Raw genomic sequence first — 230686 nt, 5'->3', positions numbered from 1 at the left:
GCGGACTTGGCCTTGGTGCCGGCGGGCGGGCGGCGCAGGATGAAGTCGCCCCCGGCCCCGCCCTCGCCATAGGCCAGACGATAGGTCCAGTTGGACGCCCCACCGGAATATTGCGTCACCGTCGGCGGGCCGGCCAGATTTGGCCGCAGCTCCCTCAGCCAGCGGTCGACCGCCGCCACGTCCAGTTCCTCCCCCGCCCGCACGGGGCCGGCCCGGTCGGTCAGGGGGCGGGGGGCGGATTGCCCCGTCGCGGCGGGCGCTTCGGTCATCTGCGCGTACCCGTGGGCGTACCGGTGGGCGTGCCGGCCGGCGCCGGGCCCGCCGCCGCGCGCGACGGGGTCGCCATGCTGCGCGCCCGCCGGTCGATCATGGCGACGTACCAGCGGCGCGGCAGCAGGCGCTTCAGCAGCCAGAAGCGGCGGCCCTCCTTATGCGGCAGCAGGTGCATGCGGCCGGCGGCAACGCCCTGGTAGACATAGTCCGCCACATCGTCCGCCGTGATGCCGGGACGGTTCAGCAGTTTGTCCACCCGGGCGCGCAGGCGCGGGTCGGTGGTGCGCAGGCTGCTGGCCAGGTTGGTCTTGAAGAAGGATGGGCAGATGACGCTGACGCCGATGCCGCTGGGCGCCAGTTCGTGCTGCAGGGTTTCCGACAGGGTGACGACGGCCGCCTTGGTGGCGTTGTAGGCGCTCATGGTCGGCATATCGAGCAGGCCAGCCATGGAGGCGGTGTTGATGAAATAGCCATGGCCCTGCGCCTTGAACATCGGCGTGAAGGCGCGGCAGCCGCGCACCACGCCCATCAGGTTGATGTCGATGATCCAGCGCCAGTCGTCCAGCGGCGTGTCGTCGATGTTGCCGGCCTGGGCCACACCGGCGTTGTTGACGACGATGTCGACCCCGCCCCAGCGCAGGGTCAGGGCCAGGGCCGCCGCCTCCAGGGCGCCATCGTCGCGCACGTCGCAGGGGATGGCGAAGGCGTCCGGCGCGATGGTCGAAAGCTCCGCCACCGCCGCCGCCATGGCCTCCGGGTTCACGTCGCCCACGGCCACGCGCCAACCGGCCCGGGCATAGCGCCGGCCCAGCGCCAAGCCCAGGCCGCTGGCCCCGCCGGTGATGAAGATGCGGCCCCCGCCGCTGCCCGTCTTCGGCGTGATGCCCATGGCCTTACCCCTCCCCGCCTGTTCTTGTGTGACCGGATTTCTTGTAGCCGCGCTTGGCCAGTTCGATGCGCGCGATCATGGCCTTGTGCACCTCATCCGGCCCGTCGGCCAGGCGCAGGGACCGCGCCTGGGCGTAGAAGCCGGCCAGCGGCGTGTCACCGGACACGCCGGCCCCGCCATGCATCTGGATGGCGTCATCCACCACCCGCTCCAGCACGCTGGGCGCCACCACCTTGATGGCGGAAATCTCGGTCAGGGCCGCCTGGGTCCCCACCTTGTCCATCTTCCAGGCGGCATAGAGCGTCAACAGGCGGGCCTGGTCGATGGCCACGCGCGCCTCCGCCACCCGCTCGCGGTTGCCGCCCAGGTCGATCAGCGGCCGGCCGAAGGCGGTGCGCGCCATGCCGCGCTTCACCATCAGGTCCAACGCCTCCTCAGCCGCCCCCAGGCAGCGCATGCAATGGTGGATGCGGCCCGGGCCCAGGCGACCTTGCGCGATCTCGAACCCCATGCCGGGGCCGGCGATGAAGTTGGCCAGGGGCACCCGCACCCGGTCGAACGACACCTCGCCATGGCCATGAGGGGCATCCCAGGCGCCGAAGACGGGCAGCATGCGCTCGATGCGCACGCCGGGTGCCTCCAGGGGCACCAGCACCATGGAATGCTGATGATGCCGGTCGCGCCCCGCATCCGGCGTGCGGGCCATGACGATGGCGATGCGGGCGCGGGGGTCGCCAATGCCGCTGGACCACCATTTGCGGCCCGTCACGACGATCTCGTCGCCCTCCACCACCGCCGTGGCCGCCATGTTGGTGGCGTCCGAGGAGGCCACCTCCGGCTCCGTCATGCAGAAGACGCTGCGGATGTCCCCCGCCAGCAAGGGCTTCAGCCATTCCTCCTGCTGCGCCGTGCTGCCGTAGCGCCACAGCACCTCCATGTTGCCGGTGTCGGGGGCGTTGCAGTTGAACACCTCCGGCGCCATCAGGCTGTGGCCCGTGGCCTCGGCGATGGGGGCGTATTCCAGGGTGCTGAGACCGGCGCCCAGCTCCGCGTCCGGCAGGAACAGGTTCCACAGGCCCTCGGCCTTGGCCCGGGCCTTCAGCTCCTCCATCTTGGGCGGCACGCGCCAGGCGCGCCAGTCGGGGCCGTCATGGACCGCGACGTCGCGCCAGTACCGCGCCTCCACCGGTGCGATATGGTCGGCGATGAAGCGGCGGACACGGGTCAGGTAGTCCTGGCCCCGGGCGCTGGGCTGGAAATCCATCGGCGTTCTCTCCCTCTGTCCCCTGCGCGGGACCTGCCATCGGCGTGGCGTTGTTGAGGGCCAGTGTAGCGCCGGATTGACATGAACGAACGGGAAGTTTATGCGCGATAAACCATGAATGATATTCATGATATACGGCTGCTGTCCCGGCTGGACCTGAACCTGCTGCGGGTGTTCGACGCGGTTTACCGGGCGCGCAGCCTGACGCGCGCCGCCGATGAGCTGGCCTTGTCGCAATCGGCCGTCAGCCACGCCCTGGCCCGCCTGCGCGACCAGCTGGGGCCACACCTCGGCACGGGCGGCGATGAGCCGCTGTTCCCCCGCGACGGCCGGGGGGTCGCCCCGTCCGCCCTGGCCCGCCGCCTGGCCCCCCGCGTGCGGGAGGCGCTGGCGGCCCTGGGCCGGGCCCTGGCCGACGCCCGGGATTTCCAGCCCGATCGCGACCTGCGCCAGGTCATCATCGCCATGCCGGAGGCGGTGGAGCCCGCCTTGCTGCCCGGCATGGTGGCCCGGCTGCGCCAGCACCTGTCGGGCGGGACGGCCCATCGGATGGACAGCGTGCGCCTGGCCAGCGTCCGTTTGGAGCGGGCGACGATGAAGGCCGACCTGGCACGCGGCCGCATGGATCTGGCGGTGGACGTGGCCCTGCCCTCCGACCCCGATCTCTGCCATCTGCCGCTGTTGAGCGACGACTATTGCCTGGTGGCGGCGGCCGGGCACGGCCCGGTGGACCTGGACGGCTATCGGGCGGCCGCGCACATCGCCGTCTCCTCCCGGCGCAGCGGCCCGGCGGTGGAGGATTACGCCCTGTTGCGCCTGGGCATTCAACGCCGCATCGCGCTACGCTGCCAACGGTATGAGACCGCCTGCCACGTGGTAGCGGAGACGGGCCTGAAAGGCGGCGGAATGCTGCTGACCATGGGCCGCCATCACAGCCAGCCGCTGGTGGACGGCAGCCGGGGCGCCCTGGTGACTTTGCCCCTGCCTCTGGACATGCCGCCGCTGGCGTTTAATCTCTACTGGCATCGCGCCAGCGATGACGACCCCGCCAACCGCTGGCTGCGTGACGTTTTCCGGCCCTAGCGCCCGAATTTTGCTCAAGGACCCCGCCATGTCGCGCCCCCTGCCCCGCACCGTCCCCCGCGCACCGCTCTCGCGGCTGGTCCTGCCGGTCGTGCTGGCCGCCCTGCTGGCCTTCGGCGGCACCGGCGCCGCCAGGGCGGACAACGCCGCCGACTTGGCGATGGCCCGCTTGGCCATGGCCAAGCAGGACTATGCCGCCGCCCTGCCCAAGCTGACCGCCCTTGCGCAACAAGGCAACGCGGGCGCCATGGTGGAACTGGCCAAGGCCTACGGCCTGGGCCTGGGCGTGCCGGTGGACAAGGACAAGGCCCTGGCCTATCTGCGGCAGGGGTCGGACAAGGGCAACGCCCAGGCCCAGGTGGGCTTGGCCGTGCTGTACGACCAGGGCAGCAATGGCCTGCCCAAGGACCCGGTGGAGGCCGCGCGCCTGTACAAGCTGGCCGCGGACCAGGGCAACGCCCGTGGCCAGGTCAGCCTGGCATGGCATTATGAGAACGGCAGCGGCGTGCCCAAGGACGTGGCCGAAGCGGTGCGCCTGTACACGCTGGGCGCCCGCCAGGGTGATGCCGCCGGCCAGACCAATCTGGCCTGGATGTACCAGAACGGTACCGGCGTGCCCCGCAACCCCACCGAGGCGGCGCGCCTTTACAAACAGGCGGCCAATCAGGGCTTCGTGCGCGCCCAGGGCCAGATGGGTGCCCTGTACCTGGCCGGCCTGGGCGTGACCAAGGACCCGGTGGAGGCGGCGCGCTGGAACATGCTGGCGGCGGACGGCAACTGGGCGCCGGCCCAATTCGCCCTGGGTTTCCAGTACCGTCAGGGCGAGGGCGTGCCCCGCGACGACGCCCAGGCCCTGCGTTGGCTGCGCAAGGCGGCGGACGGTGGTGAGCAAGGTGCCATCGCCCTGCTGGCGCAGATGTACGAGAGCGGCGACGGCGCGCCCAAGAACCCGGCGGAGGCGGCGCGGCTGCGCGCCAAGCTACCCCCCGAGCAGCGCACGGGACCAGCGCCGCGCTGATCGGGCCCCCTTACGGCGGCGACTGGCGGGAATGGGCCAGCAGGTCGACGCGGGACATGCGCACGATGTGTTCCGGAGTTTCCGTCCAGCCGCCGATGAGATCCCCCGCCACGAAATCGGCGCCGACACGGTCGACCAGAGCCTCGGTTTCCACCGTGTCCACCCCCTCGACATAGAGATTCAGGCGATGGCGGCGGGCCTCCGCCGCCACCAGTCCCAGGTCGATGGCCAGCCGCTCGGGACTGGCGCGGTCGACGCCGGGGCGATCCAGCCCGCCCGCCCCCGGCAGGATGACCCCCACACCCTTGACCCCCGCCGCGGCCAGGGTGGCCATGTCCTGCCGGCCCAGGCCGATACCCACCATGAGGTTGCGGCCGAAGGGCTTCAGCGCCGTGACGAAATCGGCGAGCCGGCCGGTAGGCGTCCCATCGGGCAGGTCGACCAGATGATAGGTGAGAAAGGGGATGAGGTGGGCTGGAATGCGGCTGGCCAGCGCCACATAGGACCGCCGGCGCTGCACCCCGGCCAGCGTCTCGTAATGGACGGGCAACGACAGGAAAAAGCGGAATCGGTTGTCATAAAGCTCCAGATAAGCGGCGATGGCCTGACGCATCGCCTCTTCATCCAGTTCCAGAATGGCGTGCAGCGTCTCCGCCGACAGCGGCCCCGGGCCGGCCAGCTGGGGAATGGAATCGTAGCCATAGACCGCTTGCCCGCCCCGGCGCCTGCGCCGGCCCCGGGTGATATAGAGGCATAGGGCCTGGTGATTGGCGTCCCATACCGGCCGATAAACGATTTCCAACGGGCCCAGTGGACTGTGAGCCGCCCAGGCGGCCTTGACTTCCCCCGATTGGAAGGCCGGGGGCTCCGCGCCCGAGGGCACGGGAACGCCCCTCGGGCGGCCCGCCCCCTGGCCGGGCAGGGGGGCCCAGAGGGGGGCGCCCGCCCCGCCGGCGGATCCGGTGACGGCGTTGCCCAGCGGATCGACGGCCGTCCGGGAAGCCGGGCCTGCGCCGGTCGATCCGGCGCCGACGCCCCCATCCTTGGCCACGGCGTCCGCGCGGGCGGCCCCGGCCAGCAGGTCGGCCAGCCGGTGCGGCTTCATCACCAGGTCGCCCGACACCTTGCGCACCGCCGTCCGCACGACGATCGTGGCCGTGTCGGCATCGCCCAAGAGCAGCCGCTGCAGATCCTGAAGGACGCGGGCGCACAGCAGGCCGGCCGCCCGTTCATCCATCCGGGCGAACACCACGAGATAGGTGTCGGGGCCGTAAGGGAAGACGACATCGCTGGGACTGAGCGACTGGTTCAGCAGGCGGTCGGCCAGCTGGTGAACCCGGTCGCGCACGGATTCCCAGCGGGCCCCCAGCCGCTCCTTAAGGCTTTCCAGGCCCAGCATCTGGACGCTGCCGGCGCTGACACGCGCCTGATGCGCCAGAATGGCGTTAAGCCGATCCTGGAAATCGTCCGAGGTGGCCTCGGGCGTGACAAGGCCGCCAGCGCCCGCCGGCCCGGAAGGGCGCGCATGGTAGGCAGCCGCCGAACCATCACCCTGCCACCAGGCCGTGATTTTGTTGATCAGATTGGACATGCCGGCGCCTAACTTTTCCGCTGCCGAACCGACCCTATGGTGCCGCCCGGCGGGCCCGGCGAGAACTCAAGCGGGTGGGGTACCCCTTCCGGATAGGACGCCGGTCAGCGCCTGGGACGGCCGGCGGAAGACATGCCCGGTGGTGGGGCGGTCGATTCCCGCACCACCACCTCAAACTCAAGCAGGCGGCGCGGCATGGGGTTGGACCAGGGTTGGCGCCGCACCGCCCGGTCAATCAGCAGGTCGGCCGCCGCCGCCGCCATGCGGCTGATGGGCTGACGGATCGTGGTCAGCTGCGGCCAGATGATGCGCGCCACCGGCGTGTCGTCGAAACCCGCCACCGACAGGTCGGCCGGGACACTGAACCCCAGGCGCTGGGCCACGGCGACGGAGGCGGCGGCCATGTCGTCATTGCTGGCGAAGATGGCGGTGGGCCGGTCTACCAGGGTCAGCAGCTGTTCGGCGCAGGCCATGCCGGTGCGGTAGGAGAAGTGGCCTGGACGCACCAGGTCCGGGTCCAGCGGGATACGGTGTTCGGCCAGTTCATCCCGGAAGCCGCGATAGCGCTGTTCGGTGGCGCCATGGTCGGGGTGGCCCAGCAGGAAGCCGATGCGGCGATGCCCCAGGCTGATGAGATAGGCCGCCATCTGCCGGGAAGCGGCGTAGTCGTCCATGTAGACGAAGGGCGCCGTCTCCCGGTCCGTGTCGGGCGCGATGCGCACCAGCGGGATGCGTGACGCGCGCAAGGCCTCCAGCACCCCGGCATGATCGACCAGTGGCGGGGTCAGGATGACACCTTCCAGCCGCAGCTGGGAGATGAGGCTGGTGACCTGGTCACCGACCCGGGGGTCGGTGCTGTCCCAGGGCTCCACCAGCAGGTGGAAGCCGCCCTGGCGACAGCGGGCCACGGCACCGGCCTGCACGTCGCTCATGTAATGGGCGCTGGGGTTGTCATAAAACAGGCCGATGAGGAAGGAGCGGTCGCCGGCCAGGCCCCGGGCGTTCAGGTTGGGACGGTAGTCCAGGCGGGCGATGGCATCCAACACCCGGCCCTGCGTTTCAGGCGAAACGCCGGTCTCGCGGTTGATGACCCGCGACACGGTTTTGATGGACACCCTGGCCAGTCCCGCGACCTCCCGAATGGTGATCGACCGCTTCTCCGGCTGGGCCATGGGGTCTTCCAAAGCAGGGGGATGAGGCACGCGTTCAAACGTGCCGGACGGGGATAAAGGGATGGGCGGTGCGGGGGGCACCGCCCATCAAGGTGCAGGATTCGGGGAGAGTGTATCCTGCCAGAAAGGGTAAACCGGGATGCGGGGGGAGAAATCCCCGCATCCCGGGGAGTCGACCGAAACGAACGATCCGGGCCGGAGACCGACCGGATCAGAAGCTGGCGTGGGCCCGCACACCCCAGGTCTGGGGCGGCATGTACACGGCCGTCCACACCGGCGTCGCCGGGGCGCCAAAGGAGCCGGCGTTGGTCTTGATGTTGGCGTCCTCCACGTTCTGGACGAAGCCTTCCACCGACCAGTTGCCGCTGGGGGCCTCATACCGCACCGCCAGGTCGGTACGGGTGTAGGCCTTCTGCTCGTCGTAGCCGGCCACGTTGAAGTAGGACAGGTAGCTCTTGGTCTCGAAGTGGGTCGAGACGCGCGGGATGACCCGCCCGCCATTGGCCAGGGTGAAGGTATGCTCATACCCCACCGTGCCGGAGAAGGTGGGCGCATGGGCCAGCTGGTTGCCCTTCAGCTGCTGCAGATGGGCGGTATCAGCCGAGCTGTATTGGCGGGCGTCGATGCTGAGCAGGCTCTCCAGCTCGGTATGCTGGACCGAGGCGGAGAACTGCAGGGTGTCCTCGGGCGTCACCCGGGCCATCAGTTCGGCTTCCAGGCCATAGGCTTTGGCGCCCTGGGCGTTCTGGGTCACCAGCGAGGAGGACAGGATGTTGCCGGCCGTGTCACGCACCGTCACCGCCTGATTGACCTGGTAGCCGGTGAAATCCTCGTAATAGGCCGCCAGGTTGACGGTGGCCTTGCCGCCGAACAGCGTCGTCTTGGCGCCGACCTCGTAGTTGGTCAGCGATTCCGGACCGGCCAGCAGGCCGCCATCCTCGATGTTGCCCGACTTGAAGCCCGTGCCGATGCTGGCGTAGGTCATCAGCACGTCCTTGATGATGTCCGCGTCGGCGCGCACCAGCCAGGTCGCCTTGCTCCACTGGCCATAGACGTCGTTGGCCGACGCCACGTAACCGGGGATGGAGTAGGGATCGCGACCGAAGATGGCCTGGGTGCAGGAACCGCAGGTGACGTTGCGCCCACCCACGTCGGACTTGTCGTCCCGGGTGTAGCGCAGACCACCGGTCAGGCGGATGTCATCGGTGACGTGCCAGGTGGCCTGGCCGAAGCCGGCGGCGGACTCGATCTCGCGATCCGCCTGGATGAAACTGCCGGCCCAGTTGAAGGTGCCGCCCCGGTAACCGTTCAGGATGTCGACGTCGAAGCGGATCTTGTTGGTCTCATGGGAATAGTAGGCGCCCAGGATCCAGTCGATCGTATGCGTGCCCGCCGACTTCAGCTGCAGTTCATGGCTGAAGAAGTCATAGCTGGACCATTGGGTGCTGTTCTGCTGGAAGGCGCCGCCGGGGGTGGAGGCGCTGGTCGGCGGCAGGGTGCCGCCGTCGGTGTCCACCTGGCCGCCGCCGCCCAGCCATGAGGCGCCCGCGATGTAGGACAAATCCAGGTAATCATTGATGGCGTAGTCCATATGGCTGTGCACGGACTTGGCGGTGCGGTCCTGCTCCGGCGCGCTGTCGATCTGGGCGGACCACAGCTTCTGGCCCGCGCGCGGGGTCTGCATCAGGCCCAGCACCGGGGCGCCGGTATCCTCATACCATTCGAAGTTCAGGTCCCAGGTGAAGCTGTCGGTGGGCGCCCAGGCACCGCTGACCCGGAACGACTTCTGGTCGGCCGCGTAATACTTCTTGCCCGAGGTGACATAGGCCGACGGGTTGACGCCCGCCACGTTGGGCGCCGCCTGGTAGTCGACATAGCCGTCGTGCTTCTCGGTCACGAAGGCGACGCGGAAGGCCAGCTTGTCGTTGATCGGCAGGTTGAACATGCCGCGGGTGCCGAAGCGGGCGTAGGACCCGGCCACCACCTCGGCGTTGCCGTATTCCTTGTCGAAGGTCGGCTTGGCGGAAATCAGGTTCACGGCGCCGACGGTGGCGTTGCGGCCGAACAGCGTGCCCTGGGGACCGCGCAGCACCTCCACGCGTTCCATGTCGTACATCAGGACGGAGGCGCCCTGGGCGCGCGGCGAATAGATGCCGTCCACATACATGGCGACCTCGGGATCGGCCACCTCGGTATAGGCGCTATCATTGCCGATGCCCCGCAGCGTCAGCATGATCGCCGCCTGGTCGCCCTGCTGGGCGAAGGCCAGGCTGGGCACGAACTTGGCCAGGTCGGTCACGTCCTTGACCTGCTGCTTGTCCAGGCTGTCCTGGCTGAACGCCGACACGGCGATCGGGGTCTCCTGCAGCTTGGTTTCGCGCTTGGTCGCGGTGACGAGGATCTCTGTAAGGGTATCGGAACTGGCGGGGGCCGCCGCGGTCTGCGCATACGCGCCACCGGACAGGGCGATCACAGCCGCCGCTTGCAGATAGAGTCCGAGTCTCGCCTTCATTTTAGCTTCCTCCCTTTTATTCTAGCCTGTTGCAGGCGGATTTCAGCGACCGTCCCCTTGCGAATGGGACTCAGGACCGCTGTGGGCCGCATGTTCGGGGGCAGGGTCAAAGCTGTCAACAAAATTATGACAACGCTGTCGCACAGCGCTGTCATATGGCGGAAAGCGTGGTAATCTGGCCTCATGGACGGAACAACGCTTGCCGCCGCGCAATCATGCGCGAGCAACCATAGGCAGAATTAATGGGTAAAACTAGCGATTCTGGCCCAACGCGTTGAGAAACATAAGAAAGGCAACCGCCGCAACCAGGGCGGGCGCCGACAGGGGAGGATGAGAATGGCCGTAGCGCGGGCGCCGGAGCGCCGGATCGTGATCGTGGGCGGGGGCACCGCCGGCTGGCTGACCGCCGCCTACCTGGCCAGGACACTACGGGCCGGCGCACCGGGCGGGGTGGACATCACCCTGATCGAATCGAGCGACATCGGCATCATCGGCGTGGGCGAGGGCACCTTCCCCACCATCCGGTCCACCCTGGCCGCCATCGGCATCGACGAGGCGCGCTTCCTGCGGGAAAGCAGCGCCACCTTCAAGCAGGGCATCCATTTCGTGGACTGGGCGGAGACGCCGGCGCCGGATGCCAGCCCCACCCAGGCCCTGGGCGCCGTGCCCGGCCACAGCCATTATTTCCACCCCTTCAACTTCCCCCACCAGGGCAACGGGCCGGAACTGCTGCCCTACTGGCTGCTGGGCGGGGCCGGGGACGCGCCCTTCGCCGAAGCGGTGACCTTGCAAAAGGCGGTGGCCGACGCGAGCCGGGCGCCCAAGCGCCCTGTGGACCCGCCCTACCACGCGCCGCTGAACTACGCCTATCACTTCGACGCCAACCGCTTCGCCGCACTGCTGCGCACCGTGGCCATCGAGCTGGGCGTGCGCCATCTGGTGGGAACCGTCGACCAGGTGGTGCTGGACGGAGCCGGCGGCGTCGCCCGCCTGGACACAAGCGACCATGGCGCCCTGACCGCCGACCTCTACATCGATTGCAGCGGCTTCCGGGCGGAGATCATCGGCCGGGCGTTGAACGTGCCCTTCAAATCCTGCCAGGACGTGCTGTTCAACGACCGGGCGCTGGCCCTGCAGGTGCCCTATGACCAGCCGGACGCCCCCATCCCGTCTTATACCGTGGCGACGGCGCATGAGGCGGGCTGGACCTGGGACATCGGGCTGAACGACCGCCGGGGGACCGGCTACGTCTATTCCAGCCGCCATAGCGACGACACCCGGGCGGAAGAGGTGCTGCGCCGCTATCTGGGCCCGGCCGCCCAGGGGCGGGAGGCGCGGCTGCTGAAATTCCATTCCGGTTACCGCACGGCGCAGTGGGTGGGCAATTGCGTGGCCGTGGGCCTGTCCGGCGGCTTTTTCGAGCCTCTGGAATCGACCGGCATCATGCTGATCGAGGTGGCGGCCCACATGATCGCCCAGTTCTTCCCATGGGGCGTCCAGGGGGGCGTCCAGAGGGGCGCCCAGGGGGAAGACTCGGCGCGCACGGCGGCATCCATGGCCGCCACCGCCCGGACCTACAACGCGCTGATGGGCAAGCGGTATGAGCGCATCGTTGATTTCCTGAAGCTGCACTATTGCCTGTCGCGGCGCCGCGACAGCGCCTATTGGCGGGACAATGCCGACCCCGCCACCATCCCCGAGGCCTTGCGCGACCGGCTGGCGCAGTGGGCGCATCGCCCGCCCAGCCGTTACGACTTCGTCGCCGACCACGAAACCTTCCTGCCGGCCAGCTATCACTACATCCTGTACGGCATGGGTTTCAAAACCGACCTGGAGCCGTCGCGGGCCCTGTACCACCGCATGGACGAGGCGCGGCACGAATTCCGGGGCCTGCGCGCCGTGACCCCCCAGGCGGTGGACAGCCTGCCCACCCACCGCGCCCTGGTGGAACAGGTCTACCGCCACGGCTTCCAGCCACCGCCTTTGCAGAAGACGGCGGCCGGGCGGCGCTAGTTCAAGCCTTGCCCGGCGGACGGGAGGTGGACTGGCGCAGCAGGATGGTGTGGGCCAGCACCTGATGCGGCACGGGCTTGGGCCAGTCGACCTTGCCCCGCTGGGACAGCAGGCCGATCAGGATGTCGGCGGCGGTTTCCGCCATTTCCCGTACCGGCTGGCGCACGGTGGTGAGCGGCGGCCACATCATCTCCGCCAGCGGCGTGTCGTCGAAGCCCACGACGGACAGGTTGGCCGGCAGGCTGAAGCCGCGGTTGTGCGCCTCCGCCACCACGGCGGCGGCCATTTCGTCGTTGCTGGCGAAGATGGCGGTGGGCCGGTGCGGCTGGTCCAGCAGGCGGCGGGCGCAGGGCACGGCCGAGGCGTAGGTGAATTCCCCCTGTTCCACCAGCACCGGGTCCACCGCCACGCCGCCGTCGGTCAGCGCCTCGCAATAGCCGGTGTAGCGCAGGATGGTGGCCGTGTGGTTGGCCTTGCCCTTGATGAAGCCGATACGGCGGTGGCCCAGGGCCAGCAGATGCTGGGTCAAGGTATAGGCCGCCTGCCGCTCGTCGATGCGGACGGAGGGGGATGTCTCCGATTCCTGCTGCGGTGTCACGCGGACATAAGGCACGCCCGCGTCTTCCAGGATGCGCAGCACGATGGGGTTGTCGGTGACGGGCGCGGTCAGCACCACACCGTCCAGGCGCATCTGGTTGACGATGGCGCTGGCCCGCTGTTCCACATTCGGGCTGCGATAATCGATTTCCTCGATCATCAGGTGATAGCCGTGAGCGCGGCAGCGGTTCAGCAGACCCACCTGGATTTCCAGGGTATAGGGGCCGCCGGCGTCGCCGTAGAGATGGCCAATGAGGTTGGAGCGTTCGCTGGCCAGGCTGCGCGCCATCATGTTGGGCTGGTAGCCCAACTCCGCCACCGCCTTCTCGATGCGTTCCTGCATGTCGGGACTGACATAGCGTTCCTTATTGATGACCCGCGACACCGTCTTGATGGACGCTCCCGCCAGGCGCGCCACATCGATGATCGTCGGCTTGCGGTCAGGCCCCGCCATATGTCCTCACTCCCCATTCACCTTGCGGCCACGCCCCCCTGCGGGGGTGGCGCCGGCCTACAATCGCCCAAGGTGCCCCGCTGCGGCAATCCTGCATCGATGGCGCAAAAAAGCGCGGCCGTCCATCACTTGACCTCCATTCCGGGCGACCCGCCCTAAAGGCATGCTGGCGCGACCGCCACCGGATGTTGTTTCCTGGGGACGGCCCAGGGAAGGCGAGGGTGGAAATGGCACCGCTGTCATTCCGTCGCCGTCGCCGGGGCCCCATGAGAAGAATATCGGGGGGAAGATGGCTTACGGACAGGCGCCGGTGCCGTTGAAGACCAAGCTGGGCTACGCCGTCGGTGATTTGGGTCTGAACCTGCATTGGCAGGCCATGACCCTGTTCCTGGCCTATTTCCAGACGGACGTGCAGGGCGTGCCACCGATGTGGGTGGGCGTGGGCTTTCTGGTGGCCGCCATCGCCGATGGCCTGGCCAACCCCCTGATGGGCGTGTGGGCCGATCGCACCAGCACGCGCCTGGGCCGCTATCGCCCCTTCATCCTGTGGGGCGGCGTGCCGCTGGGTCTGGTCATGGCCGCCTGCTTCACCGCCCCCGGCCTGGGGCAAGGCGGCCTGATCGCCTACGCCATCGTCAGTCACACGGCCTGGCGCGGCGTCTACACCATCGTCTCCATCCCCTATGCCTCGCTGTCGGCCCGCATCACCCAGGACGCGGAGGAACGGTCCAGCCTGACGGGCTACCGCATGACCTGCGCCTTCATCGGCGGCATCACCGTGTCCTTCCTGCTGCCGGCGCTCGCCGCCCGCATCGACCACATGGCGGGCAGCATCTATGCCGGCCTGGGCTACAGCGTCAGCGGCCTGGTGGTGGGTTGCCTGTCGGTCGCCCTGTTCTGGTTGTGCGCCTCGGTGGTGAAGGAGGAGCCGTGGCCCGCCCTGACGCCGGCGTCGAGGTCCACGCTGGACAGCGATGTCGGCGGTTTCCTGCGCACGCTGGGCCGGTCCGGCCCGCTGACGCGCCTGCTGCTGTCCATCGGGCTGATCCAGATCGCGGGCGCCCTGCAGTTCCGCAATCTGGTCTATTTCTTCAAGTACGACGTGGGCGACATGGCCCTGGCGGCCTACGCCATGCCGGCCTTTTCCGCCGCCAGCGCCGTCAGCGTGCCGTTCTGGGTGTGGCTGTCCCGCCGTTTCAGCAAGAAGGTGTCGTGGCAGCTGGGCACGACGCTGGCGGCCGCGGCGTCGCTGGCCTTCCTGGCGGCGCCCAGCGGCCAGACCGCCCTGGCGGTGGCGGCCATCGCCGCCCTGTTCGTCGGCTGCACCGTCCACGCCGTGGGCTTCTGGGCCATGCTGCCCGACCTGGTCGACTACAACGAGTGGCGCTTCGGCCGACGGGACGAGGCCAAGATTTTCGGCGTGGCCTCGCTGGCGCAGAAGGTGGCGCTGGGCCTGGCCGGCGCGCTGCTGGGCTGGCTGTTGACCGCCATCGGCTTTGTGCCCAACGCCGCCCAGTCAGCGGAAACCCTGGGCGGCCTGCGCCTGCTGATGTCGCTGCTGCCGTGTGGCCTGTTCGTCACCACCCTGGTGCTGATGGCGGGGTATCCGCTGGACGGTCCCCTGCACCGCCGCATCGTCGAGGAATTGGCCGCGCGGGCGGCGGGCGACGCGCCGCCCCTTGCCGCCCCCACCGTCGCCTCAGCCCCGGATGCCAACGGTGCCGGCGTCACCGGTGTGGGCCCCGCGCGTCTAGGCGGCCCGGGGCTCGAACACCAGGCACGTGGTGGTGCCGTGGGCTAACAGCCGGCCCTGGGCATCCAGCAGGCGGCCCTCGGCGGTAGCCGTGCGGCCGCCGCTGTGGATGATACGGCCCTCGGCCCGCACCGGGCCCGTCGCCTCCGTCACCGCGCGGATGTAGTTGATCTTCAGTTCCAGCGTGGTGTAGCCGCGCCCGCCGGTCAGCATCGTCTGCACAGCACAGGCCATGCAGCTGTCCAGCAGGGTGGCGATCCAGCCGCCATGGACGGAGCCGATGGGGTTGTAATAAGCGTGCGCCGGTGTGCCGGTGAAAACGGCGTAGCCGGATTCGGCGTGACTGAGGATGAAGCCCAGGGTGTGGGCGATGGGCGGCGGCGGCAGGTCACCCGCCATCATGGCGCGCAGGAAGTCCAACCCATCCATGCGGGCCAGCGCCGCCCGGCGTTCCGCCTCGCCGGTCAGGGCGGCGGCAGGAAGGGCGGCATCGTTTCCCGGGGCGGTCATCCTCATCCTCGTTCGCTGGTTTGATCCGTCGCGATCTTGGCCCATGAAACTATCATAATGCAAGTTTCATGAGAGATGCGGCGCATTGACATGGCGCAAGGATGGGGCGTCCCATTCGGAGGAAAGGTACGGGCAGGAACCGCAACGGTTCACCCGCGCACACTACCCCCGCGCAAACCACTGGGAGGCCTGGGACCATGGCCGGCAAGTCCAAGAAGCACGCGAACCAGAACACCCAAGCCCGGGGCAATGGCGCCGCCAAGGGCGGCACCGTGGGCGAACCCACGCCGGAGGAGATGGAAGACATCAGCCCGGCACCCCCGTTGGACGGTGAGATCCTGCGCAACGCCAAGGAGCATAAGCGCATCGAGGACCGCTGGAACATCCTGGGGCCCGGCAAGCCCGGCCGGCCACCCAAGCATTACAAGTACATTGATGAGATGGCCCGCCTGCAGTTCGAACTGCTGAAGCTGCAGGAATGGGTGCGGATCGAGGGCCTGCGGGTGGTGGTGCTGTTCGAGGGGCGTGACGCCGCCGGCAAGGGTGGGGTGATCAAGCGCATCACCGAAAGCCTGAACCCCCGCATCTGCCGGGTGGTCGCCCTGGGCACCCCGACGGAGCGGGAAAAGGGCCAGTGGTACTTCCAGCGCTATGTCCAGCACCTGCCGGGCCCCGGCGAGATGATCCTGTTCGACCGCAGCTGGTACAACCGCGCCGGCGTGGAAAAGGTCATGGGCTTCTGCCGGGAGGATGAGTACCAGGAGTTCCTGCGCGCCTGCCCGCTGTTCGAGGAGATGCTGGTGAAGTCCGGCATCATCCTGATCAAGTACTGGTTCTCCGTCAGCGATGAGGAGCAGGAGAAGCGCTTCGTGGAGCGCATGCACAACCCCATGAAGCGCTGGAAACTGTCACCCATGGATTTGGAGTCGCGCGGCCGCTGGGTGGAATATTCCAAGGCCAAGGACGTGATGCTGGCCCATACCGACCACCCGGTGGCCCCCTGGTATATCGTCGATGCCGACAACAAGAAGAAGGCGCGCCTGAACTGCATCGCCCACCTGCTGCACCAGATCCCTTACAAGGATTTGAGCCCGGTGGAACTGCCCCTGCCGCCGCGCCAGCCGGACAACGGCTATAAGCGGCCGAAGAAGTCCAGCCAGCATTGGGTGGATGAGGGGTATTGAGGTTTTTCGTGTTCCCTCAAACGCCGGGTGGCCCCGGTCGGGCCCCACAGCACCATGGCCGAGCACGTCATGGTGCCGTGGGCGGTTGAGCCTCAGTCCTGATAGCCCGGCATCTGGCGGCCCAGCCGGCGCAGCAGGGCCGGCCAGACCAGCAGGTTGGCCGCCTGGGACACACCCATGCGGCTGATCTGGATGTTGCGGTCGATGGCGTCCTGCGCAGATGGATACAGCGGCCGGCCCATGGTGAGCGTGCGCACCTGCATGGTGCAGGACCGCTCCAGGAAGTACATGCGGGTGAAGGCCTCCGCCACCGTGCGGCCCACGGTCAGGGTGCCGTGGTTGCGCAGCAGCATGGTGTTGCGGGTCCCCAGGTCATGCTGCAGGCGGGGGCGCTCATCGTGGTTGAAGGCCACGCCTTCGTAGTCGTGATAGGCCAGGTCGTCGATGACCAGCTGCGCCGTCTGGTTCAGCGGCAGCAGCCCCTCCTCCAGCGTCGACACCGCCGTGCCGTCGGCCGTATGCAGATGCAGGACGCAGCCCGCGTCCTCGCGCACCTGGTGCACCGCGGAATGGATGGTGAAACCGGCCGGGTTCACGGGAAAGCCGGTGTCCAGCACCACCTTGCCCTCAAGGTCGATCTTCACCAGGCTGCTGGCGGTGATCTCCTCGAACAGCAGGCCGTAGGGGTTGATCAGGAAGTGATGCTCCGGCCCCGGCACGCGGGCCGAAATGTGGGTGAACACCAGATCATCCCAGCCGAACAAGGCCACCAAGCGGTAGGCCGCCGCCAGATCGACGCGCAGCCGCCATTCTTCGGGCGAAACGCGGTCACGCACGCCGCCAAGGGCTGCGGCGGGTGGGGCGGTAGTGGGGGCAATGTCAGGCATGGAATCCTCCCAGGATTTTTATGGCGGGGCCACCCTACGCCCGCCGCGCGTCCAAGAATGTCGCGGATTTGACAATTTGTCCGCCAGCGCCCAGCCTTATGCCATCGGGAGGGGGAGCCCATGGACAAGCAGGCGGCAGCCCAGGTGCTGGAAGCGCGGGGGTGGCTGGCGGAGCAGTCGGCGGACTTGCGGGCCGAGATCCTGGCGCGGGGACGGTTGCGCGCCTATGCCGACGGCCAGGCGGTCTATCGCGGCGGCGACGCGCCGGACGGGCTGTATGCCCTGGTTAGCGGGCGCATGCGCCTGGCCACGGTGCAAGAGGACGGGCGGGAGGTGGTGATCCTGCATGCGGGACCGGGGCACTGGTTCGGCGAGGTTTCCATGGTCGACGGCCTGCCCCGGGGGCAGACGGCGGTGGCCAGGGGTGACAGCCTGGTGCTGCACCTGCCGGCCCAGGCCTTCGCCCGGATCGTGGACGCCGATCCCCGCCGCTGGGCCAACTTCGCCGGCATCCTCAGCCGTCATCTGCGCCAGGCCACGCATTATCTGGGCGAGGTGCTGGCCCTGCCCACGCCCCAGCGCGCCGCCCGCCTGCTGGCGCTGCTGTGTCGGTTGGAGGAGGCGGGGGCCGGCCCCTGCATCCTGCCCCTGTCGCAGGACGACCTGGCCGGCATGCTGGGCCTGAGCCGCCAGACCACCAACCGCGCCCTGGGCCGGCTGGAGAGGGCGGGTTTGGTGCGTCTAGGCTATGGCGGCATCCAGGTGCCCGATGGCGCGGCGCTGGAACGGTACCCGGGCTGATCCCCCTACCGCACAACGGGAGCGGTCGCGGGGGAAGCATGCGGCCGATAGTTGCAGGTCAGCATGTTTCACTTCCGCGCCCCGGACGCGTCATGGCAATGTTCACGCCATGGTGGCGCACGGTGCGGCGGCCTTGGGGGAAGTGGGATTGTGGCGATGGGGAACCGGGTCCCGGTGGGGGGCCGGCGCGGTTCTGGTGCCGGGGGGTGCCAAACCGCTTGCCTGACAATGGCGTTGGCATGGGTCCGCCCGGCGGTGCGGCCGGCCAAGACCATGATTGTGTCCTGCGCCCTGCCGGCCGACCCGTCCTTGGACGCCTCCCCCTCCCCGCTCCGGCCTCCCCGGCCGCCGCGCTTGGATTACCGAGCCGCCCCTATCGTGACCGGGGAGGCGCCCACGCGCGATCCATTTCGGCTTCCTCCGAGACCTGGCCACGCAAACGGCCGACACGCCCCCTTCGAACAAGAGAGACGCAAAAGCATGAGCCTGCCTCGCCATCGCCCCGCGCGCCGCTTCGCGGCGGCCGCGTTATGCCTGACCCTGGCCTGCATCGCGCCCGGCCGGCATGGCGGCGCCCAGGCGGGGCAGGAGAAGGAAAAGTGTCAACTGCTGCGCGTGGGTACGCTCAAGCTGACCATGGACGCCAACATGCCTCTGCTGGATGTCGGTGTGAACGGCCATGACGGTTACCTGATGATGGATACCGGCGCCGCCTACGGCATGGTCACCAAGCCGGCGGCGGAGCGGCTGCAACTCCGCTACCATTGGGTTCCCGGCATTTATATGGAGGGCGTCGGCGGCAGGGTCAGCGTCCAAGAGGGCAGGATCGACGATCTGCGGTTGGGTGATTCGACGGCCCATCGCATCGACTATCCCGTCTTCACCAACCATGACCTGTCCGACAACCCGGACATCTTTGGCGTCATGGGGGAGAATTTCCTGTCCAGGTTCGATCTGGACATCGATATCGCGCACAACAAGGTCAGCCTGTTCGAGCCCAAGAATTGCGATGACATCGCCTTGGCCTATTGGGGCGATACTTTCAGCGAGGCGGAGATGAACCACTTCTCCAAGGACAGCCCGAAGATCTGGTTGAAAGTCCTGCTCAACGGCGAGGAAATCCGCGCCATCCTGGATACCGGCGCGTCCACGTCGGTGTTGACCGAACGCGCGGCGGCGCGGGCGGGGCTGACGCCGGAAACTCCCGGCGTGAAACGCAGCGGCAAGTCGGCGGGCATCGGCGACGATCAGGTGGAAGACTATGTCGGCGTCTTCGACAGCTTTCGGCTGGGGGATGAGGAAATCAAGCATGTGCGCCTGCGTTTCGGCGACCTGTTCAGCCGGGGCGGACGTGATGTGCCGGAGATGCTGCTGGGCCTCGACTTCCTGCGCGCCCATCGCATGTTCGTTTCCCACAGCCAGCGAAAAATCTACTTCTCCTATCTGGGTGGCCCGGTGTTCCAGGTGATGGGACCGCGCCTGCGGCGGGCGGAGCCCCTGCCCGAGGGAGCGGCGGAAGGGACGGACGGCCCAGCGGCCAATCCCGCCGATGGCACCCCCGTCGGCCCCGAGGCCCGCCCCCACGGTTGAGGGCGGCGCTCCTTCACAAGGCGATGCCGGAAGGCCTGTACGCGCTTGACGGGCGCATGCCACCCGCCCGCTCAACAGACCCTGGCCCCGGGTAAGGCGGTCTCCCTGCCACGACAGCAGGCACTCTTGCCAACATCAAACCGTCGTGGCACCACCTACGGGGGACAAAACTTAAGGGATTAGGGTTTTATGGGGAAGCGGTGGGGCATGGCGCGCACGGTGGCCTGGAAGCATGGTGCTGACTTTGTTTCGGACCTTCTGGCCGGCGGTGCCGTGCGGCGTGGTGACCGCCGCCGGTTTCCGGCGTTTGTCGTCTGGGCGGCCCTCTGGGCCGCTGGCGCCGTGGTCGCGGCGGTTCCCGCCCAGGCCGGCCAGGACGCCTGCCACCTGTACAAGCTGGGCAGCCTGCCGCTGACGCTGGATGGCAACCAGCCGCTGATCGACGCCACCATCAATGGGCAGCCCGTCCACCTGCTGATGGATACGGGGGCCGCCATCAGCTTCCTGACCCGACCGGCGGTGGAGCGGCTGAACCTGCGCCATCACTGGGAACCGGGTCTCTACATGGGCGGTGTCGGCGGCAGTCATCTCAAGGTCAACATGACCAAGGTGGACGACCTGACCTTGGGCGAATGGACGGTGCACAACATCCCGTTCCTGGTGGCCGGCGCGCACGATGTGGGCGAAACGGATGTCGCCGGCACGATTGGGGAAAGCTTCTTCCGCAATTACGATGTGGACATCGACATCGCCCACAAGGTGGTGAACCTGTTCCGCACCGATGGCTGCGATGGCCAGGATCTGGCCTACTGGGGCGGGAACTTCACCGACGCCAAGATCGGCATGTCGGAAGATGGCAATCCCCAAATCTGGGTCACCGTGCAGGTCAATGGCGTGGACGTGCGCGCCATCCTGGACAGCGGCGCCGAAACGTCGGTCATGACCATGAGGGCGGCGGCCCGGGCTGGCATCACGCCCGAGAGCCCGGGCGTGACCCGCGCCGGGGCCAGCCAAGGCATCGGTGAAACGGTGATCAGCGATTATGTCGCCGTCTTCCCCACGTTCACCGTGGGGGAGGAGACGATACGGAACGTGCGTCTGCGCTTCGGCGACCTGTTCGAGGGCGATCGCCGCATGAGCACGCCCGAGATGTTGCTGGGCCTGGATTTCCTGCGGGCCCATCGCGTCATGGTGGCCCACAGCCAACGCAAGATTTACCTCAGCTACGTGGGCGGCCCGGTTTTCCAGGTGGTGGGACCGCGCCTGCGGCGGGCGGATCCACTGCCCGACGGTGCGGCGGAAGACGCGGACGGCCCGGCGGCCAAGCCCGCCGACAGCACCACCGTCGGCCCCGAGGCCCGCCCCCACGGCTGAACCTAACGGATGGGCCGCCCCCACAAGGCGACACAGCGGGCGCCTCAATCTTTCGTTGAAGTCTTAACCCGAGCATTCGTGAAAATTTGGCGCCTGTCAGATATTGTCACATATTGATGACAGTCAACAAACTATCATGGAGAGTCACTTGCCATCTCAAACCTGCGATGATAAGACTCGTCACACAATAATCACAGCGACGTTTACTTGAGATGAACGGCCAATTAACCGGCCACATCTTTCCATATGTGTGTAAACGGCGTTTTAATGGAAACTATATTGCAGACAATGCCGCCGCCTATCAGGCCCCGTCTTATTTCAGGCGGTGACACCCACTCGTGTGGCGGCACTGTCTTTCATCCCGAAAAGCCCCTATCCTTGCTGGGCTTTCGTGACAATGACGCGCAGAGGGGCCCATGAGCGCCGACGCGACCGCCCCCGCAGCTATCCTCCCAGACAGTATCGCCCCCGGTTGGACCTATGGCGGCTTTTGGCGCCGTGCCTTGGCGGCCATCATTGATGGCCTTATCCTGTTCGTGGCCTCGCTGACGGCATCGGTGGTCTTCGGCTATCCGCTGGCGCCGGGCGTGGGTGACACCGCATCCCCGCCGGATATCGGCACCTTGCCCACGGCCGCGATCGTCAATCTGGCGCTCTACCTCAGCTATCATACCCTGTTCGTCGCCAGCGGCATGCGGGCGACACCGGGCAAGCGCTTCATGAACCTGGTGGTGGCGCTGCCCGATGGCGGCCGGATCAGCCCCGGCCTCGCCTTCGCCCGCATCGGCGTGCAGGAACTGATCTCCGTCCCCCTGGTGCTGTTGCAGCCCCTGGCCAAGACGGCGCCGCTGCTCTACGGCGGTGTGGCCCTGGCGCTGTGCGCCGCCCTGCTGGTCAATTACCTGATGGTCGCCTTCACCGAGCAGAAGACCGCCGGTCATGACCGCATCTGCGGTACGCGGGTGTTCAAGACGCCGGATAGCGACGTGTAGTCCAGAGGGTGGCACCTGCCGACAAACGACTAATCCCAGAGGCTCATGAATTTTGCCTGCCTTGTTATCGGCTACTGATGCCACGCTCAATCAATTAGACCATGCGAGCCTCTGGCGGCGTGCCGGGGCCTTTTGCATCGATGTTTTAATTCTACTATTGCCAATGTGGAGTCTTTCACTGCTCTGTGGCTACACCATGTTTCCAGATCATTCTCCCGGCACGGAAGCAGACTTCCCCGTGACGGCATCTATCGTCAACACCCTAATATGGGTTGCTTACTGCACGGGGTTCACGAGCAGCGCCCTGCAAGCCACGCCGGGAAAACGCCTGATGCGGCTAAAGGTAGGACGTCCCGATGGCAGTCGCCTGTCACCAGCTCGTGCTTTCGCCCGTGTCGGTGTCTTAATGCCCTTGAACCTGCCCGGTTGGTTGGGCCATGCGTCGCCACATTGGAGCGTGCTTTCTGCCGACTTGCTGTTGACGGCGGATGTATTGGCCGTAGCCTTCACTCGGGAGAGAACCGCGGGCCATGACCTGCTGTGCGATACCCGGGTTTTCAGCGTATCGTCCCATCCCGTCGCCCCAAGGACATGACACCCCACCTTCCCGGTGTTTTTCCCAACCCAAGCCAGTATGGTTAACGCGGCGGGCCAAACGATCCCGCAGGGAGGAAACGGCAATGGCGATCCATAAGATGGCGGGTGGAGCGGTCGGGACCGGTGATGAGGGGATTCTGGCGCGCGGCGCCATCGCCTTCACCCGCTGGGCGGAGAAATGGTTTCCCGACGCCTTCGTGTTCGTCGTGCTCGGCGTCATCATCGTGGCCGCCGGCAACCTGGTGTCGGGGGCGCCGGTGGGCGCCGTCGCGACGGGCGTGGGTGACGGCTTCTGGTCGCTGATCCCCTTCACCATCCAGATGTCCATGGTGGTGATCACCGGCTATGTCGTCGCCAGCTCGCCGCCGGTGCTGCGCCTGATCGAATGGCTGGCCCGGGTGCCGGCCACGGGCCGGGGGGCGGTGGCCTTCACCGCCTTCGTCAGCATGGCGGCCTCCTACCTCAATTACGCCCTCAGCCTGGTGCTGGGCGCCCTCTTGGTGCGGGCGCTGGCCCGGCGGCGGGACATCCGCGTGGACTACCGCGCCGCCGGCGCGGCCGCCTATCTGGGCCTGGGCGCCACCTGGGCCCTGGGCCTCAGTTCCTCCGCCGCCATGCTGCAGGCCAACCCCGCCAGCCTGCCCAAGGCGGTGGCCGACATCACTGGAATCATCCCGCTGAGCCAGACCATCTTCCTGTGGCAGTCCATGGTGATGGGCCTCGTGATCCTGCTGGCTTCCGTCGCCATCGCCTATTATTCGGCGCCGGGCGACGCCCATGCCCGCACCGCCGCCGACCTGGGCGTGGATGTGGCGGAGGCGACGGCCGAAAAGCCCCAAGGACCGGCGCGCCCGGGCGACTGGCTGGAACTGACCCCCATCCTGCCCCTGGTCATCGTGGCGCTGGGCGCCGGCTTCCTGCTGCATGAGTTCCAGACCAAGCCGGCGCTCGGCGTCATCTCCACCCTCAACACCTACAACTTCTTCTTCATCATGCTGGGCCTGCTGCTGCACGGCCACCTGCGCGGCTTCCTGAACGCCGTCTCGAAAGCCGTGCCCAGCACCGCCGGCGTGCTGATCCAGTTCCCCTTCTACGGCGCCATCGCCCAGTTGCTGACCCAGGTGCCGGGGTCGGACGGGCAGTCCATCTCCCACCACCTGGCGCATCTGTTCGTCAGCCTGGCCAATGGCGGCACCTTCCCGGTGATCATCGGCCTCTATTCCGCCATCCTGGGCTTCCTGGTGCCGTCGGGCGGCGGCAAGTGGATCATCGAGGCGCCCTATGTCATGCAGGCGGCCATCGACGTGAACGCCCACAAGGGGTGGGCGGTGCAGGTCTATAACGCGGCCGAGGCCCTGCCCAACCTGATCAACCCGTTCTGGATGCTGCCCCTGCTGGGCGTGCTGGGCCTGAAGGCCAAGGACATCGTGGGCTTCAGCTTCACCCAGCTGCTGTTCCACCTGCCGCTGGTGCTGTTCCTGCTATGGCTGCTGGCGCCGGCCCTGTGACGGTTCGGACGCCGCCGGCGGGGTCCTGCGGAATTCGGTGCGGAGGCGGCTTTTTGTCGCCCCCAAATTGAACAAAGTGGGGGGATTGTCTATTCAGAGGGGGACCTTCCCACAACCGGGACTCGCCCCCATGAAGACCATCGCTTTCCTGATCGCGGGCTTCGCCCTGCTGGCCGGTTGCGCCACACAGCCGCTGACCACGGAGGACGCCATCCAGCAGGCCGCCGCGGTGGCGCCGGACGTCTATTCCGACACCTTCATCATGGACGTGACGGCCACAGGCCGGACGGAGGGACGCATCTTCCTGAATTCGCTGGAGGACTATCGCGACCCGCACAACCTGTCGATCGAGATCCTGCCCTCGGCCCTGCCGCTGTTCAAGCAGTTGTACGGCCAGGACGCCGACAGCTATTTCAAGGGCCACCGCATCACCGTGCTGGGCGAAGCCAAGCGTGTGCCCATCTGGTACATTTCCGGCGGCAAGCGCACCGGCAAGTTCTATTATCAGACCCACATCGTCGTGTCGGATCCCGACCAGATCAAGATCGAGTCTTGAGGCCTGACGCCTAACCCGCTTGCCAGGCCCTTGCCGTTTCGGGGAAGGTGATCCCCAACGGCCAAGGAACGGTGCCGCCATGGCGGATCATGAAACGGCGATCGTGTTGCCCCGGCTGGGCGATGACGGTTTGATCCTGCGGCCCCTGCGGCCCGATGACGCCATCGCGCGACACGCCCTGGGCCGCGACGCGGAAATCCACCGGCTTATGGGGTGGGATGGCAGCGGCGGCAACCCGCCCTATACCCGGGAGGATGCGGACACCTGGATGGCCGATCAGCGGAAGTTTCCTTACAGCTGGGCCATCGCCCTGCCCGAGCCGGGCGTGGACGGGCCGGATGGCCCCTTGCCAGACCGCATGATCGGCACCGTACGGCTGGGCGGGGTGAACGATTCGCTTGCCCCCGGCCTGCGGACGGCCAGCCTGGGCATCGGCCTGCTGGACCCGGGCGTGCTGAACCGGGGCCTGGGCATGCGGGCCATGCGCCTGCTGTTACCCCATGCCTTCGGCCCCCTGGGCCTGCACCGCATCGGCCTGCGGGTGCTGACCATCAACACCCGCGCTATCCATTGCTATCAACGGCTGGGCTTCAGCACCGAGGGGCGGGAGCGGCAGACCTATTGCCTGATGGGGCAGTGGCACGACAGCCTGGTCATGGGCCTGCTGGCCGACGAATACACGCCCCAGAGCGAGATGTGACCCCCTGTGGTCACGTCTCGCTCGTAACCCGTTCATGATGCAGCGAAACGCGTTTCTGACTGATGCCGCCTTAGGACGCGACCGCGTCCGCCGGAGCGAGCACCGCAGGGCGGAGCGAGGAAGCCAAGGCCACGGATGTGGCCGCCCGGCGATTGAGGGGGTGTATTACGCCCGTTCAGGCGGCCAGCGCCGCCTGGATCGCCTTTTCCAGCTGTTCGGGCTTGGCCAAGGGGGCGTAGCGCTTCACCCGGCCGTCCTTGCCCACCAGGAACTTGGTGAAGTTCCATTTGACGGACTTGCTGCCCAGGAAACCGCGGGCCCGGCCCTTGAGATGCTCATAAAGCGGCTCGGCACCCGGGCCGTTGACCTCGACCTTGGCCAATACGGGAAAGGTCACGTCATAGGTGAGGGAGCAGAAGTTCTGGATCTCCTGCGCGTCGCCCGGTTCCTGCTGGCCGAACTGGTTGCAGGGAAAGCCCAGGATGACCAGGCCCTGGTCCTTGTACGTGCGGTACAGGGCCTCCAGCCCCTTGTATTGCGGGGTGAAGCCGCACTTGCTGGCCACGTTCACCACCAGCACGACCTTGCCGCGATAGGCGGCCATGTCCACCGGCGATCCCGCCGCGTCCCGCACCGTGTAATCATAAACCGTCGCCATGGTCCGCCCCCGTCGCTCGCGGAAAGTCCCCGGCGGCCCTGTGCCTTGGGGTTCCCGACTGTCCCCCCAAGGCTACAGGATGAATTATATTGCGCACAAGGTAATTTGATTACACCAGCATGTTGACGGAGCTGATCTGCCCGTCCTGGCTGCTGCTGCCGGCACTGCTGGCGTCGCTGTCGCCACTCGACCCCGTGCCGGAACCGTTGCCGCTGGCCGATTGCGTGGCCGGGGTGGTGGTCACGGTGGTGGAACCATCGGAATAGGTCACGGTGGTCGTGGTCGACCCATCGGGGGCGGAGACGGTGACCGTGCTGGTCACCGTCTTGGTCGAGGAGCTGCCGCTGGCGCTGCTGGTCGAACCGCTGCTGTCCGAGGAGGACGTGGAGGAGGAAGACGCGTCGCTGGACGTGCTGCCGCCAGACTGCAGCAAGGAGCTGAGCGAGACGGTCATGTTGGTGCCGGTGGTCGACGAAATGCTGGTCATGGACGACATCCCCCAGATGTGAGACAGGCGCGAGGGTGCCGCCCCCCGCATGAATGGCAGGGCATCAGCCTGGCGCCAGCCGACGCAGAGCCGCCAGCGGCAAGAGGACATGCGGTCCGGTTGCAAATTGCACGACAGCCTTTGGCATGTCCGCCGTTGCGGAACGCGATCGTTCGCACCCCTGCAAAGACAAGCGATGCCCCGCCGCGCGTTACGCATTGGCGGGCGCCGTCCCCTCGCGCTATATTTATGGGGATATAGCGTTGAACCAAGCGCCAAGGGGGCCACGGGACATGCGTAAAATGTGGAATCGCCGGGGGATGTGCCGGTTGGCCATGGCGGTGGCCGTGGCGGTGGCGACGGGCCTGGGTGCGCCGGCCGCCCAGGCGCAGGGGGATGGGCCGCTAGTGTTCGCAGCGGCCAGCCTGAAGAACGCGTTGGACGCCGCCAACACGGCCTACGCCGCCAGCGGCGGCGCCAAGGCCACCATCACCTATGCCGCCAGCTCCGCCCTGGCCAAGCAGATCGAGGCCGGCGCGCCCGCCGACATCTTCATCTCGGCCGATGAGGATTGGATGGATTACCTTGCCGGCAAGGGCCTGATCCAGACCACCACCCGCCACGACCTGCTGGGCAACCGCCTGGTGCTGGTGGCCGCCGCCGACGCCAAGACCAGTGTGGAGATCAAGCCGGGCTTCGCCTTGGACCAGGCGCTGGACGCGGCACAGAAGGGGGGCCGCCTGGCCGTGGGCGACCCGGCGGCCGTGCCCGCCGGCAAGTACGCCAAGGCCGCGCTGACCAAGCTGGGCGCCTGGGACAAGGTGCAGGACCGCCTGGCCCCGGCGGAGAATGTGCGCGCCGCCCTGGCCCTGGTGGCCCGGGGGGAAGCGCCGCTGGGCATCGTCTACGCCACGGACGCGGCGGCGGAACCGGGGGTGCGCATCGTCGCCACCTTCCCGGCCGACAGCCACGCCCCCATCCTCTATCCCATCGCCCTGGCCAAGGACAGCGTCAGCGCCCAGGCGCAGGCCTTTCTGGAATTCCTGGCCAGCCCCAAGGCGCGCCCCCTGTTCGAAGCCCAGGGTTTCACCGTACTGTCGGCGAAGTGATCCCCTGACGCCTTCCCGAGCAGGCCGGACCCCATGATCGACCTCGGTTTGGCCACCCTGGGTTTCGGCCCGGATGAGGTGGCGGCCATCCATCTCAGCCTCAAGGTGGCCATCTGGGCCACCCTGGCGGCCCTGCCCCCTGGCATCGCGGTGGCCCTGGCGCTGGCCCGGGGCCGATTCTGGGGGCGCGACCTGCTGAACGGCGTCATCCACCTGCCCCTGATCCTGCCGCCGGTGGTGACGGGGTATGGCCTGCTGCTGCTGATGGGGCGCCAGGGTCTCATCGGCAAGCCGCTGTCCAGCCTGGGCATCGTCTTCGCCTTCAACTGGACGGGGGCGGCGCTGGCCGCTGGCGTCATGGGCTTCCCCTTGATGGTGCGGGCCATCCGCCTGTCCATCGAGGCGGTGGACGCCAAGCTGGAACAGGCCGCCGGCACCCTGGGCGCCCCACCGGTGTGGGTGTTCGCCACCGTGACCCTGCCCTTGATGCTGCCGGGCGTGCTGGCGGGGTCGGTGCTGGCCTTCGCCAAGGCCTTGGGTGAGTTCGGCGCCACCATCACCTTCGTCTCCAACATCCCGGGCCGCACCCAGACCCTATCGGGCGCCATCTATGCCTATACCCAATCGCCGGGGGGCGATGCCGGCGCCCTGCGGCTGGTGGCGGTGTCGGTGGCCCTGTCGCTGGCCGCATTGCTGCTGTCCGAAACGCTGGCGCGCAGCGTCAGCCGGCGCATCGGCGGATTGTCGTGATGGCCGGTTCACCGCCCCCGCCACCCCCCTCCCTGGATGCCCCCTCCCTGGATATGGACGTGGCGCTGCGCCAGGGCGCTTTCGACCTGGAGGCGGCGGTGACCGCCGGCCCAGGCCTGACCGTGCTGTTCGGCCAATCGGGATCGGGCAAGAGCACCCTGATCGATCTGGTGGCGGGCCTGCGGCGGCCCGACCGGGGGCGTATCGCGGTTGGCGGCGTTCCCCTGGTGGATACGGCGAGCGGCCTGTGGCTGCCGCCCCATCGCCGCCGCGTCGGCTATGTGTTCCAGGAGGCTCGGCTGCTGCCCCACCTGACCGTGCGCCAGAACCTGCTGTATGGCCGCTGGTTCGCCCGCCGTCACCTGACGGTGGAGGCGCCCACGCTGGACTCGGTGGCCGACCTGCTGGGCATAGCCCCCCTGCTGGCCCGTCGCCCGGCGGGACTGTCGGGGGGGGAGAAGGCGCGCGTGGCCCTGGGCCGCGCCCTGCTGGCGGCCCCGCGCATCCTGCTGATGGACGAGCCGCTGGCGGCCCTGGACGAATCGCGCAAGGCCGAGATCCTGCCCTATCTGGAGCGCCTGCGCGATCAGGTGGGCCTGCCCATCCTGTACGTCACCCATGCGGTGGCGGAGGTGGCGCGTCTGGCCACCACGGTGGTGATGCTGGACCAGGGCCGGGTGCGCGCCGTGGGCGCCCCGTCCAGCCTGTGGTCCCGCCCCGACCTGATGGATTTGACCGGCGGGGCCGAGGCCGGGTCGCTGCTGGACGCGGTGGTGGGCGAGCGAACCGGCGATGGGCTGATCCCCCTGGACACCCCCGCCGGCCGCATCCTGGTGCCACACCTGCCGACCGAGCTGGCCCCCGGATCCCGCACCCGCCTGCGCATCCCCGCCCGCGACGTGCTGCTGTCCGACCGGGCGCCGCAAGGCCTGTCCGCCCTGAACATCCTGCCCGGCGTGGTGAGCGACGTACGGCTGGAAGAGGATGGCAGCCGGGTGGTGCGGCTGGACTGCGTCGGCGCCACGGTATTGGCCCGTGTCACGGGCACCAGCGCCGCCGCCCTGGCCATCGCCCCGGGTCGGCCGCTGTGGGCCATCGTCAAGGCCGTCGCCCTGGATCCTGCCACCTAACCCCGGGCGGCCCACAGGCTTACGCGCCGGGCACCCTCAACCGGCGGGCCAAGCCAGCGCGGGTTTCGGCCGTGGCCTCGGCGGCCGCCTTTTCCATGGCCCGGTATGCCGCCACCAACTCCTGCCCGAAGTCGGTCAAGGCCGCCCCGCCGCCCCCGCCGCCGCCCACCTGGGTGGTGACCGAGGGCAGGGCGAAGGTCTGGTTCAGCGCGTCCACCAATTGCCAGGCGCGGCGATAGGACATGCCCATCGCCCGGCCAGCGGCGGAAATGGAACGGTGTTCGGCGATGGCTTCCAGCAGGCGGATCTTGCCGGGCCCCACGGCGCCCTGGTCACCGAAATCGAGGCGGAGGGTGAGACGGTTCATGGGACCGCATTGAATCGCGACCGGCCGCCGCCCGCAAGGGGCATCGCGAAAGCCGATTGATAGTTTAATCCAACTATATTAGTTTAATTAAACCATGAAAGCGGAACTCCTCATCCTGGGCGTGCTGCAGGGCGGCGACCTGCACCCCTATGAAATCAAGCGGCGGCTGACGGCGGCCCATGTGGACCACTACATCGACGTGGACGTGGGCACGCTCTATTACGCCGTGCGCAGCCTGGCGCGGGACGGCCTGATCGAGGCCAAGGGCGTGGAGACGGTGGCCAGGGGCGGTGAACGCACCACCTATGGCCTGACGCCCGCCGGCAAGGCCCGCTTCCACGCCCTGATGGCGGAACGGCTGGCGGACCTCTCCCCCCGCTATCACCCGCTCTATCCGGCACTCATGTTCCTGCACCACGCCGATCCGGCGGTGGTGGCGGATGCCCTGCGCCACAGGCTGCGGGAGCAGTTGGCCTATCACGCCCCCCTGAAGGCCTTGGCCGACCATCTGGCGCCCATCCATTCCACCGGCATGCGCGCCATCCTGGAAAACGGCCTGGCGCATATGGAGGCGGAGAACGCCTGGCTGGCCCGACTGGTGGACACCCTCGAGGCCGGGGACATCCGCCCGCCTGACTACGAACGGGCGCGTCTGATGGGCCTGTTCCCCGGCGGTACGTTGCCCCCCGAGTACCAGCAGTTGCCGCCGCCGGCGAAAGCCCCCCGGTCCAAACCGCGATCGGCCAACAGGCCGAAGCCGGACGCCAAAAATCCCTTGTCCTGAGGCGCCCCCCCTATGTCCACCCCATCACCGCGCGCCAAGCGCCCACCCACCCCCCTGATGCGCAACCGCAACTTCCTGTGGCTGATCAGCGGCGGCGTCATCTCCATGGTGGGCGACCAGTTCAGCCTGCTGGCCATGCCCTGGCTGGTTCTGGCGATCACCAACGACACGCTGGCCATGGGCCTGGTGCTGGGTCTGATCAGCCTGCCGCGCGCGGTGTTCCTGCTGTTGGGCGGCGCGCTGGTGGACAGGTATCCGGCCCGCACCGTCCTGCTGTTGACCAAATACGTGAACGCCGTGCTGCTGGGTGGGCTGGCCGGCGGCGTGCTGACCGGCACGCTGACCGTGCCGGTGCTGTGCGTCGTCGCCTTCGCCATCGGCCTGACCAGCGCCTTCAGCATTCCCGCCGGAACGTCCATCCTGCCGCGCGTGGTGCCGGGCGACCAGTTGCAGGCGGCCAACGGCATGATGATGGGCATGCGCCAGGCGACGCTGTTGCTGGGCCCGCTCATGGCCGGCGGCCTGATCGCCCTGGTGGGTGGCAGCGGCAAGGCCCCCTCCGGCGGCGCGCAGGCGCCTTCGGAATTGGAGGGCCTGGGCGTCGCCTTCCTGGTGGACTGCCTCAGTTTCGTCATTTCCGCCCTGACCCTGTACCGGGTGCGGATGCTGGCGGTCCCCGATCAGCGAAATAGGGACGAAGACCTGGGCGCCGTGTTCCGCTCGATCGGAGATGGCATCCGCCATTTCTGGAACGATCCCAGCCTGCGCGCCCTGTGCCTCTATTTCTCCGCCGTGACCTTCTTCATCGCCGGTCCGTTGCAGGCGGTGCTGCCCGTCTTCGCCCGCGACCGGCTGGCCGACGGCGCCGACGGCTACGGCGTGATGATGGGCCTGCACGGCCTGGGCACCCTGGTGGGCATGGCCATCTCAGGCGCCCGCCCCAACCTGCGCCTGCGCACCTTGGGCACCACCATCCTGATGGTGGACACCATCGTGGCCCTGGTGTTCATGCCCATGGGCGTGACCCGTCACACCTGGCAGGCCGCGTTGCTGATGGGGGTGGCCGGCTGCATGGCGGGTTTCATGCAGATCAGCGTTTTCACCTGGATCCAGCGGCGCATCCCCCCCGCCATGCTGGGCCGGGGCATGAGCCTGTTCATGTTCATCGTCATGAGCCTGGCGCCCCTGTCCGCGGCCCTGTGCGGCGGGCTGATGCGCTACGTGCCCCCCCAGGCCATGTTCCTGGGCTGCGGCCTGGCGCTGTGGATGGTGGTGGCCGTGGGATTGACGTCGAAGTCGCTGCGCGACATCGCCTTGCCAAGCCGCACGCCGCCGGCCGCCGTCCCGGCGGAAGCGGCCCTGGAGAACCCGGCGGCGGTCTAGGGTGCGGTTCGCGGCTCGGATGGAAGCGTCTGAGCCGTGAACCGCCCGCCGGAACCGGGATACCCCCTCCGTTTGGCCCCCTCCGTTTGGATGGCTCCCCCCGGCCCCAGCGGGGGTGCTAGGGTTACCGGGTCTCGCGCATCCCGCCCCATGCCGCCGCCCTCCAGGCAAAGGAGTGTGCGATGCGCCATCCGCCAGTCCCCTGACCGCCCCTGCCCCAAGGAACGGCCCGATGACGTCACCGGATACGCCACCGCCCCCCAGCGATGCCTCCGCCAACGGCGTCCCCGCCGACGGCCAATTGCCGATGGCCGCGTCACCCACCCCCCTGTTCGGCCAGGACCCGGACGGGGCCGCCGCTCGCATGCGCCATCTGTTCCACATGGCAACGGCGCACCAGGACAGCGATTGCCGCGCGTTGGCGGGCCTGCTGCTGAAAGCGGCCACGGACCTGTCGGCGGGCGATGCCCTGGCGGTGGAAACCATCCTGGCGCGACATCCGCCGGACATGCGGGGGTGGCTGTTGCAGCGGGCGGCCGCGCTGGCCACGGCCTGCGGCGTCGTGCGGCACAAGATCGCCACCCCGGCAAACCTGCATTGACCAGGCCGTTTACCACGATTCGACGGCCGTTAAGGACTTGGTAGGCATTCGGGGGGAGACTTCTCCCCTCCGCCGGGTTGAAGCGTCCCACCCCAGAAGCCGTTCCCTTCCCGGCGCGGATCGCACCCCGTTCGCGTACAGCCGCCGCCAGGAAGCCGATGCCCGGTCCCGCTGCACCCCCCGCAGTCCCTCCCCACCGTCGGCGCCGGATAGCGGCCCTTCTGGCCGCCGCCTGCGCCATTCCCCCGGCGGTATGGGGGGCGGATACGGCGCGGGCGGGAGAGGCGGCGGTTTCCCTCACCCTGATCACGGAAGAGAATCCGCCGCTCAACTTCACCGACCCGGCCACAGGCCGCCTGACCGGCATCGTCGGCGACCTGCTGCCGGTGCTGATGGCGGCCGCCGGCGTCGCCTACCAGGTGCAAGTCTTGCCCTGGCGGCGGGGATACCACACGACGCAGGAGATACCGGGCACCTGCCTGTTCGCCGTGAACCAGACGCCGGAGCGCCTGCCCCTTTTTCAATGGGTGGCCCCCATCGTCCAGGGGGGCGCCGCGCTCTTCGCCCGGCCCGACTGGCTGCACTACGACCGCGCCCACCCTGACGGCACCCGCGCCCTGGGCAGCCTGGAGGAGGTGAAGACCCTGGCCAGCGAGGCCCAGGCGCGGGGCACGCCCCTGTCCATCCTGGTTCCGGCGGGGACCATGCTGGCCAGCAGCCTGCGCGAGCAGGGGCTGGAGGTGACGGAGGTGGCACTGGCCAACCAGATGCCCATGCTGGCCGCCGGCCGGGCCGACCTGGCCGCCGCCGGCGCCATCAGCGGACGCTGGCTGGCCCGACAGGCGGGCGTGACGGTGGAATCGGTATTGACCTTTTCGGTCGCCCCCGTGGGCATCGCCTGCAACCTGGGCACCGATCCGGCCCTGGTCGCCCGGTTGCGCGCGGCCCTGGACGGTCTGCGCAGCGACGGCACCCTGGACCGCATCCGCCGGAACTATCAATAAAGCCGCCCGCCTTCCCCCCCGTTGGCCATTGCCCCACGCGGGCCCCCCGTGTCATTGAGGCGCCAGGACCATAGGCAGGCGTGAGGACGGGGACATGGCCAAGATCGTGGTGACCGGCGCCACCGGCTTCGTCGGCCGGACCCTGTTGCCCCGGCTGCAGGCGGGCGGGCATCGGGTCATCGCCGTGGTGCGGACCGCCGGCGTCGACCTGCCGGCCGGCGTCGCGGCCGCCGCGGTGGGGGATCTGACCGGGCCCGTCAACTGGGCCCCGGTGCTGGAGGGCGCCCAGGCCGTGGTCCACCTGGCCGGCCTGGCCCACCAGCGCGATGTGACGGCCACGGCACTTGAGGCGCTGAACGTCACCGCCACCGTGCGCCTGGCCCAAGCCGCCCAGGCGGCGGGCGTGTGCCGACTTGTCCATGTCAGCAGCGTCAAGGCCCAGGGCGACCACAGCCCCGGCCGCCCCCTGACGGAAGCGGACCCCGCAGTGCCGGAGGACGCCTATGGCCAGTCCAAGCGCGCGGCGGAAGAGGCGTTGGCCGCCTTGTGCCCGCCGGGCGGCCCCCTCTCCCTGGCCATCCTGCGGCCACCCCTGGTCCACGGACCCGGCGTGAAGGCGAACATGGCGGCCCTGCTGCGCCTGGCCACCCGCTGGCCGGTCCTGCCCCTGGGCGGCATCGCCAACCGCCGCAGCCTGATCAGCGTGGAGACCCTGGCCGACGCCATCACCCGGGCGGTGGAGCGGCCCGGGGTCACCGGCACCTTCCTGGTCGCCGACCAGCCGGCCCTGTCCACCAGCGACCTGGTGGCGGCCATGGCCGCCGCGGCCGGCAAGCGCCCCTGGCTCGTTCCCCTGCCGGCCATCGTCTGGCGCACCGCCGCCGCCCTGCCCCGCCTGGCCGGCATCGTCGATCGCCTGACCGGATCGCTGGAAGTGGACGACGCCGCCTTCCGCGCGGCCTTCGACTGGCGCCCGCCCCTCAGCCAGAACGAGGCCCTGACCCGCACCGTGCGGGCCTTTTTGCGCGAGACCGGGCGGACGCCTTAATCAGCTCTGGCCCTTGAACAAGCTGGCGACCCAGTCGACGAACACCCGTACCCGCGGCGACAACTGGCGGTTCTGGGGGTAAAGCACGGACACCGGAATGGGCGGTGGGGGATAGAGGGGCAGCACCGGCACCAGGGTGCCCGCCGCCAGGTCGGGCCCCAGGTGATAGCCGGGCGTCTGGATCAACCCCAGGCCCAAGCGGGCGGCATCGGCGAAGCTGTCGGCGCCGGACACGCTGACCACCCCCGGCAGGGTGATATGCCGCACCTCATCCCCCACCAGGAACTCGAACGGGAAAGGCCGGCCGGTGACGGAGGAGACGAAGTTCACCGCCTGATGGCCATCCAGGTCATCCAGGGTGGTGGGCACGCCATGGCGATCCAGGTAGGCCGGGCTGGCCACCGTCACCTGGGGCAGCACGGCCACCCGCCGGGCGATCAGGGCGCTGTCGCGCGGTTCCCCCGCCCGCAGCACGCAATCCACGCCTTCCCGCACCAGGTCGACCAGCCTGTCACCTTCGCTGATGTTCAGTTCCAGACCGGGATAGCGGGCCAGGAAGGCCGGCAAAGCGGGGAACAGGAAATGCCGCGCCAACTTGCCGTGCACATCCACGCGCAGCAGCCCCTTGGGCTCCGTCGCGCGAAACGCGCCCTCCGCCTCCTCCACATCCGCCAGCAGGCGCAGGCAGCGCTGGTAGTAGGCCTCACCATCCAGGGTGGGGCTGACATGGCGGGTGGTGCGGTTCAGCAAGCGGGTGCCCAGCCGCCCCTCCAACTGTTGCAGGGTGTGGGTGACCGTGGCCCGGGGCATGCCCAGATCCTCCGCCGCGGCGGTGAAGCTGCGCCGCTCGACGATACGGGTGAAGACGCGCATGGCATCGAACCGGTCCATCGCTCGATCTCATTATTTATTAATATTGGATAGTGATGGCAATTTTAGATCATTTATCCAAAAACAGCCAGGGCACACCTTTCGGTCATCGAACACGCCCGCCGCCACGGCGGGCCACCCGACCGAAGGACAAGACAGCCATGAACACCCCCATGAATAGGGTCGCCCTCGTCACCGGTGCCGCGCGGGGCATCGGCGCCGCCATCGCCGAGCGTCTGGGCCGCGACGGCTACACCGTCATCGTCAATTACGCCGGGAGTGCCGCCGCCGCCGAGGCGGTCGCGGCCAAGATCGAGGCCGCCGGCGGCCGCGCCCTGACGGTGCAGGCCGACGTGGCCTACGCCGCCGCGGTCAAGACCATGTTCGACCGGGTGGAGGCCGCGTTCGGCGGCGTGGACATCCTGGTCAACAACGCCGGCGTCATGACGCTGGCGGCCATCGCCGACATGGGTGACGACGCCTTCGCCAAGCTGGTGGACGTGAACCTGAAGGGCACCTTCAACACCTTGCGCGAGGCGGCGCAACGCCTGCGCCAAGGCGGCCGGATCATCAATTTCTCCTCCAGCGTCGTGGGGCTGTACCCGCCCACGTACGGCGCGTACGCGGCCACCAAGGCGGCAGTGGAGGCCCTGACCATCATCATGGCGCGGGAGATGCGGGGCCGGTCCATCACCGTGAACGCCATCGCCCCCGGCCCCACCGCCACCGACCTGTTCCTGACCGGCAAGCCGCAGGATGTGGTGGACCGTCTGGCCAAGCAGGCCCCGCTGGAACGCCTGGGCCAGCCGGAAGACATCGCCGCGTGCGTCGCCTTCCTGGCGGGGCAGGACGGCGCCTGGATCAACGGCCAGGTGCTGCGCGCCAACGGCGGCATCATCTGACCGCCGCGCATGAAAGGAGAGCGATCATGAAGCAGGTCATCGTCATCACCGGCGCGTCCAGCGGGTTCGGCGCGCTTGCCGCCCGCGCGTTGGCCCAGGCCGGCCATACCGTCTACGCCACCATGCGCGACACCCAGGGCCGTAACGCCCCACAGGTGGAAAAGGTCAGGACCTATGCCGCCGAGCACGGCGTGGACCTACGCGCGGCGGAGATGGACGTGCAATCCGACGCGTCGGTGGCGGCCGCCATCGCCCGGATCATCGATGAGGCTGGCCGTCTGGACGTCATTGTGCACAACGCCGGCCACATGTCCTTCGGCCCGGCGGAGGCCTTCACGCCGGAGCAGTACGCCCAATTGTTCGACATCAACGTGTTGAGCACCCAGCGGGTGAACCGGGCGGCCCTGCCGCACTTGCGCCGCCAGGGCCGGGGGCTGCTGGTATGGGTGTCCAGCAGCAGCACCCGGGGTGGCACGCCCCCCTATCTGGCCCCCTACTTCGCCGCCAAGGCCGCAATGGACAGCCTGGCCGTCAGCTACGCCTCGGAACTGACGCGCTGGGGGATCGAAACCGCCATCGTCGTTCCCGGCGCCTTCACCAAAGGCACCAACCACTTCGCCCATTCGGGCTCGCCCGCCGACACGGCGTGCGCCGCGGTTTACAACGAGGGCCCCTATGCCGACGTGCCGGACCGGGCACTGAAAGGCCTGGCGGCGCTGGAACCGGCGGATGCCGACGCTGGCAGCGTGGCGGAGGCCATCGTGCGGGTGGTGGACCTGCCCCACGGCAAGCGCCCCTTCCGCACTCATATCGACCCATCCCAGGACGGGGCGGAAGTGGTGAATGGCGTCGCCGACCGGGTGCGGGCGGAATTGTTCCGCCGTATCGGGCTGGAAGATCTGCTGTCGCCCGTCCCCCACCCGAATCCTCCTAACCGACATACCTAGATCGGAAGGGGGTGACCTGGTCTTAAGGCGCCCCTTTTCATCCAAAAAAAAGCAGAGTTCTGGAATTAGCCAGCCTTTCCGCCTACGTCGGACTGCTCCATGACAGGTTTAGGGGGCCATGTTAGCGTTCTTTCGTGATTGGACATTTGAAGTCTATTTTCCATATCCGTGAAGAGGACTTGGGGGCACGCCATCAACCCCTGCCATCCGGAGGAAGTCATGACAGACGTCAATAATCGCCCTCAAATCCTGGCGCGCGGCTGGTTGGCCGCTGCCGCCCTGACCGCCCTTGCCGCCTGCGGCGGGTCGCCCCGGTCGGAGCGTGTGGATCTAAGCCACAGCTACCGCATGGTGGACGACCGCGGCCGGACGGCCGGGCAGGTGGTGTTTTATCCCGCTGGCGGCGGCGCCGTTTATGACGCGGACAACAACCTGATCGGCAGCGTCACCCCGCCCAATTCCAGCACCATGGCCCCTCCCCCAGCACCGGTGCCGCGCAACTATCCCTGACGCCCGATCGCCATAGTTCCCCTCCCGCCTGAGGCTACTGGGCGGGGACCGGCCGGCCCCGGTCCCCGCCCTTTTCCTGTGGAATTTTTTTCGGCGCGCGCCCGTGGACGGCAGTGGACTGCGCCTGGGCTTTGACCGCCGCCCGCTCTTTCCCGCCGGAAATGCTGATCCTCCCCCGCATTGACGGCCCCCGGGCCCCATGGCATTGAGGCGGGGCGGCCGTCCACGGCCATCAAGAAATACCCAGGGGAGACGCGTTCCATGAGCCTGCCGCCCATCCTTGCCCAGAACCTGGCGCTGCCGGTCATCGCCTCGCCCATGTTCATCGTTTCGAACCCCGAGCTGGTGATCGCCCAATGCCTGGGCGGCATCGTCGGTTCCTTCCCGGCACTGAATGCCCGCCCCAAGGAAGCGCTGGAGGAGTGGCTGGTCCGCATCAAGGGCACGCTGGCCGACGCCCGCGCCGCCAACCCGGACGCCAAGATCGCGCCCTACGCCGTGAACCAGATCATCCACCAGTCCAATGACCGGTTGGAGCACGACATGGAGGTGTGCGTACGCCACAGGGTGCCGATCATCATCACGTCGTTGCGGGCGCCCGGCGACATCGTCCCCCATGTCCATGGCTATGGCGGCCTGGTGTTCCACGACGTCATCAGCCTGCGCCACGCCGAAAAGGCGTTGGAGGCCGGGGTGGACGGGCTGATCCTGGTGGCCGCTGGCGCCGGCGGCCATGCCGGGGCCCTCAGCCCCTTCGCCTTGGTCGGGGAGGTGCGGCGCTTCTATGATGGCCCCATCATCCTGTCGGGCGCCATCGCCACGGGCGACGCCATCCTGGCGGCCCAGGCCATGGGTGCGGATCTGGCCTACCTGGGCACCCGCTTCATCGCCACGACCGAGGCCAACGCCGCCGCCGGCTACAAGCAGGCCATCGTGGAGGCCAGCGCGTCCGACATCGTCTATACCCCGTTCTTCACTGGGGTCGCCGGCAACTACCTGAAGTCCAGCATCGTGGCGGCCGGCATGGACCCGGACAACCTGCCCCAGGTGGATCGCAGCAAGATGAATTTCGGCGCGGCGGTGGCCCCGGGCGCCAAGGCGTGGAAGGACATCTGGGGGGCCGGCCAAGGCGTGGGCGCCATCGGCGATGTCCTGCCGACCGCCGACCTGATCGCCCAACTGAAGGCCGAGTACGCCGCGGCGCGGGCGCGTTTGCTGGGCTGAGGCGGCCCCTTAAAGAAAAAAGGGTGCGATGGCCGAGGCCACGGCACCCTTTTTTCTTTACCTCGGCCTCAGTGGTCGGAGCCGTGCAGGATGTCCTGGCGGATGCCGGTGTCATAGCCCAGGCCCGCCTCGGTCACGATGGCGGCGTTCGGGAACTGTGACTTGATCAGTCCCTTGCGCTCCAGCGCCACCCAGGCGGCCTGATTCGACAGGCCCGTGGCGTCCTGGGTCATCACGGTGTACGGCCCCAGGTGGAAATGGTTGCCGTGCGGGTGGGGGAAGCGATCGACCAGGACGCCCCCCTCCACCACCGGCTGGCCCACGCCTTCGATCCCGGCCAGGACCTGCAGCAGGGTCAGCGTCTTCAACTGCAGCGCGTTGAGGTTCAGCGGGTTCTTTTTCACGGGCGGCATGGCGGATCCTCAACAAATGGCGTTCAGCGGTGGATATCGGGCTGCCATTTACCCCCGCGGGAGCCGTGGGGGCAAGCCATCAGCGCCGCCGGCCCGCCATACGTCGCCCCGCGGAAGGAGACCGTGCCGGGGCTGAGCGCCCAGGGCCCGCCTGACCGGCCGATGGGGCGGCGGTAGAGGCCCGCGCCCACCATCCCGCCGGCAAGGTCAGTTCCAACAGGCCCACGGCCAACATGAGACCGCACAGCCACCACGTCTGCCACGCGCCGTAAGAGAAGCAACCGACGGCGATGCTGGCGGCCATGGCCGCCAGCGCCGATGCCTGGGCATAGGCCGGCAACCGCCGCGTGCCCCAGGCCAGGCCAACCCCCAGCCACGTGAAAAGCACCGCGCCGACCACCCCCAGTTCCAGCAACACCTGCAGGAAGATGTTGTGCGGGTGCAGGGGGATGAGGGGGGATTCGGGATGGAATTTGGAAACCTGCCCCTCATCCGGAATATTGCGGGAACTGTCCAGCCCCCAACCGAACGCCGGCTTTTCCAGGATACGGCGGGCCGCCACGTCCCAGATCTCCACACGGTGACGGAAACTGAACGGCATGCGCGCCTCTTCCGTCAGGCCCGCCCGGTGCAGGCCCAGCGCGACGGGAACGCACAGGACGGGACCGGCCAGAAGGGCCACGATCATCAGGGTGCGCGCCACCGGCGCCGACAACCGCGCCAGGCCATAGAACACCAGCCCCACGCCCAATCCCACCTTGGCCGAGGCGCTGCTGCCCCCCAGCGAAACCAGGAAGAAGACCATCGGCATGACCCATGCCCAGGGCATGGCCTTGCCCATGGGAAAGGCCGGCATCGCCGACAGCGACGGCAGGCGGGCGAACGCCCCGCGCCCCGTGGTCCATGCCAGGCGGGCCAGCGCCAGCCCCAGGGGCCAGGCCAGGGTGGCGAACAGCACGGCCGGCCGGTTCATGGCCCGGTCATTGTCTACCTTGGTGCCCTCCAGCGCCTTCTCCAGGCGGTAGATGGGCTGGTGGCCGAGAATCTCGATGGCGAAGACGCACATCCCCACCACCATGCCGATGGTGGCCCAGCGGATCAGCAGCCAACGCAGCCGCTCATCGGTTTCCCGGATCATTCCAATCCAGAACAGGAAAGGCACGACCGTGTAGAGGAAGGTCAACAGCTGGGCGACGCCGTCCTTGCGCACCGGCGTCCACAGCACGGACACGGCCCCCAGCAACAGGCCCAGCACCAGGGGCACGAGGGGGCCGCGCAGCGTCTCCCTGGCGGTCAGCAGAACCGGCAGCCGCCGCGTCCGCGCCGCATACAAGATGCCGCCCAGGACCGACAGGCTGATCAAAGTCGGCGCGGTTCCCAATGGCAGCAGGGCACATACGAAGCCCAGAACCGTTAACAGGAACAGCGTCAGCGCCGTCCAGGGCCGGCTGAATGGCGACGACACCGCCTGCGGACGGCCAAGCCCGGCGACGGCACCCATGACGGGCAAAGGGGGCAGGACCTGGGTCCGGGTCCGTGATCCACGCTTGGTCTCAGTAGATGACATCTCACTCCAGCGCATTTATCCGGCACCGTTTAGCCCCCAGGCCGGCCGCCCCCCCGGGCGCCAACCACCCGAGCCTTTCCTTTTACCCGGGAACAGCCCCGGTCCTAGCGCTTTTTATAGCGTCTCGGGGGCGGAGACCCGGGAGACGGGTCACGTCCGCGCCCCCACCCGGGCCAGCAGGTCGGCGGCCGCCTGTTCCACCCGGTCCAGCGTGAGCGCGGCCATCCGGGCTTCCGGCGATTGAGGACCCTGCGGCCCTTCCGGCGCCATCACCGCCATGGCCCGGGGGCCCCAGGGCGCATAGAGGTGTATCGGTGTTGGACCGAACAAACCCAGCGTTGGCGTGCCGGCGGCCGCCGATACGTGCATGAGACCGCTGTCATTGCCCACGAACAGCCGGGCCCGTTCCAGGCAGGCCCCCGCCATCAGGGGATCGGTCCGCCCCACCAGGTCGATCACCCGCGACATGCCCAGGGCCGCCGTCAGCGCCTCCAGGACGGGTGCGCACCGCGGTCGTTCCGCCTCGGACGCCAGGACCATGACCCGGGCGGGGGCGGCACCCGCCAGCAACGGTCCCGCGACCAGATGCCGCGCCAGGGCCGCGAAACGGTCGGCCGGCCATTCCTTGCCCGTCCAATTGGCCGCCGGCCCAAGCGCCAGGATGGGCGCGCCGTCATCCGGGCCGACCAACGCCAGCGCCTGGGCCCGCAGGGCGTCATTCAGGAACAGGCGGGGAGCGGGGGGCGGATCCAGCCCCAGGACGCGCCCCAGGGACACGACCTTGGGTTGGCGGTCGTCGCCGCCGCGGAAGGTGGCGCGGCGGCGTGCCAGTATCAACCAGGACACGGCGCTGTCGCGCAGATCCACCACCAGATCCCAGTGGTGGCCCACCACCTGCCGCCACAGGTCCACCCAGTGGCCAGCCAAGCGCCGCTTGGGCATGGCGATGATCCGATCCAGCCGGGGAACGGCCTGGAACAGGGGGGCGGCGATGGGGCCGCAGGCGATGGTGAAGCGGGCGTCCGGCAACCGCTCGACCAGATGGCCGAGCAGCCCCGTCGTCAGCACCGCGTCGCCCAGACGGGTGGAGGTGATGAACAAAACCCGCAAAAGACTGGCCCCCAACCCATGGCGTAATCCTGGCGACGGCCCCTTATACAAGTGCTGTCAGACGCTTGCCAATGCGGCTGTGGTGGCCGCCCCCTGCTCAGGGGCCATACCAGGCGCATCACGATCAAGCCTGCAAGGTGCTGGGTGGGCCTTGCGGCTGCTTGCGGCACCCCTTACCTGTTGAGGCTCACGGGCCCATGGAAAACCACTCCGTAGGCAAACTGCTCGGGTTCACCACCATGATCGATGGCGATGTCTTTGCCTGGCCGCCCGCCCCCGCAACCAGCACCGGCCGCCTGAGCGACCGGGGCGTTCTGGCGCTGACCGGGCCTGACGCCCGAACCTTCCTGCAGGGTCTGATCACGAACGATGTGCGCCGTGTCGGCCCCGGCCAGGCCATCTACGCCCTGTTCCTGACACCGCAGGGCAAGTTTCTGCACGAACTGTTCGTGGCCGCCCAGGTCGACGCCGAGGGTGCGGAGACGCTGCTGATCGAGACGGAGGCGGCGCGGGCGCCTGACCTGCTGCGACGGCTATCGCTCTACAAGCTGCGGTCCAAGGTGGCCCTGGCCGACGTCAGCGGCCAGTGGGCCGTCGCCGTCGCCCTGGACGCGACATCCAACGGCGCGCCCGGCACTGCCTGGACGGTCGGGACGCCCGACGGCCCCGCCCTGGTCTATGCCGACCCACGCCACGCGGGGCTGGGTCTGCGCCTGTTGCTCCCCCGCGCCGCGGCCGAGGCATTGCCCGACGCCACCGATGGCTATGTCCGACGACGCCTGGAACTGGGCGTGCCCGATGGCAGCCGGGACCTGGTGCCGGAGAAGTCCATCCCCTTGGAAAACGGCATGGACACCCTGTCCGCCGTCGCCTTCGACAAAGGCTGCTACATGGGGCAGGAGCTGACCGCCCGCACCCACTACCGGGCGCTGATCCGCAAGCGGTTAATGCGGGTGGAAGCCCCTGACGGCGCCGCCCTGCCCGCGCCCGGCACCCCCGTCGTCTGGGGTGAGCGCGAGGTGGGCGAGATGCGCAGCGCCGTCGGCGCGCGGGGCCTGGCCCTGCTGCGTGTCGAGGACGTGGAAAAACCCGAGGCGGCCCTGACCAGCGGCGGCGTGCCGCTGACGGTCAATGGCCTGGCGCCGGCGCCCCGGCCTTAGACGCCGCCGCGATGGCGGCCGTGTCAGCGGCCGCCAGCAGTTCGGCGTACAGCCGCTCCAGCGCGTCCAGACTGGCGGCCTGGCTGTAAGCGGACAGGACCGGGCGGCGGCGCAGCCGGGTACCGGCGGCGCGCGCGTGCGCCACCGCATCCAGGGCCACCCCCAGCGCCTCGGCCAAATCGTCTGCATTCCCAACCGCCGCCAGGGGGGCCTGGGCCAGCCCGTTGGGGTCACCGGCCAGGTGATCGCCTATGGCCGGCAGGCCATCCGACGGTTGCAGGATCATGCGCGCGCCCTCCGTGGCGGTGGCCACCACCGGCACACCGGCGTCCAGCGCCTCCAGGAACACCAGGCCAAACGGCTCGAACCGGGAGGGGGAGCAGAAGATGTCGGCGGCGTGGTAGAAATCCTTCACATCGCCCCGGAAACCGAGGAAGCGGATGGCCGGGCAATCGGCGGCCTGCGCCTTCAATGCTGAAATCTCGCCCCCGTCGCCGACGACGGCCAGTTTCAGATTGGGCCGCTCCAAACCGCGCACGGCACTGACCAGCAGGTCGAATCCCTTCTCCCGGATCAACTGCCCCACGCCCAGGACCAGCACGTCGCCCGGCGCCTCGGCGCCCATTTCCGCCCGCAGGGCTTGGATACGCCCGGCGTCGGGTATCGGATGGGGTTGCAGCCACAGGTTCACGCGGGCGATGCGTCCCTCGAAACCGCCCAGCTTGGCCTCCTGGGCCTGCCAGTCGGTGGTCGCGACCACCGCGTCGTGGTTCTGGTACCAGCGGCGGCGATAGTCCAGATGCATGGTGGCGAGCACGGGCGGACGCCCGGGCAGCAGGGGCCGCAGGCGCCCCACGGTCCGTCCCGCCCGGCCGCCGTGGCCGTGGATGACATCGGGCCGGAAGCGGCGGATGTGGCTCCATATGCCTGGCGCCATCAGCCCCGGCCCCACCGTCACCACCCGCAAGCCCGGCAATTCGCCCGAGGGAGGCAGCTGGTCGCGGATGGAACGGCCACCGGCGTCGGCGCAATCGGCACGGACGATCAGCAAAACGTCATGATGGCGTGCCTGGGCGATGGCCAACTCCGCCACGTGGCGCTCGGCTCCCCGGAAACCCTTGGACAAGATAATCTGGACGATACGCATACAGGCCCTCGATACGAAACCCGCGCAGCCGCTGGAATGGCGCGGACTACCGGGCCCCCACACCCAGGATCCAGGCGCACCAACCTCGCCCGACCTGACCTTCCTACGCCCCGGCCGGCGCGGGGGCAAGCCCCAGGCCTGCCCTGGACCGGAAAGCGGGGCGATACCGCGCCTACTGGGTGCTGATACGGCGGAAAGGCCCCAATCCCATCGCCTCGGCGCGTACGCCCCGGGCCGAACGAAGTACAACGAGGTACAAAGTGATTGACGAAGCCCCGGCACCTTCCCACACCATGGGCGCCCCGGGATGAGGGCCGCCCCTGCGGGGGCGTGATGTTGCGCGAACGGCCGACGGGCGGGTGGGGGTATGAAGTCAGGGGTCAGTTCAACACGGGCCGGGGCCGGCAGCCTGCGCCGCGCCGGGGGCTGGATCGCCGCCCTGGCCGTGGCGGCCGCGGTCACCCTGGTGGCCGCCGCCACGTATAACCTGGCCTTGTTCAGCCGTGTCGACCGCTCGCTGGATGAAACGCCGGCCGTGGTGGCCGCGAAGTCCCGCGCCCTGGATGAGGCGCGAGGGGTGCTGGGCAATGGCGGCCTGCTGAACGCGCTGGCCGTTTATGCCGAAACCGGCAGCGTCCAGGCCAAAGCCGACATCGCCCAGGCGCTGGAGACGGCGGACCGCAATGTCCGCGCTTTCGAAGGCAACCGCCTGACCACCGCCGAATCGGACCTGGCCCGTGACCTGCACCGCCTGATCGACCGCTATCGCGCGGCGGTGAATGCCGCGGGCGACAAGCCGCAAGCCCTGGCCGGAGCCACGGGCCTGTCGCTCATGACCCTGCACGCCGCCGTGGCCGACCGCATCGCCCAACTGCGCCGGCAGGAGGTGCAGACCACCTCGGAGGTGCTGGCGGGGCCAGCCCGCGCCGGCTTCTGGCTGGGCATCGCCGCCGTGGCCGCCATGCTGGCCGTGACCGCCGCCGCCCTGTGGCTGATCCGGCTGCGCGTGCTGGCGCCGCTGTCCCAATTGCGTGACAGCGTCAACGGCGTGGCCCGGGGCGACTGGCGGGCCCCCATCGCCGGCACCGACCGCCCGGATGAGCTGGGCGATATGGCCCGCGCCATCGAGGCTTTCCGCCGCCAAGTGGCGGACCTGCCCGACATATCCATCGTCACCGAAGAAGGGCGCGTGCGCCTGAAGTTCGACGGCGCCGCCGCCGACCTGTTCGGGCAATTGACAACCCGCCTGCGCAGCGCCGGCGACACCCTGGCCGGCAATGGCGACGCCGTGTCCACGCTGGTCAGCGACACGCGGCGGGATCTCACGGCGCTGCTGAGCGACACGCAGAAGGAACTGACGGACGGCGTGCAGCGGGTGGGTGAGCTGTGCGGCATCGTCGCCCGCGCGGCGGGTGACAGCAACCGCGAGATCAAGGAGGCGACGGAGCTGCTGAGCCGCGCCGCCCTGCAAGTGCACGCCTTCGACGACCGCGGCGGCGGCGGCGGGCTGGACAATCTGGTGGAGGCCCTGCGCCGCAACGCGGAGATGGTGGCCAACACCGTGCTGACCGCCGGCGAGGATGTGGGCCGGGTGGTCCGCGGCCTGTCGGAGTCGGAGGGCGAGCTGCGCCGCGCCACGGGCGAGGCCCAGGACGCCAACGAGCGCATGAACGCCGCCATGGGCGACCTGCAGGCCAAGCTGCTGGCCTCGGTCAAGCTGCTGCGCGCCTCGGGCGAAATGCTGGCCACCAGTACATCGGAGGCCACGGCCGGCCTGACGCGGGCGACGGACGCCGTCGGCAACAGCGACCGCAACCTGCAGGCGGCCCTGGCCCACGCCGGCGACCGGCTGGAGCGGGTGACGGGCCGGGTGGAGAATTCCGCCGACCTGCTGCGCGGCACCGCCGAGGAGGTCACGCGCAACCTGTCAGGCGCGCTGGACGGCCTGACCCGCGCCAACCGCCTGATCGAGACGGCGGCCGAGGCCAACAGCACGCGCCTGGAACCGGTGGCCGAGAATCTGGCGGCGGTGCAGCGCGACCTGGCGGGGGCCGCCGCCGGCGTGGCGCTGCGCGCGGGTGAGATGACCCGCACGCTGGACAGCCTGGGCAAGATTTCCGAGGCCATGCGGACGGAACTGGAGCGCCGCAGCGCCGACCCCGATCAGAAGGCCGCCGCCGACGAGGCCATCGCCCGGCTGGAGGCCACGGCCAACGCGCTGGGCGACCGCGCGGGCAGCATCGGCGACACCGCGAGCCGCCTGTCCGACATGCTGAACGCCGGCCTGGGTGAAGCCGGCACCAAGGTGGAGGAGGCGGTGCGCGACCTGCAGCGGGAGGCCGCCGGCCTGGCGACCGATGCCGGCGGCGCCACCAACGCCCTGAACCGGGCGTTGGCCCGCCAGGACGAGGCGACGGAGGCCCTGCGGGCCCTGACCGGCAGCCTGATGGACGCGCTGACGCCCCGGATCGATCCCAACATCGCCACGGTCGAGTCCCTGGCCGACAATCTGCGCCTACGCATCGACGCCGCCGACCGCACCATACGCGGCCTGTTGGACCTGACCGATCACCTGAAAGCCCTGGTCGAGACCGGCCGCGCCAACGAACAGGCCAGCACCGCCGCCACCAAGGAGCTGGGCGACCGTCTGGCCGCCATCGCCGACCAGCTGCGCGCCGCCACCGGCGGCTGAAGCGACGCGTACCGCCAAAGAAAAAGGCGGCCGCCACAACCGGGCCACCGCCTTTTCATTCCGGTCCCGGAGAGCGCTTACTTGGGAGCGGGCGCTGCGGGAGCGGGGGCTGCGGCGCCGATGGGCACCAGGGTGATGTTCACCGGGCTGTCGTACTTGTTGTCAGCGCCGCTGGCGCTGTCGATGGCCCAGCCGATGCCGCCGCCCAGCAGAATATTGCCCACGGTGGCGCCGGCTGCCCCGGAATGGTCAAGGAAGGTGGCTTCCTGGAAACCATCCTTGGTGCACCGGACGGTAATGTCGTGCTTGGTCTTCTTCACCGTCGTGGCCGCCGGGGTCTGAGCGATTCGGGCGATGACGGTGCCCTCGCGCTCCAGCGCGCAGCTCGCGCCAGCCGGGGTAGTGTTCACGGTGATTTCCTGAGAAGTGCCCTCGATAATTGAGGAGCAGCCCGACAGGCCGACTATGGCGAAAGCGGCAGCAAGCGCTAACCGAATATGCATGAGGTGTCACCACTTATGGGATAGGCAAGGACGCCAGCATATTGATTGCGAAAGTGCCGATCATCGCATGATTGTGGTTAAGCGCCTTCCATGCCTGCGGCGGAACGCCGCACCCTCATCTCTCCTTGTCGTCCCCCTGCGCCACGTCGTAGCGGCGGCGGCTGGCGCGGATCGCGGGCTGATGCAGGGCGGCCCACTGCGCCAATCGCGCCAGGTGGGCGGAGAAACTTTGCCCCAGATCGGTCAGCGCGTATTCCACCTGCGGCGGGGTGGTGGGGAAGACAGTACGGCTGGCCAGGCCATCGCGTTCCAGCTTGCGCAGGGTTTGGGCCAGCATGCGCTGGGAGATGCCGCCAATCGCACGCCTCAGGGCGTTGAAGCGGGCGGGGCCCAGGTCCAGGTGGCGGATGACCAGGACACTCCAGGCGTCGCCCAGGCGGTCCAGCACGTCGCGCACCGGACAGACGCCGTCCTCGGTATCCGGTTGATAGCCGGCCGCCACCACGTCCTCGGCCAAGGTGGGGGTGGCGGCGAGCGGGCCCCTTCCCTCCATGGGCATACGTCCATCCATCGTGGTCTCCTTGCGAGCAAGCCCATTTCACAAGGGCCGCGGGCGGTAATGCGGCGATAACCAGGGAACGCCACCATGCCTTCTTCACCGCAGGAGGCGGAGATGGCATCTGGTTATTTATCGTAACCTAGTCTGCCGCGCAGCGATGCGCCAGCACCGGACCGGAGAACCTTCATGAACATCGCCCTGATTGGCGCCACCGGCAACGTCGGCACCCGTATCCTGGCGGAGCTGCGGCGGCGCGGCCACACCGTCACCGCCATCGCCCGCGACATCAGCAAGCTGGACGCCCAGGACGGCGTCACGGCCAAGGCGGGCGATGCCAGCGACCCGCAGGGCCTGGCCCCGCTGCTGACTGGCCACGACGCCGTCATCAGCGGCACGCGTTTCCAGGGACTGGACCTGGGCGCCCTCTTGTCCGCCCTGACCATCGCCGGGGTGAAACGGCTGTTGATGGTGGGGGGTGCCGGGTCGCTGGAGGTGGCGCCCGGCGTGGCCCTGATCGACACTCCGGACTTCCCGGCCGCTTACAAGGCCGAGGCCGGCGCCGGCCGCGATGTGTTGAACGCGCTACGCCAGGGACCGGTTCAAGGTATCGAGTGGACCTTCCTGTCGCCGGCGGCCTTCTTCTTCCCGGGGGAGCGTACCGGCCACTTCCGCCTGGCCGATGACCAGCTGTTGCTGGATGCCGCCGGCAAGAGCCAGATCAGCTACGAGGATTTCGCGGTGGCGCTGGTGGATGAGGTGGAAAGCCCCGCCCACGCCAATCGCCGCTTCACCGTCGGCTATTGATGGCCGGCGTGGCCAGGGGTGCGGCCATCCGCCGCCCCCCACCCCGCTTGGCTTAGGTGCGACGCAACAAAACTTACTCGGACAGGGAATGGTTTTCCCGGGAGGCATCCGCCATCCTGGCATTCCTTCGTCCGGATGCCGGTCCGCCCGCTTCTCGCATGCCCCTATCGACCGGTCCCGGTACCCCCCTTCCTTGGGAGCAGTGCCGACATGAATCGCGACGAGATCCTTTCCGCCAGTTCCATGCCCCTGTTCAGCCCCAGCTATCCCCGGGGGCCCTACCGTTTCATCCGCCGCGAATACCTGATCATCACCTATGAGAGTGATCCGGAAGCCGTGCGCCGGGCGCTGCCGGAACCGCTGGAGCCGGCGCCGGGCAATCTGTGCTTCTATGAATGGATGAAGATGCCGGACAGCTCCGGCTTCGGCGACTACGAGGAAAGCGGCACCGGCATCGTCGCCCAGCTCAACGGCGAGCCGTGCAACTTCTCCGTCCAGATGTATCTGGATGACGAGCCGCCCATCACCGCCGGCCGCGAAATCTGGGGCTTCCCCAAGAAATACGGCGTGCCCCGCCTGAAGGTGCTGAAGGACACGCTGACCGGCACCCTGCACTATGATGAGGAGCGGGTGGCCATGGGCACCATGACCTACAAGCACGTCAGCCTGGCCGACCGGTTGGATGAGGTGGCCAAGGGCATCGGCAAGCTGAACGTGAACCTGAAGTTCATCCCCGACGTGGACGGGGGGCCGAAGGTGGCGCAGCTGGTGGGCTATAACCTGACCGACGTCCATGTGCATGGCGCCTGGGACGGCCCGGCCCGCCTGCATCTGGTGCCCCACGTCAACTGCCGGGTGGCCGATCTGCCGGTCCGCCGCATCATCGGCGGCCGGCATCAGGTGGTGGACTTCACCCTGCCCTTCGGCCGGGTCCTGCACGACTATCTGGGATAGCTGGCGTTATCCCCCGGGGATGGCTGAGGGCGGGGTGCATCCGACATGGGATCGTACCGTCCTCAGCGAACCAGTCTCAGCGAACCAGGGTCGCGTCGCGCACGGCGTCGGCCATCAGGCGCAGGCCCAGGGCCCCCATGACCGCGCCCGTCGTCCGGTCGATGCCGGCCTTGGCCTTGAGATAGGCCCGGCGCGGCGTGTCCAGCGAAAAGGCCAGGGCCACCACCGTGTACCAGCCCGCTTCGATCACGAAGATCACCGGCGGCAGGAACAGCAGCAGGTGCGGCGGCGGCACCGGCGGCAGCAGGGCCGCGAAGATGCTGGCATAGGCGATGGCGGTCTTGGGATTGCTGAGCTGGGTGGCCAGCGCCACCCCGAAGGCCCGCACCAGGGACGGTGCCCGGCCGTCAACGGGAACCGCCGCCGTCATGGCCAGGGGGGTGCCCGCCCCCCGCCACATGCGCACGGCCAGATAGAGGAGATAGACGCCGCCGGCCAGGCGCAACGCCAGGTTCAGCCACGCCACCTGGGTCAGCAGGGCGGTCAGGCCCAACAGCGCCAGGGTGCCGAAAAGGGTGCCGCCCACCCCCATGCCCGCGGCGGCGGCCAAGCCGTTGCGGCGGGATTGGGCGACGGCGGTGCGGGTGACGAGAACGAAACTGGGCCCGGGGCTCATGGCCCCCAGCAACAGCGCGACAAGGATGGGAATAAGGCTGGCAAGCATGGGGACGCCCCTTTTGACCAAGAGGTGAATGGCCCAGGCGTGCGGCACGCGGGTGCATCCGCGCTTCCCGATGGTGCCCCATCCGGCCCCGCCCGATGGAACGGGGCCTTATCGCCAGTCACGCGGATGAAGACAGCGTACCCCCGCGCGCGGGTTCCGCCAAGGCCCTATGCCACGACCCTATGCCAGGCCCAGTGGCGGGGTCGCGGCCCGCCGGCCGAAGAGTACGGCCATGGCCAGAATGGCGGCGCCCGCCAGGCCCATCACCAGGGCCGTGGGCAAGATGGACAGCAACGTGGGCGCCAGCGTCATGGCGACCAGCGTGCCGAGGCAGTCCAGCACCATGAACAGGCGGAAGACGGCCGCGATCTCGCCGCCGCTGAACCGGGTCTGGCGCAGGGTCGTGACGGGGATCTGCGCCAGCGGCCCACCGGTGGCCGTGATGGCCGCCGCCGCCGCCATCACCCCCAGCGTCCAGGGGGCCGGCACCCGCGTCGCCAGCGCCAGCAGGATGAAGCCACCCCCCACCATCACGTCACCCGCCACCACCAGGGACAGGGGCCGGCGGGTCAGCGCCCCACCCGGCGGCAAGCTGCCCACCATCAGGTTGCTGACCAGGTTGCCGGCGCCGTAGGCGGAGAACAGCAAGGCCAGGGCCGACAGGCCACCAAGGCCGAAGCCCGCCACCCCCTGCTGGCGCACCAGCAGAGGCAGGGACAACCAGATGGCCAGGGTCCACAGACCCCCGGTCAGGCCGGCGCGCCATAGCAGATAGGGGAAGGGCGGTTCACGCCGCACCAGCCGCCAGCCGGCCAGCAGCCGCGCGGCCAGGTTTTCCGACGCCCCACCCCGCCGTACCGCCGGGGGCGTCGGATCGGCCAGGCGTGGCCTTATGCTGAAAACGGCGCACGCCGAGGCCAGGAAGCTGAGGCCATTCACCCCCATCAGGGCGACGGCCGGCATGAAGGTGGCCAGCGCCCCGGCCAACGTGGGACCCACCAGACGGGCCAGACGCAAGGTGCCGTCGAACAACGCGTTGGTGGCGGCCAGCAGGCCCCGATCCGTCACCAGGCGGGGCAGCGAGGCCTGCAAGGCCGGGTCGAACAGCCCGGACAGGGCCGAGAGCGCCACGGAGGGCACCACCAGGGTCCAGAGGGTGAGATGACCGGTCAAGGCCGCCAATACCGGCACCACCGCCAGCGCCGCTCGCGCCAGATCGGCCGCCATCATGACGCCGCCATGGTCCCAGCGTTCCACCCAGGCGCCGGCCAGCAGGGCGACAACCATCAACGCCAGCGTATCCGCCGCCGCGACATAGCCGGTATCCGCCCCCACCAGGCCGACCGCCAGCCAGACCAAGGCCATCTGGTGCAACTGGTCGCCCACGGCGGACAGCGACAATGCACCCCATAGACGGGCGATGGGGCCATGGGTCAAAGGTTTCAGCAGGCGCATGGCGAGGCGGATGGGCGGCGGGGGGGGGGAGCGGCCCTCCTGCTTACAGCAAGCGGTCCGCTTGTCCAATCACCGCCCACTGGGCTCGCGGGCTGCACAGCTTTGCGGCAACATGCCCGTAACAATCTAGAATTGCCCAATCGCTGTGCGATCGCCGGATCGTCACCTTGACCGAAAATGCTTATATCGCAGCAGCGAACGACTTGGCCCGGTTATTGCTGATAACTACCGTAGAGTGAAAACGGTCTCACTTTCCAGAGAAGGAAGGTGGGTTCCCTGCTCTTGGCAGTTGGGTTCGAGTAGCGAGACACACAAAAAGTTTATCAAACCCATTAAATTGACAGAGACGCATGACGAAACGGGCCGTCACCTTCATTGTCAAATATATATGCCGGTCGCTGGAGCCTATGGTTCTGGCGAAAATCCGGCACAACCAGATGAATCCCTCCAATTATATTGCCAAATCCGGCCGCGCATTTTTCAAGATGGCTGTCCACCTGGCCAGCCTATCTCCTTCTCGGCGCTCATATTGCGCCATATCCACCCTACATCCAGCATGAGGGCACGCCCCGGGACCCAGGATCCGCGCTGACCCGGCAGCGCACCATTGGATGGCGGACACCGGCGAGTTGCGACGCGCACCTTCGCCGGCTGAGACAGACCGCCGCTGACTACCCCACTCCGCCCGCCGGGCCGATCCCCGGCGGGCCGGAGACGACCGGAACCCCGCCTGGAAATCCGATCAGGCCAGGGGGCACCGGGTAAGCGCATGCAAACGTAAATGGCCCGGACGACCATCATATCCCGGATGCAGGCCGCCCCGAAAAGCAGCGGAGCGGCAAAGCACGGGAGGGAATACAGGACCACAAAAAATAATCGAACAGGAGAGCCTTGCCTTATGACGACATCCTCCAAGCCCAGTGCCGAGCGCCGCATGGCGCGCTTCCTGGGGGCCCTGGCCCTGACGGCAGTTCTGGCCACCATCATCACGGCGGCCGGCGTCATCTCATCCAGCGGGCCGGCGACGGCCAAGCAGGCCATCACCCGCACCGACGCGGGCAGCTTCCCCATTTCCGCCGCCGTCAACGTGCCGGCGGGCGCCGACGTCGTCTATCTGAGCGGCATGACCCCCGCGGTCGCCGACCCCAACGCGCCCAAGGGCAGCCCACAAGCCTATGGTGACACCGCCACGCAGACGGTCAGCGTCCTGAACAAGATCAAGGACGCGCTGGCCGCGCAGAAGCTGACCCTGGGCGACGTGGTGATGATGCACGTCTATCTGGTGGGCGACCCGGCCCACGACGGCAAGATGGACTTCGCCGGCATGATGTCCGGCTACACGCAGTTCTTCGGCACCGCCGACCAGCCCAACAAGCCCGCCCGCACGACGGTGCAGGTGGCGGGTCTGGCGGCCCCCGGCCTGATGGTCGAGATCGAGGTGATCGCCGCCCACGTGCCCTGAGCCCCTGCCGGGCTCCCTGCCGCGAGGTCCGTCCAAGGCATCCCAACGGCGGACGGATTCAGGCGGGAGTTTCCGCCGGGTGATCCCGGGTGAACAATCGGCTGACGCTGACGAGGGAAGGTTGCTTATGCCTGCCATGACGGAACTGCCCGGCGCCGGGGTGACACGGCGCCATTTCCTGGAAAAGGCGGCGCTGCTGGGCGGCAGCGCCATGGTGATGACGGCGCTGAACGCCTGGGGCGCGGGTATCGCCTCCATGACCAGCGCGCCGCCGGCCCTGCGCGGCAGCGGCGCCGGCCACAAGCTGCTGATCCTGGGCGCCGGTGTCGCCGGCATGACGGCGGCCTACGAGATGTCCAAGCTGGGCTATCAGGTCACCATCCTGGAGGCCCGGGCCTTCGCCGGCGGCCGCTGCCAGACGGCACGCAAGGGCTTCAAGCTGACCGAGCTGGGCGGTGAGGAGCAGGAGTGCAAGTTCGATGAGGGCCTGTACATCAACCACGGCCCCTGGCGCATCCCGTTCTGCCATCGCTCCACCCTGCACTACACCAAGACCTTCGGCATCCCGCTGGAAGTCCTGGTGAATGAGAACGACGCCAGCTACGCCCGGTTCGACACCGTGAAGGGGCCGCTGGCTGGCAAGCGCGTGCGTCAGTTCGAGGTGCGCGCCGACATGCGCGGCTACACCTCCGAGCTGGTGGCCAAGGCGGCCACCTCCGGCAAGCTGGACACCGGCTTGGCCAAGGACGACGTGGAGTTGTTCGTCGAGTACCTGCGCGGCGAAGGCTATCTGGAGAGCGACCTCAGCTATCGCGGCACGGAAGGCCGCGGTTACAAGGTCAATCCCGGCGCCGGCATCGATGACCCTGGCCCCGGTGTGCCCAGCACGCCATACGCCTTCCCGGATCTGGTGCAGTCCCGGCTGTGGCGCATGGTGCAGTCGGTCGGCACCTTCGACCAGCAGCACACCATGTTCCAGCCAGTGGGCGGCATGGACCGCATCGCCAAGGGCTTCGAGAAGCACGTCGGCCACCTGATCAAGTACGGCGCGGAGGTGGAGCGCATCCGCCAGTCCGATGCCGGCGTCACAGTCGACTACCTGGACACCAAGACCGGCAAGCGCGGCACCCTCAGCGCCGACTATTGCCTGTGCACCATCCCGGTCAGCGTCCTGCGCACCATCGACGCCGACTTCTCCGACGCCTACAAGCAGGCCATGGCCCTGCTGGCTTATGACCCGGTGTGCAAGATCGGCCTGCAGATGAAGCGGCGCTTCTGGGAAGAGGACGACGCCATCTATGGCGGCCATGTCTACACCGACGCGCCGGGCATCAACCTGATCAGCCTGCCCTCGTCCGGCTGGCAATCGGCCAAGGGCGTGCTGCTGGGCTATTACATGTTCGGCGCCGACGCCACCGACATGAGCGGCAACACCCCGGCCGAGCGGGCGGCCATCGCCCTGGACGCCGGCCAGCGCATCTTCCCCCAGTACAAGGAGAACTTTGAGAACGCCTTCTCCGCGTCCTGGCACCTGATTCAGTACAATCTGGGCGGCTGGGGCAACTGGAGCGCCGAGGCGCGCAAGACCGCCTACCCCGTGCTGAACAAGCCCGACCGCCGCGTCTATCTGGCGGGGGAGCACATCAGCTATATCGGCGGCTGGCAGGCGGGGGCCATCGAGTCCGCCTGGCACCAGATCGCCCAAATCCACCAGCGCGTGGCCGCGTGAGGGAGGGGGCGATGACCAGGACGATCGCTCTCGCCGCCGCCGTGACCCTGCTGGGCATGGCCCAGGGGGCCACCGCCCAGGATGTGGCCAAAGGGCAGGATTTGTTCAATCACAAGTGCGCCGCCTGTCACCAGAAGACGGGCCTGGGGGTGAAGGGCGCTTTTCCCGCGCTGGCGGGTGATCCCTTCGTCCAGGGCGACCCGGAACCCATGGTGCGCACCGTGCTGCAGGGCCGGGGCGGCATGCCGACCTTCGCCGCCCTGCTAAGCGAGGATCAATTGGCGGATATCATCAGTTATGTCCGGCAGGCCTGGGGCAATGCCGCCCCGGCCGTGGATGCGGCCTTCGTCACCCAGGTGAAGACGAGCGCCCATCCGCAGGACAAGGCGCCGACCGTCACCCATTGACGGGGAGGGTCGGCGGTTTGTGAAACACTTGGATCTGGAACCATTCCTTCCCCGACGGTGGTCGGGAAGCCCAGTTGGGGAAGGTGTGGTTTAAAGGTCACGCGAGAAAGGAGAAAAGCCCGAATCAAAACCGCCTGCCAAAATGGCGTTTTGACTTTCCTATCTAAGTTGTCGAGAATTTTTAAAGAGACGAACGGGGCAAAGAGTCGTCTCATAGCAGAAAAATAAATCGGGGAATGGGGCCATCAAGCTTCCGTGATCTAACAAAATCCTAAAGATCAGGGGGCCAACATGACGCATATAAAGAACATCAACGCCAGAAATGTGCGTAAAGCCATGACCGTGGCCCTGCTGTGCTCAGCGGGCTGGATGGCCATGGGCACGGCCAACGCGGCGCCAGCACCGGCGGCCGATGCCGACACACTGTCGGAAATCGTCGTGACGGGCAGCCGCCGCGTCGACCGCTCGGTGGCGGATTCACCGTCGCCCATCGACGTCTTCACACCGGACGATCTGGCCCACCAGGCCGGCGGCGACACCAACGATCTGCTGCGCCAGCTGGTGCCGTCGTTCAACGTCGCCCGCTTCTCCATCTCCGACGGCTCCACCTTCGTGCGTCCGCCGACGCTGCGCGGCCTGCCGCCGGATGAGACCCTGGTGCTGATCAACGGCAAGCGTTTCCACCGCTCCGCCCTGGTGCAGATCGGCGCCAACGGCCTGACCCAAGGCTCGCAGGGGCCCGACCTGGCCCAGATTCCGTCCATCGCCATCAAGCAGCTGGAAGTGCTGCGCGATGGCGCCGCGGCGCAGTACGGTTCCGACGCCATCGCCGGCGTCATGAACTTCACCCTGAAGGACAGCGCCGACCAGGGCACGGTCGTCGCCCAGTGGGGCCAGACCTATGCCGGCGACGGCGGCAGCGCCCACATCCAGGCCAATTCCGGCCTGCCCCTGGGGGATCGCGGCTTCGTCAACATCAGCGCCGAATATGTGAAGAACGACCCGACGTCGCGCGGCACCCAGCGCCCCGACGCCGCCAAGCTGGCCGCCCAGGGCCTGACCATCCCCAACCCGGCCCAGCGCTTCGGCGACCCGGCGGTGGAGGCGCAACGGCTGTTCGTCAACAGCGGCATCGACCTGGGTGACAATTCCAAGGTCTATCTGTTCGGCAACTTCGGCCACAGCTACGCCAAGGAAAGCTTCAACTACCGCAACCCCACCACGGTATCGTGGCTGATCACGCCCATCACCCTGGCCAGCGGCGCGACCTTCAAGTGGAACAGCGTCTTCCCCAACGGCTTCACGCCTTGGTTCTACGGCGACATCCTGGATAGCAGCCTCACCGGCGGCTACAAGACGACGCTGAAGTCCGGCCTGATCATCGACGCCAGCGCCAGCTACGGCAAGGATGAGCTGCGGTACAGCATCAAGAACACCGTCAACCCCTCCCTGGGGCCGAGCAGCCCGCACCAGTTCTATGTCGGCACGCAGATCCAGGAAGAGACCAACCTGAACCTGGACCTGACCTATCCCATGACGGTCAGCTGGTTGGCCAGCCCGCTGACCCTGGCGGGCGGCGGCGAGTACCGGCGTGAAACCTACACCATCAAGTCAGGCGACACGGCCTCGTACCAGGCGGGCCAGTACTACACCTCCGGCATGCCCATCGGGTCCAACGGCTATCCCGGCTTCACCGCCAGCGATGCCGGCCAGTATCCGCGCGGCAACTACGCCTTCTACGCCGACGCCGAAGCCGACATCATCAAGGATCTCAGCGCCGGCGTGGCCCTGCGGTATGAGGACTTCGACGATTTCGGCAACACCACCAACTGGAAGGTCTTCGGCCGCTATCAGCTGACCGACTGGGTGGCCATCCGCTCGTCCGTCAACACCGGCTTCCGCGCCCCCACGCCCGGCCAGTCGCACATCAGCAGCACGCAGACCACCTTCAAGGCGGGCAGCCCGGAGCCCATCGTGCTGGGCACCTTCCCCGTCGACAGCCCCGTGGCCCAGTATTACGGCGCCAAGACCCTGAAGCCGGAAACCTCGTTCAACATCGCCGGCGGCCTGGTGTTCGATCTGCCGGGCAAGGTCAGCCTGACCGTCGATTACTACAACATCAAGGTCGAGGATCGCATCGGCATCACCAGCGACTTCACCGTGACCGCCGCCGACCAGATCAAGCTGGCGGCGCTGGGCGTGGTGGGTGCCAACACCCTGGGCAACGTCAACTACTTCGCCAACGCCTTCGACACCCGCAGCCAGGGCGTGGACATCGTCGCCAACAAGACCTTCGAGGTCTATGACGGCGACCTGCGCCTGACGGCGGCGGCCAACATCAACCACACCGACGTCACCAAGTACGACGCCAGCGTCATCGATGCCAACCGCAAGGCGGACATCGAGAACGGCTTGCCGCACTATCGCGTGAACCTGAGCGCCAACTACGACATCGGCGCCTTCAGCTTCATGTATCGCGGCAGCTACTACGGCGCCTGGCAGGACAATTCCAGCGCGGGCCAGCATTACGACCCCGCCTGGATCTTCGACGCCGAGGTGGCCTACAAGGTCACCGAGGACCTGACCGCCACCGTCGGCGCGCAGAACCTGTTTGACAAGTATCCGCAGAAGAACCGCAGTGCCGGCCGCCTGAACTACGGCGACCAGTACCCGGACACGTCGCCCTTTGGTTACGACGGCGGCATGTACTATTTCCGCGTCGCCTACAAGTTCTGATCGCCCGGCAGGGCAGAAAGGAGAGCCGCCCGGGAAGCCGGGCGGCTTTTTCTTTGGGCGAACGCGATCTTTCCCGTCATAGTAGCGCCATAACAACTCAAAAGTGGGGGAACGTGGTTTTCATGAGCGTAATAGCGAATATCCTGGTGGGCCTCGTGGCCCTGCTGCACGCCTGGATCCTGGTGCTGGAGATGGTGCTGTGGACCAAGCCCCAGGGCCTGCGCGCCTTCCGTCACTCACCGGAAAAGGCGGCGCAGACGGCAGTGCTGGCCGCCAACCAGGGTCTGTACAACGGCTTCCTGTCAGCGGGGCTGCTGTGGGGCCTGGTCTATCCCGACCCGGCGCCGGCCCTGCACATCAAGACCTTCTTCCTGCTGTGCGTGATCGCCGCCGGCGGGTACGGCGCCTGGTCCGTCAGCCGCCGCATCCTGATGATCCAGGCCCTGCCGGCCGCTGTGGCGTTACTGGCGCTGTGGGTGGCGTGAGGACCTGAAAAAAAGCCGGCGCCCCCCTTGGGTACGGGCGGGCGGGGGGCGCCGGCCGGGGTGGCGTCAGGCGCCGGACTTCGCGGAGCCTTGCGTCGCGTCGGTGATGACGCGGCGAGCCTCGGCGATGGCGTCCGGAATGCCTTTGCCCCCCTTGGCGATGCTGTCGGCCAAGCCCATCAGCGCCTTGCCAGTGACAGAGCCGTTGTTGGCCTCCTCCGTCACGCTCACGCCCTGGTGCTGGGCGATGGCCTGGTCCCAGGCACCGCGCACGGCCGCCCAATAGGTCATGGTCTTGGCCCAGTACTCATCGGCCGCGGCGACGGGGAAATCGCCGGACCGACTGTAGGTATTGATCACCGCTTCGTGCACGAAGGTGACCAGGGCGCCGTCCCGCAAGCCCATCTTGGCGTTGTCCTGTTCATGCACCCAGCCGGCGGGGGTCAGGGCGTGGCGATTGATGCCGTTGTAACGGTCATAGGGGGGGTGCCTTGTGGCATCGCGGCGGGCCAGGGGGCGCCACGTCTCCTCGCTGGTCCAGCGCGAGACACCGGCGTCATGCCGCCAGCGCCCCACCCCGCCATAGCGCGGCGAATCATCCGTCTGCCACACGGTCTGGGACCAGGCGCCCTTGGCGGCGGCACCGTCCACGGGCGTCAGCGACCAATGGCCGGTGCCCTGGTAGGTCAGCACGCTGGCGGGCTGATAGGTCCAGTCCTGGCGCCAATGCTTGATCACCACAGGCAAGCGATCGTCCCCGTCCACCACCAGCAGGTGCTGCAGGCGGATGACGGATCCGGTGTCCTCCACCACCCGCACCACCTCCTCGCCGCCGCTGGTCTTGGGCGCGATGGGCTTGTAGTCGGCCAGGAAGGGCGTCGTCTCACGGAAATCGAAGGTCACCTTGTAGGTGCCGGCCATGCCTAGGATGGCCTTGCGGTCCTGGTCCGGGGCGGTGCCGGCGGCACCTTCGGTGGGCGTGGTGGCGACAGCGGCCAGCGGCAGGCTGGCGGTCACGCCCAACAGGGCGGCGCCGGTCAGCCCCCGGGTCAGAAAGGTGCGGCGTCCAGTCCGCAATGCGTCATAGATGGTCATCGGTTGGCCTCCTCGGGGGCGCGGGGAAGGTGCCGGCGGGCATGCCCGCCGGCCGGGTCGGTTGGGGTCAGAGCTTCAGGGTCAGCGAGGCCCCGAAGTTGCGGCCGGGCTGGGTCCAGGCGTCGAGGACGGTGGAGGTGGCGGACTGACCGCGCACATCGCCCCACCACCAGTACTTCTCATCCGTCAGGTTGAAGATTCCGGCGCGGATGCTGGCGTTCTCCGTCACGTTCCAGTAGGCGGTCGCGTCCAGGATGGTGAAGGCCTTGGGGATGAAGTAGGTGGCGCTGCTGACGTCCGACCGGTCCTTGGCGCCGGAATGGGTCATGGTGACCTGGCCGCCGAAGCGGCCGGCCGGGTCGCGATAGGTCAGGCCCAGCACCAGCTTCCACGGGTCCACGCTGTCCAGCGGCGTGGTGACGCCGTCCGAGGTGCTCTCGCCATGGGTGTAGGAAAAGGCGGCCAGCGCGCCGACACCGGAGTTCAGGGTGACTTGGCCCTTGGCCTCCGCCCCCTGCAGCGTGACCCGCGACAGGTTCACATACTGGTAGACGGCCGGGTTGGCGGCCGTGAAGTTGCCGCTGACCTGCACCTGGTCGATGAAGTCGCGGTAGCGGCCGGCATAGCCGGTGATGCTGGCGTCCCAGCGCCCGCCGCCCGCCACGGCGTTCTCCATACCCCGGCCCCAAGCGCCCCCACCCCAGGCACCGTTGAACTTGAAACCGCCCTCGATGGTCTGGCTGGTTTCCGCCTTCAGGTTGGGATTGGAGACGGACTTGTAGTTCTGCGTCGGGTTGGCGAAGCCGTTGTTCACCTGCGACGGCGACGGCGCCTTGAAGCCCTCCGCCAGGTTCACGAACACGCCGACATCCGGCAGCACGTGGTAGAGGATGCCCAACTTGGGCGACACGTGGCTGTCGTCCTTGGAAACGGGCGTCAGCGCCGTGAACAGCGGATCGCCCTTCTTGGGCGACAGGTCGTAGTAATCGAAGCGCACGGCGGGGTAGAGCGTCAGCCGCCGGTCGAAGGCGTTGATCTCATCCTGCAGGAAGACGCCCGCCAGCGTGTAATCCGTGGTGGGGTAGGCCCGCGACGGGAAGGTGTCGCCGGCCGACGGCACCGTGCCGGCGCGCAGGGATTCCTGATGGGTCACGGAATAGTCACCACCATAGACCAGGGTATGGGTCAGGTCGTGCCCCAGGGTCTTGCTCTGCCCCTGGATGTCGAAGCCGTAGACGTTGGTGTCGAAGGTGCTGTCGCGCGTGCGGTCGGCGGCGGTGTTGCGGTCCTCCGCCCCGTACTGGGTGGCGTGGGTTTCCTGGTAATAGCCGGTCCAATGCACGCTATCGATCAGATCCGCGCCGATGTCCCAATTGTGGTCGAGGCTGACACGGTTGCGGTCCTCACGGTCGCGGGCGATCAGGCCCAGCACGCTGGTGGAGGCCAGGGGCGGCTTGGCGATGGCGCTCAACACCGTGGTGTTGGTGTGGTTGTCGTCATGATCGAAGGTCAGGCGCAGGCGATGCGCGTCCGCCGGCTCATACACCACCTTGGCCAGGACGGCGTTGGAGTAGAGGTCCTGCGGGTTGGCGGTGGTACGGTCGGTGTTGGCGCTGTTGTTCGCGCCGTTGGTCGAGGTCTCGTTGCCATCGCGCCGGGTATAGGCCACCAGGGCCTGCAAACGGCCGACACGGCCGGCGGCCACCGCCCCCTTGGACCAGGCGCCATCGGCTGAGGTGTAGCCGACCGTGCCCTGCACCGCCCAATCCCGGGTCTTGCCATCCGGGCCGGCGGTCAGAAAGTCCTCCGGATCCTTGGTGACGAAGCTCACGGCGCCGGCGACGCCGTCGCTGCCGTAGAGGGCGGAGGCCGGCCCCCGCAGGATCTCAACCGACTTCAGCAGGCCAAGGTCGACATAGTCGCCACGCCCCATGTTCTGGGCGCCGAAGCTGTAGGCGTCGGGCACGCGGATGCCGTCGACCAGCATCAACACGCGGTTGCCTTCCAGGCCACGGATGTTGAAGCCGCTGTCGCCGTCGCGGCCGGTGGACCCACCCGCCAGCGTGAAGCGCGCCGGGCTTTTGCGTACGGAGACACCCGGTTCGTAGCGCACCAGATCCTTGATGTCCGTCACCAGCTGCTCGTCGATCTGCTGGCTGGTGATGACGCTGACGCTGGCCGGCACCTCACTGATGTCCTTGGCGGTGCGGGTGGCGGTGACGGTCACCGTGCCCAGGGCCTCCGCGTCCGCCGCATCGGACGCGGCCACATCGGGCGCGGCCGCCGCCATCGCGGATGGGGCCAGGGGAGCGCCCCCCAGCGCCACCAACAGCCAAACAGGAACCGTCCTCAACAGCCTTCGCCGCATTTTTGTTTTCCCCATGAGTGAGTGCGTGAGGCATCGTATAAGCGTCATAATAATGAGAATCAATCTCATTCTCATTCGGGGCCGATCGGGGCTATGCAACCCGGCCCTGATCGCGCAATGGTTTGACCCGGCGGTGGGAATCCGCCAAAAACCGCCATTCCCGCCCTTGCCCGTCCTTCCCCTTCCGGTGGGAGGCGCCCGTGCCGCTTTTCCAACCCGCGCCCTTTTCAGGATGACAGTCCCGTGACGATTTCGCCCCGCCGTACCACCCGCCTGTCGCAGTCCTGCGCGGTGATCGCGCTGATGCTGGGGGGCGTGGCGCCCGGTCACCGCGCCCTGGCCGACCCGGCGGACCAGGGCAACACCGTTCCCAACACGGTCATCGTCACCGGCACCCGCGACCAAGGCTACCGCGCCACCGATACCCAGTTCGGTGGCGCCGGCACCGTGTTGGACACCCCGGCCTCGATCAGTGTGGTCACCCGCGACCTGATGGATGACCAGCAGGCGCGGCGCTTGAGCGACCTGATCCGCAACGACGCCTCCATCGGTGAGAACTACGCGCCGGAGGGTTATTACGAGGATATCGCCATCCGGGGCTTCCCCCTGGACCTGGCCACCGGCCTGCAGATCAACGGCCTGACCATCGCCGGCGAACAGCCGGTGGCATTGGAGAACAAGGAACGGGTGGAGTTCCTGAAGGGCCTGGCCGGCGTGGACGCCGGCGTGGTGGCCCCGGGCGGCCTGGTCGACTACATCACCAAGCGGCCGGCCGACGTGCGCAGCCTGACGCTGGGCACCGACAACCGCGGCGGCCTCTACAGCGCGGTGGATCTGGGGTCCGTGTTCGGCGAGCGCAAGCAGTATGGCCTGCGCCTGAACGTGGCGCATGAGGACATCGCCTCCTACGTCGACCATGCCGACGGCTATCGCAATTTCGGGTCGCTGGCGGGCGATTGGCGGGCGACTGAGAACGACACCGTCAATGTGGACCTGGAGTACCAGCGCCGGGTGCAGCATTCGGTGTCCGGTTACCAATTGCTGGGCGGCACCACCGTGCCGGCGCTGGACACGGTGTCACCCAGCCACATGCTGGCGGCCCAGTCCTGGACCAAGCCGGTCACCATCAACGCGCTGAACGTGTCGGGACAGTACGAGCACCGGTTCAGCGACGACTGGCGCCTGAAGGTGGCGGTGGGCCACAGCCGCACGGTCATCGACGACAACGTGGCCTTCGCCTATGGCTGCTACGCCGTCGCCAGTTGCGCCAATGGCGAGACGCCCGGCTACTACTTCGCCGCCAATGGCGATTTCGACGTCTACGACTATCGCAGCCCCAACGACGCGCGCGAGGATGACCAGGCCCAGGCCCTGCTGATGGGCAAGGTGGCGACGGGGTCCATCGGCCACAGCCTGACCCTGGGCACCAGCGTCTTCCGCCGCACGGTGACGCAGACCGATTACGTCTACGACTACGTCGGCAGCGACAACATCTACAACCCCACGCCCCTGGCCTTCGCCCCCTCGCCCAACAATCCCGGCGCCAATTACGAACGGCTGGACAGCCGCCAGTACGCCATCATCGGCATGGACCGGGTGGACCTGGGCGCCCTGGTGACCGGGTTGGAGCTGGACGCCGGGGTGCGCGGCGTGTTCCTGCGCGAACGCGCCTATGACATCGACCACGCCACCATCCGCAACACGGCCGAGACCCTGCCCCTGCCGCAGTTGGCCCTGGTCTACAAGCCGCTGGCGGCCCTGACCCTGTATGCCAGCCATGCCCGCGGCCTGTCGCTGGGCGGCCAGGCGCCGGCCTGGGCCACCAACGCCAGCGAGATCCTGTCGCCGTCGCTGTCCTGGCAGGACGAGGTGGGCGCCAAGTACGACTGGAACGGCCTGCTGCTGGGCGCCAGCGTCTTTCGCCTGAGCAAGGCGTATGAGTACGCCAAGCCGGACGACAGCGCCTATGGCTTCACCTATGTGCGGGAAGGCACCGAGCGCCATGACGGGCTGGAGTTGAACGCCGCCGGCCAGGTGACCCGGGATCTGCGCCTGTCGGCCAGCGCCACCTTCATCCACGCCGTGGCCTACGGCACCGGCACGCCAGCCTATGACGGCCACCAGGCCATGAACGTGCCGCACGTGCGCACGGCACTCTATGCCGACTACACCCTGCCGCATCTGGACGGCCTGGCCCTGCTGGCCGGCTGGCAGTATGTGGGGGAGAAGGCGGCGGCGCGCGACGCGGTGGCCTATGCCCCCGCCTATCATCTGTTCAACGCCGGCCTGCGCTACGCCCCCAGCGCGCTGGACAACAAGCTGACCCTGCGGCTGTCGGTCGACAACCTGCTGGATCGGCGCTACTGGAAAGATGTTGGCGAGAGCGCCGGCGACGCCTATTTGCACTTGGGCGCGCCGCGCACCGCGCGCTTCACGGTCGAATATTCGCTTTAAGGTCCCTCTGTTCCGCTCATGAGCACCTCCCCCGCCCGTTCCACGCCGGTTCATCCGCACGCCCATGGCATGGGGGTGGGCACGGTGCTGCCCGACTGGCCGCCGTTGACGGTGGCGGAGGTGGCGGGCCTGCTGCGCCACTATCCCGGCGCGGGCGCGGTGCGCGGCATCCTGAGCCACAGCCCGCGCCCCTTCTCCGCCGCCTCCGTGGTGGCGATGGCGGGCGGGGACAGGACGGCGGTGTTCGTGAAGCGGCACCATGTGCGGGTGCGCACCCCCGCGCAGCTGGACGACGAACACGCCTTCATGGACCATCTGCGCCGGCGGGGGGAACCCGTCTGCGAGGTGCTGGCCACGGCCGACGGCGCCCGCGCCCTGACACTGGGCGACTGGACCTATGAGGTCCACGGCCTGGCGCCCGGCCTGGATTTGTACCGCGAGGCGCCATCATGGACGCCCTTCCGCGATGCCGGTCATGCCCAGGCGGCGGGCGCCGCGCTGGCCCGTCTGCATCGGGCGGCCGCCGGGTTCGACCGGCCCCACCGCGCCGGCCAGCCGCTGGTCTCAGGCTTCACCCTGTTCGCGGGTACCGATCCGCTGTCCGCCATGGCGGCCTATGTCGCGGCCCGGCCCGCGCTGGCCGATTATCTGGCCAGCCGTCCCTGGCTGCGGGACACCACGCGCCTGCTGCTGCCCTTCCACGACGCGCTGCGCCCCTTCCTGGCCGATTTGGCGCCGCTGTGGACGCACAATGACCTTCATGCCTCCAACCTCACCTGGACCGGGCCAAAAACGGGACCGGGAACGGATCCGGCGGCGGTGGCGGCGGTGCTGGACTTCGGTCTGTCCGATCGCACCACCGCCCTCTATGACCTGGCCACCGCCATCGAGCGCAACACCGTGGAGTGGCTGGCCCTGACGGAGGGGCGCGATCCCGTCGTGCACCACGACCAGGTCGCCGCCCTGATCGGCGGCTATCACGCCGTCCACCCGCTGGACGCCCGGCGGCGCCAGGCACTGGCGGCCCTGCTGCCCCTGGTGCATGCCGAATTCGCCCTGGCGGAAACCGACTATTTCCATGGCATCACCCGGTCGGCGGAGAATGCCGGCCTGGCCTATGACGGATATTTCCTGGGTCACGCCGCCTGGTTCCAGGGCAAGGACGGGCAGAGCCTGCTGGCCTTCATCCGCGACCTCCCCCTGTAAGCAACGGCGGCGCCCCCCATGTCCCCTTTGGAATTTGTCGCCGCCGCCATCAGCGCGCTTGCCGTCTGGGGCACCACGCGCCGCCTTTTGTGGTGCTGGCCCGTGAGCCTGGTATCCGTGGCGCTCTACGCAGTCGTGTTCTTCAACGCCAAATTCTATTCCGACATGATCCTGCAAGGCGTGTTCGGCGCCTTTCTGATCTATGGCTGGATTTGCTGGTGGCGGGGCGTACGGGACGACGGGGCCGTGATCGTCCAGCCCCTGTCCATCGGGCGTGCCATCGCGGGACTGATGGCCGGCGCCGGCATGGGTGTTGTCCTGGGCTGGGGCATGGCGCGTTGGACCGACGCGGCCCTGCCCTACCTGGACGCCAGCCTCACCGGCCTAAGTCTGGTCGCGCAATATTGGACGGCCCGCAAACACATTGAAAACTGGTGGCTGTGGATTGCCGTCGATCTGGTCTACACGGTCATGTACAGCGTCAAGGACCTTTACATAACCGCCGGCCTCTATGCCGGCTTCATCATCCTGGCGATTCTGGGCTGGCGTAGCTGGCGGGCCGGCACCGAAGCACCGCCGGCCATCCAACCCTTATAAGCATCCCCGCCGACCACCACCGTCAAACCGATCCGGCCACCGCGTGCACGCCCACCACCGCGCGGAACAACGCCGCCACCCGCTCACTGTAGGCCGAGGCGCTGTCAGGTAGCTGGATGTCCACCTCCAGCATGTCCTCGCCCGGCAGGTCGGCCCGACGACGGGCGTAGACATGCAGGGGCACGATGTCCAGACGGGCCAGCGTGCCCATCAGGCGGGACAGCAGGCCGGGGCTGGCATCGGCCGCCACCGACAGCATCACCGGGCTGGTGGCGGCAAAGGCTTCGGCGGTCATACCCGCGTCTCCGGCAAGCCCGCCACCGGCACGGCCGCCACGGCGACGGCGCGGCGCACCGCGGCTTCCGCCGCCTCGCCGGCGTGGCCCACCACCACGGCGTGGGCGGTGGCCCAGGGCCGGCCGGCACGACGCTCCGCCTCCCCCCGGTGGCGGGCCACCGACAAGGCGTAGTCGATGGCCGCGTCCAGGCTATCGGCCTCGTTCACCGGCTCCAGACGGCTCCAGTCCAAGGTGACATCCACGGGGCCGGCACGGTTCACGGCCAGGGCCACGAAACCATCCTCGCCGCGCACCAGCGTCAGGGTGGGGTGCAGGGCGGCGTAATCGGCGGGCGAGCAATCGAGCGGGGGCATGGGCGGCGGCCTATCAACAGGACGTGGATCGATAAGAGCGACAATAGCGATCCGGGCGCGCATAGTCTTTGCGAAGACGGCGCGATAACGCCATTATCAACATGACTCATGTTTTAAAATGCCAATTTGGAAATGACTCATGCGACACAAGTTGGACGGCCTGGATTGGAAGATTCTGGATGTGCTGCAACAGCAGGGCGCGGCGTCGGCGGCGGAGGTGGGGGAGAAGGTGGGCCTGTCCCAATCCCCCTGCTGGCGTCGCATCCAGCGGCTGGAGGAGACGGGGCTGATCCGGCAGCGCGTGGCCCTGCTGGATCGGCGGGAACTGGGCCTGAACTTCCTGGTGTTCGCCCACGTGAAGCTGGAGGCGCACGCCGGCGACAGCCTGGACGCCTTCCGCCGCGCCATCGCCGACATTCCGGAGGTGCTGGAATGTTTCGTGCTGATGGGCCAGGTCGACTTCCTGCTGCGTATCGTGGCCAAGGATGTGGAGGCGTATGAGGCCCTGTTCTTCAAGAGGCTGTCGCAGCTGCCCGGCGTGCGCGAAATAAACTCGATGATGGCGGTATCGACGGTGAAGGAGACCACGGCGCTGCCGCTGGGACAGTTGCGGGAGGATATGGGGTAGTCCAACCGGGAAGCGTCGCCCATCTGGATGGGGCAATCGTTCCCTTGGCCATTCCGTCGCGCGAGGAAGGAGGAGCCCCGCCACCATGTTCCCGCCCCTGCGTATGGCCATATTCCTGTTCCTGGCGTTCGCGTTCCAGGCGCCCGTCAGCGCGGCGCCGGCCGACGGCCAAGGCGCGGGGGACCAGACGGCGGCGCCCGCCATACGCCTGCTGGTCCCCGAACTGCCGATGATCGGGGAACGGGACGCTCAAGGACATCCGAAGGGCATGGCGGTGGAACAGGCCCAGGCCATTCTCGACCGCGCGGGCGTGCATGCCGACATCCTGCTGCTGCCGGTCGTGCGGGTATATACCGAGCTGGCCCGCACGAAGGGCGGCACAACCCCGCCCCTGGTCAAGACCTACGGCATGCTGGGGCTGCCGCTGCGCGACCCGTATAGGGGCATCGTGCCCTTGGCCCTGACATCACACCACAACCTGATCGCCATCACCCGGCCGGGCGTCCGTCTGAAAACCTTGGACGATCTGCGCCATTTGGGCCCGATCGCCATGACGATCACCGGCACCAGCGCCTTCAGCGACATCATCCGCCAGTATGATCTGGCGGTGCAGGAGGTGCCTTCCATGGCCAACGGCCTGAAAATGCTGGCGCATGGGAGGGTGGGCGCCCTGCTGGACGTCGACGCCGTCATCGACCTGATGGCGCGGGATGTCGGCCTGACCGCAGCCCAGGGGGACCACCTTCCCCTGGCCACGATGGAGGGATGGCTGGTCTGCGACCCCGCGACGGCGGAGGCGCCGGAAACCGCGCTGCTGCGCAAGGCGGCCGAAGCGCTGTACCGGGAGGGCCGCCTTGACGCCATCGCCGACCACAATTTCCAACGCGCGGCCGGCGGTAGCTGAGCCCCAAAGGAATCGGCGGCGAAGTCACCCTCGCCGCCGATACACCCGGGAAACCAGCGGTGGTGATTACGCCTCGCTGGCGGGCTTCTCGCCCATCAGCGCCGCCTGCGCCGCCGCCAGCCGCGCGATGGGCACGCGGTAGGGGGAGCAGGAAACGTAGCTGAGGCCCACCTTCTCGCAGAAATAGACCGAGGCCGGGTCGCCGCCGTGCTCACCACAGATGCCCAGCTTGATCTCCGGACGGGTCTTGCGGCCCCGTTCGGCGGCGATGGACACCAGTTCGCCCACGCCTTCCGTGTCCAGGGTCACGAAGGGATCGTGCTCGAAGATGCCGGCCCGCTGATAATCGGGCAGGAAGCTGGCGGCGTCGTCACGGCTGATGCCGAAGGTGGTCTGCGTCAGGTCGTTGGTGCCAAAGCTGAAGAACTCCGCCGACTGGGCGATCTCCGCCGCCCGTAAGGCGGCGCGGGGCAGTTCGATCATGGTGCCGACCAGATAGTCGATCCGCACGCCGGTGGCCTGCTTCACCTCACCCGCCACCCGGTCGATGACGGCCTTCAGGATGTCCAGCTCCTTCTTGGTGCTGACCAGCGGGATCATGATCTCCGGGATCACGGTCTGGCCGTCCTTGCCCACCTCCACCGCGGCCTCGAAGATGGCGCGGGCCTGCATCTCATAGATTTCAGGGTAGGAGATGCCCAGGCGGCAGCCGCGATGGCCCAGCATGGGGTTGGCCTCGTGCAGCTGCAGGGCGCGGTGGCGCACCCGCTGGATGTCCGTGCCGGCGGCCTTGGCCACCTCGTCCATCTCCGCCTCGCTGTTGGGCAGGAACTCATGCAGCGGCGGGTCCAGCAGGCGGATGGTGACCGGCAGGCCCGCCATGATGCGGAACAGCTCCACGAAGTCCTGGCGCTGCATCGGGGCGATCTTGGCCAGGGCGGCGCGCCGGCCGGCCTCGGTTTCCGCCACGATCATCTCGCGCACGGCGATGATGCGCTCGGTATCGAAGAACATGTGCTCGGTGCGGCAGAGGCCGATGCCTTCCGCCCCGAACTTCACCGCCGTGCGGGCGTCCAGCGGGGTTTCCGCGTTGGTGCGCACCTTCATGCGGCGGAAGCGGTCGGCCCAGCCCATGAGGATGGCGAAGTCGCCCGACAGCTCCGGCTGGATGGTGGGCACATGCCCCAGCATGACCTCGCCGGTGGAGCCGTCGATGGTGATGACGTCGCCGGCGGCGATCTTCTCGCCCCGCACCGTCATGATGCCGGTCTTGTAATCGATGCGCAGCTCACCGGCGCCCGAGACGCAGGACCGCCCCATGCCACGCGCCACCACGGCGGCGTGGCTGGTCATGCCGCCGCGGGTGGTCAGGATGCCGGCGGCGGCGTGCATGCCGTGGATGTCCTCCGGGCTGGTTTCCACGCGGCAGAGGATGACCGCCTCACCCATCTGCGACTGGCGCTCGGCCTCGTCGGCGGAGAACACGACCTTGCCGCAGGCGGCACCGGGGCTGGCCGGCAGGCCCTTGGCGATGATCTTGCGCGGCGCCTTGGGGTCCAGCGTCGGGTGCAGCAGCTGGTCCAGCGACTTGGGCTCGATGCGGCGCACGGCCTCGGCCTCGTCGATCAGGCCTTCCTGCGCCATGTCCACGGCGATCTTCAGCGCGGCGGCGGTGGTGCGCTTACCGTTGCGGGTCTGCAGCATGTACAGCTTCTTCTGCTGCACCGTGAACTCGATGTCCTGCATGTCGCGGTAGTGGCGCTCCAGCTTCAGGCGCACGGCGTCCAGCTGGTGGAACACCTCCGGCATGCTTTCTTCCATGGCCGGCAGGTCGGACCCGTTGGCCTCGCGACCGGCGATGGTCAGGTGCTGCGGCGTGCGGATGCCGGCCACCACGTCCTCACCCTGGGCGTTGATCAGGTATTCGCCATAAAAGGCGTTCTCACCCGTGGAGGGGTTGCGGGTGAAGGCGACACCCGTGGCGCAGTCGTCGCCCATGTTGCCGAACACCATGGCCTGGACGTTGACCGCCGTGCCCCAGCTGGCCGGAATGTCGTGCAGCTTGCGGTAGGTGATGGCGCGGGTGTTCATCCAGCTGCCGAAGACGGCGCCGATGGCGCCCCACAGCTGTTCCTGCACATCCTGCGGGAAGGGGCGTCCCAACGCTTCCTGCACCACCTCCTTGTAACCCTCGATCACCGCCTGCCAGTCGCCGGCGTCGAGGTCGGTGTCGTAGTTGAGGCCCCGGTCGCGCTTGTGGCTTTCCAGGATCTCCTCGAAATGGTGGTGGTCCACATCCAGCACGACATTGCCGTACATCTGGATGAAGCGGCGGTAGCTGTCATAGGCGAAGCGCTCGTCCCCGGCGCGCTTGGCCAAGCCGCGGACGGTGACGTCGTTCAGGCCGAGGTTCAGCACCGTGTCCATCATGCCGGGCATGGACGCGCGGGCGCCGGAGCGCACGGAGACCAGCAGCGGGTTCTGGGGGTCGCCGAAGATGGCGCCGATGATGCCTTCCACCGACTTCAGGCTGGCGGCCACCTGGTCCTTCAGCTCGACCGGGTATTGGCGGCCGTTGTCGTAGAACCAGGTACAGACCTCAGTGGTGATGGTGAAGCCGGGCGGCACGGGCAGGCCCAGATTGCTCATCTCCGCCAGGTTGGCGCCCTTGCCCCCCAGGAGGTTTTTCATTTCGGCCCGACCCTCGGCCTTGCCGTCACCGAAGTTGTACACCCACTTGGACACGCTGCTCATGGTTCCTCACCTGATGCGTTCGCGCCGGCGGCTGCCTGATGTTGTTGAGGGCCGCCACCCGCGCCAGTTTCCCCGAAGTTCTGCTGCACTTGTGTTTTTTTCGGATACCGGCCCAGGGCCGATCCCGTTTTGTCACGCCTACCAATATCAAAGCCTTGCAAACAATCCTGGCCAGCGGAAGGGCCAAGATTGTGACCGCCCGATGCGGTGGGCGCGGGCGGCCCTTACGAAAACGGGGGCCGGTTTCCCGGCCCCCGCGACTCACCCCTCGATGACCGAGAAATCCGCCACATGGTTCAGCGTGCGACGGATACCGGCCAGCAGACGCAGCCGGTTGGCCCGCAGGGCCGGATCGTCCGCGTTCACCGTCACCTTGTCGAAGAAGGCGTCCACCGGCCCGCGCAAGGTGGCCAGGGCCGCCATGGTGCCGACGTAGTCCTCGGCGGCCAGCGCCGGTTCCGAGGCGCCCCGCGCGTCGGCCAGCGCCGCCGCCAGGGCCTTTTCCTCATCCAGCCGCAACAGGTCGGCGTCCGGCAGCCCGTCATGGGCATGGCCGTCCTTCTTCTCCTCGATGCGCAGAATGTTGGCGGCCCGGCGGAAGGCGGCCAGCAGGTTGGCGCCGTCGTCGGTGCCGACGAAGCCGGCCAGCGCGTCCACCCGGGCCAGCAGGCGGACCAGGTCGCCCTCGGCCCGACCCGCCAGGGCGGCGGCGATCAGGTCATGGCGCACACCCTTCTCGCGCAGCGCCACCACCAGGCGATCGGCGAAGAAGGCCAGCAGCTCGCCATCCAGGGCGGCGTTGTCCAGGCCGAGCTGGCCACGGGCCGCCAGGAACAGGTCGCCCAGGTCCAGGCGCAGGCCGTTTTCCACCACCAGGCGGATGACACCCAGGGCCGCACGGCGCAAGGCGTAGGGATCGCGGGAGCCGGTGGGCTTCTCATCAATGCCGAAGAAGGCCACCAGCGTGTCGATCTTGTCGGCCAGCGCCACGGCCACCGACACGGGTGCCGTGGGGCAGCTGTCGCCCGGCCCCAGGGGCTTGTAATGGTCGGCGATGGCCTCGGCCACGGCGGCGCTTTCGCCCTGCTCATAGGCGATGTAGCGGCCGACGACGCCCTGCACCTCGGGAAACTCGCCAACCAGGCCGGTGACCAGATCGGCCTTGGCCAGGCGCGCGGCGCGGCGGGTGGCATCCCCGTCGGCACCGATGGCCTGGGCGATCACCACCGCCAGGCCTTCCACCCGGTGGACCTTGGCCGCCGTGGTGCCCAGCTTGGCATGGAAGGTGATCTCGGCCAGCTTCCTGGCCTGGTCTTCCAGCGGCACCTTGCGGTCCAGGTCCCAGAAGAACTTGGCGTCCGACAGGCGGGCGCGCAGCACGCGCTCGTTCCCCGCCACCACGGCCTTGCCGCCATCCTCATTGGTGCGGTTGGCCATCAGGACGAAGCGGGGCGCCAGCTTGCCGTCCGCCGTTTCCAGGGCGAAGTAGCGCTGGTGCGTACGCATGGAGGTGGTGAGCACCTCGGCCGGCACGTCCATGAAGGCCTGGTCGATGGTGCCGATCAGACCCACCGGCCATTCCACCAGGCCGGCCACTTCCTCCAGCAGGCCGGGATCGTCGCGCAGGGCCAGGCCCTCGGCGGCGGCGAGCGCGTTGGCCTGCTCCAGGATGCGGGCCTTGCGCGCCTCGCGATCCAGCACGACGAAGGCGCCGGCCAGCCTTTCCTGGTAATCGGCGAAGTCGCGGATGGTCAGCACGCCGGGCGCCAGGAAGCGGTGGCCGCGCGTGGTGTCGCCATATTCTATAATTTGCGAGTTCGCATTCGATGCGGTAGTTCCGAGCGTTAGATTGCCAGGCACTACATTTTCTTTAAACAACACTAAAATTGACTGAAGTGGCCGCACCCAACGAAAAACACTATTCCCCCATTTCATTGATTTGGGCCAGGGGAAATTCCAAAGAACGGTATTCAGAATTGTTTGCACAAATTCTATTGTGGCTCTGCCAGGCTGCTCGTAGATCGCGAACCAAAAGACACCTTTCCCGGTGTCTATTTGGTGACATTGATCCAGACTGGTCAAAGCAGCCCCTCGTAGAAATCCCTCTATCGCTGCGTCAGGAGCACCGACTCGAGGGCCTTTCTTCTCAGTCCGTAGCGGTGGGCTAGACTCTGGAAGCCCTTGCACAACGAGAGTAAGACGCCGGGGGGTGCTGAATGCTCGCGCGACCTCAAAGGTAAGGCCGGCTTGAAGCAATGGCTCCGTGACCAGACGCTTAAGCTCTTCGGCCGCGCGCACCTGCATGCGGGCGGGGATTTCTTCGGAAAACAGCTCGATCAGCAGCTCGGCCATGGTTCAGGCCCCCTTACCGGACACGGTCCCAGGAAGGGTCCAGTCCACTTTCTTATCGCCGGCCACCCAGGCCTCGCAGCAGGCCTTGGCCAGGTTGCGCACCCGCAGGATGTAGCTCTGCCGCTCTAGAACGGAGATCGCACCCCGAGCGTCCAGCAGGTTGAAATTGTGCGAAGCCTTGATGCACCACTCATATGCGGGCCACGCGAGATTCTTCGATATAAGTATTTCGCACTGCTCCACCGCATCGTCGAAATACTTCTTGAGCAAATCGATGTCAGCGTATTCGAAGTTATAGGCGCTCTGTTCCCGCTCATTGCGATGATAGACGTCGCCGTACTTCACGCCCTGGCCGTTGAAGTCCAGGTCGTACACGTTCTCGACGTTCTGGATGTACATGGCCAGGCGTTCCAGGCCGTAGGTCAGCTCCGCCGCCACGACCTCGCATTCGATGCCGCCCACCTGCTGGAAGTAGGTGAACTGCGTCACCTCCATGCCGTCGCACCACACTTCCCAGCCCAGGCCCCAGGCGCCCAGGGTGGGGCTTTCCCAATCGTCCTCGACGAAGCGGATGTCGTGCTGCGCCGGGTCGATGCCCACGCGCCGCAGGCTTTCCAGGTAGATCTCCTGCACGTCCGCCGGCGAGGGCTTCAGGATCACCTGGTACTGGTGGTGCTGGTGCAGGCGGTTGGGGTTCTCGCCATAGCGGCCGTCCTTGGGGCGGCGCGACGGCTGCACGAAGGCGGCCTTCCACGGCGTGGCGCCCAGCGCGCGCAAGGTGGTGGACGGGTGGAAGGTACCGGCCCCCATCTCCATGTCATAGGGCTGGAGGATCAGGGCCCCCTGCTCCGACCAGAACTGGTGGAGCGTCAGGATTAATCCCTGGAAACTGAGCTTCGCCGCGCCTGAGGCCGCCATTGCCTGACCGTCTTCACCACTGGAAGGGCGGAAAAGGAGCGTCATGGGGTCGTGAAACCCGTCCTCCCCGGCCCTTTGTTGCGTTGCGGCGCACCTTACAAGGCGGGGGAACACCAAATCAAGGCACCGACCGGCGCGTTTCCCGCATGCGCGCCCCCTTTTGGCGCGGGTGTGGCACGCATGTTCCGGCCACCACCCCGGACTTGATCCCGCTCAAGGCGGGGAGGCGACGGCGGCGCTACTGTTTTGCAACGACGGCCCCCGGCCAATGATTCCGGTGCCAGCCCTCAGGCGAAAGAAGCCCAGCCATGGATGACCAGACCGAGACCCTTGCCTTCCTGGCCTATCCGGAGGCCTTCGGCGCCCGGGGACGGGTGGAGCGCATCGACACCCACATCTCCCATGTCTTCCTGGCCGGCGACCGCGCCTACAAGTTGAAGCGGGCCGTGCGCTATTCCTATCTGGACTATTCCACGGTGGAGCGGCGGCGGCATTTCTGCCTGGCCGAGCTGTCGGTCAACCGCCGCTTCGCCCCGCATCTGTACCTGGGCCTGCGCCCCGTCCTGCGCGTTGACGGGCACCTGCTGCTGGGACCGGAATGGCCGGCGGGGGAGGAGGAGCCGTCCCTGCCCGGGGCCGAAGTGGTCGACTGGCTGCTGGTCATGCGCCGTTTCGACCAGGACGCCCTGCTGGACCGCATGGCGACGCAAGGGCGGCTGACGCCCCAGCTGATGCTGGATCTGGCCGACCGGCTGGCCCGGCTGCACCGGGCCCAGCCGGCGCGCAACGACGGCGGCGGGGCGGCGGGCCTAGAGCAGGCCATCGCCATCACCCGCGCCAACCTCAAGCCGGGCGACGCCTTCTCGGCATCCGACATCCGCGCCTGGAACACGCGAATCCAGACGGCGCTGGCGGTGCAGGCGCCCCTGCTGGACCTGCGGCGGGACGCGGGCCGGGTGCGCGACTGCCATGGCGATCTGCACCTGGGCAACGTCTGTCTGGTCGACGGCACGCCCACCCCCTTCGACGCCATCGAGTTCGACCCGGACCTGGCGCGCACCGACGTGCTGTACGACCTGGCCTTCCTGCTGATGGATCTGTGTTTCCGCGACCGGGGGGATCTGGCCAGCCTGGTGCTGAACCGCTATCTGGACCTGACCGGGGAGGACATGCCCGGCCGCGAGGGCCTGGCGGTGGGCGGCCTGCCGGCCCTGCCCCTGTTCCTCTCGGTGCGGGCGGCGGTGCGGGCCCAGGTGACGGCCGCGGCGTCCCGGCGGCAGACCACCCCCACCCAGAAGACCGCCGGTGCGGTGGAGGCCGACCGCTATCTGCAACTGGCGCTGGACTTCCTGCGCCGCGACCGTCCGCGCGTCGTCGCGGTGGGCGGCTTCAGTGGCACGGGAAAGTCGACACTGGCCCGCGCGCTGGCCCCCCTGATGGGGGCCGCGCCCGGCGCCCGGGTCCTGCGCAGCGACGTCATCCGCAAGCAGTTGTTCGACCTGGCGCCGGAACAGGCCCTGCCGGCCGACGCCTACACGCCGGCCGTGAGCGCCGCGGTGTACGACCGCCTCCGCCTCCAGGCCGCCACCTGCCTGGCCGCCGGGCGCAGCGTCATCCTGGACGCGGTGTTCGCGCGACCCGAGGAGCGGGCCTTGGCGGCGAATCTGGCCGCCCAGGCCCACGCCCGGTTCACCGGCCTGTGGCTGCGGGCGTCGGAGGAGGTGATGGCCGACCGCGTGCGCCACCGCGCGCAGACCCCGGCCCGCGACGCGTCCGACGCGGATCTCGCCGTCCTGCTTAGCCAAATGCGCCAGGGCGCCGGCGACGTGCGCTGGTCTATCCTGGATGCCGGTCCCACGCCCGAGATGGTGCTGCGGCAAGCGGAGGCCCTGTTGCGCCGCCCGGGGACGGAGGGCGGCCCGTCCCGGCCGGCCGGCCGTTCCGCCCCGGTGGCCGATTTCTTCTTCAGCCCTGGTCCGGCCCCTGGAATGAGGTAAGCCCCGGTGGATCCCTATGCCCTGCTGGGCGTCGCCCGCGACGCCGACGAGAAAACCATCCGCAGCGCCTATCGCACCCTGGCCAAGCGGCATCATCCGGACCTGAACCCCGGCAAGCCGGAGGCCGAGGCCAAGTTCAAGGACATCTCCCTCGCCTACGCCCTGCTGTCCGACCCGGAAAAGCGCGCCCGCTTCGACCGGGGGGAGATCGACGCCACCGGCGCCGAGACCGGGCCGCGCGGCCCGGCCGGCGGCGGCTATTATCGCCAGCATGCCGGCGGGCCCTTCGATGCCGGGCACGGCCGCTATCAGGCCGCTGACGGCGCCGACGGTTTTGGCGGCTTCGACCATGATGACCTGGAAAGCCTGTTGCGCCGGGCGTTTGGCCAGGGAATGGGCGGCCAGGGGGCCGGACCGGGCGGCGGCTTTCCCCTGCGGGGGGCGGACGCCCAGTATTCCCTGGCGGTGGATTTCCTGACGGCGGCCAAGGGCGCCACCCGCCGCCTGACCCTGCCGGACGGACAGGTGCTGGACGTCACCATCCCCGCCGGCATCAAGGACGGCCAGGCGCTGCGCCTGGCGGGCAGGGGCGGGCCGGGGATGAACGGCGGCCCCCGTGGCGACGCCCTGGTGGAGGTGGCGGTGGCGCCCCACCCCCTGTTCCGTCGCGAGGGGGACGACATCGTCATCGAACTGCCCGTCACCCTGAAGGAGGCGGTGCTGGGCGCCAAGGTCAAGGTGCCCACCGTGCACGGCGGCGTCATGCTGACCGTGCCGCCCCGGTCCAACAGCGGCACCCGCCTGCGCCTGAAGGGGCGGGGCATCCGCCAGGGCCACCAGGTGGTGGAGCTGAAGGTGGTGCTGCCCACGGGGGAGGAGCCGGAGCTGGCGGCCTTCCTGGCGGGCTGGACGCCCCGGGATGACACCGACCCCCGCAAGGACCTGGTGGGAGGATGACGCCATGAGCACGCTGACCCTTTTGACGTTCGAGGCGGTGGTGGCCCGCTTTCCCGACCTGGAGCCACAGGAAATCCATGGGTGGGTGGCGCGCGGCTGGGTACGGCCGGATGGCGACCGCGCGCCGGAGCATGCGGCCGACTGGCGCTTCCATCCCGTCGACGTGGCCCGCGTGGGCCTGATTCGCGACATCCGCCACGACATGGGCGTGGCGGAGGACACCCTGCCCCTGGTGCTGTCCCTGATCGATCAGGTGTACGGCCTGCGGACGGCCCTGCGCGGCGTGGCCGGCGTGCTGGACCGCCTGCCGCCGGAGGTGCGCCAGGCGGTGCTGGCGGCGGCGGGCCCGGCGGAGGGCGCCTGATACCGCCGCCCCCCTTGACCTGGGTCATGGTGACCGGCGCCGGCGGGGTGTTTCATGCCGGTCACGGAGGGCCGGCCCACCAGTCAGGCCCCCTTGCCATTCGCCCCTAGATGAAGGTGCCGAGCCCATGTCCCATTCCCTGCCCCGGACCATGAAGGCCGCAGTCGTCCACACCCTGGGCCAGCCGCTGGAAATCCGCGAAATACCGGTGCCCGAGGTCGGACCCGGCCAGATCCTGGTGCGCATCCAGGCCAGCGGCGTCTGCCATACCGACCTGCACGCCGCCGATGGCGACTGGCCGGTGAAGCCGCAGCCGCCCTTCATCCCCGGCCATGAGGGCGTGGGCTATGTCGCCGCCGTCGGCGCCGGCGTCACCACCGTGAAGGAAGGCGACCGGGTGGGCGTGCCCTGGCTTTACACCGCCTGCGGCCATTGCGAGCATTGCCTGACGGGGTGGGAGACGCTGTGCACCGCCCAGCAGAACACCGGCTATTCCGTCAACGGCGGCTATGCCGAATACGTCCTGGCCGATCCCAACTTCGTCGGCCGCCTGCCCGACAATGTCGGGTTCGAGGAGATCGCCCCCATCCTGTGCGCCGGCGTCACCGTCTATAAGGGCCTGAAGGAGACGGAGGCCCGGCCCGGCCAATGGGTCGCCATCTCCGGCATCGGCGGGCTGGGCCACGTGGCGGTGCAGTACGCCAAGGCCATGGGACTGCACGTGGCCGCCATCGACGTGGCGGACGACAAGCTGGACCTGGCGCGGCGCCTGGGCGCCGACCTGACGGTCAACGCCCTGAAGGAGGACCCGGCCAAGCGCCTGCACAGCGACATCGGCGGCGCCCATGGCGTGCTGGTGACGGCCGTGTCCCGCCCCGCCTTCGCCCAGGCTGTGGGCATGAGCCGCCGCCACGGCACGGTGGCCCTGATCGGCCTGCCGCCCGGCGAATTCGGCCTGCCCATCTTCGACGTGGTGCTGAACCGCATCACCGTGCGCGGCAGCATCGTCGGCACCCGCGCCGACCTGGCCGAGGCCCTGGCCTTCGCCGGCGAGGGCAAGGTGACGGCGCAGGTGGAGGTCCAGCCCCTGGACGCCATCAACAGCGTCCTGGACCGCCTGCGCGCCGGCACGATCAACGGCCGGGTGGTGGTGACGGTTTAACCGGGGCCACACCCGCGCGGGAGGGGACGGGGCGGCGGCGGACCTACCGGCGCCCATCCCGCCCGCGCGGGCGTCCTTTCCGGCACGTCGCGGGATGGGCGCTGGTACGGCCGGGGATCCCGCCCAGGCTCAGCCGCCCGGCAGGGCCTGGGTCACCTCCGCCGCCTCGCTGGTATCGCCGTGCACCTCGTCACGGATGACCCGGGTGGTCACCTCGTTCAGATACTGCGTCAGGGCCTTGTTCAACTCCTGGAACTCCGGCCACAGCACCTGGTCGACGAATCCCTTCGGCACCCGCAGCATCACCGTCGTCAGGCGTTGCCGGTACAGCCGGTAGGGCGTCAGCCCATAGCGCCGGCACAGCGCGAGAAACAGCCGGCGGGACCATTGATCGGGCAGCGAGAATTGCATCTCGATCGGCGTGTCGCGCCGTTCCAGCTCCGCGAGCCGCGCCCGGACCCGCTCCAGCGCCGCCTCTGCCGCGATCCTCTCCCCGATCGTTCCCGCCCCGGCGAACAAGGCCTCGATTTTCCGAAGCTTCTCCCGAAGCTGCGCCTCACCCGACACGTGTCGCTCTCCAACCGTTCCGTTCGAACCAAGACCAACACATCGACTCGCGCGACGTCAACGGACACAGGCCCCATCCGCAGGGCAATCGGGTGAAGCAACGCGTGATAAGTCGGTTCTGATCCGAATGACCGGGGCCACCTCTGGTGCCAGAGCGGCTGGCCGAGACTTTTTCATCTATGGGATGGCCTGTTGGCCGGTGGCGTCGGTCACCTTTGGCATCCTGAGCGACAACCCGCTGGACCCGCGCGGCGTGACCTTCGCCGGAACGCCGCCGCGCGCACCCGCATAACGGGATTGTTTGTCAAAATCGACAATCTTTAATTTCATAAGTGGCGAAAAGCGCCAAGGGTGGTACTGTGGGTTAATTTTCCCTCTTTGGTTGTTTTTTTATCAGCCAATGCTCAATCCGAAAGGGAGGACCCCATGCCCTATGCGAAATGGACGGTCGCGCGTGCGTCGGCGCTGATCGTGTTGCTGACCGGCCTAGGCGGCACGGCCGCTTGCTCTGTCGGGCCGGGCCACGCCCCGCCAACCGACAACGGCCGAGGTGCCAGCGGCACCTATGGCCAAACCGGAACCGAAACCCCGTTATGCTCGACTGGCGATCAACAATCCCCGGTGGACCTGACCACCGCCATACCGGCCCAGCCCGGACCAATCCGCTACACCTACGGCGCCGGGGCCTTCACGGTGGTCAACGACGGACATACCATCCAGGCCGACGCCGCCCCCGGCCAGTCCATCACTGTGGGCCAGACCCGCTATGCCCTTCGCCAGTTCCACTTCCACCATCCCGCCGAACACACCATCAATGGCCAGCGAATGGCTGCGGAACTGCACGAGGTTTTCCAAAACACAACGACCGGCAAGGATGATTACGTCGTGATCGGCGTGTTGATCACCCCGGGCCAGGCAAATCCGACCCTGGAAACCGTGCTGCGGGCGGCGCCGACCCAACCCGGAGGGCAGCCGGGGATGATCACTCTTGATCCCTTCCTGTTCCTAAGCTCCACCAACGCTTATTTCCAGTATGAAGGCTCGCTGACCACCTCCCCCTGCACCCAGAACGTGCATTGGGTGGTCCTCCAGGTTCCCATGCGCGCGTCACAGGATCAGATCGACCGCCTCGGCGTCCTGTTCCCCCCAAACGCCCGGCCGCTGCAACCGCTGAATCGGCGCTATATCCTGGGCACACCATCCATTTTGAACTAGGGACACGCTCTGTCCAATGCGTTGCGGTCCATCCGTTAACACGCTGGGTTCATCCCATGCGCACCGAATGCGGGGCGGTCCTTCGGGGCCGCCCCCTTCGTTTTGGGCTTCCGTTCAACGGTCAGGGCGAAGCGGTCAGCGCCGCTGCGGGCACTCGGGCTTGCCGCAGGGGGTGGAGGCGCGGGCGACGTAAGCGCCACAGACGGCGCAGGCCCGCAAATCCTCGGCCACCGGTTCGGGCGCGCGGGGGGCCGGGCCGGGCTGGCGCCTGACGGAGGGGCTGGGCGAGGGTCCCGTGGCCATGCGGCGGCGCTGGGCGGCCGCCCCCCACTGATAGGCTTTCCACACCAGGACGATCAGCCCGATCAGGACCACCAGCTTCGCCAACATCAGGCGGCCCGCGAAACTGGCGAGGAAAGGCGGCGGGGACGGAGGGTCATGGGGGCGTCGTCTGGTGAGGCTGAGGGCGGCGGCGGAGCTTAAGCCCGCTGGGGCCGGGCGTCAAAGCGGCTGATCACACCACACCCCATCCCCCGTCACACCACGCCGAGGCGCGCCAGGCGGGACAGGGCGTCGGTGGGCATGACGACCTCCCCCGCCCAATGGGCGGCCAGCGCCCGCATCTCCTCCACCGAGGCCAGGATGCCGCCGCCGGTGACGGCGGAGGCCAGGCGTTCCGGCAACCGGGTGTCGGTGTCGGGGCTGGCGGCGGTCACCAGGCTGTCGGCCAGCAGGGCCTGGTTCAGGCGGCGCACGCCGGGCAGGGCCGCCTGGATCTGGGCGTCGGCCAGGCAGGGCGCCAGCACGTCACCCGCCACCAGGATGGCGATGGCGCGCAGCAGGTGGCCGGCGCTGTCCGGCCCCCAGTCCGCCAGGGTGCGGGCCAGATGTTCCACCAAATCGGCCAGGGTGGCGGGACCGCCGGCCAGCAGCGCCAGCACGGGGTGGAACAGGCGGGAGATTTCCGGATCCGGGGCGCCCAGGGGCAGGGTGAATTCCGGCAGCGCCGCCCCGGGCTCCCCCAACGCCACCAGGCGCAGGGCACCCAGCCGGGCCACCCGCTGGCGCGCGTCCAGGGTCAACGGCCCACGGACGAAGATGTCGCGGCGCAGCGGCTGGTTGGTGATGTAGTCCTTCACCGTTTCGGCCAGGGCCCGGGTAGGGGCGGATGCCGCCATCTCCTGCTGCGACCAGGTCATCATCAGGTCGGGGAAATTTTCCACCCAGGCGGCACTGCCGGCATAGCTGAGCTTGGCGGCGGCCAAATCCTCCGCCACCTGGGCGTGGTAGGCCGGGCGCCAGCCGCTGTGCATGTATTCATGCACCAGATAGGGGGCCGTGGCACCGCGCAGCCGGTCAGCCCGGGCGCTGGCGGCGGCGTTGCCGCTGAAATAGCCCGCCGCCTGGTTCAGCAGATGCAGCAACAGGTCGCGCGCCTGGTCACCGGCGGCGGCCTTCGGCCCGGGCAGCGCCTGGCCGTAGGCGTTCAGCAGGTACTGCACCGGCATGGCCGCCGCCCACCCCGGCAGGCAGTTATAGCTGAGATAGGCGGCCCCGCCCGGTTTCAGCCGCCGGCTGATCAGGCGGGCGATGTGGCCCCGGCTCTCCTCCCCCACCCAGGTGTAGACGCCGTGCAGGGCGACGTAATCCACCGGCGGCAGCAGGCCGGCGGCATCCTCCGCCAGGTCGGCGAAGTCGGCCTCCATCAGCCGGATGTTGGCAAGGCCGGCGGCGCGCGCCAGGCGCTGGGCGCCATGGATGTGGGTGGGGTTGAAATCGACGGCGATGACCGTCATGTCCGGCCGGGCGGCCGCCAACGCCAGGGCCGACAGCCCGTGGCCACAGCCCAGTTCCAGCCAGACGGCGCCATCGCCGCCTTGCGGGGGCGCCACGCCGGCCAGCGCCAGGGCGGTGTCCAGCCACAGGGGTGACAACTCGCGGTACCAGCCCCGGGTGTAGTCGATGTCGGAGGCGTAGCCCCGGGTCCAGTCGGTGGTCATGGGAGCGGCGTCTTTCGCGAACGGCGGCGCGGGCGCCCGACGCGCGGGGCCAGCCCTGGCGACTGATAATGCGCCCGCCCGCCGCCGACAAGCCCGGCTTTGGGGGGGGGATTGGACCTATCGCGGATCCGGCCGCCCCGGCGGCCCCTGCCACACCCCCCGCCATAGTCCGCCGGCGAAGGCCGCCAGCTTGGAAACACGCCCCCGTTCCAGCAGGGCGATCTTGAGCACGGTGGAGACCAGGATGCGCAGGGTCCAGCCCCGCAGGGCCGGCACGGCCGCCCCGTGCAGTCGCCAGGTCCACAGGGCGTTGCGCGCCTGGAACCAGCGGCGGCGGGCGGCGTGGTGGGTCACGGCCACCGCGCGGGTCCCCGCCTGGACATGGGTGACGGCACCCAGGCGGTGGTCGACCAGGGCGTCCCGCACCGCCACCAGGCGGAAGCCCGCCCGCCTGAGGCGCAGCGCGTATTCGATGTCCACCCAGTCGATGAAGAAATCATCGCGCAAGGGCCCGCAGGCGCGGGCGGCGCGGGCGCTGACCAGGCTGCCCGAGGCCGCAGCCAGCAGCAGATCCGGCAGCAGGGGGCCAGCGAAGCCGGCAACCGTCCAGCGGCGGCCGTCGGCGCTGACCACCCAAGGCGAGTCGGGCCCGCCCTCGCGCTCGACATTGCGCGCGGCCAGCAGGCCCGTGTCCGGTGGCGCCAGGGCCAGGGCGGCGGCGAAGGCGGCGCGCAGGCCGGGGCGCGCCAGGCTGTCCTGGTCCAGGAGCAACAGCCAGTCGCCCCCCTCGGCCAGGGCGTGGCCCATCAGGCGGTTCTGGGCCGCCGCCAGGCCGATGTTGGCTGCATCATGCCACAGGACGGCACCCACCTGGGCCACCGCCCGGTCCACCAGGGCATCGACGGCGACGTCCCGACCCCGCTCCTGCTGGAACACATAGACCCGGTCCGCCACCCCGGCGGCGGCGGCCAGGCATGCCACCAGGCCGTCATCCGGCCGGTAGGCCACGACCAGGGCGGCCATGGTTCCGGGGAAGACTGGCGCTGGGAACGGATTGGGATCAATCATGGTTGTCTGATAGCAGCCGGTTCCGGCGTTGGCGACACCCGTTCTGAACCGTTCCCAGGCCGGCCGCATTGCCGCTTGACCCGGCGGGGCACTCTCCCCCATGAATCGGTCAAGAACGACGACGGCCGACCCCGGAGTGGGATGGGGATCGACCGATTTGGGGGAGCGCCGATCAGCGCCGGAACACACCGGTGCGGGATTGGCGCTTTGTTGTTTCTGGGGACCGGGGGCACCCATAGGCCGCCGGGACCGAAGCCGTTTTCCAGGAGACGGGGCAACCGGCACGTGGACAAGAAGAACCCGGACGACCCCCCCGAGCGGGGACCGCATGACGCCGTGGCCGGCCATGAGTTGGAGGGGGCGCCCCTGGGCGCGACCCCTGGCGGCCTTCATGTGCCCGGCACCGCCATCGACGCCGCCATCGACGCCGCCCCGCCGCCGCCGACACGCCCCCTGCGCGGGCCCACGGGCATGGCCCTGGTCCAGGCGTTGAGCCGCATGGCGGCCAGGGGCCAGTTCGCCGACGTCGCCAGCCGCCTGTGGCAGGCCCTGGCGCCGCGGTCCTTCTACCGCGCCTGGACTCTGCGCCGCGACGGCCCCCGCCGCACCGAGGCGGGTGATATTTCCGTGGCCCTGGCCCGCCTGCCCGCACCACCGCGCCTCAGCCTGATCATGCCCGGGCCGGAGAGCAGTGGCCTGAAGCCCGCCGCCTGGGCCGTGGCCGTGCGCCGGACAGTGGACAGCCTGACCCGACAGATTCATGACAATTGGGAGCTGTGGCTGCCCGCCGACGCGCCCACCGATTTCCAGGACCCGCGCGTCAAACGCCGCGGGGCCGGCCTGCCGGCCTTGGCCCAGGTGGAGGGCGACGCGGTGGCGTTGCTGTCCCCCGGCGACCTGCTGCCCCGCCACGCCCTGGCGCTGTGCGTGCTGGCCCTGGCGCAGAACCCGGACACCCAAATCCTCTACACCGATGAGGAATGGACGGACCGGCTGGGCCATCCCCTGCGCCCGGTGCTGAAGCCCGCCTTCGATCCCGACCTGCTGTACGGATCCAGCGGGGTCTATCCCGGCCAGCTGCTGCTCATGCGCACCGCGCTGGCGCGCCGGGCCCTGGCCATCGGCCAGGCGCCGGGCCAGTTGGACCGCTACCGCCTGCTGCTGGAAGCGGCGCATCTGGCCGGACGGTCGCACATCCGCCACATGCCGCGCGTGCTGCTGCGCCGCCGCCGGCCCCTGCCGGTGGGCGGACTGGCCGCCCTGCGGTCCTTCCTGGCCGCCCATCACCCCGGCGCCCTGGCCGAACCGGTGACGGAGACGGACGCCCAGGGGGAAAGCCACACCGCCCGCCGCGTCATATGGCCCCTGCCGGAGCATCCGCCGGTGGTCAGCCTGCTCATGCCCACCCGCGACCGGCTGGATCTGCTGCGCCCCTGCGTCGAGGCCATCCTGGGGGAAACGCGCTACCCCGCCTTTGAACTGGTGGTGATGGACCATGAGACCCGCGACCCTGAGGCGCTGGAGTATCTGGAGGCGCTGCGCGACCGGCCGGGCGCCCGCGTCATTCCCCACCGCGGTCCCTTCAACTTCGCCGACATGATGAACCGCGCCGCCGTCGCCGCCGCGGGCGAGGTGCTGGTGTTCCTGAACAATGACATGGAACCGCAGAACCCCGATTGGCTCCGCGAACTGGTGTCGCAGGCGGTGCGCCCGGACATCGGGGCGGTGGGTGCCAAGGTCCTGTCCACCACCGGCGCGATCATGCACGGCGGCATCGTCCTGGGCCTGGGCAACGGCCCCGGCGCCGCCCGCCTGGCGGGGTCGCGCTTCGCCGGACGGCCGGGTGACACGGTGGGCGATCTGGGTATCGGCCTGTGCGCGCACCGCGTCAGCGCCGTGGCCAGCGCCTGCATGGCCATCCGCCGCAGCTGTTTCGAAGCGGTGGGCGGTTTCGACGCCGACACCTTCCCCATCGCCTTCAACGACGTGGACATCTGCCTGCGCCTGGAACAGGCGGGGTACGCCACGCTGTGGACCCCCCATGCCGTGCTGACGGCGCTAGAGCCCTACGCCTCCGACCGGCGGGAACGGGTGGAGCAGGAGCGCCTGGCCTTCCTGGAACGCTGGGGGTCCGCCATCGGCCATGACCGGGGCTGGAACCCGGGCCTGTCGCTGGACGGGCCGGAGGACTGGCTGGCCCTCCCCGGCCTGGTGCACGGCCCGGTCACACGCTGAGACGATTTGCGCCTTCGCGCGATCCGCTCTACTCCGAAGCCGCACCGGGCATTTCCGCGTCCGGCTCAGGCCCCGCTGCCGGCACCGGACGGTCATACGCCTCGCGCTCATAAGGATCGACCAGGGCGGTATCGCCCAGACCGGCCAGGCGGGCCAGGGGTTCCAGCGGCGGCGCCTCGGCGATGACCGGTATGGGAAGCTCGCCGGCCTCGCCCTCGGCCGAGGGCACGATGGCCCAGCCCATGCGCCCGGCGCGCTCCACCTCGTTGCAGGCCAGCACCGTGCGGTTTCGGCCCCCCTTTTTCGCCTGGTAGAGCGCGCCGTCGGCCCGGGCCAGCAGCGCCTCCAACGTCTCATCGGGGCTGCGCCATTGGGCCACGCCCAGGCTGGCCGTGATCCGGGCCATCTGGCCACCGTAAGCGACCTCCATCTCCGCCAGGCCGGTGCGGATGCGCTCGGCCACCAACTGGGCGCCGGCGATGTCAGTCTCCGGCAGCAGCAGCATGACCTCCTCCCCGCCGAAGCGGGCCAGCAGATCCACGCTACGGCAGGCCTTGCCCGCCACCGCCACCGCGGCGCGCAGCACCTCGTCCCCCATCAGGTGGCCAAAGGTGTCATTGACGCGCTTGAAGTGGTCGAGGTCGAACAGGATGACGGAAAAGCCACGGCCGTAGCGCCGGGAACGATCGCATTCCAACCGCGCCAATTCGAAAAAGCGGCGACGGTTCAGGATGCCGGTCAGGGGATCGGTGCTGGCCAGTTGCTCCAGCTTGGTATTGGCGTTGCGCAAATCGCGGGTACGGGCGGCGACGATGCGGCCCAGCGCCCGTTCACGCCGCATCTGCGCCTCCGTCCGCACCGCCAGCACGCAGGCCAGCACAGCCACTACGCCGAACACCATCAGCAGGCGGAACCAGGCCTGTTCATACCAACGGGGCAGGACCTTGAGGCGAAAGGCGAGTTCCGCCATCGGGGCGATGGCCAGCCCCGCCGCCGTTCGGGACACCTTGGCCGGTCCGGTGGCGAGCGGTTCGGCATCCGGGTCGAACCCGGCCGTCGCCTCCTGCCGGTTGGACAGGATCAGGCCTGGAAGATCGGTCCAGGCGCGCAGGCGGAAGGTGTAATCGCCGTGCGGCAGATTGGTGTAGACGGCCTGGGGCTGGGCGCCCGTGACCTCCACCCAGTCCTCATCGAAACCATCCAGCCGATACGCGTAGCGGGTATCCTGGGGCGCGCGGAAATCCAGCAGCGACAGGGCCAGGCGGATGGTCTTGACCCCCGCCCCCAAGGTGAGCGTTCCCCCCGGCGCCGGCAACCGGCCGGGGGGCAGCGCCCGGTGATTCACGTCCGCCGCGGTGATGGCCAGCACGCCCACGGGGGAAGACGGCCGCAGCGCCGCGGGGCGAACAATGGTCAAGCCGCTCAGGCCGCCAAACAGCACCTCGCCGCCCGGACCCCGCGCCGCCGCCTGGGTGTTGAAGGCGCGCACCAGGACCCCGTCACGCGCGCCGATGACGCGGGGGGGGAAGCCGGGGCCGTTGAATTTGACCAGACTGGAGCCGGCCGTGGCCCAGACGTTGCCCGTACCATCAACCGTCAGCCCCATGACGGCATTGTCGGCCAGCCCATCCATCTCGTCGATCACCCGCGGGGTCACGGTTCCCGCTTTGCCGGCGCGCATGTCGTTCATCTGGGCCGGGGTCAGCACGGCGACGCCGCCGCCAAAGGTGCCGATCCAGAGGTTGCCACCGCCGTCCATGGCCAAGTCGTTGACGACATCATGCGGCAAGGCGCCGATCTTGCCGGCGAGGGGCGTCCGGCGCAGGGTACGGAAACGCAGGCGGGGCAGGTCGGCCAGATCGGCGACGGCCAACCCCCCTATGGTCGCCAGCCAGATCACGCCGGCGCCCGCCGGCTGCACCAGGATCCTGTTCACCTGATTGGCGGGCAGACTTTCCGGATCGGTCGGGTCGTGGGCGAAATGGGTGAGGGTACCGTCGCCGCCGCGCACGTACAGGCCGTCGTAGCCGCCAACCAGCACACGATCGTCCGCCACCGCGAGGGACAATGCCGGCGCATCATCCAATTCCGGAATCCAGGAAGGAACGATATCCATGCTGTCCGGTTCGATGCGGGCCACGCCACGCCCCCCGGCCAGGATGGTGCCATCGGGCAGCGGGGCCAAACTGAACACGTCGCTTCCGCGCTCGGCCCCCGGCAGCTGAAGATGCCGTATCGTGCCGGCGGTGAGGTCGAGCACGTCCACCAGCCCCCGCGCCAGACCCATCCACACCCGATCACGGCCGTCGACGGCCAGCGCGTGGACATCGGGATCGCCAAGACCGACGCCGTCGGGCGGCGCCCGCTGCACCGTCGACACCACCCTCACGCCGGGTTCGACCCGATCCAGCCCATGATGGGTGCCCACCCACAGATTGCCGCCGCGGTCACGCAACAACGCCCGCACCACATCGCCCGCCAGTGAGCTTTCCACCATGTCGGAGTGGGTCAGCGTGGCCAAAACACCGCTGTCACGATCCAGGCTCAGGATACCGGCACCATCCGTGGCAAGCCACAGCGGCCCCTGCGCGCCTTCCGGTTCAAGAACGGCGCGTACGGTATGATGGACCGCCGCGCTGTCAGGCCCGGTCAAGCCCGCGACACCATGAACGGTACCGCTGGCCACATCGATCGCCAGGACGCCGCTTTCCCCGGTGCCGACCCACAGACGGCCCCGGCCATCCTCGTACAGGGTCCATATGTCGTCGGCCAAGGCCTCCGCCGCAGCCGGATCGCCCGCCGGCGCCGCGACGCGGGTGAACGCCGCTTCGCCGGCGGCGCGGCGATACAGTCCTGGATGCCCCCCCAGCCAGAGGGTGCCACGGCTGTCCTCAAAAACGACGAAAAGACGGGGGCTGACACCCATTGCGCCTGAATCGGCGACGGCGCGGACAGAGCCGGTGCCCGGATCGTAATGGTCCAGCCCCAGGTCGGACACGATCCAGGCGCCGCCGTCACGCGCCACAGCCATGGACATGACGCGGCTGGCGGCGGTGCCGCGCAGGATAGGCACCGTGCGGAAGCCGTTGGCCTCGACATCGAAGCGCACCAGTCCGCCGGCGTTGGTGCCCACCAGCAAGCCACCATCCTCGGTGAAGAGCAGGGCCCGCACATAGGCATCTGGCAGCGTGCGGGACAAGCTGTCGGGCGTGCCGCTGGACGGGCCGTCCGCCAGCATGTCGACCGCGCCGCGATAGATCTGGGTACGATAGCCGTCGAAACGCACAAGGCCACCCAGAGTGCCAAACCAGATCAGGCCTTCGCGGGTCTGGGCCAGACTGGTCACCACGTCGCTGGGCAACCGTAACGAACTGGGGAAGTGATTGAATTCCGGCCCGGAAAAGCGGGCCCATGGGTCAGACGCCCCCGACGGGGATGTGGCGGGGGGCCGCCCCCCGTCAGAAGAGGCGGCTAACGCGGGCAAGGGGGCGCAGGCAAGCAGGAACGCGAGCCCCAGCATCCGCATCGCCGCGGCCGCCCTCACCCCCGCCCAGGAGAATCGCCGTCCCATCATGACCGGGGTGCCCAGCCGTCCTTCCGGAATAAAAGCGCCGCCGAGGGCGGCTCAGGTGCATGGTTAACGTCAAATGATTACCAAATCCTCGCCAACGATCCGCCGGCCACTGATTTTCGCCGAGCGACGTCCATACCCGGACCGATTACTGCCCGTAGGCCAGGGCAAAGGCCAGAGGCCGCACACCCGGGGCGCGATGCCAAAAGGTTAGGCGGCCCGAGACGGCGCTGGCTGGCCCCAAGCGTTCCAGCCGGGGCCGATACCCAATGCCGCGTTTCCCAGCCCATGCGCCTGACGCGCCGGGCGGCGCGCTGTGCTAAGCTGTCGCCTGTCGATACCATCTCGACTAACAGCCCAGGCCGCCCAAGCATGTCCAGGGAAACGACCTCCCCGTCGGCCTTCGCCTCGGAAGAGGGCTCCCGGCGCCGTTCCCTAGAGGCGCGGCGCCCGCGGGATGCTGAACAGTCGCGCCGCTACCGGGCCACACGCCAGAAGATCAGCCAGTTGAACGAGGCCGTGCGGACGCTGGGCGCCGATTGCGCCCGGACCCTGGCGACAGAGACGCATAGGGACGAGGCGTACGCGACCTTGCGCCGCCTGGCGCCGCTGTTCAGCGAGGTCCTGTCCTTCGTCGCGGTCATCGGCACCCAGATCGACGCGCTGGAAGAGCCCCGCCGCGCCGAAGCCACCGCCCAGCTGACCCTGCTGGAACGGCATCTGGCCCGGCTGGAACTGGAGACAAGCGCGACGCTGATCGAGCAGGTGGCGGCCTCCACCGCCCCCCGGCCCCTCGGCGCCCGGCATCTGCTGGAACGCTGGCTGGCCGGGACGGAGGGGCTGGAGGAGAAACTGGACGAGGCCGGCGTGGCCAGGTTGGACCGGGCCCGCGCCCTGGCGCAGACGGTGGCAGGCGCCTGCCCGCAACTCCCGGACTTTTCCGCCCTTCAGCCACAGCCCCACGCCGGTGGCCAGCCCAGCGCCCCGCCCCATCCCCCGGCCGGCCGTGCGCCCGCCCCCAGCCCGGAGACCAGCACCGTTCATCTCGTCTTTCGCAGCGGGAATAAGGGGATCCTGATCGATCCTGGTCAGTCCCATCATCTGGCGTCCGAGGTGCGGCGGCTCAAACTACAGGTGGCCATCGCCGCCGCGTTGGACATCACGCCATCCAACGTCGCGCTGGTGCTGACCGGCCGCGACCCCTTCCGCAGCGTGCAGGCCACGGCCCTGGCCGACGTGCTGCGCCGGCATATCGGCGCCGACCGTCTGGTGGTCAGCGGGCCCTGAGACCTCAGGCATTTGGACGGACCCGCTTGTCCGGAAATGACGCGGAGCCGGCCAAGATGCCGTTCAAACGCGGCCAGCCCTCTTTCCCGGGCGGTAATTGCTGAACTCCGCGTCGCGGCCCTGTACCATGGTGCCCGCGCATCACTGGACGGCACGGCACCCTTGTCAGAACTCCCCCCATCGACGCCCAAGTTCCCGACGCGGCCCTATCAAGACTGCGGCACCTATGGCGATGACTACTTCCAGGCCGTGGCCCGGGCGCACGCGTCGGTGGACCGCCAGGCCCTGAATCGCGCGGCCGCGCTGCTGACCGACGCCATCGGGGCCGGCCGCACCCTGTTTTCCTGCGGCAACGGTGGCTCCGCCGCCATCGCCAACCATCTGGTGTGCGATTGCCTGAAAGGCATCCGGACCGACACGACGGTAAAGCCCGTCGTGCACAGCCTGGTCGCGACGATGGAGGTCATCACCGCCATCGCCAACGACATGGCCTATGATCAGGTGTTCGCCTACCAGGTCCAGTCCTACGTCCGTCCCGGCGACGTGCTGATCGCCATCAGTTCATCGGGGAATTCACCCAATATCCTGAACGCCCTGACGGCCGCCCGCGGCCAGGGGGCCCATACCATCGCCCTGACCGGCTTCACCGGCGGCGGCGCCGCCACGCTGGCCGACGTCAATCTGCATGTGGACGCGCACAATTACGGCGTCGTCGAGGATGTGCACCAGTCCATCATGCACCTGCTGGCCCAATTCCTGCGCCTGCGGCACCTGACGGACCCGACACTGGCGGTCAGCCGCCCCTTCTGACGCCTCCGGTCCAGCGGTCAGGCGCCCCGGCGGCGGGCATGCGCCATAATCCAGCAGCCCAGCAGCGTCAGCGCGATGGCCTCGCCGGTGGCCGAAACCGCCAGCCAGCCGCCCAGTTCCCAAGCCAGGCTGGCCACGGCCGACCCGCAGGCGCCGCCCACGAAATAGGTGGTGAGGTACACGGTGGTGACACGCCCGCGGGCGCCATGGTTGCTGGCGTAGATGACGCTCTGGTTGGTGATCTGCAGCCCCTGCACCCCGACATCCAGCAGCAGGATGCCGGCGGTCAGGGCGACCAGAGACCCCAGCAGCAAGGGGGACGTGAGGGCCATGAGCCCCCAGGCGGCAAGGCAGGCGGCGGCGAACAGGCCGGTAGCCAGATGGGCGTGGCCCCTGTCGGCCAGTCGGCCAGCGCGGCTAGCGGCCAGCGCGCCGGCCAAACCCGCCAGCCCGAACAGGCCGATGGTGGCCTGATCGAAACGATAGGGGGCGTCGCTCAGGACGAAGGTCAGGCCCGTCCACAGCACGCTGAAGCCGGCGAAGCCCAGGGCGCCCATCAGCGAGCGCCAGCGCAAGGTGGCGTCGGCGCGGGCCAGCGCCAGTACGGAGGCCATCAGCCGGCCATAGGGAATGCTGGGCCGGGCGGGGTCGGCCGGCAGCGTGCGGGCCAGCAGGACGCCCAGCACGGTCATGACGACGGCGGCGGTGACATAGACGGCCCGCCAGCCGGCATAGTGGGCGATGGCGCCGGCGATGGTGCGGGCCAGCAGGATGCCCAGGATCAGACCGCTCATCACCGTGCCCACGGTGCGCCCACGGCTGTGGTCCGGCGCCAGCGACGCGGCGAAGGGCACCGCCACCTGGGCGGCGCAGGACAGCACCCCCACCCCCAGTGACGCCGCGGCGAAGGTGAGGAAGCCCGGGCTGGCGGCCGCCGCCAGCAGCAGGCAGATGCACAGGCCCAGCAGGGCCAGGATCAGGCGCTTGCGGTCATGGGTGTCACCCAGTGGCACCACCAGTAGCAAACCCAGCGCATAGCCCACCTGGGTCACGGTCACCAGCATACCGGCCCGCCCCATCCCCACCTGGAAACTGGCGGCGATATCGGCCAGCAGCGGCTGGACATAATAGATGTTGGCGACCACGGCGCCGCAGGTGACGGCGAACAGCCAAGTAAGGCCGACGGACAAGTCGTCCGAGGGGCCGCCCGAGGGGCCGCCAGGGAGGCCGCTGGGCGTGCTGGGGGAGGATGCGGACATGGAGACGGCGGACCTGCACAGGAACGTGGCGGAGCGGCCGTCCTCAGTACCGGGTAACGGTTAAATAGGAAACGGTTAGTTGCGAAAACCAGTCCCGTCCCCGCTGGGGGCTTGACGCCGCCCCAAGGCTGTCGCCGTCCTCAGGCCTCCACCACCCGCAGCAGCGGCCAGCGGTCCAGCCAGCGTTTGTCGCGCACCCGCTGGCGCACAATGTCCAGCCTCACCCCCCGGAAGGGGGGCGTGGGCCGGATGACGCGGCCGAACAGGTCGTCCAGACCATAAGGCGCCAGGATCTCCAGCTCATCCGCCGCCGTCAGGCGCACGGCGACAGCCGTGGCCGTTTCCGGCCAATGGCGCAGGGCATCGGCGGCGGACGCATAAGGCGCATCGCCGTTGCGACCGCTCATCCGCGCCTGGTTTTTCACCGACCAGCGGACGCCGGGCTCCAATGCCGCCAGCCGATCGGTCAGGTCGCGGTCCAAGGCGACCGATTGCCTGGCATCATCGAACCACACCACATCCACGTCGCTGTCGGGCCAGACGGCATCAGCGGACGGGGGCGCGGGGTACTGGCTGTGCAGGTGGCACCAGACGGCGTTGCGCACGAAACCCGCCCCGATCCAGCAGTCCGGCAAGTCCAGGGTCCGGACATGCCGCAAAAGACACAGGCGCGCGCCATCGCGGCGGATCAGGACCTCCAACCGTTCCTTATGGGTCTGCGGGCTCATGCGTCCCCGGTGCTGCGTTGATAAAAGAATGGGGCCCGCCAGCGAACCGGCGAGCCCCTGAAAGATATAGAACTTTACTTATATACCTGTGGCGCAAAAGGTCACACCACCGGAATGGACGCGCCTTTTTTAGAACTTCTTGCGCAGCGACACGAAGACGGCGGTGGGGGCGCCGGCCTGCAGGGTCTGGAAGGTGCCCGTGGGATCGCTGACCGTGTAGCCGTTGGTGCCGATGGATGAGACGTAGTGGCGGTCGAACAGGTTGGTGACATTGCCCTGGATTTCCAGGTCACGCTGCCAGCCGCCGCCCTGGAAGCGGTAGCCCAGGCTAAGGTCGACGGTCATGTAGCCGGGGACCTTGCCGTCGTCGATAAAGGTGTAATACCGCTCGCTCATGTAATTGCTGGAGATGGCGCCGAAGAGCTCACCATTATCGAACGACAGTTCCGCCTTCACCATGTTCTGAGGGCTATCCACGGTGATCTTCCCCTTGGTGGCGGCATAGAGCGTGCCATCGCCGTTCAGGGTGTTATCGTCATAGGTGGATTTGTTGTACGAATAGGAACCGTACAGCGACCAGTTCTTCACGAACTTCCAAGTGCCGGCCAGCTCGATGCCTTTGGAGGTGACTCCGCCGACGTTGGACAGGGCCGACGGGTTGCCCTGGATGCCAGAACCGACCGTGGTGGCCAGCAGGCGGTCATGGAAGCTGACATAGTAGGCGGCGGCCACCGCCTCGAACGTGTCGACATGGGCGCGGTAGCCCAGCTCGAAGGCGTCGGAGGTCTCAGGCTTCAGCTTGTTCTTGATGGCGTTGAAGCCGGCCTGGGTGGTGGAGAAGGGCCCGTCGGTGTGGGAGCTGACGAAGGCGCGGGCGTTCTGGGCGTAGTCGCCGAACACTTCGCTGCTGTCGTTCAGGACATAGTTGAAGCCGATCTGCGGCAGGAAGCCCTTCGACGTGTCGATCGAGCCATTGATGGCATCGCCGATGATCGTGCTGCTTTGGTTCTCGACCTTCATGGACTTGAAGCCGTAGTTGAGCTTCAGGTTATCCAGCACCTGCCAGGTGTCCTGCAGGTGGAAGACGTAGGTCTTGGTGTTAAAGGCGTACTGCCACTGGGTGTAGAAGGGGTTTTCCTGGAATTCGTCCGCGGTGCGGCCGGCCGAATTCGCGCCCAGGCCATAGTAACGACGGGCCTGGTCGAAATCGTTGTTCTCAAACCACAGGCCGCCCTCGATGGTGTGGTCGGCCAGGGTGTAGGTCAGGCTGTCCACCGTGCCGATGCGCGACACGGTGTATTCCGTGGTGCGCATGGAGATGGGGGAGCCACCGTAGGCCGCGGGCGTCGGCACGTAGGGCGTATCCCAAGTCCCCATGCCCTTGTCGTGGTGGCCATAGACCATGGCCTTCAACGACAGGCGGTCGTTGATCGGGTATTCAAGCTGGGTCGCGCCCAGGATGTCCTCACGGTTGCCGGCGCCGTCATAGTAGACGTCGTCCACGGTGCCGTAGGGGGCCGGGATGGCCTTGCCCGTCTGGTAGGCGGTGGCGATGGACTTGGCCAGGGTGTAGTTGTCCGAGATGTTGTCCAGCTTGTAGCCGAACTTGCCGATCAGGGCCAAGGACAGGTCCTGGTAGTCGTTCTCATGCCGGTCGGAATAGTTGACGAAGGTGGTCAGCGTGCCCTCGCCCACCGGCTGCACGAACTTGCCGTTGGCCTGCTGCTGCCACTGCTCGCCCTGGCCCTTCCACTTGTTGCCATGCTGATAGTCATAGCTGATGTAGCCCGTGCCGCCGCCGGGCACGACGCCGGTGTCAAGCCGGCCGTAGGTGCGCACCGTGGCATTGCTGCCGTAGGAAACCGCCGCCTCACCGCCGGCCTCGGTCGCCGGCGCACGCGAGGTGAACTTCAGCGTGCCGCCCAGGTTGGAGGTGGAGGCCGTATCCAGCGCGCCGGTGCCCTGGGCCATCTGGGTCACGCCCAGGTTTTCCGAGGAGATGGCGCGGCTGATGTGCAGGCCGTTGTCGTTGGCGTAGCTCATGTCGCCCAGCGGCACGCCATCCAGCGTGAAGCCCAACTGGTTCTGGTTGAAGCCACGCACGGAGATGCGCACCGCCCATTCATAGGCGCCATAGGGATCGGCGGCCTGGTAGTTCACGCCCGGCAGCTTGGCGATCACCTTGATCGGACTGGCGCCGGGAACGGCGATTTGCATGTCCATGGGCGTGATCGCCTGGACCTGGCGGGTTTCACCGCGGCCGTACACGACGATCTCCTGCATGTCGCCAGCGGCGTCCGCGGCGGCATCGGGCGCCGTCTGCGCCATGGCGCCGGCCGACATCAGGATAAGCAGCGACACACCAGCCAACAGCCGATTCTTCAACATCGAATTTCCCCCTTCGATTTATTTAAAATCTTCCCCGTCAGGCAAATATACGGAAGAGATAACCCGTATCGGTGCGCCGGACGCAAAGTGCATGCTGCATAGCAACAGGATATGACTATTTGACGACAGAGCGATGACCGATCTGTTTACTGGTCACCGTGTGACATTTTTGTCCGTACCCCAGTCATCGCGCGTCATACCTGCCGGGGCCGCTCGACACCGGGCGTGGTCGTGGCCGCCACCCGCCAGCGGCTGAGCGTGCGGGCCTGGTAGGGCTTGGCATCGATGGTCACGGCCACCAAGTCGGCGGTCGCCGCCTGATGGGTCAGGGTCAGCAGGACGTAGCCCTTGGCCTGGTGGTCGTTCAGCAGGACCTCGGGATTCTGCGTCTTCATGATGTCGCCGAGCTGGGGCAGGTGCAGCTCCTCGCCGGGCGACGGGCTGGTGATGGAACTGGCGCCAAACTCCGCCGCCACCCGGGTGCTGCCCCCCGCATCGTATAATTCGTTCACCCAGAAGGCGTGGCTATCACCCGACAGCACGACGGTATTGCCAGCCCGACCCTCCACCGCCGCCGCCTTGATGGCGTCATAGACCCGCTCCCGCGCCGCCGGGTAGCCGTCCCAGCCGTCGAGATCGAAGGGGATGTCGAAGCTGGCCAATTGAACGATCTGCGCCAGGCTGGCCCGCGCCGCCTCGGGCAGGGCGCCCAGCCAACGGGCCACGCCATCGGCGCCCAGCGCCTTTTCGAACTTGGGCGCCGCCGTCCGGGCCATCACCACCTCGTTGCCCAGCACCTGCCAAGGCGTGCCGGCGGCCACCGAGGCCTTGAGGGTGGCGGCCAGCCACTGTTCCTGCCGCACCCCCATCATCTGCCGTTCCGGGTTGGCGCCGTAGGCGCGGATGGCCTCCTCGTCCGGGCCCAGGACGTAGGGAGCCGGCGGCGAACCGCCGGCCTTCACCGCCGCCATCACCTGGGCCGCCACGGCGGGGTCGGCCACCTTGCGCCGGCCCTTGTCCGCCGCGACCTCATAAACGGCCATGGGCAGGTCGCCCGGCACGCTCCATTCCAGCTGGCGGGACCGGGCCTGCAGGCGGGTCTCCACCATGACCAGGGTGGCGAGGTCGCCGAACTGGAAGGCGCGCTGAATCTCCTCCGCCGCCTGGCCGGGGCGCGGCTCACGGATGGGCATCCACTCATAATAGGCCTGCACGGCCGCGGCTTCCCGGGTCAGGAAGGCGCCCTGGCCGTCATGGTGATTCTCCGCCCCGCCGGCCCAGGTGTCGTTGCACACCTCATGATCGTCCCAGACACAAATCCAGGGGGCGCGGGCGTGGGCGGCCTGCAGGTCGGCATCACGCCGGTATTGGGCATAGCGCAGGCGATAGTCGGCCAGGGTGACGATGTCGTGCGCCGGTTCCGGGATGCGGCCCAGGCGCCGGCCGTTTTCCATGCCGTAATCGTCGTCCTTGGCGCCGTATTCGTAGATGTAGTCGCCCAGCTCAACCACGACATCCAACCGGTCCAGCTGGGCCAGATGGTCGTAGGCGTTGAAATAGCCGTTGGGGTAGAGGGCGCAGGTGACGGCGGCCATGACCACGCTGTCCGTGGGGCCCCGCGGCAGGGTGCGGGTGCGCCCCACGGGCGAGGTCACAGTGCCGTGGGTGAAGCGGTACCAATAGTCCTGGCCGGGCTTCAACCCGTCCACATCGACCTTGGCGGTGAAGTCACGGGCGGCGGTGGCATCCACCGTGCCGCGTCGCACCGGCCGCTGGAAGGCGGCATCGGCCGCCACCTCCCACGCCAGGCGCAGGCTGGGGACGGCGGCCTCGGGTGTTACCCGGGTCCAGAGCACGACGCGGTCGGCCAGGGGGTCGCCGCTGGCCACACCGTGACGGAAGGCGACGGCGGCGGCGCCCGTCGCCGCGCCGGCGTGGCGCATGCCCAAGGCCAGGGGCGCGGTGGCCCCCAACAGCAACAGCGACAGGGCCCGGCGGCGGCTCACCATGCTCATAAGGCGATCATCCAGCAGTGATTGCGAAAGCCGTCCGTTACGCCATCCACTTGAAGACACGGCGACATATTGATTACCGATTCATGACCGCCCGGCCGATGGCGGGCAAAGCTGGCGCCGTGATGCCGGCTGGGGCACCTTAGGCACCAGGGGCCTGACGCCCCGGGGGAAGGGCAATGCGTATCGTTCTGTTCAAGGGCCAGTCGCAGTACGGCTCGCTTCGGCTGCACATCGACCAGCTGGCCACGGCCTTCGCGGCGCTGGGGCACGAGGCCATCGTCGTGGATCTGGCGGCCACCGACGGCGTGGCGCGGCTGAACGCCGCACTGGCCCGGCCCGTCCAGTTCTTCTACGCCCTGAACAGCATGGGGGTGGACCTACGCGCGGGCGAAGGATCGCTGTACGACGCCGCCGACAGCCTGTTCATCACCCTGCATGTCGACCACCCGGTGCATTTGTGGGAGCGGCTGGAAACCAGGATGGATCGCCGTTTCATCGTCAGCTTCCTGGATGAAACCCATGTGGCGCTGGTGCGGGACGGCTTCCCGGCCGGGCATTTCGCGGCGCTGTCGCTGATGCCGCCCGGCGCCAACACCAGCATCCCCCCCGCCATGCCGGACGAGGCCGCGCTGTTCCACGACTGGGCGGAACGACGCGACATTCCGCTGCTGTTCACCGGCACCTATCGCGGCGCCCCCGACCGGCGCTGGCGGGGGGCCGAGCGCAACTTCGTCACCACCCTGTTCGATGATGCCGCCGACCTGGCGCTCAGCCATGACACCCTGGCCCTTGAGGACGCCATCGACCAGGTTCTGGCCGCCCGGGACGTCAGCCTGCCCCCCGCCAGCCGCATCCAGCTGATCCGCAAGTCACGGGAGGTCTACCAGTATGTCGAGGCCTACCGCCGGCACCGTCTGCTGGAAACGCTGAACGCCGCCGGCGTGCGGCTGGTGGTCTACGGCAAAGGGTGGGAAGGGCGCCCCTTCCCCGCCTTCGACTGGCGGGGCGAAGGCAGTTTCGAGGAAACGCTGGGCCTGCTGCGCCGCACGCGCCTGGTGCTGAACAGCAACAACAACTTCGTCTCCGGCGGGCATGAGCGGGTGTTCGCGGCCCAGATCAATGGTGCGGCCGTGGTGTCCGACACCAGCCGCTATTACGACCGGCATTATGCCGACGGGCGCGACATGCTGTTCTATCGCTGGGGCGCCCTGGACACCCTGCCCGACCGCATCACGACCGCCCTGGCGGATCCAGCCACCCTGGGGACCGTGGCACGGGCCGGATTCCGACAGGCCGCGATCCACCACACCTGGGACGTCCGGGCCCGTCACATCCTGGGCCTGTTCGAGGCCGGCAACATCCTGACCCGCTGACCCCGCACGCCCGCCCCCCTGCGTCATAGTGGCGCAGCGGATCGGAAAGACTTTGCGCCTCATTCTCAATAATCGTGGCCCCATCGCCCAAACCATGGCCATGAATTCGGTGCTGTACGGGCATTGCGCCGATGGCATGGCAAGTGTTTCCGCGCCGCCCGGCGGCAAACGACCCTGAAACTAACGAAATCTTTAATCTATAACGAGGCCGTTAACTCCCGCCCCCACATGTTTATTTCTTCTCGTGTAATCACTCTGTAATAATCCATAAACCAAAATTTAACGTGCACCCCCACAGCGCCAAACCTAGTGAAGCGCCACGTTTTTCATGGGGGAGCCGGAAAATGTTTAGTAAAATCAAAAAAAATCATCGCCTTTTGCGCCACGCTCTACTGACAGGCAGTGCCGTGGGTATGGTCTGGGCCGGCAGCGGCGCCTGGGCGGCTGACGCCAGCCCGGCCAACACCCCGGATGCGCCGGCACCGGATACGTCCAACGGCGCTGGCGGCCGGTCTACCGCCGGCACCGGGTCGGAAGGCGTGGATGTCGAGACCATCCTGATCGAGGCGGAGAAGAACCGCGCGGCGGCGGAAGCGCCGGTCAAGGCGTCGCTGGACCAAAGCCAGCCGAAATCCATCATCAGCCGCCGGTACATCGAGCAGGCGACACCGGAGACAGGTGACATCACCACCACGGTGCTGATCGCCCCCAGCATCGGCGGCATCGCGTCCAATGGCGGCGGCGTGGGCGAGACCAACAAGGTCACCCTGCGCGGCTTCGCCGATGGCCAGTTCAACATCACCTATGACGGCATGGCGTTCGGCGACACCAACGACCCGACGCACCATCCGGCCTCGTACTTCCCCGCATCGACCATCGGGTCCGCCGTGGTGGACCGTGGCCCCGGGGCGGCGGGGGACCTGGGCCAGGCCAATTTCGGCGGCGCCATCCACTATTTCTCGCCCACGGTGGACGACACCTTCGGGCTGTCGCAGAAGGTCACCTTCGGCTCGTTCAACACCCACAACTTCGTGTCGACCCTCCAGACCGGCAAGCTGGACGACCTGGGCGGGGCCAAGGTCCTGCTGAACTTCGATGAGCGCCAGTCGGATGGCGAGCTGAGCTTTTCCAGCGGCGAAGCGCAGAACCAGCTGATCAAGATCCAGCTGCCCATCAGCGAGACGTGGCAGGCCACGCTGTTCGCCACCCACAACCGCACCCACTTCTACCAGTCCGACGCCGGCCCTGGCGAAACCTGGGCCCAAGTCCTGGCCTACGGCAAGGATTTCGCCCTGAACGACAATCCGAAGGACGAGCATTACTACAAATATAACCAGCAGCGTAAATCCACGGACTTCGACTATATCAACCTGAAGGGCGACCTGGGCGACGGCTACAGCATCGACAACGACGCCTACACCAACTTCTATTCCAACCAGACGGAATCGGTGAACGACGTCACCGGCCTGGTGGGTGCCACCAACACATCGGCCCCCGGCAATAAGACGTTGCCCAAGACCGACATCGGCGGCTACAGCAAAGGTAACCGTTACCGCGTCTTCGGCGACATCCTGCGTGGCAACAAGGACTGGTCCTTCGGTACCCTGAAGGTGGGTGGGCTGGCCGAGACTTCCAGCACCGACCGGCACAACCTGCTGCAGGACCTGACGCAGGGCATCGACGACCTGAAATATTCCAGCCTGACCAAACCGACGGTGGCCAACGTCTCCAACGTCAAGACGCTGGAGAACAGCTCCTGGTTCCAGTACCAGGTGTTCGCCGATTTCGAACTGCGGCCCATCGACCGGCTGACCATCACGCCCGGTGTCAAGTACGTCAACTTCGACCGCACGGTTGACGCCGCCATGGAGAACAGCGGCGTATCCGGCTTCACCCGCGGGCCGCTGCACGGCGACAACGTCTATGACAAGACGCTGAAGTTCCTGACCGCCAATTACAAGATCACGCCAGAACTGGCGGTGTACGCCCAGTACGCCACCGGCTTCCTGATCCCCTCCCTGTCCACCCTGTATGTCAACAATCTGAACCTGAACGCGCTGAAGCCGCAGGAGACCACCAACTACCAGCTGGGCACGGTGTGGAGCCGCGACAACGTCACGGTCGACGCCGACATCTACCGCATCGACGTCACCAACCTGTCGGTGGCCGATCCCACCGGCCAATATTACGTCAACGCCGGCAACGCCCGGTACAGCGGCGTGGAGGGCCAGGCGGCCTACAGCTTCGACAACGGCGTGACCTTCTTCGCCAATGCCTCCATCAACGCCGCCAAGGACTTGACGGCCCACCAGGGCCTGACCAAGGTGCCAAAATGGACGGACGCCATCGGCATGCTGTTCAACCAGGGCCCCTGGCAATTCACCCTCAGCCGCAAGCAGGTGGGCCGCCAGGTGGTGTCCTACAACGGCGGCACCGCCACCACCACCGCCGATGGCACCTTCCTGACCCCGGGCCAGGCCTGGGAAATCCCGGCCTACACCACCACCGACGTCTCCCTGTCGTATGATTTCGGTCTGGTGCGGCTGAAGCTGGCGGCGTTCAATCTGGCCAACGACCGGGCCATCACCTCCTACGGCGGCGGCCTCTACACCTTCCAGGCCGGGCGCCAAATCCAGGGCACCATCCAGGTCAAATACTGAACGTAGCGCCAACCGGAGGGGGATGGCCCCTCGCCGTCCCCTCCCTTCCCTTTTCCAGGATGCATCGCCATGTCCCGCCGCCTTCGCCTGCTGGCCCTTGCCGGCGCCTGCCTGCTCGGTTCCGCGACCGGCATCGCCCACGCCGCCCCGGCGGCCGACGACCCGGTCGTCTTCCATTTCGCCACCGTGGGCGACAGCCGGCAGGACCCGGACGACCCGCGCCTGACCATCCATGACGCGCCCTTCCTGCAGGCGACCCGGCAGCTGGCCCGCATCAACCGCGAGGTGGAAGCCGCCCACGCCCAGGCCTTCCTTTTCCTGGGTGACATGGTCATGGGCTACACCCAGGACCGCGCGCTGCTGGACCGCGAATACGCCTACTGGCGGGGCATGATGGCGCCGCTGATGGAGGCCGGCACCTACGTCCTGCCCGTGGCCGGCAATCATGAGACGGAAAGCAAGGTCAAGCAGCCGGACGGCAAGACGCTGAAGCTGGCCAACCCCGCCAACGAGGGCGCCTGGCGGGCCAATGTGGGCGATCTGGTGCTGGACACCGCCCTATGGCAGCGCCTGACCGGCGTGCCCGCCACCCACTGGTCGGTGGACAACCCCCCCGCCCCCGGCACCGACCGCATCACCAGCGACCAGCGCCAGCTGACCTACAGCTTCGACGCCGGCCCCGTGCATATCGCCGTCATCAACACCGACCCCAGCGGCGCCGACGGCACGGCGCCCGTGGCCTGGCTGGAGGCCGATTTCGCGGCGGCCGAGGCGCGCGGCGCCACCCATATCTTCGTTTTCGGCCACAAGATGGCCTACGGCTACGATTTCCCCGTGGCCAAGGACGGCAAGGTGGAAAAGGTCGAGAAGGAAACCGGCCTGGACGCCGGCGATGTGGCCCTGCGCGACGCCTTCTGGCAGTCCATCGAGCGCCATCACGCCACGTATTTTTGCGGCCATGAGCACATCTTCCACGCCTGGCAACCCACCAAGGACGCCGGCGGCCATGCCTGGCAGGTGATCATCGGGTCCGGTGGATCGCCCCTGGCCGCGGTCAAGGCCGGCGGCACGCAGGCGGTGGACCGGATGTACGCCTGGGCGGAGGTCTGGGCCTATCGCAGCGGCCGCACCCACGTGGTCATCCACGGCTTCGACGACGGCGACAGCCCCAGCCGCACCCTTCAGGAATGGGACATCCCAGCCGGGCGCTGACCTGCCGATCTAGGTCGCACGAAGGCGGCGCAGGGCGGCGGCCATGGCCGCCAGCGCGCCTTCAGGGGGCGCCAGCACACCTTCAGGGTCGCCGTAATCCTCCAGCGCGACCAGCCGCTGGGCGGGAAACCAGGGCCGGACCCTTGTCCCCAGCGTCGTCCAATCGCGCGATGCGAAGCGCCAGCAGGGCGTACCCACCGCCCCGGCCAACTCCCCCACCGAGGTGGCGGGGCTGATCACCAGGTCGCAGGCCGCCGTCAGCGCCGCCGCCGTTTCCAGGTCGTCGCGCAGGTCGGCGTCCTGGAAGCGGTGCAGGATGAGCCCGGTATCGCGTTTCAGGGCCGCGATCTCCTCCTCCGCCGGCTGGTAGTGCAGGCTGACCGCCATCACGCCCGGCAAACCCAGCACGGAGCGCCACTGATCCAGGGTGGAATAGGCCCGCGACCGCTCGGCGCCGAGCTGGCCTGAACGCCAGGCGATGCCCACGATCAGGGCCGGCCCCGGCACCAAAGCCGCCAGCCGGTCCCGCCAACGGGCCACGCGCGCCGGATCGGGCAGGACATAGCCTGGTCCCGACCCAATCCGGCCGGCGGCAAATCCGGCCAGGGTGGGCGCCAGGTGGCCGGCCAGATCCCCGGCTGCGATCACCATGTCGGCCCCCGCCGCCTCCAGTCCGGATGATCCCTGCCGCCCGGGGGGCATGGGCAGGATGCGCAGACTGGGGAAACTGCGTTCAAACAGCGACGCCAGACGGGGATCGCATTCGATGGAAACGGCGGTGGCCCCCTCCGCCGCCGCCCGCGCCGCCAGGGCGGGATAGAGGCTGGCGAACAGCAGTTCATCACCCAGGCCCTGTTCGCGCCATACCCGCAGGCTTCGGCCGCGCAGGTTCTCCCCCCGCCAGGCCGGGCGATCGAATCGGGGAACCGCCTGCTTGCCCGCCGCCGCGAAACGCCAGGCGTACCCTTGCCAGCCCCGGGCCAGGGTGCCGGCTGTCAGGTCGACGAGCCCCCGGTTGAAGTGGGCGGTGGCCAGGGTGGGGTCGAGATCGACCGCCCGGCTGTAGCTGTCCACGGCCGCGGGCAGCAACCCCAGATCACCCAGGCAACGGCCCCGATTGTTCCAAACCGTCGCCTGGTCGGGTGCCAGGGCCACGGCCCGATCCAGCCATGGGAGCGCGGCCAGCGGGTCGCCGGCCAGACGCAAGGCCTCGCCCATGCCGCACAGCGCGTCGATGACCGCGGGTTCCGGGGCCGCCAGCACGGCGGCGGCGTTGTAGACACCGCCCAGCGCCCGGCGGAAAGCCGCCTTGGCCGCCGCCGGCTGGTCCAGAGCCAACAGGGCCGTGCCCAGATTGGATGCCGCCGCGGCCAGATCGGGGGCCAATTCCAATGCGCGCCGCTGACACGCCACCGCGGCGTCCGCCCGCCCTTGGGCCAGCAAGGCGTTGCCCAGGTTGGTCAGCACGTCGGGGCGGTCCGGCTCGGTGGCCAGCACCTGGCGATAGCAGCCCTCCGCCTCCGCCGGCCGGCCCAGGGACTGCAACGTGTTGCCCAGGTTGCACTGGGCCGCGGCGTAGTCGGGCGCCAGGGCCACGGCCCGTCGCAGGAAGGGCAAACCCGCCTCCGCCCGGCCCAGCTGCGTCAGCGCCAACCCCAGGAGGTGCAACGCGACCGGCTGATCCGCCTGGATATCCAGCACCGCGCGGTAAAGGGGCAGCGCGCCCGCCGCATCGCCCGTCTGATGACGCGCCACGGCGTCGGCCAGCACCGCCTCCGACCGGGAGGGTGCGGCCGGAGGCGGTGGCAGCACGGGGATGGTAGAGACGGGGGCGGTTGATACCGGCAAATCACGCAGCCGGCACAGTTCCTGGAGCACGGGAAGCACCGTATCGTCAGCGAAGCCACCCCAAGGGACCGGGACCACGCGCATGGCGCTGAACCAGGGGCGCACCACCGCCGTTCCCAGCATGGACCAATCCATGCGGGTGCCCACGCGCCAGACCGGCACGCCCAAGGCGCCCGCCATCTCCCCCACCGACGTCGGGGCGGTGATGACCAGGTCCAGGCAGGACATCAGGGCGCCCACCGCTTCCAAATCCCGGCGCAGGTCCGTATCCGCCCAGCGATGCAGGGGGATGCCCAACGCTGTCTCCACGGCCCGCACCTCATCCTCGACCTCGCCATATTGCAGGATCACCGGAATGATGCCGGGCAGTCGCAACAGCGGCCGCCAATCGACCAGCCGGGTGTAGGCCTTGTCACGGCCAAGGTCGCGCACCAAGCTCTGCCAGCACAGGCCCACGCGCAAGCCCGGGCCCAGCGCATTGATGCGCGCGCGCCAGAAGGCCAGGCGCGCCGGCTCGGCCGTGAGATAGGGCTGGCCGGTGAAGTCGGCCAGGCGGCCGCGCAACAACTGGGGCAAGCTGCCGGCGGGGATGTGCAGGTCGGCGCCCACCGCCTGCGCCGTGGTGAAGTCGGGCACCACCATCACGCGAGTGTCGCCGGCGGGAACGAAAGCCCGGGTGAAATAGCCCGTCAGCCGGGAATCGCACTCCAGGACGAAAGACGCCTGGGAATGGGCGGCGATCAGGTCACGGTAGAGGCTGGAGAACAGCAGTTCATCGCCCAGGCCCTGTTCGCGCCAGACCAGCAGGCGCCGCCGCCCCAGCGCCTCCCCGCGCCAAAGCGGCAGGGAAAAGCGGCGGTCCGGTAGCGCCTGGCCGGCCGCGAAGCGCGCCTGCTGCCCGGCCCAGCCAGCCTCCAGGTGCCCTTCCGCCAGGTCCAGCAAGGAGAGGTTGAACCGCGCCGCCGCGAAATCGGGCCGGGCCGCCAGCGCCCGCTGGAACGCCGCGCGAGCACCGGCGCATCCTATGGGGCCCCCATGGTTCAACCAGGCCATGCCCAGATTGTTGGCGGCCTCGGCATAGTTCGGATCAAGGGCGAGAGCACGTTCATGCTGTTCCCGGGCCTCGTCCGACTTGTCTTGCGCCACCAGCGCCAGGCCCAGGTTGGTCAGCGTGAAGGGACTTTCCTCAAGGGCGACGGCGGCCCGGGCCACGGCCAGCGCACCGGCGGTATCGCCCGAGTTGGCTAGGGCGTGCATCTTTTCGACCATGGCCTTGACGTAGCCGGGACGAAGCGCCAGTGCCCGGTCGGCGGCGTCCAAAGCCGCACGCCGGTCGTTCAACTGGTTGTGGACGCCGGCCAAGTTGCCCCATGCCTCCGCATAATCCGGCTGCAGGTCGATGGCCCGGGTGAAGGCGGCGATGGCGCCCTGGATATCCGCCCTGGTCAGCAGCGCGCTGCCCAGACTGTTGTACGCCTGGGCGAAGGCGGGATCGACCGCCACAGCCCGGCGCAGCAGAGCGATCCCGTCATCCAGCCGGTCCTCCTGGACCGTCACCAGGCCCAACAGATGCAAGGCATCGGCATCATCCGGTCGCTGCTCCAGCACCTGGCGGTATGAGGCCGCCGCCGCCGCCATGTCACCGGCGCGGTGAGCCGCCATTCCGGCCTCCAGCATCGCCGTGACATCGGCGACCGCCACCTTCGCGACGAGCAAGTCAGCCAGGGCGGCGCGCATCGGTTCCACCACCGTCGACAACGGACGGTCTTCCGACAGCCACAGCCGCTGGGCCGGAAACCAGGGACGGGTGCCCGTCCCCAGGTTGGACCAATTGGGCCGGTGCTGGAACCGCCAGGTGGGCACGCCCAGCGCCGCCGACATCTCCCCCACCGCCGTGCCGGCGGAGATGACCAGATCGAGGCCCGCCATGAGCGCGGCGACGTCGTCCTGGTCGTCGCGCAGGTCCAAATCGTCCCAGAGGTGCAGCACCACGCCGGTGGCCGCGGACAGGGCCGCGATTTCCGCCGCGGTGTCGCCCGCCCGGGCATCATATTGCAGCACGACGAAATGGACGCCGGGCACGGACAGAAGCGGGGCCAGTTGGGCCAGGCTGAGGTAAAGGCCCTCGCGCGCCAGGGTGCGCAGGCCGCTGCGCCAGCACAGGCCCACCCTCAGGCCGGGCCCCAGGGCCGCCAGGCGATCGCGCCATAGTGCCACCCGGTCCGCGTCCGGCCGCAGCCAGGGGGCACCGTCCACCGGAAAGTCCGCCAGCCGACGACGCAGCAGCGCCGGCAGCCCCCCCAAGGGCACATGGACATCGGCATCACGCGGCGTGTCGGTGCGCCCCCGCACCTCCACCGCCATGCCCGCCGGTGCCAGGGGGGCAAGAGCACGCGCGACCAGGCCCGCCAAGCGCGCGTCCAGCTCCACCACCAGGCGCCGGCAGGACCGGGCGCCCAGCCACCGCACCAGATCCGGCAGGCAACTGGCGAACAGGATTTCGTCGCCCAATCCCTGTTCCGCCCAGACCAGCAGGGCCCGCCCCCGCAGGTCCTCGCCGGTCCAGGCCGGTAGCGCCAGGTCGCCTCGGGGGGGAATGTCGGCCGTACCGAAACGCGCGGGATAGTCGCGCCAGCCGGTGGCGAGATCCCCCGCCTCCAGCGCCGCCAGCGCCTGGTTCCAGCGCGCTGTCGCCCAGCCGGGTCGCAACGTCAGGGCTTTGGCGTATTGCGCGCGGGCCTCCGCCGGCCGGCGCAAGTCCGACATCGCCAGACCCAGGTTCAGATGCGCGTCGGCGTTATCCGGTTGGCACGCCAGCACCGCGCGCAAATGGGGGACGGCCAGATCGGGCCGGCGGAGCAACATGTGAAGATTGGCCAGGCCGACATGCGCCGCCGCTTCTTCCGGCGCCAGTCGTAGAGCGTGGTCAAACGCCGCCCGCGCCGCGTCCGGCTGTTCCAGCGCCATCAGGGCCACGCCCAGGTTCACCCACCCACCAACCCAGGCGGGATCGGCCACCGTGGCGCGGCGCTGGGCCTCGGCCGCGCCCGCCTTATCCCCCAGCGCCGCCAGCACCAGCCCGCGATTGGCATGAAGGATGGCCCGATCCGGGGCCAGGTGCAGGGCCCGGTCATGGCAGCGCAGGGCGTCACCGCCCTGGCCCTGGCCCAACAGGGCCAGGCCCAAACCTGACAGCGCATCGACATTGTCTGGGCCGGCCGCCAGCATCTGGCGATAGCGGTCCGCCGCCTCCGCCCAGCGCTCCTGTCGCCGCAACAGGCCGGCCAGCGCCGCCAGCGCGCCGCCGTGCCCGGCGTCAGCCGCACGGCCCAGGCGATTCACCGCCCCATCCACATCCCCCTGGTCGCGGGCAGCAAGGCCGTCCAGGAACAACTGCTCTGGCGTGCGGGAAACGGCCCCGTCACGGGCCCAGGCCGGTGATATCGGCTGGCTGAGATCCGCCAGCCGCCGCGCCAGGTGCGGTAGCACGGCGCCGACGACGCAACCTTGCGGCGGGAAGAAGGCGCATTGCGACGGGAACCACGGCCGGGTGCCGCTGCCCAGGCGCGTCCATTCGGCGGTGGTGCCCAGGCGCCAGCACGGCACCCCCAGCGCCCCCGCCAGTTCAGACACGGCGGTGCCGGCGGTGACGACCAGATCCAGGCCGGCCATGAGGGCGGCGACGGCGTCCAGGTCATCACGCAAATCAAGGTCGGGCCAGCGATGGATGCGCACGCCGAGGCGGCCCTCGATCGCCGCGATTTCCGCTTCGGCCGCCTGTTGATCATACTGCAGGGTGATGAACCGGATGCCGGGCAGCCGCAGTAGGGGCGCCCACTCGTCCAGCGGCGGGTATAGCGCCCGCCGTCCTTCCGCCATCAGGCCACTGCGCCAGCACAGGCCCACCTTGAGGCCGCCACCCAGCGAGGCCAGACGACCCGCCCAGTGGTCGGCCAATACCGGATCGGCGGTGAGGTAGGCGGGCGGCGTGGTGCGGAAGTGGCCCAGCGTGGGCCGCAGCAGGCCAGGCAGGTCGCCCGCATCCACGGCCGCGTCCGCCATGGGGGCGGAATGGCCATCGGGGGTCAGGCCACCCGGTGCGACCATCGCGCCGGGGAAGGCATGGGCGAACAGCCGGGCCAGGCGCGGGTCGCAGTCGATCACCACCCGCCCCGCGCCGCTGGAACTGATCAGATCAGGATAGAGGCTGGCGAACAGCAATTCATCGCCCAGGCCCTGCTCACGCCGCACCAGCAGGGTGCGGCCCGCCAGATCATCCCCCCGCCAGATCGGGGCCGGTAACGGCGGCATCTCGCGGGCCCGTGCCGCGATGCGATGCCCATATCCCCGCCAGCCCGCCGCCAATTCCCCCCGTGCCAACTGGGCCAGCCCGATGTTGAAACGGGCCAGGGGCTGGTCCGGATCCCGGGCCAGGGCTGCGGCGAACCAGGGCTCCGCCTCCGCCAGGCGGCCCTGCGCCACCAGCGCCGTACCGACATTGCCATGGGCGTGCGCCAAATCCGGCGCCAGCGCCACCGCTCGCCGCGCCAGCTCCTCGCCCTGGACCTCTTCCCCCCGCGCCGTCATCACGCCCGCCAGGTTCACCAGCGTCTCCGCCCGGTCTGGCTCCAGGCCCAAGGCCCGCCTCAACGCCTCCTCGGCGCCGGGCAGGTCCCCCTGCTCCCGCAGCGCGACGCCCAGGTTGGACGCCGCCGCCACCAGGCTGGGGTCATGGGTCAAGGCCAGACGGTAAGCCCGCTCGGCCGCCTGGGGCCGGCCGAGATGCAGCAGGACGTTGCCCAGGTTGTTGGCCGGCATCGCCGACTGTTCCGGCGGCAGCAGCGACAACGCCTGTTCAAGGGCGTCCACGGCGCCATCGCCGTCACCCAGATGGAAACGAGCCAGCCCCAGAAGGTGCAGGGCCTGGGCGCGAATGGCCCGCGGTTGGCCGGTCGGCCGCGCCAGCGCCGCGAACGCGGCGGCGGCCTCGGCGGTATGGCCGGCGGCCATCAGGTCATACGCCTCGGCCAGCGTGGGCGGCGCCAGCGCGGAAAGCGCGACGGCGGGTATAGGGGTGGGGGTGGGGGTGGGGTGGGCGGCGATCGAACTCGTTTTGATGTCGCAATCAACTAGTGAAACCAAAGCGGCGCGCGTCGCCTCCAAGGCCTCGGGAATGGGGCCGGCGAAGATGCGCATGGCGGGATACCACGGGCGTACGAATGTGCCCAACATGGACCAGTCCGCCCCCAGTTCGACACGCCAGGTCGGCACCCCCAGGGCGCCGGCCAATTCCCCGACCGAGGTCGGGGCGCTGATGACCAGGTCCAGGGCGGATAGCAGGGCGGCGACACCCTCGATATCGTCGCGTTGATCCAGGTTGGCGAAACGATGCGGTACCGGCATCCCCTGGGCCGCGGCGGCGGCCCGCTCCGCCGTGACGTCGTTGTATTGCAGATCGATCCAGACGATGCCGGGCACGTCCAACAGCGGCGCCCAACCCACGAGTTCCAGATAGTTGGCATCGCGATGCAGGCCGCGCATGCCGGACGTCCAGCAGATTCCTACTTTCAGGCCGGGCCCCAAATCCGCCAGACGGCGGCGCCAGTCGGCCACGGCGGCGGTATCGGCCGTGAACCATCCTCGATCCCGACCAGCGAAGACGGCGAGATGGCCGGCGAACAGGATTGGCAGGTCGCCGGCGGGCGCGTGCACGTCGAAGTCGTCCCCCCCCACCCCATCGGCCCGCACCTCCGCCCGGTCCAAGGCGTCGGATGGACCGCCTTCGGCCAAGGCTTGACGCAGGTAGCCCGTCATCAGCCCGACCAGACGCGGTTCGGTATCGATGACCACGCTGCCTCCGCCCTGCGCCAGGGCCGCGCGGATGGCGGGGACATAGAGGGCTGAGAACATGATCTCATCCCCCAGCCCTTGCTCCCGCCATAACAACAGGCGGCGGCCGCATAAGGCGTCACCCTGCCAACGGGAGCGGCCGACATGACGATTCGGCTTAACGATTCCGGCTTCGAAACGATAGGCGTAGTCCGCCCACCCCTCCTCCAGCTTGCCTTGGGCCAGCCTTACCAGGCTTCGATCCCAGTGAGCGATCGGGTTGCCGGGGGCGCGGTCCAGGACGCCAGTGAACGCGGCCTCCGCCCCCACCATGTCCCCCTGCCATTGGCGTGCCGTGCCCAGGTTCAGCAAGGCGCCAACGTGTCCCGGCTCCAGCGCCAGGGCCTTCCTGGCCATCACCTCCGCTTCTTCGGGCTCCCCCACCAGGCGCAAGAGGTCGCCGAGCCCGAGCAAGGTGTCCACCTGCCGCGGGTCGATGTCGAGCAGCGCCTTGTACGCCGCCATCATCAGGGCGCTGTCGTGCAACTGCCGCCCCGCCTGGGCCAACGACCTCCAGGCCGAAACCGACCGGGGGGCCAGACGCACCGCGCGCCGCAGGATCGGCAGGGCCTCATCGTCCGCCCCCTGTTCCACCAGCAGCAGTCCCAGATTTTCCAGGATACCGATATCGTCGGGCCGTCGGGCCAAGGCCCGTTCCAGCAGCGCCCGCCCCTCCGCCGTCCGGCCTTGCTGGTGGCAGGCCACGCCACACAGATTCAAGGCGTCCGTTTGACCGGCATCCAGCGCCAGGACGCGCCGGTACAGCGCCTCCGCCCCAGCCGGGTCGCCCGCGCGATGCCGATCCATGGCCTGGGCCAGCAAGGCGCCGATGGTTTGGCCCCCCGCGCCCCTGCCCGCCGCCCCCTTGCCGGTCCCGCCTTGGACCATGTCTTCACCTGTCAGGAACATTGTTCCGAGGACGAACCGCCGGCATCCGCCTTAACGGCGCGCGGGCCACCCGTGTAACCACACCATAAGGATAGCAGTTGTGGCGGGGTTACATAAATCACACAGATTGTTGATACTTGCAGCCGTGTTGGCGCTATACTCCCGGCGCGCGTCGGGCGGAGGCGCTTCGCCGACGTTGTACAATCGGACGGGAACGGCCGACGGAAATGGTCGGGTAAAGGCCGGAATAGGCGAAGCCCCCCCACGACGGCCGTTCAGCCCGGCTGGAACGCGCCTGTTTTGGCAGCGCCGGTGTGTAAGGATGTTATTGCAAGCCGGGGGGGAACGGTCCCGGCGGCGGTGGGAGCAGACATGACGTCGAAATTCCTCAAGTCGGCCCTGGCCGATTTCAACGGCGCCTCCATCCTGATCACCGGGGGCACCGGTTCCTTCGGCCGCCAGTTCGTCCGTTTCCTGCTGGATAACGCCAAACCCCGCCGGATCATCATCTTCTCCCGCGATGAGTTCAAACAGTACGAGATGCAGCAGCAGCTGGGCACGGCGCATGAGGGCGTGCTGCGCTTCTTCATCGGTGATGTGCGCGACCGGACCCGGCTGGAACTGGCGATGCGCGAGGTGGACTATTGCGTCCACGCCGCCGCGCTGAAGCATGTGCCCACCGCCGAATACAACCCCATCGAATGCATCCGCACCAACGTTTACGGTGCCGAAAACGTGGTGCACGCGGCCTTGGCCGCCGGCGTGCGCAAGGTCATCGCCCTGTCCACCGACAAGGCCGCCAGCCCCATCAACCTGTATGGCGCCAGCAAGCTGGCTTCCGACAAGATCTTCGTGGCGTCCAACAACCTGTCGGGGTCGGTCGGCACCCGCTTTTCCGTCGTGCGCTATGGCAACGTGGTGGGGTCGCGCGGCAGCGTCATCCCCCTGTTCCGCAAGCTGATCGGCGAGGGGGCGACGGAACTGCCCATCACCGATGACCGCATGACGCGCTTCTGGATCACCTTGCGGCACGGGGTGGAGTTCGTCGCGTCGTGCTTCGCCATGATGCAGGGCGGGGAAATCTACGTGCCCAAGATCCCCAGCATGCGGGTGGCCGACCTGGCGTCCTGCATGGCGCCCGGCCTGCCGCAGAGGGTCATCGGCATCCGTCCCGGCGAAAAATTGCACGAGGTCATGATCACGGAGGATGACAGCCGCCAGACCTTCGAGATGGACGACCGCTATGTCATCGAACCGGCCTTCAACTGGTGGCAGCGTCAAGCCTATGTGGATCTGGGCACCCAACCGGTGCCGGACGGCTTCAGTTATCGCAGCGACAGCAACACCGACTGGCTGACGTCCGAACGGCTGGCGGCCCTGCTGCAGAACCCGTGATGGCCGCCGACCCGCCGCAGTTCCCCAAGCCGGGGGCGACGCCATTCCTTCCCTATGGCCGCCAGGCCATCGACGAGGACGACATCGCCGCCGTCACCGCCGTCCTGCGCGGCGACTGGCTGACCCAGGGTCCCACCGTCACCCGGTTCGAGCAGGCCTTCGCCCAGGCGGTGGGCGCGCGGCAGGCGGTCGCCTGCGCCAATGGCACCGCCGCGCTGCACCTGGCCTGCATGGCGCTCGACCTCAGGCCTGGCGACGCCGTCGTGGTGCCCAGCGTCACCTTCCTGGCCACCGCCAACGCCGCCCGCTACTGCGGGGCGGAGGTGGCCTTCGCCGATGTCGATGCCGAAACCGGCCTGATGGGCCGCCCCCATGCCGAGGCCGCCATCGCCCGGGCCAAGGCGCGGGGATGGCGGGTGCGGGCCCTGGCGCCCGTGCACCTGGCCGGACAGGCGGCGGACATGGACGCCCTGGCCGATGCGGCGGCGGATCATGGGCTGGCCATCATCGAGGACGCCTGCCACGCCGTGGGCAGCCGCAGAGCCACGCGGGCCGGAGAGCTGGTTGCCATCGGCGCCTGCGACCGGTCGGCCATGGCCTGCTTCTCCTTCCATCCGGTCAAGACCATCGCGGCCGGCGAGGGCGGCATGGTCACGACCAACGACGACGGGCTGGCCCTGGCCCTGCGCCGCTTCGTCAGCCACGGCATGGTGCGCGACGCGGCGGCGTTCCAGGACAGGGACTCGGCCTTGGCCGCCAGCGGCGGTGCCAATCCCTGGTACTATGAGATGCCGGAGCCGGGGTACAACTACCGCCTGACCGACATCCATGCCGCCCTGGGCCTGAGCCAACTGGGCAAGCTCGATCGCTTCGCCCGCCGGCGGGCGGAAATGGTGGCGCGCTATGACGAGCGTCTGGCCCACCTGGCCCCCGCGATTCGCCCTGCGGGCCGCAGCGGCGGAGAGCCGGCCTGGCACCTGTATGTCGCGCTGATCGACTTCGCCGCGCTGGGCATGGACCGCGCCGCCGCCATGGCCCGGCTGCGCGACCTCGGCGTCGGCACCCAGGTGCACTATATCCCCGTGCACCGTCAGCCTTACTACCGGGCCCGCTATGGCGACCTGGACCTGCCGGGCGCTGATGGCTGGTACCGCGCCTGTCTTTCCCTGCCACTGTTTCCCGCCATGACGGATGGCGACGTCGACCGGGTGGTGGCCGCCCTGAAACGATTGACCGGGGCGTGAGGCGCCCCTCCCTTCGCCCAGCCCCCTTCCTTCGCCTAGACTGACAGGAACAAGAACCATGTCCGATCACAGCTTCGACGTCGTCACCGGCGGCGCCGGTTTCATCGGCAGCCACCTGATCGACGCCCTGCTGGCCGCCGGCCGGCAGGTGGTGGCGGTGGACAACCTGGCCGTGGGCCGCCTGGCAAATCTTGCCCAGCATCGGGAAAATCCCGCCCTGCGCTTTGTCGAGGGCGACGTGGCCGACCGCGCGCTGATGCGCGACGTCATCAAGGGCGCGAGCCGGGTGTTCCACCTGGCGGCGATGGCCGACATCGTGCCGTCCGTCCAGAATCCGGCGACCTACTATGATGCCAACGTCAACGGCTGCTTCGCCGTGGCGGAGGCGGCGCGGGCTGCGGGGGTGCGCCGGGTCATGTATGCGGCCTCCAGCTCCTGCTATGGCATTCCCGCCCACTATCCCACGGGGGAGGACGCGGCCATCGATCCGCGCTACCCCTACGCCCTGACCAAGAACCTGGGCGAGCAGCTGCTGTTGCATTGGGCCATGCTCTATGACTTGCCGGTGGTCAGCTTGCGCCTTTTCAACGTGTATGGTCCCCGCGCCCGCACCAGTGGCACCTATGGTGCCGTGTTCGGCGTCTTCCTGGCGCAGAAGCTGGCGGGCAAGCCCATCACCATCGTCGGCGACGGAACCCAGACCCGCGACTTCACCTATGTCAGCGATGTCGTTTCCGCCTTTCTGACGGCGGCGGACAAGGGGCGCACCGGCCGGATCTACAATGTCGGCAGCGGCGGCACGGTGTCTGTGAACCGGCTGGTGGAACTGATCGGCACGGACAAGGTCGAATACATCCCCAAACGCCCCGGGGAACCCGACTGCACCTTCGCCGACATCACCCGGATCACGACGGAACTGGGCTGGGCCCCGCGGGTGAGCATCGAGGAAGGCGTGGCCCGGCTTTTGCAAAATCTCGACTATTGGCGTGATGCACCGGTATGGACTACAGGAACCATCGCCGACGCCACGAAGGATTGGTTCCGGTACATCAAAGGCTGATCGGGAAATGGACGGTACAAAATTGACCGATACTGAAGGGCACAAGGCCCCCACCCCCCGGGCGCCCACCCGCGGCCCCACGCGGAACAAGGTTCGCACGCTGGAAGAGATCGCGGTCATCGCCGCGGAGACCCGCGCCGCCGGGCACCGGGTGGTGCTGGCCCACGGCGTGTTCGACCTGCTGCACCTGGGCCACGTCCGCCACCTGGAAGAGGCACGTCGCTTCGGCGACATGCTGGTGGTGACGCTGACGGCCGATCGCCACGTCAACAAGGGCCCCGGCCGGCCGGTCTTTTCCGAGCAGTTGCGCGCCCAGATGGTGGCCGCGCTGGAGCATGTCGACTATGTCGCCATCAGCACGGAGCAGACGGCCGTCGGCGTGCTGCACACCATCAAGCCGTCGGTCTACGTCAAGGGATCGGAATACGCCAACGACGCCGACGACATCACCGGCGGTATCATCGATGAACGCAACGCCGTGGAAGCCCATGGCGGCCGCGTCGCCTTCACCGATGACATCACTTTCAGCTCGTCCTCGCTGATCAACAAGTACCTGGGCGTCTATGACGCCGACCTGCAGGCCTATCTGGAGTTGGCGCGGGAGCAGAACATGCTGCCCCGCCTGCTGGCGGCCATCGAATCCGTGAGGGACTTCAAGGTCCTGCTGGTGGGCGACACCATCATCGACGAATACCGCTACGTCCAGCCGATGTCGAAGTCGCCCAAGGAGAACATGATCGCCACCCTGTTCCGCGACAAGGAGACGTTCGCGGGCGGCGTCATCGCCGCCGCCAACCACGTGGCGGCCTTCTGCCGGCAGGTCGACGTGCTGACCTGCCTGGGGGAAACCCATTCCTTCGCGGACCTGGTTACGGAAAGCCTGAAGCCCAACGTGCGGGTTGAGACCATCACCCGGGCGGGCAAGCCCACCACCCGGAAAACCCGCTTCGTCGACAGCGGCTACATGCGCAAGCTGTTCGAAGTCTATGAGATGGACGACGCGCCGCTGGATGAAGACGAGGCGGACAGCCTGACCCGGCTGATCGCGGAACGGGCGGGCGACTATGACCTGGTTATCGCCACAGACTTCGGCCATGGCATGATCACCGAGCCGGTGATCCAGGCACTGACCCAACATGCCAAGTTTCTGGCGGTCAACACCCAAACCAACAGCGCCAACGTCGGCTACAACCTGATCACGCGCTATCCGTGCGCCGACTATATCTGCATCGACGCCCCGGAGGCGCGGCTGGCCCTGGCGGACAAGTTCACCGACATCGCCCTCATCGCCTCGGAGAAGCTGCCGGCCCGCATGCGCTGCGGCCGCCTGATCGTCACCCAGGGCAAGCTGGGCTGCGTCGCCCATGACGCGGCGAAGGGTACCCACCGCGTTCCCGCCTTCACCAACATGGTGGTGGACACCGTGGGCGCTGGCGACGCCTTCCTCGCCGTCAGTTCGCCCCTGGTCGCCGCCGGTGTGGACATGGACGTGGTGGCCTTCATCGGCAATGCCGCCGGCGCCATCAAGGTCGGCATCGTCGGCCACCGCCGGTCGGTGGAAAAGCCACCGCTGGTCAAGTTCCTGACCGCCATCCTGAAATGAACCCCGGCCATTCCTGGCCGCGCCTGATCACAACGGAAAACGCCCATGACTTCCCAGAATCCGGCCAAGAGTCCCCGTACCTGGCACGTCCTCGTCACCGGCGGCGCCGGTTATGTCGGCAGCCGGCTGGTCCCGGAACTGCTGAGGGCCGGCCACACCGTCACGGTATTGGATCTCTACATCTACGGTGATGTCTTCGCCGATCTGGCCGGCGATCCCAAGCTGATCCAGGTGAAGGGCGACCTGCGCGACCCGGCGGCGGTGGAAAAGGCGCTGGCCGGCGTCAACGCCGTCATCCACCTGGCCTGCATCTCCAACGACCCCAGCTTCGACCTGAACCCGGATCTGGGACGCTCCATCAATTACGACTGCTTCCGCCCCCTGGTGCGGGCCGCCAAGGCGGCCGGGGTCACGCGCTTCATCTACGCCTCCTCTTCCTCGGTCTACGGTATCAAGGACGAGGACAACGTGACCGAGGAGTTGGCTCTCGAGCCCCTGACCGACTATTCCAAGTTCAAGGCCATGTGCGAGGAGGTGCTGGAGGAGGAGCGGGTGCCCGGCTTCACCACCCTGACCATCCGCCCCGCCACCGTCTGCGGCTATGCCCCCCGCCTGCGCCTGGACCTGTCGGTCAACATCCTGACCAACCACGCCATCAACGCCGGCAAGATCAAGGTGTTCGGCGGCAGCCAGAAGCGGCCCAACATCCATATCGACGACATGGTGGCGCTGTACCTGCAGGCCCTGCAATGGGACGACGCCCTGATCGACGGCAAGGTCTACAACGCGGGCTATGAGAACCATACCATCATGCAGATCGCGGAGATGGTGCGTGACGTGGTGGGCGCCGGCACCGCCATCGAAGTGACGCCGACCAACGACCTGCGCTCCTACCACATCTCCTCGGACAAGATTCGGCGGGAACTGGGCTTCGTTCCCACCCACACCATCAGCGATGCCGTGCGCGACCTGAAGGCGGCGTTCGACGCCGGCCAGGTGCCCAATTCCATGGACGACAGCCGATACTTCAACATCAAGAAGATGCAGGAGATCGGGCTGAAGTGAGGCGGACATGACCAACTTCCTGCCTGCCGAAGAGCAGGCCCTTACCCGTCGCTTCCTGGAGACGGGCCATATCATCGCCCCGGCGGAAGACCGCGCCGCGCTTGACCGTATCCGCGATCTTCTGGTGCATGCCGCCTGCGACTGGCTGGACTGCCCGCTGCCGGCCTCCCCGGACGCCTTTCTGAATGGCATCGGGGACCGGGTGCCGGTAGACCGGCTGAATGATTTCCGACTGCACCAGATTGGCCGGCTGAACGCCGAACCATGGGCACGGGCCGCCTATTTCGCCGCGGCCAGGCGCACCCTGGAAATCCTGGTGGGTAACGAACTGGCGATGCAGCGCCGGCTGAATCTGTCCATCCAGCTGTCCGGCGACAGCAGCTCGCTACTGCCTGTCCATGCCGATGTCTGGTCAGGCGACAGCCCGTTCGAACTGGTGCTGTGGATCCCGCTGGTCGACTGCTATCGGACCAAAAGCATGTACCTGCTGCCGCCAGGTCCGGCACAGGCGCTGGAGGGCCGGATGGCGGACTATACGGGCCGCAATACCGACGACATCTATCGGGACATCGAGCCAGACCTGCTATGGCTGGACATTCCCTATGGCCATTTCCTGCTGTTCAACCAGAACCTGCCCCACGGCAACCGCGTCAACCAGGAACCGGAGGCGCGCTGGTCCATGAACTGCCGGTTCAAGGGTGTCTTCACCCCCTACGCCGACAAGCGTCTGGGCGAATTCTTCGAACCCATAACCCTGCGCGCCGCCAGCCGGATCGGCATGGCCTACGACTACCCCAACGGATTCAAGGAGTAAGCCATGGCTGCCACCCCCACCCGTTTCGGCCACCGGGGCTATATCTCGCCGCGCCCGGTGCGGGGAAGCCGCGTGCCTCAGCACGTGCAGAACCTGGTCATCCGCGACTATTGCGCCCGGCAGGGCCTGTCCTTCCGCCTGTCGGTGGTCGAATACATCATGGATGGCTGCTATCTGCAGCTGCAGCAGGCACTGGATGAACTGCCGCAGTTGCATGGCGTCGTCGCCTATACCCTCTTCATGCTGCCCCAGCGCCGCGACCGGCGCCTCGCGGTTTACGACACCGTGCTGGAACGGGGCGGGACCCTGCATTTCGCCGTCGAGGGGCTGGTGCTGGCGACCCGGGACGATATCGAGCATCTGGAGGATATCTGGGGCGTGCAGCGCGCGCTGGATTTCCGTGGCGCCATCGCGCTGTCCCTGCTGCCCGCCAGCTGAGGAACGACGGTATGGCCCGGGTCGACTTCATCCAGACTTTGCACGCCAGCACCAAGCGCAACTATGTGCAGCGGGTGGTGGACCATGACAAGGCCGCCTGCGCCGCCGTGGCCCGGCAGTTCGGCGCCGACTACTGGGATGGCGAACGCCAGCACGGCTATGGCGGCTATCGATATGATGGACGCTGGCGACCGGTGGCCGAGCGCCTGGCCCAGCATTATGGCTTGAAGGCCGGCGACCGCCTCTTGGATGTGGGCTGCGGCAAGGGCTTCCTGTTGTATGAGCTGACCCAGGTGGTGCCGGGGCTGGAGATCGCCGGCCTGGACATCTCCGCCTACGGTGTCGCGCACGCCAAGGACGAGGTGAAGCCGTTCTTGGAGGTGGGCGATTGCCGCAAACTGCCTTACGCCGATGGCGCCTTTGATTGCGTGATCTCGATGGGCACGCTGCACAACCTGCCCATCGAGGGCGTTTTCGACGCGCTGGCGGAAATGGAGCGGGTAGGCCGGGGGCCGCGGAAATATTTCATGGTGGAAAGCTTCCGCGACGAGCGCGAGAAGGCCAATCTGCTGTACTGGCAGCTGACATGCCTGTCGTTCCATTCACCGGAAAGCTGGGCCTGGATAGCACAACGCGCGGGATATGCGGGCGACCATGGGTTCATCTTCTTCGAATGACCGACCCCACCTGGTCGTAGGCGGTGATGGCATGGTCGGGGCGGCCCTGGTGGCCAGCCTGCGCCTTGCCGGTGAGACCGTCCACGCCACCACCCGGCGACCGGAGGCCCAGGGACCCGACCGGCCACTGCTGGACCTGACACGGCCGCAGGATGGCGCGGCCCTGGGCGCGGGTCCTTACCGAACCGCCTACATCTGCGCCGCCGTCGCCCGGCTGGATGACTGTTTCAAGGACCCGCCCGGGGCATTCGCCATTAACGTCACCAACATGGCGGCCCTGGCAAACCGGCTGCTGGCGGACGGCACTCACGTGATCTTTCTGTCCACCAACCAGGTGCTGGACGGGAACCTGGCCTTCCCCGACGAGAGCGCTTCACTGGCCCCCAGCAATGTCTACGGCCACCAGAAGGCGGCGGCGGAACAGGCACTGTGGGACTTGGCGGCCCGGCACCCGGCCGCCTGCGTAACCGTGCTGCGGCTGAGCAAGGTATTGCCCTCGGAGCTGCCCCTGTTCACAAGCTGGGCGGCCGCGCTAGCCAACGGCCGTCCCATCCGCGCGGCCGAGGATATGAGCCTCGCCCCCCTTCCCGTGGAGCTGGTGGTGGACGCCCTGCGCCGCCTGGCGCAATCCCGGTGGCCCGGCCTGTTCCAGCTGTCGTCGGCCACGGAGATCGACTACGCCGCCGCCGCGCGCCATCTATGCCGCCACATCGGCGCCGACCCGGCGCTGGTACGGCCGGTGCACGCTTTGGCAGCAGGCTTCGTGCTGGAGCCACCGCCACGCCATACCATCATGGACAGCGGGCGCCTGACCCGGGCCGTGGGCATACACCCGCCCGATCCCTTCGCTGTCCTGGATCGCGTTTTCGCCCACTTGCCGCCCCCTTCCCGAGATCCCGGCCCATGACCCGCCCCTATCTGGATTTCTACGAGCAAAACCAGATCATCCCGGTCCGTCAGGACCTGTCCGACATGGCGCGGCATTTCGCCCGGCGCCGGGCGCTGTATCACCATCTGGGCCTGCTGCCGGGCCTGGTGCGCGGACGCCAGGTGCTGGAGATCGGCCCGGGGACGGGGGACAATGCCCTGTATACCGCCAGCCTGGCGCCCGCCCGTTACGTCATGGTGGACGGCAACCCACACTCCATCTCCGCCCTGGCGGCCAAGCAGGCTGACGGCATGTTCGGCGCCACGCCGGTCGAGGTCCGGCAGGGCAATCTGCTGGCCATGGACATTCCCGAGCGCTTCGACGTCGTACTGTGCGAGGGCTTGCTGCCCCCGCAGCAAGATCCTGTGGGTTTCCTGAACCATGTCGCCGGTCTGGTGGCGCCCGATGGCGTGCTGGTGGTCACCACAATGAGCCACACCTCGCTGTTGGCGGAAACCTGCCGGCGGGCGCTGCGTCCACTGTTCGAGCGACAAGACGGCTTGTCCGCCCTTGCGAGCCGTATGGCCGCCTTCTTCCGCCCCGACCTTCTCAGCCTGCCGGGCATGAGCCGCCTGCATGAGGACTGGGTGGTCGACCAGATCCTCCACCCCTATGGCCGCAACATCGTCTTCACCCTGGAGGACGTGGTCCGCACCCTGGGCGGCGGCTTCGACACGGTCGGCACCTCTCCCCGGCTGTTGCAGGACTGGCGCTGGTTCAAATCCGTGCCGGAATCGACCCAGCCGGAATGGGAACGCGTGGCCGACCAGCTTGCCGGCTGGTCACTGTCCCTGATCGATTACCGCCTCCCGCCCGTGGCGGTGGAGCCGGCGCTGGGCCGGCAGGTAGAAGCGCTGTGCGGCGAGGCCTGGGATATCCATCTGGACCTGAAGGACGCTGGCGACACCGCCGTGCTGGACGCCTTCCTGGACAAGGTGGCCGCTGTCCGCACCCTGTTGCCGCCCCCATGGGCATCGACGGCCGCGGCGCTGGATGCCTTCCTGGCAGGCGCTCCCCGCCTGTGGCGGGGCGAGGCTGATGACTTGCGGGATTTCCGCAGCCTTTTCGGTCGAGGTCAGCAATATATCATGGTCAGTCGCACCCAGCCTGCCACCCGGTAAATCACCCCGATGTCGACCGTGCCCGTGTTAACGTCACCACAAATTAACATCCCGATCCTCATCCCCAGGGAGATAGCGCAATGTCCGGACCAGCCCCTGCCCTAACCGCGGACGACATCGAACGCTGGCGGCAGGCGATTCGGCGCGACACCTTTTCCAACTATCACCTGGAAATGGGTGTGGCGCTGGCCAGCCGGGGAGAAGACGCCGCAGCCATTGCCCAGTTGCGCCAAGCCCTGGCCATCCAGCCCGACTTTCCGCTGGCCCTTCAACAGTTGCATACTCTTCTGTTGAAAACCGGGCAGCCTGAGGAAGCGGCCGAGTTGCTCCGGGCAGCCGTCGCGAACAACCCGGACGCCGCCATCAACGCCCAATTGGCCGAGGCCCTATTCCAGGCCAACCGAGGTGATCCGGACAAGGCCGCGCAGGCCGTGCAAGCTGCGGGACGCCTGGCTGGCGACACACCAGCCATCCTGCACGTCCGGGCAGCCCTGAGTTTCATTACTCGTGGTGCATGGGATACCGCCCCGCCGGATAGTCTTCCAGACCTGAGGGATAAGGACATTCGCCCTGGGTTGGTGGAACTCTACCGCCGCGCGGCCATGATGAACATCCAGACTCAGCGGTTCGAAGCCGCCGTGGCGGCTTTTGCCGCCCTGCGCATTTACGCCCCTGATGATCATAGTCTGGAAGTGCATCACGCACAGGCGCTGCTGTGCACAGGGCAATTCGATGCCGGTGTCGATATCATGGACCGGATGGCTGCACAACGCGATGCTCCACAATCCAGCCTCACCCAGCACGTGCGCGGCGCCCTGGCCGCCGGGCGCCTGGAGCGCGCCGCCGCCCTGGTGCGGGAGCGGGCCTCCGATCCGGCTGCCAAGACCTTGTCAGGTCTCATTGCTGCCAATCAGGGAAATTGGCAGGAAAGCGTGGATCTCCAGCGCGAGGCCGTCGCCGCCTCACCCAATGAGGCCTTCGTCCTCAGCAATCTGGGGTTGGCCCTGCTTGGCCTGGGCCAGATCGATAACGCCTTGGCCGCCCATCAGGCTGCCCTGCTTATAGCACCGAACGATGTCTGGTGCCTGACCAACCAGGGCCTTGCTCTGACCGCTGCGGGCCGCGCGGAAGAAGCGTTGGCGGCTCACCGCCAAGCGATGGAGGCCGGACGCGCCTACCTGCGTTACACCATCGCCCAGCGCAAATGGGCGGCCGCCGACTTGCTGCGGATATACACCGATCTGGGTGCCTTCGCCGATCCGGAAGGGCCTAAATGAACGCCCCGCTTGGCGCCTTGACCTCCGTTGGGTGGCATAGCCGCTGTACCGATGACCTGGCGGCGGCGCTCTCCGGTGGCGTTCCCGCGCCCGCCTGCCTGGTGATGGGGGATTCAACTTTCGAACGCGTTGCCAATCAGGACACCGACCGGCGTTCTTTGGCCGAGATGTTTCTGGATGATCTCGCCGAAGCTGGGCCGGTGGGCATTGTTTCCAAAGGTGCTTATACCCTGCCCCTGTTCGAGCGTGTCCTGGCCGCCGGCGCGAAAATAGGGTGGCGGCCCCGGCATGTAGCCATCATCGTCAACTTGCGATCCTTCGGGCCGGTTTGGATGGGAACCCCGGCCTGGCAGTTCAAGATGGAGATGGAGTGGTTGGCGGCCATCGCGCAGGGCGCAACCCCGGTGATTCCGTCACCGACGGATGAAGCCTTGGGCGACGAGGTCCAGTTTCTGGCAACGCCGTTGGCCATCGAGGGCGTGCTCGCCCCGACCATCGGCGCCCTGCAGACTTTCCTTGCAGATAAGTCTGACACTACCGAACCTCTGCGCCTGCGGGAGGTGTTCCGGGCCTATCATGGATTTGCCATTCCGCCTGATCACCCGCGACTGCAGGCTCTATGCGCTACAGTGGCTCTAGCCCTATCTCTGGGCGCCGACGTCCATGCCTATTTGGCTCCGGTCAATCTGGACGCCGCCGCTCAATATGCTGGTGAAGAGATGCGGGAGCGGGTAGCCGCCAACGTCGTCGCCGTGCGCCAGGCACTGACCGCGCAGTTGGCACGGTCGCAGGTCCATCTGCTGGATTTTACGGACACATTTCCTGCCTCCGCTTTCTTGCGCCCCAGCCATCCGACGGAACATCTGAACGCGGAAGGGCGCCGTATCCTATCGCGGCGGCTGGCCCAATCGATCCTGGGCGCCACCAGTCATGAGGAAGCATCATGACACGGGATCCCAGCGCCCAAAGCGAGGTTCTAGCGTTCTACCAAACCCACCGTGTCAGCCCAGTCAGTCAGTCAATCGAAAATCTGGAAGCGCATTTCCGCCGCCGTCGTTCATTGTACCATCTGCTTGGACTATCGCCACTGACCGTTCGCGGCCGCCGCGTCATCGAATTCGGCCCCGGCTCGGGTCATAACTGCCTTTATACTGCCAGTCTTAAGCCTGCGACCTACATCCTGGTGGACGGCAACCGCACAGGTATTGATGAAACCCGCGCATTGATGAGCCGGCATGGCTTGTTCGATGAAACCGTCGGCCAGGTGGAAACTCTGTTCCTGGACTATCCCGCCCGGCCGGATTTCGATGTGGTGTTGTGCGAGGGCGTAACCAATATCCAGAAGGACCCCGCGTCCCTAGTGCGCCATATAGCATCTTGCGTGGCACCAGGCGGTATCCTGATGCTCACCTGTGTGGATGCCGTCTCTTTCCTGCCGGAAATAGGCCGACGGCTGCTAGCCCGCCTGATAGCCCCAACCGACTTGCCGCTGCCACAGCGCCTGGATCTGGTGCGCCCCTATTTTCTGCCGCACGTGGCGGCACTTCCGGGGATGAGCCGCCTGCCCGACCACTGGATCATCGATGTGCTGTTGGTGCCGCGATTAGGACGGTTCTGGGGCTTGGACGAAGCGATCCGCCTTTTAGACAGCAACTTTGACATGCTGGCATCCTCACCCCGTTTCGGCACCGATTGGCGTTGGTACAAGACGGTGGACGGGAACTTTAACGACCAAGCCTTGGCGGAATTCGAACGGTGGCGCCACTGCCTGATCGATTGCCGCGGACACCCGGCACCGGCACCAGTGGAAACGGTAAAGGCGCTGACCCAGGCTTGCGCTGCCACCTGCGCCGCAATGGAAGCCGCCATTGCCGCCGCAGCACCGGATATGATGCCGGTTCTGGCGGAGCTGGCGGCCCTCCGCCCCCTCGTCCTGGCAGCCACGCCGCAAACCCTGCCTGCCCTTGATGACCTGATCGACGTGCTGGCTTCTTGGCGGCCGGGCGAGCGGCCCCGTCCCACCAGCACCTTCACACCCTGGTTCGGCAGGGGCCAGCAGTACCTGACGTTGGTACGGCGGGAGGCGTTCGCGTGACTATCGGGCGCATTCTGGTCCTGGGTGGTACAGGTATCCTGGGCCAAGCCCTGACGCGTCGCCTGGGTCCTGACCGCTGTATCACAACCGGTCGACACCGACGTTTCGCGGGAACCGTACCTTTCGATGCGCTGACGGAAGCCGTAGAGCCGGTTATCGACGGTGCGGGTGGCCTGGACGGCGTATTCCTGATGATGGGCCTGACCTCACCTGACATTTGTGCCGCCCGGCCGCAGGACGCATGGCAACTGAACGTCGAGGCTGTGCACCGGGCGGTTCAAGCGTGTACAGCCCGGGGACTGCCCATCGTTTTCCTGTCGAGTGAAGTGGTCTACGACGGCCAGCAAGGGGCCTATCGGGAAACGGACGCACCGGCGCCCCTGCTGACATACGGGCGACTGAAGCTGGAAGCGGAAGCGATCGTTGCGGCGGCACGGACACGTACTGTCATCGCCCGCTGCGCCCGCGTGCTGGGGAGCACCCCCGGCGACGGCACCCTGGTAACAGACCTGATGGCACGACTGCGGCGCGGCGAAACCGTCCATGTCGCCGCAGACCAGCGCTTTTCACCTCTTCTGGATGATGATGCCGCCAGCTTGCTACTAGGACTGTTACAAACGAAGGCAAACGGCATCTTTCACCTTGCCGGCCCCGACGGGCTCAGCCGCCTGGAGATAGCCGAGAAGAGCCGTCGATGGTTGGAAAAACATCGTCCAGCTTGGCCACTGGGCAAGGTGCAACCGGCCCTTATGCGTGATTTCCCAACGCTGGAACCGCGTCCGCGGGATGTGTCACTGCGCATCGACCGGTTGACCGCCGCCGTAAGTATGGTCCCAACCGATATCGACGGCATCGTCGCCGCCTGCGGGATGCGTCAGACATATCCGCCCCTCCGATCTATCTGACCCATGGATACGCAGATGGACACCATCTCTACCCCGTCATTCGTTCAAGTCGCCGAAAATGCTGCAAGCAAGAGTGACGCTGCCCTGGCCCGGAGGCTGGCGGCCATCGAGGCCGGCACGGCCAATGAATCAACCGTTTTCGCCCATGATCCCCTCCCGTCAATAGCAGCGGCGGCCGATCATCTGGCGGCATTGGCCTCTTGGTGGCCCGGAGCCAGTCGCCAAATCATCCATCTGGCGCGGGCGCAGTCGCAAACCGATACCGTGCTACAGATCCTTGAGGCGGCATTGAGCCTCAATCCCCTTTGGGCCAATGACTTGGTGGTTTTGCAGAATTGCTTGGCTGCAAGCGGGCGTTTGAACGACCTCATTGCTCTTTGCGATCGGGTTCAACGGCGCCACCCGAGCATACCCATACACCTGCTGCCTCACGCCAGGCCCTCGGGTCTGGAAGCCGCCCACCAACGACAACAAGAGCGAAAGCGTGCGGGTATGCCTGCCGTTCTGTTGAACACCCTGCCGAAGTCCGGCAGCATGTTTCTACAAGAAGTATTGGCCCGTAGCTTCGACCTGCCAACTTCAACCATAGCCATATCGGACCATGCTTTGACCGATCAAGTAGTGCATGGTTGGGCCACTCAGCTTGCACAGGGCGGGGCGCTATCGCAGGAACACCTGCCCGGTACCCCCGCAGTAGAGCAGGCGCTGCTGGCCGCTGGTCTGGACAAGATTATCGTCCATGTGCGCGACCCCCGGCAAACGATGCTGTCCACCCTGCACCATTTCAGCAGGGAATACCGGCTGTGCTTGGAAATCCATAAGCCTTTTTTGCCTGCCAACTATCCCGGGCTGCCCTTCGAAGAGCAAGCCGAGTTCATGTTGGAGCATTATTTCGCGAAGGAGGTAGAGTGGATCGTCGGTTGGACCCGCATAGTTGATTCTGGTTCGCCGCTGAAAGTACTGTTCAGCACTTATGAGGAATCGGTCAGCAACGTCCCCGCCTTCTTTGCACGCGCCTGCAAATTTTATGATCTGGAGGGGGCCTCCACGGTTGCCCTGGCCGAGGTGGCGCCCTCCGCCGCCCTGCATTTCCGAGAGGGCCGCAAGGATGAGTGGCGAACCGCATTCCGGCAGGAGCAGCAGGACAGGATGCGTGCACTGATGCCCGATGCGCTGATGGATCGTTTCGGCTGGTACGATTGAGGCGATCCGATGTCCATCACCATCCTGGACCATGAACGCTTTCATGCCTGGTGTTTGCAATGGGTCACGAGGCATGGAGCCGAGATCGCGCCGTTCCGTATGGGCCTGGTGCTGCTGAGCCACCATGCGGCCCGCCTGTTCCACCTCCAGGGCAAGACCGTGCGGGCGGGGGCCTTAGACAGAATGACGACGTCGCTGGTGCCTCCTGCGATTACGGAAAGTCGGCGATGGCGGACGGAACGGCAGGCGGCCCTACGCGCCTTCGCCAGGGGGGATGGTGCGGCCTTCCTGCGTCACCCAAACGCAGGATGGGCCGTGCCTCGCACCACTCCTTGGGGGATCTGGGGAAATCCCGACCTGTGCGGCGCGCTGTGGGGCATCTCACAACGGCGAGAAATTGACCGTCAGTTCAAGAGGCCGGCCGGCCCCCCCCTGGATCCGGCGTTGATTGACTTGCTGATCGTCCAAGCCGCACGGCAGATCGGCTTCGGTCGCGACGGCGCCACGCGGGGGCGCCATGCCGCCACCCTCTTAAGCGTTTTACTGGTACTGGACGGACATCTCCATGCCGCCGCGACGGCCGCCGCCGTTGCTGTTCTTTTCGATCCGAAATCACGGCCAGCCCATGAGACGCTGGCAGAGGCGCTGATCACACTGGATTCCGCCGACCCGGACGCGGCATACCATAGAAGTGTGGCGCGCTACCTCGACCCCAGGACATAAATCTCGCCCAGCCCCGTCTCGATGGGACCAGCCAGAGCCCCGGCCGGAGGAACATGGCCGCGCCCCACCACGACGTGATCCTTCAAGCGGTCCAGAACCGAGACCAGCGTACTTGGGTCTGCCGGGAGACAGGCGGTGTAGGGCGCGAGCCGGCCGACCGGCAAAGACAGACCTCCCGATAGGGCCCGTGCCTTGACATCGTGGGCAAGGTCAAGCCAGCCGGCAGCGTGCAACGCGGCGGCTACCGCCAGCGCCTCCGCAACCACTAGGCCTGCGTAGACCTGACGCCGCGCCATCCGCGCGGCCTGACGCTCGGCGCGCCGCACTGCGGGGTCATCCGCATCGCCGCCCCGGAATCGGATGGGCTTCGCGTAGAAACGACCTCCAAGGAAAGCGTGAGACTCCCCCATTTCGCGGAACCAGCGCCCTGTGAATACGGCATCCGACAGACAGGTTAACTGGGGCTCGCCGATGACGCGGGCAGCGGGGGCCAAATCCACCAGCGTCAGGTCATCGCTGGAATCGATCAGCGCCACGTCTTCTGGTCGAACATCCAGTGTTTCCACAAAACCACGGTCGACCGTGCCATTGAACCGTGCGTCATATCCAGTGCCCACTACGGCCAGCGGCACAAAATGAAAAATGTTCTGAACGAGGCTGCGCCGCGAATAAGGCCGTAGCCACCAAGAGGTGGAGACTGCACGCAGCCGGCTGTCATTGAAATAAAGCCCCATGCTGGGGTGCAGGTGGTCCAACGCCAAATCCACCATGTCCCGGCCACTGATGGCAATGGCCCCGTCCGGCACGCCGAAACGAGACCGGACAGCGGGAGCGAAGGTTTCCGTCACCACCCGAAGCCCGCCGCACAGCACCAGCCGTTTGCCCGCATGCAACAGACGGCCCAGCGTCGCCAAGCTGCCGTCAGACCAAAACCCGTCCGCCGCCTGGGGCACAAAGGCCGCGCCGGCCGCCCCCGCCTGCCGGATCGCAGCCTGCAGCAAATTGGACATGCCGGCATACGTTTCCGACAGGTTCAGGTCATCACAGGTGACGATATCCACCGGAACGCAGGCCACAAGGCGGGGCCAGATGGCACTGTCACGGATCTGCCTGGCGTCAGCGGAGCGGGTGAAAATCCTAAGACGGACAGATACCATCTGCGACAGCGCCGGGAGGTTTCCCGGAGCTAACAAACTAGGCAGGCTGACGTCGGTCAGTTGAGCAACATAGGCGCTGCCCCAAACGGGGACACAGTAATGAAGTTCCATGCCAGGCGACCTTGCCTATACCGGAGGGGGCAGCGGGCCGACGAGGATTAGACCCTAAGGACGTCGCGCATGTAGGCTTCAATCTCCGGTCGCGGAGCACGACCCGGGGCCCAAGGGGCCCAGTCCGTGCGGTTCCTGTCGAATGGGCCCAGGATGGTTTCCAGATAGAGCGTGCCTTCTGACAGGGACGTCATGGTATGCCAAATGCCAGAATCAAAGCGGGCAAGCGGCCGTCTTTGCGCATCCAGATCCAAGCGACGCAGGACGCCACCACTCTCATCGAAGAAGACCACGCGCAGCCGCCCGGCCAACACCACGTAGGACTTCTGCAGACCACGCTGGCGGTGAGGCCGCAGATAGCCGTGGTCGGCCAACGCAATGATCATTTCCTGTACGGGATCAGCCTCGCTGCGGTGCAGGCAGATCCGCACCCGTCCGCGTTCATCCCGACGGCTTTCATCTAGCAGAGCGTCCAAGCGCGTGCGGTCGATGTCCAGGAAATCGGTCCAGTCGTCGAAATACGCCTTGGACGAGTAAGGATTGATTTCCGTCATGCTTCACGCGCTCCACGACCAATGGCACATACCTCTGGAGGCCAACCACATGACCCCGCGCCCCGGGCAAGCGACATGCAAGCCATGGGCCATCGGCAGGCCTCCGACCCCAGTTCCGCCCCCATTTAGGCGTAACATAATGACACAGCATTCAGCAGCACAGTTACTTCTTCTTGGCCGAACCGTCGCCTTTCGCCGTTGCGAAAAGCTAGGCATCAGTTGCAACGAATAGCCGCACGGCGCCAGGAATGGCCACCAGGCGCATAGCCCGTCCGTCCACCCATAGGTCATCGCCGGCGCGGCGCACGTTCAGCGGCGCCCCGCCCAGGCTGCGCACCGTTCCGCTATCCGCACTCGTCACCAGACGCCCCAACACCTGGCGCAAGAGCTGGGGCACAGGCAAATCCAACCAGGCCTCCAAAGTCTCAGTTGACGGGGCGAGGAAGTCCGCCGTCTCGAAAAGAGGAACGCGCCGATGGGCGGTGTCGTCACGCAACAGACGCCCCAGCAGGGCTGCCAGCAGGGGATGGTCTCCAGCCAGAGCTTCCTGGGTCCGCCGCAGGTCGCGCGCACGCGCGACCGCCGCCGCCACCGCCGCGGAGTGCCGTATCAGCCGATCCCAGCGCCGATCGGGCGTGTCGTCGGCCTGGAAGCGGATAGGCTGGTCGAAAACCGCCATTTGCCGATCGCTGACGTATTGGCCCGCCCAGGTGGCGAGGTAAGGGACGGTGAACGGAGGCCTAGTCTGCTCCTTGAACTGCCAACGGTCACTGACCTCCACCACCAGGAAATCCCGGCTGCTGCGGATATGGTGCAGCGCGTCCGCCGGATAGGCGTGCTCGACATAATCCAGATCGACCGACCGACCGGGGGCGACCGCCGCTGGCGGCACCGCCATCAGGAAGGGCTGCGCGTAGAAGACCCGGCGAAGGAACGAATGTGGGCTCACCCGCCAGTTCAGGTGATGGGGCCCCATGGCGCCCAGGGGAGCCCCCCAAAACCGTGTCTGGTCGTGGAAGTGCATATGTTCGATGGACAGGCGCAACAACGCATCCCGGCCGATATCGATCGTATTGCCTTGGCGCCAATGCGCCAGCACCGATTCCATTTGCTGCCGATTGGTGCGGATGCCGGCGAACATGGCACAGCGAACGCCCCGCTGCGCCAGTTCGGCCAGATGGTCCAGCGAGCCGTTGCCCCAGATGTGGTCCGGCTGGTCGAAAACCCAGGCGGCACCGGTCGCCCGGCAGTCGGCCATGATTTGCACATGGGCACGGTTCATACGGTCGATGATGCCATCGTAGTCGGCGGACACCGGCGTTTCATCCAAGGGGATGATACGGCACGGGATGAGGGCGGCCAGGGCCTGGTAAACGGGCGACGCCTCGATAACCGCGCAGTCCTCCGCCGTCGTCACCAGCACATGCTCCAGTGGCATCCGTTGCACGGCCGCGGGAATGTTACCGGATGCCAGCAGGCTGGGCAGGTTCAGCGCCAGCATGGTCTGGACGTAGCGGGCTCCCCAGACGCATTTCGCGATGCTAAGGCGCATGGCCGTCCCCGCGCCCAGAAGGCTCGCGCCCGGAAGGCATTAAGCCAGTCAGCGCGCGCCACCAGGCCTGGCTGAAGACGGCCATCCGCCGTTCCTCGTAAGCCTCCGGAAGGTGCCGCCAATAGTCCCGTGCCGGCATCCCGGCGAACTTCAGGCTAAGGGGTAGCGCCACCGGCAACGGTTCGCGCGCCAAATAGTCTCGCAATTCCGCCACGGCCCCCAGGGCCGCAAGGGTGACCGCGTGGTTGGCCGCCGCGTGACGCTGTCGCGGCTCCAGTTCCAGGGCCGTTCGGAAAGCCGCCTGGGCTGCCGGGTAGTCACCGGCGGCGAAGTGGATGGCCCCCAAATCATTCCAGAGGGCCGCCACGGGATGCAGCGCCAGCGCCCGCTGGGCTGCCTCCAGGGCCGGGCCGAATACAGGGGTGCCAACCGACCGGGGCCGGCGGCGGCCTAGACGCCAATAGGCCCCGAAGTCCTGGTTCGCCTGCTCCATTTCCGCCATTTCACACAACACATGGGCCTCGGCCAGATGGGCGCACCAGAGGGCCGGCTCGAGCGTGCGGGCCGCCTGCGCCTCAATGACGGCGCGCCCGCGATCCAACCCCGTGAAGAACCAAGCCAGGCAGGACACCAGGCGCCAGGCAGCGTCGTTTGGGAAGGCCACGGCCAACCCGCGCCAGGCCGCACCGAGATCCGCCGGGCGGTTGGCGTTGATAAATCTGGCGGCCAACGCCAATTGCCCCTCCAGGGTATCCAGAGTCGCTGCGTCGCTGCTTGGAACGGGGGATGCGGAGGAAACCAAGGCCCCTATCCCGCTTGCTGGTGGGCGAAGGCGGCGGCCACGGCACCCATCACCGTCTCATTGTGCCGCTCGAGGTGATCGCGCAGGCGCAGGGTGCCCGCCTGAAGCGCGGGCCAGTCGGCAGCGCGCAACTGGGCCAGGATGGCGGCCGGCGTCAGGTCATGAACCACCAGCCCAGCGGAATAAGCGTGGGTCAGAGTCGCCATCAGCGTCCAGTCCCGATCGATCAGCGTAGGCAAGCCGGCACTGACATACCCGGTCCAACGGTTACATACCCCCACCTCCCGATCACCTTGGAACCGGTCGCGATGGTCGCATAGCCAGCCATAGCGGCTGCCACCCAGCAGACGCAGCATCTCATCATAGGGCTGCCGGGGGTGATAGCGCACCGGCGCCGGCAGCCCCGCCATGTACTCGGCGAATACGGCGTCACCAGCACCCGGCATGTGGCCGGAATTATAGAGGTCGCCGCGCAGGCCACCCTGACGGCAGACTTCCGCCAGCAAGGGCACGAAGTTGTAACCACTGCGGAAGGTCTTCAGGAAGGATGCGGCCGGGAAGAATCCGGCATAGACCAAATCGCCGGCGCTGCCGGGGGCGGGCGATGGCCCGGACGGCCGTTTGACCGCCGGGAAATACTGTAGGGATGGTCGGGCCCAAGCGGTGCCCAGGTCCCGCCATCCCGCGCCGTCCCGCTTGGACACGATCAGGTCCAGCATACAACCGGCCAACTGCTCACCCAGGCGCAGCATGCGGATGGACTGGGCGTCCAGGCCAAACAACAGCCCCAGATCGACTTCGCTCCACAGAATGGTGAAGTCATAGGGTTCGCCGACGACCACGGAGCCAGGCGACCAATGCTTCAGCAGCGGCAGCAGGAAGTTCTTGTAGATGATGGTGCGGACATAAATGGTCCGGGGCCGCAGGCGCTGCACCAACCGTTTCAGGGCGGCGACCGATTCCCTAAGGTCCACCATATCAAAGGCCCCGTCCGGCGGCAGGCCATCCGCCCGCCCGACAAAGGCCTGCACCGCCCTTCCGCAACCGTGCAACCGCGACAACAACGCATCGGGAATGATTTCTGATCGGGCGGAGCTGACCACCAGATGGTCGACGCCGCCATCCACCGCCGCCGCCAAACCAGCGATCCGCTCCTCGGCCAGGGCGGCGTAGGCGGGATCGGAATAGAGGGTGCGGATCCGGTCCCGGGGATAGCCGGCAGCGGCCAGTGCCGTCACCATCTCTTGTTCGAACGACGTGTGCGCGACCAGGACGTAGTCGGCCCCCAATTGGCCGGCGGTGGCCACCGCATGGACGGGCAGGCCCCTGAATTCAGTCATGGAACCGGCCATGCGGTCCAGCACGCCCAAGAGCTGTATCTCCGGCACCCCGCGCAGCACGTCCAGCAGCCAGGCGGTATGGGTTCCCGCCCCGTACAGCAATATCCGTCCTCCCGGCAGGGCCGTCCGGCAATACCGGGCGGCCAGATCGGCATCACGGGGGGCCCCATGCCACGTCAGGGCCCAGCGTTCCAGGACGGCCATTTCGGCCAGGCCCGGACGCGGCGGTACGCCCGCCCGCTTCCAAAGGGCACTGGATACGGCGGTCGGTTCAGCCTGATCGTGCATCACTGGTCCCTGCGGCCGAGTCATCGGTAGAACGCGTTGACCACATCGGCCACATACGCGATGTCCGCCGGGGTAAGATATTGGTGGATGGGCAGCGACAGGATACGCGCCGCCTGCTGTTCCGTCAGCGGCAAGGGGCCGGACCTGTCGCGGTACGGGGCTGCCGCCGGCTGCTGATGGATGGGAATGGGATAGTGCACCTTGGACCCGATGCCGTGGTCCGCCAGGTGCGACTGCAGCGCGTCGCGCCGGTCCACCTGGATGACGAACAGGTGGAACGTATTGAACTCATGATCGCGGCAGGGGGCGTTATAGATGTGGGCCGGGTCCAGAAGCCGACGGTACAGGGCGGCGTTGCGGCGGCGTGCCTCAATGACCCCGGGCAGCAGTGGCAGCCGCGTGCGCAGCACCGCCGCCTGCAATGTGTCCAGGCGGCTGTTGTAGCCGAACTCCACCACCACGTCCCGGTTCGCCAAACCGTGGTTGCGCAGCCGGCGGACCCGCTCCGCCAAGTCCCCGTCTCCGGTGGCCAGAAAGCCCGCATCGCCCACGGCGTTGAGATTCTTCAGCGGATGTAGGGAGAAGCCGGCCGCGTCGCCCAAGGAGCCGCTGGAACGGCCCTTGTACAGCGACCCAATGGACTGAGCGGCATCCTCGACAACCTTGAGGCCGTGGGCATCAGCGACCGCCCGTAGCGCATCCATGTCGCAGATTCGGCCGGTCAGGTGCACCGGCATGATCGCCTTGGTCCGGGCGGTGACCGCGCGGGCCACGCTCTCAGCATCCAGCAGCTGATCGGAGCCGACGTCAGCGAACACCGGCACCGCGCCCAGGTGCGCGATCGCCGCCGCCGAGGCGACGAAGGAGTTGGAGGCGGTGATGACCTCATCCCCAGGCCCCACGCCCAGGCATTTCAGCGCCAACCACAGCGGGTCGGTGCCGGAGTTCATGGCCACGACGTGGGGCACGCCGCAGAGCAAGGCCAATTCCTCCTCAAGCGCCGACACGTCGGCACCACCGATGAAATCACCCCGGGCCAAGACACCGTCCATTGCCGCCAGCAACGCCTCGCGCTCGGCGGCATACTGGGCGGCGAAATCGGCGTACCGAACGCGGCGGAGGCCTGCCATCGCTCAGCGGCCCTGATAGAAGGCGCGAACGGTGTCCACGACGTATTGCTGTTCTTCCCGGCTGATATGCTGATCGACTGGGAAGCTGATGAGGCTGCCCGCATGGCGGTCGGCCACCGGGAAGTCGCCGGCCTGATGACCCAGATGGGACAGGCCCGGATGGCGATAGATCGGCAGCGGATAGTGGATCTTGGTGGAGATACCGGCGGCCTTGCAGTGTTCGTACAGCGCGTCGCGGTCCTGGGCGAAGATCATGTACAGATGGAAGACGCGGCGGCAGCGCGCCGGTCGCGGCGGCACGGTCACCTGGGGAATCTGGGCGAAGGCCGCATCGTACCACGCGCCGTTGGCGATGCGCTTGGCCGTGATGTCGTGGGTCTGCCCAATCAGCCAGTTGCCCACCACCGCCTGCACCGTATCCAGGCGACTGTTATAGCCGAGTATTTCCACCTCGTCCCGTGTGGCCAATCCATGGTTGCGCAACAGGCGCAGCTTGCGCGCCATCTCGTCGTCATTGGTGACGATGATGCCGCTGTCGCCCCATACGTTCAGGTTTTTCAGCGGGTGCAGGGAAAAGCCGCCGGCGATGCCCCAGGTGCCGCCGCGCTTGCCGTCCCATTCGCCCAGTATGGACTGGCACGCGTCCTCAACCACGGGCAGGCCGTGGCGTTCGGCGATTTCCATCACCGCCACCATGTCCACCACCTCGCCCGTGAACTGCACGGGCATGATGGCCTTGGTCCGGGGGGTGATGGCGGCCTCAAGCCTGCCGACGTCCATGACGAAGCTGTCATTGCAATCGACGAACACGGGGCGCGCGCCCACCTCATTGATGGCACCCACGGTGGCCACGAAGGTGTTGGCCGTGGTGATGACCTCGTCCCCCGGCCCCAAACCCAGCGCCTTCAGTGGCAGCTTCAGGGCGTCGGTGCCAGAATTCACGCCGACGGCGTGCTTCACGCCGATCAGCTCAGCGAATCGCCGCTCGAACTCGGCCACCTCCCGGCCCAGAGTGAAGTCGCCCCGCATCACGACCTGGCGAATGCCTTCCAGGATTTCGGTCGGATCAGCGAACTGCTGGGACAGGTAGGAGTAGCGGACCTTCATGGCTGGTCTTCCCGAATTCATGAGAGGGTGGCCAGGCGTTCCTGGACGCGGGCGGCGATCTGGCCGGGCAGTAGGCCGGCTTGGCCCAGCAGATATTCCTGGGAACCATAGCCGGTGGGGTAGGCGTCAGGCAGTCCCAGGCGCAGCAACGGCTTCAGCACGCCGGCATCGGCCAGCACATCGGCCACGGCCGAACCCAAGCCGCCGATGAGGGTGTGCTCCTCGACGCTGACCAGCAGAGGGGTGGCGACCGCGGCCGCCAGGATGGCGTCACGGTCCAGCGGCTTCACCGTGGGTAAATGCAGCAGCCCGGCAGACAATCCCGCCTCGGCCAGCAGGTCGGCGGCCTTCAGCGTCTGCCCCGTCTGCGCCCCGGTGGAGATCAGCACCACGTCCCGGCCGGAGCGCAGGGGGACGGCCTTGCCAAAGGCGAAGTCGGGCACATGCCCGGTCACCACCGGCTCGTTACCCTTGCCCACGCGGATGTAGAGGGGGCCGCGCAAATCCAGGGAAACGCCCATCATGCGGATCATTTCCGTTTCATCGGCGGGCGCCACCACGCTCATATTCGGCAAGGCGCGAACGATGGCCAGATCCTCGGTGGCCAGATGGGTGGGCCCCAAAGGCGCGTACACCATGCCGCCGCCGTTGGAGATCAGGCGTACGGGCAAGTTGTGCAGGCACAGGTCAATAGCCAGCTGCTCGTAACAGCGGCGGGTGAGGAATGTCGCGATGGTGTTGACGTAGGGGATATAGCCGTCCATGGCCAAACCGGCGGCCATGCCGATGATGTTGGCTTCGCTGACGCCTTCCATGAAGAATCGGTCTGGAAATTCCCGGCGCATGCCGTCCAGTACACCAGGGCCGAGGTCCGAGCCGATGAAAACCACACGACTGTCCCGGCGGGCCAGCTCATGCACCATGTCGAGGGCTTGCTGCCGCATCAGATCGTCTCCAGCGCCGCGCGCATCTTGCCGGCCAGTTCGGCCTTGAACGAGGCCTTGTGATGCCAGGTGGCATCGTTCTCACAGAAGGAAATGCCCTTGCCCTTGACTGTGTGGCAGATGATGGCCGTGGGCTTGTCGCCATCGGCGGGAAGGCCGGCGAACACCTCGCGCAAGGCCTGTACGTCATGGCCATCAACCTCGCGTACGGCACAGCCGAAAGCCGCGAACTTCACGGGTAGGGGACCAAGGTCCATGACCTCCTCCACCCGGCCGTAGGACTGCATCTTGTTGCTGTCCACCATCACCACCAGATTGGACAGCTTGTGCTTAGCGGCGCACATCAACCCTTCCCAGACGGACCCCTCGTTCAGTTCGCCGTCGCCCAACACGACGAACACACGGCTGGGGCGCTTCTGCATGCGGGCGGCCAGGGCCATGCCAATGCCGATGTTCAGGCCGTGCCCCAGGGCACCGGTCGAGGCCTCCACCCCCGGGATGTGGGTTTCAGGATGGCCGCCCAGCAGAGCGCCCGCCTTGCATTGGCGCAGCAGTTCCTCCTTGGGGAAGAAGCCCTTGTCCGCCAGCAGAACGTAAAGCCCAAGGCAACCGTGGCCCTTGGATAGAATGAAGCGATCGCGGTCGGTCCAATCCGGCTGGTCCGGGCGGACTCGCAAGACGTCGTCATAAAGGACCCGCACGATCTCCACCAGCGACAGGGCGGATCCCACGTGGCCCCGCCCGCCGCCCTCCAGCGCATCAATGATGAGGCCCCGCAAATAGCGCGAGCGTTCGTCCAGTACCGTCATGGTTCGTTCCCGACAAGGGCCCCGGTTTGGGCAATCCAATCCTCAAGCGACAAATCCCGCCGCAGAGCATTATGCAGGTGGCATGCCAGACGCACCCGGTCCAGCAGCTTTTCCGCCTTGGCCAATTGCCGGGCCTTGGCGGCGTCCCAATCGTCGGCATGGCCAGCCAATTGGCGACGGCGCCAGCGATCCGGCCGGAATTCGTTAAGGACGATAAGGACCCAGTTCAGGCCGTGCAGGGGATAGACCTGCATCAGCCTCTCGGCAAAATCGACCTGCCCGCCGCCGTACAGGGCAAGCATGTCCGCGGCAAATCGGTACCGCTGGTCGGCCCTCAGGACCTGGCCGGCGTGCCAGAGGAAATCGCTGGCCGCCTTCGCCGGATCATCCCAACCGAAATACTCGAAATCCAAGAAAGTCAGGCTGCCGTCGTCCCGGCGCAGGGCGTTATGGAAGCCGAAGTCCGAAGGGGACAGCACCAAGGCCGCCGCCGGCAAGGGCTCCAGCGCCGACGGCCCCAGCGCCTCCGCCAGCGGGCCGACCAACGTACGAACCTGCTCCAAAAGGCCGGCCAAGGCCGGTTCCCGGGCAGCGATAGGCTCCAGCGCCGACACCCGGGCGGCCAGGCGATGCAGGATGTCAGCGGTGGCGAGGCACGGTTCAACGGCGGGGCCGATGTCGCCACCGGCCAGACCCGCCTGCAACAGATCAGCCAGCAAGGCCGTCACCCGAGCAACGTCGGCCAGACCATGGTCGGTCACTGGCATCCCGTCCACCCATTCATACAGCGCCGCCCCCGCTGTCGGATCCGCGACCATCGCCCGGGGCAGCAAGCCCGGCCGCACCCTTTCGGCCAAAAAAGTCAGGGCCGTGTACTCATGCCTTAGGCGGTCGCGTGTATCCTCCGCCAGTGTGGGGTAAAGCTTCAGGGCCAAAGGCCCATCCGCCGTATCCACCCGATAAACGCGATTATTGCCGCCGCCGCGGCAGGGCGTCAGGCTCTGGACGGGGCCACCCGCCAAGCGCGACGCCAAGTTCGTCAGGGCGTCAACGTCCAATGACGGCATCGGCAACCTCCCGCCAATGGCCGACACCGCGCCATGGCCCCGCCGGCGCCGGCGCCCCGCCGGTGAACAGCACGGCCGGCACGTCGCGCGGATAATCCGGGTCGTTGAACACTTCCTCCAGGTCATCGACGAAGCAGCGGCAGCCCAGACGCCGGACCATACCAACCTTTTCCGTGCGGCTGTCCGCGAAATGCACCTGATCTTCCGTGAGCGGGCTGCGCCCGTTGTCAAACAAGCCCTGATGGCGCATCCAGCCGAGTGCGGCCTGCCGCAAATCGACACCGCCAGGATCCGCTGCGGCGTAACGGGTTTTATGGCTGATCACGACCAGAGGCATGGCGCGTTCATGGCAAAGGGCAAGAAAATCCCAGAACCCGGGGAAGGGGGTAGCCCGGTCGATTTGCTGGCCGTAAGCGGCCGCCTGCAACCGCTGCCATTTCCTTTCCCCGTCCTCCAACGCGCGCACGGCATTGCGCACGGCGATCTTAGCTTCGGTAAATCCCGATGGCAGGAAGCCGTACTCGATTCCCAAGTTGGCCAGAACGGAGTCGTAACAGATGATGGTGTTATCGAAATCCAACCCGATAGGACCGGTTCCAGGCCTCATATCCGCATCGCCCTGCATGTCATGACCGGTCCCTTGCTGGCCCTAACGCCATTCCTTTTAGTCCAGACCTTTGCAACATTTCCATAAAACAATGCCTTGATGGCAAAGCCGGAAACCTCATGGCCGGGCGGCACCGCCTGACGATATGGATCGTCTTGTTCCCGATGCGCGCGGGAAAGATCGCCAAACCCGCCCAGACGGAACGCCCCCACTGCGGATGTGGCAACTTTCAGCTCCCGGCACCCGCGACGACCTGACCGCCGGCGGGGTGCTCCGGCCGTGGCGGCATCAGGCGGGCGGCGAAGTAGGCCAGTTCCAGGGCGGGGCCCCGGGCGCGGGCGGCATCGTCCAGGCCGCGCGTGCCATGGCCGCCCTCATCGCTCTCGTAGAACAACACGGGCTTGCCCAGCGCCTCCATCCGCGCGGCGAACTTGCGGGCATGGCCGGGGCCCACGCGGTCGTCGTGCGTGGCCGTCATGATCAGGGTTTCCGGGTAGGTGCGGGTGGGGTCCAGCCGCTGGTAGGGGGAGATGCTGGCCAGGAAGGCCCTCTCCTCCGGCACGGCGACACTGCCGTATTCCGCCACCCAGGAGGCGCCGGCGGCGATGGCCTCATACCGCAGCATGTCCAGCAGCGGCACCTTGATGGCGACAGCCCCCCACAGGTCGGGATGCTGGGTCAGCGCGACGCCCATCAGCAGCCCCCCATTCGACCCGCCGCTGATGCCCAGGCGCGCCGGCCGCGTCACCTGGCGCTGGATCAGGTCGCGCGCCACGGCGGTGAAGTCGTCGAAGGACTTCTGCCGATGGGTCTTCAGCGCGGCGTCATGCCAGGCGGGGCCGAATTCTCCGCCGCCCCGGATGTTGGCCACGACATAGACGCCGCCCCGGTCCAGCCACAGCTTGCCGATGGTGGCGGAATATGTCGGCAGGCGCGACAGGTTGAAACCGCCATAGGCCGTCAGCAGGGTGGGGTTGTCGCCGTTGAGATCCACGTCCTTGCGGTGCACGATGAAATAGGGGATCGCGGTGCCGTCGCTGGAAACCGCCTGCCACTGGTCCACCGTGTAGGGGCTGGCGTCGAATCCGGGGCTACCGGCCTTGGTCAGGGTGGCGCCCCCGGTGTCGAGATCCACGGACCAGAGCGACTGGGGCGCCAGGAAACTGGCCACCGTCACCGTGATCTGGTCCTTTTCCTCGCTGCTGGTCTTGATGCTGATGGCCGACATGTCGGGCAGGTCGACACGGATTGTCTTCCAGGCGCCGCCCATACGGGTCAGGACGGTCAGGCGGCCGCGCACATTCTCGTCACTGGTCACCACCAGGTGCGACTTGGCCTTCACCAGGTTGGTCACGGCCTCGCGCGGGCCCGGCAAATAGACGGCGGCGGCCTTCAGCCGGGCGGGGTCGCGGCGGGCGTCGTCAAGGTCCACCGAAACGTAGGCGCCGGCCGGGAAGGTGCGGCCATCCGCCGTCTGCCAGTCCTGCCCCAGCTTGACCACCAGCTGGCCGTTGGCCAGCACCGCCAGTTCCGAAAGGGGCGGCAGGCCCAGCTTCAGGGTGCGACGCCCCTCGACCAGATAGTGTTCGGTGGTGAAATAGCTGGGCCGGCGCACCAGCACGATGGCGCGGTGCCCCTGGCGGTCGCGGAAGATGGCGGGGCTGACGGAGGTGTCGGTGACCCGACCGCGGAAGATCTCATGCGCGTCCTCCAGCCGCTGACCGCGCTGCACCACCTTGACCACGTAGGGATAGCCGGACCGGGTCAGCGCCGCCTCGCCGGCATCCCAGCCCCGAGCCACCAGCAGGGTGTCATGGTCCAGCCAGACCACCGTCTGCTTGGCATAGGGCAGGTGGAAGCCGCCGGGCACGTACGCCTTGGCGACGGGGTCGTACTCCCGCACCTCCACCGCGTCCTCGCCCGTGCGGGAGAGGGAGACGAGGCAGGTACGGCCATAGACCACCGGGTCGGCGCCGACCGGCGGGGGCGGCGCGTCGGGATCCACCGTGCCGAAGCAATTGGAACCGGCGTAGACATGCCGCACGCCATCGATGGTGGTGACGCCCGGATCCTTGCCGTCGACCGCCCCGCCGGACGGCAGGATGCCGGGCCCGCCGTCCTCCGTCGCCGCCTCATGGGCCAGGGTTGTGGCCGTGGCGGTGAAATCGGCCAGCGGCGCCTCCTGCGCCAGTTGCGTCAGCGTTCGCTGGTTCTGCCGGTCAACCCAGGCCAGGGCATCCGGCGAATCCGGAACCTCCAGCCAGGCATAGGGATCGGTATAGGCCGAGGACAGGCCCGACAGGGGCGGGGCCGGATCGGCATGGGGGGTTTGCGCGCACGCCGCCAGCGACAGCGCCAGAAGAAGGACGGGAAAGGCGCGGGATGGAACGGACGGCGGCATGGGACGCGACAGCCTCGGCGGATCGGGGGCCGCCGCCCGGGCACCAGCGTCGGGCCGGCGTCCAGGGAAACGGCGGAACGGAGGCGGGTAACACCAGCCTCCGTTTCCACGTTGATCCCTAATCCTTGAGTTTCCGTAAAAGGTAGGTGAACTCCAGCGCCTGCCGCCGGGCGGTTTCCTTCAGGTTGGCGCTGGCCGCATGACCGCCTTCGGTGTTCTCGTAATAAAGGTAGGGCAGGCCCATTTCCTTCATCTTGGCCGCCATCTTGCGGGCATGACCCGGGTTCACCCGGTCATCCTTGGCCGAGGTGACGAACAAGGGTTCCGGATACGTCACCCCCGCCTTGAGATTATGGTAGGGCGAGATGCCGGCCAGGAAGGCCCGTTCCTCCGGCACCGCGGGATCGCCATATTCCCCCATCCAGGACGCGCCGGCGCCGATGACGGGGAAGCGCAGCATGTCCAGCAGCGGCACCTGAATGACGACGGCGCGCCACAGTTCGGGATGCTGGGTGAACTGCACCCCCATCAGCAGGCCGCCGTTGGAACCGCCCTCGATGCCCAGCCGCCGCGTGCTGGTCAGCTTGGTCGCCATCAGGTCCCGGGCCACCGCCACGAAGTCGTCGTAGATCACCTGGCGCTTGGTCTTCAGGCCGGCGTCATGCCAGGCGGGGCCGAATTCGCCCCCACCGCGAATATTGGCCAGGACGTAGGCGCCACCCCGCGCCAGCCACAGCTTGCCGGTGGCGCCCAGGTAGCGGGGCAGCATCGGCACCTCGAACCCGCCATAGGCGTACAGCAAGGTCGGGGTGCTGCCGTCGAACGGCACGTCACGGGGGCGGACGATGAAGTAGGGGACACGGGTGCCGTCGCTGGACACCGCCTCGCGCTGTTCCACCACCGCCTTGGACGCGTCGAACTGCGCCGGCGTGGATTTCAGCTTTTCCACGGCGCCAGTGTTGGTGTCGACCAGCGACAGGGTCAACGGATCCAGGAAGCCCGCCACCGTGACGAAGGCGCGGTCATGGTCGCGGTCGGTGCCGGTGACGGTGAGATTGGAATTGTCCGGCAGTTGCAGCAGGGCGCGGCGCCAGCCGCCGTCGGCGTCACGGTCGGCGACGTAGACCCGGCCCTTCACATTGTCGGTCAGGCTGATCAGCACGTGGTGCCGGGTGAAGTCCAGCCCGGTGAGGCCCTCACGCGAGGTGGGGGCGTACACCACCACGGGATGGGCGTGCCGCGGGTCGGCGGTGATCGCCGCCAGATCCAGCGCCACGACGGAGCCCTGGGCGACGGTGGTGCCGCCGGCGGACCAGTCCTCCTTGACCTCGACGATCAGCTGGCCATCGTGAATCCCATGGATTTGGGACTTCTGGGGCAAATCCAGCCGCTGGGGCTGTCCGCCCACCAGCAGATACGTCTCCGACTGGAAGAAGCTGAGGTTGCGGACGATGATGGTGGCCTGGTGACCCTGGGTGTCGCGCAGGGTTTCGGCCCCCACGCTCATGTCCGTCGGGTCGCCCTTGAACACCAGCCGCGCCTGGTCCAGCGGCTGGCCGCGCTTCAGCGCCTTCACGACCAGCGGATAGCCCGAGGCGCTCATCGTGTCGGGCCCCCATTCGCGGGCCACCAGCAGGGTATCGGTGTCGGCCCAGGCGACGGACTGCTTGCCCCGGGGCAGGGTGAAGCCGCCGGGCACGAAGGCCCGCGTCTTCATGTCGAACTCGCGCAGGGTGACCGCGTCCTCCCCCCCATTGGACAGGTGCACCACGCAGTGGCGACGGGTTTCCTCGTCGCAGTCGGTGCCCTTGAACACCCATTTCACACCCTCGGCCTTCGCCAGGGCGTCCACGTCCAGCACGATTTGCCAATCAGGCTTTTCGGTGCGGAAGCTGGCCAGGGTGGTGGTGCGCCACAGACCCTGCACATGGTCGGCGTCCTGCCAGAAATTATAGATCGCCTCGCCCCGGAAGCTGACACCCGGCACCCGGTCCTTGCTTTCGGCGATGGCCGTGGCCTCCGCCAGCAAGGCGGGATAGCGCGGGTCGGCCTGCAGCACGGCGGTGGACCGATCGGTCTCCGCCTTGGCCCAGGCCAGCGCGTCGGCGTTGTTCATATCCTCCATCCACGCCCGGCTGTCTTCCGGGATGCCGGTCGCGGGAACGCTTCCGGGCGGCGTGGCGGGCGAGGAATCGGCGAAGGCGGCGGTCGCCCCCAGCAGCAGGCCGGGCGACAGCAGAAGGGCGCTGATCGTGTGTTTCATGAACCCCATCCGGTAGGGCGCGGCCGCCCCACTGCCCCGGGGTCGGCGCCACCCATCTCTGTTGCCCCTAGTAGTGGGTCAGGACGGCGCCGGATGCAATATATCTGGTTATCGTTGATGGGCCTGGAACGCTCAGCCCTCCTCAGGCCCCCTCATCCGCCGTGGCGTCGGCCAGGGCGCCGTCCGCCGTCTTGCGGAAGATGGACGGCGTACCGACATAGAGCAGCAGCGCCTCGCGATTGGAGGTGTTGCGCACGCTGTGATGCTGCAGGCTGTCGAAATGCAGGTTGTCGCCGGGCCCCAGCTTGGCCTTGGTCTTGCCAACCACGCCGGTGATCTCCCCCCGCACCACGTAGAGGAAGTCTTCCCCCTTGCGTTGGTCGGTGGGGAAGGCATGGCCGGGCGGCACCCGCATCAGCACGATGTCCAGCTTGCGGTCATCCAGGTTCGACGCCAGGTCGATATAGTCGACAGGGCTGTCAACCTCGATACGCTTGGGCTTGGCCGCGCGGTGGACGATGGCGCCGCCGTCCGGCACCTCCATGAAATAGGTGAGGTCCACCGTCAGGGCGTCGGCCAGCGCCAGCAACGACATCAGGGATGGCACGCTGAGATCGCGTTCCGCCTGGCTGATGAAAGGCGCCGACAGGCCCGAGCGCTGGGCCACCTGCTGCAGCGTCAGGCCCAGGGCCTTGCGCCGCGCGCGGATTCTCTCGCCCATGGGCATCTGCCGACGGCGGTCGGTTGACGTGACGATGTGCATGGAAAGCCCCCCTGCGCCCCGGACCGCCTTTGCCCACCCAGTTCGCCCTGGGGGCCGCGGTTCCGGCTTTATCTATACTTGCCCCTCCCTGTAATGCGCCGGCGTCCGTTGGTAAAGCCGACAACCCCCGTCGCCACCGCATAGCCGCGACGTCCCCGCCGGGACCGCTCAAAATTATTTGGTTATCAAAAAATGTTGGCGTTGCCCGTCGCAGGGGTGGCCTTACGTGTCCTTGAAGGCCACCCGGACGTTGCCCCAGATGCGGCCGCGCACACGGATGGGCGCGTCAACCTCCTTCAGGCGGATGATGACGCCACCGCCCATGTCGCGGGGATAGGACTGGACCAGGAAGTCGCCCGTGTTGCGGCCGGCGGCCAGGCCGGCGCGGTCGTTGAACAGGCGGCGGTTGCGGCTGTTGGCCATGTTCCAGGTATAGTCGCCCGGACGCTGCGGCTGTGACACCCGCTTCATATGGGTGGGCAGATAGCCGGAGGGCACCACGGCGGCGCAGAACTGGATGCGCGGGTCGCCCGCCGCCACCGGCTCCTGGATGTCGGGGAACAGCCGGTCGGTCACGTCGGTGTAGGCGGCCATGTACTGCTGCGGGTCGGTGCCGGTGATGGGCTCCAGATCGGTGGAGAACAGGGCGGTTTCGGTGATCTCCCCCCGTTGCAGCGCCCCTTCCAGGGCCTGCGCCATGCGACCGGCGGCGCCCAGCGCCACGTCGATGAACCCGCGATGCCGTTCGAGCGCCGCGTCCAGCGCCGCGGTCAGCCGTCCCTGGGCCTGCTGGTCGACATGGATGAAACAAAGATGCAGGCCCAGTTCGCTGGTGCCGGCCACCACGGCGGACAACCGGCCCACCCCGTCCACGGACACCGCGACCTCCTGCTGGTCCGCCAGGGGGGGCAAGCCGTCCACCGTCACCAGGGCGCCGCGCACGGACAGGTCCTGCACCCGGCCGGGATAGGGGCGGCCGCCCACCTCCACCGTCGCCGGCACCTCGCACGGCACGCGGTCGGCGGCGCGGCGGTCGCCGGCCAACGACTGGCGCAGCGCGATGGTCATGCGCCGCTTCAGGTCGTTGACGGCGCCCTGGGTTTCGCCCACGCGCAAATCCAGGGTGGCGGCGATGGTCGCGATTTCATCCGACTGGCTGCGGATACTGCCCACGCTGTGCGACACCTGCCGCGCAGCACCGGCGGATTCCGAGGCGCTGCGCCCGATTTCCGCGTTGGCAGCGGATTGCTGCTCCACCGCCGCGGCGGTGGCGGACGACGCCTCATTGATCTCGCTGATGACGGTGATGACGGCCCGGATGGCCTCCACGCTGGCGGCCACCGCCCCGCGCAGGCCCGACACGTGGGAGCCGATGTCGTCCGTGGCCTTCTGTGTCTGGCCGGACAGCGACTTCACCTCATGCGCCACGACGGCGAAGCCCTTGCCGGCATCCCCGGCGCGTGCCGCCTCGATGGTGGCGTTCAAGGCCAGCAGGTTGGTCTGGCCCGCGATACTGGCGATCAGATCGGTGACGCTGCCGATCTGCCGCGTCGCCTCCTCCATCCGCTCGATGGCGCCGGCGGCCTGGCGGGCGCTGTCCACCGCGCGACGGGCCACGTCGCTGGATCGGGCGGCCTGGCGGGCGATCTCATCCCCGGCCGCGCCCAGCTCCTCCGTCGCCGCCGCCACATTGCCGGCGTTGCCGCTGGCCTGTTCGGCCGCGGCCGAGACGGCCACCGTGTTCTCGCGCACCACGGCCACCGCCTGTTTCAACTGGACGACGCCGTCCACCGCCCGGTGGCTGCCCTGTTCCACCCCCTTCCAGGTGGCGTTGAGATCAGCCTCGATGGCGCGGCAGGTTTCCAACAGCGCCAGGCGCGCATCCTCGCGCGTGTGTTCCATCAGTTCGACCCGTTCATCCGCGCCAAAGGCCAGGCGCGCGCGCAGCCCGCGCAGGGTGGCGGTCGCGGCCTGGAACTCCGCCACCGGGTCGGGCGGCATGGCATGGCCGAACTCGCCCGCCGCCACCGCGGCGAAGTGCCCCTCCAACCGCCCCAGGGCCTGGCGCAGGGTGCCCATGATGATCTGGCCCCCCACCACCGACACCGTCAGCGACACCAGGACGATGGCGGCGTTGGCCCATAGCCAGACGGCGCTCTCGGCGCCAGTGTCGCCCAAGCCCATGAAGCGGAGGCCGCCCGCCAGCAGGGTACAGGCGATCATCGCGCCCATGGTCAGGATCATGCGGCCCCGCACGCTGGCGGCAAAGCGCCGCAACCGGGGGCCCGTTCCGGTGACGAGGACGGTGCCCCCCTGGAGCACGCCCCGGCCCGCACGCAGGGAGGCGTACAGCATTTCGGCCGCGCGCACCTCGTCACGGCTGGGTTTGCTTCGGATGGAGACGAAGCCGGTGACCCGCCCGCCCTCGATCAGCGGCGTCACGTTGGCGCGCACCCAGTAATGGTCACCCGACTTGGTCCGGTTCTTGACCAGGCCGTCCCAAGGCCGGCCTGCCCGGATGGTGGCCCACAGGTCGGCGAACGCCGCCTTGGGCATATCGGGATGGCGGACGAGGTTATGGGGCGCGCCCAGCAATTCCTCATGGCTGTAGCCGCTGACGCGGACGAAGGCGCGGTTGGCGTAGGTGATACGGCCCGATGTGTCGGTGCGGGAGACCAGAAGCTCATCCCCGCGCAGGTCGACTTCACGGTTGGTCACGGGACCCGTGTCGCGCATTCTTGGTACCTCCCCAGCCGTTTTTTTCCAGCCGTTTTTTTGGGCCGCTTCCTGGCCGCCGCCGATTCGGGGCTTCCCAGCCCGATGTCCAGCCGCGCCTCAGATAGGTTAACCCGCCGTAAAGCCTTTCGCCGCATAACCAAAAGTAGTGGGGACGTTCTCACCTAAGGCTATTTCCGGCCATGAGGCCCAACTGCCCTTGAGATTGAGAGTGATTCGCATTACGGTGCAGGCCTTGCCACGATAGCTGCCAGGCCCGAGATGCCCGACGATCTGCTGATCACCCCTCGCGATAGTCTGCCCCAGCCCGCCCCGCTGGAGGGGTTGAGCGCCGGGGAAAGGTTGCTGGTATGGAGTCTGCGCCACATGGCCCAACCCTACGCCGGCCACGCCGCCTCCAGCGCCGGCCGTGGCTGCCCGCTGATCCGCCACGCCTTCCTGCATGCCTGCGGCGAGGATGCGGACGAGGTCATGGCCACCTTCCGCGCCTTTCTTCTGTTGTACGGCCGCTCGGCCCGGCAGCGGCCCCAGGTGGGCTGCCCAGGCTGTCAGGATTTGACGACGGATGAACGCCAACTGCTACGCCTGCTGGCCCTGGCCCAGCCATCCACCGACCCCACAACCTCCGCCCGCCTTTATGCCCTGACGGAACATCTGATGCGGCCGGGCAGCACAGAGGGCGTGCTGGTGGCATCGCGCGCCATGGCCAGCGCGCTGGGCGCCCACGGCCTGTCCTTGCCGCTGCGGCCCATGGGAATGCACCGCGCACGCCCCATCGGCCGTTACGACGCCTGATCCCCTGCCCGTCAGGTGACCGACGGAGAGGGGGGCGCCACCCCCTCCGGCACGTCGGGGGAGGGTTCATCGATTCCCGCCACGCCGGGGGCGTGATCACCGTCGCGATGGAGAAGGCGCTGGCCCAGGGTTTGGGATCGGGACAGGGCCAGCAGGCGCTTCCGGATATCGATGGCGCTCAAGTCGCGGGCATGGATGACCATGGGCCTCCCCTTTCGTCGCGTGCGGGAAGCGGTCAGGCCTGCTCAATGGCCTGGGCCGCCTGGTCCAGGGCCTGGGCGATGGCCCGGGCCTGCTCGTCCGTCAGGGTCCCGCCGCGCAGGCGCAGACGCAGCGCCATTTTCAGGTTTTCCATGGCGCGCACAACGGGGGCGGGCGGCACCCAACCACGTTGGGCGCTGACCTTGTCCAGACGGGCCTTGATGCCCTCCAGCACTAGGCGGTTCTCACTGAGGAAGGCGGCGCCGCTGTCGGTCAGGGTGTAGAGCTTCTTGCCCCCCTCCCCCGCCGAGACGACGGTGTGGCCCATCTCCTCCAGCAAGGTCAGCGTCGGGTAGACGACGCCGGGGCTGGGGCTGTAGCCGCCGCCCACCTTTTCCTCGATGGCCTTGATGATCTCATAGCCGTAGCGCGGCTTTTCCTGGATCAGATCCAGGAACAGGAAGCGCAGGTCGCCATTTTCGAAGACCCGCGCGGGCCCACCCCGGCCACCCCGGCCACCACCGAAGGCATCGCCCTCGCCGCGTCCCCACCGGTCGCCGTGCGCCCCCCAGGCGCCCCAGAATCCGCCGTCGCCATCGCGGCCACGGGCATGGCGCCGACCGCCCTCGTGGTGCTTGAAACCATGATGTTTGAAAAAGTGCATGATGCTCTCTCGTCTGTTATTCGATATATCTTGCATTAAGATATATCTCGATCCACTCGTGAGTCAATGCCCGGATGTCACATTTTTTCCCAGGTCATTGACGGCCGACGGCCCAGCCCCGGATAGTCAGGACTCGGAAGAAGGACACGCCCCGCCATGCCTGAGATGCCCGCCCCCCCGCACAACCCCATGAGCCTGGCCGGCCGGTCATTGCTGGTCACCGGCGCCTCCGCCGGAATCGGCCAAGCCACCGCCGTCCTGCTGTCGCGCCTGGGCGCCCGCGTCACCCTGAACGGCCGGGACGAGGGGCGGCTGGCCGACACCTTGTCGCGTTTGACCGGGGAGGGTCACCGCATCGCCCCCTTCGACATGGGCGATCTCGACGCCATCCCCGGCTGGATGAAGGAGCAGGCGGCCCTGTCCGGGCCCTTTCACGGGGTGGCGCACTGCGCCGGCATTCAGACGCTGCGTCCCATCCGCATCTTTTCCCAGGATTTCTTCGACCAGGTGATGCGGATCAACCTGGGATCCTGCCTGGCGCTGGCCAAGGGGCTGCGACAGAGGGGCGTGCATGCCGAGCGGTCGGCCATGGTCTTCATCTCCTCCACCGCCGCCACCGCCGCCTCGCCCGCCAACATCGTCTATGCCGCGGCCAAGGGCGGCATCATCGCCGCCACCAAGGGTCTGTCAGCCGAACTGCTGCCCGACGGCATCCGCGTGAACTGCGTGGTGCCCTCCATCGTCATGACGGACCTGATCGAGCGTGGGTTCGAGAAGCTGAGCCAGGAACAGATCGACCATCTGCAGCGGCTGCAGCCCTTGGGCTTCGGCCATGTCGACGACGTGGCCCACGCCATCGCCTATCTGCTGGCCGACACCGGCCGCTGGATCACCGGCACGGCCCTGACCGTCGATGGGGGGCGTACGGCGTGACGAGAGCCACCCACCCTGGGATCGTCCCCCCCTGGGTCGCCTTGGGGCCGGCCTCATCCGTGGCTTCCCATGGCGACTATCTGACGGGGCGCGCCCCGGATGAAGGCGGAGCCGTCATCCCGGTGGTCGTGCAGAATTTCCAGGGCGTGCTGAAGGCCTTCCGCAACGTCTGTTCCCACCGCTACGCCCTGATCCACGACCAGCCTTGCGGGCGCGGGCTGCTGCGCTGCGCCTACCATGGCTGGGTATATGACGCGGCCGGCGTGCCCATCGGCATCCCCTTCGACGACAGTGATTTCCACCTGGACGGCGCCGCACGCCAGCGCCTGGCGCTGACGCCCGTGGGCCTGGCCCTGGCCGGGGGCCAGGTGTGGGTGAACGCGGACGCGGACGCCATCTTCGCGGGGGATGCATGATGGGGGAGATGCTGCCCGCGGCCTGGTTCGCCGAGCCCGCCCGCTTCACCCAGGAACTGGCGGCGTTGCGCCGGCAATGGCTGTACGTCGGCACGGTGTTCGACGCCCCGCTGGCACGTACGGTTCTGGGTACGCCCATCGCCCTGGCGGCGGATCTGACGGCCACGGACGACGAGGGCCGCCGGGTGGAGACGGCGACCTGCGGCGCCTTCGTCTTCGCCCGGCTGACGGCGCCCCCCGACGGCGGCCCTCGCCTGGTGGATCACCTGGGGCCGGTGGCGGATCATCTGGCCCGGTTATCAGGGCAATGCGACCAAGCGATCGCGGCCGATGACCTGGACTTCGCCGCCAACTGGAAGGTCCTGGTGGAAAACACCATGGACGATTTCCATGGCTCCACCGTTCATCCCACCACCATCCATCCCGCCGTCCATGCCGACTGGCAGACCCATCTGGCGACCACCCGCTTCGGTCGACACAGTCTGTCCAGTTGGCTGCTGTCCGACGAGACGGAGACATGGTGGCGGCGCATCGACGCGAAGGCCGGCCTGCGCCGGGTGACCAACCATGCGCGCTACGACCACTGCTTCGTCTTTCCCAACCTGTACGTCGCCAGCTTTTACGGCGCCATGGTCGTGGTCCACACGGTGGAGCCGCTGGCGGTGGACCGCAGCCGCCTGGACTGGCGGTTGTTCCTGCCGGTGACGGCGCCCGAACGCCCGGCCGTGTCCGCCTTTCGCCGGTCACTGTCCACCGTGATCGCGGCGTCCGCCCGCGCGGTCATCCTGGAAGACCGGCCCCTGTGCGAACGGGTGCAGCGGGCGCGCGGCGCGGCGCTGGGTCCTGGCATCCTGGGCCGGCGGGAGCGGCGCATCGCCGATTTCCACCACGCCTGGGCCCGCGCCTTGGGTTTGGACACCCCACCCCCGCCGGCGGACGCACCGTATGAGGAGGGCCCACCCGTGGGCATGAGGACATGGGTCTGAGCTATCGCCGGCCGACCGAGGATGACGCCCGCCTGCTGCTGGACTGGCGCCTCAGGCCCGATATCGCCCGCCACCTGTTCACCGCGGTGGACGACGATATCGAGAAGCAGCGGGCGTGGCTGGCGCGCTGCGACAGCCGTGACGATTACCATCACCGCATCATGATGGTGGACGGGGTGCCGGTGGGCTACGCCTCCATCACCATCACCCACGCGGCCTGGGGAATCGCCACGCTGGGCGCGTATATGGCGGACCGGCGGGGCCGCACCGGCGCCGGCCCGCTGAACTTCACCCATGCCCTGAACCATGTTTTCTACGCGCTGGGGCTGCGCAAGGTGGTCAACCAGATCATGGCGGACAACGAGCGCGTCCTGCGCGGCCAGGTCCTGCTGGGCTATCGCCATGTCGGCGTGCTGAAAGACCATGCCGTAAAGGAAGGTCAGGCATACGATGTCCACCTGTTTGAGATGTCGGCGGCGGAATGGGCGGCCAAGCGACTGAAATTCAAGGAATACGCTGATTGGGACGGGCGGAGCTGGCCCCCATCATAAAGAGTGGGCCGCACCGCCAGCCCGATTGGTTAACATTCGTGCAAGGAACAGACAGGCCGTTAAACGTTCCCAGGGGCTGGCCCCAATGACCATGACCGATTGCACCCTTCCCGAGACAGCGCCCCGCCGCGTGGCGCTGTTCGCCCATTTCGACCGCGACGGCCAGATCGACGATCATGTCCTCTATTACCTGCGCAGCCTGCGCGAGGTGGCGGAGCGCATCCTGTTCGTGTCGGACGGAGCCTTGATGGACGGCCAGGCGGACCGGCTGGGCGGGCTGGCGGAGCTGGTGCACGCCGGCCGCCACGGCGCCTATGATTTCGGCAGCTGGAAGCTGGCCCTGGAGGCCCTGGGCGCCGACATCGCGCTCTATGACGAGATCATCATCGCCAACGACAGCTGTTACGGCGGCGTGTTTCCCTTCGCCCCCGTGTTCGACAAGATGGCGAGCGAGGAGTGCGACTTCTGGGGTCTGACCGACGGCCTGGTGGATGGTGGCACCCGCTACTTGACCAGCAATTTCCTGGTGTTCCGCCGGGCCGTGGCCGCCCACCCCGCGTTCGCGGCGTTCTGGGACGGGGTGACGCGACAGCCCGACAAGGCCGCCGTCTGCCGACAGTATGAGATCGGCCTCAGCCAACGGCTGATGGCGGCGGGGTTTCGTCCCGGCCGCTACCTGCCCCAGGCCTTCGTGGCCAAGGAGCTTTACTCCGACGTCTACTTCGATGAATGCTTGGAGGCCCACGGCCTGCCGCTGGTGAAGGTGGCGGTGTTCCATCGCAACCAGGAACGGGTGGCCCGGCTGCGGCAGCGGCTGGACCGCATGGCCCGCTACTATCCCGTGGCCCTGATCGAGGCGCACGTCGCCCGCCTGTGCGGCGTCGCCCACCCGCCGTTCCACGACCTGCCCTGGCGGCAGGAGCGGACGCGCCTGGCCTCCCTGCCCGGCACGTATGTCCGCACCAAATACAGCCGGGACCTGCGCTGGTGGCTGTGTTACGTCCGCGTCCTGGGCGTGCCGGTGTTCGCCGCCGCCCGCCGTGTGCCGGCGGGGGCCTGACGGGCGGCGACCCGTCGGGCCCCCGTTTGGTCAGGCGGCTTTTATACCTGACAGGAAACGCTCGACCTCCGTTTTCAACGCACCGGACTGGTCCCCCAGGGCGCGGGCCGCCGACAGCACCTGGACGGCTGCGGCACCGGTTTCCCCGGCGTCACTGGTGACCCGGGCGATGTTGGCCGACACCTCTTCGGTACCCTGGGCCGCCTGGGTGACATTACGGGCTATTTCCGATGTCGTGGCATTCTGCTCTTCGACGGCGGCGGAAATGGTGGCGGAGATGCCGTTGACCTCATCGATGGTGCCACTGATGCCCCGGATTGCCGTCACCACGGCCGCCGTCGCCGCCTGCATCTCTTCGATCTGCCGGCTGATGTCCTCGGTGGCCCGCGCCGTCTGGCTGGCCAAGCCCTTGACCTCCCCAGCCACGACGGCGAAGCCCTTGCCGGCTTCGCCCGCCCGGGCGGCCTCGATCGTGGCGTTGAGCGCCAGCAAGTTGGTCTGACCAGCGATGGACTGGATCAGTTCCACCACCCGCTCGATGCGCTGCGCCGCTTCCGCCAGGCTCTGCACCATGCTGTTGGAGCGGGCGGCATTTTCGGCGGCGGCGGCGGCCACCATGCTGGATCGCGCCGCCTGGCGGCTGATCTCCTGGATCGACCCGGTCATCTCTTCCGCCGCCGAGGCGACGGTTTGCACGTTGGCGGACGTCTGCTCCGCCGCCGCCGCTGTCGCGGCGGCCTGGGCCTTGGTTCGGTCGGCCACCCCCGCCATGCCCTGGGCCGTGGCATCCAACTGGCTGGCGGCTCCGCTGACCGCCGCCAGGATACCGGCGATGGCGCCGTCGAAGTCACCCACCATGCGGTCAACGGCATCCGCCCGGCGGCGTTTGGCCTCTTCCGCCTGGCGCTGTTCATCCGCCAGCCTATCGGCCTCGATGGCGTTACGCTTGAACACCTCCAGCGCTTTGGCCATGCCACCGATCTCGTCCCGGCGCTCCAGCCCTTCCACCACCACGGCGCGGTCACCCTGCGCCAGGCGACGCATGCGGTCCGTCATGGCGGTGATGGGGGCCGCGATGCCGGCGGACAGCAGAACGGCCGCGATCAGCGCCACGGCCACGGAAATGGCGCCGCCCACCGCCGTGGTCCAATAGGTCTGGCGGAACGCCGCAGCCTGCTCGACCTGGCGCTGGTCCATCAAAGCGCGCTCGGCCGAGACGATTTCCCCGATCTTGGCGCGAATGGCATCCATTTTCTGCCTGCCGCCGGTGACCGCTTCCAGCGTTCTCGCCTGCTCCCGCTGGTCCGCCACCTTCATTTTGGCGACCAGCCTCTCCGCGTAGTCCTGGCGCCAGGCATGGGCCAGGTTGTCGACGTCAGCCAAGCGCTGCTGCTGGGCGGCGTTGTCCGCCGTCAGGTCCCGGGCGGCTGCCATGGCGGAGCGGTAGGACTCCGCACCGTTGCGGTAGGGAGTGAGAATTCCGTCGTCGCCCACGACGAGATAGCCACGCAGGCCGGTTTCCTGGTCCACCAGGGCCGCCATCGCCGCGTCAACCGCGTCCAGCACCTTGTAGCTGTGGGTCACCCAATGGCTGCTGTCCTGGATGAAGGCGACCCGGAGGTAAGTCAGCCCGCTGACGATGAAGCCTACCAGCAGGACCAGGGAAAAGGCCGCCACCAACTTGCCGACGATACGGATATTGCTAAGCCCAGCCACATCGGTTCTCCGTTATGTTGTTGTTTTCCGGAGAGATTGTGCCAGGCCGTGGTGACACTTTGACGGGTGGGGCCAAGAGGCGATGGTGGCGATATTGACGCAGCCTGGAAAATTGGTCAGCGGCTTGTCATATCCGGCGGCGGTGGGACGTTCCAGGCTAGCCCCAACCGCAGCCGTGCCAGCATGCGGCTGAAAACGCCGGTGTCATTCAGCGCCCGGGCCAGGACCAGGGCGCCTTGGATGCCGGCCACCACCTCCTCCGCGTCCGCCTGCGCCCAGGCGGGGTCGCGGCCGGCCCGTACCAAGGCGCTCGCCAAGGCCGTCACCCACGCCGCGAAGTATCCCCGCACCTGGGCGGCGAACAGATCCCGGGCGTCACCGAGCGCGAAGACGCCGACGACGCACACCCGCCGGCCGGAACGGAAATAGGCATCGGTCGCTTGGAACATGGCCTCGACCGCCGCGAGCCCATCCCCGCCGTGTTCCAGCGGCCTGAAGACATGGGCCTGGAACCAGCCGTCGATATGGGCCAGCACCGCCTCCGCCATCTCCGCCTTCCCACCGGGAAACAAATTGTACAGGCTGCCTTTGCCCAGGCCGGTACGGGCGGTGATGGTCGACAGGCTGGCGCCTTCGAAGCCATGGTCGCGAAAGATTTCCGCCAGGGCGGCGACAACCTCCTCGCGATCGGCAAGGGTCCGGGCCATGCCTTAAAGGCCCAGGTCGCTGAGGCTGGGGTGGTCGTCGGGACGGCGACCGAGGGGCCAATGGAATTTGCGCTCCGTCTCCTTGATCGGATGCTCGTTGATGCTGGCGTGGCGCGCCTGCATCAACCCATCGGCGTCGAACTCCCAATTCTCATTCCCGTGGGCGCGGAACCAGTTGCCGCTGTCGTCATGGTATTCGTACGCGAAGCGTACGGCGATGCGGTTACCGGTGTATGCCCAGATCTCCTTGATCAGGCGGTAGTCCAGTTCCTTGGCCCATTTGCGCGCCAGGAAGGCTTCGATGGCCGGGCGGCCGGTGACGAATTCCGCCCGGTTGCGCCAACGGCTGTCCACCGTATAGGCCTGCGCCACCCTGACGGGGTCGCGGCTGTTCCAGCCGTCTTCGGCGGCGCGGACCTTCTGGACGGCGGTTTCGAGGGTGAAGGGCGGCAGGGGCGGACGGGACATGAGGGGTCTCCATGGGCAATATCGTACCGATCGGTACGAACTGGACCGAACGGTACAACCCTCCAGCAGTTACGGCAAGCATTTTTTCGGCGCCCGCCCGCCGCCTCGCCCGCGACCTCGAGCTTAATGAGGTACCCCGTTTTCGGAGCTAACCAATATGGGTATGGGGACTTGGCCAATCTGACGCGACGCGCCTACATACGTTTGCAGTAGGCGCCTAGACCAACCCTCGGGGCGGGCCTGACGCGGTGCCCCTCCATAGATCGTTGGTAATAGCGGATGCGAACGAACTATCCCCATCCCCGCCAGGGACTGCGTAATGGACGAAAAACCCAAAGCGGATAAGATCCCGGAACAATTGATGGAGGCGGCGCCCAAGCTTCGCGCCATATTCCAAAGCCAGCGCACCGCCACCGCCGGCAGCCTGCACATGGTCGGCCTGGAATTGTTGAAGGAGAAGCTGGGCGCCCGCTGGCCGGCGGTCGCGGGGCGGGTCATTCAATTGACGGAGCGACTGCTCGCTCAGACCCTGGGTCCCGCTGACGCCTGGTTCCGTTACGGCGACGAACGTTTCGTCGTCGTATTCGCGCAGTTGGGCAAAACCGAGGCCGCGTTGGTCTGCGCGGGCATGGTCGAAAATCTGCAGAAGCTGCTGTTGGGCGACGGCGATACGGCGGAGATCCGTGTCCACTCGGCGGTTGATCAGGTCGACGCCCATGTCGTCTTCCAATCCAACAGTTTGAAAAACATGTTGGATGACGCCGCCACCAGCGCCACGGCGGCGACCAACACGGCGGCGGCCACCACTGTGGCGGCGCAAGCGGTCCCCCCACCCGCGCCGGAAGCGGCCGCAAGCCGCGTCATGCCCTGGATGGGCTTGGACGCCTTGGGGCCCGCGCCCTTGCAAGTTGTCTTCAGACCCGTCTGGGACCGTCCCCACCAGACGTTATCCATACATTTGGCCCGCGCCATGCGCCCCCGCCAAGGCCGCCTGCCCCTCTGGGGATATGACTGCGCGGGAGATGAGAGCGCCCAGAAAATCCTGGACCTGGACCTGGACGTGCTGTGCAAGGCGCTCGGCACCTATATGGATACCTTTTCCAACCAATGCCGCTGCTTCCTGGCCGTGCCCGTTCATTTTGAAAGCTTGGCCACCCTGGCGCGACGGTTGGAATACGTCATGGCCGTCCGTACCATTCCGACCGAATTCATGCGCTTCCTGTATTTTTATGTCGTGGGGTTGCCACACGGGGTGCCGTCGGGCCGGGCATCCGACATCATCGGCGCGTTGAAACCGTTCTGCCGTACCGTCATCGCCATGACGGAATTCAGCGGCCACGACTTGCCGGCCCTGGCGTCCGCGGGGGTGAAGATGGTCCATACCGTGCTACCGGCGGGGGGGGTGGAACGATGGGGCACGGAGATCTTCCGTTTCGCCCACGAGGCCCAGAGATTGCGGCTATCCCCGTCCATGGAAGGTTTGGACCGGATCAGCGACCAGGCCTACGCCGACGCCGCCGGGATCCCCTTCCAGATAGGAGACGCGATCGGCTATTGGTCGCCCCTTCCCCGCGCGATCCAGAGAATGACCGCCGCCGAAATGGCGGCGCGCGCCAAGGAGGAGGCTTTTGAAACCGCGCGGCAGGGATAGGGGAGGCGCCACGCAACCGTGATCGGATCGTCCGGGCGGGAGGAGCGGTCGCCTCAGACCTCCAGCGGCGGGAACCCGTCGGGCATCTCCGCCAGCGTGGGCGCCACGATGGGCCCGATCTCCGCCACCAGCGCGCCCCAGGACCAGCCGACGCCGAAACCGGCCATCAACAGCTTCTTCGGCCCATCGGCGAAGAAGTCGCCCAGCCGGTGACAGATGGCCAGCGGCACGGAAGCCGAACTGGTGTTGCCGAATTTCTCCATATCGATCAGGAAGCGCGCGGGGTCCGCGCCGATCTTCTTGCGGATGTGGTCCAGCATCATGCGGTTGGCCTGGTGCGGGACGATCATGTCGATGTCGTCCAGCGTCACGCCGGCATGCTCCATCGCGTCACGCAGCAGCGGCGGGACGGAGCGGAGCGTGAAGGTGAAGACCTCCGCCCCGTTCAGGTGCAGGCGGGCGTCGCGGTAGAGGCGCTGGTGTTCCTCCGCCGACCAGGGCTCCTCATTGGGGATCAGGCAGTCGCGCTTGCCGCCGGCCTTGACGAAGATGTGCTTGGCCCCGCTGCCGTCGGTGCCCAGGATGGCGTGAATGGGGGGGGCTTCCGGGTCCACCTCCAGCGCCGTGGCGCTGCCGGCATCGCCGAACAGGGGCAAGGTGGCGCGGTCGTCAGGGCGCAGCCAGCGGGCGGAATTGTCACCAGCCAGCACCAGGGCGCGCCGTGCCGTGCTGCCCCCCAGCAGGCGGGCCGCCATCCAGGTACCGTAGGCGAAACCGGAACAGCCCAGGGGCACGTCAAAGGCCGCCGCCGTGGTGGGCAGACCCAGGCGCCGCTGGATGACCGCCGCGGTGACGGGCAGGACATAGTCGGCGTCCTGGCTGACGAAGATCAGCAGGTCCACCGAGGCCGGGTCCCAGTCCAACTGCCGCAACAGCCCCTCGGCCGCCGCCACGCACATGTCCGACGCCATGTAGGGCCGGGGCAGCAGGCGGCGTTCCGCCACACCGATGGTGGCCTGGAGCTTCCTCGCCTCTTCCTCGGTGAACAGGCTGTGGTCCTCCAGGTAGGAATGCCGTTCCTTCGGCACCACGGCCCGGAAGCCCTTGATCCGCACGCCTTCGACGATGGCTTTCACCGCAACCCGTCCTGAGAGAAGTGACCTTGAGTGCTATACTATGGTCATTCCGGTCCCGATGCCAAAGGCCCTCTGTTGCTTAGCCCCTCCGCCACGGCCGCCCCCACCGTGCTGATCCGCGCCGACGCCACCGCGTCCATGGGCACGGGTCACGTCATGCGCTGCCTGGCGGTGGCGGAGTCCCTGGCCGAGCGGGGCGTGACCCCGCTGTTCGCGGCGGTGGATCTGCCGCCAGCCTTGGCGCGGCGGCTGGACGCGGCGGGCTTCGCCCTGACCATGCTGGAGGGTCCCGCCGGGGGCGATGAAGATGAGGCGGGCGTCGCGGCCCGGATCCGGCGGCATGACGCCCGCGCCATCATCCTGGATGGCTATCACTTCTCCGACGTCTATCGCGCCGCCCTGGCCAACCATGGCGTGCCGGTCATGGCCTTCGACGACGGGCCGGGCAGCGTGCCCCTGCACGCCCGCCTGATCGTGAACGCCGGCGCGGCGGTGGACGGCGCCGCCTATCGGGCCGCCAACCCGGATGCGGTGCTGGCCCTGGGGCCCGCGTACGCGCCCCTGCGGGCGGAGTTCCGCCGGGCGCGGGGCCTGGCCCTGCCACCATTGGACCAACGCCGGCGCCTGCTGCTGACCTTCGGCGGCACCGACCCGGCAGGCCTGACCCTGCCCTGCTTGAAGCGTCTGGCCCCCGCCCTGCCGGAAGGGGTCGGCCTGGATGTGGCGGTGGGGGGCAGCAACCCGAACACCGACTGCATCCGCACCGCCGGCGCGCGCTTCGCCAACACTCTGGTGCATGTCGAGACGCCACATATGGCCGACCTGATGCGAGACGCCGGGCTGGCCCTGTCCGCCGCCGGCGGCACCCTGGGGGAACTGGCCTGCCTGGCCGTGCCCACCCTGCTGGTGGTGGTGGCCGACAACCAGGCGAGCAGCGCCGGCGCCGTGGCCGCCAGCGGCAAAGCCCAGGTCATCGACGCCCGGGGGGCCGACAAGGCCGAGGCGGCGGCGCGCATCGTGGACGCCGCGCGGGCGCTGTGGACCGATGCCGAGGCGCGGATGACCCTGAGCCGGCGCATAGGCCAAGGCGAGGATGGCCAGATGGTGGATGGCCAGGGCGCCGCGCGCATCGCCGACATGTTGATGCACCTGTTGGCATAACCCCCTATTCCTGGTGGTGTCGGCCCGCTATCGTCACCGCCGTCGACGCCCCGCCGTTTCAGATGACCGCGCCCATGACCGTGCCCACCACGCTTTCCCCCGCCGAACGCACCGTCCTGCACCTGATGGCGCTGATGGGCCCGCCCGCCGGCAAGAAGGCACTGGCGGAATGCCTGACCCAGGCCCGCGTCAGCACCCCGTCCACCTGGCGGGTGGACATGCTGACGCCCATCCTGGCGACGCTGCAGCGACACGGCCTGCTGGATGAAAAGCACGCCTGCGCCCCCGCCCTGGCCCAATCGTTGGCGGTGGAGGCCCTGGCCGCGCCATCGGGCAAGGCCCTGGCCGCAGCCATCCGCATCCGCTTTCCGGCCACATCCGACAGGCCATGGGATTTCCGGCAGGTCGAGATCGACCTGTCCCGCGCCCTGCGCTTGGCCGTCCTGGTCAACGATGGCGCCGAATTCCAGCGGATCATCGCGGGCGCGCGCGCCCACGTCGGCGATATGCCCCCCTTGTTCGACCAATATTTCGCCCTGGTGCCGGTGGGCGTGGACTGGTTCGCCAGCCGGCCCCCCCTGATCCAAGTGGCAGTGCTGGGGGCGAAAAGCAGGCACTGGGTCGCGACCGGCGACATGGCGCCCGACCTGCCCGACCTGATCGCGCACTGCCGGAAAGACGAGACATTGCGCGTCGTCGCCTTCCCCATGATAGCGGACTTCCTACTGCTGAGCGGCCGACTGGCCGACCTGGCCACCTATGTGGCCGAGGTCCCGACGGATGGAACGCTCGCCATCACACCGGAAGCGTCTTCGGCCTTCGCCGCCGCCCAGGCGCTGCTGTCCGGCGATGTGCCCCAGGCGGTGACCTTGTTCACCCAGGCACTGGCGGCGCGGCGCAAGGCGACCCGGACCCGCAAGGGTGGTCTGCCGGGTTACCTGGGCGTTCTGCACCTGTGCGCCTTGCTGGCCAGCGATGACGCCGCCCTGCAACCGGTGATCGCCAGCCTGCTTCAGGGCCGAAGCCAATCGACGGCGGAGGTTCCCCTGGGCCAGATGGCGGTGGAGGCCCTGGCCGATCTGATCAGCAATCGCCAGGATGCCGCCGTGGCCGGCCTGAAATGGACCCTGGGCGTGGTCGAGCGCCTCGCCCAGCCGTCCCCCTTCAGCTTGGGGCTGGTGGCCGCCGCCACCGTGGTCATCGATCCGTCGCTGGCCCGCCCCTGGCGCCAGATGTGGGAAATGGAGTTCCGGCGCCTGGCTCCCACCATGCCGGTGGCCGCCGACATGCTGGCGGAGGCGCTGGAGCGCGTCTCCCCCAAACCGGCCCCCTACCGCGCCCATCTCGACCGCCCGGACCGGGAGACCCGGCTGCGCTTCGCCGCCCTGATTCCGGTGAAGGAACCCTGGGAGCGGGCGCTGGAGAGCCTGGAGGCCATGCTGGAGCCAGCGGCCCCGGCGGTACCCAAGGCGACAGGGGGCAAGCGCCTGGCCTGGCTGGTCACCCCCGAGACCGGCGAGATCGAGCCGGTGGAACAGGTACAGCAACGCGGCCCCACCAAGAGCCCGACCCAAGGCTGGAGCCGGGGGCGCCCCGTCGCGCTGAAACGCCTGCATCAGGCTGACGCCGCCCTGACCTATCTGGATGATTTCGACCGCCGCGTCATCGCCACCATCGAACGCCAGCATGACGGCTGGGGTGGGTATGGCCGCTATGAATTCCACCTGCCGCCGCGCACCGCCCTGCCGGCGCTGGTCGGCCACCCGCGCGTCTTCGCCCCGGAGGCGCCGCATCAGCCGGTGGAACTGGTGGAGGGACGGGTGGAGTTGGTGCTGGCGGCATGCCGCGGGGGATTCCGCCTGACCCTGTCACCGCCCGTCGACCAGCCCGACGCCGTCATCGAAGTGGAAACGCCCAGCCGCTGGCGGGTGGTGGTGATCGACAAGAAGGCGGTGGCCGCCGGCCAGATTCTGGGCCTGCACGGCATCACCGTGCCAGCCGCCGCCCGCGACCGTCTGACCGCCCTGGCGCGTCGGCACCTGCCCGACCTGCCGGTGCGGGTGGAGGCGGCGGAGTTGGACGACGGCCTGACGGAGACCGGCGACCCGGCGCCGGTGGTGCGCCTGAGTCCCCTGGGGCAGGGCCTGAAGGTGGCGCTGGTGGTGCGCCCCCTGGGCCCGGAGGGTCCGCACTTCCTGCCCGGCCTGGGCAGCCGCCGCGTGGGCGCCGCCGGGCGTCAGGCGCAGCGCGACCTGAAGGCGGAACAGACGCGGGCCCGCGCCCTGGCCGAAGCCTGCCCCAGCCTGGGCGGCGAAGGGCCGGAATGGGAGCTGGACAGTCTGGACGCCAGCCTGGAATTCCTGGCCGAGCTGAAGGCCCTGCCCGATCCGCCGGCCCTGGAATGGCCCGAGGGCCAAAGCCTGACCTTGCACGGCGAGGCCAGCGCCAGCCGCTTCAACGCCACGGTCAAGGGCACGGAAAGCTGGTTCGCCCTGTCCGGCAGCGTCACCCTGGATGAAGGCCTGGTGCTGGACCTGAAGGACCTGCTGGCGCGCCTGGAGGAGACGGAGGGCCGGTTCATTCCCCTGGGCGAGGGCCAGTTCGTCGCCCTGGACCACCATTTCCGCCAGCAGCTGGAACGTCTGCGTCGGCTGGGCGGGCTGAAGGTGCCGCGCGCCGCCGGCACGGCCCTGCGTGATCTGGTGGAGGAGGCGGGCACGTCCAAGATGGACGCGGCCTGGCGCGATTTCATCCGCCGTCTGGACGAGGCCGAGGCCTGGCAGCCGCAGGTGCCGGCCACGGTGACAGCGGAGCTGCGTGACTATCAGCACCAGGGCTTCGTGTGGATGAGCCGGCTGGCCCGCTGGGGTGCCGGCGCCCTGCTGGCCGATGACATGGGCCTGGGCAAGACCGTGCAGGCGATAGCAGTGATGGCAGCGAAGGCATCGGACGGCCCCATCCTGGTGGTGGCCCCGACCTCCGTCGCCGGCAACTGGCAGGCGGAGGTGGCACGGTTCGCGCCCGGACTGACCACCCACCGCCTGGCGGAAACCGGGGGGCGGGACGACGTGTTGAAGGCGCTGGGACCGGGCGATGTGCTGGTCACGACCTATGGCCTGCTGGTGCGGGAGGAGGCGCGCCTGGCCGCGCTGCCCTGGGCCATGGCGGTGCTGGACGAGGCCCAGGCCATCAAGAACGCCGACACCCGTCGGGCCAAGGCCGCCCAATCCCTGACAGCCGGCTTCCGCCTGGCCCTGACCGGCACACCGGTGGAGAATGACCTGGACGAGCTGTGGAGCCTGTTCCAATTCGTCAATCCCGGCCTGCTGGGCAGCCGCGAGGCCTTCACCAAACGCTTCGCCACCCCCATCCAGGTGGCGCGCAACCCGGGCGCCCGCGCGGCCCTGCGCGCCCTGGTGCGCCCCTTTCTGCTGCGCCGGACCAAGGCCACGGTCCTGGCCGAGTTGCCCCCCCGCACCGAACAGACCCTGCTGATCGAACGGGGGGCCGAGGAAGGGGCATTTTACGAGGCGTTGCGCCGCCGGGCGCTGGAAAAGCTGGAGGACATGTCGGCCGAACGGTCACGGCTGCACATCCTGGCGGAGATCACCCGCCTGCGGCAGGCCTGCTGCCATCCGGATCTGGTGGCGGCCGACGCCAACCTGCCGTCCGCCAAGTTGGAGGCCTTCCTGGAACTGGTGGAGGAACTGCGGGAGGGCGGCCACCGCGCCCTGGTTTTCAGCCAGTTCGTCGGCCATCTGTCGCGGGTGCGCGCGGCCCTGGACGCCGCCGGCGTCACCTATCAATTCCTGGATGGCTCGACCCCCGCGGCGGAACGCGAAAAGCGGGTGGCCGCTTTCCAGGCGGGCGACGGCGCGCTGTTCCTGATCAGCCTCAAGGCCGGCGGCTTCGGCCTGAACCTGACGGCGGCCGATTATGTCATCCACCTGGACCCGTGGTGGAATCCGGCGGTCGAGGACCAGGCGTCCGACCGTGCCCACCGCATCGGCCAGCGCCGGCCGGTGACCATCTACCGCCTGATCCTGAAGGGCACGATCGAGGAAGGGATCCTGGCCCTGCATGGCCGCAAGCGCGATCTGGCCGGCGCCCTGCTGGAGGACACGGACACCGCCGGCCGGTTGTCGGAGGAGGAACTGCTGGGCCTGATCCAGGGCATGGGATGAGGCTTGGTGGCCGTTCCGCCATCGCGGGCGAAGGCCATCAGCGCCTACCAGTGCCGGTCCACCCAAATCCAGGCCGCGATGAAACCGCCGAGGACCGCGACCAGGGCGACGGTCAGGCCCAGGCTGCGGGCGAATTCGCCAAACTCGCCCTGCTTGTGGGCGCTGCGCGCGGTCAGCAGCAAATAGGCGGCCACCATGGCGCTGATCAGCACCCAGACGGGAACGCCGTGGAGCCAGCCGCTGAGGGCGTCGCTGAAGTCATAATACCAGTCGGGCATCTACGCGGACTCAACCGTCTCAAACAGCACAGGGCGCCTCAAACAGCAGAGGGCGGGGCGCCCCGGTGGGAACGCCCCGCCCCTTTAGCCGATCCCCTTTAGCCGATAACGCCTAGTTGCGATAGGCCGGCGGCACCGACGGATCCAGCGTCTGGTAGCGGCGGGCCAGATCCTGCGCCCGGCTGGTCAGCGGCGCCTCGGTCCCGCGGACGAAGACGTGTTCCGCCACCGACAGGATTTCCAGGGGATCGCCCGACCACACCACCAGGTCGGCGTCGCGGCCCGGCTCGATGGAACCCGCCCGGTCATTGAAGCCGAAGACCTTGGCCGGGGTGGAGGTGATGGCGGCCAGCGCCGCCGGCCACGGCATGCCATGGGCCACGGCGTTGCCGGCGTTGTAGCGCACCTGACGGGCATAGTGGCCGACATACGGCCCCTTGATCACCACGGTGGCGCCGGCGGCCTGCAGGATGGCCGCGTTCTCCAGCCGGGAGTTCAGGCTTTCAAAGCCGCGCGGCAGGTTGGCCAGGGGATCGACCACCACGGGCACGCCCGAGGCCGCGATCTCCCCCGCCATCATCCAGCCTTCCTCCACCCCGTCGAGGATGAGCTTCAGCTTCAGGCGCTTGCCCAGTTCCAGGGTGCGGCGGATATCGGCCACGCGGTGCACGCCCACCAGCAGGGGCATCTTGCCCTGGATGACAGGGTACAGCGCCTCCAGGTCCTCCTTGCTCTGCCGGTAGGGGCGGTGGTTGCCATGTTCGTAGCCAGCCTTGTTCGCGGCGTAGCTGGCCGCCTCCTCCAGGCTGGAGTCCAGCAGTTGCAGCACCGTGGCGTGGCTGCCGCCCAGATGCTCCATGGCGTCCTCGCCCACGTCCATCACCAGGACGGCGCGCCGCTTGGTGATGCTGTCGGTGCCGCCGGACATGTCGACCACGGCGGCCTGGCCGGCGAACAGCTTCTCGCCCTTCTTCTCACCGCGGCCGGACAGTTCCGGCGTCACCAGCGCCCGGGTGACGCCGCCCACGCGGGCCACCGGCACCAGCATGGAGGCGGGGTTGATGCCCAGCGAAACGTCGAAGGCCGCCGACAGGTCGGCGGTGGCCCCGGCGAAATCATTGCTGGAGGCCTCGCCCTCCACCTCGCCGGCGCCCAGGCTGGTGTCGCTGGCCACCAGGCCCGGCGTCACGATGTGGCCTTTGGCGTCCAGCCGGCGGGCGTCCGCCGGGATGGCGACCGAGGCCCCCACCGCCTGGATGCGACCGTCGCGGATGAGGATGGTGCCGGACGCGATCTCGCCCGCCGGCCCCATGGTCTCGATGCGGGCGTTGGTGATGGCCACCGTCTCGGCGCCGGCGGCACCGGCCACCAGCAGCGCCAGGGAGGAGGCCGCGGCCATCAGGAGGTGACGGGCGTTCATTGCGGCTGCTCCGTGCTGGTGGTCAAGACGGGGCGGCCGGATCCGACGCCGGCGGGCCCGGGATGGGCGGGGCCGGTCTGGCCCAGTTCGAAGTCGGACTTGGGCTGCGCCGCGGGGTCGTGGCGGTCATAGATCAGGGCGCCGTCGATGAAGACCTGGTCGGCCGTCGCGTAGACGCTGAAGGGATCAGCGCTCCACAGCACGACGTCACCCATCTTGCCGGGCTCCAGCGTGCCGGTCTTGTCCAGCACGCCGATGGACTTTGCCGGGTTGGCCGTCACCCACTTGATGGCCTCGGCCTCGTCGATCTGGATACCCATGCGACGGCCGGCGGCCAGCGCGATGGTGGCCTCCTGCACCAGGTGCTGGGTCAGGATGTCGTCGTCGGAATGGATGACGGTGCAGACGCCGGCCTTCTGCAGCAGGGCCGCGTTCTCCTCGATGCCGTCATAGGCTTCCATCTTGAAGCCCCACCATTCGCCCCAGGTGGCGACGCAGATGTCTTCCTTCTTCAGGATGTCGGCGATCTTGTAGGCCTCGGACCCATGGTGGAACATGGCGATGTGGAAGCCGAACTCGTGCGAGATGTCGATCATCTGCGCCATCTCGTCGGCGCGGTAGCAGTGGTTCTGGACCAGAATGCTGCCATCCAGCACACCGGCCAGGGTGTCCATCTGCAGATCACGCTTGGGCGCGTCCGGCGCCTTGTCGCCCTTGCCGGCCTTGTAGTCGGCCAGCTTGCGGCGGTAGTCGTCCCACTTGCGACGGTATTCCTGGGCGTCGATCCACGCCTTGCGATAGCCGAAGACGTTGCCCATGCGGGTGGCCGGGGTGCGGCCCTTGCTGCCGTAGACGCGCTTGGGGTTCTCACCGCAGGCCATCTTCAGACCATAGGGCGCACCAGGGAATTTCTTGTCCTGGACCGTGCGGCCGGGGACATTCTTCAGGATGACGGCGCGGCCGCCGAACAGGTTGGCGGAGCCGGGCAGGATTTCCAGGGTGGTGATGCCCCCCTCCAGCGCGCGGATGAAGCCCGGATCCTGCGGCCAGACGGAATGTTCGGCCCACACCTGCGCGGTGTTGGGGTCCGTCATCTCATTGCCGTCGGAATTGGCCCAGACGGAGGGGGAGGCATAGACACCCAGATGGCTGTGGGCATCGATGATGCCGGGCGTGACATACTTGCCCCGGGCATCAATGACCTTGGCGCCGGCCGGCACGGGGATATCCTTGCCCACGGCCGCGATCTTGCCGTCCACCAGCACGACCGTGCCGCCATCGATGCGGGCGCCGGTGCCGGTGAAGACCGTGGCGCCCACCAGCGCCGTCGTGATCGACGGCAGCGGATGGTAGGTGCTGGGGAAGGGGTTCTTGTCGTCGACCGGATCCAGGCCGGCATAGACCGGCTTGTCCGCCGTCTTGGCCTTGTCGCCGGATGGCGCCGCCGTGTCGGCATGCGGGCTGGTGGCGCAGGCGCCCAATAGCGCCAAGGCCGCCACCAGCGGGACCACGCGATGGTGTCGTTTCATGGAAGTATCGTCTTCCCGTTCTGCCGGGTGCCCAGAAAGGCCGGGTTCCCCGAACGGGAACCGTGCCTTCGCCCCTGTTGATTGTTCTAACGCCCCAAGGGGTTAAGACAGGCCACCTCAAAAAAGTGCGCTGCTTCAACCTTGTTGACGACGCTAACAGAGGCGGGGGCGCCTGCCTATGGCGCGATACGGTTCCGTTACAAATAGGATGCGATATCCAGCGCGAAGCGCCGATTCAGCCTTCCAGATACAGCGCGGCCAACTCACCGGCGGTGGTGAACTGGCGGAAGCCGGCGCGGAAGGGGTCCTGGCCGGTCTTCTGTTCCATCGCCACCAGCAATGTCGCCAGGTCCAGGCTGTCGAACGGCAGCGCGTCGCCCAGGAACTTGGTCTCCGGCCCGAAGGGACCGGCCCAGGTGGCGCCCTTGTCGGCCAGAATCTTCAGAACCTCGTTATGGATCACCGCCAGCATGGCGCCGGCGTTCAGTCCGATGGTGGTCATGCGTGAAACTCCGTCAGCAGGGTGTTGACCTGGGTGGCCGCCTGGGCTTGGGGCATGTGGCCGACCCCGGGCAGGCGGTGCAGGATGATATGGGCTGGTATCGAACCGAAGTCCGGCGGCGGCACGATGTCGTCGGCCTCCCCCCAGATCAATTGAAGGGGCGGCAAGGGCTGGGTCCAGTCAAAGCGGGGCGCGGCCGCGGCGATATCGGCGACCAGCCGATCGAGCAGGCGAAGCAGCGGGGCGCGGGCGCCCGGATCGGCCAGACGGCTGAGGAAGGCGCGGGCCAGCACGTCACGGTTGGGTGGTGCCCCGGCGAACAGCCGGTCAATCAGGGCGCGGGCCTGGTCCAGGGTTTCCAGCTCACACAGCGCCCGCAGGAAGGTGGCGTCCACCCGGCTGCCCAGGCCGGCGCAGGCGATCAGGCTCATGCGCCGCACCCGGTCCGGATGGCGTTCGGCCAGCAACAGGCTGACCCGCCCGCCCATGGAATGGCCGATGATGTCCGCCTGGGCCACGCCGGCGGCATCCATCAGCCGGACGACCCAATCGGCGACGCCGCCCAGGCCGGACGGCACGTCCAGGGTGGAGGCGCCATGGCCCGGCAGGTCCACGGCCAGCACGCGGCGTCCGGCGGCACCGGGCGCGCCCTTCACCAGGGCCTGGATGTTGAACTGCCAGGCCAGCGCATCGCCGCCGAAGCCATGCAGCAGCAGCAAGGGAACGGCGGCGCTGTCGGCCGGGCCCCGGTCGACGACGGCACCGGGGCCGCCCGCGAATCGCAGCACGCGGCGCCCGGCCAACAGCCGTACCGGCTCAGGACTGGAATCCACCGTCCGGCTCAGGCCGCGACGTGGTCCGACACCAGGGCCAGCAGGTCATCCACCGTCTTGGCCTTGGCCAGATCCTCACCCGCCACCACGGTGTCGAACTTCTCATCCACCAGGGCGATGAAGCTGATGACCGCCAGGCTGTCCCAGCTGTCGATGCCGTCCAGCTCCTCCGGCCCCTGCAGCGTGCCGGGGTCCAGCTCCAACATCTCGTCCAGCGCGGCCAGGAATTCTTTCCGGTTCATGGGTATCCTCTTTTCCTCTCACATCCGGGGTCAGGTCAGGGACTTCTGTACCACATCGCGGTTCAGCAGCGCCCAATCGGGATGCCGGCGCAGGACCTCCAGACAATCCGTCCAGGTGAACCGCGGCTTGGCCGGCAGCAATTCCTCAAGCAAACGGCGGACCAGCTGGAAGTCCTCAACCGTGTCCACACACCAGCGCTGCGCGCCCATCTCCACCGGCGCGGGTCCGGAGGGCGCCGGCAAGGCGCCCAGGCGGAAACGATCCGGCCGGCGGTAGATGAACGGGGTGACGTGTTCGCGTTCGAACGGGGCCGTGGCCTCGGTCCAGGCGCTGCGCAGCGCCGCCATGGTCATGACCTCGGCATCCAGGCCGCGCGGATAATGGCCGATATCGACGGAGGCGTGATCCAAGGGCGGGTCGGCCGCCAGGAACAAGGCCAGCAACTGGTCGATCAGCCCCGGGTCGATCAGCGGGCAGTCGCCCGTCACCCGGACCACCACGTCCGCGCGGTGGGCAAGGGCCGCCCGGCAGAAACGATCCAGCACATCCAACTCGCTGCCGCGAAAGACGGCCACGCCCAGGCGCCGGCACAGATCGGCGATGGCGTCATCCGCCGCCCCATCGCTGGTGGCGACCACCACCTCGTCCACCAGCGTGGCACGGCGCAACCGCTCCACCTGGTGGGCCAGCAGCGGCTTGCCCGCCACGGACAGCAGCACCTTGCCCGGCAGGCGGGTGGAGCCCATGCGCGCTTGGCTGATGCAGACGACCCGGGGTTTCGCGGGGGGGATCATGACGGCTGGACCATGCCCCAGTCGAGCGGCTGGCCGGCGTCCAGGTCACGCGTGGCGCGGGCGCCCAGCACCTGGTCAAGATGCTTGGGCGCCAGGCCCAGGCCGGGCCGGACGGAGCGGACGTTCGCCGGGGTGAACACCTCCCCCGCCTTCACCGGCGCCGCCACGTAGAGGGAGCGGCGGAAGGCCCTGCCCCCGGCCTCCGAGGGCTTCACCGCATAGCCGACGGCGCCCAGGGCGGCATGGGCCACGCGGCAGGATTCCGCCATGGCCTTGAACTCGGCCGGTTCCAGCGAGAAGGAAGCGTCGACACCACCCTCCGCCCGCGACAGGGTCAGGTGCTTTTCAATGACGACAGCGCCCAGCGCCACCGCCGCCACCGGCACGGCGATGCCATGGGTGTGGTCGGACAGGCCGGTGGGCACGCCGAAGGCCTGGGCCAAATGGGGGATGGTGCGCAGGTCGCACTCATCATGCGGGGTGGGGTAGCCGCTGGTACAGTGGAGCAGCACCGGATCGGGCGTGCCCGCCGGCGCGGCACCGCGCGCCGCCGTCACCGCGTCATCGATCTCCCCCAGCGTGGCCATGCCGGTGGAGATGATCAGCGGCTTGCCCTTGGACGCAGCGTAGCGGATCAGCGGCAGGTCCACGATCTCATAGGAGGCGATCTTGAAGGCCGGCGCGCCCAGCCGGTCCAGCAGGTCCACCGCCGTGGGATCGAAGGGGGAGCTGAACAGGGTGATGCCGATGCTGGCGGCATGGGCGAACAGCTGGGGATGCCAGGCCCAGGGGGTGTGCGCCTCCTCATACAATTCATGCAGGCTGCGGCCATCCCACGGGCCGCCATGGATCTGGAATTCCGGCCGGTCGGATTTGAGGGTGATGGTGTCGGCGGTATAGGTCTGCAGCTTCACCGCGTCGGCGCCCGCCTCCTTGGCGGCATCGATCAGGCGGAGGGCGCGCTCGATCTCCCCCTTATGGTTGCCGGACATCTCGGCGATCAGGTAGGGCGCCTGGCCGGCATGGAATTCGAGGCGGACGGGATCGGACATGGGAACCCTCGAAGGCGGAAACGCTTACAGACTTGTATGCCTTCGCCCTTGATAGCACCTTACAGGGACCGGCTGGAATGATGCTTCGACACCCGCCAGCGGTTCACCCGGGAACCTTCATGTCCCCAACCCCGCCCGAGACCGGTCACGGCGCCCCGTCCATCCTCGACAGCCTGATCGAGGCGGCGATCCAGGAGATGCGGCGTGACGACGACCGTACGCCGGCCTTGGTCGCCCTGCAGGGCGCGGGCACGCCTCAGGGGCTGGCCCTTATGGTGGAACTCTGCCGCTCCCCGGACCCAATCCGGCGGCGGCTGGGCGCCTGCGTGCTGGGGCAGATGCATTCCTCCGATCAACACGGCGATATGCGGGCTTTTCCCGAGGAGGCCTGCGACGCCCTGGTGCGGTTGCTGGGGGACGACGATCCCGGGGTGATGATCGACGCCATCTACGCCCTGGGCCATCTGCGCAACCGACGATGTGACCCGGACCTCGCGGCCCACCGCCATCACGAGGACCCGCATGTGCGCTATGCCGTCGCCTTCGCGCTGTGCGGCAGCACCACGCCCGTGGCGATCGACGCCCTGCTGGAGTTGATCGACGACCCTTATGAACAGGCGCGCGACTGGGCGGCCACCGCGCTTGGGCAGAGCGTCCAGTTGGACGGCCCCAACATCCGCGCCGCCCTGCTGCGCCACACGGCGGACGACGACGTCTTCACCCGGGCGGAGGCCATGCGCGGCCTGGCGCGACGACGGGACGCGCGGGTGTTGCCGGCACTGATCAAGGCGGTGGCCAGCGAACGCATGATGCCCCAACTGTTCTTCGACGCCGCCTTGACCTACCTGGGCCTGGACGAGGGATCGGATATCGCCGAGGATGAACTGTTGGCGCGGCTGGAAAACGAGCGGGCGGACTGATCCCTCACCCCGCCGTGCGCGCCACGTCCAGGCCGGCCAGATCGTGCATGCGCAGCAGGCCCAGCACCTTGTTGTCGGCATCCACCACCGGCAGGACGTAGACTTGCGAGGGGCTTTCCATCTGGGCCAGGGCGGCCATGGCGGTGGTGCCGGTGCGGCAGGTGCGGGGCTTGGGCGTCATCAGGGCGCGGGTGTCACGGTCCAGCAGGTCCTTGCCCACACGGGCCAAGCCGCGCCGGATATCGCCATCGGTGATGACCCCCAGCAGGCGGTCGTCGGCATCCACCACCACGGCGGCGCCGGCCGGGTAGCGGGTCATCTCCAACAGGGTTTCCAGGATGGGCCGGTCGGGGCCGACCAGGGCCACATGGTCCGGCGCCCTGGCCATCAAATCATCGACATAGGCGCCCAGCACCACGCCCAGCGTGCCGCCGGGATGGTTGCGGCCGAAATCCTTGGCGGTGAAGCCCTTCTCCGTCGCCACCGCCACGACCAGGGCGTCGGCGAAGGCCAGCATGGCGGTGGTGCTGGCGGTGGGCAGCTTGGTGTCGGTGGCCTCCGACTCCACATGCACCTTCAGTGTCCAGTCGGCCATGCGCGACAGGATGGAGGGCACGCGGCCGACCATGGCCGCCACCTTCACGCCGCGCGGCTGCGCCGCCTTGGCCACGTCCACCAGTTCCTGGGTCTGGCCGCTGTTGGACAGCAGGATCAGCAGGTCGCCGTCGCGCAGCAGGCCCAGTTCGCCATGCAGGCTGTCGATGGCGCTGTAATAGAAGGCGCGGGCGCCGATGCTGGCCAACTTGCTGGCGAACTGGCGGGCCACCAGGCCGGACTTGCCGATGCCGGCCACCAGGGTGTTGCCGTGTTCGCCGCAAATGTGGTCCACGACCGCCAGGAAGTCACCGTCCAGCGCCTCCACCTGGTGCAGGACGGCGTTGGCCTCGATCCGCAACAGGTCGGAAGCGGCGGCGAGGACGGCGGTGCGATCTATGGTCATGGGGCGGAATCCACGGGCTCGAAGGGGCGACGGCCCAAAATCGGGCAAGCCAGAATTGGGCAAGGGTGTAACGCAAAGTACAAAGTCCCGCCACGCGGCAGATCACACCGTCAGCCGTGTGCTGCGGGTATGGTCGGCCGCCACCCGGGCGGCCGTCACTCCACCTCAAAGTCCACGGGCGGCAGGTGGGCCCGGGCGCGGTCCGCCATACGGGCGTACGCCCCCTCCAGCCGGCGGCAGAAGATCCCCGTGTCGAAGGGGCCGCCCGGGCGCGTATGGGCGGCCAACAGGCGGGCCCGGACATCCGCCAACAGGGCCGGATCGCGCGCCAACTCCAGCGCCTTGGCCTCGTACGCCGCAAGGTCGTACGTTACCAGGTCCGGCAGGCCCAGGGCATACAGCAGGCTGGCCGCGACGCGGGAGATGAAAGGTACACCCGCCCGGGTCACCACCGGCAGGCCGGCATAGAGCGCGTCCGCCGCCGTGGTGTGGGCATTCGTCGGGTAGGTGTCGAGGAACAGGTCGGCGCAGGCCTGGCGGGCCAGATGCTCGGCCATGCGGGCCTTGGGCAAGGCCGGCGCCACCACCAGCCGGGCGGGATCAACACCTTGGTGTGCTAGCGTCGCCTGCAATGCTGGCAGACCCGCCCCCGGATCCAGCAACCACAGCACGGACTTGGGCACCGCCGCCAGCAGCCGTCCCCAGCAGGCGAAGACGTCGGCGGTCAGCTTATAGGCGGCGTTGAAACAGGCGAAGACGATGGCGTCGTCCGGCAGGCCCCAATCCCCCCGCAAGGACGGGGGCGCGATGGGGCGGCCGGAATCGTTGGCCTGGTAGCATCCGGACAGACGCACCACCGCCTCATCCCAATACGCCTCCGCTCCCGGCGGCAGCACGATGGCGTCGGCCAACACGTAATCGATGCCGGCACCCCGGCCCAAGGTGCCGGGGTAGCCCAGGTACTGCACCTGTACCGGTGCGGGGCGCAGTTGGGCGATGCCGGGCCGGCCGCCCTCGGTATAGCCTTTGAGATCCACCAGGATATCGACCCCGGCCGTCCGGATGGCCTGGGCCGCCCCCCGGTCATCCATGCCCCGCAAATCAACGAAATGGTCCGCCCCAGCCTTCAGCCGGGCCCGCATGGGGCTGCCATCGTCGGGACCATAGGAGAAGGCGGTTACCGTAACCTTGTGCCGGTCGTGCGCCTCCAGCACCCCCGCCATCAGATAGGCGGTGGGGTGCTGGTGCCAATCGGCGGAGAGATAGCCGACGCGCAAGGGCCGGCCCGCCGGTCCCAGGCTGGCCGGAGCCAAGGGCGGGCCCGCGGCGCGCGCATTGGCAGCCGCGTGCAAGCGGGCCGCCCGCTGGCGCACCGCCTCCTCCACCTCCAGGCACAACACGGCGAAGGGCGGGGCGCTGTCGTCGCCCGCCTCCAGCAGGGACAGCAACTGGGGAATCAAGGCGGCCGCCGCATCCCAGCGGCACAGGCGATAGTGGAGATGGATCAGATGGGCCAAGGCGCCGGCACGGCGGCTGGTGCCGCGATCCAGCGCCGCCTGGAAGCACGGCAGGGCCTCAAGGTCGCGATGGCGGCGGTGCAGCAGGGTGCCCAGGTTCAGCCAAGCGTCAGCGACATCCGGGTGCCGGGCCGTCAGCAGCCGATACTCCGCCTCCGCCGCGTCCAGCCGCCCCTGATCGTCCAGGACGGAGGCCAGGTTGAACCGCGCCGCCGCCTGCGTCGCATCCCGTTCCAGCGCGGCGCGCAGAACGGACTCCGCATCACCCAGGCGCCCCAGGCGATGCAGGGCGACACCCAGATTGGCGCGGGCCGCACCGTGATTGAGGTCCAGGCGCGCCGCAAGTTCCAGCGGCGCCACCGCGTCAGCCGGCCGGTTGGCGTTCAGCAGCAGGGTGCCCAGGGCGAAGGCGGCGCCCGCATGGGATCCGTCCCGCGCCAGGGCGGCGCGGAAGGCGGCCTCCGCCGCCGGCACACGGCCCGCCGCGGCCCGCAGACGACCCAGGTTGGCCAGAATTTCCGCATCGGGCCGCAGGGCGGCGGCCCGGGCGACCAGCGCCTCCCCGGCCGCCGGATCACCCTGTTGAGCCCGCAGCACCCCCAGCAGGTTCAAGGCGTCCGGCTGATGCGGCTCGGCCGCCAGCACCTGGGCGTACAGGGCGGCCGCCTCATCCAAGTCCCCCGCCTGGTGCCGGGCGACGGCCTGGTCCAGCACGCTCATGGGGTGCTGGACGGCGACGGTGCCGCCAGCCAGGCGCCCAGCCGGGCGGTCAGGCGGGACAGCGGCGCGCGCCAATCGCCCATCTCCTCCTGGCGCAGTTGCACCAAGCCGGGATACCAGGGGCTATCGATGCTGCCCTTCCGCCAGCGCCAGCAGCCGTCATACCGGTTCAGCAGCCAGACCGGCCGGCCCAGCGCCCCCGCCAGATGGGCGATGGAGGTGTCGACGGTGACCACCAGGTCCAGACTGGATACCAGGGCGGCGGTATCGGCGTAGTCCGCAAGCTCCGCCGTCCAGTCGATGGCTTTCAGGTCCGCAGGCAGCGCCGCCGACCGGATGCCCTTCTGCAGGCTGACGAAGGCGACCTGGCCGGTGAACCGCGCCAGCGGCGCCAGCAGACCCGGATCCAGGCTGCGGCGCCCATCCACCGGATTGGTCGGCGCCCCCGCCCAGCACACGCCCACGCGCCGCAGCCCCCCAGCCGCCGCCAGTCGCGCGGCGAACCCGGCCGCCAGTACCGGATCCGGTGCCAGATATGGCGCGGGGGCCGGCCATTCCTCGGGGCCCCCCAGGCCCAGACGGAAGGGCAGGCTGAGCAACGGGCAATAGGCGTCGTAGGCCGGCAGCGGGTCGCCGGTGGACACCACTTGGTCCACGCCGGGTGCCGTGGCCAGCAAGCGCACCAGTTCCGGCTGGCAGGCCAGCACCACGCGGGCGCCCTTGACCGCCAGCGGCGCCAGGAAGCGCGCGAACTGCACACTGTCGCCCCGGCCCTGTTCGCTGTGCACCAGCAAGGTCAGGCCCGCGGGATCGGACCCATCCCATTCCATCCCCGGCGGCCGGGCCAGCGCGTGGCCGGGCCGGTGGCGCCGCGCCTCGAACTGGGGCCAGCCGGCGGCGTGGTCGCCCGCCATCAGCAGGGCGACCGCCAGATTCCACCGCGCCTCTCCCCCCCGCTCGCCCAGGGGCTGGCCGGGGGCGGGTGTCGTGACCTCCACCGCGCGGCGCAGCAGGGTCAGGGCGCGGGGCAGCTGTCCACGATCGGTCAGGGCAACGCCCAGGTTGATGAGGGTGACCGCGTGGTCCGGCGCCCGGGGCAGCGCCCGCTCCAGACAGGCGATGGCGGCGGCCAGCCGCCCGGTGGCGTGCAGCACGCCACCCAGGTTGGCCATGGCGTCGACATGATCCGGATCAATGGCAAGCGCCTGCCGATAGGCTTCTTCTGCCAGATCGAAACGGCCCTGCGCCTTCAGCGCGGTGCCCAGATTGCTGCGATAGCTGGGGTTGTCGGGGGACACAGCCGCCGCCAGCATCATGCTTTCCGTGGCCCCGTCCAGATCACCCTGCTGGATGCGGGCCAGGCCCAGCAGGTGCAGGGCGGCATGGTTGCGGGGCTCGGCGTCGAGGATGCGGCCATAGAGGACCACCGCCGCGTCCAACCGGCCGGCGACGTGATGCTCATAGGCAGCGGAGAGGGCTTCGGTCACACTGGCCATGCCGGGAGAATGGAGTTTCGGCGGCACCAGGACAAGACCGGGCGTGAAGGAGCGGGTGTGATTGGCGAGCGGACGGATGGCGTCATGACGGACAGGATCGCGGAAATGCGGGCAGCCCTGGCGCCACAGGACTATGGCGCCGCCACCGCCGGGGCGGAGACCCGGGCCCTGTTCGCCCGCCTGTGGCATTTCGTTGGATTCAGTGACGAGTTGGCCGCCCCCGATGGCTATCTGGTGCGCACCATCGCCGGCGTGCCCGTGGTGGTGCAGCGCTTCGACGACGACATCCGCGCCTTCCGCGACATCTGTTCCCATCGCCATGCCCGGCTGCACCGCACCGACAGCGGCCGGGGGGCCTTGCGCTGCCCCTATCACGGCTGGACCTATAACCGGGAGGGTGTGCCGGTCGGCGTTCCCGGCAACGACACCTGCTTTCACCTGGACAAGGCGGACAAGGCGGCCCTGGCCCTGACCGGATACGAGGTGGCGCGGCGCGGCCGATTCGTCTTCGTCCGCCTTATGCCCGGCGGCCCGGCCTTGGACGACTGGCTAGGCCCGCTGGGCGCCTGGCTGGACGCGGTCTCCGACGGCTTCGCGGCACCCTTCGACCAGGCGCCGCTGGACTGGCGGGCCGACTGGAAGGTGGGTATGGAGAATGTGCTGGAGGTGTATCACGTCGATGCCGTGCATCCGGAAACCTTCCGCACCGTGACCGAGGGCGCCTGGGTTTGCGCCGAGCATGGCCCCCATAGCACCGGCACCATCGGCCTGACGGCGGAAACCCGGCGGTGGTGGGACGGCGTCGCCAAGCGGCTGAAGCTGACGCCGCTGACCAATTTCACCGACTATGACCACGCCATCCTCTTTCCCAACCTGGCCATCGGGCTGACAGCCGGCCTGATGGCCAGCGTACAGACGTACGAGCCAGTGTATGCCCCCGACGGCGCGGTGCTGCCGGGCCGCTGTACGCTGCGGTACCGGCTGTCGCTGGCCAAGCCGCAACCGGGGGGCAGCGCGGCGGCCCGGGCGGGGGTGGAGGGACATCTGGCGGAGTTCAATCGACGCCTGCTGGCCGAAGACCAGACCGTGGCCGAAGCCGCGTGGGCGGGGACGATGCAGGCCCAGCACCCCGCCCTGCTGGGCGACAATGAGGGCCGCATCCGCGCCTTCCACACCGTCTGGCGTCAGGCCATGGGGTATGAAGCTTAAGCGGAGACGGACGACGGCGCGCCCGTCAGCTGGGCGTACAGCGCGCTGATCCTGCCCATCTGCACCTCGGGGCGGAAGCGGGTGAGGTCGATCGGGGGGACGGGGACGCGCCCGTCCAGGGCCGCCCGCAGGATGTCGGCCATGGCGGGGGCGTCATCCGGCGGACAGAGGAAGGGATGGTCGGTCCCCAGGATCTCCAGCGGCCCTTCCGTCCGGGTGGCCACCACCGGCACCCCGGCATCGGCATATTCCAGCAAGGTCAGGCCGAACGGCTCGTGACGGGAGGCAACCACCCCCAGATCCAGCGCCGGCAGGTAACGCCGCACGTCGGGACGGAAACCCGCGAACAACACGCCGTCGCCCAGCGCCAGTTGCGCCGCCTGGTCGCGCAACGCGGCCATCTCCGCCCCCTGACCGAACAGCACCAGACGCGCGTCCGGGCGATGGGCGCGCAGGCGGGCATAGGCCGCCACCAGCACATCGAAGCCCTTGCCCACTTCCAGGCGCCCCATGCCGCCGATCACGGCCGCGTCCGCCGGCAGGCCCAAGGCCGCGCGGGCGTCGGCGCGGGACAGGCCGCCGGTCAGGGGCAGCACCCAGTTGTGGACGGTGATGGACCGCTGACGCGCCGCGGCCGGAATCAACCGGGCCTGGTAGTCGGCGATGCGGATGATGCCGTCGAAGCGGTCATGCAGGCCGGCGCGGAAGCCATTGTGCAGGGTGACCACGCGCGGGCAGCCGGGGCGGCAACGCAACACCCGGCGGGCCGCCGTGTTGAGGTGGGCGTGGACGATATCCGGGCAGAGCGCCAGCAGTTTCCAGAAAAGTGCTGCGGTACGCAGGCGCGCGGGCAGCCACACCACCGAGACCCGGGGATCCAGCGCCTCCGCCAGATGGCGGGCGCCGACGCCACCGTCCTCACCCGGGCCGAGAATGACCATGACCTGATGGTCATCGGCCTGGAAACCGGCCAGTTCCACCACATGCTTTTCGGCGCCGCCGAAACCGTGGGGTATCATGACATGGGCAATACTGGTCACCCCGCCACCTCCCTGCCAGAACCCGGAGCGATGGGGACCGCCACGGGAGGATGAAGTTTCCGACAGAGCGATGGAGGACATGCCGATACGCATCCCGCTGGGGTTACAGGGATAACCCGGTTCCGCGGGACCATGGCTGAAAGGTCGGGCTGCGAGGCGGCGCTGTCGGGGCCCATCGCCCAGGACATGCAGCACCTTAAATACTTGGGCTCGTTTAGCGCAAGTTTTCGCAGACTCGACCTGTCGCCCGCAGAACGGCAACTGTCTGCTTTATACGCGAAGGCGGACGACAACCTGTCGCCCGGGCATCCGGGCCCCGGCGACAGCCCCCGCAACGGGGCCGCCGCCGCCGGGGCTGGGGTCCACCCGATCAGTTGTCCGCGACGACGCGCCAGGCGCCGTCCGGCTGCTGGCAGGCGGTGCCGTAGGCCTGCTGGGTCTGGCCGCCGATGGTGACGTCCTGCTGGAACTCGCGGCAGTACTGGCCGTCGGTGGTGTGGCCATCCCGCAGCGTGGTCACAGCACCACTGGCATTGCCGTCGTTCCAGACGATGGGCTGGCCCACCGGCGCCATGGTCGCGCGGATCTGCGCATCCTCCAGCGCGCGCTGCTGCTGTTCGGCCAGACTGTCCAGCAGCGTCAGCGTGATGGCGGTCAGGCCCAGCCAGCGATAGGCGTCCACGTCGCGGTAATAGTGGCCGTAGCCGGTGTAGTAGACGCCGAAGGGCCGCAGGACCACAACGTCGCGGTACATGTGCCGCCGGAATTCCGGAACGATGACCGGCCCACGGCCATAGACGAAGACGTCATGGTCACGGAAATGACCGTACTGCGGCGCCCAGGGCCCGCGGTGGTCATCCCCCCGACGACCGTCCCAGCGGCGATCATCGCGATGGTGATCGTCTCCCCGATGGTCGTCCCCCCGATGGTCGTCCCCCCGATGGTCGTCCCAACGGTCCTGCGCCAGGGCCGGAACCGCGGCGGCGGTGAAGGCGACCGTGGCCGCCAAGGTCAGGGAGCAAAGGGCGCGGAAGGAAAGGCGTCGCATACCGGAATTCCTGTTCATCGAAAACAGCATGGCCCCGCTGGGAACCGTCACAGCCAGGGGGTCAGGCACGTTGATACAACGCTGCCATTGCGTTCGATTTATGGCCGGTGCCGGGCAGGTTCAAGCGGCAATAGCCGCCCTCTCTTTCGTGCATTGTTCCAGCAATGGAACGCGGAATGCCGATTTGCCCAACTATCGCTAAAGTCGTTCCAGAAATATAAATTCGACATCAACCACGCCAGATACCCCGGCCCCCGAGCCCCCGCTGCCCCGCCGCAGGACCCGACGCCAGGAAAGGAGACGATGATGACCACGCTTTGCCTGACCTGCGCCGGCCGTTCGACCCCGGTTCTCCCCAATCGCGCGGCGGTGATGAACACGCTCAGCACACGGGCCCGGGCCTTGCTGCCCGCCCTGCTGGCCCTCACCGGTCTGTCCTTCGACCAGATGGTCGTGCTGCGCGCGGGCCTGGACATGGTGGTCCAGTCCACCCGCAGCGGTCGCTTCCACTGATCCCGGCCTAGCTCTTCCCCCCCGAGTCGCCCCCCTGCCCGCGGGCGATGAGCCCGGCGCCGGCCTGTATCCAATATACGTCGCATTTCCCAGCGTATCCGCTGGCTTCAGCCCGTTTCGCTCCCCCTGATTCTGCCTAAAGAATCCGCTGTTTGCCGCCCCGATGGGCGCCCGCCGGAGGGATAGGGGGCGACCTGACCATATGGTCAGTTTTTTCTTTGTCCGCACCCCGGATTGTCACACAGTGATCATCAAGATTTCCTATGACTGCGGGGGCGTCCGTCCGGCCTTTTGGGGGGCCAAGGGGCGACCGGCCGCAGGCATGGGGACGGGACGGGTCTGAAACCCGCCCGGATGGGAACGGGGAATCACGGCACCCAGGCCTCTACCAACCGCATCGGGAAGGGACGGAGCCATGGCAGCCTTAACAATAGCGCCTATACGCATGCGGAACGCCCGGGAGCCGCGGGCGGGCAACCGGCGCCTGGGCTTGGCCGCGCGCCTGGGCCTGGCCTTTGGCGCCATCATCCTGGCCATGCTGGTCATCACCGGCCAGAGCTGGCTGACCTATGCCCGCGTGGACAGCACGCTGAACGCCATCGTCGATGAGACCTTGCCCCGGCTGGACACGCTGGACGCCCTGACCCGCGCGGCCGAAGGGCTGGCCGGCACCTCCATGGATGCCTCCATCGCCACCACGCCGGAGGAGGCGCAGGCCACGCGCAAGGGGTTGACCGTGGCGGAGAAGGCCTTCAACGACGCCCTGCGCCAGGCCAACGCCCAGCTGGGCCAGACGCCGCAGTTGGAAGAGCTGCGCGTCCTCGGCGGCCGTTTCTCGGCATTGCTGCAGGTGCTGAACGGCGCCGAGGATGCCCGCTGGCGCCTGCGCCAGGCGGTGGCCGCCGATGAGACGGCGGCGGCCCAGGCCAACACCCGGGCCCAGGGCGCCTTGATGGCGGCGCTGGCCCGCAGCCCCAGCCCGGCGCTGTTGTCCGCCTTGGCGGAGGTGCAGTCCTTCGCCGCCCTGTTGGCCACGCCAGCCGTGGCCGGCCAGGATCCCGCGATGGCGAAGGCCGCCCTGGCATCCGCCCTGCAGCACCTGCGCGCCACCGAGTCCGTTCTGCCGGCGGACGTGCGCGCCACCGTCGCCGACAGCCTGGACATCATGACCCACGCGGCGTTGGGGACGCCCACGCCGGCCGCGCCGGGTTTTGGCGATATCACCGCCGGCGGCCTGGCCGTGATGAAGAGCCGCCTGGCCGACGCCCAGGACCAGGGCGCCGGCCTGCTGCACCAAAGTGCTGCCATCGCCGCCCGGGTACAGAAGCTGGGCGCCGAACTGGGCGCCGATACCCAGGCGGAGGTGCGCACCAAGGCCAAGGCGCTGGAGGCCGTGGTGTCCTTCGCCCGCGGCCTGCTGGTGGCTTCTGGCCTGGCCGGCGTCACCATCGCGGTGGGGGTCGCCGTCTTTTATGTCGGCCGCAGCATCGCCGGCCGCGTCGCCCATCTGTCACGCAGCATGCTGGCCCTGGCCGGTGGCGATCTGACCGTCGAGATCGACACCCGCGGCAGCGACGAGATCGCCGAAATGGCGCGCACCGTCACCGTCTTCCGCGCCAACGCCGTGCAGGTACGCGACCATGAGGCGCAGCTGGCGGCCGAGCGGCGGGAAGCGGCGGCGCATCGCCGCGCCGCCATGGCGGCCATGGCCGACAGCTTTGAACAATCGGTGGGGGGCATCATCACAGCGCTGGTGGACGCGGCCGATCAGATGACCGCCCTGTCGCACAGCATGGGACGGTCGGCCGACGACACCGCCGACCAGGCGAACAGCGTGGCCTTGTCCAGCGAGGCGGCGTCGCGCAACACCCAGACCGTGGCCGGCGCCACCGAGCAACTGTCCCTGTCGGTGCAGGAAATCAGCGGCCAGCTGCAACAGGCGATCACCATCTCCCAGCGCGCCAATGAGGAGGCCGATGGCGCGGCCGACATGGTGGAGCGCCTGACGGGTGCCGCGGAGCGTATCGGTAGCGTCACCCGCCTGATCGACGATATCGCCGGCCAGACCAACCTGCTGGCCCTGAACGCCACCATCGAGGCGGCGCGGGCCGCGGCGGCCGGCAAGGGCTTCGCCGTCGTGGCCTCCGAGGTGAAAAGCCTGGCGGGTCAGACATCGAAGGCCACGGGCGACATCGCCGGTGAGGTCGCCGCCGTGCGCGACGCCGTGGGCGCTGTCGTCGACTCCATCCGCCAGATCGGCGGCACCATCGTCCAGCTGAGCCAGGTGTCCAGCACCATCGCCGCCGCGGTGGAGGAGCAGAACGCCGCCACGGCCGAGATCAGCCGGTCGATCAGCGAAGCCGCCCAGGGCGTGGAGGAGGTCAACAACACCATCGGCCGCGTGCACACCGCCGCCTTGTCCACCGGGGAGTCGGCCGGGCAGGTGCGCCAGAGTGCTGAAGGGTTGGCTGCCCAAGCCGCCCGGCTGGACGAGGCGGTGCGCCGCTTCCTGGGCCAGGTTCGCGCCACCGATGTCGCCGCGTGAGGAGAGACGCCATGATCCGCCCATCATCCCTGCTGGCCCCCATCGCGCTGACGATCGCCTTTTTTGCTGGCAACGCCAGCACTGCCAGCGCCGCGTCGTTCAAACCCTGCGTCGTTTATACCGAGGCCGGCAAGTTCGACAAAAGCTTCAACGAGATGGCCTATGACGGCAGCCAGACCTTCGCCCAGAAGACCGGCGTGGCCGTGGCCGAGTTCGAACCGGGGGGCGAGGACGCCTATCCCGGCGCCCTTCAGGCCGCCGTCACCGCCGGCTGCACCGACGTGGCGCTGATCGGTTTCCGTTTTCAGACGGCCTTGGCCGCCTTCGCGCCCCAGCATACGGACGTACGCTTCACCCTGTTCGATGGGGTCGTGCCCGGTGCCAACGTCGCCTCGGTCCTGTTCGCCGAGAACGAAGGCTCCTACCTCGTGGGGGTGGCGGCGGCACTGGCGAGCAAAAGCGGCACGGTGGGCTTTATCGGCGGCATGCCGGCGGCGGTGATCGAACGCTTCGAGAAGGGGTACGCCCAGGGCGTCAAGGACACCCGCCACGACGCCACGGTGCTGACCGGCCTGGTGGCCGCCGACCCGAAGGGCTTTTCCGACCCCTTCGCCGCGTCCGAAATCGCCCGTGAGATGCTGCGCCACAATGCCGACGTGCTGTTCCCCGCCGCCGGCGTCTCCGGCCTGGGCGCCCTGGACATCGGGCACGCCAAGGGGGCCTTGGGTGTGGGGGTGGACAGCAATCAGAACTATCTCTATCCCGGCCGCATGCTGACCTCCATGGTCAAGCGGCTGGATGTAGCCATCGACCGCGCCTTCGAGGCCGGCCGCACCCAGACCTTCAAGGCCGGCGTTTCGCGCCTGGGCTTGAAGGAGGGCGGGGTGGATGTGGTGGTGGACGCCGACAACCGCGCCGTCTGGACACCGGCCATTGTCGACGCCGTCGCCCGTGCCCGGCAGGCCATCGTCAGCGGCCAGGTGAAAGTGGCGAGCCCGAGTTGACCCGCAGGCCGGTCAAAGCGCGTCGTGGAAGATGATGCCCAGGGTGTGGCGGTGGCCGGAACGGACACGACTGACGCCGTGGCGCAGGGTGACCCGGTAGGTGCCCCGGCTGCCCGCCACCGGCCGGTGCTGGACGGCGAAGATGACGGCGTCGCCCTGACGCAGGGGCACCACCTCCGCCCGCGACTGCAGGCGCGGGCGCTGTTCGGTGATCACGAACTCCCCGCCCGTGAAGTCCCGGCCGGGTTCCGACAGCAGGACCGCCACCTGCAAGGGGAACACCTTTTCCCCATACAGATCCTGATGCAGGCAGTTGTAGTCACCGGGCCCGTATTGCAGCAGCAGGGGGGTGGGCCGCCCCTGGCCCGTCTCATGGCACAGCGCCAGGAAATCGGCATGGGTGCCGGGATAGCGCACCTCCAGGCCCAGACGCTGGTTCCATCGGTTGGCGATGACCGCCAGCCGGGGGTAAAGGCCGCTGCGCAATGCCTGTACCGGCGCCGGCAGCGGATAGGCCCAGTATTTGTACTCCCCCCTGCCGAAGCCGTGCCGCCCCATGACCACCCGGCTGCGGAATCCCTGTTCCTGCGCGTACAGGCTGGCCAGGTCGCGGCAGGCGGCGGGATCGAGCAGATTGGGCAGTACGGCACAACCGTACGCGTCCAATTCGGCGGAAAGCGCGGACCAGTCATAGCTGGCGATGATGGCATTGCCATCATTTTCGGCGAGAGGGCCGTCCATCATGCCCGCTCCCGCCCCAGCAGGGTGCGCTTGCGTTCCACCCCCCAGCGGTAGCCGGACAGGGCACCGTCGGTCCGCACCACGCGATGACAAGGAACGGCGACGGCGACGGGGTTAGCGGCGCAGGCCTGGGCCACGGCGCGGACTGCCTTGGGCGCGCCGATGCTTGCCGCCACCTGGGCATAGCTGGCCGTCTCCCCGGCGGGGATGGCGCGCAGGGCCTGCCACACCCGCTGCTGGAAGGCGGTGCCCCGTACATCCAGGGGCAGGTCCAGCCCCAGGCGCGGCGCTTCGACGAAGCCAACCACCTGGGCCACCTGGGCATCGAAGGCGGGGTCATCGCCCGTCAGCCGCGCCCTGGGGAAGCGGTCCTGCAACTCGCGCACCAGGATGTCGGGATCATCGCCCAGGGTGATGGCGCAGATGCCACGGTCGCTGCGCGCCACCAGGAGGGCGCCCAGGCTGCACTGGGCCACGGCGAAACGAATGTCGGCATTGGTCCCACCGGCGCGATAGTCGCCGGGCCGCATGCCCAGCACCCCGTCGGCCGCCTCGTAGAAGCGGCTGCTGGCGTTGAAGCCGGCATCATAGAGCGCCGTGGTGACGGTTGCCCCAGGACGGGCCAACTCGTCCCGCACCCGCCGGGCCCGATGGGCGATGGCATAGGCCTTGGGCGTCACGCCGGTGACGGCCTTGAAGACACGGTGGAAGTGATGGGGGCTGAGTCCGGCCTGGCTCGCCAGCTCCTCCAGGCCGGGAGCGTCCTCCGCCGTCTCGATGGCGCGGCAGGCGTCGGCCACCAACTGGGCCTGGCGCTGGGCAAACCCCTGCGCTTGGTCGGGCTTGCAGCGCTTGCAGGGGCGGAAGCCCGCGCGCTCCGCCTCAGCGCAACTGTCGTGGAAGGCGACGTTCGTGGGCTTGGCCAGACGCGAGGGGCAGGAAGGCCGGCAATAGACGCCGGTGGTCTTCACCGAATAGACGAAGCGCCCGTCCTGTGCCGCATCCCGGACCAGCAGGAACTGCCAGCGGGGATCGGCATCGGCGGCGGTGGGGCGCGGGGAGGTGTTGGCGGCGGTCGGCATGGCACCGGGGAGCATGATCGTCATCCTGATATGGGTGTCGTCCTGCCCCTGATGTACCCCCAGGCGATCCCCCCGACATCCCGGGTCTTGCGGTCAAATTCGACCGCGGGATCCGCCCCTCGTCGTGCCGCGTCCTACTGCATCCGGCTGTGCCCGGTCCATAGCGCCACCGCGGCTTCCGCCACCGGCACCGCGTCCTCCGGATGGTTATAGCGATAGAGGACCAGGGCCGCCTCATAGGCGTGCTGATCCGGCGCCCCCGACGCCCGCATCTGGCGATAAGTCTTCTCAACGGCGGCGCGGCAACACATCGCTCGATAAACTCCGGTCAGCGGGGTTTGACTTATCCCCCCCGGGGGGATAGGAGTCAAGGCATGACCCATGCCACCACCCCCGACATCCTGAACCGCCTGAAGCGCGCCCAAGGCCATTTCGCCAAGATCGTGCAGATGGTGGAGGAAGGGCGCGACGCCCTGACCATCGCCCAGCAGCTGCAGGCCGTGGTCCGCGCCGTGGACAAGGCCAAGGTCGCCCTGGTGCTGCACCACATCGAGCATCACCTCGAAGAGGCGACCGGCCCCCTGCCCGATGAGACCCGCGCCCGCCTGGCTGAGATGGCGGAAATCACCAAGTATTTGTGAGACCGGCCCCATGACCCCCACTCACACCGCTCACCCGCATCCGTCCCTTGGCCACCCCCACGTTTTCCTGGGCGCCCGCCACCAGCGCAATGAACGGCGCACCTGGGGCGTCATCGCGCTGTGCGCCGTGATGATGATTGTGGAGATCGTGGGCGGCAGCCTCTACGGCTCCCTCGCCCTGGTGGCCGACGGCCTGCATATGTCGACCCACGCCGGCGCCCTGCTGATCGCCGCCATCGCCTACACCTACGCCCGCCGGCGCGCCAACGACCCCCGGTTTGTTTTCGGCACCGGCAAGATGGGCGACCTGGGCGGTTTCTGCAGCGCCATCATCCTCGCGATGATCGCCCTGCTGATCGGCTATGAGGCGGCGGCGCGCCTGGTCCATCCCGTGGCGATCGATTTCGACCAAGCCATCCCGATCGCCGTCGTCGGCCTGGTGGTGAACTTGGCCAGCGCCTGGATGCTGGGCGGGGACGGCCACGACCATGCCGGGCATGATCATGGACATCACGATCACGGACATGCCCACCACGGCCATGATCATGCTCATCATCACCATGCCCACCGCGACCACAACATGCGGGCGGCCTATGTGCATGTGGCCGCCGACGCCGCCATTTCCGTCCTGGCCATCGCCGGGCTGCTGGCTGGCCGCTATTTCGGCTGGCTGTGGATGGACCCGGTGATGGGTGTCGTGGGCGCCTTGGTCATCGGCAACTGGGCCTATGGTCTGGTGCGGGATACGGGCCGCATTCTGCTGGATATGGCGCCGGACACGGGGGTGGCTGACAGCATCCGCCGCACCGTGGCGGCAGAGGGGGACCAGCTGGCGGACCTGCATGTCTGGCGCTTGGGGCCCGGTCATCTGGGCGCCATCGTCTCCATCCTCGCCGGCACACAGCGTGATGCCGGTTATTACCGGGCCCGTCTGTCGACCCTCCCCTCCCTGTCCCATCTGACAGTGGAAGTCCTGCATAGCTGAGACGGTGGTTCCGGCAGAGGAAAGCTAAATAGCTAATAACTTGCTTTCTGGCCTGTACGTGTCCAATGTTCCTCGGTGTCGCAGACTGGGGAATATCATGAGTGATGATTGGTGGGATACGCCTGGAAGCCCCTATGCCGGCGGCCCCGCCGTACAGGAGCCACCGCCGCCCCTCCCCCCGGCCTTGATGGAGAGGGGCGATATATGCGGGCCCTACGCCACCCCCGAACAGTTGGCGTTGGAGGCCGCGTCCGCCGCCCTGGTGCGGCTGGATAGTGGCCTCGCGGCCAGCAGCGGCGCTGTGGCCGCCGGCTGGGTCAACCGCATGGCGATTGAGGAGGCGACAGCCTCGGCACGGCTGAACGGCATCCTGGTGGACACGGCCGACTTGCGCCTGCTGGCCTGGGACAGTCTGGATCGCGCCCCCGATCCTGACCTGGCCCAGGCCCTCCCCCTCTATGACCTGGTGCGCCGGATAGCCGCCCGCCATCCCCGCCACCTCTATACCCCCCGTCGCCTGGCGGCACTGGACCGCGTCCGTCAAACCCGCGCCGCCGGCTTCTCCCTGTGGAATGGTGCCGAGGAGGATGTGGACGCGGAGGAGCGTTGGTCGGTGCTGCAAGCGGCCCTGGCACCCGACGCCCTCACCCGGTTCCGCGCGGCCCCGGCCCTGGTCGGCGCCGCCGCCTTCCTGGCCCATTGGCATCGGACCCGCGCCGACCGCACCGCCGGGGCCGCCTTGGGCCGCTTGCTGGCAGCCTGGTGGCCCGCCCGCCAAGGATTGGTGCACACCCGACACGCCGGCAGCGACAGCGTGATCCTCGAGGGTTCGGATACCATCGCCAGCCCCACTCATCCGGGTTTCGCGGGCGGTCCGGTGCTGATGCCATCCGTCGGCTTTCTCGGGTATGCCATGGAGTATCGGCCGGATCGGGATGCCGGGTGGCTGCTTGCTTTCCTCAACGCCGCTATCCGGTCCCTGGCCCGCGGCGAGGTGCTGTTGCGCCGTCTGCGCCTGGCGGAGGTTCGGCTGGCTGAGGCGCTGCGCCCGCGCCGCTCCACATCCCGTGGGCCGCAAGTGGCGGCCTTCCTGCTGGCGCAACCCGTCGCCACGTCTGGCCGCCTCGCCCAGTCGCTGGGCATGAGCGGCACCGCCGCCCGTACCTTGCTGGACGGACTGCATCGGGATCGGTTGGTGCTGGAGATTTCCGGCCGGGACGCCTACCGCGCCTATATGGTGGAGTGATCGAAAGACGGGGGGGTGGTTTTTCTGAAAAAACCCGGGTATCCGTTCCCTTGACGACACCCCCGTTTCTTCCCCGCCGGCGACGTTCATCCAAAGAAAAAGCCCCGTCGCCAGGACGGGGCCGTTTCGAAGTTTTTTCAGAAAAACCAGCTGGGCTATCGACACACCCTAAATATCAAGGTGCCTCGTCAGTCAGGTACATCGAGGCCACAGCGCCGGAGTGCGTCGGGGAGTTGCGCGAACAGCGCGTCCAAGGCCTGTGGCGGCAACCCGGCCGCCAGCCGCAGGATGGGCCGTCCCTCATGCAGGGACAGCCGGACCAACACCTGACCGGTGCGGGAGCGGATGACCCTCTCCCCTGAAACCTCGGGCTCCACCGCCACCTCGCCTTGAGCCGCCGCCATCAGGGTCCGCAGACGGGCGCTGAAGCTAAGACCGTCCTCACCATCACGGGCGCTCAGAGCGGCGGCCGCCGCCTCCACCCGTGCCGCCGCCTCATCGCTCTCGGCCATCAGCCGGGCCAGCTTGGCGCCATCACTGATCTTCAGGGGCCGGGGGTCGTCCAACGCGGCGATCACTGTGGCCGGCAGTTCCGCGAATTTAAGCAGGTTGGACAGGTGGCCCTTGCTGAAATCCAGCCGCTCCATCAACTCCGCCCGGCTCATCAGCCCAGTGTCCAGCACCGTCTTCAACTGCACCGCGCGCTCATAGGCGGAGATGTCGGCCCGGGCCTCGTTCTCCTGCACCATCTTGATCAGCAGGTCACGGTCGTCCGCCTGCATTACCCGCGCCACCACCTTGCGTCCCAGCTGACGGCAGGCCGCGGTGCGACGATGACCGGCGATCAGCTCATACCCCTCCCCTCCCGCCGCCGGGCGAACCAGCACGGGGGCCAACTGGCCATGCCGCAGGATGTCTTGCACCAGCGTGGCGAAGGCGGCGTCGGCGAAGGCGGCGGCGTGACGGTCTTGATACTGGGTGCCGTGGATGTCCGCCGGGTCCAGTTCCAGCAGGACACGGCCACTATCGCGCAGCGTCTCCAGCTCCCGGGCGCTGTCCTGGAACACGCTTTCGATCTGGTTGACGATGGGAATCGCGGACCGGGGGGAGGCCGGTCGCGTCGCACGGCTGGCGGTCAGGTCGCCGATGGCGCTGTCCAGTTCGGCCATTCTGTCCTTGCGGCTCATCGTGCCCCCTCCCGCGCCGGCGCGCGCTTCCAGATGTCCCAGATCACGCGTTCGATCTCGGCGTTCACGTTGTTCAGATATTCCAGCCCGCGCTCATAGGTGCGGCGGTTCACGTCGCTGGCCTCCAGCTCGTAATAACTTTGCTTCAGGTTGCCGGCGCTATCCAGGCCGGTGGTCAACGCCATACGGTTTTCCAGCAAGGTGTCGGCGAAGATGCTGCCCATCCATTTCACCAGCTGGCTCTGGTTGCCGTCGGCGGTCTGATACTTCGACACCAACAGACGCACGGCATCGAAGGTCTTCACCCGGCCGCCTTCGGCCTGCGCCAGAGTGGACAACGTCTCATAGACCATGCGGAAAAAGCGGCCGGCGGAACTGAAGTCCAGCATCGATGGGGGGATGGGGATCAACAGGAAGTTCGCCGCCATCACCGCGTTGATGGATAGATAGCTCAACGACGGCGGGCAATCGCACACGACGATATCGTAGTCCTGGTCGATCGTGGGCAAGGCGTCCTGGAGGATGCGCCAGAAGCGCAATTCACGCTGGCGCATCTGCCGAACCGGTACCTCGAACTCTGTGGAGTAGAGCCCCAGATTGGCGGGGATGACATCCAGCCCATCCCAGTAGGTCTTCTGGATCAAGGGGCGCAGGTCGTTGGTCCGCTGGCTATCGTCCAGGGTGAACAGGCGATAGAGCGTGTCCAGACGGTCGAACTGCTCATCCGGCACGAAGCCGAACAGCGAGGTGGCGCTGGCCTGGCTATCGAGGTCAACCATTAACACCCGATAGCCCTGCAAGGCCAGGTACTGCGCCAGGTGGACGGAATGGGTTGTCTTGGCGGCGCCGCCCTTGAAGTTGGCGACGGTGATGACCGACAGCTGCTCCCCCGCCTCGCGGTCACGACCAACGCGGTAGCGCACGTCACCGGTCTGCTGGAACAGTTGCCGACGAATCTGGTTCACCTCCGCCAAGGTGAAGCCGCGGCGGTTATTGCCGCCGATGACCGTCCCTTGCGGAAACTGCTCGTTCTTCAGCAGCGCCCGCAGATGGCTTTCCGAAATGCGGATCAGCCGGGCGGCTTCCGACGTGGGAAACAGGCGCAAGGTCTTCGCGTGGCCAGGATAGGCCTGAACCTCGATGATCTTACGCTGGATGGCGTCACAGCCTTCCGAGTGGTCCAGGAAGATTTGCAGGGGATCGTCGCCGGCCGGGCTTTGCTGATCGGCGGGCGCGCTGACATCGGTGGTCATTGGTGTATCCGAAGGGCTGCCAGAGATGCGCGGATAATGCCCAACCGCGAACCCGACGCCAACCGCGATCTTGGGGCAAAGATGCGGATAAATGTTCCATCAGCGATTTTTTTCCCATTACGCGGAAAAATTCGCTGACGGGATTTGAATGACTGGGCGATTCGGCGCATTTGGTAACTGTAACCTTGAAACCGGCACGATCGCGCCCGGATTCCCCGCCGATCTTCTTTCTCACGAGCACCGATCTTCAAGGGAACGGATACCAATTCGGTGTGGTCCGCGGATTCGTGGGAAATGGCGGATTTCCTAGGTTTTTCACTCTCTGTCCGTTTCCGAGCGCTGGACGATCGGGAGGGAGGTGCTGACATTGAAACCCGCGCTGGAACCCGCTGGCCCTGCACCGGTTCCGTTGGCGCAGCTGTTCAAAGCCTGGCCTGTGGATAGTTTCCTTAAAAGGATTCAGGGTTAAACGGATATAGGGTTTAACAGTTACAGCCCTGAAAAACGCTGATTTTGCAAATGCTTAACAGGTGTTTTGGTAACGGATACCGTGACTCTGGGTATCTGAACCCTGGCATCGCGGACTCCAAACCCTCAAGCCTGGGGTCACCGATCCCTTGTGGGACGGTTGCTGAACCCTGGTGTCGACAAAGCCGGTATCCAAACCCTTGACCGGAAAACAGGCGAGTCGGTCGGAGTCGGTATCCATAGCCTTGATCTTGGTTGCTGTTCCCTCAAAGCCGGTTGCTGATCCCTTGAGCAAAGGGGTGCCAGGGGGGCTGTTTCGGACTCCGATACCGCGATCGGACTCCGTCATCCCCCGAGTCCGCGTGATTTTGCGCCGTCGGGATGAGTCGGGGGGAGGGGCGATCGAGTCGACTCAAGGGATCGGTTACCCAAGCCCACGGGTTCAGCAACCAAGGCCGGCGTCGACTCGATATCGACACCAGATTTTGGGGGTGGCGGCCCCAAAATCTCAAGGGATCGGAAACCGTCCGCGCTTTTGCCGTTGGCGGTGACGAAGTGCCGCGTTCATCATCCGGAGTCCAAACGCCCCGTCCATGGTGGAGGGGGCCTGCTTTTTGTGTGAAGGGTGGCGACAATGGCGGGGACGACGACACGGACTGCGGACATGGTTTCCGTACCGGCCATGGTCGAGGCGCCCATGGCGGGCCAGCTGGCCTTGGCGCTGGACAGCCCGCTGATCGGCAAGGTGAAGAATGACCGGCTGGTCATGGTCTTCAACTTCTTCGCCCTCAGCAAGGAAACGGTGACGGAACTGCCGGTCTACGACGACGGCACCGTGCGCATCGAGGTCACCGGCACCAAGCATGGCGTCGCCAACATCTGGGACAAGGAGGTGCTGATCTACCTCGTGTCCCTGATCCAGGACAAACTGAACCGGGGGGAACCGGTCAGCCCCCGCCTGACCTTCACCGGCCACGACTTCTTCCGCGTGGTGGGCATCCACGCCACCAATACCGCCTACCAGCGGCTGGAGGACGCGCTGAAGCGCCTGCAGTCCACCCAGGTCCTCACCAACCTGGAAACCGGTGGCGAGGGGGAGACGGGCGCCTTCTCCTGGGTGCTGGACTACCGCATCAACTACCGCCGGGATAAGGACGGCGGCAAGACCATGAAGTCGTTGACGGTCCAGCTGTGTGACTGGCTGTACCGGGCGGTGGTCAAGGACCGCAAGATCCTGACCTACCACCCCGATTATTTTAAACTGTCGCCCACCGAGAAGCGGCTCTATGAGATCGCCCGGGCGCATTGCGGCAACCAGGGCGCCTTCAAGATGAACATCGAGAAGCTGCGCCTGCGCGTCGGCGCCGAGAGCGATCTCAAGGTGTTCAAGGCCCGGCTGGTGGCGCTGGCCAAGAAGCGCCAGGCCCTGCCGGAATACGGGCTGACGGTGGTCGATCCCCGCCGCTGGGGCCGGGACCGCAACGCGCCCCCGCCCCCGGGCCGCACGCCGCTGAAAAGCCATATGGTTTACTTCTTCCGGACCGACAGCCTGTCGGCGATGGCGCCCTTCGACCAGGCGCCGGAATTCCCGGACGCCGTGCCGGACATGATGTTGGGCGACATGGATGGACTGGCCGCCTGACGGCAGCGGCCGAGGCGGCGGGCTTGGGTGCCCGTCCGGCCTTGCAATCTCACGGCAGACATGATGCATGTCGGCAAACCGGGCTGCGGGGACCGGATCGACCTGTCGTGAGGACATCTGAAATGCGTGATTTCCTGAAGGGCGCGCCGCTGAGCGCCCTGGCTGCCGGCGCCCTGGCCGGCCTGTTGCTGGCGCCCACGGTCGCGGGCGCCGATGAAGGCATGTGGACCTTCAACAACTTTCCCAGCGCCAAGGTGAAGCAGGCCTACGGCTTCAGCCCCGATCCCAAATGGCTGGAGCGGGTGCAACTGGCGTCCGTCCGGCTGGCGCGCGGCTGTTCCGGCGCCTTCGTCTCTGCCAGCGGCCTGATCCAGACCAACCATCATTGCGCCCGCGCCTGCATTCAGCAGGTCTCGTCCGCGGACCATAACCATATCAAGGACGGCTTCTACGCGGTCGACCTGAAGGACGAGGCCAAGTGCCCGGATATGGAGGTCAACCAGCTGGTTCAGATCACCGATGTGACCCAGCGGGTGAACGCCGCCACCGCGGGCAAGGAGGGCGACGCCTTCTCCGCCGCCCAGAAGGAAGTGCAGGCGGCGATTCAGAAGGAATGCACCGGTGGCGCCGACGACATCCGTTGCGACGTCGTCGAGCTGTATCACGGCGGCGCCTACAATCTTTATAAGTACCACCGCTATCAGGACGTGCGCCTGGTGTTCGCGCCCGAGGAGGATATCGCCTTCTTCGGCGGCGACCCGGACAATTTCGAATTCCCGCGCTACGATCTCGACGTCTCCTACGTCCGTGTGTACGACAAGGACGGCAAACCGCTGAACACCAAGGCCACCTATTTCCCCTACGCGTCCCGCGACGCCAACGAGGGCGATCTGGTCTTCACCTCGGGCAATCCCGGCCGGACGGAGCGCTTGGACACGGTGGCGGAGCTGGAATACGACCGCGACCACACCCTGCCCGACCGGCTGCTGTACCTGACGGAGCTGCGCGGCATCCTGCTGCAGTTCACGGCACAGGGTGAGGAGAACGCGCGCACCGCCCGCACCAAGCTTTTCAGTATCGAGAACAGCTACAAGGCGCTGTACGGGCAGTTCCAGACCCTGGTCGATCCGGCGCTGCTCAACGCCAAGCGCAAGGAGGAGGCCGAGCTCAAGGCGATCATCGCGGCCGACCCGGCGCTGACGCAGCAGTACGGCGACCCGTGGGCCGCCATCGCCAAGTCGGTCGAACACTACGCCGTGGTGTCCAAGCGCTATGAGGTGCTGGAGGCCGGGCGCAGCTTCACCTCCCAGTCCGATCTGTTCACCTTCGCCCGCAACCTGGTGCGGGCCGCCAGTGAGCGCACGCTGCCGGACGGCAAGCGCCTGCGCGAGTATACCGACGCGAACTTCCCCTTCATCCGCCAGCGCCTGCTGTCCAACAGCCCGGTCTATCCGGAGCTGGAACGTGTGCTGATCCGGGCGCAGCTGGTCTATCTGCAGCGCCAGTTGGGCCCGGATGATCCCCTGGTGCGCAAGGTCTTCGGCAGCCGGTCGGCCGAGCAGATCGCCGATGAGCTGGTGAAGGGCTCCACCCTGGGCGATCCGGCGGAGCGCAAGCGTTTGCTGGAGGGGGGCGAGGCCGCCATCGCCGCATCCGCCGACCCGCTGATCAAGTTCGCCAAGCTGATCGACGCCGACGCCCTGGCCGCCCGCCGGGATGTGGAGGCCAACGTCGCCGCCGTGCAGCAGAAGAACGCCGGCTACATCGCCCAGGCCATGTTCAAGGTGCACGGCACCTCGATCTACCCGGACGCCACCTTCAGCCCCCGCGTGTCCTACGGCACGGTGAAGGGCTATGAGCAGAACGGCCAGCACGTGGCACCCTTCACCACCATGGGCGGCACCTTCGAACGGGCCACCGGCGCCTTCCCCTTCGCCCTGCCGGATAGCTGGCTGAAGGCCAAGGACGCCATCAACCCGTCGCAGAAGTTCGACATGGTCAGCACCAACGACATCATCGGCGGCAACTCCGGCTCCCCCGTCATCAACAAGGACGCGGAAGTCGTGGGCCTGATCTTCGATGGCAACATCCAGTCGCTGGGCGGCGATTTCGGCTATGACGGGTCGGTCAACCGCGCCGTCTGGGTCTCGGTCGGTGCCCTGAAGGAGGCGTTGGCCAAGGTCTATCACGCCAACCGCCTGTCAAAGGAGCTGGGCGCCCACTAAGGCGTCGCGGCCCCCTTGGGAAAAGGCCTGCGGGGAGGGCGCCCCCGCAGGTTCCCGCGCACGGTGGCACGCGCCGCCAAATGCCGCAGTCTTCCGCCCGCCAGGTAAAGGCCATAATTCCGTATCATAGGGGAAGGAGGCCCCCGCAGCACCCCGGGGTGCCCCTCCGGCTCGTGACGAGGGTGATCGCGGCGGGGCCATGAGATACCCGCCGGAAAGAGGATGATCATGCACCGCGTGTTCAAGGTTCCGTTCCTGGTGATGATGTCGCTGGTGGTGACCTTGCTGGCCCTGGCCGGCGCCGCCGGTCCGGCGGCGGCCCGCACGTTCGTCAGCGTGGGTATCGGCGTCGGCCCCTACTGGCCCGCCGCCTATGGACCGTACTGGCACGACCCGTACTGGCGGTGGCGTGACCCGTATTGGGCGCCCTATCCCGCCGTCTATGCCGCCCCCTATTACGCGCCTTACGCTTACGTCCCCCCGGCGCCCGTTTATGTGGCGCCGGCGCCGACGGTGGTGAAGGTGGCGCCCGTCGCCCAGCCTGTCCAGGCCGTGGCCGCGAAACCGGGGTTCGATCAATCCAATTGCCGGGAATACACCTCCACCATCACTGTCGCCGGGCAACCCACCCAGCAGGTGGGCACGGCCTGCCGCCAGCCGGATGGATCCTGGCGCATCGTCAACTGACGACGGGGCCGGTCCCACCCCCATCCGAAGGATAGGGTGAAGCACAAGCCCAGGGTTTTCCTGGGCTTGTGCGTATCCAGGCCCACGACATTTGCACTTCCGTTACAAAATCCTGTCCCGCGCGATACCGCGCTGGGCTTATGCTGACCGTGTGTACCGTCCGGACGGGGAGGCCGGATCAGGGGTGCGGGATGGCACATAGCCTATAGAGGACAGGACCATGCGTATGGGGCTCGCCCATGTGCGGGCGGCCGCGCTCGGCGGCTGCCTTGCCATGCTCTTCGCCACCGCCCATGCCGACGAGGGCATGTGGACCTTCAACCACTTTCCAAGCGCCAAAGTCCAACAAGCCTACGGCTTCGAGCCCAGCGCCCAGTGGCTGGACCATGTTCGCACCGCCTCGCTGCGCTTGCCGCGGGGGTGTTCGGCGTCCTTCGTCTCGGCCACCGGCCTAGTGCAGACCAACCACCACTGCGCCCGCGACTGCCTGCAACAACTGTCCTCGCCCAGCAGCAACCTGGTGCAGGAGGGCTTCTACGCCGCCAAGCCGGAAAACGAGGTGAAATGCCCGGATGTGGAGGCCAACCAGCTGGTCGGCATCACCGACGCCACCGCGCAGGTGAAGGAGGCGGTGGCCGGGCGCGACGGCCAGGACTACGGCAGGGCCTTGCGTGAAGCCCTGGCCCGGCTGCAACGCGACTGCGCCGGCGGCGACGATGCCATCCGCTGCGATGTGGTGGAGCTGTACCGTGGTGGCGTCTACAACGTTTACAAATACCACCGCTATCAGGATGTCCGTCTGGTCTTCGCGCCGGAGGAAAGCATCGCCTTTTTCGGCGGCGATCCGGACAATTTCGAATTTCCCCGCTATGACCTGGATGTGGCCTTCCTGCGCGTCTATGACGAGACGGGCCAGCCGCTGAACACGCAGGCCAGCTACTTCGCCTACGCCCCCCACGACGCCAACGAGGGGGACCTGGTCTTCACCTCCGGCAACCCCGGCACGACCGAGCGGCTGGATACGGTGGCGGAACTGGAATACGACCGTGACGTCGTGCTGCCCGAAAGCCTGGTCTATCTGGCGGAATTGCGCGGCCTGCTGCTGCAATTCTCGGCCGAGGGGACGGAGCATGCGCGTGTTGCCTTCGCCAAGCTGTTCGCCGTGGAGAACGCGTACAAGGCGCGCCTGGGGCAGTTCCGGGCCCTGGTCAATCCCAGCCTGATCGAGTCCCGGCGCCGGGCGGAAAACGAATTGCGGGCCAAGGTGGCGGCCGACCCGCAGTTCCAGCAGCGGGTCGGCGACCCCTGGGCCGCCATCGCCCTGGCGGTCGCCCACTATCGCGCCGTCGCCGACCGCATGGAGGTGGTGGAGGAGGGGCGGGGGTCGCAGTCCGACCTGTTCGCCTACGCCCGCCTGCTGGTCCGCGCGGCGGAGCAGCGGCAACTGCCTGACATCCGGCGCTTCCAGGAGTTCACCGACGCTGGATTCCCCTTCACCCGCCAGCGCCTGCTGGCCAACACCCCCGTCTCCGCCGACCTGGAAAAGATGCTGCTGCGCGCCTGGCTGGTGCAGCTGCGCCGGGTGCTGGGGCCGGACGATCCGCTGGTCCGCGATGTCCTGGGCGCCCAGACCGCGGACAAGATGGCGGCCGAGCTGGTGGATGGCACCCGCCTGGCGGACCCGGCGGAGCGCAAGCGGCTGCTGATGGGGGGCATCGAAGCCATCAAGAACTCCCATGATCCACTGATCCGCTTCGCGCAGGAGGTGGACAAGCAGGCGCAGATCGTCCGCCGGGATGTCGAGTTCAATGTCGAGGCGGTGGAACGGCGCAATGCCGGCGCCATCGCCCAGGCCATGTTCGCGGCCAACGGAACGACCGTGTATCCGGATGCCACCTTCTCCCCCCGCCTGTCCTATGGCGTGGTCAAAGGCTATGACGAGAATGGCCGCCATGTGCGCTATTACACGACCTTGGGTGAGGCTTACGGCAGGGCAACGGGGGCGGACCCCCTCGCCTTGCCACGGTCATGGGTCCGCGCGCGCGGCGACGTCGACTTCAACCGCAAGTTCAACATCGTCAGCACCAATGACATCGTGCGCGGCAGCTCGGGCTCGCCGGTGATCAATACCGATGGGCAGATCGTCGGTATGATCTTCGATGGCAACAGCCAGTCCTTGGGCGGGGATTTCGGCTTCGACGACACCGTCAACCGCGCCATCTGGGTGTCGGTGGGGGCGGTGAGGGAGGCGCTGACCAAGATTTACGGCACCACCCGGCTGAACCGGGAACTGGGGCTGTGAGCGTCGACCCGAGGCGCGCCCGAAGACGGGTTCGCCTCAACAACCCGCGGTTTTGCCCCTTGTCGCATTCCAGATCTGCGCCATCCTCATTAGGCCTGGACGTGCGCTAAGCAATAACTTGCTTGCAAGTATTTTCCTGCCCGCTGTCACCGTGGGCGCCCTCCCTTTCCCCGCTTTCCTTGGACCCCGGCCGGCCCGGGCCCGAGGCGTTTGCATCCGCAGGACAAAGCCCGATCCGGCCTTCAACGATCAGGGACCAAAGGACCATCATGACCAGCACGCCCTCCGCCCTTCCGCCCAAGCGTTCCGCCTTGCCGCGCATCATCGGCTTCGGCGTGTTGGCCGCCATCGTGGTCGGCGGCGTCGTCCTCTGGCTTGGCGGCCGGGGCAAGGAATCCACCGACGATGCCTTCACCGAGGGCCGCGTGGTCACCGTGGCGCCCAAGGTCTCAGGTTTGGTGGTCGAACTGGCGGTGCAGGATAACCAGCGGGTGAAGGCGGGCGACCTGCTGTTCCGCATCGACCCCCGCGATTACGAGAATACCCGAGACCGCGACGCCGCCCAGCTGAAGCTGGCGGAGGCGCAGTTGGCCCAGGCGCGCACCAACCTGGACATCGCCCAGGTCACCTACCCGGCGCAGCTGGACCAGGCCCGCGCCGCCCGCGCCCAGGCGGAGGCGACGCTGGTCCGCGCCAAGGCCGACCTGTCGCGCCAGACGGAGATCGACGTTCGCGCCACCACCAAGTCGCAGATCGACGCCGCCCAGGCGCAATACCGCACCGCCCAGGCGCAGCTGGCCGACGCCGACGCCAAGTTGCGCTCGGCGCAAGAGGCGCCGCGCAATATCGAGGCCGCCGCCGCCCAGGTGAAGCAGCTGGAGGCGCAGGTGACCGCGGCCCAGGCTGAACTGGCGCAAGCGGAGCTGAACCTGTCGCAGACCACGATCGTGGCGCCGCAGGATGGCTGGGTGACCAAGCGCGCGGTGGAAAAGGGCAACTACATGCAGGTGTCGCAGTCGGCCATGACCTTGGTGACGCCCGAGATTTGGGTGGTCGCCAACTTCAAGGAAAACCAGCTGAAGCACATGCGCGTCGGCCAGCCCGTGGACATCGAGGTCGACGCCTTCCCCGACCTGAAACTGACCGGCGTCGTCGACAGTTTCCAGATGGGCACGGGCTCGCGCTTCACCGCCTTCCCCTCGGAAAACGCCACCGGCAACTTCGTGAAGATCGTGCAGCGCCTGCCGGTCAAGATCAAGGTGACGGGCGGCCTGCCCGCCGACCACCCCTTGCCGCTAGGCCTGTCGGTCGAACCCACCGTCAAGCTGAACTGAGGGCCGGACGGTGAGCGAAGGACTTCCCCTTCCCGAGGATACCGGCGGGTCGTCATCCTGGCGGCCCAAACACAACCCCTATCTGGTCGCCATGGTGGTGACCGTCGCCACCTTCATGGAGGTGCTGGACACCACCATCATCAACGTGGCGCTGCCGCACATCGCCGGCAGCCTGTCGGTGGGCACGGACGAAAGCACCTGGACCCTGACTTCCTACCTGGTGGCCAATGGCATCGTGCTGCCGGTTTCGGGCTGGCTGGGGCGCCTGATGGGCCGCAAGAACTACTTCCTGCTGTCCGTCATCATGTTCACCGTGTCGTCGCTGCTGTGCGGCCTGTCGACCTCGCTTCCGGAACTGATCATCTTCCGGCTGTTCCAGGGCTTTTTCGGCGGTGGTTTGCAGCCCAACCAGCAGTCCATCCTGCTGGATACCTTTGAACCGGCGAAACGCGCGACCGCTTTCGGCGTCACCGCCGTCGCCATCATCGCCGCCCCCATCATGGGGCCGACCTTGGGCGGCTGGATCACCGACAATTTCAGTTGGCGCTGGGTGTTCCTGATCAATGTGCCGATCGGCGTCCTGGCCACCTTCGCCATTTCGGCGGTGGTGGAGGATCCGCCCTGGGCCCGGGCCGGCGCCGCCAAGGGCAAGCGCAACATCGACGTGATCGGCTTGTCGCTGATCGCCGGCGGTTTCGCCTGCCTGCAGATCGTGCTGGACCGTGGTGAGCAGGAGGACTGGTTCTCCAGCGGGTTCATCCAAGTGTTCGCCGTGGGTGCCGTGCTCGGCATGATGGGGGCGGTCATCTGGCTGCTGGAGCGGGCCGACCCGATCGTCAATCTGCGGGTTTGGAAGGACAAGAACTTCGCCATCGGCACGCTTTTCATCAGCGTCATGGCCGCCACCCTCTATGGCAGCGCGGTGCTGATCCCACAGCTCGCGCAGTCCCAACTGAGTTACACGGCGACATGGGCGGGCATGATCCTGTCGCCTGGTGGCTTCATGATCCTGATCATGATCCCCATCATCACCCGCGTTCTGCTGAAAAAGTTCCAGGCCCGCTACATCGTGGCCAGCGGCTTCTTCCTGCTGGGCTTGGCCATGTTCTACACGGCCACCATCAGTCCGCAGGTCGACTTCGTCACGTTGATGAGCATGCGCATGGCCCAGACCTTTGGCACGGCGCTGCTGATGATTCCCATCAGCACCGTGGCATTCGCCTCGGTCCCGCGTGAAATGAACGGCGATGCCGCCGCGCTTTATTCCATGGCCCGCAACCTGGGCGGCAGCATCGGCATCGCCTTGACCACTGCGTATCTGACCCAGCGCACCCAGGTGCACCAGGCGTATCTGGCGGAACACCTCAGCGACCTGAATGCCGCGTATCAGATGACGAAGCAGTCCTGGCTGGCCGGCCTTTCGGGCCATGGCCTGACGCCCTCACAGATCGAGTCCTCCGCCCTGGCCGGCATCTACCGGACGCTGCTGCGCCAGTCGGCCATCCTGGGATACGTCGATGTGTTCCGGGTGTCCGGTATGGTGGCCCTGTGTGTCGTGCCGCTCGCCTTCTTCATGAAATCCACCAAGGCGGCACCCAAGCCCGCCGCCGCGGAGTGACCCTCATGCGTGCTTTCCTGCCTGTTTCCCTGTTTTCCCGGCGGGCCCGTCTGCTGGTGGCCACGGCCATCCTGGCGCTGACGTCCGCCTGCACCCTGGGTCCCGACTATCAGGCGCCCGCGAACGACGCCCCGGCGGGATGGAGCCCGACAGCCACCCAGGCGGCGGCCAAGGCCGCTTCCACCGCCGATGCCGCCGTCCTGGCCCACTGGTGGACGGAGTTCCACGATCCCACGCTGGACAAGCTGGTGGCGGACGTGGTCGCCGGCAATCTGGATCTGAAGGTGGCGGAACAGCGCATCCTGTCCGCCCGCGCCCAGCGCCAGCAGGCGGCATCCGCCCAATACCCCAGCGTGAAGGGCGAGACCGCGGCCATGCGCAACCGCTTGCCCCCGGCCTTGGGTTCGCTGGGTGGCACCAGCAACATCTTCCTGGCGGGCTTCGACGCCTCGTGGGAGATCGACCTGTTCGGCGGCACCCGCCGCAGCATCGAGGCGGCCGACGCGAATGTCGAGGCCGGCATCGAAAACCGCCGCTCCCTGGTCCTATCCATGCTGGCGGAGGTGGGCACCGACTATGCCGCCCTGCGTTCCCTTCAGGCGCGTATGGCCATCGCCAACGAGAATGTGAACCTGTCGCAGGAAACACGCGACCTGACGGCCGCCAAGTACAAGGTGGGGCTGGCCACCGAATTGCAGCTGGCGGAGGCGGATGGCCAGCTGGAACAGCAGAAGGCCGTGCTGCCGCAATTGGCGACCCAGGCGGCCCAGCGCGCCCATGCCATCGCCACCTTGACGGGGCGGACCCCGGCCGAGGTGGACAGCCTGTTGACCACCGCCGGGCCCGAGGTTCCCTTGCCCCCGGCGCTGCCGGCCAGCCTGCCGTCCGAGGTGATGCGCGCCCGGCCCGACATCCGGGCCGCGGAACGCACGATGGCCGCCACCAACGCCCAGATCGGGGTGAAGGAGGCGGCGCGCTTCCCCAAGCTGTCGCTGGGGCTCATCGGCGGTTTCCTGAACCCGGATATCGGCAAGCTGCTGCAGGGCGACAGCTTCGGCTGGAGCGTCGGTCCCACCGTCAGCGGCACCGTGTTCGACGGCGGCCGACTGAAGGCCGGCGTCAAGGATGCCGAGGCCCAGGCCGAGGAGGCGCGCCTGACCTATCGCAAGACGGTGCTGACCGCCTTCCAGGAGGTCGAGGACGCGCTGGTCGCCTACGCCAACGAACGCCAGCGCAACGCCACGCTGCATCGGGCGCTGGACGCCGCTCAGCGCGCGCAGGACAGGGCGCGATCGCAGTATCGCGCCGGCCTGGCCGACTTCCTGACCGTGCTGGATGCCGACCGGACCCTGGCCACCGCCAAGGACACGGTGGCGCAGAGCGACTACGCCCTGGTGCAGCAGACCGTCGCCCTCTACAAGGCGCTGGGCGGCGGCTGGCAGGCGGGTGAGACCGTGGCCGACGCCGGCACCCCGCCGGCGTAAGGCGGGCGCGGATACGGCGATGATCAAGGGTAGGGTGATGGCTGGCGATGAGGGCCCAGGAGGGGAGAGCCCACAGGGGCGATCCGGCGGACGTCAGCGCAAGGCGGGTGACACCCGCCGGGCGGAGATCATCGCCGCCGCCCTGGAACTGCTGCACGAGGTGGGGCCGGGCGGCACGACCACCACGGCCATCGCCCGGCGCATCGGCATGGCCCAGGGCTCGCTGTTCCGCCATTTCCCAACCAAGCGCGCCATGTGGGAAGCGCTGCTGGACAATCTGGCGCAACGCATTTCCCCGCCAGTGCAAGAGGCGCTGAACGGCCCCGGCAGCCCCATGGGCCGTTTGCGCCGGGTCATGCACACCTGGCTGGGGTTGGCGGAAAGCATCCCGGCGCTGTCATCCCTGATGTTCTCGCGCGAGGTGCTGGCCGACAGCCCGGACATGCGCAGCCTGCTGGCGGAACGTCTGCAACGACCCCATCGCATTTACTGCGCCCTGATCCGTGAAGGCATCGAGGCGGGGGAGGTTCAGCCCGGGACCGACGTGGAACGGGTGGGCTGGATCCTGTCGGGGCTGAAGCACAGCCTGGTGATGCGCTGGACCCTGCTGGACCGCACGCTGGACATGCATGCCGATTTGGACGTCATGCTGGACACGATCATCGCCGGCATTAGCAAAAGGTAAGGGGTTTCAAGATTTTTCCCGACAGGTTGGCCCCTTCGGGGCCGTACCATCGGGCGGCCGGATACCGTTGATCTTCCGCCGGGCCAATCCAGTTGGATGGCCGGCGGCCGGTCCAATGGGGAACCGGTCCAGTTCGTCCGTGACAGGGGGCCCCCGGTGTGAAAAGAAGGGCGCCGGGTCCGTTCCCTTTTCGCCTTCCCATCTGGCCTCCCTTCCTGGATCACGCCTCGCGATGCTGCGCCACCGGTCGTCCCGCTTCCCGCTTTCGTCCGTCGCCCGTCCGGCCCTGATGGCCTGCCTCTTGGGCGGCGCGTTGACGGCCTGCACTGTGGGCCCGGACTATCAGCGCCCCGACACGCCGCAGCCGGCGGCCTATCGCGAGACAGTGACCGGTGACGTTGGCAAGGACGCGGCCCTCCGCGCGGAAATCGCCGCCGACTGGTGGCGGCAGTTCAATTCCCCGGAACTGGACGGCCTGATCGCCCGGGTGTCGTCCAGCAACTTCGACGTCCGCGCCGCCGTGGCCCGCATCCGCCAGGCCGAAGGCACGGTGGACGAGAAGCGCTCCAGCCTCTTCCCCTCGGTGACCGGGGATCTGGGCCGCACCCGCAGCCGGTCGGGCGGTACCACCACCAGCGGCGGCACCCGCACCAGCATCAACAGCACCTATTCGGCCCAGCTGTCCGCCAGCTATGAGCTGGATTTCTGGGGCAAGAACCGGTCGGCGCTGGAATCGGCCAAAGCCAGCCTGGATTACAGCCGCTACGACAAGCAGACCGTGCTGATGACGGCCATCGCCACGGTGGCCACCGATTACTTCCAGGCCCTGGCCTACAAGGACCGGCTGGCGCTGGCCCGGCGGTCCTTGCAGGACGCGGAGGACGTGCTGCGCGGCATCCGCGCGCGCGCCCAGGCCGGCACCGCCACCGCCGTGGACGTGGCCAACCAGGTGAACGTGGTTGAGGGTGAGCGCGCCGCCATCCCCCAGTATGAACAAAGCCTGGCGCAACAGATCGACGCCTTGGCCGTGCTGGTGGGGGTGCTGCCGGAACAGTTGAAGATCGAAGGCACCACCCTGAACAGCCTGGCGCAGCCCGAGGTGGCGCCCAACCTGCCGTCCACCCTGCTGGCGCGCCGGCCGGACGTGGCCTCGGCCGAGGCGCAGTTGATCGCCGCCAATGCCACCCTGCGCAACGTCATCGCCCAGCAGTACCCCAGCCTCAGCCTGACGGGCAGCTATGGCTACCAGAACAGCTCGTTGAGCGACCTGTTCAACCCGGCCAGCAAGCTGTGGTCCATCGGCAGCTCGCTGAGCCAGACGGTGTTCGACGCCGGCAATCTGCAGGCCCAGTCCGACGTCCAGCGCGCCCGGGTGGAGGAACTGGCGGCCGATTACCAGAAGGCCGTCGTCACCGCCTTCGCCGATGTCGAGGACGCGCTGGCCGGCGTGCGCTACACCCGCGACATCCGGTCGGCCCAGGAAAAGGCCACGGCCTCGGCGGATGAGGCGCTGCGCGGCACGACCGGCCAGTTCCAGCGCGGCACCGCCGACATGGTCAGCGTGCTGACAGCCCAGCGCACGCTGTTCAGCGCCCAGGACAGCCTGGTGCAAAGCCGCCTGAACTACCTCACCGCCATCGTCACCCTGTACCGCGTGCTGGGTGGTGGCTGGTCGGTGGAACAGACGCAGGCGGCGGCCGACAATGCGCCGGGCCGGGCCGGCGGCTGACGCCGTCGCCTCGCCGCCGATTGGAAAGGCCCGCCCTCCGTTCATGTCCGTCACCCCGGTCGACAAGCCTGAACGCCTGCTGTCCCTGGACGTCTTTCGCGGGTTGACGGTGGCCCTCATGGTGCTGGTCAACGACCCCGGCACCTGGTCTGACATCTACTGGCCGCTGCGGCATGCCAAATGGCATGGCTGGACGCCCACCGATCTGGTGTTCCCCTTTTTCCTGTTCATGGTCGGCATCACCACCCACCTGTCGCTGACTTGGCGACGGGCGCGGGGGGATGGCGCTGGCGATCTCGCCCGCCAGATCCTGCAGCGCGGGCTGATCCTGTTCGGCCTCGGCCTCTTCATCGCCTGGTTCCCCGGCTACGCCGTGGCCGGGCACGGCGCCCTGGGCGACCGCGCGGTGGCGCAACTCCTGTCCTGGCGTATCCCCGGGGTATTGCAACGCATCGCCGTCTGCCATGTCGTCGCCGGCCTGTTGTCGCTGCGGCTGGGGACCAGGGGGCAGGGGGGGCTGGCCGCCCTGCTTCTGCTGGGCTATTGGGCGGTCATGACGGGCGTGCCGGTGCCGGGCACGGGTGAGACGGGTCTGGCGGCGCTGGCCCATCCTGGCGGCACCGTCGCGGCGGCTGTGGACCGGACCCTGTTCGATTGGGGCGCCTGGGGCAACCATCTGTGGGCCTCGGCCAAGACCTGGGATCCCGAGGGCGCCTTGTCGACGCTGCCCGCCATCGCCACGACGCTGTTGGGGGTGTTGGCCGGCCGCTGGCTGGGTCGCCCCCTGCCGCTGCCCACCCGTGTCCAGGGGTTGATCGTGGCTGGCGTGGCCGGCGTCATCCTGGGGGAGGTCTGGGACCTGGTCTTCCCCATCAACAAGAGCCTGTGGACCAGTTCCTTCGTGGCGCTGACCGCCGGCATGGCCTGTTTATGCCTGGGTGCCACGATATGGATGGTGGAGGTGCGCGGCTGGCGCCGCTGGACCCGGCCCGCCCTGGTTTTCGGCGTCAATCCCATCCTGGCCTATGTCGGCTCCGAACTGATGGCCATCGTCATCGGCGGCGTCATCACCCTGCCTTGGGACCATCGCATCGCACCCGTGCAGGACGTGATCTATGAGGCGGTGTTCTATCCCCTGCTGCCGGAAAAGGCGGCGTCGCTGGCCTTCGCCTTGGCCTTCGTCGCCCTGTGGTGGGCCATCCTGGAAGCGCTGTACCGCCGCCGGATTTTCCTGAAGGTGTGACGGACCGCGACCACAACCCGGAAGGGGGGTGGGTTCGCCCAGGCCGTCGACGCGGTTGCCGGCGTTTGCGGTTAGGCGGCGGACTCGAAGCACAAGCTGAACAGCGCCCCGCCGCCGTGGCGGTCGCGGGCGGCCAGGCGACCGCCGTGCTGGCGCATGATCTCCATGGCGATGGCCAAGCCCAGGCCGGAACCGGTGATGCCGGCGCCGGCGTGTCCACGCACGAAAGGTTCCGCCAGGGTCAGCGGATCCTCCCCCTGGAGGCCGGGGCCGCGATCGGCCACGGACAGGATGGGACCGGGCCCCACCCGCACCTCCACCGTGCCACCCGCGGGACCGTAGGCCACGGCGTTTTCCACCAGGTTGCGCAGGGCCTCGGCCACGGCGCCGGTGTTGCACACCAGGGGGAAGTCCTCCACCACCTCCAGCTCCAGGGTCTTGCCCAGGGAGCGGATCAGGGGCGCCAGGGTCACCAGCTCACCCGCCGCCAGCTCGCCCGCCATGACCTCGTCGGTGCGGGGCAGGGGCGTGCCCGACAGGCGCGACAGCGACAGCAGCTGGGCCACCAGGCGCGACAGGCGGCGCACGTCGGCACGGACGGCGGCCATGTCCGCCTCCCCGCTTTCCAGGCGGGCCTGCACCACGGCCAAGGGCGTGCGCAGCTGGTGGGCGGCATCCGCGATGAAGCGTCGGTGGTGGCGGAAGCTCCCCTCCAGCCGGGCCAGAGCCGTATTGAAGGCGTCCACCAGGGGCAGCACCTCGCCGGGCAGGTTTTTGCCGTCCAGCCGATGGTCCAGCCGGTCCAGGCCGATGGCCGCCGCCTCCTCCGACACCTCCTGGATGGGGGTCAGGCTGCTGCGGATGGTCCAGACGCCGATGGCCGCGGCGATCACGGCCACGGGAATGCCGAACAGCAGGATGTCGCGGACGAATTCGTCCAGCAGCCCGTTGATGATCTTCTGGTCGGCGGTGGGTGATTGCGCCACCGCCAGGGTCAGGGTGCGGTCACCCAGCTTGATGGGTGTGCCCAGGCCATAGCGCTCCGGCTCCCCCGGCGGGCGGAAGAAGAATTCCATGTCCGGCTGGCTCAGGGCGTCGTGCAGCGTGCTGGCGGCGCGGGGCAGGGATTGGGTCAGCAGGCGACCATGCTGATCCCACACGGCGTAGATGACGCCGTCCTCCTCCAGCGCGTAGCGGTTGGCCAGATCCGGAGGCAGGCGGTCCAGCGTCAGGCCCCCCCGGTTGAAGGCGGCCATCAGCTCATTGGCCTGGCCGCGCAACACCTTGCGCTGGACCACGCCGCCCGCCTCCTCCAACCGCACCACCAGGGGCAGGATGCCCACGGCGACGGAGGCCAGGAACAGCAGGCCCAGGCGCCACGCCAGGCGGCCTTGCAGCGAGCGGTGCCGCCAGATCTGGGCCAGGGTGGTCAACATGGGGTCGGTGTCATTCTCGGCGGTGTCATGGGCGTCCGGAACTCAAGACGCGCTCATCATATAGCCCAGGCCCCGCATGGTGATAATGGCCGCCGTCGCTTCCGCCGTGGTCAGTTTGCGCCGCAGGCGCGACACCAACGCCTCAACGGCGTTGTCGGTGGCCTCGTTGCCGAAGCCATAGAGGGCGCTGTCGATCTGCGCTTTGGTCACCACCTGGTCCATCTTGCGCAGCAGCACCTCCAGCAGGGCCAGTTCGCGCGCCGTCAGGCCCACGGGTGTTCCCGCCACGCTGACGCTGCGGGCGGCGCTGTCGTAGGACAGGTTGCCGCATTCCAGTACCACGCCGATGACACCCCCCGGCCGGCGTAGCAAGGCGCGCAGGCGGGCCGCCAGTTCGCCCAGGTCGAACGGTTTCACCAAATAATCGTCGGCGCCGGCGTCCAGCCCTTCGATTCGGTCGTCCAGCGTCGACCGCGCCGTCAGCATCAGGATGGGCACCTTGCGCCGGCAGCCCCGCAAGCGGCGCACCAGGCTGACACCGTCGCCATCGGGCAGGCGCCGGTCCAGGATCAGGGCATCGTAGTCGGCGGTGGAGATATGGTCGTCCGCCTCGGCCAGGCTGCCGCAGGCATCCACGGTGAATCCGATTCGCGACAGGTGATCGGCGGTCAGGGTCCGCAGATCCCGTTCATCCTCAACCAACAGAAGGCGCATCGGCCAGGTCCCCGCATGTCACCCACTACGGGCGGCAGACGTAACTATACGCATGAACGCCCGCGGCCTGTCGCCGAGGGGCCAGCTTTCGGGTGAAAGGCCGGGTTGCGGCAACGGGTCGGCGCGTCAGCAAGACGTCAGCTTGACTGTGCCATTGTTGCCACGCGCTGATCAACCAAGGGTGCTGACCACCATGACCGCCATCGCCGCCGTGCTGACGGATAGCTCATCCCCCGGTCCCTGGGGCGCCGCGTCCCCCGCTGTCGCGGTTCCCGCCGCCGCGCCGTTCGTGGACTATCGCCCGCCGATGACCGCGCCGGCGGATGACAGCTTTGGCCGGCATCGTCCCGGTGGTTTGCCTGGTCTGCTGCTGGCCCTGGGCGCCGCCCTGCCGGCCAGCCGCTGGGGATTGGCCGCCGGCGGCGTGCTGGGGCCGCTGGTGCGCACCATGGTGCCCTGGCTCTACGGGGCCGTCATCGACGTGACGGCCGATGGCGTGCGCCGCCGCCTGCATGTCCGCGACCATGCCGATGATCGCCGCTTCCTGGCGCTGCCCCGCCAGGCGGCGTCCCAGGCACGCGCGCACATCGCCGCGGCCTTGCCGGCGGACGGCGTCTTCGTTGATGTCGGTGCCGGCACCGGCCTGCACACCCTGGCCGCCGCCCGGCATCTGGGCGACCGGGGCCGCGTGGTGGCGGTGGAGCCCAACGGCGCCACCCGCGACCGGCTGGCCGTCAACCTGGCGCTGAACCCGCTCGCCGCCGCCGTCACCCTGGTGGATGACGCGGTGGGGCCCGCCTGCGATGGCGTCATCCTGGCGGCGGGCAAGGGCAAGGTGGCGGGCGGGCGGGCCGCGTCGTCGGCTTGGGACGCCCCGCCGCCGGCGCTGACCCGCACGCGGCCTCTGCTGGATCTCCTGCTGGGGGCCGGGCTGGCGCGGGTGGACGTGCTGCGGCTGGGGTTGAAGGCCGGGGCGGACCTCGCCCTCATCCCCTTCCTTCAGGCGGCTCCCCCGGCCCTGCGGCCCGGCATGATCGTGGTGGACCGGCGGGGCGCCAAGGGCTGGGCCGTGGATCTGCCGGCCACGCTGGCGCTGTACGGCTATCACCCCTGCGGCCGGACGCCGGACGCCCTGTTGTTCCAGGGTGAGGAGATAGGCGACAGCGGCGCCCTCTGGGAAGCGGCCGACTGGTCGCTGGTGGTGTCTTAGCGGCTTCACATGGCCTTGGCTTAGCGCATGAACGAAGGGCCCGCCGGAGCGATCCGGCGGGCCCTTTGGTTCAGTGCCGCTCCACCCCGGCCATGGCGGCGTGCAGGCGGGACAGCTTGGCCTTCTTCTTCCGGGGCCGCAGGGCCAGGTAGATGACGGGCGTGGTGTACAGGGTGATGAACTGCGACACCAGCAGGCCGCCCACCAGGGCGACACCCAGCGGTTGGCGCATCTCGGCGCCGGTGCCGCCGCCGATGGCCAGCGGGACGGCGCCCAGCAGGGCGGTCAGTGTCGTCATGGTGATGGGACGGAAGCGCTCACGGCAGGCCTCGACGATGGCATCCTGGGGCGACATGCCCTGGATCCGTTCCGCCGCCAGGGCGAAGTCGACCAGCATGATGGCGTTCTTTTTCACGATACCCATCAGCAGGATGATGCCGATGAAGGAGATCATCGACAGCTCGAAGCCGGTCACCATCAGCGCCAGGATGGCACCGATGCCGGCGGACGGCAGGGTCGACAGGATGGTGATGGGCTGGGCCCAGCTTTCGTACAGCACGCCCAGCACGATGTAGATCGTCACCAGCGCCGCCACGATCAGCATGGGCTGGCCCTGGTTCTGCTGCTGGAAGATGCGGGCGATGCCGCCCACCTCCACCCGCATGTTGGCCGGCATGGCCAGTTCCGTCACCGCCTGCTGGGCGCGGGCCAGCGCGTCCACCTGGGCCACGCCATCGGCCAGGTTGAAGCTGAGAGTGGAGGAGGGGTACTGCCCCTCATGGGTCACCGACAGGGGCGAATCCTGCACCTGCACCTTGGCGAAGGCGGACAAGGGCACCATGCCCGCCACCGACTTGACATAGATGCGGACCAGATCGTCCGGCCCCTTCTGCTCATTGGGCGTGGCTTCCAGCACCACATGGTACTGGTTGCGGGCGCCATACAGGGTGCTGACCTGCTTCTGGCTGAAGGCGTTGCCCAGGGCCGCGTCCACGTCCGATGGCGTCAGGCTCATGCGGGATGCCAGGTCGCGGTCGATCACCACCTTGGCGTCCAGGCCGGCCTTGTCCTGGTCGGAACTGACGTCCTGGAAATATTCGGGCAGTTCCTTCAGCCGGGCCACCAGCTTGGGCACCCACTCATACAGGTCGTCCAAATTGTCGCTCAACAGCGAGACCTGGAACTGCGAGTCGCTGCTGCGGCCGCCGAAGCGCAAATCCTGTTCCGCCTGCAGGAAGACCTGAAGGGCCTCCAGCCGGGCGAACTTGGGCCGCAGGCGGGCGATCACCTGGTCTGCCGTGGCGTCGCGCTGGCCCCGGGGCTTCAGCGAGATGGTCATGCTGCCCGTATTGGCGCTGCTGCCACCGCCGGGGCCGCCGCCACCGCCGCCGGTGGTGCCGCCGATGGCCTCCACCGCCGGATCGGCGGCGATGATCTTCACCACCTCCTCCATGCGGCGCTGCATGGTCTGGAACGAGGTGTCGGCCGAGGCGCGGACGCTGCCGCGCAACAACCCCGTGTCCTGCTGGGGGAAGCCGCCCTTGGGCACGGCGATGTACAGGTAGACGGTGCCGACGATGGTTCCCAGCGCCACGAACAGCATGAGGGTGCGGTGGCGCATCACCCACCCCAACCCCTTCATGTACAGGTTGGTGGCGGCGTCCAGCGGGCGGCCCACCCAGCGGTCCGCCCAATTCTCCTTGCGGTCCTTGGCGTGGTCGATGAAGCGGGCGCACATCATGGGCGTCAGGGTCACCGACACGATGCCGGACACCAGGATGGCCGCCGTCAGGGTCATGGCGAATTCGTGGAACAACCGGCCCGGCAGCCCCCCCATGAAGATGATGGGCACGAACACGGCCACCAGCGACAGGGTCATGGAGACGATGGTGAAGCCGATCTCCCGCGCGCCGTCCAGGGCCGCCCGCAACGGCGGCTTGCCCATCTCACGGTGGCGCACCGCGTTCTCGATCATGACGATGGCGTCGTCGACCACGAACCCGACGGAGATGGTCAGCGCCATCAGCGACAGGTTGTCCATGCTGTAGCCCAGCAGCCACATGATGGCGAAGGTGCCGGCCAACGACAGGGGCACGGCGGTGGCGGCGGCCAGCGTCGGCGCCAGGCGGCGCAGGAACAGGCCCACCACCAGGATGACCAGGCCGATGGAGATCAGCATGGTGACCTGCACGTCGTTCACGCTGGCGCGGATGGTGCCGGTCTGGTCGTTCACGACGCTGATGTCGATGCCGGGCGGCAGCCATTTCTGGATCTGGCCCAGGTTGGATTTGATCAGGTCCACCGTCTTGATGACGTTGGCGCCCGGCTGCTTCAGCACCGAGACCAGGACCGCCGGCTGGGTTCCGAACCAGCCCGCCTGCCGGATGTTTTCCGAACTGTTCAGCACCGTGGCCACGTCGCCCAGGCGGAAGACCGTGCCTGTGGTGGTGCGCACGACCAGGTCGCGATAGTCCTGCGCCTTCAGCATGGTGTCGTTGGTGGTCACCGTCATCAGCGTGTCTTCGCCGTCCATGGTGCCCACGGGCTGGCTGACGTTGGCGTTGGTGATGGCGGTGCTGATGTCGGCCAGGCTGATCTTGCGGGCGGCCAGCGCCTTCACGTCGACCTGGACGCGGATGGCGGACTTCTCGCCGCCGGCGGCCGATGCCTGGGCCACGCCCTCGATCTGCGACAGCCGCTGCGCCAGGATGCCGTCGGCGGCGTCGAAGATGGCCTGGTTGGTCAGGGTCTTCGACGTCAGCGCCAGCGTCATGATGGGCCGGCCGTTGGGGTTGGCCTTGCGGAAGGTGGGCTGGCTGGTGAGGCCCGACGGCAGGTCGGTGGCGGCGGCGCTGATGGCCGCCTGCACATCGCGGGCGGCGTCCGTCACCGGCCGGTTGACGTCGAACTGCAGGATGATGGTGCTGACGCCCAGCGAGGTGCTGGACGTCATCTCGTTGACGCCGGCGATCTCGCCCAGATGCCGTTCCAGCGGCGCCGTCACCGTCGCGGCCATGGTCACGGGGTCGGCCCCCGATTCCCTGGCCTGGACGAAGATGATGGGCAGATCCGTGTTGGGCAGGGACGCCACGGGCAGGAAGGCGTAGGCGACCGCCCCCACCAATGCCAGGCCCAGGGCCAGCAGCGCCGTGCCGATGGGCCGCCGGATGAAGGGTTCGGAGATGCTCATGGGATGACCGCTCCGCGCTTCAGTCCGCCAGGCCGGTCAGGGGCGGGGGGGCGCCGGGGGGCACCTCCTCCATCCGGTCGCCGCCGGTGCGCCGGGCGACCCAGGCGCGCAGCCGCTCCATGTACAGGTAGATGACCGGCGTGGTGTACAGGGTCAGCATCTGCGACAGGATCAGGCCGCCCACGATGGTGATGCCCAGCGGTCGGCGCAGCTCCGACCCGGTGCCATGCTCCAGCGCCAGGGGAAGGGCGCCCAGCAGGGCCGCCATGGTGGTCATCATGATGGGGCGGAACCGCAGCAGGCAGGCCTCGACGATCGAGTCGTGGGGTGACTTGCCCTCCACCCGCTCCGCCTCGATGGCGAAGTCGATCATCATGATGGCGTTCTTCTTGACGATGCCCATCAGCAGCACGATGCCGATCAGGGCCACCAGCGACAGATCGTTGCCCGTCAGCCATAGGGCCAGCAGGGCGCCGATGCCGGCCGACGGCAGCGTCGACAGGATGGTAACCGGGTGGATGATGCTTTCGTAGAGCACGCCCAGCACGATGTAGATGGTGACCACGGCGGCGGCGATCAGCCACGGCTCGCTGGCGATGGAGGTCTGGAATTCCGCGGCTTCGCCGGCGAAGGAGCCGGTCACCGTGTCCGGCATGCCGATGTCCTTCTCCGCCTGGGTCACGGCGTCGACCGCGTCGCCCAGCGATTGGCCCTCCGCCAGGTTGAAGGTCACGGTCAGGGCCGGGAACTGCGCCTGGTGGTTCACGGTCAGGGGCGCGCTGGTGGTCGTGATCTGCATCAGCGAGCTCAGCGGCACCTGGGTGTTGGTGGTCGTCTGGGTGCTTTGCGCCACGGCGTTGACCGAGACCGGCCCGCCCGTGCTGGGTACGTACAGGCGTCCCAGGGCCTCCGGATTGGCCTGCAACGAGTCGGGCACCTCCAGCACGACCCGGTACTGGTTCATCTGGGCGTAGATGGTGGAGACCTGGCGCTGGCCGAAGGCGTCGTACAGCACGTCGTCGATGCTCTGGATGCTGACGCCCAGCCGCGCGGCCAGGTCGCGATCTATGGTCAACAGCACCTGGCGGCCGTTGGTCTGCTGGTCGCTGGCCACGTCGCGGAATTGGGGCAGGGTACGCAACTTGGCCACCAGCTTGGGCGCCCATTCCGCCAGCTCCACGCCGTCGGCGTCGGCCAGGGTGTATTGGTACTGGGTGCGGCTGGCGCGGGCGCCGATCTGGATATCCTGCACCGACTGCACATAGACCTGGCCCTGCACGGCCGACAGCTTGCGGCTGAGGCGCACGGCGATGGTGTCGGCGTTGTCCGACCGTTCGTCGCGGGGCTTCAGCCCCACGGACAGGTGGGCGGTGTTGGGGGTGGGGTTGACGGTGCTGGCGCCGGCGAAGCTGGTCACCGACATCACGTCGGGATCGGTGGCGATGATGTCCGCCGCCTGGGCCTGCAGGCGGCGCATGGACGCGAAGGAACTGTCCTGGTCGCCGTCCACCGTCACCGTCAGGATGCCGGTGTCTTGGCTGGGCAGGAAGCCCTTGGGCATCCAGATGTACAGCACGACGGTCAGTACCAGGGTGCCGATGGCCACCATCAGGGTCAGGAACTGGAAGCGCATGACCACGGTCAGGGTGCGCCCGTACAGCCTCAGCATCCAGTTGAAGCCGGCCTCCGTCCATTCCAGGGGGGAGTAGCGCGCCCAGCGTGACCGGCGCTGGTGGGCGGCCTCCTCCTCCGCGTGGCTGCGCAGCAGGCGGCCGCACATCATGGGCGTGACGGTCAGCGACACCACGGCCGAGGCCACGACGGCGATGGTCAGCGTCAGTGAGAATTCGCGGAACAGCCGGCCGATGATGCCGCTCATGAACAGCAGGGGGATGAACACGGCCACCAGCGACACCGTCAGCGAAATGACGGTGAAGCCGATCTGCTTCGCCCCCTTGTAGGCGGCGGGCAGGGGGGCCTCCCCCGCCTCGATGTAGCGGATGACGTTCTCGATCATGACGATGGCGTCGTCGACGACGAAGCCGGTGCCGATGGTCAGCGCCATGAGCGACAGGTTGTCCAGGCTGAAGCCGCACAGCGCCATGACGCCGAAGGTGACGATCAGCGACAGGGGCAGGGCGACGGCCGGGATGATGGTGGCGCGGACGGAGCGCAGGAAGGCCAGGATGACCAGCACCACCAGGACGGTGGTCAGCACCAGCGTCTGCTGCACGTCGCGGACGGAGGCGCGGATGGTGGCGGTGCGGTCGGCGACGATGGTCAGCTTGATCCCGGCGGGCAGCGCCTTCTGCAGGTCGTTCAGCTTGGCCTTCAACCGGTCCGCCGTTTCGACGATGTTGGCGCCGGGCTGCCGCTGGATGTCCAGCAGCACACCCTGTTTGCCGCCGAACCAGGCGCCGACGCGGGCGTTTTCCAGCCCGCGCGTGACCACGCCCACGTCGCGCAGATGCACGGGCGCGCCGTTCTTGTAGGTGATGATGACGTCGGAATACGCCTCCGCCTTCTCGATCTGGTCGTTGGCGGTGATGGTGTAGGCCTGGGCGGCACCGTCGAAGCTGCCCTTGGCCTGATTGACGTTGGCCTTGGACAGGGCTGTGCGGATGTCCTCCATGCTCAGGCTGTAGGCCGCCAGGCGGTCTGGCTGGATCTGGATGCGCACGGCGGGGCGCTGGTTGCCCTGCACCGTCACGCGGCCCACGCCCGACACTTGGCTCAGCTTCTGCGCCAACAGGCTGTCGGCGGTATCCGACAGGGTGGCGATGGGCAAGGTTTCCGATGTCAGCGCCAGCGACAGGATGGGCGGGTCGGCCGGGTTGACCTTGGCGTAGGTCGGCGGGTAGGGCAGCGTCTTGGGCAGGGTGCTGCCGGCGGCGTTGATGGCCGCCTGCACGTCCTGCGCCGCGTCGTCGATATTGTGGCCCAGCCCGAACTGCAGCGTGATGTTGGACACGCCGAAGCTGGAGATGGACGTCATGGTGTCCAGCCCCGGGATCTGGCCCAGCTGGCGTTCCAACGAGGCGGTGATCAGGGTCGCGGTGGTGTCGGCGCTGGCGCCGGGCAGCTGGGTGGTGACCTGGATGACGGGGAAATCCACTTCCGGCAGGGACGACACCGGCAGGGCCTGATAGCCCAGGACACCCACCAGCACGATACCGATCGCCAGCAGGGTGGTGGCGATCGGCCGGGCGATGAAGGGGGCGGAAACATTCATCGCGGCGTGCCGCCCTGGCCGTTCGACGGCGGGGTCGCGCCCTGCGCCGGCGTCCCTTGCGGGACCTGGGCCGGGTCGCCCCCGGGCTGGCCGCCCTGGTTGCGGCGGCGGTGGTGTTCGCCTTCCGGCCCGGGCTGGCCCTCGCCCGCGGCGGCGCCCGCGCGCCGATGCTCGCCCGTCTGGCCGCCCGCCGCGCCTGGGGCGGCGGTACCGGCCGCCGGTGCGGCGCCGGCGATGTTGATCTTGGCGCCGTCCTGCAGGCGGTCCTGCCCGTTGACCACCACGCGCTCGCCCACCCGCAAGCCGTCGCTCAGCGCCGTCTTGTCGCCTTCGTTCAGGATGACGGTGACCAGTCGCGGCGTGACGGTGTTGTCTTCCTGGACGACGTAAACGAAGGTGCCGTTGGGGCCGTGCTGGATGCTGGACGCCGGCACCACGGCCAGCTTGGGCTTCACCTCCAGCAGCAGGCGCATGTTGACGAAGCCGCCGGGCCACAGCCGGTTGTCCTTGTTGGGGAAGGTGGCCTTCAGCTTGATGGTGCCGGTGGTGGTGTCGACCTGGTTGTCCAGGGTGGCCAGCGTGCCCTTGTCCAGCTGGTGGCCATCGGAACTGACGGCCAGCACGGTCAGGGTGTCGCCCTTCAGCAGGTGCTCGTTGATGATGTCCAGTTGCTGCTGCGGCAGGGTGAAGGTGCCGGATATGGGCTGCATCTGGGTGATGACCACCACGCCGGTGCTGTCGCTGGAGCTGACGATGTTGCCTGCGTCCACCAGTCGCAGGCCGGTGCGGCCGTCGATGGGGGCCCGGGTCACGGTCCAATCCAGATTGGTGCGGGCCGTTTCCACCGCCGCCTGGTCGTATTTAAGCGTCGCCTCGTACTGGGCGACGGTGGCCTTCTGCGTGTCGTAGGTCTGCTGCGTGCCGTACTTCTCCGCGGCCAGGGCGCGATACCGTTCCAGGTCCAGCTTGGCGTTGGCCAACTGCGCCTGGTCCTGCGCCACCTTGGCCACCGCCTGATCGTAGGCCGCCTGGTACAGGCGCGGGTCCACCACGGCCAGGACATCGCCGGCCTTGACGGTCTGGCCTTCGGTGAAGGCGACCTTGGTCAACTGGCCGCCGATGCGGGTCTTGACCGTGACGGTGTTCAGGGCCTGCACCGTGCCCAGGCCGTCCAAATAGACCGGCATGTCGGCCAGTACCACGGGCGTCACCGCCACCGTGGGGACGGAAAAACCACCGCGACGCCCGCCGGGTCCTCCCGGTCCACCTGGTCCGCCGCCCGGCCCGCCCATGGGCCCGGCCTGCTGCTGGCTGCTCGGCTTTTTGTGCATGACCCACCACGCGCCACCACCCAGCAGCACCACGACCAGGGCAGACACCCAAACACTGCGTCGCATCGAAATCCCAACCTTCCCGATGATCTCCAGAACCGGGGTTTATACGCCGGCCCGCGAAAGATCCTGTTGTCCCGTTACTCGCGCTTTAGGTGCGGTCGGCTGTGATCGCCGCGCGTCTTACCCAACTGCCCTGCCTTGATATTTCGCGCCTTCTCTTACCCTGAAAACCGCCGGGCGTCAGCACTGCTGGGCGTGACTCCACGCCCGCTCCACCCAAGCTCTACCTACGCTCCACCAAAGCTCCATCCGGCGGGCCACTTGGATGATGGGGCCTGGGGCCACCGGCCCGCTCATCACAGCCCGCCCCTAGACGGCTATAGCGGCGCGGGATGAAGGTTTTATGTCAAGACGGGGCGCCGGGCGGGGGGCCGGGGCCCTGATTCGGAGCCCGGCCGGGCGGCGTGCGGGCGCGCGTTTTTGCGTTGCGGCAAATCGCCCTTTGCTTAGGGGTTGACGCGGGTCCCCCACCCGGTTTATTGGCGGGCCGTCGGTTGCCGCTTGGCCGATCGGAACTCCGGTTCCGCGCGACGGGCGGCACGCCGTCAACCCCACGAGAACAGCCACCCTGAGAATGAACCCTCGACCTAGTGAGAGCGGCGCGGACCCGTTTGGCCGGATCTATCCGGTGCGAATGGTCGCGACAGACCGCCAGCCGGGACAGGGGTGTGGGTGGGAGCGTCAGGCCCTCCGCTGAAGCCGGGGGGCGTGTCGCCCCCATCCCCGCCTTCGTCCTGCCGGGCACCGGCCGCGTGACGGAGGCAGCAATGGCCCTCAACAAGACCCGTTTTCCCGCCGGGAGCGATCCCGTTTCCGCCGTCATGGCGGCGGCGGCCCGTGCCGCGCAAGCGCAGCGCGCGGCCCTTTCCGGCCATGGCCTCACCCTGGTGTGGCGGCAGGATGCCGCCGGACGCCCCGTGATGGGCTGGATGCTGATGCGGCGGCCGGTGGCCGCCAATGACATCGCCGCCAACGACGTACCGTCGGAGGGCCGAACGCGGCGCGCGTTCTGACGGCGATCCGGCCGACCGCCAACCTGTTCCGCTGACCCTGGTCGGGGACGACGTTCCCGCCGAAACATCTGGCAATAAGGGGGACGGCCAATGACCATGCATGTCCTGCACGACGGCCGCGGCCTGGGATCCTCCAGCCCGCTGGCCCGCCTGGCCCCGTCCCGCTGGGACGTGGTGGCCCTGCCGCTGGTCCTTGGCCTGCTGGCCGTCCTGGTCTTTGGCGGCCATGAGGTGGCCCAGCCGCTGTCGCAGCTGGAACGCACGCCCATCACCCTGGACCCCTCGGCGCTGCCCTATTACGCCATGCGCACCACCCTGCGCATGATGGCGGCGCTGGGGGCCTCCCTGCTGTTCACCCTGATCTACGCGCCGCTGGCGGTCAAAAGCCAGCGGGCGGGGCAGATCCTCATCCCGGCGCTGGACATCCTGCAGTCCGTGCCGGTGCTCACATACCTGTCGTTCACCGTCACCTTCTTCCTGGGCCTGTTCCCCGGCCAGGTGGTGGGGGCGGAGCTGGCGTCCATCTTCGCCATCTTCACCAGCCAGGCCTGGAACATGACCTTCAGCTTCTATCAGTCGCTGAGGACGGTGCCGTCCGACCTGGACGAGGTGTGCACGGGCTATCACCTGTCCACCTGGCAGCGCTTCTGGCGGCTGGAGGTGCCGTTCGCCGTGCCCGGCCTGGTCTGGAACATGATGATGAGCATGTCCGGCGGCTGGTTCTTCGTGGTCGCGGCCGAGGCGGTGACGGTGGGCACCACCACCATCACCCTGCCGGGCGTGGGCGCCTACCTGGCGTTGGCCATCGAACAGCGCGACCTGACCGCCATCGGCTGGGTCATCCTGACCATGCTGGCCGTCATCCTGCTGTATGACCAGCTGCTGTTCCGGCCACTGGTCGCCTGGGCCGAGCGCTTCCGCGCCGACACGGTGCAGGCGGAAACGCGCCCGACCTCCTGGGTGCTGACCATGGTGGAACGCTCCACCCTGTTCCGCACCCTGGGCCGGCCGGCGGGCGGCGTCGCCCGTGCCACCCTGCGCTGGCGCCTGCCCAGCCTGCCCAAGTTGCCCGCTCCCCGGCTCAGCCCCCGGGCAATCCGCGTGGGCGACTATCTGTGGCAGGCGGCGCTGGCCGCCATGGCGCTGTACGTGGCGGTGGATGGCATCCGCTTCATGGCCACGGGTGTCACCTGGGGCGATGTCGGCCATGTCGTGCTGCTGGGCCTGGCCACCATGGTGCGGGTGATCGTGCTGATCATCCTGGCGGCCCTGATCTGGGTGCCGGTGGGGGTGATGGTGGGCATGCGGCCGCGCCTGGCCGCCATCGTCCAGCCGGTGGCACAGTTCCTGGCGGCCTTCCCGTCCAACCTGTTCTTTCCCGTGGCGGTGGCCGTCATCGTGCATTGGACCCTGAACCCGGACATCTGGCTGTCGCCGCTGATGATCCTCGGCACACAGTGGTACATCCTGTTCAACGTGGTGGCCGGGGCCCAGTCCTATCCCGTGGACCTGCGCGACGTCATCGCCAACCTGCGGCTGCGTGGCTGGAAGAAATGGCGGGATGCCTTGCTGCCCGGCATCTTTCCCCATCTGGTGACGGGCGCCATCACCGCCAGTGGCGGCGCCTGGAACGCCAGCATCGTGGCCGAGGCCGTGTCCTGGGGCGACACCCATGTGCAGGCCCGGGGCCTGGGCGCCTACATCGCCCAGATGACGACCGAGGCTGACTTCCCCCGCCTGGTGCTGGGCAATGTCGTCATGGTCGGCTTCGTCGTGCTGTTCAACCGCATGGTCTGGCGTCCCCTCTATGGCTACGCCGAACGCCGTCTGCGCATCTCTTGAGGATCTCGAGGAGTCCGACATCATGAACCTGACCCCGAAATCCCTGCGTACCGGTCTGGGGACCAGCGCGCCCGCGGATCTGGGTACCGCCGGCGTTCTGCACGGCGGCACCCGGCCGCCGCCCAGCGGCGTCCCCATCCTGACCGTGCGCGGCGTCAGCAAGCGCTACGATGCGGACCCCGACAGCCCGCTGGTGCTGGACCACGTCGACATGACGGTCGACCGGCGTGAGATCGTGGCCCTGCTGGGCCGCTCCGGCTCCGGCAAGTCCACCCTGCTGCGCATCATCGCCGGCCTGTTGTCCTCCACCTCCGGCCAGGTCGCGGTGGCGGGCAAGCCGGTGTCCGGTCCCGCCAATGACGTGGCCATGGTCTTCCAGTCCTTCGCCCTGTTCCCTTGGCTGACGGTGCTGGAAAACGTTCAGGTGGGGCTTGAGGCGCGCAACGTGCCCGCCGCGGAAATGCGCAAGCGCGCGCTGGCGGCCATCGACCTCATCGGCCTGGATGGGTTCGAGAACGCCTATCCGCGCGAACTGTCGGGCGGCATGCGTCAGCGCGTGGGCTTCGCCCGCGCCCTGGTGCTGGATCCCGGCATCCTGCTGCTGGATGAGCCGTTCTCGGCCCTGGACGTGCTGACGGCCGAAACCGTACGCACCGACTTCCTGGATCTGTGGGGCGACGGACGGCTGGCCATCGGCGCCGTGCTGCTGGTCACCCACAACATCGAGGAAGCGGTGCAGATGTGCGACCGCATCCTGGTGATGTCGTCCAACCCGGGCCGGGTGGCGGCGGAGATCGAGGTGACGCTGCCCCACCCGCGCGTCCGCACCGACCCCGCCTTCCGCCAGCTGGTGGACCATATCTATGGATTGATGACGCGGCGGCCCAAGGTGGCGCCGGGGGCGGCGGACACCATGGCGGCGGGGCTCAGCCTGCAACTGCCCCATGTGTCGACCAACGTGCTGGCCGGCCTGATGGAACTGGTCGACGGCGCCCCGCACAACGGCGTGGCCGATCTGCCCGTCATTTCCTCGGCGCTGCAGATGTCCACCGACGACCTGCTGAAGGTGGCGGAAACGCTGCAGATGCTGGGCTTCGCCGAGGTGGTGGAAGGCGACATCCGCCTGGCACCGGCGGCACGCCAGTTCGCCCAGGCGGAGCTGGACGTGCGCAAGCGGCTGTTCGCCGACCACCTGCTGCAGCGCATCCCGCTGGCCGGCCATATCCGCCGTGTCCTGCAGGAACGTCCCAACCACCGCGCCCCCCGGCCCCGGTTCGAGACGGAACTGGAGGACCACATGTCCGAAGCCGTGGCGGATGAGACGCTGAAGGCCATGATCAGCTGGGCGCGCTACGCCGAGATTTTCGCCTATGACGGTGATACGGAGCAGTTCCACCTGGACGCTGAAGAGGACGCGTAACACCCGGGGCACGCGGCCCATATAGGCGTCTTTCTGGTGACGCGGCCCTGATTTGGCGCGGGATTGATCTGGGGGCTTGGCAGATCGCCTGGCGGGTGGTTGGCTGCGCAGCCTCCACACTGCTTCAAGGTTACGCCCATGGCCCCGCCGTCCGTCCGCCGCCTGATCGCCCTATCGCTATTGGGCATGGCCTGTTGCGGCGGGGTGGGGGCCGTTGGCCTGCCGTCCACGCCGGCCCGTCCGGTGACGGACACCTTCTTCGGCCAGACGGTGGCTGATCCCTACCGTTGGCTGGAGGACTGGTCCGATCCGGCGGTCAAGCGCTGGTCGGCCGACCAGAACGCCTACAGCCGCGTCTATCTGGACGCGCTGCCCCAGCGGGCGGCGCTGAAGGCCCGGCTGGAGTCGCTGATCGCCGCCACCCCCAGCCGCTATTCCGGGGTGCGCGCCGCCGGTGGTCATCTGTTCGCCCGCTATACCGACCCCCGTCTGCAGCAGACGCAGGTGGTGATGGTCGATGACGCCACGACCACGGCGCCCAGCCGCGATTTGCCGATGCGGGTGGTGATCGACCCTAACAGGATCGACCCCCGCGGCCTGACCGCCGTCGACTGGTTCGTCCCTTCGCCGGATGGGCGGCTGGTGGCCGCCAGCCTATCGGTGGGGGGGAGCGAGAACGGCAGCGTCCATGTCTTCGACACCGCGACGGGCGCCGAGGTGGGCGAGGTCGTTCCTCGGGTCCAGTATCCCACCGGTGGCGGTGACCTTGCCTGGGCGGCGGACGGCAAGGGCTTCTGGTACACCCGCTATCCCGGCGAGGAGCGGCCGGAGGGCGACCGCCATTTCTACATGCAGGTCTACTGGCACCCGCTGGGCAGTGATCCGCGTGACGACGCCTATGTCCTGGGCCGCGACTTTCCCCGCATCGCCGAGGTGGAACTGGACAACCGTGACGGCACCGGGCCGCTGGTCATCGCCGTCGCCAACGGCGATGGCGGCGAATTTGAGCATTTCCTGTTGCCCCAGGCCGCCGGCCCCACCGGCACCCCTCAGCGCCTGACCCGCCTCGCCGACAAGGTGGTGGCGGTGGCGCCGGGGCCGGACGGGGCCGTCTATCTCATCTCCCGCCTCAACGCGCCGGCGGGCCGCCTGCTGCGTTTGGCGCCGGGCGATACCGACCTGGCGCATGCCAAGGTGCTGGTGCCGGAAGGCAAGGCGGCGCTGCTGTCCGACCGGGGATCCCGTTCCCTGGCGGTGACGGCGACCCGGGTCTATCTGCGGCGTATCGAGGGCGGACCCATCAACGTCGCCATGGTGGCGCCGGCCACTGGCCAGCCGCTGGGGTCGCTGCCCCTGCCGCCGGTGGCCGCCAACCATGAACTGGTGCCGCTGGAAGGCGGCCGCGTGCTCTACGACGTGACCACATACCTCTCGGCCCCGGTCTACGCCGTGTTCGATGAACGCCGGCAGAGCATGGATGAGACCAAGCTGTCGGCCACGGGCGGCCTGGATTTCAGTGATGCCGAGGTGGTGCGCGACGCTGCCGTCTCCGCCGATGGCACCCGCGTGCCGGTGACCATCGTCCGTCCCCGGCGCACGCGCAAGGATGGCAAGGCGCCGCTGCTGCTGACCGGCTATGGCGGTTTCGGTGTCAGCCTGACGCCCGGCCAGCTGGCGGCGGAACAGCGGCTCTGGCTGGATGCCGGCGGCATCTACGCCATCGCCAATCTGCGCGGCGGGGCGGAGTTCGGCGAGGCCTGGCACGATGCCGGCCGCCTGGCCAACAAGCAGCATGTCTTCGACGACTTCGCCGCCGTGGCCCGCCTGCTGGTGCAGCGGGGTTATACCGATGCCGATCACCTGGCCTTGATCGGGGGTAGCAACGGCGGCCTGCTGATGGGTGCCACCCTGACCCAACATCCGGAACTGGCCCGCGCCGTGGTCGGCACCGTCGGCATCTACGACATGGTGCGCACCGAACTGGACCCCAACGGCGCCTTCAACATCACCGAATACGGCACGGTGACGGATGCGGCCCAGTTCCGGGCGCTGGCGGCCTATTCGCCCTATCACCATGTCGTCGCCGGTGTGCGCTATCCCGCCGTGTTGCTGGCCACCGGAGAAAATGACGGGCGGGTGAACCCCATGCATTCGCGCAAGATGGTGGCGCGGCTGCAGGCGGCCGATCCGGCGGGCCTGCCCGTCCTGCTGCGCACCAGCGCCAACGCCGGCCATGGCCACGGCAGTTCGCTGGCGGAGCGTGTGGCCCTGTCGACCGATATCTACGGCTTCCTGTTCGACCAACTGGCCATGACCCTGCCGCCGGCCGCGGCCGGCAAGTGATGCATTAAGACTGTCACGGCTGGGGCGGGTGGCCCATAGTGGGGGCCTGTTTTCCTGCAAGGTCCGCCTGGTCCATGACGCCCCCTCCCGCCGTTCCATGCCGAGACGATCCCGTTGGGGATGGCGGGTGGCTGGATGCCGGATGCCGGCTGGTCCAGGACGGTGGTGTCCATGATGCCGCCGGTTTGGCCACCCAGGCGCGCGATCTGGTCCATCATCTGGCGGGCGCCCACCGGGTGGCGGCGGTGGCGGCCACGCCGCTGAGGGTGGCGGTGGCCGTGCTGGCCGCCCGCACCCTCGGCAGGGAACTGTCCCTGCTGCGGGGCGACAGCCTTCCCACGGGCGTGGATGCCCTGGTCGGGGCCGATGGGATGGTCACCCGGTTCCCCGGCGATCGCCCGCCCGTCGCCACCGGCTTTTCCCTGGTGCTGGAAAGTTCCGGCACCACCGGGACGCCGAAACGGCTGCGCCACGATTTCGACCGCCTGACCGCCCGTGTCCAGGCGGGGCGGGGCCGGGGCAGTGTCTGGCTTGCCACTTTCGATCCCGGCGGCTATGCCGGCCTGCAGGTGCTGCTGACGGTTCTGCGGGGCGGCGGCACGCTGGTGGCGGGGCCGGTCCGGGACGTTCCGGCCCTCGCCGACCTGGCCGCGCGCCATGCCGTCACCCATATCAGCGCCACGCCCAGCTTCTGGCGCGCCTTCCTGATGACCGGCGTCCAGCCACCGCTGAAGGCCTTGACCTTGGGGGGGGAGGCGGCGGACCAAGCGCTGCTGGATCGGTTGGCGGCGGCCTTCCCGGGGGCCGCCGTGCGCCACATCTATGCCAGCACCGAGGCGGGCGCCCTGTTCGCGGTGGCCGACGGCCGCGCCGGCTTCCCCGCCGCCTGGCTGGAAACGGGGGTGGAGGGCACGGATCTGGCCGTACGCGACGGCGTGCTGTGGGTGCGCGGACCCCGCCTGGCCACGGCCCTTGCCGATGGCCGGGGTGTGACCGATGCCAGCGGCTGGTATGTCACGGGCGACCGGGTGGCGGTGGCGGGCGACCGGGTGCTGTTCCAGGGGCGCGAGGATGGCATGGTCAATGTCGGCGGGGTCAAGGTCATGCCGGACGCGGTGGAGGCCCTGATCCTGGCGGTACCCGGCGTCGCCGATGCCGCCGTGCGGGTCCGGTCCAGCCCCATCACCGGGCAGCTGTTGACGGCGCAGCTGGTGGCGGCACCGGGGCAGGATGTGGACGTCCTGCGTCCCCATGTGGTGGCGGCCCTGGCGGGGCTGCCGGCAGCGGCGCGTCCCCGGCGGCTGGAATTCGTTTCGACATTGGAACTATCCCCGTCCGGCAAGAAAAAACGGGTGCAGGAATGACGGATCATATCATCGTCACCGGCGGCAGCCGGGGGTTGGGCTTGGCCCTGGTGCGGGCCCTCCTGGCTGATGGCTGGCGGGTGTCCACCTGCGCCCGCGGCCCCACGGCGGAGATGGCCGAGCTGACGGCCCAGTATGGTGAGCGCTTCCTGTTCCAGGGGGCGCAAGTCGGCGATGCCGACCAGGTGACCGCTTTCGTCAACGCCGCCGTCGACTGGGCGGGTGGGGTGTATGGCCTGATCAACAATGCCGGCATCGCGCGTGAGGGCATTCTGGCCACCCTGCCGCAGGTGGAGATTGACACCCTGATCCAGACCAACCTGAACGGTGCCATCCAGGCGGCCCGGGCGGTCCTGCGTCATTTGTTGCGCCGATCGGCGACGGCTCAGCCGGCCGGGGGCCGCATCGTCAACATATCCTCCATCATCGGACAGCGGGGCTACACCGGCCTTGCCGCTTACGCCGCCACCAAGGCGGGGCTGGATGGCCTGACGCGGGCGCTGGCGCGCGAGGTGGGGCGCCGGGGCATCACCGTGAACTCGGTGGCGCCCGGGTATCTGGAGACGGAGATGTCATCCACCCTGGCGGCGGGGCAGCGCGACCAGATCGTGCGGCGCACCCCCCTGGGCCGCCTGGGCACGGCGGATGACGTGGTGCCGGTGGTGCGCTTCCTGCTGGGGCCGGGGGCGGCCTATATTACCGGTCAGACCCTGGTGGTCGATGGCGGCATCACCTGCTGACGCGGGGATGCCTGAGGGGAGGGAATGCATGGCGTTGGCCCGGTTGAACGGCGTGGCGGTGCGGGGCATCGTCTCGGCATTGCCGGCGCGGGTGGAGGATACGGCCGCCCTGGCCGCCCGCTTCGGTGAGGACGCCGCCCGCCGCTTGGCCGCGGCCACGGGTATCCACGCCCGTCATCTGGTGACGGCCGACCAGTGCACGTCCGATCTGGCGGTGCCGGCGGCGCAAGCCCTGCTGGATGGTTTGGGGTGGTCGGCCGACAGCATAGATTTGCTGGTGTTCGTCAGCCAGACCCATGATCAGGTGCTGCCGGCCACCGCTTGCCTGATGCAGCGCCGCCTGGGCCTGCCCAAGACGGCGGCGGCGTTCGACCTGTCCCTGGGGTGTTCGGGCTATGTTTACGGTTTGTGGGCGGCGGGGTCGGCCCTGGCGTCGCTGCTGCCCCGGGCCGATGGCCGGCCGGCCCGCGCCTTGTTGCTGGCGGGCGACACCACCAGCCGTATCCTTGACCCGGACGACCGGGCGGTGGCGCCGCTCTTCGGCGATGCCGCCGCCGCGACGGCGCTGGAAATCGATACCACGGCACCGCCCATGACCATCGATCTTGGTACCGATGGCGCCGGTGCCCCCTATCTGATGGTGGCAGGGGGGGCCATGCGGGCACCGGAAACGCCGGCCCGCCTGTTCATGGATGGAACCCAGGTGTTCGCCTTCACCCTGCGCGAGGTGCCGGCGGCCATAGCGGCGACGCTCGCGGCCGCGGGCTGGGCCGTTGCCGATGTCGACCGGGTCGTCTTGCACCAGGCCAATGAGATGATGATCCGCCGGCTGGGGCAGAAGATCGGGGCCGTGGACAAGCAGCTTGTGCTGGCCTTGGCCCGGCACGGCAATACCAGCTCCGCGTCGGTTCCGCTGGCGTTGACCGACGCGGTGGCGGCCGAACTCAAGGCCGGTCCCGTGCGGGTGCTGTTGTCCGGGTTTGGGGTGGGGTGGTCGTGGGCCACGGCGGCCGCCACCCTGGGGCCGCTGACCGTCTGCGAAACGCTGGTATTGCCCACCTGAGTCGGGGGCGGTCTTATCAACGGCATTTGATCGTGACCGGTCAAATGCCGTCCCTCAATCGCCGGTCGCGACCATCCGGTCGCTTGGCTTCCTCGCTTTCCAGTCCGCTACGCTCCCCGGAAAGCTCCGGGGCCCGCAGTCGCGGGCTACAGCGGCGCGAGTCAGAATCTCGTGCCGCTGTTATTCCTCGGCCGCAGGGGCGGGGATCCGGCGGCGGCGGCGCACCACCTCCACCGGGGGCCTGGGCGCCGCAGGGGCGTCGGCCGTTTCTTTGATATCGAACAGCTTCCGGCACAGCTTCAGCGCGCGGTAGTTGTTGCCCTCCTGCACCAAGGACCGCACCTCATCGAACAAGGCGGCCTTATCCGGATGCTGGATGCGGGCTTCTTCCAGGATGGTGCCGAAATGCTCCATGTTCGTCGCGGCATCTTCGGGGAAGATGTAGATCAGCTGGATGATGAAATAGAGCCGCTTTTCGATGGTGTCGCAGTTCTCTTCCTTCAGGATTTCCCGGCCACGCAGGAAATTCACCTTATTGTAGAAGAACAACGAAACGGGATGATCGCCGATGCCGATGACGGCGCCGTTGACGATCAGCTTCTCACCCGGGCGTAGCACCAGTTTCAGTGGCACGGGGGGCATTCCTTCCTTGGAGACGCTGTACCCAAACCCGAATCCAGATCGGGGGAACCTGACCCGGGCAAACCTTAAACGGATGGGATCACCACGGCTGGCGATCCTATGCGCACCCTGTACGAATTACGGCAGCCGACCCCGTCCGGTCACCAAAAAACCGTCGTGTCCAAAAAGAAGGGCCCAAAAAAAAGGTGGCGGACGTTGCCGTCCGCCACCTTCGTACTTCCAGGCGCTCGCTGGTCTATTAGAACAGCTTGAGGATGGACTGCTGAGCCTGGTTGGCCAAGGACAGGGTGGTGACACCCAGCGACTGCTTGGTCTGCAGGGCCAGCAACTGGGCGCCAGCGGCGTTCTGGTCGACCTGCGTCAGGTTGTTGGCGCCGTCCTGCAACACATTGTTGAACGCGTCGGTGAAGTCCGAACGGGTCTGAATGATGTTCAGGTTGGTGCTCAGCGTCTGAGAGGCGGAGCGCAGAACGTTGGTGGCGTTGGTCAGCTGGGCCTGCGCCTTGTCAATGTCCGAACGGTCCAGGAAGTCGTTCTGGGCATAGTCGATGGCAAGGCCCTGGCCCGAGGTGGTGATGTTAGTCGCCGCCACGGTCAGGCCGCTAGTGTTGTTCTGGTTGAACTGGACGCTGAGATCGTTCTGCGTCCCGGCCGCAGTGGTCTGCGCGGTCGAGATGTTGGCGGCACCGCTTGCGCTGGCAGCCTGCAGGACGTTCTTTGCGGCCACGTTCAGGCGAACGGTGCCGGTATCGAAGGCGAAGGCGTTCTCACCATCCGCCAGCTTCGCACTGCCCCGCTCGTTGGCGCCGGAACGGGTCACGGAGACGCCGTTCAGGTCCGTCGCGGTCACCGAAATGTCCACATTCTTTTCGATGCTGGACGTACCGTTGCCGGCGGTGCCCAGCGCTTCCAGCGACTTGCGGTCGATGGTGAACGAAACCACGGTGCCGGACGAGAAGGACAGGGAGATGTCCTTGGTCAGGGCGTTGGACGCCGAGGTGCCCAGGGTGAAGGTGTTGGCGGTACCGGTCGCCGACTGCGCCTGGATGGTGAAGGTGTTGGTGGTGCCGCTGACCGTACCGATCGTGTAGCCCGAGGCGGCCAGCCCCGAGTTGACGGCGGCCCGCAAACCCTTGGCGACGGCGTTTTCACGGCTGGCGGAGTCCGTGGCGGTCACGTCACCGGCCGAGGCGCTGTACGTGAACGTGCGACCGTTGACCGTGGCGGTGAAGGTATCGCCCTGATCGACGTTGCCGGTGATGGTCAGCGTGGACAGCTGCTTGACGCCGGAGGTGCCGGCGGTGCTCAACGTGTTGGAGACGGACTGGGTGTTGTCGAAGAAGTTGATGGTCCGCGACTCGTCGCCTTCCGTGACCACCACGCTGCGGGTCTGGCCCACGGCGCCGCGGATGGCGATCGACACGTCGGAGAAGTTGCCGGCGGTGCTGCTCAGCGTACCGGACACCTTCAGGCCGAACAGGCCGCGATTGGTCTGGGCGTCGGCGATGTCGCCGGCGGCGCCGGTGACGGCACCCGTGCCGCTGACGCGGATCGAGTAGGTGTCGGCCGAAACGATGTTCGTGACCTTGGCGTTCGAAATCGCCGTGATCGAGTTGGCCGTCGCCACCGACGTGGACGTCG

General features: G+C 68.1%; 186 protein-coding genes and 1 riboswitch (2 of these 187 only partly in view). Of the genes, 103 read left to right on the top strand and 83 right to left on the bottom strand.

The window, feature by feature from the left end; genetic code table 11:
• The 3 genes in view from FHS74_RS14535 to FHS74_RS14525 are tightly spaced (at most 4 nt apart) and all read right to left on the bottom strand, a layout consistent with a single transcriptional unit that may run on beyond the window.
• Window positions 1–269, bottom strand: partial view of a phosphotransferase family protein gene (locus tag FHS74_RS14535; protein WP_184801693.1) — the 5' portion only. It extends 859 nt beyond the left edge of the window; only the first 269 of its 1128 coding nucleotides appear in the window; it begins with the start codon at window positions 267–269; its stop codon lies off the left edge, out of view.
• Window positions 266–1162, bottom strand: a complete 897-nt coding sequence (locus tag FHS74_RS14530) for an SDR family oxidoreductase (protein ID WP_184801692.1) — start codon at window positions 1160–1162, stop codon at window positions 266–268. The genes FHS74_RS14535 and FHS74_RS14530 overlap by 4 nt, the downstream gene beginning before the upstream one ends.
• Window positions 1163–1166: 4 nt before the next feature.
• Window positions 1167–2426: an acyl-CoA dehydrogenase family protein gene (locus FHS74_RS14525; protein WP_184801690.1), complete on the bottom strand. Its 1260-nt coding sequence runs from the start codon at window positions 2424–2426 to the stop codon at window positions 1167–1169.
• 114 nt (window positions 2427–2540) lie between these two features.
• Between FHS74_RS14525 and FHS74_RS14520 the strand changes: the two genes are divergently transcribed.
• Window positions 2541–3509 (top strand): LysR family transcriptional regulator, encoded by a 969-nt coding sequence (locus tag FHS74_RS14520; protein ID WP_184801688.1) that lies wholly within the window; start codon window positions 2541–2543, stop codon window positions 3507–3509.
• Window positions 3510–3537: 28 nt separating this feature from the next.
• A complete protein-coding gene (locus tag FHS74_RS14515; RefSeq protein ID WP_184801686.1) occupies window positions 3538–4527 on the top strand; it encodes a tetratricopeptide repeat protein in 990 nt (329 codons plus the stop codon).
• A gap of 10 nt (window positions 4528–4537) precedes the next feature.
• On the opposite strand, the gene FHS74_RS14510 is transcribed toward FHS74_RS14515, so the two are convergent.
• The 3 genes from FHS74_RS14510 to FHS74_RS14500 all read right to left on the bottom strand — a co-directional run bounded on the left by FHS74_RS14510 (window position 4538) and on the right by FHS74_RS14500 (window position 9802).
• Window positions 4538–6118 carry an EAL domain-containing protein gene (locus tag FHS74_RS14510; RefSeq protein ID WP_184801684.1) on the bottom strand — a complete coding sequence of 527 codons (1581 nt, stop codon included), beginning with the start codon at window positions 6116–6118 and terminating at the stop codon, window positions 4538–4540.
• 104 nt (window positions 6119–6222) lie between these two features.
• Complete coding sequence (locus FHS74_RS14505; RefSeq protein ID WP_184801682.1) at window positions 6223–7290, bottom strand: LacI family DNA-binding transcriptional regulator; 1068 nt, start codon at window positions 7288–7290, stop codon at window positions 6223–6225.
• Between the two features lie 211 nt (window positions 7291–7501).
• Complete coding sequence (locus tag FHS74_RS14500; protein ID WP_184801680.1) at window positions 7502–9802, bottom strand: TonB-dependent receptor; 2301 nt, start codon at window positions 9800–9802, stop codon at window positions 7502–7504.
• 336 nt (window positions 9803–10138) lie between these two features.
• Here FHS74_RS14500 and FHS74_RS14495 point away from each other — a divergent pair, with 336 nt between their 5' ends.
• Window positions 10139–11815, top strand: coding sequence for a tryptophan halogenase family protein (locus tag FHS74_RS14495; RefSeq protein ID WP_184801678.1), 1677 nt, complete (start codon window positions 10139–10141; stop codon window positions 11813–11815).
• Between the two features lies 1 nt (window position 11816).
• On the opposite strand, the gene FHS74_RS14490 is transcribed toward FHS74_RS14495, so the two are convergent.
• A complete protein-coding gene (locus FHS74_RS14490) occupies window positions 11817–12866 on the bottom strand; it encodes a LacI family DNA-binding transcriptional regulator (RefSeq protein WP_184801676.1) in 1050 nt (349 codons plus the stop codon).
• 289 nt (window positions 12867–13155) lie between these two features.
• On the opposite strand from FHS74_RS14490, the gene FHS74_RS14485 reads away from it, so the two are divergent.
• Window positions 13156–14667 (top strand): MFS transporter, encoded by a 1512-nt coding sequence (locus FHS74_RS14485; protein ID WP_184801674.1) that lies wholly within the window; start codon window positions 13156–13158, stop codon window positions 14665–14667.
• Here the strand turns inward: FHS74_RS14485 and FHS74_RS14480 are convergent.
• Entirely contained in the window at window positions 14617–15129 is a 513-nt protein-coding gene (locus FHS74_RS14480) for a PaaI family thioesterase (RefSeq protein ID WP_184801672.1), read from the bottom strand. The two genes, FHS74_RS14485 and FHS74_RS14480, sit on opposite strands and share 51 nt — an antisense overlap.
• A 197-nt stretch (window positions 15130–15326) precedes the next feature.
• Here FHS74_RS14480 and ppk2 point away from each other — a divergent pair, with 197 nt between their 5' ends.
• On the top strand, window positions 15327–16313 hold the full coding sequence (gene ppk2 / locus FHS74_RS14475) for a polyphosphate kinase 2 (RefSeq protein ID WP_246463136.1): 987 nt from the start codon (window positions 15327–15329) through the stop codon (window positions 16311–16313).
• A 92-nt stretch (window positions 16314–16405) separates the two neighbouring features.
• Here the strand turns inward: ppk2 and FHS74_RS14470 are convergent, their stop codons facing one another.
• A complete protein-coding gene (locus FHS74_RS14470; protein ID WP_211106305.1) occupies window positions 16406–17200 on the bottom strand; it encodes a class II aldolase/adducin family protein in 795 nt (264 codons plus the stop codon).
• A 120-nt stretch (window positions 17201–17320) separates the two neighbouring features.
• Here FHS74_RS14470 and FHS74_RS14465 point away from each other — a divergent pair, with 120 nt between their 5' ends.
• The 8 genes from FHS74_RS14465 (at window position 17321) to FHS74_RS14430 (ending at window position 25318) form a co-directional block, all read left to right on the top strand.
• Window positions 17321–18001, top strand: a complete 681-nt coding sequence (locus FHS74_RS14465) for a Crp/Fnr family transcriptional regulator (protein ID WP_184801670.1) — start codon at window positions 17321–17323, stop codon at window positions 17999–18001.
• Window positions 18002–18481: 480 nt separating this feature from the next.
• Window positions 18482–19591 (top strand): retroviral-like aspartic protease family protein, encoded by a 1110-nt coding sequence (locus FHS74_RS14460; protein WP_184801668.1) that lies wholly within the window; start codon window positions 18482–18484, stop codon window positions 19589–19591.
• Between the two features lie 207 nt (window positions 19592–19798).
• On the top strand, window positions 19799–20965 hold the full coding sequence (locus FHS74_RS14455; protein WP_184801665.1) for a retroviral-like aspartic protease family protein: 1167 nt from the start codon (window positions 19799–19801) through the stop codon (window positions 20963–20965).
• Between the two features lie 416 nt (window positions 20966–21381).
• Window positions 21382–21957: an RDD family protein gene (locus tag FHS74_RS14450; RefSeq protein ID WP_184801663.1), complete on the top strand. Its 576-nt coding sequence runs from the start codon at window positions 21382–21384 to the stop codon at window positions 21955–21957.
• A 52-nt stretch (window positions 21958–22009) separates the two neighbouring features.
• Window positions 22010–22552: an RDD family protein gene (locus FHS74_RS31300; RefSeq protein WP_184801661.1), complete on the top strand. Its 543-nt coding sequence runs from the start codon at window positions 22010–22012 to the stop codon at window positions 22550–22552.
• An 85-nt stretch (window positions 22553–22637) separates the two neighbouring features.
• Window positions 22638–24062 (top strand): short-chain fatty acid transporter, encoded by a 1425-nt coding sequence (locus tag FHS74_RS14440; protein WP_184801659.1) that lies wholly within the window; start codon window positions 22638–22640, stop codon window positions 24060–24062.
• Window positions 24063–24192: 130 nt separating this feature from the next.
• Window positions 24193–24618, top strand: coding sequence for a YajG family lipoprotein (locus FHS74_RS14435; protein WP_184801657.1), 426 nt, complete (start codon window positions 24193–24195; stop codon window positions 24616–24618).
• Between the two features lie 79 nt (window positions 24619–24697).
• Window positions 24698–25318 (top strand): GNAT family N-acetyltransferase, encoded by a 621-nt coding sequence (locus tag FHS74_RS14430; protein WP_184801655.1) that lies wholly within the window; start codon window positions 24698–24700, stop codon window positions 25316–25318.
• Between the two features lie 175 nt (window positions 25319–25493).
• Here FHS74_RS14430 and FHS74_RS14425 read toward each other — a convergent pair whose 3' ends face one another.
• Window positions 25494–25976 (bottom strand): glutathione peroxidase, encoded by a 483-nt coding sequence (locus FHS74_RS14425; protein WP_184801653.1) that lies wholly within the window; start codon window positions 25974–25976, stop codon window positions 25494–25496.
• 119 nt (window positions 25977–26095) lie between these two features.
• Here FHS74_RS14425 and FHS74_RS14420 point away from each other — a divergent pair, with 119 nt between their 5' ends.
• The 5 genes from FHS74_RS14420 to modC all read left to right on the top strand — a co-directional run bounded on the left by FHS74_RS14420 (window position 26096) and on the right by modC (window position 29452).
• Window positions 26096–26242 carry a hypothetical protein gene (locus FHS74_RS14420; protein ID WP_184801650.1) on the top strand — a complete coding sequence of 49 codons (147 nt, stop codon included), beginning with the start codon at window positions 26096–26098 and terminating at the stop codon, window positions 26240–26242.
• A 6-nt stretch (window positions 26243–26248) separates the two neighbouring features.
• Window positions 26249–26485 (top strand): hypothetical protein, encoded by a 237-nt coding sequence (locus tag FHS74_RS14415; RefSeq protein WP_184801649.1) that lies wholly within the window; start codon window positions 26249–26251, stop codon window positions 26483–26485.
• A 271-nt stretch (window positions 26486–26756) separates the two neighbouring features.
• Complete coding sequence (modA, locus tag FHS74_RS14410; protein ID WP_246463135.1) at window positions 26757–27572, top strand: molybdate ABC transporter substrate-binding protein; 816 nt, start codon at window positions 26757–26759, stop codon at window positions 27570–27572.
• Window positions 27573–27605: 33 nt separating this feature from the next.
• On the top strand, window positions 27606–28322 hold the full coding sequence (gene modB, locus FHS74_RS14405) for a molybdate ABC transporter permease subunit (RefSeq protein ID WP_184801647.1): 717 nt from the start codon (window positions 27606–27608) through the stop codon (window positions 28320–28322).
• Entirely contained in the window at window positions 28322–29452 is a 1131-nt protein-coding gene (gene modC, locus FHS74_RS14400; protein WP_184801645.1) for a molybdenum ABC transporter ATP-binding protein, read from the top strand. The genes modB and modC overlap by 1 nt, the downstream gene beginning before the upstream one ends.
• Window positions 29453–29471: 19 nt before the next feature.
• Here the strand turns inward: modC and FHS74_RS14395 are convergent, their stop codons facing one another.
• The gene (locus FHS74_RS14395; RefSeq protein WP_184801643.1) at window positions 29472–29819 is read right to left on the bottom strand and encodes a winged helix-turn-helix domain-containing protein; all 348 of its coding nucleotides are present in this window, start codon (window positions 29817–29819) and stop codon (window positions 29472–29474) included.
• Between the two features lie 94 nt (window positions 29820–29913).
• On the opposite strand from FHS74_RS14395, the gene FHS74_RS14390 reads away from it, so the two are divergent.
• The 5 genes from FHS74_RS14390 to FHS74_RS14370 all read left to right on the top strand — a co-directional run bounded on the left by FHS74_RS14390 (window position 29914) and on the right by FHS74_RS14370 (window position 34639).
• On the top strand, window positions 29914–30603 hold the full coding sequence (locus FHS74_RS14390) for a PadR family transcriptional regulator (RefSeq protein ID WP_184801641.1): 690 nt from the start codon (window positions 29914–29916) through the stop codon (window positions 30601–30603).
• Window positions 30604–30615: 12 nt separating this feature from the next.
• The gene (locus tag FHS74_RS14385; protein ID WP_184801639.1) at window positions 30616–31986 is read left to right on the top strand and encodes an MFS transporter; all 1371 of its coding nucleotides are present in this window, start codon (window positions 30616–30618) and stop codon (window positions 31984–31986) included.
• Between the two features lie 232 nt (window positions 31987–32218).
• Window positions 32219–32587 carry a hypothetical protein gene (locus FHS74_RS14380; RefSeq protein WP_184801637.1) on the top strand — a complete coding sequence of 123 codons (369 nt, stop codon included), beginning with the start codon at window positions 32219–32221 and terminating at the stop codon, window positions 32585–32587.
• 158 nt (window positions 32588–32745) lie between these two features.
• Window positions 32746–33591, top strand: a complete 846-nt coding sequence (locus tag FHS74_RS14375) for a substrate-binding periplasmic protein (protein ID WP_184801635.1) — start codon at window positions 32746–32748, stop codon at window positions 33589–33591.
• A 94-nt stretch (window positions 33592–33685) separates the two neighbouring features.
• Window positions 33686–34639 (top strand): NAD-dependent epimerase/dehydratase family protein, encoded by a 954-nt coding sequence (locus FHS74_RS14370; protein WP_184801633.1) that lies wholly within the window; start codon window positions 33686–33688, stop codon window positions 34637–34639.
• Here the strand turns inward: FHS74_RS14370 and FHS74_RS14365 are convergent, their stop codons facing one another.
• Window positions 34640–35530 (bottom strand): LysR family transcriptional regulator, encoded by an 891-nt coding sequence (locus FHS74_RS14365; RefSeq protein WP_184801631.1) that lies wholly within the window; start codon window positions 35528–35530, stop codon window positions 34640–34642.
• Window positions 35531–35670: 140 nt separating this feature from the next.
• On the opposite strand from FHS74_RS14365, the gene FHS74_RS14360 reads away from it, so the two are divergent.
• The 4 genes from FHS74_RS14360 (at window position 35671) to FHS74_RS14345 (ending at window position 39092) form a co-directional block, all read left to right on the top strand.
• On the top strand, window positions 35671–36411 hold the full coding sequence (locus FHS74_RS14360) for an SDR family oxidoreductase (protein WP_184801629.1): 741 nt from the start codon (window positions 35671–35673) through the stop codon (window positions 36409–36411).
• A gap of 26 nt (window positions 36412–36437) precedes the next feature.
• On the top strand, window positions 36438–37358 hold the full coding sequence (locus FHS74_RS14355; RefSeq protein ID WP_211106304.1) for an SDR family oxidoreductase: 921 nt from the start codon (window positions 36438–36440) through the stop codon (window positions 37356–37358).
• Window positions 37359–37577: 219 nt separating this feature from the next.
• Window positions 37578–37868: a hypothetical protein gene (locus FHS74_RS14350; RefSeq protein ID WP_184801627.1), complete on the top strand. Its 291-nt coding sequence runs from the start codon at window positions 37578–37580 to the stop codon at window positions 37866–37868.
• 261 nt (window positions 37869–38129) lie between these two features.
• Window positions 38130–39092, top strand: coding sequence for an NAD(P)H-dependent flavin oxidoreductase (locus tag FHS74_RS14345; RefSeq protein WP_184801625.1), 963 nt, complete (start codon window positions 38130–38132; stop codon window positions 39090–39092).
• A 68-nt stretch (window positions 39093–39160) separates the two neighbouring features.
• Here FHS74_RS14345 and FHS74_RS14340 read toward each other — a convergent pair whose 3' ends face one another.
• The 3 genes from FHS74_RS14340 to FHS74_RS14330 all read right to left on the bottom strand — a co-directional run bounded on the left by FHS74_RS14340 (window position 39161) and on the right by FHS74_RS14330 (window position 42182).
• A complete protein-coding gene (locus tag FHS74_RS14340) occupies window positions 39161–39505 on the bottom strand; it encodes a hypothetical protein (protein WP_184801623.1) in 345 nt (114 codons plus the stop codon).
• A gap of 79 nt (window positions 39506–39584) precedes the next feature.
• Complete coding sequence (locus FHS74_RS14335; RefSeq protein ID WP_184801621.1) at window positions 39585–41072, bottom strand: O-antigen ligase family protein; 1488 nt, start codon at window positions 41070–41072, stop codon at window positions 39585–39587.
• A gap of 150 nt (window positions 41073–41222) precedes the next feature.
• Window positions 41223–42182: a glycosyltransferase family 9 protein gene (locus tag FHS74_RS14330; protein ID WP_184801619.1), complete on the bottom strand. Its 960-nt coding sequence runs from the start codon at window positions 42180–42182 to the stop codon at window positions 41223–41225.
• Window positions 42183–42379: 197 nt separating this feature from the next.
• Between FHS74_RS14330 and ygfZ the strand changes: the two genes are divergently transcribed.
• Entirely contained in the window at window positions 42380–43342 is a 963-nt protein-coding gene (gene ygfZ, locus FHS74_RS14325; RefSeq protein ID WP_246463134.1) for a CAF17-like 4Fe-4S cluster assembly/insertion protein YgfZ, read from the top strand.
• On the opposite strand, the gene FHS74_RS14320 is transcribed toward ygfZ, so the two are convergent.
• Entirely contained in the window at window positions 43311–44468 is a 1158-nt protein-coding gene (locus FHS74_RS14320; RefSeq protein ID WP_184801617.1) for a glycosyltransferase, read from the bottom strand. The two genes, ygfZ and FHS74_RS14320, sit on opposite strands and share 32 nt — an antisense overlap.
• Before the next feature lie 388 nt (window positions 44469–44856).
• On the opposite strand from FHS74_RS14320, the gene FHS74_RS14315 reads away from it, so the two are divergent.
• On the top strand, window positions 44857–47181 hold the full coding sequence (locus tag FHS74_RS14315) for a HAMP domain-containing protein (protein WP_184801615.1): 2325 nt from the start codon (window positions 44857–44859) through the stop codon (window positions 47179–47181).
• A gap of 77 nt (window positions 47182–47258) precedes the next feature.
• Here the strand turns inward: FHS74_RS14315 and FHS74_RS14310 are convergent, their stop codons facing one another.
• Together FHS74_RS14310 and FHS74_RS14305 are read right to left on the bottom strand one after the other, a co-directional pair.
• Window positions 47259–47591, bottom strand: a complete 333-nt coding sequence (locus FHS74_RS14310; protein ID WP_184801613.1) for a hypothetical protein — start codon at window positions 47589–47591, stop codon at window positions 47259–47261.
• 208 nt (window positions 47592–47799) lie between these two features.
• Window positions 47800–48255: a winged helix-turn-helix transcriptional regulator gene (locus FHS74_RS14305; protein ID WP_246463133.1), complete on the bottom strand. Its 456-nt coding sequence runs from the start codon at window positions 48253–48255 to the stop codon at window positions 47800–47802.
• Between the two features lie 174 nt (window positions 48256–48429).
• Here FHS74_RS14305 and FHS74_RS14300 point away from each other — a divergent pair, with 174 nt between their 5' ends.
• Both FHS74_RS14300 and FHS74_RS14295 read left to right on the top strand, forming a co-directional pair.
• Window positions 48430–49047: an NAD(P)-dependent oxidoreductase gene (locus FHS74_RS14300; protein ID WP_184801612.1), complete on the top strand. Its 618-nt coding sequence runs from the start codon at window positions 48430–48432 to the stop codon at window positions 49045–49047.
• Between the two features lie 210 nt (window positions 49048–49257).
• Window positions 49258–50001 carry an acetoacetate decarboxylase gene (locus tag FHS74_RS14295; protein ID WP_184801610.1) on the top strand — a complete coding sequence of 248 codons (744 nt, stop codon included), beginning with the start codon at window positions 49258–49260 and terminating at the stop codon, window positions 49999–50001.
• Between the two features lie 76 nt (window positions 50002–50077).
• On the opposite strand, the gene FHS74_RS14290 is transcribed toward FHS74_RS14295, so the two are convergent.
• Together FHS74_RS14290 and FHS74_RS14285 are read right to left on the bottom strand one after the other, a co-directional pair.
• Complete coding sequence (locus tag FHS74_RS14290; RefSeq protein WP_184801608.1) at window positions 50078–50725, bottom strand: LysE family translocator; 648 nt, start codon at window positions 50723–50725, stop codon at window positions 50078–50080.
• A gap of 24 nt (window positions 50726–50749) precedes the next feature.
• A riboswitch (ZMP/ZTP riboswitch) is annotated at window positions 50750–50857 on the bottom strand.
• A gap of 48 nt (window positions 50858–50905) precedes the next feature.
• Window positions 50906–52249 carry an MFS transporter gene (locus tag FHS74_RS14285; protein WP_184801606.1) on the bottom strand — a complete coding sequence of 448 codons (1344 nt, stop codon included), beginning with the start codon at window positions 52247–52249 and terminating at the stop codon, window positions 50906–50908.
• 829 nt (window positions 52250–53078) lie between these two features.
• On the opposite strand from FHS74_RS14285, the gene FHS74_RS14280 reads away from it, so the two are divergent.
• The 5 genes from FHS74_RS14280 (at window position 53079) to FHS74_RS14260 (ending at window position 58999) form a co-directional block, all read left to right on the top strand.
• The gene (locus FHS74_RS14280) at window positions 53079–53642 is read left to right on the top strand and encodes a RidA family protein (protein ID WP_246463132.1); all 564 of its coding nucleotides are present in this window, start codon (window positions 53079–53081) and stop codon (window positions 53640–53642) included.
• Between the two features lie 127 nt (window positions 53643–53769).
• A complete protein-coding gene (locus FHS74_RS14275) occupies window positions 53770–55371 on the top strand; it encodes a flavin monoamine oxidase family protein (protein WP_246463131.1) in 1602 nt (533 codons plus the stop codon).
• 11 nt (window positions 55372–55382) lie between these two features.
• A complete protein-coding gene (locus FHS74_RS14270) occupies window positions 55383–55778 on the top strand; it encodes a c-type cytochrome (protein ID WP_184801604.1) in 396 nt (131 codons plus the stop codon).
• A gap of 291 nt (window positions 55779–56069) precedes the next feature.
• Window positions 56070–58514 (top strand): TonB-dependent receptor plug domain-containing protein, encoded by a 2445-nt coding sequence (locus tag FHS74_RS14265; protein WP_246463130.1) that lies wholly within the window; start codon window positions 56070–56072, stop codon window positions 58512–58514.
• A gap of 122 nt (window positions 58515–58636) precedes the next feature.
• On the top strand, window positions 58637–58999 hold the full coding sequence (locus FHS74_RS14260; protein WP_184801602.1) for a DUF1304 domain-containing protein: 363 nt from the start codon (window positions 58637–58639) through the stop codon (window positions 58997–58999).
• A gap of 66 nt (window positions 59000–59065) precedes the next feature.
• Here the strand turns inward: FHS74_RS14260 and FHS74_RS14255 are convergent, their stop codons facing one another.
• Together FHS74_RS14255 and FHS74_RS14250 are read right to left on the bottom strand one after the other, a co-directional pair.
• Window positions 59066–60094, bottom strand: a complete 1029-nt coding sequence (locus FHS74_RS14255) for a DUF6607 family protein (protein ID WP_211106303.1) — start codon at window positions 60092–60094, stop codon at window positions 59066–59068.
• A 67-nt stretch (window positions 60095–60161) separates the two neighbouring features.
• Window positions 60162–62462, bottom strand: coding sequence for a TonB-dependent hemoglobin/transferrin/lactoferrin family receptor (locus tag FHS74_RS14250; protein WP_211106302.1), 2301 nt, complete (start codon window positions 62460–62462; stop codon window positions 60162–60164).
• A 243-nt stretch (window positions 62463–62705) separates the two neighbouring features.
• Here FHS74_RS14250 and FHS74_RS14245 point away from each other — a divergent pair, with 243 nt between their 5' ends.
• Genes FHS74_RS14245 through pnuC form a run of 3 tightly spaced genes read left to right on the top strand, consistent with a single transcriptional unit; the run spans window position 62706 to window position 66719 of the window.
• Window positions 62706–64916, top strand: a complete 2211-nt coding sequence (locus FHS74_RS14245; RefSeq protein ID WP_343066920.1) for a TonB-dependent siderophore receptor — start codon at window positions 62706–62708, stop codon at window positions 64914–64916.
• Between the two features lie 18 nt (window positions 64917–64934).
• Complete coding sequence (locus tag FHS74_RS14240) at window positions 64935–66122, top strand: phosphotransferase enzyme family protein (protein WP_211106301.1); 1188 nt, start codon at window positions 64935–64937, stop codon at window positions 66120–66122.
• A gap of 18 nt (window positions 66123–66140) precedes the next feature.
• Window positions 66141–66719: a nicotinamide riboside transporter PnuC gene (pnuC, locus tag FHS74_RS14235; protein WP_184801600.1), complete on the top strand. Its 579-nt coding sequence runs from the start codon at window positions 66141–66143 to the stop codon at window positions 66717–66719.
• Between the two features lie 22 nt (window positions 66720–66741).
• On the opposite strand, the gene FHS74_RS14230 is transcribed toward pnuC, so the two are convergent.
• On the bottom strand, window positions 66742–67014 hold the full coding sequence (locus FHS74_RS14230; RefSeq protein ID WP_184801598.1) for a hypothetical protein: 273 nt from the start codon (window positions 67012–67014) through the stop codon (window positions 66742–66744).
• On the bottom strand, window positions 67011–67370 hold the full coding sequence (locus FHS74_RS14225) for a hypothetical protein (protein ID WP_184801596.1): 360 nt from the start codon (window positions 67368–67370) through the stop codon (window positions 67011–67013). The genes FHS74_RS14230 and FHS74_RS14225 overlap by 4 nt, the downstream gene beginning before the upstream one ends.
• Window positions 67371–67509: 139 nt before the next feature.
• Here FHS74_RS14225 and FHS74_RS14220 point away from each other — a divergent pair, with 139 nt between their 5' ends.
• Window positions 67510–67998 (top strand): Lrp/AsnC family transcriptional regulator, encoded by a 489-nt coding sequence (locus tag FHS74_RS14220; RefSeq protein WP_184801594.1) that lies wholly within the window; start codon window positions 67510–67512, stop codon window positions 67996–67998.
• Between the two features lie 85 nt (window positions 67999–68083).
• Entirely contained in the window at window positions 68084–68902 is an 819-nt protein-coding gene (locus tag FHS74_RS14215) for a type 2 periplasmic-binding domain-containing protein (RefSeq protein WP_184801592.1), read from the top strand.
• A 66-nt stretch (window positions 68903–68968) separates the two neighbouring features.
• On the opposite strand, the gene ppdK is transcribed toward FHS74_RS14215, so the two are convergent.
• The 3 genes from ppdK to FHS74_RS14200 all read right to left on the bottom strand — a co-directional run bounded on the left by ppdK (window position 68969) and on the right by FHS74_RS14200 (window position 74926).
• A complete protein-coding gene (gene ppdK / locus FHS74_RS14210) occupies window positions 68969–71656 on the bottom strand; it encodes a pyruvate, phosphate dikinase (RefSeq protein ID WP_184801590.1) in 2688 nt (895 codons plus the stop codon).
• Window positions 71657–71917: 261 nt separating this feature from the next.
• Complete coding sequence (gene glyS, locus FHS74_RS14205; protein WP_184801588.1) at window positions 71918–74008, bottom strand: glycine--tRNA ligase subunit beta; 2091 nt, start codon at window positions 74006–74008, stop codon at window positions 71918–71920.
• A 3-nt stretch (window positions 74009–74011) separates the two neighbouring features.
• The gene (locus tag FHS74_RS14200) at window positions 74012–74926 is read right to left on the bottom strand and encodes a glycine--tRNA ligase subunit alpha (RefSeq protein WP_184801586.1); all 915 of its coding nucleotides are present in this window, start codon (window positions 74924–74926) and stop codon (window positions 74012–74014) included.
• Between the two features lie 308 nt (window positions 74927–75234).
• Here FHS74_RS14200 and FHS74_RS14195 point away from each other — a divergent pair, with 308 nt between their 5' ends.
• The 4 genes from FHS74_RS14195 to adhP all read left to right on the top strand — a co-directional run bounded on the left by FHS74_RS14195 (window position 75235) and on the right by adhP (window position 79406).
• A complete protein-coding gene (locus tag FHS74_RS14195; protein WP_184801584.1) occupies window positions 75235–76923 on the top strand; it encodes a bifunctional aminoglycoside phosphotransferase/ATP-binding protein in 1689 nt (562 codons plus the stop codon).
• A 6-nt stretch (window positions 76924–76929) separates the two neighbouring features.
• Window positions 76930–77880 carry a DnaJ C-terminal domain-containing protein gene (locus FHS74_RS14190; RefSeq protein ID WP_184801582.1) on the top strand — a complete coding sequence of 317 codons (951 nt, stop codon included), beginning with the start codon at window positions 76930–76932 and terminating at the stop codon, window positions 77878–77880.
• Window positions 77881–77884: 4 nt separating this feature from the next.
• Complete coding sequence (locus FHS74_RS14185) at window positions 77885–78244, top strand: chaperone modulator CbpM (protein WP_184801580.1); 360 nt, start codon at window positions 77885–77887, stop codon at window positions 78242–78244.
• 127 nt (window positions 78245–78371) lie between these two features.
• Window positions 78372–79406 (top strand): alcohol dehydrogenase AdhP, encoded by a 1035-nt coding sequence (adhP, locus tag FHS74_RS14180; RefSeq protein WP_184801578.1) that lies wholly within the window; start codon window positions 78372–78374, stop codon window positions 79404–79406.
• Between the two features lie 129 nt (window positions 79407–79535).
• Here the strand turns inward: adhP and FHS74_RS14175 are convergent, their stop codons facing one another.
• A complete protein-coding gene (locus tag FHS74_RS14175; protein WP_184801576.1) occupies window positions 79536–79973 on the bottom strand; it encodes a hypothetical protein in 438 nt (145 codons plus the stop codon).
• 351 nt (window positions 79974–80324) lie between these two features.
• On the opposite strand from FHS74_RS14175, the gene FHS74_RS14170 reads away from it, so the two are divergent.
• Complete coding sequence (locus tag FHS74_RS14170) at window positions 80325–81188, top strand: carbonic anhydrase family protein (protein ID WP_184801574.1); 864 nt, start codon at window positions 80325–80327, stop codon at window positions 81186–81188.
• A gap of 135 nt (window positions 81189–81323) precedes the next feature.
• Here FHS74_RS14170 and FHS74_RS14165 read toward each other — a convergent pair whose 3' ends face one another.
• The 3 genes from FHS74_RS14165 to FHS74_RS14155 all read right to left on the bottom strand — a co-directional run bounded on the left by FHS74_RS14165 (window position 81324) and on the right by FHS74_RS14155 (window position 84211).
• Entirely contained in the window at window positions 81324–81578 is a 255-nt protein-coding gene (locus FHS74_RS14165; protein WP_184801572.1) for a hypothetical protein, read from the bottom strand.
• Between the two features lie 146 nt (window positions 81579–81724).
• Window positions 81725–83188, bottom strand: a complete 1464-nt coding sequence (locus FHS74_RS14160) for a class I SAM-dependent methyltransferase (protein ID WP_184801570.1) — start codon at window positions 83186–83188, stop codon at window positions 81725–81727.
• Window positions 83189–83305: 117 nt separating this feature from the next.
• Window positions 83306–84211, bottom strand: a complete 906-nt coding sequence (locus tag FHS74_RS14155; RefSeq protein ID WP_184801568.1) for a glycosyltransferase family protein — start codon at window positions 84209–84211, stop codon at window positions 83306–83308.
• Window positions 84212–84541: 330 nt separating this feature from the next.
• Between FHS74_RS14155 and FHS74_RS31165 the strand changes: the two genes are divergently transcribed.
• Window positions 84542–86491, top strand: a complete 1950-nt coding sequence (locus FHS74_RS31165; RefSeq protein WP_184801566.1) for a glycosyltransferase — start codon at window positions 84542–84544, stop codon at window positions 86489–86491.
• A 28-nt stretch (window positions 86492–86519) separates the two neighbouring features.
• Here the strand turns inward: FHS74_RS31165 and FHS74_RS14145 are convergent, their stop codons facing one another.
• Window positions 86520–90011, bottom strand: a complete 3492-nt coding sequence (locus FHS74_RS14145) for a ligand-binding sensor domain-containing diguanylate cyclase (RefSeq protein WP_246463129.1) — start codon at window positions 90009–90011, stop codon at window positions 86520–86522.
• Window positions 90012–90434: 423 nt separating this feature from the next.
• On the opposite strand from FHS74_RS14145, the gene FHS74_RS14140 reads away from it, so the two are divergent.
• Window positions 90435–91349: a hypothetical protein gene (locus tag FHS74_RS14140; RefSeq protein ID WP_184801562.1), complete on the top strand. Its 915-nt coding sequence runs from the start codon at window positions 90435–90437 to the stop codon at window positions 91347–91349.
• Window positions 91350–91511: 162 nt separating this feature from the next.
• The gene (locus tag FHS74_RS14135) at window positions 91512–92159 is read left to right on the top strand and encodes a D-sedoheptulose-7-phosphate isomerase (RefSeq protein WP_246463128.1); all 648 of its coding nucleotides are present in this window, start codon (window positions 91512–91514) and stop codon (window positions 92157–92159) included.
• A gap of 17 nt (window positions 92160–92176) precedes the next feature.
• Here FHS74_RS14135 and FHS74_RS14130 read toward each other — a convergent pair whose 3' ends face one another.
• The 4 genes from FHS74_RS14130 to FHS74_RS14115 all read right to left on the bottom strand — a co-directional run bounded on the left by FHS74_RS14130 (window position 92177) and on the right by FHS74_RS14115 (window position 98549).
• Window positions 92177–93418, bottom strand: a complete 1242-nt coding sequence (locus FHS74_RS14130; RefSeq protein ID WP_184801558.1) for an MFS transporter — start codon at window positions 93416–93418, stop codon at window positions 92177–92179.
• Window positions 93419–93558: 140 nt separating this feature from the next.
• Entirely contained in the window at window positions 93559–94146 is a 588-nt protein-coding gene (locus FHS74_RS14125) for a nucleotidyltransferase family protein (protein ID WP_184801556.1), read from the bottom strand.
• A 129-nt stretch (window positions 94147–94275) separates the two neighbouring features.
• Window positions 94276–96534, bottom strand: a complete 2259-nt coding sequence (locus tag FHS74_RS14120) for a TonB-dependent receptor (RefSeq protein ID WP_184801554.1) — start codon at window positions 96532–96534, stop codon at window positions 94276–94278.
• Window positions 96535–96728: 194 nt separating this feature from the next.
• Entirely contained in the window at window positions 96729–98549 is a 1821-nt protein-coding gene (locus tag FHS74_RS14115; protein WP_211106300.1) for an alkaline phosphatase D family protein, read from the bottom strand.
• A 176-nt stretch (window positions 98550–98725) separates the two neighbouring features.
• On the opposite strand from FHS74_RS14115, the gene FHS74_RS14110 reads away from it, so the two are divergent.
• From FHS74_RS14110 to FHS74_RS14100, 3 genes are all read left to right on the top strand, one after another.
• The gene (locus FHS74_RS14110; protein WP_184801552.1) at window positions 98726–99922 is read left to right on the top strand and encodes a glycosyltransferase family protein; all 1197 of its coding nucleotides are present in this window, start codon (window positions 98726–98728) and stop codon (window positions 99920–99922) included.
• A gap of 413 nt (window positions 99923–100335) precedes the next feature.
• Window positions 100336–102582: a TonB-dependent receptor gene (locus FHS74_RS14105; RefSeq protein ID WP_246463143.1), complete on the top strand. Its 2247-nt coding sequence runs from the start codon at window positions 100336–100338 to the stop codon at window positions 102580–102582.
• A 69-nt stretch (window positions 102583–102651) separates the two neighbouring features.
• On the top strand, window positions 102652–103794 hold the full coding sequence (locus FHS74_RS14100; RefSeq protein WP_184801548.1) for a metallophosphoesterase family protein: 1143 nt from the start codon (window positions 102652–102654) through the stop codon (window positions 103792–103794).
• A 9-nt stretch (window positions 103795–103803) separates the two neighbouring features.
• Here the strand turns inward: FHS74_RS14100 and FHS74_RS14095 are convergent, their stop codons facing one another.
• Window positions 103804–112419, bottom strand: coding sequence for a tetratricopeptide repeat protein (locus FHS74_RS14095; protein WP_184801546.1), 8616 nt, complete (start codon window positions 112417–112419; stop codon window positions 103804–103806).
• A gap of 372 nt (window positions 112420–112791) precedes the next feature.
• On the opposite strand from FHS74_RS14095, the gene pseB reads away from it, so the two are divergent.
• The 16 genes from pseB (at window position 112792) to FHS74_RS14015 (ending at window position 128967) form a co-directional block, all read left to right on the top strand.
• Window positions 112792–113814 (top strand): UDP-N-acetylglucosamine 4,6-dehydratase (inverting), encoded by a 1023-nt coding sequence (pseB, locus tag FHS74_RS14090; RefSeq protein WP_184801544.1) that lies wholly within the window; start codon window positions 112792–112794, stop codon window positions 113812–113814.
• On the top strand, window positions 113814–115058 hold the full coding sequence (gene pseC, locus FHS74_RS14085) for a UDP-4-amino-4,6-dideoxy-N-acetyl-beta-L-altrosamine transaminase (protein ID WP_184801542.1): 1245 nt from the start codon (window positions 113814–113816) through the stop codon (window positions 115056–115058). The genes pseB and pseC overlap by 1 nt, the downstream gene beginning before the upstream one ends.
• Window positions 115059–115116: 58 nt before the next feature.
• On the top strand, window positions 115117–116118 hold the full coding sequence (locus tag FHS74_RS14080; protein ID WP_184801540.1) for an NAD-dependent epimerase/dehydratase family protein: 1002 nt from the start codon (window positions 115117–115119) through the stop codon (window positions 116116–116118).
• 22 nt (window positions 116119–116140) lie between these two features.
• Complete coding sequence (locus FHS74_RS14075; protein WP_246463127.1) at window positions 116141–117721, top strand: PfkB family carbohydrate kinase; 1581 nt, start codon at window positions 116141–116143, stop codon at window positions 117719–117721.
• Window positions 117722–117766: 45 nt separating this feature from the next.
• Window positions 117767–118786 (top strand): NAD-dependent epimerase/dehydratase family protein, encoded by a 1020-nt coding sequence (locus FHS74_RS14070; RefSeq protein WP_184801536.1) that lies wholly within the window; start codon window positions 117767–117769, stop codon window positions 118784–118786.
• A 7-nt stretch (window positions 118787–118793) separates the two neighbouring features.
• Window positions 118794–119600, top strand: a complete 807-nt coding sequence (locus FHS74_RS14065) for a sporadic carbohydrate cluster 2OG-Fe(II) oxygenase (RefSeq protein WP_184801534.1) — start codon at window positions 118794–118796, stop codon at window positions 119598–119600.
• Between the two features lie 3 nt (window positions 119601–119603).
• A complete protein-coding gene (locus FHS74_RS14060) occupies window positions 119604–120038 on the top strand; it encodes an LIC12192 family sporadic carbohydrate cluster protein (protein WP_184801532.1) in 435 nt (144 codons plus the stop codon).
• Between the two features lie 11 nt (window positions 120039–120049).
• The gene (locus tag FHS74_RS14055; RefSeq protein WP_184801530.1) at window positions 120050–120715 is read left to right on the top strand and encodes a class I SAM-dependent methyltransferase; all 666 of its coding nucleotides are present in this window, start codon (window positions 120050–120052) and stop codon (window positions 120713–120715) included.
• The gene (locus FHS74_RS14050) at window positions 120681–121622 is read left to right on the top strand and encodes an SDR family oxidoreductase (protein ID WP_343066919.1); all 942 of its coding nucleotides are present in this window, start codon (window positions 120681–120683) and stop codon (window positions 121620–121622) included. Before FHS74_RS14055 ends, FHS74_RS14050 begins: the two co-directional genes overlap by 35 nt.
• Window positions 121619–122764, top strand: coding sequence for a class I SAM-dependent methyltransferase (locus FHS74_RS14045; RefSeq protein ID WP_184801526.1), 1146 nt, complete (start codon window positions 121619–121621; stop codon window positions 122762–122764). The genes FHS74_RS14050 and FHS74_RS14045 overlap by 4 nt, the downstream gene beginning before the upstream one ends.
• Before the next feature lie 80 nt (window positions 122765–122844).
• Window positions 122845–124041, top strand: a complete 1197-nt coding sequence (locus tag FHS74_RS14040) for a tetratricopeptide repeat protein (protein WP_184801524.1) — start codon at window positions 122845–122847, stop codon at window positions 124039–124041.
• Complete coding sequence (locus FHS74_RS14035; RefSeq protein ID WP_184801522.1) at window positions 124038–124988, top strand: hypothetical protein; 951 nt, start codon at window positions 124038–124040, stop codon at window positions 124986–124988. Before FHS74_RS14040 ends, FHS74_RS14035 begins: the two co-directional genes overlap by 4 nt.
• Window positions 124985–126136 (top strand): class I SAM-dependent methyltransferase, encoded by a 1152-nt coding sequence (locus FHS74_RS14030; protein ID WP_184801520.1) that lies wholly within the window; start codon window positions 124985–124987, stop codon window positions 126134–126136. Before FHS74_RS14035 ends, FHS74_RS14030 begins: the two co-directional genes overlap by 4 nt.
• Window positions 126133–127041: a sugar nucleotide-binding protein gene (locus FHS74_RS14025; RefSeq protein WP_184801518.1), complete on the top strand. Its 909-nt coding sequence runs from the start codon at window positions 126133–126135 to the stop codon at window positions 127039–127041. Before FHS74_RS14030 ends, FHS74_RS14025 begins: the two co-directional genes overlap by 4 nt.
• Window positions 127042–127056: 15 nt before the next feature.
• Complete coding sequence (locus FHS74_RS14020; RefSeq protein ID WP_184801516.1) at window positions 127057–128244, top strand: tetratricopeptide repeat protein; 1188 nt, start codon at window positions 127057–127059, stop codon at window positions 128242–128244.
• Between the two features lie 9 nt (window positions 128245–128253).
• Window positions 128254–128967, top strand: a complete 714-nt coding sequence (locus tag FHS74_RS14015) for a hypothetical protein (protein WP_184801514.1) — start codon at window positions 128254–128256, stop codon at window positions 128965–128967.
• Here the strand turns inward: FHS74_RS14015 and FHS74_RS14010 are convergent.
• The 15 genes from FHS74_RS14010 to FHS74_RS13940 all read right to left on the bottom strand — a co-directional run bounded on the left by FHS74_RS14010 (window position 128946) and on the right by FHS74_RS13940 (window position 148598).
• The gene (locus FHS74_RS14010) at window positions 128946–130235 is read right to left on the bottom strand and encodes a hypothetical protein (RefSeq protein WP_184801512.1); all 1290 of its coding nucleotides are present in this window, start codon (window positions 130233–130235) and stop codon (window positions 128946–128948) included. The genes FHS74_RS14015 and FHS74_RS14010 overlap by 22 nt on opposite strands.
• A gap of 47 nt (window positions 130236–130282) precedes the next feature.
• On the bottom strand, window positions 130283–130789 hold the full coding sequence (locus FHS74_RS14005) for a WbuC family cupin fold metalloprotein (RefSeq protein WP_184801510.1): 507 nt from the start codon (window positions 130787–130789) through the stop codon (window positions 130283–130285).
• 208 nt (window positions 130790–130997) lie between these two features.
• On the bottom strand, window positions 130998–132341 hold the full coding sequence (locus tag FHS74_RS14000; RefSeq protein ID WP_184801508.1) for a hypothetical protein: 1344 nt from the start codon (window positions 132339–132341) through the stop codon (window positions 130998–131000).
• Window positions 132331–133071, bottom strand: a complete 741-nt coding sequence (locus FHS74_RS13995) for a tetratricopeptide repeat protein (protein WP_211106299.1) — start codon at window positions 133069–133071, stop codon at window positions 132331–132333. Before FHS74_RS13995 ends, FHS74_RS14000 begins: the two co-directional genes overlap by 11 nt.
• Before the next feature lie 77 nt (window positions 133072–133148).
• Window positions 133149–134771 (bottom strand): hypothetical protein, encoded by a 1623-nt coding sequence (locus FHS74_RS13990; RefSeq protein WP_184801506.1) that lies wholly within the window; start codon window positions 134769–134771, stop codon window positions 133149–133151.
• A 20-nt stretch (window positions 134772–134791) separates the two neighbouring features.
• Window positions 134792–135901 carry a DegT/DnrJ/EryC1/StrS family aminotransferase gene (locus tag FHS74_RS13985; RefSeq protein ID WP_184801504.1) on the bottom strand — a complete coding sequence of 370 codons (1110 nt, stop codon included), beginning with the start codon at window positions 135899–135901 and terminating at the stop codon, window positions 134792–134794.
• Between the two features lie 3 nt (window positions 135902–135904).
• Window positions 135905–137008 carry a DegT/DnrJ/EryC1/StrS family aminotransferase gene (locus FHS74_RS13980; protein ID WP_184801502.1) on the bottom strand — a complete coding sequence of 368 codons (1104 nt, stop codon included), beginning with the start codon at window positions 137006–137008 and terminating at the stop codon, window positions 135905–135907.
• A 17-nt stretch (window positions 137009–137025) separates the two neighbouring features.
• Window positions 137026–137952 (bottom strand): transketolase family protein, encoded by a 927-nt coding sequence (locus FHS74_RS13975; RefSeq protein WP_184801500.1) that lies wholly within the window; start codon window positions 137950–137952, stop codon window positions 137026–137028.
• Window positions 137952–138761: a transketolase gene (locus FHS74_RS13970; RefSeq protein WP_211106298.1), complete on the bottom strand. Its 810-nt coding sequence runs from the start codon at window positions 138759–138761 to the stop codon at window positions 137952–137954. The genes FHS74_RS13975 and FHS74_RS13970 overlap by 1 nt, the downstream gene beginning before the upstream one ends.
• Window positions 138758–139828: a phosphotransferase gene (locus tag FHS74_RS13965; RefSeq protein WP_184801498.1), complete on the bottom strand. Its 1071-nt coding sequence runs from the start codon at window positions 139826–139828 to the stop codon at window positions 138758–138760. The genes FHS74_RS13970 and FHS74_RS13965 overlap by 4 nt, the downstream gene beginning before the upstream one ends.
• On the bottom strand, window positions 139809–140453 hold the full coding sequence (locus tag FHS74_RS13960) for an HAD family hydrolase (protein ID WP_184801496.1): 645 nt from the start codon (window positions 140451–140453) through the stop codon (window positions 139809–139811). Before FHS74_RS13960 ends, FHS74_RS13965 begins: the two co-directional genes overlap by 20 nt.
• Before the next feature lie 211 nt (window positions 140454–140664).
• Window positions 140665–142836, bottom strand: coding sequence for a prolyl oligopeptidase family serine peptidase (locus FHS74_RS13955; RefSeq protein WP_184801494.1), 2172 nt, complete (start codon window positions 142834–142836; stop codon window positions 140665–140667).
• A 118-nt stretch (window positions 142837–142954) separates the two neighbouring features.
• Entirely contained in the window at window positions 142955–145099 is a 2145-nt protein-coding gene (locus FHS74_RS13950) for a prolyl oligopeptidase family serine peptidase (RefSeq protein ID WP_184801492.1), read from the bottom strand.
• 142 nt (window positions 145100–145241) lie between these two features.
• Window positions 145242–145862, bottom strand: coding sequence for a helix-turn-helix domain-containing protein (locus FHS74_RS13945; protein WP_184801490.1), 621 nt, complete (start codon window positions 145860–145862; stop codon window positions 145242–145244).
• Between the two features lie 222 nt (window positions 145863–146084).
• Entirely contained in the window at window positions 146085–148598 is a 2514-nt protein-coding gene (locus tag FHS74_RS13940) for a methyl-accepting chemotaxis protein (protein WP_184801488.1), read from the bottom strand.
• Window positions 148599–148859: 261 nt separating this feature from the next.
• On the opposite strand from FHS74_RS13940, the gene FHS74_RS13935 reads away from it, so the two are divergent.
• The gene (locus tag FHS74_RS13935) at window positions 148860–149393 is read left to right on the top strand and encodes a hypothetical protein (protein ID WP_184801486.1); all 534 of its coding nucleotides are present in this window, start codon (window positions 148860–148862) and stop codon (window positions 149391–149393) included.
• 11 nt (window positions 149394–149404) lie between these two features.
• On the opposite strand, the gene FHS74_RS13930 is transcribed toward FHS74_RS13935, so the two are convergent.
• Both FHS74_RS13930 and FHS74_RS13925 read right to left on the bottom strand, forming a co-directional pair.
• Entirely contained in the window at window positions 149405–149596 is a 192-nt protein-coding gene (locus FHS74_RS13930; protein WP_184801484.1) for a hypothetical protein, read from the bottom strand.
• 32 nt (window positions 149597–149628) lie between these two features.
• Complete coding sequence (locus FHS74_RS13925; RefSeq protein WP_184801482.1) at window positions 149629–150258, bottom strand: PadR family transcriptional regulator; 630 nt, start codon at window positions 150256–150258, stop codon at window positions 149629–149631.
• A gap of 156 nt (window positions 150259–150414) precedes the next feature.
• On the opposite strand from FHS74_RS13925, the gene FHS74_RS13920 reads away from it, so the two are divergent.
• The 5 genes from FHS74_RS13920 to FHS74_RS13900 all read left to right on the top strand — a co-directional run bounded on the left by FHS74_RS13920 (window position 150415) and on the right by FHS74_RS13900 (window position 154204).
• Complete coding sequence (locus tag FHS74_RS13920; protein ID WP_184801480.1) at window positions 150415–151191, top strand: SDR family NAD(P)-dependent oxidoreductase; 777 nt, start codon at window positions 150415–150417, stop codon at window positions 151189–151191.
• A complete protein-coding gene (locus FHS74_RS13915) occupies window positions 151188–151607 on the top strand; it encodes a Rieske 2Fe-2S domain-containing protein (RefSeq protein WP_184801478.1) in 420 nt (139 codons plus the stop codon). The genes FHS74_RS13920 and FHS74_RS13915 overlap by 4 nt, the downstream gene beginning before the upstream one ends.
• An 8-nt stretch (window positions 151608–151615) precedes the next feature.
• Window positions 151616–152593 carry an RHO alpha subunit C-terminal catalytic domain-containing protein gene (locus FHS74_RS13910; protein ID WP_184801476.1) on the top strand — a complete coding sequence of 326 codons (978 nt, stop codon included), beginning with the start codon at window positions 151616–151618 and terminating at the stop codon, window positions 152591–152593.
• The gene (locus tag FHS74_RS13905) at window positions 152584–153144 is read left to right on the top strand and encodes a GNAT family N-acetyltransferase (protein ID WP_184801474.1); all 561 of its coding nucleotides are present in this window, start codon (window positions 152584–152586) and stop codon (window positions 153142–153144) included. Before FHS74_RS13910 ends, FHS74_RS13905 begins: the two co-directional genes overlap by 10 nt.
• 85 nt (window positions 153145–153229) lie before the next feature.
• A complete protein-coding gene (locus FHS74_RS13900; RefSeq protein WP_184801472.1) occupies window positions 153230–154204 on the top strand; it encodes a rhamnan synthesis F family protein in 975 nt (324 codons plus the stop codon).
• 30 nt (window positions 154205–154234) lie between these two features.
• On the opposite strand, the gene FHS74_RS13895 is transcribed toward FHS74_RS13900, so the two are convergent.
• The 3 genes from FHS74_RS13895 to FHS74_RS13885 all read right to left on the bottom strand — a co-directional run bounded on the left by FHS74_RS13895 (window position 154235) and on the right by FHS74_RS13885 (window position 157095).
• Window positions 154235–155920: a methyl-accepting chemotaxis protein gene (locus FHS74_RS13895; RefSeq protein ID WP_343066918.1), complete on the bottom strand. Its 1686-nt coding sequence runs from the start codon at window positions 155918–155920 to the stop codon at window positions 154235–154237.
• A 116-nt stretch (window positions 155921–156036) separates the two neighbouring features.
• On the bottom strand, window positions 156037–156627 hold the full coding sequence (locus FHS74_RS13890; protein WP_184801470.1) for a TetR/AcrR family transcriptional regulator: 591 nt from the start codon (window positions 156625–156627) through the stop codon (window positions 156037–156039).
• A gap of 3 nt (window positions 156628–156630) precedes the next feature.
• Window positions 156631–157095, bottom strand: a complete 465-nt coding sequence (locus tag FHS74_RS13885) for a nuclear transport factor 2 family protein (RefSeq protein WP_184801468.1) — start codon at window positions 157093–157095, stop codon at window positions 156631–156633.
• 319 nt (window positions 157096–157414) lie between these two features.
• Between FHS74_RS13885 and FHS74_RS13880 the strand changes: the two genes are divergently transcribed.
• Window positions 157415–158746: a nucleotidyl cyclase domain-containing protein gene (locus tag FHS74_RS13880; RefSeq protein WP_184801466.1), complete on the top strand. Its 1332-nt coding sequence runs from the start codon at window positions 157415–157417 to the stop codon at window positions 158744–158746.
• Window positions 158747–158799: 53 nt separating this feature from the next.
• Here FHS74_RS13880 and FHS74_RS13875 read toward each other — a convergent pair whose 3' ends face one another.
• A complete protein-coding gene (locus FHS74_RS13875) occupies window positions 158800–159882 on the bottom strand; it encodes a 3-oxoacyl-[acyl-carrier-protein] synthase III C-terminal domain-containing protein (protein ID WP_184801464.1) in 1083 nt (360 codons plus the stop codon).
• A 75-nt stretch (window positions 159883–159957) separates the two neighbouring features.
• On the opposite strand from FHS74_RS13875, the gene pseG reads away from it, so the two are divergent.
• Window positions 159958–161043 carry a UDP-2,4-diacetamido-2,4,6-trideoxy-beta-L-altropyranose hydrolase gene (gene pseG / locus FHS74_RS13870; protein WP_184801462.1) on the top strand — a complete coding sequence of 362 codons (1086 nt, stop codon included), beginning with the start codon at window positions 159958–159960 and terminating at the stop codon, window positions 161041–161043.
• 74 nt (window positions 161044–161117) lie between these two features.
• Complete coding sequence (locus tag FHS74_RS13865) at window positions 161118–165227, top strand: DEAD/DEAH box helicase (RefSeq protein WP_184801460.1); 4110 nt, start codon at window positions 161118–161120, stop codon at window positions 165225–165227.
• A 44-nt stretch (window positions 165228–165271) separates the two neighbouring features.
• On the opposite strand, the gene FHS74_RS13860 is transcribed toward FHS74_RS13865, so the two are convergent.
• The 8 genes from FHS74_RS13860 to pseI form a co-directional block, all read right to left on the bottom strand.
• Complete coding sequence (locus FHS74_RS13860) at window positions 165272–165505, bottom strand: hypothetical protein (RefSeq protein WP_184801807.1); 234 nt, start codon at window positions 165503–165505, stop codon at window positions 165272–165274.
• Window positions 165506–165617: 112 nt separating this feature from the next.
• The gene (locus FHS74_RS13855; protein ID WP_184801458.1) at window positions 165618–166925 is read right to left on the bottom strand and encodes an amidohydrolase family protein; all 1308 of its coding nucleotides are present in this window, start codon (window positions 166923–166925) and stop codon (window positions 165618–165620) included.
• A complete protein-coding gene (locus FHS74_RS13850; protein WP_184801456.1) occupies window positions 166922–168454 on the bottom strand; it encodes an amidohydrolase in 1533 nt (510 codons plus the stop codon). The genes FHS74_RS13855 and FHS74_RS13850 overlap by 4 nt, the downstream gene beginning before the upstream one ends.
• A 235-nt stretch (window positions 168455–168689) precedes the next feature.
• Window positions 168690–168956 carry an acyl carrier protein gene (locus FHS74_RS13845; RefSeq protein ID WP_184801454.1) on the bottom strand — a complete coding sequence of 89 codons (267 nt, stop codon included), beginning with the start codon at window positions 168954–168956 and terminating at the stop codon, window positions 168690–168692.
• Entirely contained in the window at window positions 168953–169789 is an 837-nt protein-coding gene (locus FHS74_RS13840) for an alpha/beta fold hydrolase (protein WP_184801452.1), read from the bottom strand. The genes FHS74_RS13845 and FHS74_RS13840 overlap by 4 nt, the downstream gene beginning before the upstream one ends.
• A gap of 8 nt (window positions 169790–169797) precedes the next feature.
• Window positions 169798–170031: an acyl carrier protein gene (locus FHS74_RS13835; RefSeq protein ID WP_184801450.1), complete on the bottom strand. Its 234-nt coding sequence runs from the start codon at window positions 170029–170031 to the stop codon at window positions 169798–169800.
• 30 nt (window positions 170032–170061) lie between these two features.
• Window positions 170062–170826, bottom strand: coding sequence for a cytidylyltransferase domain-containing protein (locus FHS74_RS13830; RefSeq protein WP_184801448.1), 765 nt, complete (start codon window positions 170824–170826; stop codon window positions 170062–170064).
• Window positions 170823–171878, bottom strand: a complete 1056-nt coding sequence (gene pseI / locus FHS74_RS13825) for a pseudaminic acid synthase (RefSeq protein ID WP_184801446.1) — start codon at window positions 171876–171878, stop codon at window positions 170823–170825. Before pseI ends, FHS74_RS13830 begins: the two co-directional genes overlap by 4 nt.
• Window positions 171879–171997: 119 nt before the next feature.
• Here pseI and FHS74_RS13820 point away from each other — a divergent pair, with 119 nt between their 5' ends.
• A complete protein-coding gene (locus FHS74_RS13820) occupies window positions 171998–172798 on the top strand; it encodes a HEAT repeat domain-containing protein (RefSeq protein WP_184801444.1) in 801 nt (266 codons plus the stop codon).
• 4 nt (window positions 172799–172802) lie between these two features.
• Here FHS74_RS13820 and FHS74_RS13815 read toward each other — a convergent pair whose 3' ends face one another.
• The 3 genes from FHS74_RS13815 to FHS74_RS13805 form a co-directional block, all read right to left on the bottom strand.
• Complete coding sequence (locus FHS74_RS13815) at window positions 172803–173798, bottom strand: KpsF/GutQ family sugar-phosphate isomerase (protein WP_184801442.1); 996 nt, start codon at window positions 173796–173798, stop codon at window positions 172803–172805.
• 155 nt (window positions 173799–173953) lie between these two features.
• Window positions 173954–176110, bottom strand: coding sequence for an O-linked N-acetylglucosamine transferase, SPINDLY family protein (locus tag FHS74_RS13810; protein WP_184801440.1), 2157 nt, complete (start codon window positions 176108–176110; stop codon window positions 173954–173956).
• Window positions 176032–177522 (bottom strand): tetratricopeptide repeat protein, encoded by a 1491-nt coding sequence (locus tag FHS74_RS13805; RefSeq protein WP_211106297.1) that lies wholly within the window; start codon window positions 177520–177522, stop codon window positions 176032–176034. Before FHS74_RS13805 ends, FHS74_RS13810 begins: the two co-directional genes overlap by 79 nt.
• Window positions 177523–177615: 93 nt before the next feature.
• Here FHS74_RS13805 and FHS74_RS13800 point away from each other — a divergent pair, with 93 nt between their 5' ends.
• A complete protein-coding gene (locus tag FHS74_RS13800; protein ID WP_184801436.1) occupies window positions 177616–178740 on the top strand; it encodes an aromatic ring-hydroxylating oxygenase subunit alpha in 1125 nt (374 codons plus the stop codon).
• Here FHS74_RS13800 and FHS74_RS13795 read toward each other — a convergent pair.
• Window positions 178737–179780, bottom strand: a complete 1044-nt coding sequence (locus FHS74_RS13795) for a glycosyltransferase (protein WP_184801434.1) — start codon at window positions 179778–179780, stop codon at window positions 178737–178739. The genes FHS74_RS13800 and FHS74_RS13795 overlap by 4 nt on opposite strands.
• Before the next feature lie 370 nt (window positions 179781–180150).
• A complete protein-coding gene (locus FHS74_RS13790) occupies window positions 180151–180828 on the bottom strand; it encodes an RT0821/Lpp0805 family surface protein (RefSeq protein ID WP_184801432.1) in 678 nt (225 codons plus the stop codon).
• A gap of 303 nt (window positions 180829–181131) precedes the next feature.
• On the opposite strand from FHS74_RS13790, the gene FHS74_RS13785 reads away from it, so the two are divergent.
• The 3 genes from FHS74_RS13785 to FHS74_RS13775 all read left to right on the top strand — a co-directional run bounded on the left by FHS74_RS13785 (window position 181132) and on the right by FHS74_RS13775 (window position 184890).
• Window positions 181132–181341, top strand: a complete 210-nt coding sequence (locus FHS74_RS13785) for a hypothetical protein (RefSeq protein ID WP_184801430.1) — start codon at window positions 181132–181134, stop codon at window positions 181339–181341.
• A gap of 445 nt (window positions 181342–181786) precedes the next feature.
• Window positions 181787–183886, top strand: a complete 2100-nt coding sequence (locus FHS74_RS13780; RefSeq protein WP_184801428.1) for a methyl-accepting chemotaxis protein — start codon at window positions 181787–181789, stop codon at window positions 183884–183886.
• An 11-nt stretch (window positions 183887–183897) separates the two neighbouring features.
• Window positions 183898–184890, top strand: a complete 993-nt coding sequence (locus FHS74_RS13775; RefSeq protein ID WP_184801426.1) for a BMP family lipoprotein — start codon at window positions 183898–183900, stop codon at window positions 184888–184890.
• Window positions 184891–184902: 12 nt separating this feature from the next.
• On the opposite strand, the gene FHS74_RS13770 is transcribed toward FHS74_RS13775, so the two are convergent.
• From FHS74_RS13770 to FHS74_RS13760, 3 genes are all read right to left on the bottom strand, one after another.
• Window positions 184903–185634: a 2OG-Fe(II) oxygenase gene (locus FHS74_RS13770; protein WP_246463125.1), complete on the bottom strand. Its 732-nt coding sequence runs from the start codon at window positions 185632–185634 to the stop codon at window positions 184903–184905.
• A complete protein-coding gene (gene ada / locus FHS74_RS13765; protein WP_246463124.1) occupies window positions 185631–186728 on the bottom strand; it encodes a bifunctional DNA-binding transcriptional regulator/O6-methylguanine-DNA methyltransferase Ada in 1098 nt (365 codons plus the stop codon). The genes FHS74_RS13770 and ada overlap by 4 nt, the downstream gene beginning before the upstream one ends.
• Before the next feature lie 119 nt (window positions 186729–186847).
• The gene (locus tag FHS74_RS13760) at window positions 186848–186985 is read right to left on the bottom strand and encodes a hypothetical protein (protein WP_184801424.1); all 138 of its coding nucleotides are present in this window, start codon (window positions 186983–186985) and stop codon (window positions 186848–186850) included.
• A gap of 102 nt (window positions 186986–187087) precedes the next feature.
• Here FHS74_RS13760 and FHS74_RS13755 point away from each other — a divergent pair, with 102 nt between their 5' ends.
• From FHS74_RS13755 to FHS74_RS13745, 3 genes are all read left to right on the top strand, one after another.
• Window positions 187088–187354: a metal-sensing transcriptional repressor gene (locus tag FHS74_RS13755; RefSeq protein ID WP_184801422.1), complete on the top strand. Its 267-nt coding sequence runs from the start codon at window positions 187088–187090 to the stop codon at window positions 187352–187354.
• 10 nt (window positions 187355–187364) lie between these two features.
• Entirely contained in the window at window positions 187365–188339 is a 975-nt protein-coding gene (gene dmeF / locus FHS74_RS13750; RefSeq protein WP_184801415.1) for a CDF family Co(II)/Ni(II) efflux transporter DmeF, read from the top strand.
• Between the two features lie 97 nt (window positions 188340–188436).
• Window positions 188437–189585 (top strand): hypothetical protein, encoded by a 1149-nt coding sequence (locus tag FHS74_RS13745; RefSeq protein WP_184801408.1) that lies wholly within the window; start codon window positions 188437–188439, stop codon window positions 189583–189585.
• A 188-nt stretch (window positions 189586–189773) separates the two neighbouring features.
• Here the strand turns inward: FHS74_RS13745 and FHS74_RS13740 are convergent, their stop codons facing one another.
• Together FHS74_RS13740 and repA are read right to left on the bottom strand one after the other, a co-directional pair.
• The gene (locus tag FHS74_RS13740) at window positions 189774–190772 is read right to left on the bottom strand and encodes a ParB/RepB/Spo0J family partition protein (RefSeq protein ID WP_184801406.1); all 999 of its coding nucleotides are present in this window, start codon (window positions 190770–190772) and stop codon (window positions 189774–189776) included.
• Window positions 190769–192025, bottom strand: a complete 1257-nt coding sequence (repA, locus tag FHS74_RS13735) for a plasmid partitioning protein RepA (RefSeq protein ID WP_184801404.1) — start codon at window positions 192023–192025, stop codon at window positions 190769–190771. The genes FHS74_RS13740 and repA overlap by 4 nt, the downstream gene beginning before the upstream one ends.
• A gap of 1132 nt (window positions 192026–193157) precedes the next feature.
• On the opposite strand from repA, the gene FHS74_RS13730 reads away from it, so the two are divergent.
• The 10 genes from FHS74_RS13730 (at window position 193158) to FHS74_RS13685 (ending at window position 207442) form a co-directional block, all read left to right on the top strand.
• Window positions 193158–194135, top strand: a complete 978-nt coding sequence (locus FHS74_RS13730) for a replication initiator protein A (RefSeq protein ID WP_246463123.1) — start codon at window positions 193158–193160, stop codon at window positions 194133–194135.
• A 122-nt stretch (window positions 194136–194257) separates the two neighbouring features.
• Complete coding sequence (locus FHS74_RS13725; protein ID WP_184801402.1) at window positions 194258–196360, top strand: S46 family peptidase; 2103 nt, start codon at window positions 194258–194260, stop codon at window positions 196358–196360.
• 222 nt (window positions 196361–196582) lie between these two features.
• A complete protein-coding gene (locus FHS74_RS13720; protein ID WP_184801400.1) occupies window positions 196583–197047 on the top strand; it encodes a hypothetical protein in 465 nt (154 codons plus the stop codon).
• Between the two features lie 220 nt (window positions 197048–197267).
• Complete coding sequence (locus tag FHS74_RS13715; RefSeq protein ID WP_184801398.1) at window positions 197268–199349, top strand: S46 family peptidase; 2082 nt, start codon at window positions 197268–197270, stop codon at window positions 199347–199349.
• A gap of 269 nt (window positions 199350–199618) precedes the next feature.
• A complete protein-coding gene (locus FHS74_RS13710) occupies window positions 199619–200683 on the top strand; it encodes an HlyD family secretion protein (RefSeq protein WP_184801396.1) in 1065 nt (354 codons plus the stop codon).
• 10 nt (window positions 200684–200693) lie between these two features.
• Window positions 200694–202301, top strand: coding sequence for a DHA2 family efflux MFS transporter permease subunit (locus FHS74_RS13705; protein ID WP_425491297.1), 1608 nt, complete (start codon window positions 200694–200696; stop codon window positions 202299–202301).
• Window positions 202302–202306: 5 nt separating this feature from the next.
• Window positions 202307–203785 (top strand): efflux transporter outer membrane subunit, encoded by a 1479-nt coding sequence (locus tag FHS74_RS13700; protein WP_184801394.1) that lies wholly within the window; start codon window positions 202307–202309, stop codon window positions 203783–203785.
• 19 nt (window positions 203786–203804) lie between these two features.
• The gene (locus tag FHS74_RS13695; RefSeq protein ID WP_211106295.1) at window positions 203805–204470 is read left to right on the top strand and encodes a TetR/AcrR family transcriptional regulator; all 666 of its coding nucleotides are present in this window, start codon (window positions 203805–203807) and stop codon (window positions 204468–204470) included.
• Window positions 204471–204702: 232 nt separating this feature from the next.
• Complete coding sequence (locus tag FHS74_RS13690) at window positions 204703–206199, top strand: efflux transporter outer membrane subunit (RefSeq protein ID WP_184801390.1); 1497 nt, start codon at window positions 204703–204705, stop codon at window positions 206197–206199.
• A gap of 43 nt (window positions 206200–206242) precedes the next feature.
• On the top strand, window positions 206243–207442 hold the full coding sequence (locus FHS74_RS13685) for an acyltransferase family protein (RefSeq protein WP_184801388.1): 1200 nt from the start codon (window positions 206243–206245) through the stop codon (window positions 207440–207442).
• A gap of 71 nt (window positions 207443–207513) precedes the next feature.
• On the opposite strand, the gene FHS74_RS13680 is transcribed toward FHS74_RS13685, so the two are convergent.
• Together FHS74_RS13680 and FHS74_RS13675 are read right to left on the bottom strand one after the other, a co-directional pair.
• The gene (locus FHS74_RS13680) at window positions 207514–208878 is read right to left on the bottom strand and encodes a sensor histidine kinase (RefSeq protein WP_184801378.1); all 1365 of its coding nucleotides are present in this window, start codon (window positions 208876–208878) and stop codon (window positions 207514–207516) included.
• A 42-nt stretch (window positions 208879–208920) separates the two neighbouring features.
• Window positions 208921–209592 carry a response regulator transcription factor gene (locus tag FHS74_RS13675; protein ID WP_184801376.1) on the bottom strand — a complete coding sequence of 224 codons (672 nt, stop codon included), beginning with the start codon at window positions 209590–209592 and terminating at the stop codon, window positions 208921–208923.
• Window positions 209593–209785: 193 nt separating this feature from the next.
• Between FHS74_RS13675 and FHS74_RS13670 the strand changes: the two genes are divergently transcribed.
• The gene (locus FHS74_RS13670) at window positions 209786–210802 is read left to right on the top strand and encodes an FkbM family methyltransferase (RefSeq protein WP_184801374.1); all 1017 of its coding nucleotides are present in this window, start codon (window positions 209786–209788) and stop codon (window positions 210800–210802) included.
• 70 nt (window positions 210803–210872) lie between these two features.
• Here FHS74_RS13670 and FHS74_RS13665 read toward each other — a convergent pair whose 3' ends face one another.
• From FHS74_RS13665 to FHS74_RS13655, 3 genes are read right to left on the bottom strand one after another with little or no spacing between them, the layout of a single operon-like run.
• Window positions 210873–213992 (bottom strand): efflux RND transporter permease subunit, encoded by a 3120-nt coding sequence (locus tag FHS74_RS13665; RefSeq protein WP_184801372.1) that lies wholly within the window; start codon window positions 213990–213992, stop codon window positions 210873–210875.
• A gap of 19 nt (window positions 213993–214011) precedes the next feature.
• Window positions 214012–217224, bottom strand: a complete 3213-nt coding sequence (locus tag FHS74_RS13660) for an efflux RND transporter permease subunit (RefSeq protein ID WP_184801370.1) — start codon at window positions 217222–217224, stop codon at window positions 214012–214014.
• Complete coding sequence (locus FHS74_RS13655; protein WP_246463122.1) at window positions 217221–218621, bottom strand: efflux RND transporter periplasmic adaptor subunit; 1401 nt, start codon at window positions 218619–218621, stop codon at window positions 217221–217223. Before FHS74_RS13655 ends, FHS74_RS13660 begins: the two co-directional genes overlap by 4 nt.
• Window positions 218622–219385: 764 nt before the next feature.
• On the opposite strand from FHS74_RS13655, the gene FHS74_RS13650 reads away from it, so the two are divergent.
• The 7 genes from FHS74_RS13650 to FHS74_RS13620 all read left to right on the top strand — a co-directional run bounded on the left by FHS74_RS13650 (window position 219386) and on the right by FHS74_RS13620 (window position 228403).
• Window positions 219386–219631 (top strand): hypothetical protein, encoded by a 246-nt coding sequence (locus tag FHS74_RS13650; protein WP_184801368.1) that lies wholly within the window; start codon window positions 219386–219388, stop codon window positions 219629–219631.
• Window positions 219632–219721: 90 nt separating this feature from the next.
• The gene (locus FHS74_RS13645) at window positions 219722–221473 is read left to right on the top strand and encodes an ABC transporter permease (RefSeq protein WP_343066917.1); all 1752 of its coding nucleotides are present in this window, start codon (window positions 219722–219724) and stop codon (window positions 221471–221473) included.
• 22 nt (window positions 221474–221495) lie between these two features.
• Window positions 221496–222893, top strand: coding sequence for an ABC transporter ATP-binding protein (locus tag FHS74_RS13640; protein WP_246463121.1), 1398 nt, complete (start codon window positions 221496–221498; stop codon window positions 222891–222893).
• A 138-nt stretch (window positions 222894–223031) separates the two neighbouring features.
• A complete protein-coding gene (locus FHS74_RS13635) occupies window positions 223032–225236 on the top strand; it encodes a prolyl oligopeptidase family serine peptidase (RefSeq protein ID WP_246463120.1) in 2205 nt (734 codons plus the stop codon).
• Between the two features lie 74 nt (window positions 225237–225310).
• Window positions 225311–226600, top strand: coding sequence for an AMP-binding protein (locus tag FHS74_RS13630; protein WP_184801366.1), 1290 nt, complete (start codon window positions 225311–225313; stop codon window positions 226598–226600).
• Window positions 226597–227340 (top strand): SDR family NAD(P)-dependent oxidoreductase, encoded by a 744-nt coding sequence (locus FHS74_RS13625; RefSeq protein ID WP_184801364.1) that lies wholly within the window; start codon window positions 226597–226599, stop codon window positions 227338–227340. The genes FHS74_RS13630 and FHS74_RS13625 overlap by 4 nt, the downstream gene beginning before the upstream one ends.
• 28 nt (window positions 227341–227368) lie before the next feature.
• The gene (locus FHS74_RS13620; protein ID WP_184801362.1) at window positions 227369–228403 is read left to right on the top strand and encodes a 3-oxoacyl-ACP synthase III family protein; all 1035 of its coding nucleotides are present in this window, start codon (window positions 227369–227371) and stop codon (window positions 228401–228403) included.
• A 180-nt stretch (window positions 228404–228583) separates the two neighbouring features.
• On the opposite strand, the gene FHS74_RS13615 is transcribed toward FHS74_RS13620, so the two are convergent.
• Together FHS74_RS13615 and FHS74_RS13610 are read right to left on the bottom strand one after the other, a co-directional pair.
• Window positions 228584–229045 carry a flagellar biosynthesis repressor FlbT gene (locus FHS74_RS13615; RefSeq protein ID WP_211106294.1) on the bottom strand — a complete coding sequence of 154 codons (462 nt, stop codon included), beginning with the start codon at window positions 229043–229045 and terminating at the stop codon, window positions 228584–228586.
• 238 nt (window positions 229046–229283) lie between these two features.
• Window positions 229284–230686 carry the 3' portion of a flagellin N-terminal helical domain-containing protein gene (locus FHS74_RS13610; RefSeq protein ID WP_184801358.1) on the bottom strand. It continues 451 nt past the right edge of the window, so the window shows 1403 of its 1854 coding nt (coding positions 452–1854); its start codon lies off the right edge, out of view; it ends in the stop codon at window positions 229284–229286.

The organism is Nitrospirillum iridis, assembly GCF_014205765.1.
Classification (GTDB): domain Bacteria; phylum Pseudomonadota; class Alphaproteobacteria; order Azospirillales; family Azospirillaceae; genus Nitrospirillum; species Nitrospirillum iridis.
Note: the sequence above shows the minus strand (reverse complement) of the source record. Positions and strands in the feature narration are given on the sequence as shown.

Coding starts and splice junctions, on each gene's coding strand:
- FHS74_RS13910 (WP_184801476.1), top strand. CDS start 151,616: ATGCTGCCCGCGGCCTGGTTCGCCGAGCCCGCCCGCTTCACCCAGGAA.
- FHS74_RS14230 (WP_184801598.1), bottom strand. CDS start 67,014: ATGACCGCCGAAGCCTTTGCCGCCACCAGCCCGGTGATGCTGTCGGTG.
- FHS74_RS13620 (WP_184801362.1), top strand. CDS start 227,369: ATGGCGTTGGCCCGGTTGAACGGCGTGGCGGTGCGGGGCATCGTCTCG.
- FHS74_RS13850 (WP_184801456.1), bottom strand. CDS start 168,454: ATGAAACGACACCATCGCGTGGTCCCGCTGGTGGCGGCCTTGGCGCTA.
- FHS74_RS14470 (WP_211106305.1), bottom strand. CDS start 17,200: ATGCCTGACATTGCCCCCACTACCGCCCCACCCGCCGCAGCCCTTGGC.
- FHS74_RS14295 (WP_184801610.1), top strand. CDS start 49,258: ATGAATCGCGACGAGATCCTTTCCGCCAGTTCCATGCCCCTGTTCAGC.
- FHS74_RS14225 (WP_184801596.1), bottom strand. CDS start 67,370: ATGCCCCCGCTCGATTGCTCGCCCGCCGATTACGCCGCCCTGCACCCC.
- modA (WP_246463135.1), top strand. CDS start 26,757: ATGCGTAAAATGTGGAATCGCCGGGGGATGTGCCGGTTGGCCATGGCG.
- FHS74_RS14375 (WP_184801635.1), top strand. CDS start 32,746: ATGCCCGGTCCCGCTGCACCCCCCGCAGTCCCTCCCCACCGTCGGCGC.
- FHS74_RS14460 (WP_184801668.1), top strand. CDS start 18,482: ATGAGCCTGCCTCGCCATCGCCCCGCGCGCCGCTTCGCGGCGGCCGCG.
- pseC (WP_184801542.1), top strand. CDS start 113,814: ATGGCCGCCGACCCGCCGCAGTTCCCCAAGCCGGGGGCGACGCCATTC.
- FHS74_RS14130 (WP_184801558.1), bottom strand. CDS start 93,418: ATGTCCGCATCCTCCCCCAGCACGCCCAGCGGCCTCCCTGGCGGCCCC.
- FHS74_RS13980 (WP_184801502.1), bottom strand. CDS start 137,008: ATGAAGGTCCGCTACTCCTACCTGTCCCAGCAGTTCGCTGATCCGACC.
- FHS74_RS14435 (WP_184801657.1), top strand. CDS start 24,193: ATGAAGACCATCGCTTTCCTGATCGCGGGCTTCGCCCTGCTGGCCGGT.
- repA (WP_184801404.1), bottom strand. CDS start 192,025: ATGACCACCGATGTCAGCGCGCCCGCCGATCAGCAAAGCCCGGCCGGC.
- FHS74_RS13855 (WP_184801458.1), bottom strand. CDS start 166,925: ATGAACGCCCGTCACCTCCTGATGGCCGCGGCCTCCTCCCTGGCGCTG.
- FHS74_RS13820 (WP_184801444.1), top strand. CDS start 171,998: ATGTCCCCAACCCCGCCCGAGACCGGTCACGGCGCCCCGTCCATCCTC.
- FHS74_RS14105 (WP_246463143.1), top strand. CDS start 100,336: ATGGTCTGGGCCGGCAGCGGCGCCTGGGCGGCTGACGCCAGCCCGGCC.
- dmeF (WP_184801415.1), top strand. CDS start 187,365: ATGACCCCCACTCACACCGCTCACCCGCATCCGTCCCTTGGCCACCCC.
- FHS74_RS14050 (WP_343066919.1), top strand. CDS start 120,681: ATGCGGGCGACCATGGGTTCATCTTCTTCGAATGACCGACCCCACCTG.
- pseI (WP_184801446.1), bottom strand. CDS start 171,878: ATGTCCGATCCCGTCCGCCTCGAATTCCATGCCGGCCAGGCGCCCTAC.
- ppdK (WP_184801590.1), bottom strand. CDS start 71,656: ATGAGCAGCGTGTCCAAGTGGGTGTACAACTTCGGTGACGGCAAGGCC.
- FHS74_RS14020 (WP_184801516.1), top strand. CDS start 127,057: ATGGACACCATCTCTACCCCGTCATTCGTTCAAGTCGCCGAAAATGCT.
- FHS74_RS13945 (WP_184801490.1), bottom strand. CDS start 145,862: ATGCACATCGTCACGTCAACCGACCGCCGTCGGCAGATGCCCATGGGC.
- FHS74_RS13920 (WP_184801480.1), top strand. CDS start 150,415: ATGCCTGAGATGCCCGCCCCCCCGCACAACCCCATGAGCCTGGCCGGC.
- FHS74_RS14360 (WP_184801629.1), top strand. CDS start 35,671: ATGAACACCCCCATGAATAGGGTCGCCCTCGTCACCGGTGCCGCGCGG.
- FHS74_RS14505 (WP_184801682.1), bottom strand. CDS start 7,290: ATGGCCCAGCCGGAGAAGCGGTCGATCACCATTCGGGAGGTCGCGGGA.
- FHS74_RS14110 (WP_184801552.1), top strand. CDS start 98,726: ATGCGTATCGTTCTGTTCAAGGGCCAGTCGCAGTACGGCTCGCTTCGG.
- FHS74_RS14060 (WP_184801532.1), top strand. CDS start 119,604: ATGGCTGCCACCCCCACCCGTTTCGGCCACCGGGGCTATATCTCGCCG.
- FHS74_RS13885 (WP_184801468.1), bottom strand. CDS start 157,095: ATGTCCCGTCCGCCCCTGCCGCCCTTCACCCTCGAAACCGCCGTCCAG.
- FHS74_RS14140 (WP_184801562.1), top strand. CDS start 90,435: ATGTCCAGGGAAACGACCTCCCCGTCGGCCTTCGCCTCGGAAGAGGGC.
- FHS74_RS14355 (WP_211106304.1), top strand. CDS start 36,438: ATGAAGCAGGTCATCGTCATCACCGGCGCGTCCAGCGGGTTCGGCGCG.
- FHS74_RS14165 (WP_184801572.1), bottom strand. CDS start 81,578: ATGTTGGCGAAGCTGGTGGTCCTGATCGGGCTGATCGTCCTGGTGTGG.
- FHS74_RS13985 (WP_184801504.1), bottom strand. CDS start 135,901: ATGGCAGGCCTCCGCCGCGTTCGGTACGCCGATTTCGCCGCCCAGTAT.
- FHS74_RS13940 (WP_184801488.1), bottom strand. CDS start 148,598: ATGCGCGACACGGGTCCCGTGACCAACCGTGAAGTCGACCTGCGCGGG.
- ada (WP_246463124.1), bottom strand. CDS start 186,728: ATGCTCCCCGGTGCCATGCCGACCGCCGCCAACACCTCCCCGCGCCCC.
- FHS74_RS13660 (WP_184801370.1), bottom strand. CDS start 217,224: ATGAATGTTTCCGCCCCCTTCATCGCCCGGCCGATCGCCACCACCCTG.
- FHS74_RS13905 (WP_184801474.1), top strand. CDS start 152,584: ATGGGTCTGAGCTATCGCCGGCCGACCGAGGATGACGCCCGCCTGCTG.
- FHS74_RS13860 (WP_184801807.1), bottom strand. CDS start 165,505: ATGCCCGACTGGTATTATGACTTCAGCGACGCCCTCAGCGGCTGGCTC.
- FHS74_RS14255 (WP_211106303.1), bottom strand. CDS start 60,094: ATGACCATCTATGACGCATTGCGGACTGGACGCCGCACCTTTCTGACC.
- FHS74_RS13695 (WP_211106295.1), top strand. CDS start 203,805: ATGATCAAGGGTAGGGTGATGGCTGGCGATGAGGGCCCAGGAGGGGAG.
- FHS74_RS14495 (WP_184801678.1), top strand. CDS start 10,139: ATGGCCGTAGCGCGGGCGCCGGAGCGCCGGATCGTGATCGTGGGCGGG.
- FHS74_RS14125 (WP_184801556.1), bottom strand. CDS start 94,146: ATGAGCCCGCAGACCCATAAGGAACGGTTGGAGGTCCTGATCCGCCGC.
- FHS74_RS14035 (WP_184801522.1), top strand. CDS start 124,038: ATGAACGCCCCGCTTGGCGCCTTGACCTCCGTTGGGTGGCATAGCCGC.
- ppk2 (WP_246463136.1), top strand. CDS start 15,327: ATGGCCGGCAAGTCCAAGAAGCACGCGAACCAGAACACCCAAGCCCGG.
- modC (WP_184801645.1), top strand. CDS start 28,322: ATGGCCGGTTCACCGCCCCCGCCACCCCCCTCCCTGGATGCCCCCTCC.
- FHS74_RS14455 (WP_184801665.1), top strand. CDS start 19,799: ATGGCGCGCACGGTGGCCTGGAAGCATGGTGCTGACTTTGTTTCGGAC.
- FHS74_RS14390 (WP_184801641.1), top strand. CDS start 29,914: ATGAAAGCGGAACTCCTCATCCTGGGCGTGCTGCAGGGCGGCGACCTG.
- FHS74_RS14490 (WP_184801676.1), bottom strand. CDS start 12,866: ATGGCGGGGCCTGACCGCAAGCCGACGATCATCGATGTGGCGCGCCTG.
- FHS74_RS13845 (WP_184801454.1), bottom strand. CDS start 168,956: ATGACCACCATCGGACTGAACGCCGGCGCCATGCTGGCGGTGATCCAT.
- FHS74_RS13775 (WP_184801426.1), top strand. CDS start 183,898: ATGATCCGCCCATCATCCCTGCTGGCCCCCATCGCGCTGACGATCGCC.
- FHS74_RS14250 (WP_211106302.1), bottom strand. CDS start 62,462: ATGCGGCGAAGGCTGTTGAGGACGGTTCCTGTTTGGCTGTTGGTGGCG.
- FHS74_RS14485 (WP_184801674.1), top strand. CDS start 13,156: ATGGCTTACGGACAGGCGCCGGTGCCGTTGAAGACCAAGCTGGGCTAC.
- FHS74_RS13900 (WP_184801472.1), top strand. CDS start 153,230: ATGACCATGACCGATTGCACCCTTCCCGAGACAGCGCCCCGCCGCGTG.
- FHS74_RS14095 (WP_184801546.1), bottom strand. CDS start 112,419: ATGGTCCAAGGCGGGACCGGCAAGGGGGCGGCGGGCAGGGGCGCGGGG.
- FHS74_RS14270 (WP_184801604.1), top strand. CDS start 55,383: ATGACCAGGACGATCGCTCTCGCCGCCGCCGTGACCCTGCTGGGCATG.
- FHS74_RS14065 (WP_184801534.1), top strand. CDS start 118,794: ATGACCAACTTCCTGCCTGCCGAAGAGCAGGCCCTTACCCGTCGCTTC.
- ygfZ (WP_246463134.1), top strand. CDS start 42,380: ATGGAAAACCACTCCGTAGGCAAACTGCTCGGGTTCACCACCATGATC.
- FHS74_RS13930 (WP_184801484.1), bottom strand. CDS start 149,596: ATGGTCATCCATGCCCGCGACTTGAGCGCCATCGATATCCGGAAGCGC.
- FHS74_RS14520 (WP_184801688.1), top strand. CDS start 2,541: ATGAATGATATTCATGATATACGGCTGCTGTCCCGGCTGGACCTGAAC.
- FHS74_RS13790 (WP_184801432.1), bottom strand. CDS start 180,828: ATGCGACGCCTTTCCTTCCGCGCCCTTTGCTCCCTGACCTTGGCGGCC.
- FHS74_RS14315 (WP_184801615.1), top strand. CDS start 44,857: ATGAAGTCAGGGGTCAGTTCAACACGGGCCGGGGCCGGCAGCCTGCGC.
- FHS74_RS13715 (WP_184801398.1), top strand. CDS start 197,268: ATGCGTATGGGGCTCGCCCATGTGCGGGCGGCCGCGCTCGGCGGCTGC.
- FHS74_RS14080 (WP_184801540.1), top strand. CDS start 115,117: ATGTCCGATCACAGCTTCGACGTCGTCACCGGCGGCGCCGGTTTCATC.
- FHS74_RS14155 (WP_184801568.1), bottom strand. CDS start 84,211: ATGGCCGCCCTGGTCGTGGCCTACCGGCCGGATGACGGCCTGGTGGCA.
- FHS74_RS14425 (WP_184801653.1), bottom strand. CDS start 25,976: ATGGCGACGGTTTATGATTACACGGTGCGGGACGCGGCGGGATCGCCG.
- FHS74_RS13990 (WP_184801506.1), bottom strand. CDS start 134,771: ATGCACGATCAGGCTGAACCGACCGCCGTATCCAGTGCCCTTTGGAAG.
- FHS74_RS13800 (WP_184801436.1), top strand. CDS start 177,616: ATGACGGACAGGATCGCGGAAATGCGGGCAGCCCTGGCGCCACAGGAC.
- FHS74_RS13625 (WP_184801364.1), top strand. CDS start 226,597: ATGACGGATCATATCATCGTCACCGGCGGCAGCCGGGGGTTGGGCTTG.
- FHS74_RS14350 (WP_184801627.1), top strand. CDS start 37,578: ATGACAGACGTCAATAATCGCCCTCAAATCCTGGCGCGCGGCTGGTTG.
- FHS74_RS13645 (WP_343066917.1), top strand. CDS start 219,722: ATGACCATGCATGTCCTGCACGACGGCCGCGGCCTGGGATCCTCCAGC.
- modB (WP_184801647.1), top strand. CDS start 27,606: ATGATCGACCTCGGTTTGGCCACCCTGGGTTTCGGCCCGGATGAGGTG.
- FHS74_RS14530 (WP_184801692.1), bottom strand. CDS start 1,162: ATGGGCATCACGCCGAAGACGGGCAGCGGCGGGGGCCGCATCTTCATC.
- FHS74_RS14335 (WP_184801621.1), bottom strand. CDS start 41,072: ATGTCATCTACTGAGACCAAGCGTGGATCACGGACCCGGACCCAGGTC.
- FHS74_RS14365 (WP_184801631.1), bottom strand. CDS start 35,530: ATGGACCGGTTCGATGCCATGCGCGTCTTCACCCGTATCGTCGAGCGG.
- FHS74_RS14120 (WP_184801554.1), bottom strand. CDS start 96,534: ATGTTGAAGAATCGGCTGTTGGCTGGTGTGTCGCTGCTTATCCTGATG.
- FHS74_RS14010 (WP_184801512.1), bottom strand. CDS start 130,235: ATGGAACTTCATTACTGTGTCCCCGTTTGGGGCAGCGCCTATGTTGCT.
- FHS74_RS14305 (WP_246463133.1), bottom strand. CDS start 48,255: ATGGATGGACGTATGCCCATGGAGGGAAGGGGCCCGCTCGCCGCCACC.
- FHS74_RS14040 (WP_184801524.1), top strand. CDS start 122,845: ATGTCCGGACCAGCCCCTGCCCTAACCGCGGACGACATCGAACGCTGG.
- FHS74_RS14430 (WP_184801655.1), top strand. CDS start 24,698: ATGGCGGATCATGAAACGGCGATCGTGTTGCCCCGGCTGGGCGATGAC.
- FHS74_RS14100 (WP_184801548.1), top strand. CDS start 102,652: ATGTCCCGCCGCCTTCGCCTGCTGGCCCTTGCCGGCGCCTGCCTGCTC.
- FHS74_RS14380 (WP_184801637.1), top strand. CDS start 32,219: ATGACGTCACCGGATACGCCACCGCCCCCCAGCGATGCCTCCGCCAAC.
- FHS74_RS13720 (WP_184801400.1), top strand. CDS start 196,583: ATGATCATGCACCGCGTGTTCAAGGTTCCGTTCCTGGTGATGATGTCG.
- FHS74_RS14450 (WP_184801663.1), top strand. CDS start 21,382: ATGAGCGCCGACGCGACCGCCCCCGCAGCTATCCTCCCAGACAGTATC.
- FHS74_RS13640 (WP_246463121.1), top strand. CDS start 221,496: ATGAACCTGACCCCGAAATCCCTGCGTACCGGTCTGGGGACCAGCGCG.
- FHS74_RS14145 (WP_246463129.1), bottom strand. CDS start 90,011: ATGCTGGGGCTCGCGTTCCTGCTTGCCTGCGCCCCCTTGCCCGCGTTA.
- FHS74_RS14290 (WP_184801608.1), bottom strand. CDS start 50,725: ATGCTTGCCAGCCTTATTCCCATCCTTGTCGCGCTGTTGCTGGGGGCC.
- FHS74_RS14055 (WP_184801530.1), top strand. CDS start 120,050: ATGGCCCGGGTCGACTTCATCCAGACTTTGCACGCCAGCACCAAGCGC.
- FHS74_RS13685 (WP_184801388.1), top strand. CDS start 206,243: ATGTCCGTCACCCCGGTCGACAAGCCTGAACGCCTGCTGTCCCTGGAC.
- FHS74_RS13760 (WP_184801424.1), bottom strand. CDS start 186,985: ATGCGGGCGTCGGGGGCGCCGGATCAGCACGCCTATGAGGCGGCCCTG.
- FHS74_RS14340 (WP_184801623.1), bottom strand. CDS start 39,505: ATGCCGCCCGTGAAAAAGAACCCGCTGAACCTCAACGCGCTGCAGTTG.
- FHS74_RS13690 (WP_184801390.1), top strand. CDS start 204,703: ATGCTGCGCCACCGGTCGTCCCGCTTCCCGCTTTCGTCCGTCGCCCGT.
- FHS74_RS14220 (WP_184801594.1), top strand. CDS start 67,510: ATGCGACACAAGTTGGACGGCCTGGATTGGAAGATTCTGGATGTGCTG.
- pnuC (WP_184801600.1), top strand. CDS start 66,141: ATGTCCCCTTTGGAATTTGTCGCCGCCGCCATCAGCGCGCTTGCCGTC.
- FHS74_RS13830 (WP_184801448.1), bottom strand. CDS start 170,826: ATGATCCCCCCCGCGAAACCCCGGGTCGTCTGCATCAGCCAAGCGCGC.
- FHS74_RS13650 (WP_184801368.1), top strand. CDS start 219,386: ATGGCCCTCAACAAGACCCGTTTTCCCGCCGGGAGCGATCCCGTTTCC.
- FHS74_RS14005 (WP_184801510.1), bottom strand. CDS start 130,789: ATGACGGAAATCAATCCTTACTCGTCCAAGGCGTATTTCGACGACTGG.
- FHS74_RS13665 (WP_184801372.1), bottom strand. CDS start 213,992: ATGAGCATCTCCGAACCCTTCATCCGGCGGCCCATCGGCACGGCGCTG.
- FHS74_RS13965 (WP_184801498.1), bottom strand. CDS start 139,828: ATGCCGTCATTGGACGTTGACGCCCTGACGAACTTGGCGTCGCGCTTG.
- FHS74_RS13890 (WP_184801470.1), bottom strand. CDS start 156,627: ATGGCCCGGACCCTTGCCGATCGCGAGGAGGTTGTCGCCGCCCTGGCG.
- FHS74_RS14515 (WP_184801686.1), top strand. CDS start 3,538: ATGTCGCGCCCCCTGCCCCGCACCGTCCCCCGCGCACCGCTCTCGCGG.
- FHS74_RS14185 (WP_184801580.1), top strand. CDS start 77,885: ATGAGCACGCTGACCCTTTTGACGTTCGAGGCGGTGGTGGCCCGCTTT.
- FHS74_RS13635 (WP_246463120.1), top strand. CDS start 223,032: ATGGCCCCGCCGTCCGTCCGCCGCCTGATCGCCCTATCGCTATTGGGC.
- FHS74_RS14015 (WP_184801514.1), top strand. CDS start 128,254: ATGTCCATCACCATCCTGGACCATGAACGCTTTCATGCCTGGTGTTTG.
- FHS74_RS14280 (WP_246463132.1), top strand. CDS start 53,079: ATGACGACATCCTCCAAGCCCAGTGCCGAGCGCCGCATGGCGCGCTTC.
- FHS74_RS13725 (WP_184801402.1), top strand. CDS start 194,258: ATGCGTGATTTCCTGAAGGGCGCGCCGCTGAGCGCCCTGGCTGCCGGC.
- FHS74_RS13970 (WP_211106298.1), bottom strand. CDS start 138,761: ATGACGGTACTGGACGAACGCTCGCGCTATTTGCGGGGCCTCATCATT.
- FHS74_RS13655 (WP_246463122.1), bottom strand. CDS start 218,621: ATGCGACGCAGTGTTTGGGTGTCTGCCCTGGTCGTGGTGCTGCTGGGT.
- FHS74_RS13680 (WP_184801378.1), bottom strand. CDS start 208,878: ATGTTGACCACCCTGGCCCAGATCTGGCGGCACCGCTCGCTGCAAGGC.
- FHS74_RS13780 (WP_184801428.1), top strand. CDS start 181,787: ATGCGGAACGCCCGGGAGCCGCGGGCGGGCAACCGGCGCCTGGGCTTG.
- FHS74_RS14370 (WP_184801633.1), top strand. CDS start 33,686: ATGGCCAAGATCGTGGTGACCGGCGCCACCGGCTTCGTCGGCCGGACC.
- FHS74_RS14275 (WP_246463131.1), top strand. CDS start 53,770: ATGCCTGCCATGACGGAACTGCCCGGCGCCGGGGTGACACGGCGCCAT.
- FHS74_RS14260 (WP_184801602.1), top strand. CDS start 58,637: ATGAGCGTAATAGCGAATATCCTGGTGGGCCTCGTGGCCCTGCTGCAC.
- FHS74_RS14030 (WP_184801520.1), top strand. CDS start 124,985: ATGACACGGGATCCCAGCGCCCAAAGCGAGGTTCTAGCGTTCTACCAA.
- FHS74_RS13710 (WP_184801396.1), top strand. CDS start 199,619: ATGACCAGCACGCCCTCCGCCCTTCCGCCCAAGCGTTCCGCCTTGCCG.
- FHS74_RS14265 (WP_246463130.1), top strand. CDS start 56,070: ATGACGCATATAAAGAACATCAACGCCAGAAATGTGCGTAAAGCCATG.
- FHS74_RS13770 (WP_246463125.1), bottom strand. CDS start 185,634: ATGATGGACGGCCCTCTCGCCGAAAATGATGGCAATGCCATCATCGCC.
- FHS74_RS14000 (WP_184801508.1), bottom strand. CDS start 132,341: ATGCGCCTTAGCATCGCGAAATGCGTCTGGGGAGCCCGCTACGTCCAG.
- FHS74_RS13925 (WP_184801482.1), bottom strand. CDS start 150,258: ATGCACTTTTTCAAACATCATGGTTTCAAGCACCACGAGGGCGGTCGG.
- FHS74_RS14395 (WP_184801643.1), bottom strand. CDS start 29,819: ATGAACCGTCTCACCCTCCGCCTCGATTTCGGTGACCAGGGCGCCGTG.
- FHS74_RS13950 (WP_184801492.1), bottom strand. CDS start 145,099: ATGAAACACACGATCAGCGCCCTTCTGCTGTCGCCCGGCCTGCTGCTG.
- FHS74_RS13630 (WP_184801366.1), top strand. CDS start 225,311: ATGACGCCCCCTCCCGCCGTTCCATGCCGAGACGATCCCGTTGGGGAT.
- FHS74_RS14500 (WP_184801680.1), bottom strand. CDS start 9,802: ATGAAGGCGAGACTCGGACTCTATCTGCAAGCGGCGGCTGTGATCGCC.
- FHS74_RS14070 (WP_184801536.1), top strand. CDS start 117,767: ATGACTTCCCAGAATCCGGCCAAGAGTCCCCGTACCTGGCACGTCCTC.
- pseB (WP_184801544.1), top strand. CDS start 112,792: ATGACGTCGAAATTCCTCAAGTCGGCCCTGGCCGATTTCAACGGCGCC.
- FHS74_RS13880 (WP_184801466.1), top strand. CDS start 157,415: ATGGACGAAAAACCCAAAGCGGATAAGATCCCGGAACAATTGATGGAG.
- FHS74_RS14195 (WP_184801584.1), top strand. CDS start 75,235: ATGGATGACCAGACCGAGACCCTTGCCTTCCTGGCCTATCCGGAGGCC.
- FHS74_RS14385 (WP_184801639.1), top strand. CDS start 30,616: ATGTCCACCCCATCACCGCGCGCCAAGCGCCCACCCACCCCCCTGATG.
- FHS74_RS13745 (WP_184801408.1), top strand. CDS start 188,437: ATGAGTGATGATTGGTGGGATACGCCTGGAAGCCCCTATGCCGGCGGC.
- glyS (WP_184801588.1), bottom strand. CDS start 74,008: ATGGCCGAGCTGCTGATCGAGCTGTTTTCCGAAGAAATCCCCGCCCGC.
- FHS74_RS14215 (WP_184801592.1), top strand. CDS start 68,084: ATGTTCCCGCCCCTGCGTATGGCCATATTCCTGTTCCTGGCGTTCGCG.
- FHS74_RS14045 (WP_184801526.1), top strand. CDS start 121,619: ATGACCCGCCCCTATCTGGATTTCTACGAGCAAAACCAGATCATCCCG.
- FHS74_RS13785 (WP_184801430.1), top strand. CDS start 181,132: ATGATGACCACGCTTTGCCTGACCTGCGCCGGCCGTTCGACCCCGGTT.
- FHS74_RS13955 (WP_184801494.1), bottom strand. CDS start 142,836: ATGCCGCCGTCCGTTCCATCCCGCGCCTTTCCCGTCCTTCTTCTGGCG.
- FHS74_RS13615 (WP_211106294.1), bottom strand. CDS start 229,045: ATGCCCCCCGTGCCACTGAAACTGGTGCTACGCCCGGGTGAGAAGCTG.
- FHS74_RS13835 (WP_184801450.1), bottom strand. CDS start 170,031: ATGAACCGGAAAGAATTCCTGGCCGCGCTGGACGAGATGTTGGAGCTG.
- FHS74_RS14480 (WP_184801672.1), bottom strand. CDS start 15,129: ATGACCGCCCCGGGAAACGATGCCGCCCTTCCTGCCGCCGCCCTGACC.
- FHS74_RS14510 (WP_184801684.1), bottom strand. CDS start 6,118: ATGTCCAATCTGATCAACAAAATCACGGCCTGGTGGCAGGGTGATGGT.
- FHS74_RS14115 (WP_211106300.1), bottom strand. CDS start 98,549: ATGAGCATGGTGAGCCGCCGCCGGGCCCTGTCGCTGTTGCTGTTGGGG.
- FHS74_RS13700 (WP_184801394.1), top strand. CDS start 202,307: ATGCGTGCTTTCCTGCCTGTTTCCCTGTTTTCCCGGCGGGCCCGTCTG.
- FHS74_RS14420 (WP_184801650.1), top strand. CDS start 26,096: ATGTTGACGGAGCTGATCTGCCCGTCCTGGCTGCTGCTGCCGGCACTG.
- FHS74_RS13935 (WP_184801486.1), top strand. CDS start 148,860: ATGCCCGACGATCTGCTGATCACCCCTCGCGATAGTCTGCCCCAGCCC.
- FHS74_RS13815 (WP_184801442.1), bottom strand. CDS start 173,798: ATGACCATAGATCGCACCGCCGTCCTCGCCGCCGCTTCCGACCTGTTG.
- FHS74_RS14440 (WP_184801659.1), top strand. CDS start 22,638: ATGGCGATCCATAAGATGGCGGGTGGAGCGGTCGGGACCGGTGATGAG.
- FHS74_RS14465 (WP_184801670.1), top strand. CDS start 17,321: ATGGACAAGCAGGCGGCAGCCCAGGTGCTGGAAGCGCGGGGGTGGCTG.
- FHS74_RS13670 (WP_184801374.1), top strand. CDS start 209,786: ATGACCGCCATCGCCGCCGTGCTGACGGATAGCTCATCCCCCGGTCCC.
- FHS74_RS14240 (WP_211106301.1), top strand. CDS start 64,935: ATGAGCACCTCCCCCGCCCGTTCCACGCCGGTTCATCCGCACGCCCAT.
- FHS74_RS13865 (WP_184801460.1), top strand. CDS start 161,118: ATGACCGTGCCCACCACGCTTTCCCCCGCCGAACGCACCGTCCTGCAC.
- FHS74_RS14160 (WP_184801570.1), bottom strand. CDS start 83,188: ATGACCACCGACTGGACCCGGGGCTACGCCTCCGACATCGACTACACC.
- FHS74_RS14300 (WP_184801612.1), top strand. CDS start 48,430: ATGAACATCGCCCTGATTGGCGCCACCGGCAACGTCGGCACCCGTATC.
- FHS74_RS13960 (WP_184801496.1), bottom strand. CDS start 140,453: ATGCAGGGCGATGCGGATATGAGGCCTGGAACCGGTCCTATCGGGTTG.
- FHS74_RS14345 (WP_184801625.1), top strand. CDS start 38,130: ATGAGCCTGCCGCCCATCCTTGCCCAGAACCTGGCGCTGCCGGTCATC.
- FHS74_RS14525 (WP_184801690.1), bottom strand. CDS start 2,426: ATGGATTTCCAGCCCAGCGCCCGGGGCCAGGACTACCTGACCCGTGTC.
- FHS74_RS13975 (WP_184801500.1), bottom strand. CDS start 137,952: ATGCGGCAGCAAGCCCTCGACATGGTGCATGAGCTGGCCCGCCGGGAC.
- adhP (WP_184801578.1), top strand. CDS start 78,372: ATGTCCCATTCCCTGCCCCGGACCATGAAGGCCGCAGTCGTCCACACC.
- FHS74_RS13730 (WP_246463123.1), top strand. CDS start 193,158: ATGGTTTCCGTACCGGCCATGGTCGAGGCGCCCATGGCGGGCCAGCTG.
- FHS74_RS13740 (WP_184801406.1), bottom strand. CDS start 190,772: ATGAGCCGCAAGGACAGAATGGCCGAACTGGACAGCGCCATCGGCGAC.
- FHS74_RS13675 (WP_184801376.1), bottom strand. CDS start 209,592: ATGCGCCTTCTGTTGGTTGAGGATGAACGGGATCTGCGGACCCTGACC.
- FHS74_RS14200 (WP_184801586.1), bottom strand. CDS start 74,926: ATGGCGGCCTCAGGCGCGGCGAAGCTCAGTTTCCAGGGATTAATCCTG.
- FHS74_RS13755 (WP_184801422.1), top strand. CDS start 187,088: ATGACCCATGCCACCACCCCCGACATCCTGAACCGCCTGAAGCGCGCC.